212 protein-coding genes, 1 other RNA gene, 1 pseudogene and 2 riboswitches (2 of these 216 cut by a window edge) are annotated in these 230,686 nt (G+C 43.7%); of the genes and pseudogenes, 157 read left to right on the plus strand and 57 right to left on the minus strand.

The window, feature by feature from the left end; translation table 11 throughout:
- The 3 genes in view from BAU14_RS08505 to BAU14_RS08515 are tightly spaced (at most 22 nt apart) and all read left to right on the plus strand, a layout consistent with a single transcriptional unit that may run on beyond the window.
- Window positions 1-687, plus strand: partial view of a M15 family metallopeptidase gene (locus tag BAU14_RS08505; RefSeq protein WP_161899659.1) — the 3' portion only. 279 nt of this gene lie to the left of the window's left edge; only the last 687 of its 966 coding nucleotides appear in the window; its start codon lies off the left edge, out of view; the stop codon is at window positions 685-687.
- Window positions 677-1,309 carry a glycoside hydrolase family 73 protein gene (locus BAU14_RS08510; protein WP_161899660.1) on the plus strand — a complete coding sequence of 211 codons (633 nt, stop codon included), beginning with the start codon at window positions 677-679 and terminating at the stop codon, window positions 1,307-1,309. Before BAU14_RS08505 ends, BAU14_RS08510 begins: the two co-directional genes overlap by 11 nt.
- Before the next feature lie 22 nt (window positions 1,310-1,331).
- The gene (locus BAU14_RS08515; RefSeq protein WP_161899661.1) at window positions 1,332-2,024 is read left to right on the plus strand and encodes a hydrolase; all 693 of its coding nucleotides are present in this window, start codon (window positions 1,332-1,334) and stop codon (window positions 2,022-2,024) included.
- Between the two features lie 140 nt (window positions 2,025-2,164).
- Here BAU14_RS08515 and BAU14_RS08520 read toward each other — a convergent pair whose 3' ends face one another.
- Together BAU14_RS08520 and BAU14_RS08525 are read right to left on the minus strand one after the other, a co-directional pair.
- Complete coding sequence (locus BAU14_RS08520; protein ID WP_161899662.1) at window positions 2,165-2,449, minus strand: hypothetical protein; 285 nt, start codon at window positions 2,447-2,449, stop codon at window positions 2,165-2,167.
- Window positions 2,436-2,726 carry a hypothetical protein gene (locus BAU14_RS08525; protein ID WP_161899663.1) on the minus strand — a complete coding sequence of 97 codons (291 nt, stop codon included), beginning with the start codon at window positions 2,724-2,726 and terminating at the stop codon, window positions 2,436-2,438. Before BAU14_RS08525 ends, BAU14_RS08520 begins: the two co-directional genes overlap by 14 nt.
- A 253-nt stretch (window positions 2,727-2,979) precedes the next feature.
- Window positions 2,980-3,076: riboswitch (purine riboswitch) on the plus strand.
- Between the two features lie 141 nt (window positions 3,077-3,217).
- Between BAU14_RS08525 and BAU14_RS08530 the strand changes: the two genes are divergently transcribed.
- From BAU14_RS08530 to purB, 5 genes are all read left to right on the plus strand, one after another.
- The gene (locus BAU14_RS08530; RefSeq protein WP_161899664.1) at window positions 3,218-3,799 is read left to right on the plus strand and encodes a xanthine phosphoribosyltransferase; all 582 of its coding nucleotides are present in this window, start codon (window positions 3,218-3,220) and stop codon (window positions 3,797-3,799) included.
- Window positions 3,800-5,116, plus strand: a complete 1,317-nt coding sequence (locus tag BAU14_RS08535; RefSeq protein ID WP_161899665.1) for a nucleobase:cation symporter-2 family protein — start codon at window positions 3,800-3,802, stop codon at window positions 5,114-5,116.
- Window positions 5,117-5,307: 191 nt separating this feature from the next.
- Complete coding sequence (gene purE / locus BAU14_RS08540; protein ID WP_161899666.1) at window positions 5,308-5,796, plus strand: 5-(carboxyamino)imidazole ribonucleotide mutase; 489 nt, start codon at window positions 5,308-5,310, stop codon at window positions 5,794-5,796.
- Complete coding sequence (purK, locus tag BAU14_RS08545) at window positions 5,789-6,910, plus strand: 5-(carboxyamino)imidazole ribonucleotide synthase (RefSeq protein ID WP_202622186.1); 1,122 nt, start codon at window positions 5,789-5,791, stop codon at window positions 6,908-6,910. The genes purE and purK overlap by 8 nt, the downstream gene beginning before the upstream one ends.
- A gap of 53 nt (window positions 6,911-6,963) precedes the next feature.
- Window positions 6,964-8,262, plus strand: coding sequence for an adenylosuccinate lyase (gene purB / locus BAU14_RS08550; RefSeq protein ID WP_161899668.1), 1,299 nt, complete (start codon window positions 6,964-6,966; stop codon window positions 8,260-8,262).
- A gap of 62 nt (window positions 8,263-8,324) precedes the next feature.
- On the opposite strand, the gene BAU14_RS08555 is transcribed toward purB, so the two are convergent.
- Entirely contained in the window at window positions 8,325-8,705 is a 381-nt protein-coding gene (locus BAU14_RS08555; protein ID WP_161899669.1) for a hypothetical protein, read from the minus strand.
- A gap of 339 nt (window positions 8,706-9,044) precedes the next feature.
- Here BAU14_RS08555 and purC point away from each other — a divergent pair, with 339 nt between their 5' ends.
- From purC to guaC, 11 genes are all read left to right on the plus strand, one after another.
- On the plus strand, window positions 9,045-9,752 hold the full coding sequence (gene purC, locus BAU14_RS08560) for a phosphoribosylaminoimidazolesuccinocarboxamide synthase (RefSeq protein WP_161899670.1): 708 nt from the start codon (window positions 9,045-9,047) through the stop codon (window positions 9,750-9,752).
- Between the two features lie 26 nt (window positions 9,753-9,778).
- Window positions 9,779-10,033 carry a phosphoribosylformylglycinamidine synthase subunit PurS gene (gene purS, locus BAU14_RS08565; protein WP_161899671.1) on the plus strand — a complete coding sequence of 85 codons (255 nt, stop codon included), beginning with the start codon at window positions 9,779-9,781 and terminating at the stop codon, window positions 10,031-10,033.
- Window positions 10,033-10,713: a phosphoribosylformylglycinamidine synthase subunit PurQ gene (purQ, locus tag BAU14_RS08570; protein ID WP_161899672.1), complete on the plus strand. Its 681-nt coding sequence runs from the start codon at window positions 10,033-10,035 to the stop codon at window positions 10,711-10,713. The genes purS and purQ overlap by 1 nt, the downstream gene beginning before the upstream one ends.
- Complete coding sequence (gene purL / locus BAU14_RS08575) at window positions 10,710-12,929, plus strand: phosphoribosylformylglycinamidine synthase subunit PurL (RefSeq protein ID WP_161899673.1); 2,220 nt, start codon at window positions 10,710-10,712, stop codon at window positions 12,927-12,929. Before purQ ends, purL begins: the two co-directional genes overlap by 4 nt.
- Window positions 12,914-14,359, plus strand: a complete 1,446-nt coding sequence (purF, locus tag BAU14_RS08580; RefSeq protein ID WP_161899674.1) for an amidophosphoribosyltransferase — start codon at window positions 12,914-12,916, stop codon at window positions 14,357-14,359. Before purL ends, purF begins: the two co-directional genes overlap by 16 nt.
- Window positions 14,360-14,423: 64 nt before the next feature.
- On the plus strand, window positions 14,424-15,470 hold the full coding sequence (gene purM / locus BAU14_RS08585; RefSeq protein WP_161899675.1) for a phosphoribosylformylglycinamidine cyclo-ligase: 1,047 nt from the start codon (window positions 14,424-14,426) through the stop codon (window positions 15,468-15,470).
- Window positions 15,467-16,036 (plus strand): phosphoribosylglycinamide formyltransferase, encoded by a 570-nt coding sequence (purN, locus tag BAU14_RS08590; RefSeq protein ID WP_161899676.1) that lies wholly within the window; start codon window positions 15,467-15,469, stop codon window positions 16,034-16,036. Before purM ends, purN begins: the two co-directional genes overlap by 4 nt.
- Before the next feature lie 48 nt (window positions 16,037-16,084).
- Entirely contained in the window at window positions 16,085-17,629 is a 1,545-nt protein-coding gene (gene purH / locus BAU14_RS08595) for a bifunctional phosphoribosylaminoimidazolecarboxamide formyltransferase/IMP cyclohydrolase (protein ID WP_161899677.1), read from the plus strand.
- Window positions 17,630-17,749: 120 nt separating this feature from the next.
- Window positions 17,750-19,003: a phosphoribosylamine--glycine ligase gene (gene purD, locus BAU14_RS08600; RefSeq protein WP_161899678.1), complete on the plus strand. Its 1,254-nt coding sequence runs from the start codon at window positions 17,750-17,752 to the stop codon at window positions 19,001-19,003.
- Between the two features lie 289 nt (window positions 19,004-19,292).
- Window positions 19,293-20,207, plus strand: coding sequence for an aldo/keto reductase (locus BAU14_RS08605; RefSeq protein ID WP_161899679.1), 915 nt, complete (start codon window positions 19,293-19,295; stop codon window positions 20,205-20,207).
- Between the two features lie 182 nt (window positions 20,208-20,389).
- Window positions 20,390-21,367, plus strand: coding sequence for a GMP reductase (guaC, locus tag BAU14_RS08610; protein ID WP_202622198.1), 978 nt, complete (start codon window positions 20,390-20,392; stop codon window positions 21,365-21,367).
- Between the two features lie 110 nt (window positions 21,368-21,477).
- Here guaC and BAU14_RS08615 read toward each other — a convergent pair whose 3' ends face one another.
- Window positions 21,478-23,043: a helix-turn-helix domain-containing protein gene (locus BAU14_RS08615; RefSeq protein ID WP_161899681.1), complete on the minus strand. Its 1,566-nt coding sequence runs from the start codon at window positions 23,041-23,043 to the stop codon at window positions 21,478-21,480.
- Between the two features lie 78 nt (window positions 23,044-23,121).
- A riboswitch (M-box (ykoK) riboswitch) is annotated at window positions 23,122-23,293 on the plus strand.
- Between the two features lie 324 nt (window positions 23,294-23,617).
- Between BAU14_RS08615 and mgtA the strand changes: the two genes are divergently transcribed.
- The 24 genes from mgtA (at window position 23,618) to murC (ending at window position 53,525) form a co-directional block, all read left to right on the plus strand.
- Window positions 23,618-26,212, plus strand: coding sequence for a magnesium-translocating P-type ATPase (mgtA, locus tag BAU14_RS08620; RefSeq protein WP_161899682.1), 2,595 nt, complete (start codon window positions 23,618-23,620; stop codon window positions 26,210-26,212).
- A gap of 417 nt (window positions 26,213-26,629) precedes the next feature.
- The gene (gene pdhA / locus BAU14_RS08625; protein ID WP_161899683.1) at window positions 26,630-27,733 is read left to right on the plus strand and encodes a pyruvate dehydrogenase (acetyl-transferring) E1 component subunit alpha; all 1,104 of its coding nucleotides are present in this window, start codon (window positions 26,630-26,632) and stop codon (window positions 27,731-27,733) included.
- 2 nt (window positions 27,734-27,735) lie between these two features.
- A complete protein-coding gene (locus tag BAU14_RS08630) occupies window positions 27,736-28,713 on the plus strand; it encodes an alpha-ketoacid dehydrogenase subunit beta (protein ID WP_161899684.1) in 978 nt (325 codons plus the stop codon).
- A gap of 25 nt (window positions 28,714-28,738) precedes the next feature.
- Window positions 28,739-30,373: a dihydrolipoyllysine-residue acetyltransferase gene (locus BAU14_RS08635; protein ID WP_161899685.1), complete on the plus strand. Its 1,635-nt coding sequence runs from the start codon at window positions 28,739-28,741 to the stop codon at window positions 30,371-30,373.
- 7 nt (window positions 30,374-30,380) lie between these two features.
- The gene (gene lpdA / locus BAU14_RS08640) at window positions 30,381-31,787 is read left to right on the plus strand and encodes a dihydrolipoyl dehydrogenase (protein WP_161899686.1); all 1,407 of its coding nucleotides are present in this window, start codon (window positions 30,381-30,383) and stop codon (window positions 31,785-31,787) included.
- A 179-nt stretch (window positions 31,788-31,966) separates the two neighbouring features.
- On the plus strand, window positions 31,967-32,245 hold the full coding sequence (locus BAU14_RS08645) for a UPF0223 family protein (protein WP_161899687.1): 279 nt from the start codon (window positions 31,967-31,969) through the stop codon (window positions 32,243-32,245).
- A gap of 75 nt (window positions 32,246-32,320) precedes the next feature.
- Window positions 32,321-33,091, plus strand: coding sequence for an inositol monophosphatase family protein (locus BAU14_RS08650; protein ID WP_161899883.1), 771 nt, complete (start codon window positions 32,321-32,323; stop codon window positions 33,089-33,091).
- Between the two features lie 181 nt (window positions 33,092-33,272).
- Window positions 33,273-35,111, plus strand: a complete 1,839-nt coding sequence (typA, locus tag BAU14_RS08655; protein WP_161899688.1) for a translational GTPase TypA — start codon at window positions 33,273-33,275, stop codon at window positions 35,109-35,111.
- Between the two features lie 697 nt (window positions 35,112-35,808).
- Window positions 35,809-36,102, plus strand: coding sequence for a YlaN family protein (locus tag BAU14_RS08660; protein ID WP_161899689.1), 294 nt, complete (start codon window positions 35,809-35,811; stop codon window positions 36,100-36,102).
- A 4-nt stretch (window positions 36,103-36,106) separates the two neighbouring features.
- Window positions 36,107-37,300: an FtsW/RodA/SpoVE family cell cycle protein gene (locus BAU14_RS08665; RefSeq protein WP_161899690.1), complete on the plus strand. Its 1,194-nt coding sequence runs from the start codon at window positions 36,107-36,109 to the stop codon at window positions 37,298-37,300.
- 250 nt (window positions 37,301-37,550) lie between these two features.
- Window positions 37,551-40,979 (plus strand): pyruvate carboxylase, encoded by a 3,429-nt coding sequence (locus BAU14_RS08670; protein ID WP_161899691.1) that lies wholly within the window; start codon window positions 37,551-37,553, stop codon window positions 40,977-40,979.
- 216 nt (window positions 40,980-41,195) lie between these two features.
- Window positions 41,196-42,326, plus strand: a complete 1,131-nt coding sequence (locus BAU14_RS08675; protein ID WP_161899692.1) for a CAP-associated domain-containing protein — start codon at window positions 41,196-41,198, stop codon at window positions 42,324-42,326.
- 2 nt (window positions 42,327-42,328) lie between these two features.
- Window positions 42,329-42,763 carry a YlbF family regulator gene (locus BAU14_RS08680; protein WP_161899693.1) on the plus strand — a complete coding sequence of 145 codons (435 nt, stop codon included), beginning with the start codon at window positions 42,329-42,331 and terminating at the stop codon, window positions 42,761-42,763.
- Window positions 42,753-43,100, plus strand: a complete 348-nt coding sequence (locus tag BAU14_RS08685) for a YlbG family protein (RefSeq protein ID WP_161899694.1) — start codon at window positions 42,753-42,755, stop codon at window positions 43,098-43,100. The genes BAU14_RS08680 and BAU14_RS08685 overlap by 11 nt, the downstream gene beginning before the upstream one ends.
- A 190-nt stretch (window positions 43,101-43,290) precedes the next feature.
- Window positions 43,291-43,863 (plus strand): 16S rRNA (guanine(966)-N(2))-methyltransferase RsmD, encoded by a 573-nt coding sequence (gene rsmD, locus BAU14_RS08690; RefSeq protein ID WP_161899695.1) that lies wholly within the window; start codon window positions 43,291-43,293, stop codon window positions 43,861-43,863.
- Window positions 43,860-44,357, plus strand: coding sequence for a pantetheine-phosphate adenylyltransferase (coaD, locus tag BAU14_RS08695; RefSeq protein WP_161899696.1), 498 nt, complete (start codon window positions 43,860-43,862; stop codon window positions 44,355-44,357). The genes rsmD and coaD overlap by 4 nt, the downstream gene beginning before the upstream one ends.
- Window positions 44,341-45,372 (plus strand): SepM family pheromone-processing serine protease, encoded by a 1,032-nt coding sequence (locus BAU14_RS08700; RefSeq protein WP_161899697.1) that lies wholly within the window; start codon window positions 44,341-44,343, stop codon window positions 45,370-45,372. Before coaD ends, BAU14_RS08700 begins: the two co-directional genes overlap by 17 nt.
- A gap of 445 nt (window positions 45,373-45,817) precedes the next feature.
- Entirely contained in the window at window positions 45,818-46,216 is a 399-nt protein-coding gene (locus BAU14_RS08705) for a DUF1149 family protein (protein WP_161899698.1), read from the plus strand.
- Window positions 46,217-46,218: 2 nt separating this feature from the next.
- A complete protein-coding gene (locus BAU14_RS08710; RefSeq protein ID WP_161899699.1) occupies window positions 46,219-46,596 on the plus strand; it encodes a VOC family protein in 378 nt (125 codons plus the stop codon).
- Between the two features lie 210 nt (window positions 46,597-46,806).
- Complete coding sequence (gene hydA / locus BAU14_RS08715) at window positions 46,807-48,189, plus strand: dihydropyrimidinase (protein WP_161899700.1); 1,383 nt, start codon at window positions 46,807-46,809, stop codon at window positions 48,187-48,189.
- 200 nt (window positions 48,190-48,389) lie between these two features.
- Window positions 48,390-49,124 (plus strand): metallophosphoesterase, encoded by a 735-nt coding sequence (locus tag BAU14_RS08720; protein WP_161899701.1) that lies wholly within the window; start codon window positions 48,390-48,392, stop codon window positions 49,122-49,124.
- Window positions 49,125-49,289: 165 nt separating this feature from the next.
- Window positions 49,290-51,464: a Tex family protein gene (locus BAU14_RS08725; RefSeq protein ID WP_161899702.1), complete on the plus strand. Its 2,175-nt coding sequence runs from the start codon at window positions 49,290-49,292 to the stop codon at window positions 51,462-51,464.
- A 1-nt stretch (window position 51,465) separates the two neighbouring features.
- On the plus strand, window positions 51,466-51,930 hold the full coding sequence (locus BAU14_RS08730; RefSeq protein ID WP_161899703.1) for a SprT family protein: 465 nt from the start codon (window positions 51,466-51,468) through the stop codon (window positions 51,928-51,930).
- 257 nt (window positions 51,931-52,187) lie between these two features.
- Window positions 52,188-53,525, plus strand: a complete 1,338-nt coding sequence (murC, locus tag BAU14_RS08735; protein WP_420022084.1) for a UDP-N-acetylmuramate--L-alanine ligase — start codon at window positions 52,188-52,190, stop codon at window positions 53,523-53,525.
- A 488-nt stretch (window positions 53,526-54,013) separates the two neighbouring features.
- Here murC and BAU14_RS08740 read toward each other — a convergent pair whose 3' ends face one another.
- Window positions 54,014-54,655, minus strand: a complete 642-nt coding sequence (locus BAU14_RS08740) for a DUF998 domain-containing protein (protein ID WP_161899704.1) — start codon at window positions 54,653-54,655, stop codon at window positions 54,014-54,016.
- Between the two features lie 160 nt (window positions 54,656-54,815).
- On the opposite strand from BAU14_RS08740, the gene glpK reads away from it, so the two are divergent.
- Together glpK and BAU14_RS08750 are read left to right on the plus strand one after the other, a co-directional pair.
- Window positions 54,816-56,330, plus strand: coding sequence for a glycerol kinase GlpK (gene glpK / locus BAU14_RS08745; RefSeq protein ID WP_161899705.1), 1,515 nt, complete (start codon window positions 54,816-54,818; stop codon window positions 56,328-56,330).
- A gap of 374 nt (window positions 56,331-56,704) precedes the next feature.
- Entirely contained in the window at window positions 56,705-57,379 is a 675-nt protein-coding gene (locus BAU14_RS08750; RefSeq protein ID WP_161899706.1) for a hypothetical protein, read from the plus strand.
- Window positions 57,380-57,507: 128 nt separating this feature from the next.
- On the opposite strand, the gene helD is transcribed toward BAU14_RS08750, so the two are convergent.
- Window positions 57,508-59,793, minus strand: coding sequence for an RNA polymerase recycling motor HelD (gene helD / locus BAU14_RS08755; RefSeq protein ID WP_161899707.1), 2,286 nt, complete (start codon window positions 59,791-59,793; stop codon window positions 57,508-57,510).
- Between the two features lie 166 nt (window positions 59,794-59,959).
- On the opposite strand from helD, the gene BAU14_RS08760 reads away from it, so the two are divergent.
- The 16 genes from BAU14_RS08760 to pepT all read left to right on the plus strand — a co-directional run bounded on the left by BAU14_RS08760 (window position 59,960) and on the right by pepT (window position 77,270).
- A complete protein-coding gene (locus tag BAU14_RS08760) occupies window positions 59,960-60,838 on the plus strand; it encodes an aminoglycoside 6-adenylyltransferase (protein ID WP_161899708.1) in 879 nt (292 codons plus the stop codon).
- A 64-nt stretch (window positions 60,839-60,902) separates the two neighbouring features.
- Window positions 60,903-61,082, plus strand: a complete 180-nt coding sequence (locus BAU14_RS08765; protein WP_161899709.1) for a 2-hydroxymuconate tautomerase — start codon at window positions 60,903-60,905, stop codon at window positions 61,080-61,082.
- A gap of 394 nt (window positions 61,083-61,476) precedes the next feature.
- On the plus strand, window positions 61,477-63,417 hold the full coding sequence (gene thrS / locus BAU14_RS08770; RefSeq protein ID WP_161899710.1) for a threonine--tRNA ligase: 1,941 nt from the start codon (window positions 61,477-61,479) through the stop codon (window positions 63,415-63,417).
- A gap of 411 nt (window positions 63,418-63,828) precedes the next feature.
- Window positions 63,829-64,290 (plus strand): MaoC family dehydratase, encoded by a 462-nt coding sequence (locus tag BAU14_RS08775; protein WP_161899711.1) that lies wholly within the window; start codon window positions 63,829-63,831, stop codon window positions 64,288-64,290.
- Window positions 64,283-65,002 (plus strand): Bax inhibitor-1/YccA family protein, encoded by a 720-nt coding sequence (locus BAU14_RS08780; RefSeq protein WP_420022085.1) that lies wholly within the window; start codon window positions 64,283-64,285, stop codon window positions 65,000-65,002. Before BAU14_RS08775 ends, BAU14_RS08780 begins: the two co-directional genes overlap by 8 nt.
- A 47-nt stretch (window positions 65,003-65,049) precedes the next feature.
- On the plus strand, window positions 65,050-65,748 hold the full coding sequence (locus tag BAU14_RS08785; RefSeq protein WP_161899712.1) for a hypothetical protein: 699 nt from the start codon (window positions 65,050-65,052) through the stop codon (window positions 65,746-65,748).
- A gap of 236 nt (window positions 65,749-65,984) precedes the next feature.
- Complete coding sequence (polA, locus tag BAU14_RS08790) at window positions 65,985-68,630, plus strand: DNA polymerase I (RefSeq protein WP_161899713.1); 2,646 nt, start codon at window positions 65,985-65,987, stop codon at window positions 68,628-68,630.
- Between the two features lie 164 nt (window positions 68,631-68,794).
- Window positions 68,795-69,805 carry a DNA-formamidopyrimidine glycosylase gene (mutM, locus tag BAU14_RS08795; protein ID WP_161899714.1) on the plus strand — a complete coding sequence of 337 codons (1,011 nt, stop codon included), beginning with the start codon at window positions 68,795-68,797 and terminating at the stop codon, window positions 69,803-69,805.
- Window position 69,806: 1 nt separating this feature from the next.
- Complete coding sequence (gene coaE / locus BAU14_RS08800; protein ID WP_202622187.1) at window positions 69,807-70,409, plus strand: dephospho-CoA kinase; 603 nt, start codon at window positions 69,807-69,809, stop codon at window positions 70,407-70,409.
- Between the two features lie 219 nt (window positions 70,410-70,628).
- Window positions 70,629-71,099 carry a transcriptional regulator NrdR gene (nrdR, locus tag BAU14_RS08805; RefSeq protein WP_161899716.1) on the plus strand — a complete coding sequence of 157 codons (471 nt, stop codon included), beginning with the start codon at window positions 70,629-70,631 and terminating at the stop codon, window positions 71,097-71,099.
- Window positions 71,100-71,175: 76 nt separating this feature from the next.
- Entirely contained in the window at window positions 71,176-72,585 is a 1,410-nt protein-coding gene (locus BAU14_RS08810; protein ID WP_161899717.1) for a DnaD domain protein, read from the plus strand.
- Window positions 72,585-73,508 carry a primosomal protein DnaI gene (dnaI, locus tag BAU14_RS08815; protein ID WP_161899718.1) on the plus strand — a complete coding sequence of 308 codons (924 nt, stop codon included), beginning with the start codon at window positions 72,585-72,587 and terminating at the stop codon, window positions 73,506-73,508. Before BAU14_RS08810 ends, dnaI begins: the two co-directional genes overlap by 1 nt.
- A 66-nt stretch (window positions 73,509-73,574) precedes the next feature.
- Window positions 73,575-73,898 (plus strand): hypothetical protein, encoded by a 324-nt coding sequence (locus tag BAU14_RS08820; RefSeq protein ID WP_161899719.1) that lies wholly within the window; start codon window positions 73,575-73,577, stop codon window positions 73,896-73,898.
- Window positions 73,899-74,014: 116 nt separating this feature from the next.
- On the plus strand, window positions 74,015-74,737 hold the full coding sequence (locus BAU14_RS08825) for a tRNA (adenine(22)-N(1))-methyltransferase (RefSeq protein WP_161899720.1): 723 nt from the start codon (window positions 74,015-74,017) through the stop codon (window positions 74,735-74,737).
- Window positions 74,738-74,838: 101 nt separating this feature from the next.
- The gene (locus tag BAU14_RS08830) at window positions 74,839-75,963 is read left to right on the plus strand and encodes a Nif3-like dinuclear metal center hexameric protein (protein WP_161899721.1); all 1,125 of its coding nucleotides are present in this window, start codon (window positions 74,839-74,841) and stop codon (window positions 75,961-75,963) included.
- 74 nt (window positions 75,964-76,037) lie between these two features.
- Window positions 76,038-77,270 carry a peptidase T gene (gene pepT, locus BAU14_RS08835; RefSeq protein ID WP_161899722.1) on the plus strand — a complete coding sequence of 411 codons (1,233 nt, stop codon included), beginning with the start codon at window positions 76,038-76,040 and terminating at the stop codon, window positions 77,268-77,270.
- Window positions 77,271-77,369: 99 nt separating this feature from the next.
- Here the strand turns inward: pepT and BAU14_RS08840 are convergent, their stop codons facing one another.
- Window positions 77,370-78,299, minus strand: coding sequence for a hypothetical protein (locus tag BAU14_RS08840; protein WP_161899723.1), 930 nt, complete (start codon window positions 78,297-78,299; stop codon window positions 77,370-77,372).
- 291 nt (window positions 78,300-78,590) lie between these two features.
- On the opposite strand from BAU14_RS08840, the gene BAU14_RS08845 reads away from it, so the two are divergent.
- Together BAU14_RS08845 and BAU14_RS08850 are read left to right on the plus strand one after the other, a co-directional pair.
- The gene (locus tag BAU14_RS08845) at window positions 78,591-79,628 is read left to right on the plus strand and encodes a DHH family phosphoesterase (RefSeq protein WP_202622188.1); all 1,038 of its coding nucleotides are present in this window, start codon (window positions 78,591-78,593) and stop codon (window positions 79,626-79,628) included.
- Between the two features lie 180 nt (window positions 79,629-79,808).
- Complete coding sequence (locus BAU14_RS08850; RefSeq protein WP_161899724.1) at window positions 79,809-80,054, plus strand: GlsB/YeaQ/YmgE family stress response membrane protein; 246 nt, start codon at window positions 79,809-79,811, stop codon at window positions 80,052-80,054.
- 156 nt (window positions 80,055-80,210) lie between these two features.
- Here BAU14_RS08850 and trpS read toward each other — a convergent pair whose 3' ends face one another.
- On the minus strand, window positions 80,211-81,221 hold the full coding sequence (gene trpS / locus BAU14_RS08855) for a tryptophan--tRNA ligase (RefSeq protein WP_161899725.1): 1,011 nt from the start codon (window positions 81,219-81,221) through the stop codon (window positions 80,211-80,213).
- Between the two features lie 359 nt (window positions 81,222-81,580).
- Here trpS and BAU14_RS08860 point away from each other — a divergent pair, with 359 nt between their 5' ends.
- The 9 genes from BAU14_RS08860 to BAU14_RS08900 all read left to right on the plus strand — a co-directional run bounded on the left by BAU14_RS08860 (window position 81,581) and on the right by BAU14_RS08900 (window position 89,359).
- Window positions 81,581-82,318 carry an amino acid ABC transporter ATP-binding protein gene (locus BAU14_RS08860; protein WP_161899726.1) on the plus strand — a complete coding sequence of 246 codons (738 nt, stop codon included), beginning with the start codon at window positions 81,581-81,583 and terminating at the stop codon, window positions 82,316-82,318.
- A 15-nt stretch (window positions 82,319-82,333) separates the two neighbouring features.
- Window positions 82,334-83,143 (plus strand): transporter substrate-binding domain-containing protein, encoded by an 810-nt coding sequence (locus BAU14_RS08865; RefSeq protein ID WP_161899727.1) that lies wholly within the window; start codon window positions 82,334-82,336, stop codon window positions 83,141-83,143.
- A 16-nt stretch (window positions 83,144-83,159) separates the two neighbouring features.
- Entirely contained in the window at window positions 83,160-83,807 is a 648-nt protein-coding gene (locus BAU14_RS08870; protein ID WP_161899728.1) for an amino acid ABC transporter permease, read from the plus strand.
- A gap of 19 nt (window positions 83,808-83,826) precedes the next feature.
- Window positions 83,827-84,486, plus strand: a complete 660-nt coding sequence (locus BAU14_RS08875; RefSeq protein WP_161899729.1) for an amino acid ABC transporter permease — start codon at window positions 83,827-83,829, stop codon at window positions 84,484-84,486.
- Window positions 84,487-84,758: 272 nt separating this feature from the next.
- The gene (gene racE, locus BAU14_RS08880) at window positions 84,759-85,562 is read left to right on the plus strand and encodes a glutamate racemase (RefSeq protein ID WP_161899730.1); all 804 of its coding nucleotides are present in this window, start codon (window positions 84,759-84,761) and stop codon (window positions 85,560-85,562) included.
- Window positions 85,563-85,588: 26 nt separating this feature from the next.
- Entirely contained in the window at window positions 85,589-86,962 is a 1,374-nt protein-coding gene (gene rph, locus BAU14_RS08885) for a ribonuclease PH (RefSeq protein ID WP_161899887.1), read from the plus strand.
- Window positions 86,959-87,471 carry a metallophosphoesterase family protein gene (locus tag BAU14_RS08890; RefSeq protein ID WP_161899731.1) on the plus strand — a complete coding sequence of 171 codons (513 nt, stop codon included), beginning with the start codon at window positions 86,959-86,961 and terminating at the stop codon, window positions 87,469-87,471. The genes rph and BAU14_RS08890 overlap by 4 nt, the downstream gene beginning before the upstream one ends.
- A 146-nt stretch (window positions 87,472-87,617) precedes the next feature.
- Entirely contained in the window at window positions 87,618-88,127 is a 510-nt protein-coding gene (gene cbpB / locus BAU14_RS08895) for a cyclic-di-AMP-binding protein CbpB (RefSeq protein WP_161899732.1), read from the plus strand.
- A gap of 164 nt (window positions 88,128-88,291) precedes the next feature.
- Window positions 88,292-89,359 carry an endonuclease/exonuclease/phosphatase family protein gene (locus BAU14_RS08900; RefSeq protein WP_161899733.1) on the plus strand — a complete coding sequence of 356 codons (1,068 nt, stop codon included), beginning with the start codon at window positions 88,292-88,294 and terminating at the stop codon, window positions 89,357-89,359.
- A gap of 285 nt (window positions 89,360-89,644) precedes the next feature.
- On the opposite strand, the gene BAU14_RS08905 is transcribed toward BAU14_RS08900, so the two are convergent.
- The 3 genes from BAU14_RS08905 to fabI all read right to left on the minus strand — a co-directional run bounded on the left by BAU14_RS08905 (window position 89,645) and on the right by fabI (window position 93,924).
- A complete protein-coding gene (locus BAU14_RS08905; protein ID WP_161899734.1) occupies window positions 89,645-90,574 on the minus strand; it encodes a mechanosensitive ion channel family protein in 930 nt (309 codons plus the stop codon).
- A gap of 236 nt (window positions 90,575-90,810) precedes the next feature.
- Complete coding sequence (locus BAU14_RS08910; protein ID WP_161899735.1) at window positions 90,811-92,601, minus strand: Na/Pi cotransporter family protein; 1,791 nt, start codon at window positions 92,599-92,601, stop codon at window positions 90,811-90,813.
- Window positions 92,602-93,168: 567 nt separating this feature from the next.
- Window positions 93,169-93,924, minus strand: a complete 756-nt coding sequence (gene fabI / locus BAU14_RS08915; protein ID WP_161899736.1) for an enoyl-ACP reductase FabI — start codon at window positions 93,922-93,924, stop codon at window positions 93,169-93,171.
- A gap of 264 nt (window positions 93,925-94,188) precedes the next feature.
- Here fabI and fabZ point away from each other — a divergent pair, with 264 nt between their 5' ends.
- Window positions 94,189-94,626 (plus strand): 3-hydroxyacyl-ACP dehydratase FabZ, encoded by a 438-nt coding sequence (fabZ, locus tag BAU14_RS08920; RefSeq protein ID WP_161899737.1) that lies wholly within the window; start codon window positions 94,189-94,191, stop codon window positions 94,624-94,626.
- A 169-nt stretch (window positions 94,627-94,795) separates the two neighbouring features.
- Here fabZ and BAU14_RS08925 read toward each other — a convergent pair whose 3' ends face one another.
- A complete protein-coding gene (locus BAU14_RS08925; protein WP_161899738.1) occupies window positions 94,796-95,563 on the minus strand; it encodes a peptidylprolyl isomerase in 768 nt (255 codons plus the stop codon).
- 313 nt (window positions 95,564-95,876) lie between these two features.
- Between BAU14_RS08925 and BAU14_RS08930 the strand changes: the two genes are divergently transcribed.
- The 14 genes from BAU14_RS08930 to BAU14_RS08995 all read left to right on the plus strand — a co-directional run bounded on the left by BAU14_RS08930 (window position 95,877) and on the right by BAU14_RS08995 (window position 109,460).
- Window positions 95,877-96,971: a DUF871 domain-containing protein gene (locus BAU14_RS08930; RefSeq protein ID WP_161899739.1), complete on the plus strand. Its 1,095-nt coding sequence runs from the start codon at window positions 95,877-95,879 to the stop codon at window positions 96,969-96,971.
- 229 nt (window positions 96,972-97,200) lie between these two features.
- Entirely contained in the window at window positions 97,201-97,719 is a 519-nt protein-coding gene (locus BAU14_RS08935; RefSeq protein WP_161899740.1) for a hypothetical protein, read from the plus strand.
- Window positions 97,720-97,739: 20 nt separating this feature from the next.
- The gene (locus BAU14_RS08940) at window positions 97,740-98,375 is read left to right on the plus strand and encodes an NUDIX hydrolase (protein ID WP_161899741.1); all 636 of its coding nucleotides are present in this window, start codon (window positions 97,740-97,742) and stop codon (window positions 98,373-98,375) included.
- Window positions 98,376-98,441: 66 nt separating this feature from the next.
- Window positions 98,442-99,365 carry an alpha/beta hydrolase gene (locus BAU14_RS08945; RefSeq protein ID WP_161899742.1) on the plus strand — a complete coding sequence of 308 codons (924 nt, stop codon included), beginning with the start codon at window positions 98,442-98,444 and terminating at the stop codon, window positions 99,363-99,365.
- A 10-nt stretch (window positions 99,366-99,375) separates the two neighbouring features.
- On the plus strand, window positions 99,376-99,843 hold the full coding sequence (locus BAU14_RS08950; RefSeq protein WP_161899743.1) for a GNAT family N-acetyltransferase: 468 nt from the start codon (window positions 99,376-99,378) through the stop codon (window positions 99,841-99,843).
- 34 nt (window positions 99,844-99,877) lie between these two features.
- Window positions 99,878-100,663, plus strand: a complete 786-nt coding sequence (locus BAU14_RS08955) for a hypothetical protein (RefSeq protein ID WP_161899744.1) — start codon at window positions 99,878-99,880, stop codon at window positions 100,661-100,663.
- A gap of 22 nt (window positions 100,664-100,685) precedes the next feature.
- The gene (locus tag BAU14_RS08960; RefSeq protein WP_161899888.1) at window positions 100,686-101,648 is read left to right on the plus strand and encodes a D-2-hydroxyacid dehydrogenase; all 963 of its coding nucleotides are present in this window, start codon (window positions 100,686-100,688) and stop codon (window positions 101,646-101,648) included.
- Window positions 101,649-101,788: 140 nt separating this feature from the next.
- Window positions 101,789-103,105: a GTPase ObgE gene (gene obgE, locus BAU14_RS08965; RefSeq protein ID WP_161899745.1), complete on the plus strand. Its 1,317-nt coding sequence runs from the start codon at window positions 101,789-101,791 to the stop codon at window positions 103,103-103,105.
- A gap of 409 nt (window positions 103,106-103,514) precedes the next feature.
- Window positions 103,515-104,108, plus strand: coding sequence for a DUF456 domain-containing protein (locus BAU14_RS08970; RefSeq protein ID WP_161899746.1), 594 nt, complete (start codon window positions 103,515-103,517; stop codon window positions 104,106-104,108).
- A 123-nt stretch (window positions 104,109-104,231) separates the two neighbouring features.
- The gene (gene rnz / locus BAU14_RS08975; protein ID WP_161899747.1) at window positions 104,232-105,158 is read left to right on the plus strand and encodes a ribonuclease Z; all 927 of its coding nucleotides are present in this window, start codon (window positions 104,232-104,234) and stop codon (window positions 105,156-105,158) included.
- A 27-nt stretch (window positions 105,159-105,185) separates the two neighbouring features.
- Window positions 105,186-105,977, plus strand: a complete 792-nt coding sequence (locus BAU14_RS08980; RefSeq protein ID WP_161899748.1) for an SDR family NAD(P)-dependent oxidoreductase — start codon at window positions 105,186-105,188, stop codon at window positions 105,975-105,977.
- A gap of 75 nt (window positions 105,978-106,052) precedes the next feature.
- Window positions 106,053-106,403, plus strand: a complete 351-nt coding sequence (locus tag BAU14_RS08985) for a LapA family protein (protein ID WP_161899749.1) — start codon at window positions 106,053-106,055, stop codon at window positions 106,401-106,403.
- Window positions 106,404-106,561: 158 nt separating this feature from the next.
- Window positions 106,562-108,865, plus strand: a complete 2,304-nt coding sequence (recJ, locus tag BAU14_RS08990; RefSeq protein ID WP_202622189.1) for a single-stranded-DNA-specific exonuclease RecJ — start codon at window positions 106,562-106,564, stop codon at window positions 108,863-108,865.
- Between the two features lie 82 nt (window positions 108,866-108,947).
- Entirely contained in the window at window positions 108,948-109,460 is a 513-nt protein-coding gene (locus BAU14_RS08995; protein WP_161899750.1) for an adenine phosphoribosyltransferase, read from the plus strand.
- Window positions 109,461-109,650: 190 nt separating this feature from the next.
- Here BAU14_RS08995 and BAU14_RS09000 read toward each other — a convergent pair whose 3' ends face one another.
- The gene (locus BAU14_RS09000; RefSeq protein WP_161899751.1) at window positions 109,651-109,854 is read right to left on the minus strand and encodes a hypothetical protein; all 204 of its coding nucleotides are present in this window, start codon (window positions 109,852-109,854) and stop codon (window positions 109,651-109,653) included.
- Between the two features lie 120 nt (window positions 109,855-109,974).
- Window positions 109,975-110,598, minus strand: a complete 624-nt coding sequence (lexA, locus tag BAU14_RS09005; protein WP_161899752.1) for a transcriptional repressor LexA — start codon at window positions 110,596-110,598, stop codon at window positions 109,975-109,977.
- A gap of 337 nt (window positions 110,599-110,935) precedes the next feature.
- Between lexA and BAU14_RS09010 the strand changes: the two genes are divergently transcribed.
- The 7 genes from BAU14_RS09010 to nth all read left to right on the plus strand — a co-directional run bounded on the left by BAU14_RS09010 (window position 110,936) and on the right by nth (window position 116,907).
- A complete protein-coding gene (locus tag BAU14_RS09010) occupies window positions 110,936-111,178 on the plus strand; it encodes a DUF896 family protein (RefSeq protein WP_161899753.1) in 243 nt (80 codons plus the stop codon).
- 86 nt (window positions 111,179-111,264) lie between these two features.
- Window positions 111,265-113,259, plus strand: a complete 1,995-nt coding sequence (gene tkt, locus BAU14_RS09015; RefSeq protein WP_161899754.1) for a transketolase — start codon at window positions 111,265-111,267, stop codon at window positions 113,257-113,259.
- A 187-nt stretch (window positions 113,260-113,446) separates the two neighbouring features.
- Entirely contained in the window at window positions 113,447-114,343 is an 897-nt protein-coding gene (locus BAU14_RS09020; protein ID WP_161899755.1) for a glucosaminidase domain-containing protein, read from the plus strand.
- Between the two features lie 280 nt (window positions 114,344-114,623).
- A complete protein-coding gene (locus BAU14_RS09025) occupies window positions 114,624-115,085 on the plus strand; it encodes a Fur family transcriptional regulator (RefSeq protein WP_161899756.1) in 462 nt (153 codons plus the stop codon).
- Window positions 115,063-115,443: a RidA family protein gene (locus tag BAU14_RS09030; protein ID WP_161899757.1), complete on the plus strand. Its 381-nt coding sequence runs from the start codon at window positions 115,063-115,065 to the stop codon at window positions 115,441-115,443. Before BAU14_RS09025 ends, BAU14_RS09030 begins: the two co-directional genes overlap by 23 nt.
- Window positions 115,444-115,528: 85 nt before the next feature.
- Window positions 115,529-116,248: a DnaD domain protein gene (locus BAU14_RS09035; protein WP_161899758.1), complete on the plus strand. Its 720-nt coding sequence runs from the start codon at window positions 115,529-115,531 to the stop codon at window positions 116,246-116,248.
- A gap of 5 nt (window positions 116,249-116,253) precedes the next feature.
- Window positions 116,254-116,907 carry an endonuclease III gene (gene nth / locus BAU14_RS09040; protein WP_161899759.1) on the plus strand — a complete coding sequence of 218 codons (654 nt, stop codon included), beginning with the start codon at window positions 116,254-116,256 and terminating at the stop codon, window positions 116,905-116,907.
- A 166-nt stretch (window positions 116,908-117,073) separates the two neighbouring features.
- On the opposite strand, the gene BAU14_RS09045 is transcribed toward nth, so the two are convergent.
- The gene (locus BAU14_RS09045; RefSeq protein ID WP_420022089.1) at window positions 117,074-119,392 is read right to left on the minus strand and encodes a transglycosylase domain-containing protein; all 2,319 of its coding nucleotides are present in this window, start codon (window positions 119,390-119,392) and stop codon (window positions 117,074-117,076) included.
- Window positions 119,393-119,405: 13 nt separating this feature from the next.
- Entirely contained in the window at window positions 119,406-120,077 is a 672-nt protein-coding gene (gene recU, locus BAU14_RS09050; RefSeq protein ID WP_161899761.1) for a Holliday junction resolvase RecU, read from the minus strand.
- Window positions 120,078-120,148: 71 nt separating this feature from the next.
- On the opposite strand from recU, the gene BAU14_RS09055 reads away from it, so the two are divergent.
- The 7 genes from BAU14_RS09055 (at window position 120,149) to BAU14_RS09085 (ending at window position 125,617) form a co-directional block, all read left to right on the plus strand.
- Window positions 120,149-120,685 carry a DUF1273 domain-containing protein gene (locus BAU14_RS09055; protein WP_161899890.1) on the plus strand — a complete coding sequence of 179 codons (537 nt, stop codon included), beginning with the start codon at window positions 120,149-120,151 and terminating at the stop codon, window positions 120,683-120,685.
- An 80-nt stretch (window positions 120,686-120,765) separates the two neighbouring features.
- Window positions 120,766-121,191 carry a cell division regulator GpsB gene (gene gpsB, locus BAU14_RS09060; protein ID WP_161899762.1) on the plus strand — a complete coding sequence of 142 codons (426 nt, stop codon included), beginning with the start codon at window positions 120,766-120,768 and terminating at the stop codon, window positions 121,189-121,191.
- 18 nt (window positions 121,192-121,209) lie between these two features.
- An RNA gene (gene rnpB / locus BAU14_RS09065) (RNase P RNA component class B) lies at window positions 121,210-121,580 on the plus strand.
- A 284-nt stretch (window positions 121,581-121,864) separates the two neighbouring features.
- On the plus strand, window positions 121,865-123,028 hold the full coding sequence (locus tag BAU14_RS09070) for a THUMP domain-containing class I SAM-dependent RNA methyltransferase (protein ID WP_161899763.1): 1,164 nt from the start codon (window positions 121,865-121,867) through the stop codon (window positions 123,026-123,028).
- A gap of 2 nt (window positions 123,029-123,030) precedes the next feature.
- A complete protein-coding gene (locus BAU14_RS09075) occupies window positions 123,031-124,533 on the plus strand; it encodes a carboxypeptidase M32 (protein WP_161899764.1) in 1,503 nt (500 codons plus the stop codon).
- Entirely contained in the window at window positions 124,533-125,180 is a 648-nt protein-coding gene (locus BAU14_RS09080) for an HD domain-containing protein (protein WP_161899765.1), read from the plus strand. Before BAU14_RS09075 ends, BAU14_RS09080 begins: the two co-directional genes overlap by 1 nt.
- An 80-nt stretch (window positions 125,181-125,260) precedes the next feature.
- Window positions 125,261-125,617, plus strand: coding sequence for a hypothetical protein (locus tag BAU14_RS09085; RefSeq protein WP_161899766.1), 357 nt, complete (start codon window positions 125,261-125,263; stop codon window positions 125,615-125,617).
- Between the two features lie 128 nt (window positions 125,618-125,745).
- Here the strand turns inward: BAU14_RS09085 and BAU14_RS09090 are convergent, their stop codons facing one another.
- A complete protein-coding gene (locus BAU14_RS09090; RefSeq protein WP_161899767.1) occupies window positions 125,746-126,066 on the minus strand; it encodes a hypothetical protein in 321 nt (106 codons plus the stop codon).
- An 84-nt stretch (window positions 126,067-126,150) separates the two neighbouring features.
- Between BAU14_RS09090 and BAU14_RS09095 the strand changes: the two genes are divergently transcribed.
- On the plus strand, window positions 126,151-127,302 hold the full coding sequence (locus tag BAU14_RS09095; protein ID WP_161899768.1) for a VanZ family protein: 1,152 nt from the start codon (window positions 126,151-126,153) through the stop codon (window positions 127,300-127,302).
- Window positions 127,303-127,360: 58 nt separating this feature from the next.
- Entirely contained in the window at window positions 127,361-128,710 is a 1,350-nt protein-coding gene (locus BAU14_RS09100) for a DEAD/DEAH box helicase (RefSeq protein WP_161899769.1), read from the plus strand.
- Window positions 128,711-128,898: 188 nt separating this feature from the next.
- Here the strand turns inward: BAU14_RS09100 and BAU14_RS09105 are convergent, their stop codons facing one another.
- Complete coding sequence (locus tag BAU14_RS09105) at window positions 128,899-129,342, minus strand: GNAT family N-acetyltransferase (RefSeq protein ID WP_161899770.1); 444 nt, start codon at window positions 129,340-129,342, stop codon at window positions 128,899-128,901.
- A 70-nt stretch (window positions 129,343-129,412) separates the two neighbouring features.
- On the opposite strand from BAU14_RS09105, the gene BAU14_RS09110 reads away from it, so the two are divergent.
- The 5 genes from BAU14_RS09110 (at window position 129,413) to cls (ending at window position 137,047) form a co-directional block, all read left to right on the plus strand.
- Window positions 129,413-130,465, plus strand: a complete 1,053-nt coding sequence (locus tag BAU14_RS09110; protein WP_161899771.1) for a DUF7278 family profilin-like fold-containing protein — start codon at window positions 129,413-129,415, stop codon at window positions 130,463-130,465.
- 18 nt (window positions 130,466-130,483) lie between these two features.
- Window positions 130,484-130,984, plus strand: coding sequence for an NUDIX hydrolase (locus BAU14_RS09115; RefSeq protein WP_161899772.1), 501 nt, complete (start codon window positions 130,484-130,486; stop codon window positions 130,982-130,984).
- Between the two features lie 321 nt (window positions 130,985-131,305).
- The gene (gene alaS / locus BAU14_RS09120) at window positions 131,306-133,945 is read left to right on the plus strand and encodes an alanine--tRNA ligase (RefSeq protein WP_161899773.1); all 2,640 of its coding nucleotides are present in this window, start codon (window positions 131,306-131,308) and stop codon (window positions 133,943-133,945) included.
- A gap of 408 nt (window positions 133,946-134,353) precedes the next feature.
- On the plus strand, window positions 134,354-135,508 hold the full coding sequence (locus tag BAU14_RS09125) for a cation diffusion facilitator family transporter (protein WP_161899774.1): 1,155 nt from the start codon (window positions 134,354-134,356) through the stop codon (window positions 135,506-135,508).
- 63 nt (window positions 135,509-135,571) lie between these two features.
- Window positions 135,572-137,047, plus strand: coding sequence for a cardiolipin synthase (gene cls / locus BAU14_RS09130; RefSeq protein ID WP_161899775.1), 1,476 nt, complete (start codon window positions 135,572-135,574; stop codon window positions 137,045-137,047).
- On the opposite strand, the gene BAU14_RS09135 is transcribed toward cls, so the two are convergent.
- Window positions 137,033-137,449, minus strand: a complete 417-nt coding sequence (locus tag BAU14_RS09135) for a ribonuclease HI family protein (protein WP_161899776.1) — start codon at window positions 137,447-137,449, stop codon at window positions 137,033-137,035. The genes cls and BAU14_RS09135 overlap by 15 nt on opposite strands.
- 95 nt (window positions 137,450-137,544) lie before the next feature.
- Between BAU14_RS09135 and BAU14_RS09140 the strand changes: the two genes are divergently transcribed.
- Window positions 137,545-137,967: an EbsA family protein gene (locus BAU14_RS09140; protein WP_161899777.1), complete on the plus strand. Its 423-nt coding sequence runs from the start codon at window positions 137,545-137,547 to the stop codon at window positions 137,965-137,967.
- Between the two features lie 135 nt (window positions 137,968-138,102).
- Window positions 138,103-138,876 (plus strand): MurR/RpiR family transcriptional regulator, encoded by a 774-nt coding sequence (locus BAU14_RS09145; protein WP_161899778.1) that lies wholly within the window; start codon window positions 138,103-138,105, stop codon window positions 138,874-138,876.
- Window positions 138,877-138,985: 109 nt separating this feature from the next.
- On the opposite strand, the gene BAU14_RS09150 is transcribed toward BAU14_RS09145, so the two are convergent.
- Together BAU14_RS09150 and BAU14_RS09155 are read right to left on the minus strand one after the other, a co-directional pair.
- Entirely contained in the window at window positions 138,986-140,320 is a 1,335-nt protein-coding gene (locus BAU14_RS09150; RefSeq protein WP_161899779.1) for a PTS sugar transporter subunit IIC, read from the minus strand.
- Window positions 140,317-141,678, minus strand: coding sequence for a glycoside hydrolase family 1 protein (locus tag BAU14_RS09155; protein ID WP_161899780.1), 1,362 nt, complete (start codon window positions 141,676-141,678; stop codon window positions 140,317-140,319). Before BAU14_RS09155 ends, BAU14_RS09150 begins: the two co-directional genes overlap by 4 nt.
- 309 nt (window positions 141,679-141,987) lie before the next feature.
- Here BAU14_RS09155 and BAU14_RS09160 point away from each other — a divergent pair, with 309 nt between their 5' ends.
- The 17 genes and pseudogenes from BAU14_RS09160 to BAU14_RS09240 all read left to right on the plus strand — a co-directional run bounded on the left by BAU14_RS09160 (window position 141,988) and on the right by BAU14_RS09240 (window position 159,743).
- The gene (locus BAU14_RS09160; protein WP_161899781.1) at window positions 141,988-143,658 is read left to right on the plus strand and encodes a formate--tetrahydrofolate ligase; all 1,671 of its coding nucleotides are present in this window, start codon (window positions 141,988-141,990) and stop codon (window positions 143,656-143,658) included.
- Window positions 143,659-143,860: 202 nt separating this feature from the next.
- On the plus strand, window positions 143,861-144,187 hold the full coding sequence (locus BAU14_RS09165; RefSeq protein ID WP_161899782.1) for a MazG nucleotide pyrophosphohydrolase domain-containing protein: 327 nt from the start codon (window positions 143,861-143,863) through the stop codon (window positions 144,185-144,187).
- Between the two features lie 314 nt (window positions 144,188-144,501).
- Window positions 144,502-144,891, plus strand: coding sequence for a hypothetical protein (locus BAU14_RS09170; protein ID WP_161899783.1), 390 nt, complete (start codon window positions 144,502-144,504; stop codon window positions 144,889-144,891).
- A 44-nt stretch (window positions 144,892-144,935) separates the two neighbouring features.
- Window positions 144,936-145,628 (plus strand): CBS domain-containing protein, encoded by a 693-nt coding sequence (locus tag BAU14_RS09175; RefSeq protein ID WP_161899784.1) that lies wholly within the window; start codon window positions 144,936-144,938, stop codon window positions 145,626-145,628.
- A 51-nt stretch (window positions 145,629-145,679) separates the two neighbouring features.
- Window positions 145,680-146,144, plus strand: coding sequence for a signal peptidase II (gene lspA, locus BAU14_RS09180; protein ID WP_420022086.1), 465 nt, complete (start codon window positions 145,680-145,682; stop codon window positions 146,142-146,144).
- Window positions 146,141-147,049, plus strand: a complete 909-nt coding sequence (locus BAU14_RS09185) for an RluA family pseudouridine synthase (protein WP_161899786.1) — start codon at window positions 146,141-146,143, stop codon at window positions 147,047-147,049. The genes lspA and BAU14_RS09185 overlap by 4 nt, the downstream gene beginning before the upstream one ends.
- 253 nt (window positions 147,050-147,302) lie before the next feature.
- Window positions 147,303-147,836: a bifunctional pyr operon transcriptional regulator/uracil phosphoribosyltransferase PyrR gene (gene pyrR, locus BAU14_RS09190; protein WP_161899787.1), complete on the plus strand. Its 534-nt coding sequence runs from the start codon at window positions 147,303-147,305 to the stop codon at window positions 147,834-147,836.
- Window positions 147,837-147,848: 12 nt separating this feature from the next.
- The gene (gene uraA / locus BAU14_RS09195) at window positions 147,849-149,126 is read left to right on the plus strand and encodes a uracil permease (RefSeq protein WP_272927973.1); all 1,278 of its coding nucleotides are present in this window, start codon (window positions 147,849-147,851) and stop codon (window positions 149,124-149,126) included.
- Between the two features lie 50 nt (window positions 149,127-149,176).
- Window positions 149,177-150,109 carry an aspartate carbamoyltransferase catalytic subunit gene (locus BAU14_RS09200; RefSeq protein WP_161899789.1) on the plus strand — a complete coding sequence of 311 codons (933 nt, stop codon included), beginning with the start codon at window positions 149,177-149,179 and terminating at the stop codon, window positions 150,107-150,109.
- 64 nt (window positions 150,110-150,173) lie between these two features.
- Window positions 150,174-151,457 (plus strand): dihydroorotase, encoded by a 1,284-nt coding sequence (locus BAU14_RS09205; protein ID WP_161899790.1) that lies wholly within the window; start codon window positions 150,174-150,176, stop codon window positions 151,455-151,457.
- Window positions 151,458-152,534 carry a carbamoyl phosphate synthase small subunit gene (locus BAU14_RS09210; protein ID WP_161899791.1) on the plus strand — a complete coding sequence of 359 codons (1,077 nt, stop codon included), beginning with the start codon at window positions 151,458-151,460 and terminating at the stop codon, window positions 152,532-152,534.
- Entirely contained in the window at window positions 152,534-155,719 is a 3,186-nt protein-coding gene (carB, locus tag BAU14_RS09215; RefSeq protein WP_161899792.1) for a carbamoyl-phosphate synthase large subunit, read from the plus strand. The genes BAU14_RS09210 and carB overlap by 1 nt, the downstream gene beginning before the upstream one ends.
- Window positions 155,720-155,883: 164 nt before the next feature.
- A pseudogene (locus BAU14_RS09220) lies at window positions 155,884-156,687 on the plus strand (dihydroorotate dehydrogenase electron transfer subunit); the annotation flags it as partial.
- A 1-nt stretch (window position 156,688) separates the two neighbouring features.
- On the plus strand, window positions 156,689-157,624 hold the full coding sequence (locus BAU14_RS09225; RefSeq protein WP_161899794.1) for a dihydroorotate dehydrogenase: 936 nt from the start codon (window positions 156,689-156,691) through the stop codon (window positions 157,622-157,624).
- Window positions 157,621-158,337 (plus strand): orotidine-5'-phosphate decarboxylase, encoded by a 717-nt coding sequence (gene pyrF / locus BAU14_RS09230; protein ID WP_161899795.1) that lies wholly within the window; start codon window positions 157,621-157,623, stop codon window positions 158,335-158,337. The genes BAU14_RS09225 and pyrF overlap by 4 nt, the downstream gene beginning before the upstream one ends.
- On the plus strand, window positions 158,337-158,972 hold the full coding sequence (gene pyrE, locus BAU14_RS09235) for an orotate phosphoribosyltransferase (RefSeq protein ID WP_161899796.1): 636 nt from the start codon (window positions 158,337-158,339) through the stop codon (window positions 158,970-158,972). Before pyrF ends, pyrE begins: the two co-directional genes overlap by 1 nt.
- Before the next feature lie 54 nt (window positions 158,973-159,026).
- A complete protein-coding gene (locus tag BAU14_RS09240; RefSeq protein WP_237580434.1) occupies window positions 159,027-159,743 on the plus strand; it encodes a carbonic anhydrase family protein in 717 nt (238 codons plus the stop codon).
- An 89-nt stretch (window positions 159,744-159,832) separates the two neighbouring features.
- Here the strand turns inward: BAU14_RS09240 and efbA are convergent, their stop codons facing one another.
- Complete coding sequence (gene efbA, locus BAU14_RS09245; protein ID WP_161899797.1) at window positions 159,833-161,533, minus strand: fibronectin-binding protein EfbA; 1,701 nt, start codon at window positions 161,531-161,533, stop codon at window positions 159,833-159,835.
- A 166-nt stretch (window positions 161,534-161,699) separates the two neighbouring features.
- Window positions 161,700-162,113 carry a DUF1622 domain-containing protein gene (locus BAU14_RS09250; protein ID WP_161899798.1) on the minus strand — a complete coding sequence of 138 codons (414 nt, stop codon included), beginning with the start codon at window positions 162,111-162,113 and terminating at the stop codon, window positions 161,700-161,702.
- Window positions 162,114-162,413: 300 nt separating this feature from the next.
- Between BAU14_RS09250 and BAU14_RS09255 the strand changes: the two genes are divergently transcribed.
- From BAU14_RS09255 to BAU14_RS09355, 21 genes are all read left to right on the plus strand, one after another.
- Window positions 162,414-162,989 (plus strand): hypothetical protein, encoded by a 576-nt coding sequence (locus tag BAU14_RS09255; protein WP_161899799.1) that lies wholly within the window; start codon window positions 162,414-162,416, stop codon window positions 162,987-162,989.
- 423 nt (window positions 162,990-163,412) lie between these two features.
- Window positions 163,413-164,441: a tryptophan ABC transporter substrate-binding protein gene (gene trpX, locus BAU14_RS09260; protein ID WP_161899800.1), complete on the plus strand. Its 1,029-nt coding sequence runs from the start codon at window positions 163,413-163,415 to the stop codon at window positions 164,439-164,441.
- A 99-nt stretch (window positions 164,442-164,540) separates the two neighbouring features.
- Window positions 164,541-165,434, plus strand: a complete 894-nt coding sequence (locus BAU14_RS09265; RefSeq protein WP_161899801.1) for an ABC transporter permease — start codon at window positions 164,541-164,543, stop codon at window positions 165,432-165,434.
- A complete protein-coding gene (locus BAU14_RS09270) occupies window positions 165,431-166,195 on the plus strand; it encodes an ABC transporter ATP-binding protein (RefSeq protein ID WP_161899802.1) in 765 nt (254 codons plus the stop codon). Before BAU14_RS09265 ends, BAU14_RS09270 begins: the two co-directional genes overlap by 4 nt.
- A 527-nt stretch (window positions 166,196-166,722) precedes the next feature.
- Window positions 166,723-167,595 carry a shikimate dehydrogenase gene (locus tag BAU14_RS09275; protein WP_161899803.1) on the plus strand — a complete coding sequence of 291 codons (873 nt, stop codon included), beginning with the start codon at window positions 166,723-166,725 and terminating at the stop codon, window positions 167,593-167,595.
- Between the two features lie 95 nt (window positions 167,596-167,690).
- The gene (aroF, locus tag BAU14_RS09280) at window positions 167,691-168,722 is read left to right on the plus strand and encodes a 3-deoxy-7-phosphoheptulonate synthase (protein WP_161899804.1); all 1,032 of its coding nucleotides are present in this window, start codon (window positions 167,691-167,693) and stop codon (window positions 168,720-168,722) included.
- Between the two features lie 80 nt (window positions 168,723-168,802).
- Entirely contained in the window at window positions 168,803-169,876 is a 1,074-nt protein-coding gene (gene aroB, locus BAU14_RS09285; RefSeq protein ID WP_161899805.1) for a 3-dehydroquinate synthase, read from the plus strand.
- Window positions 169,876-171,042 carry a chorismate synthase gene (aroC, locus tag BAU14_RS09290; protein ID WP_161899806.1) on the plus strand — a complete coding sequence of 389 codons (1,167 nt, stop codon included), beginning with the start codon at window positions 169,876-169,878 and terminating at the stop codon, window positions 171,040-171,042. The genes aroB and aroC overlap by 1 nt, the downstream gene beginning before the upstream one ends.
- A 14-nt stretch (window positions 171,043-171,056) precedes the next feature.
- Window positions 171,057-172,148, plus strand: coding sequence for a prephenate dehydrogenase (locus tag BAU14_RS09295; protein ID WP_161899807.1), 1,092 nt, complete (start codon window positions 171,057-171,059; stop codon window positions 172,146-172,148).
- Between the two features lie 58 nt (window positions 172,149-172,206).
- On the plus strand, window positions 172,207-173,502 hold the full coding sequence (gene aroA / locus BAU14_RS09300; protein WP_161899808.1) for a 3-phosphoshikimate 1-carboxyvinyltransferase: 1,296 nt from the start codon (window positions 172,207-172,209) through the stop codon (window positions 173,500-173,502).
- 1 nt (window position 173,503) lies between these two features.
- On the plus strand, window positions 173,504-174,013 hold the full coding sequence (locus tag BAU14_RS09305; protein ID WP_161899809.1) for a shikimate kinase: 510 nt from the start codon (window positions 173,504-173,506) through the stop codon (window positions 174,011-174,013).
- Complete coding sequence (pheA, locus tag BAU14_RS09310; protein WP_161899810.1) at window positions 174,010-174,861, plus strand: prephenate dehydratase; 852 nt, start codon at window positions 174,010-174,012, stop codon at window positions 174,859-174,861. The genes BAU14_RS09305 and pheA overlap by 4 nt, the downstream gene beginning before the upstream one ends.
- A 311-nt stretch (window positions 174,862-175,172) precedes the next feature.
- Window positions 175,173-176,309 (plus strand): LCP family protein, encoded by a 1,137-nt coding sequence (locus tag BAU14_RS09315; protein ID WP_161899811.1) that lies wholly within the window; start codon window positions 175,173-175,175, stop codon window positions 176,307-176,309.
- A 348-nt stretch (window positions 176,310-176,657) separates the two neighbouring features.
- Entirely contained in the window at window positions 176,658-177,506 is an 849-nt protein-coding gene (locus BAU14_RS09320; protein WP_161899812.1) for a DegV family protein, read from the plus strand.
- A gap of 210 nt (window positions 177,507-177,716) precedes the next feature.
- Complete coding sequence (locus BAU14_RS09325; protein WP_161899813.1) at window positions 177,717-178,196, plus strand: DUF6530 family protein; 480 nt, start codon at window positions 177,717-177,719, stop codon at window positions 178,194-178,196.
- Between the two features lie 91 nt (window positions 178,197-178,287).
- The gene (locus BAU14_RS09330; RefSeq protein ID WP_161899814.1) at window positions 178,288-180,564 is read left to right on the plus strand and encodes an AAA family ATPase; all 2,277 of its coding nucleotides are present in this window, start codon (window positions 178,288-178,290) and stop codon (window positions 180,562-180,564) included.
- A gap of 277 nt (window positions 180,565-180,841) precedes the next feature.
- Window positions 180,842-182,584, plus strand: a complete 1,743-nt coding sequence (locus BAU14_RS09335; protein ID WP_161899815.1) for an ABC transporter ATP-binding protein — start codon at window positions 180,842-180,844, stop codon at window positions 182,582-182,584.
- A complete protein-coding gene (locus BAU14_RS09340) occupies window positions 182,571-184,454 on the plus strand; it encodes an ABC transporter ATP-binding protein (protein WP_161899816.1) in 1,884 nt (627 codons plus the stop codon). Before BAU14_RS09335 ends, BAU14_RS09340 begins: the two co-directional genes overlap by 14 nt.
- A 404-nt stretch (window positions 184,455-184,858) precedes the next feature.
- Window positions 184,859-186,589: an ATP-binding cassette domain-containing protein gene (locus BAU14_RS09345; protein WP_161899817.1), complete on the plus strand. Its 1,731-nt coding sequence runs from the start codon at window positions 184,859-184,861 to the stop codon at window positions 186,587-186,589.
- A 112-nt stretch (window positions 186,590-186,701) separates the two neighbouring features.
- A complete protein-coding gene (locus BAU14_RS09350) occupies window positions 186,702-188,291 on the plus strand; it encodes an ABC transporter ATP-binding protein (protein ID WP_161899818.1) in 1,590 nt (529 codons plus the stop codon).
- Window positions 188,292-188,390: 99 nt separating this feature from the next.
- On the plus strand, window positions 188,391-189,041 hold the full coding sequence (locus tag BAU14_RS09355; protein ID WP_161899819.1) for a hypothetical protein: 651 nt from the start codon (window positions 188,391-188,393) through the stop codon (window positions 189,039-189,041).
- A gap of 53 nt (window positions 189,042-189,094) precedes the next feature.
- Here BAU14_RS09355 and BAU14_RS09360 read toward each other — a convergent pair whose 3' ends face one another.
- On the minus strand, window positions 189,095-190,393 hold the full coding sequence (locus BAU14_RS09360) for an MFS transporter (protein ID WP_161899820.1): 1,299 nt from the start codon (window positions 190,391-190,393) through the stop codon (window positions 189,095-189,097).
- Window positions 190,394-190,554: 161 nt separating this feature from the next.
- Here BAU14_RS09360 and BAU14_RS14245 point away from each other — a divergent pair, with 161 nt between their 5' ends.
- Window positions 190,555-190,698, plus strand: coding sequence for a hypothetical protein (locus tag BAU14_RS14245; RefSeq protein ID WP_202622190.1), 144 nt, complete (start codon window positions 190,555-190,557; stop codon window positions 190,696-190,698).
- Window positions 190,699-190,898: 200 nt separating this feature from the next.
- Window positions 190,899-192,470, plus strand: coding sequence for a ribosomal protection-like ABC-F family protein (gene abc-f, locus BAU14_RS09365; RefSeq protein ID WP_161899821.1), 1,572 nt, complete (start codon window positions 190,899-190,901; stop codon window positions 192,468-192,470).
- Between the two features lie 180 nt (window positions 192,471-192,650).
- Here abc-f and BAU14_RS09370 read toward each other — a convergent pair whose 3' ends face one another.
- From BAU14_RS09370 to BAU14_RS09380, 3 genes are read right to left on the minus strand one after another with little or no spacing between them, the layout of a single operon-like run.
- Window positions 192,651-193,427: an ABC transporter permease gene (locus BAU14_RS09370; protein WP_237580435.1), complete on the minus strand. Its 777-nt coding sequence runs from the start codon at window positions 193,425-193,427 to the stop codon at window positions 192,651-192,653.
- Window positions 193,428-193,431: 4 nt separating this feature from the next.
- Window positions 193,432-194,235 (minus strand): ABC transporter permease, encoded by an 804-nt coding sequence (locus tag BAU14_RS09375; RefSeq protein WP_161899822.1) that lies wholly within the window; start codon window positions 194,233-194,235, stop codon window positions 193,432-193,434.
- Window positions 194,232-195,206 (minus strand): ABC transporter ATP-binding protein, encoded by a 975-nt coding sequence (locus BAU14_RS09380; RefSeq protein WP_161899823.1) that lies wholly within the window; start codon window positions 195,204-195,206, stop codon window positions 194,232-194,234. The genes BAU14_RS09375 and BAU14_RS09380 overlap by 4 nt, the downstream gene beginning before the upstream one ends.
- Window positions 195,207-195,646: 440 nt before the next feature.
- On the opposite strand from BAU14_RS09380, the gene BAU14_RS09385 reads away from it, so the two are divergent.
- Together BAU14_RS09385 and BAU14_RS09390 are read left to right on the plus strand one after the other, a co-directional pair.
- A complete protein-coding gene (locus tag BAU14_RS09385; protein WP_161899824.1) occupies window positions 195,647-196,375 on the plus strand; it encodes a class I SAM-dependent methyltransferase in 729 nt (242 codons plus the stop codon).
- A 77-nt stretch (window positions 196,376-196,452) separates the two neighbouring features.
- Window positions 196,453-197,571 (plus strand): AI-2E family transporter, encoded by a 1,119-nt coding sequence (locus tag BAU14_RS09390; protein ID WP_161899825.1) that lies wholly within the window; start codon window positions 196,453-196,455, stop codon window positions 197,569-197,571.
- 41 nt (window positions 197,572-197,612) lie between these two features.
- Here the strand turns inward: BAU14_RS09390 and BAU14_RS09395 are convergent, their stop codons facing one another.
- The 5 genes from BAU14_RS09395 to BAU14_RS09415 all read right to left on the minus strand — a co-directional run bounded on the left by BAU14_RS09395 (window position 197,613) and on the right by BAU14_RS09415 (window position 200,883).
- On the minus strand, window positions 197,613-197,816 hold the full coding sequence (locus tag BAU14_RS09395) for a hypothetical protein (RefSeq protein ID WP_161899826.1): 204 nt from the start codon (window positions 197,814-197,816) through the stop codon (window positions 197,613-197,615).
- Between the two features lie 129 nt (window positions 197,817-197,945).
- Entirely contained in the window at window positions 197,946-198,329 is a 384-nt protein-coding gene (gene panD / locus BAU14_RS09400; RefSeq protein WP_161899827.1) for an aspartate 1-decarboxylase, read from the minus strand.
- A 2-nt stretch (window positions 198,330-198,331) separates the two neighbouring features.
- Window positions 198,332-199,213: a pantoate--beta-alanine ligase gene (panC, locus tag BAU14_RS09405; protein WP_161899828.1), complete on the minus strand. Its 882-nt coding sequence runs from the start codon at window positions 199,211-199,213 to the stop codon at window positions 198,332-198,334.
- Entirely contained in the window at window positions 199,188-200,048 is an 861-nt protein-coding gene (gene panB, locus BAU14_RS09410; RefSeq protein ID WP_161899829.1) for a 3-methyl-2-oxobutanoate hydroxymethyltransferase, read from the minus strand. The genes panC and panB overlap by 26 nt, the downstream gene beginning before the upstream one ends.
- Window positions 199,999-200,883, minus strand: a complete 885-nt coding sequence (locus tag BAU14_RS09415) for a Rossmann-like and DUF2520 domain-containing protein (RefSeq protein ID WP_161899830.1) — start codon at window positions 200,881-200,883, stop codon at window positions 199,999-200,001. The genes panB and BAU14_RS09415 overlap by 50 nt, the downstream gene beginning before the upstream one ends.
- Window positions 200,884-201,412: 529 nt before the next feature.
- Here BAU14_RS09415 and BAU14_RS09420 point away from each other — a divergent pair.
- Both BAU14_RS09420 and BAU14_RS09425 read left to right on the plus strand, forming a co-directional pair.
- Window positions 201,413-202,936 carry an ABC-F family ATP-binding cassette domain-containing protein gene (locus BAU14_RS09420; RefSeq protein WP_161899831.1) on the plus strand — a complete coding sequence of 508 codons (1,524 nt, stop codon included), beginning with the start codon at window positions 201,413-201,415 and terminating at the stop codon, window positions 202,934-202,936.
- 29 nt (window positions 202,937-202,965) lie between these two features.
- Window positions 202,966-203,775, plus strand: a complete 810-nt coding sequence (locus BAU14_RS09425; RefSeq protein WP_161899832.1) for an HAD family hydrolase — start codon at window positions 202,966-202,968, stop codon at window positions 203,773-203,775.
- A 564-nt stretch (window positions 203,776-204,339) separates the two neighbouring features.
- Here the strand turns inward: BAU14_RS09425 and BAU14_RS09430 are convergent.
- The 3 genes from BAU14_RS09430 to BAU14_RS09440 are packed head-to-tail and all read right to left on the minus strand — an operon-like array spanning window position 204,340 to window position 206,632.
- The gene (locus BAU14_RS09430) at window positions 204,340-204,903 is read right to left on the minus strand and encodes a GNAT family N-acetyltransferase (protein WP_161899833.1); all 564 of its coding nucleotides are present in this window, start codon (window positions 204,901-204,903) and stop codon (window positions 204,340-204,342) included.
- 15 nt (window positions 204,904-204,918) lie between these two features.
- Window positions 204,919-205,503, minus strand: a complete 585-nt coding sequence (locus BAU14_RS09435; protein WP_161899834.1) for an AAA family ATPase — start codon at window positions 205,501-205,503, stop codon at window positions 204,919-204,921.
- Between the two features lie 28 nt (window positions 205,504-205,531).
- Window positions 205,532-206,632 (minus strand): hypothetical protein, encoded by a 1,101-nt coding sequence (locus BAU14_RS09440; protein ID WP_161899835.1) that lies wholly within the window; start codon window positions 206,630-206,632, stop codon window positions 205,532-205,534.
- Between the two features lie 292 nt (window positions 206,633-206,924).
- Here BAU14_RS09440 and BAU14_RS09445 point away from each other — a divergent pair, with 292 nt between their 5' ends.
- The gene (locus BAU14_RS09445; RefSeq protein WP_161899836.1) at window positions 206,925-207,848 is read left to right on the plus strand and encodes a WD40/YVTN/BNR-like repeat-containing protein; all 924 of its coding nucleotides are present in this window, start codon (window positions 206,925-206,927) and stop codon (window positions 207,846-207,848) included.
- On the plus strand, window positions 207,845-208,720 hold the full coding sequence (locus BAU14_RS09450; protein WP_161899837.1) for a hypothetical protein: 876 nt from the start codon (window positions 207,845-207,847) through the stop codon (window positions 208,718-208,720). The genes BAU14_RS09445 and BAU14_RS09450 overlap by 4 nt, the downstream gene beginning before the upstream one ends.
- Before the next feature lie 108 nt (window positions 208,721-208,828).
- On the opposite strand, the gene BAU14_RS09455 is transcribed toward BAU14_RS09450, so the two are convergent.
- The 11 genes from BAU14_RS09455 to BAU14_RS09505 form a co-directional block, all read right to left on the minus strand.
- A complete protein-coding gene (locus BAU14_RS09455; protein WP_161899838.1) occupies window positions 208,829-209,761 on the minus strand; it encodes a sce7725 family protein in 933 nt (310 codons plus the stop codon).
- Complete coding sequence (locus tag BAU14_RS09460) at window positions 209,758-210,438, minus strand: hypothetical protein (protein WP_161899839.1); 681 nt, start codon at window positions 210,436-210,438, stop codon at window positions 209,758-209,760. The genes BAU14_RS09455 and BAU14_RS09460 overlap by 4 nt, the downstream gene beginning before the upstream one ends.
- A gap of 179 nt (window positions 210,439-210,617) precedes the next feature.
- Window positions 210,618-210,962 (minus strand): hypothetical protein, encoded by a 345-nt coding sequence (locus BAU14_RS09465; protein WP_161899840.1) that lies wholly within the window; start codon window positions 210,960-210,962, stop codon window positions 210,618-210,620.
- 163 nt (window positions 210,963-211,125) lie between these two features.
- Entirely contained in the window at window positions 211,126-211,503 is a 378-nt protein-coding gene (locus tag BAU14_RS09470) for an HIT family protein (RefSeq protein ID WP_161899841.1), read from the minus strand.
- Between the two features lie 148 nt (window positions 211,504-211,651).
- Window positions 211,652-212,689, minus strand: a complete 1,038-nt coding sequence (locus BAU14_RS09475; RefSeq protein WP_161899842.1) for a Gfo/Idh/MocA family protein — start codon at window positions 212,687-212,689, stop codon at window positions 211,652-211,654.
- A gap of 44 nt (window positions 212,690-212,733) precedes the next feature.
- Window positions 212,734-213,702, minus strand: a complete 969-nt coding sequence (locus tag BAU14_RS09480; protein ID WP_161899843.1) for a sugar phosphate isomerase/epimerase family protein — start codon at window positions 213,700-213,702, stop codon at window positions 212,734-212,736.
- Window positions 213,703-213,781: 79 nt separating this feature from the next.
- Complete coding sequence (locus BAU14_RS09485; protein ID WP_161899844.1) at window positions 213,782-214,492, minus strand: ThuA domain-containing protein; 711 nt, start codon at window positions 214,490-214,492, stop codon at window positions 213,782-213,784.
- The gene (locus tag BAU14_RS09490; RefSeq protein WP_237580436.1) at window positions 214,489-215,244 is read right to left on the minus strand and encodes a sugar phosphate isomerase/epimerase family protein; all 756 of its coding nucleotides are present in this window, start codon (window positions 215,242-215,244) and stop codon (window positions 214,489-214,491) included. The genes BAU14_RS09485 and BAU14_RS09490 overlap by 4 nt, the downstream gene beginning before the upstream one ends.
- A 67-nt stretch (window positions 215,245-215,311) precedes the next feature.
- Window positions 215,312-216,391 carry a Gfo/Idh/MocA family protein gene (locus BAU14_RS09495; RefSeq protein ID WP_161899845.1) on the minus strand — a complete coding sequence of 360 codons (1,080 nt, stop codon included), beginning with the start codon at window positions 216,389-216,391 and terminating at the stop codon, window positions 215,312-215,314.
- A gap of 351 nt (window positions 216,392-216,742) precedes the next feature.
- Window positions 216,743-217,612 carry an AraC family transcriptional regulator gene (locus BAU14_RS09500; RefSeq protein WP_161899846.1) on the minus strand — a complete coding sequence of 290 codons (870 nt, stop codon included), beginning with the start codon at window positions 217,610-217,612 and terminating at the stop codon, window positions 216,743-216,745.
- A gap of 3 nt (window positions 217,613-217,615) precedes the next feature.
- The gene (locus tag BAU14_RS09505) at window positions 217,616-218,275 is read right to left on the minus strand and encodes an endonuclease III domain-containing protein (protein ID WP_237580437.1); all 660 of its coding nucleotides are present in this window, start codon (window positions 218,273-218,275) and stop codon (window positions 217,616-217,618) included.
- Between the two features lie 149 nt (window positions 218,276-218,424).
- On the opposite strand from BAU14_RS09505, the gene BAU14_RS09510 reads away from it, so the two are divergent.
- On the plus strand, window positions 218,425-219,060 hold the full coding sequence (locus tag BAU14_RS09510) for an SOS response-associated peptidase (protein WP_161899848.1): 636 nt from the start codon (window positions 218,425-218,427) through the stop codon (window positions 219,058-219,060).
- Between the two features lie 403 nt (window positions 219,061-219,463).
- Here the strand turns inward: BAU14_RS09510 and BAU14_RS09515 are convergent, their stop codons facing one another.
- The 11 genes from BAU14_RS09515 to ahpF form a co-directional block, all read right to left on the minus strand.
- Window positions 219,464-220,816: a TrkH family potassium uptake protein gene (locus BAU14_RS09515; RefSeq protein WP_161899849.1), complete on the minus strand. Its 1,353-nt coding sequence runs from the start codon at window positions 220,814-220,816 to the stop codon at window positions 219,464-219,466.
- A 140-nt stretch (window positions 220,817-220,956) separates the two neighbouring features.
- The gene (locus BAU14_RS09520) at window positions 220,957-221,589 is read right to left on the minus strand and encodes a V-type ATP synthase subunit D (RefSeq protein WP_161899850.1); all 633 of its coding nucleotides are present in this window, start codon (window positions 221,587-221,589) and stop codon (window positions 220,957-220,959) included.
- Window positions 221,590-221,592: 3 nt separating this feature from the next.
- The gene (locus tag BAU14_RS09525) at window positions 221,593-222,972 is read right to left on the minus strand and encodes a V-type ATP synthase subunit B (RefSeq protein WP_161899851.1); all 1,380 of its coding nucleotides are present in this window, start codon (window positions 222,970-222,972) and stop codon (window positions 221,593-221,595) included.
- A complete protein-coding gene (locus BAU14_RS09530; RefSeq protein ID WP_161899852.1) occupies window positions 222,965-224,746 on the minus strand; it encodes a V-type ATP synthase subunit A in 1,782 nt (593 codons plus the stop codon). The genes BAU14_RS09525 and BAU14_RS09530 overlap by 8 nt, the downstream gene beginning before the upstream one ends.
- A 127-nt stretch (window positions 224,747-224,873) precedes the next feature.
- Window positions 224,874-225,185 (minus strand): V-type ATP synthase subunit F, encoded by a 312-nt coding sequence (locus BAU14_RS09535; RefSeq protein WP_161899853.1) that lies wholly within the window; start codon window positions 225,183-225,185, stop codon window positions 224,874-224,876.
- Window positions 225,175-226,170 carry a V-type ATPase subunit gene (locus BAU14_RS09540; protein WP_161899854.1) on the minus strand — a complete coding sequence of 332 codons (996 nt, stop codon included), beginning with the start codon at window positions 226,168-226,170 and terminating at the stop codon, window positions 225,175-225,177. The genes BAU14_RS09535 and BAU14_RS09540 overlap by 11 nt, the downstream gene beginning before the upstream one ends.
- 15 nt (window positions 226,171-226,185) lie before the next feature.
- The gene (locus BAU14_RS09545) at window positions 226,186-226,773 is read right to left on the minus strand and encodes a hypothetical protein (RefSeq protein ID WP_161899855.1); all 588 of its coding nucleotides are present in this window, start codon (window positions 226,771-226,773) and stop codon (window positions 226,186-226,188) included.
- Window positions 226,774-226,846: 73 nt separating this feature from the next.
- Window positions 226,847-227,314: a V-type ATP synthase subunit K gene (locus tag BAU14_RS09550; RefSeq protein ID WP_161899856.1), complete on the minus strand. Its 468-nt coding sequence runs from the start codon at window positions 227,312-227,314 to the stop codon at window positions 226,847-226,849.
- Window positions 227,314-229,287 carry a V-type ATP synthase subunit I gene (locus tag BAU14_RS09555; protein WP_161899857.1) on the minus strand — a complete coding sequence of 658 codons (1,974 nt, stop codon included), beginning with the start codon at window positions 229,285-229,287 and terminating at the stop codon, window positions 227,314-227,316. The genes BAU14_RS09550 and BAU14_RS09555 overlap by 1 nt, the downstream gene beginning before the upstream one ends.
- A complete protein-coding gene (locus tag BAU14_RS09560; protein ID WP_161899858.1) occupies window positions 229,277-229,597 on the minus strand; it encodes a hypothetical protein in 321 nt (106 codons plus the stop codon). The genes BAU14_RS09555 and BAU14_RS09560 overlap by 11 nt, the downstream gene beginning before the upstream one ends.
- 434 nt (window positions 229,598-230,031) lie before the next feature.
- A protein-coding gene (gene ahpF, locus BAU14_RS09565; protein ID WP_161899859.1) for an alkyl hydroperoxide reductase subunit F crosses the window boundary here: on the minus strand, window positions 230,032-230,686 show its 3' end. Its footprint extends 902 nt past the window's final position; 655 of the gene's 1,557 nt are visible here — the last part of the coding sequence; its start codon lies off the right edge, out of view — the gene reads right to left on this strand; its stop codon occupies window positions 230,032-230,034.

Consider the following 230,686-nt stretch of genomic DNA (forward strand, 5'->3'; position numbering starts at 1 on the left):
CTTTTGCCAGAAAGTCAAACGAATTCTTTAAAACAAGGGGCAGCTGCAACTCTACCGCCAGATTTTCCTAAGATAGCGGTCACAGATTGGCGGATACAGCTCGTCGGTCCAGATCACAAACTAGCCCATGAAATGGATGAGTCACAATTGACTGAGATCAGTAGCAGTGAGCGTTTGGACAAACGTGTGGCAGATTCATTTGCTGATTTGACACAAGGGGCGGCTGATGCTGGTGTTACCATTGCTGTTGTCTCAGCGTATCGGTCAGTTGCTGATCAGACCGCTGTTTTCAATGAGAAATTTGAACGCATGAAACGTCAGGGAAAAAGTGATGAAGAAGCTGAACGCGAGACCATGACAGATATGACACGGCCGGGATACAGTGAACATCACACCGGCTTGGCTGTGGATGTTGTCGATGAATCGTGGTTGGCAAGTGACCCGGCCTGGACCTTGGAGGAGAGTTACGGAGCAACAAAAGGTGGGCAGTGGTTGGCAGCTCATGTGGCAGATTATGGGTTTGTCATTCGTTACCCGGCTGATAAAACAGCCATTACTAAAATCAGTTACGAACCGTGGCGCTTGCGGTATGTTGGAAAAGATGTTGCCAAATACATGAATGCACATGGCCTTTGTCTAGAAGAGTTTGTTGCAGAAGCAGAAAAGTGGGAACAATATGGCAATTAGACGTTATCAATCAAAAAAAAAATTCAATCTACCGCTGGTTTTGTTCGGTATGCTCTTGATTGGGGTCGCCTTTGTTTTTTCATTGGCGACCCTTGCCGATTTTTCTGGAAAACCTGAAACGGAGACAACGCAAGAAGCAACGTTGTCCCGTCAGCAATTTATTGAAAAGCTGGTGCCTCACGCCCAAGAACTTCAGGCAGGCTATGGTGTTCTCCCTAGTATTATTATCGGACAGGCAGCGTTAGAGTCCAATTTTGGACAAGCAACTTTAGCCAGTAAGTACAACAATCTTTTTGGGGTCAAAGCTTTCGGAGATAAGCCCAAAGTAAATCTCGAAACACAAGAATATTTGAACGACCAGTGGGTTACAGTCAAAGGTGATTTTCGAGTTTATGAATCTTGGGACGAATCAATGGATGCCCATACCCGCTTATTTGTGAACGGAGTGGATTGGGATCCTAAAAAATACGAGCCCGTCTTGCTGGCTAAAGATTACAAAGAGGCCGCCCAGGCTTTGCAAAAGGCGGGATATGCGACAGATCCCACCTATGCTGATAAAATAATAGCTATGATAGAAGAATATCACTTGGATCAATACGATCATTCAAATGATCAAAAATAACTGTAAGAACAGGAGTGAGCCGATGGAGCAGAAAAAAGCTAAAAAAACTCCGGAAATTATGACTGAGTTGAGAAAGGATATTGTTCGGGTACCGGCTGTTATTCGAGAAGCCAGTGGAATTACTATCTTTGGTAAGCGAATCAAGTCGATTATCTTTACGACAGATATCGCCATTATCCGCAATACCGATGCCGATGCTGTGATTGCGGTTTATCCTTTTACACCGCATCCGGCGATTACAAAAAGTATTATTGAGGCTGCCGATATTCCGGTATTTTCCGGTGTTGGTGGTGGACTGACACAAGGAAACCGCTCTTCATATATGAGTATGTTTGCCGAGGCACAGGGATCTTTGGGCGTCGTTTTAAATGCCCCGACACCTGTTGAAACGGTAAAAATGGTGGCTCAGGTGGTGGATATTCCCGTAGTGAGTACTGTCACCTCTATCTATACGCCAATTGATGAAAAGTTGGCGGTGGGAGTCAAAATTATCAACATCAGTGCAGGAAAAGATACGGCGGCAACAGTCCGACATTTTCGCGAACGCTACCCGGATTTGGCGATTATGGCAACTGGTGGACCCACTGAAGATAGCATCAAAGAAACGATTGAGGCTGGCGCGAATGCCATTACCTATACACCACCGACTAATGGCGAGCTGTTTCGTCGCAAAATGGAGCATTACCGGGAACAAGAAAAAGAAACTGATGAATAACCGCAATAACAATACTGACGCTTTTTATTTTTTGCGGACACAAAGCCAAATGTGATAGACAAGTAAAAGACGACAATCGCCTACTAAAAATAGAAAGGAGATTGTCGTCTTTTTAGATTAAGGGTAACTATTACGATACTTCAAAGAATTAGTGCATTTCCTTCTTCTTTAAAGCCGTAAATAGGCTGCAGCGCGTTGTCCTCCATGTAGAATAAATGCAGGGGGCGATGAGTCATTAGTGCGGTAAGTAGCTTTGGCATCGGTAGTGGAAGCTGGTTGTTGTCAGCTATTAGAATCAGCCGATCACCTTGATAGTCAATCCCACTGCAGGGCTTGGGTGTCCCGTTGATAGAGAGTAGTAATTGTTGCAGTTCTTGTCCTTGGCTGGGAAGCGTCAAGGCGGTTAAAAGTTCACTTGCTCGCATAAAAATCGCTACCTCTTTTCTTGGCTGGATAAGGACTCAGCTCATAATCAATCATGACTTTAGTTTTTCCCAATACCCCATAGTCTCTGGCAACAAATTGTCCTCGTTTGTTGTAGCTGCCGGAAACGACAACAGTCATACCTGGTGCGACATCAGCAAAAAAATTGAGTCCGTGGCGAGCAATCAGACAGTGTTCGTTATTTAATTGAAAATAGACCAACGGCGGATCTACTGAAATCAGTCGGCTTTTTTTTAGTTGTCCTCGTTTTGTAATCATTATGTTCATCTCCGTATCAAAGAAAGCCAGCAGGTGGAGGATAGCTTTTCAATACCTATTTAAAATGGGATTCCAGCTGCAGAAAAGTCAGCGATGGCACTTAGAAACAGAATACTTATTGATATAATTATACAAACAAACGTTCGCCTTGTAAAGCTGCAGCTTCTGTGAAAGAGAATGAAAAAATGATGAAAAGATGTTGCGACTTTCCAAAGTCGGTGTTATACTCGGCAACATAAATGGTTCAGCCTTCAAAAATTTAATAATTACCGCTTATATATCGTCGTAATCGGTCGACAGTCTCTACCCGGTACCGTAAATATCGGACTATAAGCAAAAAATGTGCGCAGACACTTTTTTTGCTTATGCAAGGAAAAGTCTGCGCTTTTTTATGACATATATCTGAGTAGATGAAAGACTTTCAGACGACAGATGGCGGAGATCATGAAGGCTGAGCATAAAATATATTGATTAAAGGGGAGCTCTGCAAGATGAAAGAATTAATCGAACGCATCAAAACTGACGGACGCGTTTTGGGTGAAGGCGTCTTAAAAGTCGACAGCTTCGTGACCCACCAAGTAGATCCAGTATTGATGACACAGATAGGCGAACGTTTCGCTGAGTGTTTTGCCGACAGCAATATTACGAAAGTCGTTACCATTGAAGCTTCCGGAATTGCACCGGCGCTGTATGCAGCTCAATTTTTAGGAGTTCCCATGGTATTTGCTCGTAAGTCGAAAAGCTTAACGATGAATGAAGAGCTCTTGACTTCAGAAGTTTACTCCTTCACTAAACAGATCACCAGCACGATCTCGATTTCAAGAAAGTTTCTTTCGGCAGAGGACAATGTTTTGATCATCGATGATTTTCTAGCAAATGGGCAAGCAGCTAAGGGGTTGATTGAATTGTGCCGACAAGCTGGTGCCAATGTAGAAGGTATCGGCATCGTGATTGAAAAGTCTTTCCAAGATGGCCGCCAACTGTTGGAAGACATGGGCTTAAAGGTTGTTTCATTGGCCCGAATCGAATCACTTTCAAATGGTGAAGTCAGCTTTTTGAAGGAGGATGCCTGAGTGGAAAAGCAAACACAAACAGGTAAAGCCGCGGTTTTAGGTCTGCAGCACCTCTTGGCGATGTATGCGGGTGCGGTAGCGGTGCCCCTTTTGATTGGAACTGGACTTGGATTCAATGAGCAACAGATGACGTATCTGATATCCATTGATATTTTTATGTGCGGCGTAGCAACATTGCTGCAATTGACGGTCAATCGCTTTTTTGGAATCGGCTTGCCAGTGGTTTTGGGCTGTGCAATCCAAGCTGTTGCCCCTTTGATTTTAATTGGTACTAAAGCAGGTGTCGGCGCTATTTACGGATCGATTATTGCTGCTGGTATTTTCGTCGTATTGATTGCTGGTGTTTTCTCCAAGATCAAGAAATTGTTTCCCCCATTGGTTACCGGAACTGTAATTACTGTGATTGGTCTAACCTTGATTCCTGTTGCTATCACCAAGATGGGTGGTGGGGATGCGGCAGCTGATAATTTCGGTGATACTAACAATTTGCTCTTAGCCTTTGTTACGATTGCCTTGATTATCGGTGTTCAGATTTTTGCCAAAGGTTTTATCCGATCCATTTCAGTTTTGATTGGTTTGGTAGGTGGGACCTTGCTTGCTTATTTCATGGGAATGGTTGACTTTAGTGCGATTGGGCACGCGCCAATTTTTCATGTGCCGCAACCTTTTTACTTTGGGAAGCCGACATTTGATATTTGGTCAATTCTTTTGATGATTATTATTTCGATTGTTAGCATGGTGGAATCTACCGGAGTTTACTTCGCGTTGGGTGATATCACCGGACAGCCGATTGGCGAAGAAGATTTGAAAAGAGGATATCGTGCGGAAGGTTTAGCAGTGATTTTAGGCGGAATTTTCAACACATTTCCTTATACGGGCTTTTCACAGAACGTGGGACTTGTTCAGCTGTCAGGGATCAAAACGAAAAAGCCGATTTATTTCTCTGCTTTGTTTCTGATTATTCTAGGTCTTTTTCCAAAGATTGGCGCCATTGCGCAAATCATTCCAGAGCCTGTTTTGGGTGGCGGAATGCTGGTGATGTTTGGCATGGTGGCCGTTCAGGGGATGCGGATGCTTTCAAAAGTTGATTTTGCTAACGATAAAAATTTGTTGGTGATTGCAGTCTCCATTGGTTTTGGTTTAGGATTCAATATCATGCCACAACTGTTTGCGAAACTCCCGGAAACACTGCAAATGTTTACCGGCAATGGCATTGTGATGAGCTCCTTATGTGCGATTTTACTAAATCTGCTGTTTAATGGTATTAAAGAAGAAAGACCTTTGACTGTAATTGGGGAAGAACTTTCCCATGGATAAGGCAACGTCGGATCGATTTTTCGGTCCGGCTTTTTCTTTTGAGTAAAAAGCACTTGGAAAATCCGAACGAAAAAGTTTCTTTTTTTAAAATCATTCGATATTTTTTTGACTGTTTGTCTTGAAATTGCTAAACTGTAGTGGAAAAGATGCGGTGTTTTCTGAAGTGAACTCGCAAAAAAGGAGAGACAATGATGGATGCGAAAGTTGCTGTGATCATGGGCAGCCAGTCGGATTGGGAAACCATGAAAGCTGCGTGTGAAAGCTTGGACGAATTGCAGATACCCTATTTGAAAAAGGTGATATCTGCTCATCGAACCCCAGATCTGATGTTTGAATTTGCGGAAACCGCCCGAGAAAATGGAATCAAAGTGATTATCGCCGGGGCTGGTGGAGCCGCGCATTTGCCAGGAATGGTCGCAGCAAAGACGACATTGCCGGTGATCGGTGTTCCGGTGCAATCCCGAACATTGAACGGACTGGATTCGCTGCTTTCTATCGTACAGATGCCCGGAGGAGTGCCGGTGGCCACTACGGCTATTGGAAAAGCTGGCGCAGTCAATGCAGGATTACTTGCAGCTCAAATGCTTTCCATGTATGATTTAGATGTCGCGCAACGCTTGGCTGATAAGCGAGAAGCAATGCGTAAAACTGTTATGGAAAGTAGTGATCGACTTGGTTAAGCCGTTAAGACCAGGTGCTGTAATCGGCATCGTGGGAGGAGGCCAGCTGGGGCGGATGATGGCCATCAGCGCAAAAGAAATGGGATTTAGAGTCGGTGTCCTTGATCCGACAGAGGATTGCCCAGCCTCGCAGGTAGCGGATTGGCATATTGTCGCCGGCTACGGAGACATTTTTGCTTTAGAAGAGCTGGCACGACGTTGTGAAGTGATCACCTATGAGTTTGAAAATGTTAGTGTCGAAGCATTAAATACGATTCTTCCTTATGCTAATGTCCCTCAAGGAACAGACCTTTTAGCGATTACACAAGATCGCTTATTGGAAAAATCTTTTTTAGAAGCCAATAACATCGTGATTGCCCCTTACGAAACGATTATCAGCCCCACCGATATTCAAGATGCCATCGATCGAATCGGCTATCCTTGTGTGTTAAAGACGACACGAGGGGGGTATGATGGAAAAGGGCAGTATGTGTTATACAGTACCGCTGATTTGGCACCATCGATGAACCTGCTGCGACAAGGTACTTGTGAACTGGAAGCTTGGATTCCTTTTGAAAAAGAGCTGTCTGTAATGGTTGCTGGAAATGGTCGAGGGGAATTCGCGGTTTTTCCGGTTGTTGAAAATATTCATCGCAACAATATTTTACATGAGACGATTGCGCCGGCGCGAGTAGCTCCCGACGTCGCTGAAGAAGCTGCCCGTATTGCTAAAGAAATTGCTCAAGCCCTAGATCTTCATGGTTGTCTGGCTATTGAGATGTTCTTGACGAAAAGCGGCAGCATTTATGTCAATGAATTAGCGCCACGCCCCCACAATTCTGGGCATTATACCATCGAAGCCTGCAATTTCAGTCAATTTGATGCCCACATTCGCGGCATCTGCGGCTGGCCGTTAGGCGAAGTTCGCCTCTTATCGGAAGCTGTGATGATCAATGTGTTAGGGGAGCACTTGACAGAAACCTATGGTTTAATCGACCTTAAACCTGAGTGGCAATTTCATTATTACGGAAAAGCCGAGGCGAAAAAAGGACGTAAGATGGGGCATATTACGGTGACAACCGAAGATATTTATGGGACGTTAGAGGAAGTCTATCAGACCAATATTTGGGATTGAGAACTACCTGATTTTAAAAACAAGTAAAATGAATCCGCAAAAGGAGCACACTTATGTTAGAACGTTATTCACGACCTGAAATGAGCCATATTTGGACAGAAGAAAATCGCTACCAAGCATGGCTGGAAGTTGAAATCTTGGCTGATGAAGCCTGGGCTGAATTAGGAGAGATTCCCAAAGAAGATGTAGCGAAAATCCGGCAAAACGCCACTTTCTCCATTGAACGAATCTTGGAGATTGAAGAAAGTACCCGCCATGATGTTGTGGCCTTCACCCGTGCTGTTTCAGAATCACTGGGAGAAGAACGTAAGTGGGTCCACTACGGATTGACCAGTACCGACGTGGTAGATACCGCCTATGGCTATTTGTTGAAGCAGGCTAACGATATTTTGCGCAAAGATTTGCAGAATTTCTTAGAGATCATCGGCAATAAGGCTAAAGAACATAAATATACCGTCTGTATGGGCCGGACTCATGGTGTGCATGCGGAACCGACGACATTTGGTCTGAAATTGGCTACTTGGTATTCCGAAATGAAGCGCAACATTGAGCGCTTTGAACACGCAGCCAAAGGAGTCGAAGCCGGCAAGATTTCTGGAGCGGTAGGGACATTTGCTAATATCCCGCCTTTTATCGAAGAGTTTGTTTGTACTAAGCTGGGCATTCGACCACAAGAAATTTCGACACAAGTGCTGCCTCGCGATCTTCATGCCGAGTACTTCGCTGCGTTGGCTTTGATTGCAACTTCTATTGAGCGTTTTGCTACTGAAATTCGTGGGTTACAAAAATCAGAGACGCGGGAAGTGGAAGAATACTTTGCTAAAGGGCAAAAGGGTTCTTCTGCCATGCCTCATAAACGCAACCCCATCGGTTCTGAAAACATGTGCGGGTTGGCTCGGGTTGTTCGTGGCCACATGTTGACAGCGTATGAAGATGTACCATTGTGGCACGAACGAGATATTTCCCACTCTTCAGCTGAACGAATCATCATCCCTGATACCACGATCCTGCTGAATTATATGCTGAATCGTTTCGGTAATATTGTGAAAAACCTGACCGTCTTCCCTGAAAACATGAAACGCAACATGAACGCAACTTTCGGTTTGATTTATAGCCAGCGTGTGATGCTGAAGCTGATCGATAAAGGGATGACCCGCGAACAAGCATATGATCTGGTGCAACCGAAAACAGCATTTGCCTGGGACCATCAAACTGCCTTTCGTCCACTGCTGGAAGAAGACGACAAAGTCACTTCCATCTTGTCTAAAGAGGATCTGGATGACGCTTTTGATTACCATTACCATTTACGCAATGTTGATGAAGTCTTCACGCGCATTGGCTTAGGAGATTAAGATAATTAAAAAGCCTTGAAAACAAGTCTGTTGAGTCTTGTTTTCAAGGCTTTTTGTATGGTTTAGGCAAAAGCGGTTTTGCTGCTGTAATAACGCATCTGTTCTTTTCGCAAGCTGTCTAGTAACAACTCAACGAATTCAAAGGATTGTTCCTCCATATTAAAGAAGACTTTGAAGTGGTAATGGTTTTTAAATAGGTGCTGTTCGTGGATCTGAGTGATCACCAACTCGTCATTTCGCTGATTACGAAATTGCAGGGTGCGTTTGCGACACTCTACATGGCGGCGACTGGCCTGACGAAATTTGCGAAAGGTGTAGAAGCTTGTCTTCCTGTTTTGCTGATAGACCGCTTCGACAGCCAGAAGATCGTTGAACAAGTCCCGCTTTTCTTCGAGGGACAAAGGATTCAGAAAATGCTCGATGGACAATTGTTGCTCTAACATACACAGGCCTCCCAAGTCACGTCTGATACGTGACTAATATAACAAAAAAAGATAATTATGTAAACGATTACCAGATGGTTTTTAAAAAATGTGTTCACAATAGAAACTCTTGTGTAAACAAAAATTAGCTGGCGTAAAGACTTGGAGTTGCTGAAAAAAGAAGAAGGATAAGAGAATCACATCATGACTTTCTTTAAATTCCGAACAATAAATGTTTTTGATAGCTTTAATATAAAGAATCGGGTTGACCCTCATAGACTGGCTTGTTAAAATAAACACAACAAAAGGCGAACATTAAGACGCTTGTGTATAAAGATCGTTAATTTAGAGGGGTGCAGGATGGAAAAGAAGGAATTGCTCTATGAAGGCAAAGCCAAAAAGCTTTACAAAACGGATGAAGACGGTGTTTTGTGGGTAGAATACCTGGATCAGGCAACTGCTTTGAACGGCGCAAAGAAAGATGCTGTTAGCGGGAAGGGTGCGTTGAACAATCAAATTACCAGTTTGATTTTTGACCGCTTGAAAGACGAAGGAATTCCTTCTCATTTTATCGAAAAAATATCAAAAACCGAACAATTAGTCAAATTCGTAAGCATTATTCCTCTAGAAGTTGTTGTCCGTAATACTGCAGCAGGCAGCTTTTCAAAACGACTGGCGATTCCAGAGGGGACCTCGCTGGCTTTCCCTATTGTGGAGTTTTATTTTAAGGAAGACCGATTAGATGATCCGTTTATCAATGACGATCACGTTCGCGTGCTGTCTATTGCTACTACGGAAGAAATCCAAGAAATCAAGGCGTTGGCAAAGAGAGTCAACGACGCGTTGCGTACTCTTTTCCAAAAGGCTGAGATTCGTCTGATTGATTTCAAGATTGAAGTTGGTCGCGATACCGATGGTGGAATCTTACTAGCGGATGAAATCTCCCCGGATACTTGCCGGCTTTGGGATATGAAAACACAAGAACATTTAGATAAGGATATTTACCGCCGTGATCTAGGAGATCTGGTTCCGGTGTATCAAGAAGTGCTGCAGCGTTTGGCTGACTAACCCCCATAAAAGAAAGGAAATCTGTCATGTATTTCGTAAAAGTTTATGTTACCTACAAAGAATCTGTTTTGGATCCACAAGGAGAAGCTGTGAAAGGTGCTGTCCACCGAATGGGCTTTGAAGCGATTGAAGAGATTCGAATTGGAAAGTATTTTGAAATCAAAGTCGCCAAATCCGATCGTCCGGTGGAAATGATAATCGAAGAAATCTGCGACAAATTGCTGGCAAATGTCAATATGGAAACTTACCGCTATGAAATCGCGGAGATGGAGGAAGCCTAATGAAATTTGCAGTAATCGTATTTCCCGGTTCCAACTGCGATATGGATATGCTGTGGGCGATCAAAGACATTATGGCAGCTGACGCGGAATATGTCCGCCACGACGCCGAATCATTAGCGGGCTTTGACGGGGTTTTACTGCCGGGGGGCTTTTCATATGGAGATTACTTGCGCTGTGGCGCGATTGCCCGGTTTTCACCAATCATGAAAGAAGTTGTCCGCTTTGCAAATGAAGGCAAGCCGGTTTTTGGAACCTGTAATGGATTTCAGGTGCTGACTGAAGCGGGGCTTTTACCAGGTGCTTTGATTCGCAATAAATCCTTGCATTTTATCTGTAAAACGACGCCGCTGAAGGTTGCCAACAATCAGACTGGATTTACCAGTGAGTATGAAAAAGATGAAATCATCCATATCCCAGTGGCCCACGGAGAAGGAAACTATACCTGCGACGAAGCAACTTTGGCTGAATTGAAAGCGAATAATCAAATCGTGTTCACTTATGAAGAAGACATCAACGGTAGTGTAGCAAATATTGCCGGTATCATTAATAAACAAGGCAACGTCTTGGGGATGATGCCGCATCCGGAACGAGCGATGGAAGACTTGTTGGGCTCAGCTGACGGAAAACGCTTCTTTGCTTCAATCCTGAAAAACTTTGGAAAGGTGTCTGTGACCAAATGACGAACTTAGAACCTACTCCCCAACAGATCAAAGCTGAAAAAATTTACGCGCAATGGGGACTGACAGATGAAGAATATCGCATGATTGCCGAGGATATTCTCGGACGCCTGCCAAACTACACAGAAACTGGTCTCTTTTCAGTTATGTGGAGTGAACACTGTTCCTATAAAAATTCTAAACCAGTCTTGCGCAAATTTCCGACTAGCGGCCCGCAAGTCTTGCAAGGTCCTGGTGAAGGTGCTGGGATCGTGGATATTGGTGACGGCCAAGCAGTGGTTTTTAAAGCAGAAAGCCACAATCACCCGTCAGCAGTTGAACCTTATGAAGGAGCTGCAACTGGTGTCGGAGGGATTATCCGAGACATCTTTTCTATGGGCGCCCGTCCGATTGCCATTTTGGATTCCTTGCGCTTTGGGGAACTGGACAATTCTCGTACCAAATACCTCTTGGAAGAAGTGGTAGCAGGTATTTCTGGATATGGTAACTGTATCGGTATTCCGACAGTCGGTGGCGAGGTGGCTTTTGATCCTTGTTACGAAGGCAATCCACTGGTAAACGCCATGTGTGTCGGTCTAATCGATCACAAAGACATTCAAAAAGGTCAGGCCAAAGGAGTCGGCAACGCCATCATGTATGTTGGTGCAAAAACTGGTCGTGATGGGATTCATGGGGCAACGTTTGCATCAGAAGAATTTTCAGAAGGAGAGGAACAACAGCGCTCAGCCGTGCAAGTCGGCGATCCCTTCATGGAAAAGCTGTTGTTGGAGGCCTGCCTGGAATTGATTTTGGATCATGCGGATATTTTGGTTGGAATCCAGGATATGGGAGCAGCCGGTCTGGTATCTTCCAGCTCCGAAATGGCTTCGAAAGCGGGTTCCGGTTTGAAGCTGTATCTGGACGATGTTCCACAACGAGAAACAGGTATGACACCTTATGAGATGATGCTTTCTGAATCACAAGAGCGGATGCTGATCTGTGTCAAAAAAGGCGCAGAGGATCAAGTAGAAGCGCTGTTCCAAAAATATGACTTAGATGCTGTGACGATTGGTGAAGTTACAGGTGATGGTCTGTACCGCCTGTATCACAAAGGAGTAGAAGTTGCGAATCTTCCTGTGGATGCATTGGCAGAAGATGCACCAACCTATTACAAAGAATACCAAGAACCTGCTCGAATCAAAGAATTTGCTGAAATGGCAGATTTTACACCGACTGTTGAAGATGCAACCGCTACTTTAGTGCAGCTCTTGCAGCAACCGACAATCGCTTCGAAAAAAATGATCTACGAAACATATGATGCGCAAGTACGTACCAATACGGTTGTGCTGCCTGGTTCAGATGCTGCTGTGTTACGCGTGCGGGGAACCGAAAAAGCACTGGCGATGACAACCGACTGTAATGCCCGTTATCTTTATTTGAATCCAGAGGTTGGCGGACAGATGGCAGTTGCTGAAGCGGCTCGAAACATCGTTGCTTCTGGTGGTCAACCATTGGCAATCACCGATTGTTTAAACTATGGCTCCCCTGACAAACCAGAAGGCTTCTGGGAGTTATGGACCTCGGCTGATGGCATTGCTGAAGCTTGCCGAGTTCTTGATACGCCGGTTATTTCCGGTAATGTCTCCTTATATAATGAAACAGATGGCAAAGCAATTTATCCGACACCTATGATTGGCATGGTCGGCTTGGTTGAAAAGCTCGCTCATATCACCACACAAGATTTCAAACAAGCAGAGGATTTAATTTATGTAATCGGTGAAACGAAGGCAGATTTCAACGGTTCTGAGATTCAAAAAATGCAGTTGGGACGGATTGAAGGCAAATTAATGGCATTTGATCTGGCAACAGAAAAAGCCAATCAGGATCTGGTTTTGGAAGTGATTAAAGCAGGTCTGATTCAAAGTGCCCACGACTGTGCAGAAGGCGGTCTGGCGATAGCTGTTGCAGAAAGTGCCTTTAAAAATGGGTTTGGTGTGGCGATCAACGTCGACATGACAAAAGAAAAGCTATTTTCAGAAACGCAGTCTCGCTTTGTGCTATCCGTCTCTCCAGAAAAGCAAGCTGAATTTGAAGCCAAAGCTGGTGAAAAAGCGCAATTTATCGGGAAAGTTACCGCGGATGGTCAAGTACAGATGACGGCCAATGACGGCCAAGTGCAGATCGCCACAGCGACTGCAAAGGAATTATGGGAGGAAGCCATTCCATGTCTTATGAAGTAAAAAGTTTGAACGAAGAATGTGGCATTTTCGGCGTCTGGGGTCACCCAGACGCTGCGCGTGTCACTTATTTTGGCTTACACAGTCTGCAACACCGAGGACAAGAAGGGGCGGGCATCGTATCCAACGATCAGGGGAAATTATATGGCTATCGCGATTTGGGACTGCTGTCAGAAGTCTTTAAAGACGATCGTGATTTGGAGAATTTGAAAGGTTCAGCTGCTATCGGCCATGTCCGCTACGCCACGGCTGGAAATGGGAGTGTTGACAATATTCAGCCCTTCCTCTTTAAATTCTATGATTGCTCTTGCGGCTTAGCCCATAATGGGAATCTAACCAATGCCCGTAGTTTACGAAAAGAACTGGAGCGTGATGGTGCGATTTTCCATTCCAATTCCGATACTGAAATTCTGATGCATTTGATCCGCCGCAGTAAAGCAGAAAACTGGCTGGACCAATTAAAAGAAGCTTTGAACACAGTTAAGGGCGGTTTTGCTTACATCATTATGCGAGAAGATTGTATGGTTGCAGCCTTGGATGCAAATGGTTTTCGTCCACTGGCGATCGGACAAATGAAGAACGGGGCCTATGTCATAGCCTCTGAAACCTGTGCTTTGGAAGTCATCGGTGCAGAATTCGTTCGGGACGTTCAGCCTGGCGAAATTATTATTGTCAACGATGATGGCTTTACTGTTGATAAGTTCACCGAAGATACGCAACACGCGATTTGCTCGATGGAGTATGTCTACTTTGCCCGTCCAGATTCTAATATTGCCGGGGTGAATGTTCATACTGCCCGTAAAAATATGGGACGTATTCTTTCTAAGGAAGCTCCCGTTGACGCCGATATGGTTATCGGTGTGCCGAACTCGTCTCTTTCAGCTGCCAGCGGTTATGCAGAAGCTTCAGGGATTCCTTACGAGTTAGGTCTGGTTAAAAACCAGTACATCGCCCGTACGTTTATCCAACCGACCCAGGAGCTCCGGGAGCAAGGTGTACGCATGAAGCTTTCAGCTGTTCGTGGGGTAGTGGAAGGTAAAAAAGTGATTATGGTGGATGATTCTATCGTAAGAGGGACCACCAGCCGTCGAATCGTACAACTGCTTAAAGAAGCCGGCGCGAAAGAAGTCCACGTTCGTATCGCTTCGCCACCTTTGAAATACCCGTGCTTTTACGGCATTGATATCCAGACCCGTAAAGAATTGATTGCTGCCAATCATTCAGTTGCAGAAATCTGTGAATGTATTGGTGCAGACTCCCTCAGCTTTCTGAGTGAGGAAGGGCTGATTGCTGCGATTGGTTTAAACTTTGATGCACCTTATTCCGGATTATGCATGGCCTATTTCAATGGCGATTATCCAACACCATTGTATGATTACGAAGAGCAGTACCGGGCGTCATTAAAAGAAAAAGTATCTTTCTTTGATCTATAAACGAAAAAACAAATCAAAATCCGGATCAGCAGGGATGGCTGACCAAAAAAGGAGTATTTCATTCATGGCAAATGCCTATCAAAAAGCCGGTGTCGATGTCAATGCCGGTTATGAAGTAGTGGAACGCATCAAAAAACATGTGAAAAAAACGGAGCGCTTGGGTGTTATGGGGGCGATTGGCGGTTTTGGCGGTTGTTTTGACCTCAGCTTGCTTGATGTAAAAGAGCCAGTGCTGATTTCTGGAACAGATGGGGTCGGAACCAAGCTGATGGTAGCCATTCAAGCTGATAAGCACGATACGATTGGTATCGACTGTGTAGCGATGTGTGTTAATGATATCGTAGCGCAGGGAGCAGAACCATTATATTTTCTCGATTACATCGCTACTGGTAAAAACGTTCCTGACAGATTGGAACAAGTAGTTGCCGGTGTTGCTGAAGGCTGCATGCAGGCAGGAGCGGCATTGATTGGTGGAGAAACAGCAGAAATGCCGGGAATGTATACGGCTGAAGATTATGATTTAGCCGGCTTTGCGGTAGGTATCGCAGAGAAATCACAGCTGGTCACCGGAGCAAAAATCAAAGCGGGAGATGTCCTTTTAGGTTTGGCTTCCTCAGGTATTCATTCCAACGGGTATTCACTGGTGCGCAAAGTTTTTTTTGAAATGAACGACATGACTGTCAGCAGCCGCTTGCCGGAGCTTGGCGAAGAAACGCTGGGAGAGGTTTTGCTGACACCAACTCGCATCTATGTGAAACAATTGTTGCCATTAGTCAAGAAAAGTTTGGTAAATGGGATCGCTCATATTACCGGCGGCGGTTTTGTGGAAAATATTCCCCGCATGTTACCAGAAGGTCTGGCAGCAAAAATCACTGTCGGCAGCTGGCCAGTACCGGCTGTGTTCAAGGCCTTGGAAGCTTACGGCAATATTCCCCATGAAGAAATGTATGAAATCTTCAATATGGGAATTGGCATGGTCTTGGCGGTTGCACCTGAAAAAGTGGCGACTGTGAAAGAGGTGTTGGCTGAGTTGAATGAACCTTGCTATGAACTGGGTATCGTTACAGAAAATTCAGCGCAGGTGATTACGATCAAAGGTGAGGGCCAATGAGGTTTGCAATCTTAGCCTCTGGAAACGGCAGTAATTTTGAAGCAATCGTCACAGCTTATGAAGCCGGTGACCTTCATGGTGAATTGGCCCTGGTCTTTTCCGACAAACCGGATGCGTATGTGCTGCACCGGGCTAAAGAGCATAAGGTTCCGACAAAGACATTCACCGTCAAAGAACATGGAGGAAAGGCTGGCTACGAAAAAGCGCTGTTGCAAATGTTGAAAGATGAACAAATCGATTATCTGGTTTTAGCTGGGTATATGCGCATATTGGGTGAAGAATTGATTGCGGCTTTTCCTGAGGGAATCGTCAATATTCATCCTTCGCTGTTGCCATCGTTTCCCGGGCTGCACGGAATCAAGGATGCGTTTGAATACGGCGTAAAGATCACTGGCGTAACTGTTCATTTCGTCGATAAGGGTGTCGACACCGGTCCCATTATTGCACAAGAGGCAGTAACAATTGATGAAAACGAAACCCTCGACAGCTTAGAAATAAAAATCCACCAGGTAGAGCACAAGCTTTATCCGGCGGTATTGAAAAAATTGTTTGCAGAGGCAGAGTAATCTTAGGATCAAAAACGAATAATCATAACTAAAAAGGGGACAGCATTCATGAAAAAACGAGCACTTGTCAGTGTATCCGATAAAACGGGGATTGTCGAATTGGCGCAAGGACTCTTGGCTGCAGGATTGGAGATTATCTCCACTGGTGGCACAAAAAAAGCCTTGGAAGACGCTGGAATTGAAACAATCGCTATTGAAGAAGTTACTGGATTTCCAGAAATGATGGATGGGCGGGTCAAAACCTTGCATCCATTGATCCACGGAGGACTGTTGGGTCGACGAGATCTTAAAAGCCATCTGGATGCGATGAAAGCCCATGATATTACACCGATTGATGTCGTAGTGGTCAATCTCTATCCCTTTAAAGAGACCATTCAAAAAGCTGGTGTAACTGAAGCTGAGGCGATTGAAAATATTGATATTGGTGGGCCGTCAATGCTGCGTTCGGCTGCTAAAAACTTTGCCTCTGTCGCTGTGGTGGTGGATCCTAAAGATTACGCCAAAGTGTTAGAGGAGCTGAAAACCTCGGGGGAAACTACGCTTGCCACACGAAAATACCTCGCAGCTAAAGTTTTCCGTCATACGGCAGCTTACGATGCACTGATTGCCGGCTACATGACTGAATTAGTAGGCGAAGAGCATCCGGAAAAACTAACATTGACGTATGATTTGAAACAAGAGCTGCGCTACGGTGAAAATAGCCATCAACAGGCCGCGTTTTATCAAGATGCGCTGCCGGCTTCTTATTCTATTGCTGCGGCAAAACAGCTTCACGGTAAAGAATTGTCCTATAACAATATCAAAGATGCCGACGCTGCGATTCGTATTGCTCGCGAGTTCGAGGCACCAACTGTCGTAGCTTTGAAACATATGAATCCTTGTGGGATCGGTACCGGTGAGACGATTGAAAAAGCCTACGATTTTGCCTACAATGCCGATCCAGTCTCCATCTTTGGCGGGATTTTAGTGGCCAATCGTGAAATCGATTTGCCGACTGCTGAAAAAATGCATCAGCTGTTTTTAGAAATTATTATCGCCCCTTCATTCACACCTGAAGCCTTGCAACTGTTAAGCAGCAAGAAGAATCTGCGGTTGATGACACTGGACTTTTCAGAAAAGAAAAGCAGTCAGGTCCCTGAAAAAGTTTCCGTGTTGGGTGGCTTATTGCTACAAGACCAGGACATTTTGAATGAAGCTCCTGAAAGTTGGGAAGTCGTCACCAAACGACAACCGACAGCAGAAGAACTGGCGGCTTTAAGTTTTGCTTGGAAAGCCGTTAAACATGTGAAATCCAACGCTATCGTCTTGGCAAACGGCCATCAAACCGTGGGAATCGGCGCCGGCCAGATGAATCGTGTGGGTTCTGTGAAAATCGCTATTCAACAAGCCGAAGAGGCCGGCAAGATGGATGGCGCAGTCTTGGCATCAGATGCTTTCTTTCCGATGGGAGATAGCGTTGAGTATGCTGCTGCCCATAAAATCAAAGCGATTGTTCAACCAGGTGGCAGTATCAAAGACCAACAGTCCATTGATGCAGCTGATGCAGCGGGGATTGCGATGGTCTTTACAGGGGTCCGTCATTTCCGCCACTGATTAGGTGCCTGCAAAGCGTTGCTTAAACTTTTATGAACTGGGAAATCTGGCCTGTTCTTTTTTGCCAGAGACAGATTGTTTGTTCGCCCAAATTTTTGACAATAAAGGAGAAATTTCCATATGAAATTGCTGGTAATCGGTTCAGGTGGTCGGGAACACGCCATCGCTAAGAAGCTGGCAGAAGACGCCACGGTCACTCAGGTGTTTTGTGCGCCAGGAAATCCTGGTATGAAAAAAGATGGCATTGAAGTGGTACCTGTAGCAGAAAACGATCAGGCTGGTTTACTTGCTTTTGCTAAAGAACAAGCAGTCGACTGGACTTTTGTTGGCCCAGAAGCTCCTCTTGCTGCTGGCTTGGTTGATGCTTTCGAGTCCGCCGGCTTAAAAGCATTTGGACCTTCAAAAGATGCGGCAATGATCGAAGGCTCAAAGGATTTTGCTAAACAGCTGATGGTGAAAAATGCCATCCCTACTGGGGCTTATCAGACATTTACGGATTTTGCCAAAGCCAAGGCCTACGTTGAAGCGCAAGGTGCCCCGATCGTCATTAAAGCGGACGGTCTAGCAGCAGGTAAGGGTGTGGTGGTAGCAGAAACAGTGCCGCAAGCCATCGCTGCACTGTCAGAAATGCTTGAGGACAACAAATTTGGTGCAAGCGGTGCCCGGGTGGTAGTGGAAGAATTTCTTGCTGGAGAAGAATTTTCATTGTTGGCTTTCGTCCGTCGTGACAAAGTTTACCCAATGGTGATCTCGCAAGACCATAAGCGCGCTTTCGATGGCGATAAAGGTCCCAACACTGGCGGCATGGGAGCCTATTCTCCGGTTCCCCAGATTCCTCAAGAGATGGTAGATGAGGCTGTTCAGAGAATTTTGATTCCTGCTGCCAAAGGGATGATTGCTAACGGTACTCCTTTTACGGGCATCTTATACGCCGGACTGATTGCAACTGAAAAAGGACCGAAAGTTATTGAGTTCAATGCGCGCTTTGGTGATCCCGAGACCCAAGTTGTCCTGCCGCGCTTAAAAAGCAGTTTGGCAGCAATTATTTCAGCGTTATTAGCTGATGAAAAACCGGTTATCGAATGGGCAGACAACGCAGCTTTTGGTGTGGTAGTTGCCGCTGACGGATATCCTGGAACTTATGAAAAGGGGCGGCCGATTCCATTAATCGAGGATTCTGAAGTTACCGTTTATTATGCTGGGGTTTCTGAGACAGCTGGACAGCTGGTGGCTGCCGGTGGACGGCTTTTTCTAGTAGAAGCAGAAGGTGAAAACCTGCCGGAAGCGCAAGAAAAAGTCTACCGGGCATTGGCAGCGGCAAAACTGACGGGGATGTTTTACCGCAAGGATATCGGCCATCGCGCATTAAAGTAAAAATGAAAAAGTAACGGGGATTGTCTTTTACTAGACGCAGTTTGAGCAGCAAAGTTTGTTCATAGATTTTCAGATAGGTCGTTGGATGCCTGGCATCTGCGTTGCCCTGGAAATCTGCAGGCAGCTTTGTAAAAGCAAGCTGCGTCTTTTGTGCTTCAATCAAAGAAAAAATAGCCATAAAGAGAGTGGGCCTCCAAAAAAGCAACCAGAAGTATGCAATCAAAAGCTGTCAACGCTTTCTAAAGATGTGGTACACTGTTAGTGTCAATAATTTATTAGGAGGTCTGTCATGAAACAGGTCAATCTCGGTCCAAATGAAGTAGGTGCATCAAGTATTATTCTGGGGTGTATGCGTATCACCCAAGCAAAAGATCCGGTGGCAGTCATTCAAACAGCTGTGGAAAACGGGATCAACTTTTTTGATCACGCGGATATTTATGGTGGCGGCGAATGCGAAGAAGTTTTTGCCCAAGCTTTTAAGAAAACTGACTATAAGCGAGAAGATATGTTCATTCAATCAAAATGCGGGATTGTTCCCGGCGTGATGTTTGATTTTTCCAAAGAACACATCATTGAAGCGGTTGAAGGAAGTCTGAAACGATTGCAAGTGGATTACTTAGACAGCTTGTTATTGCATCGTCCAGATACGCTGATGGAACCAGAAGAGGTTGCCGCTGCCTTTGATCAATTGGAGGCGCAGGGAAAAGTCAAATATTTCGGTGTCAGCAACCAGTATTCCCGCCAAATCGAACTTTTGCAAAAATATGTACGGCAGCCGCTAATCATCAATCAGCTGCAGTTTGGGGTAATGCATACCGGGATGGTGGATTTCGGGCTTCATGTGAATATGACAGATTCCCGAAGTGTCGATCATGACGACGGTGTTTTAGAATTTTCACGAATGAACGATATGACGATTCAAGCTTGGTCACCTTATCAGTACGGCTTTTTTGAAGGTGTTTTTATCGGTAATGAAAAGTTTCCTGAGCTAAATCTGAAGCTTGTGGAAATGGCAGAAAAATATCAAACGACACCTACTGGAATTGCCTCTGCTTGGATTTTGCGTCATCCGGCAAATATGCAGGTGATCGCAGGGACTATGACCCCGAGTCGGATTGAAGAAATCGCCAAGGCTGCAAATGTCCAGCTTTCCCGGGAAGATTGGTATGGGATCTACTTGGCAGCAGGAAACGATTTGCCTTGATTTTAGTGGGAGTTTCTAAAGAACGTTCGGAAAAACCGAACGTTCTTTTTGTATTGACTTAAGAATCGAGAAAATATAGTTGCTTTCCCAAATATTCTGCGCTAAAGTACTATGGGCGCCGGAAGTAAAAACCGACAGCCCTAATATGAGTATTTTCATGGAGGATGGACAGCATGTTTGATATGAAAGTTTTTGATTATGAAGATATCCAGTTGATTCCGAATAAATGTATTGTGACCAGCCGCTCGCAATGCGACACGAGCGTAACCCTGGGGAAACACACTTTCCGGATGCCAGTGGTACCTGCCAATATGCAGACGATTATTGACGAGAAAATTGCTGAATTTTTGGCGGAAAACAACTATTTTTATATCATGCACCGTTTTGACGAAGCTGGCCGGATTCCCTTTGTTAAACGAATGAAAGAACGGGGCTTGATCAGCTCAATCAGTGTTGGAGTTAAACCTGAAGAATATGATTTTGTCGATGAATTGGCCAAACAAGAGCTAGTGCCAGACTATATCACGATTGATATTGCCCATGGTCATTCCAACAGCGTCATCGAGATGATCCAACACATCAAAAAACAATTGCCGGAAACCTTTGTCATTGCCGGCAATGTAGGCACGCCTGAAGCAGTTCGGGAATTGGAAAATGCCGGAGCCGATGCAACAAAAGTCGGAATCGGACCTGGTAAAGTTTGTATTACTAAAATCAAAACCGGTTTTGGGACCGGGGGTTGGCAGTTGGCTGCTGTGCGTTGGTGTGCCAAAGCTGCACGTAAACCAATTATCGCTGATGGTGGGATTCGAACCCACGGCGATATTGCAAAATCTGTACGTTTTGGGGCAACAATGGTTATGATTGGTTCCTTGTTTGCCGGTCACGAAGAATCGCCTGGTGAAACGAAAGTGGAAAACGGCGTAGTTTACAAAGAATACTTCGGTTCTGCTTCTGAGTTCCAAAAAGGCGAAAAGAAAAACGTAGAAGGTAAAAAAATCTGGATTCCTTACAAAGGTTCATTGCGGGACACTTTGGTGGAAATGCAGCAGGATTTACAGTCGTCGATTTCTTATGCCGGCGGAAAAGATCTGGAAGCCATCCGCAAAGTCGATTATGTGATCGTGAAAAACTCGATCTTTAACGGCGATACAATCTAATTAACTAAATAAACACCGATCTACTGGTTTTGATGAAGAGAGCTGTCATCAAGCCGGAAGTCGGTGTTTTTTTGTGACTCAAAAATGAAGAGCTGAAATCTGAGCTGTTGTTAGTAGGCAGGTGCTGAGATAGCTGGCGAGGCTGCCATAGCAAAGGCCGCGTCCTCAAGTTTCCAAAGTGCTTTTTCTTCTCGAAGCTGTTGCAATTTGTGATGCAGTTGGTCAAAAGTGACGAAATTCATGAAGGGGTCTGTCAGGTAAAAAGGATGGTGCTTCAGGGCAATATCCGGAGAAAAAGTCGAGATGATTAAATCGAAATTTCCTAGATAAATATTGAGATCGTCTTTGGATAAATAGGCAGCAGGCATGGTTTCAAACGTGACATTGCGACCCAATAATTGCTGCAATTTGACAGCCATGTGTTCATCATGATTGTCGGTGAGATCACTCATCACTAGAATTCGCAATGCAATGGTTCCATAGATGATTTCCGGCAGCTCTTTCATAAGTGAAAACAGTAGATAATCCTGTGCTTGACAAGAAATTTTCAAGGATTCTTTAGCAAGAAAAGCTGCCAAGTCTTGTTTAATCTGGCTGGTTCCGTAAGGATAAAAATCAGCTGCGCGGCTCAGAAAACTGTCTGTCGGATGACGAAAAATCCGTACAAAATCACTGTTGGTCCGAAAGGCAGTGTTTTCCTGAAGAAAGCGGGACAAAAGATCCTCTAGCTGATGCTCAGTGTATGACAGCTGTTGTTGCCAAACGATTTGGTAAAGAAATCTGGCGATGCGTTCTTTTAATTGGCAAAATTCGCTGTCAGTTGCTATCGCCTGATGATAATGTTCTGAAGACAACAAATAGCAGTTGGAATAGCACAGCCAAAAAAGATCTGCATGATTCACTTGAAGGTGGTTGCGGTCTCTCTTGGAAAAGAGGTCGGCAGTCATCTTTTGGGATTCGGCTGCCAAAAAGGTTGCTGGATCTTCAAAATAAAGATGCTGCCACGTATTTTCAAAAAGCTGATGGCCATGATGATTACGATACCAACCTATCATCATAGAAAGCAACAGTTTGGTATGTCGGTAATGATTTTCGGGAATTTTGTGATGTTTCAAAAATTTTGTCAAAAGAGTATCGATAGTATGTAATTGTGGGCTTTCAATAAAAGAGAGCGCTTCAGGTGGTCCGCCGGTTTCAGAAAAAAACTGGGTGTAAAAATGGCGGATAAATCGTTCATTTCCTGTTAGGCGCATCGGTTTGTTTAACAAAGCGATGTCGTGATCAGAAAACATTTTCTGGATTTTAAGTAGGATTCGATTGGTATGAGATACACTGAGAAAAACAGCGTCAGCACAATCTGTCTGAGTTTGGCAGTCCTCTAAAAAGAGGTGCTGCATCAATTTGACTTCTTTGGTTTTTGACAAATAGACTCGGCATAAGGCGTCGTATCCTAGGGTATTCGTAAAGGACATCTGGTAATTGCCATTGCTGCGAGTAAAATCAAGGCCAGGACAGCAATCAGCGAGACGAGACAGATTTTTATGCATCAAACTGGTAGAAAGTGCAAACTTTTTTTGCAACCGTAGCTCATCAACAATAAATTCATTTCTATAAAAAAAGTCCAATATTTTTAGATCACGTTGGTGCTGCTTGGTTAGAATGCTTCGAAAATCCATGCTGTTTTTGCTCCTTTTGAAAATTTCTGAAAAGAGGGGTTGACCCTTTCGTAGAATCGGGCTATGATGAGACTGTAAGTAAATAATTGTTAGGTGAGGCTCCTATTTGGACACAGGCTGCTGCCGCGAAAGGATCGAGAGACCCTTAGATGGTAGAACAGGGATGGTCGTGAAGGTCATCCATAAAGCAGCTGATAACTTTTTGTTATCTACGCCCTATAGTGCTAAAGCTCTACGATGAACAGACGTTGTATTTTTCGCGCGCTCATTGTGGAGTGCGCGTTTTTTAGTTTATTCTGATTTTGTAATTTTATCATATATAGCTATATTTATCATTAGAAAAATATTTATATGATAAATTTTAAAGTGTGAATTAGACTACGTGCCACTCACAAGTACAACTTACCAAGAGGTAAAAGGCAAAAAAGGTATGAAAGAAAGGATGATGAACATGGAAGCACCCAGTCCCGAACCACTACAACTGAACACGTACGGCTGAGGGAGGGGCACCTTCTTCAGTCTTCGGAGAGTTTTTTTGACAAAAGCTTGCCGATAAAGAGAAGGAGGAACAAACATGTTGAACAAAAAAGCATTGTCCAAAGATACAGAATTGAAAAAATTAGCACTTTTGTCCGAACGGGAACTTTTGATGGAGTTGAGAACCTCTTTGAAAGGTCTTTCGGCTGAAGATGCACAAGAACGCTTAGAAGAATACGGTCCAAACGAGGTAAACGCTCAAAAGCCAACACCGGCGTGGCTTTTGTTTCTGGGGGCATTCAAAGACCCCTTTGTTTTAGTGTTGGCATTGTTGATGATAGTTTCAGCAGCTACCGGTGACTTTGAAGCAGCTGCTGTAATGGGAATTATGATTTTAGCCAGCGCGGGAATTACTTTCGTTCAGGAATACCGTTCACAAAAAGCAAGTCTCGCTTTAAAAGAATTGATTGAAAACACGACAGCGGTGACCCGAGGTGGTGTTACACGAGAAATCCCAATGGACGAAGTAGTCCCCGGCGATATTATCACATTGGCAACAGGGGATATGATTCCTGCAGATGCCGTTTTAATCTGGACCAAAGACCTCTTTGTTAATCAGTCTTCGTTGACTGGTGAATCCATGCCAGTGGAAAAATTTGTTCGTAGCCAGACGTCTGCAGGGGCTGATTCATCGGCAATCGAGTTTCAGGATTTGGTTTTCATGGGGACAGATGTCTTGAGCGGGCAGGGAAAAGCTATCATTTTAAAGACTGGTCAGGACACTTTTTTTGGCGATATCGCTAAGAATGCTACTACTAAGAGAGGAAGTACGGCGTTTGATGTCGGCTTGAAGAAAGTTAGCCAACTGCTTTTACGCATGGTCATGGTTTTGTTCCCGGTTGTCTTTTTGATCAATGGTTTGACTAAAGGTGACTGGAGCTCTGCTTTTTTCTTTGCGATTGCGGTTGCGGTAGGTTTGACACCGGAAATGCTGCCGATGATTGTTACCAGTAACCTTGCCAAAGGAGCGTTGGCATTATCTAAGCAGAAAGTCATTGTTAAGGAGCTTCCTTCGATCCAAAACTTAGGGGCAATGGATGTATTGTGTACCGACAAGACAGGAACTATCACAGAAGATCGAGTGGTCTTAGTGCAACATCTCGACCCTTTAGGTACTGAAAATCAACAGGTGTTGGATATGGCCTACTTAAATTCTTTTTACCAGACGGGATGGAAAAACCTGATGGATATTGCCGTGATCAACTACTATGGTGAAAAAAAACAACACTTGCCATTTTCAGATGTGGTTAAAATTGATGAGATTCCCTTTGACTTTTCTCGGCGGCGTTTGACGGTAGTAGTCAAGGCAGATGGACATCAAATTATGATTACTAAAGGTGCAGTGGAAGAGATGGAGCAGGTTTGCCGATATGTAGAAATCGACGGCAAAATCACGGAATTGACTGATACCTTGCGCCAAGAAATGCGGCAGGTAAACCAGCGGATGAATGAACAAGGCATGCGGGTGATTACTGTAGCAATTCGTCGTGACGCACATTCAGATGCTACCTATTCTGTTGAAGATGAAAATGAAATGATTTTGATCGGGTTTATGGGTTTTCTGGATCCTGCTAAAACATCTGCTATTACTGCCATTAAGTCACTTCATCAGCACGGGGTTACGGTGAAAGTACTGACCGGCGACAATCAGATTGTCGCTAAAAAAGTTTGTCAAGATGTAGGAATCAATGTAACTACGAGTTTGCTGGGCGCAGATATCGAAAAGATGTCAGATGAAGAACTGATGGCAACTGTCGACGAAACCAATCTCTATGCCAAACTCGATCCGATGCAAAAGTCTCGTATCATTGAAATCCTTCAGAGAAAGGGCCATACAGTAGGTTTCATGGGAGACGGAATCAACGACGCACCGGCTCTCAGAAAAGCGGATGTCGGCATCTCGGTTGATACAGCAGCAGATATCACCAAAGACGCTAGTTCGATTATTCTTTTGGAAAAATCTTTGAATGTGTTGGAAACAGGTGTACTAGAGGGTAGAAAAGTCTTCAGCAATATGATGAAATATATCAAATTTACCATTTCTTCTAATTTCGGCAATGTCTTTTCTATTCTGGTAGCCAGCGCATTTCTACCGTTTCTGCCGATGATTTCCATTCAACTGCTCGTGCAAAACCTGATTTACGATATGGCTCAGTTAGCGATTCCTTGGGACAACGTAGATGAAGAAGAGTTGGCACGTCCGGTTCGTTGGGAGATTCGTGATTTGTTTAAGTTTACCGTTACCATTGGGCCGGTGAGTTCAATTTTTGACATTCTCACATTTCTCGTGATGTGGTTTGTTTTTCACGCAGATACTGTCGCTCAACAGCAACTTTTCCAAACAGGCTGGTTTGTCGTAGGGTTGACGACGCAAACGTTAGTCGTTCATATGGTGCGTACGAGAAAAATCCCCTTCATTCAAAGTATTGCTTCATTGCCGGTGCTGCTATCTAGTGTTGGAGCGATTGCCGCAGGTCTAGCAATTGTTTTGTCGCCGATTCGAGAAGTCTTTGAATTTGTTCAATTGCCGAATAATTACTGGTTCTGGTTTGCCGGCATTGTCTTGTGTTACTTGATTGCCATTGAAATCGCTAAACGCCTTTATATTCGGGTCACAAAATCGTGGGTATGATTCTGACAGCCAGCAAGACAGTAAATATTTTCTAAATACAAAATAAGTGTGCACCTCAGACGATTAGCGGTCGGGGCGCACACTTTTTTGTTATTGAGAAAGCGGGTTGCTCCCCCTCAAAGTAGCCGTTTCAATAGCAAATGAATAGTATAGAGAATTTTGCTGTGCTATAAAGTTGATCGGAGTCCCGGAAAAGCTCATGATATCAGTAAGCGTTTCATATTTGTGACCGAAATCACAAACATGGATGGTGAAATTCTGATTTTATCAGGCTTTGCTTTGCTTCAGTGGTGAGCACTTCACTTGTAAGTTTTTTGAAGAAATGATAATTTAATGATGTAAGATATTTTTGGTATTGATACAGAATACAAAGCTGTTACAACCGCCGAAAGATAATCAGAGAGGAAAGTGTGATACATGGCTAAAGAAGTAATTGATTTTAACAAGCTTTTAGAGCAAGTCAATGCCGACTTCCCGACTTACCAAGCGTTGGATAAGGACGGTAAGGTGGTAAATAAAGACTTGATTCCCGATTTGTCCGATGATGAATTGGTAGAATTGATGCGTCAGATGGTTTGGTCCCGTGTGTTGGATCAACGTTCGACTGCTCTAAATCGCCAAGGCCGCTTGGGCTTTTATGCACCAACTGCCGGACAAGAAGCCAGCCAATTGGCTAGTCATTTTGCATTTGAAAAAGAAGATCGACTGTTCCCTGGGTATCGTGATGTTCCCCAATTAGTTCAACACGGTTTACCATTGAAAGAAGCTTTCTTGTGGTCACGAGGACATGCGGCAGGTAACCTTTACGCAGATGACCTTTATGCAATGCCACCACAAATCATTATCGGTGCTCAATATGTACAAGCTGCCGGTGTAGCGTTGGGCTTAAAAAAACGTAATAGTAAAAATGTTGCGTTTGTTTATACCGGTGATGGCGGTTCTTCACAGGGTGACTTTTATGAAGCAATCAACTTTGCTGGTGCCTATCACGCCAATGCGGTGTTCTTCATTCAAAATAACGGGTTTGCGATTTCAACCCCGCGTGAAAAACAAACCGCTGCCAAAACGTTGGCTCAAAAAGCAGCTGCAGCTGGGATTCCTGGGATTCAAGTCGACGGTATGGATGCGTTGGCAATGTATACTGTTTCTAAAGCCGCGCGAGAATGGGCAGCTAACGGCAATGGGCCTGTCTTAATTGAAACACTGACTTATCGTTATGGGCCACATACTCTTTCCGGTGATGATCCAACGCGTTACCGTTCAAAAGATCTGGACAATGAATGGCAACAAAAGGATCCGTTGATTCGTATGCGGAACTATTTGACTGAAAAAGGTCTCTGGTCTGAAGCAAAAGAAGAAGAAATCATCGAAGCTACAAAAGATGAAATCAAAGCAGCAATCGCGGAAGCGGATCGGGTACCTAAACAAAAGGTATCTGACTTCTTGAAGAACATGTATGAAGTCCAACCACAAAACATTCGCGAACAAATTGCATTCTATGAAGCGAAGGAGTCGAAATAATCATGGCGCAAAAAACGATGATCCAAGCCATCACTGATGCATTGGCTTTGGAATTGAAACGTGATGAAAACATTTTGGTATTCGGGGAAGACGTCGGTAAAAACGGTGGTGTTTTCCGTGCGACTGAAGGATTACAAGATAAATTCGGTGAAGACCGAGTCTTTGATACCCCTCTGGCAGAATCAGGTATTGGTGGTTTAGCCTTTGGTTTAGCATTAGAAGGTTATCGTCCGGTTCCTGAAATCCAATTCTTTGGTTTTGTTTTTGAAGTAATGGATGAAATTGTGGGTCAAATGGCTCGTACTCGCTACCGCATGGGGGGAACCCGTAATTTGCCTATCACAATTCGCTCACCATTTGGTGGGGGTGTGCATACACCGGAACTTCACTCAGACAACTTGGAAGGGTTAATGGCTCAATCACCTGGTTTGCGGGTTGTAATCCCTTCAAATCCTTACGATGCAAAAGGTCTTTTGATTGCATCTATTCGCAGCAACGATCCAGTCGTCTTTTTGGAACACATGAAATTGTATCGTTCTTTCCGTGACGAAGTGCCGGATGAAGCTTATGAAGTGCCATTGGACAAAGCAGCTGTAACTCGCGAAGGAAAAGATGTTTCCATCATTACTTACGGTGCGATGGTTCGTGAAGCGATTAAAGCCGCTGACAATTTGGCAAAAGAAAACATTGATGCTGAAATTATTGACTTGCGAACAGTGGCACCGCTGGACGTAAATACAATTATCGCTTCTGTTGAAAAGACCGGGCGCGTTGTTGTCGTTCAAGAAGCACAAAAACAAGCTGGTGTCGGTGCACAAGTGGTTTCAGAAATTTCAGAACGATCGATTTTGTCCTTGCAGGCACCAATTGGTCGTGTTTCTGCTCCGGATACGATTTTCCCATTCGGACAAGCAGAAAATATCTGGCTGCCTAATGCGGCTGATATTGAAGCCAAAGTCAAAGAAATCGTGAACTTTTAAGGTATAGCAGAAGGGAAGTAGAACAATGGCTTATCAATTCAAATTACCGGATATCGGTGAAGGCATCGCGGAAGGTGAAATCGTTAAGTGGTTCGTTAAACCCGGCGATACCATCAAAGAAGACGATACTTTACTGGAAGTCCAAAATGATAAATCTGTAGAAGAAATCCCCTCACCAGTTACCGGGACTGTCAAAAACGTTTTGGTACCTGAAGGGACCGTCGCACAAGTCGGCGACGTATTAGTTGAAATCGACGCGCCTGGTTTTGAAGGAAATGATGCACCAACAGCAGCTCCAGCAGCTGAAGCGCCAAAAGTAGAAGCAACACCGGCAGCATCCGGTAGCGGTGTGTTCCAATTCAAATTGCCAGATATCGGTGAAGGTATCGCAGAAGGTGAAATCGTCAAATGGTTTGTTAAAGCCGGCGACACCATCAATGAAGATGATACTTTGCTAGAAGTTCAAAATGACAAATCCGTCGAAGAAATTCCTTCACCAGTTACTGGGACTGTCAAAAACGTCTTGGTACCTGAAGGAACGGTGGCGCAAGTTGGTGATGTGTTAGTTGAAATTGATGCACCAGGCCACAATGATGCACCAACAGCAGCCCCAGCACCGGCAGCTCCTCAAGTCGCTGCAGCACAACCGTCAACACCAGCAGCATCAACAGCATCAACAGCAACCACTGCTGTAGTGACAGCTGCCAATCCTAATAAACGAGTGTTGGCAATGCCATCTGTGCGTCAATACGCTCGTGAAAAAGACGTGGATATCTCACAAGTTACGGCTACCGGAAATGGCGGTCGCGTAACAAAAGAAGATATCGATGCGTTTGTTTCAGGCGGCGGCCAAGCGGTACAAGCTTCCTCAGAAACGACAGCACCACAAGCAGTCACTCAACCAGCAGCAGCTGCGGCTAAAGAAGCACCAAAAGCCTTTGTTTCTAATTTGGGTGAGTTGGAAACCCGCGAAGCGTTGACACCAATGCGTAAAGCAATCGCTAAAGCAATGGTCAACAGCAAGCATACTGCTCCTCACGTAACATTGCATGATGAAGTTGAAGTTTCCAAATTATGGGATAACCGCAAGCGTTTCAAAGAAGTGGCCGCTCAGCAAGATACTAAGCTGACTTTCTTACCATACGTAGTAAAAGCTTTGACGACTACTGTCAAAAAATATCCTGTATTGAATGCTTCAATTGACGATGCCAAACAAGAGATTGTTTATAAACACTACTATAATATTGGTATTGCAACTGATACAGACCATGGATTGTACGTACCGAATGTTAAAAATGCCGATACCAAAGGATTGTTTGCAATTGCTGATGAAATCAATGAAAAAGCGGCAATGGCTCAAGAAGGCAAACTTTCTGCTGAAGACATGCGCAATGGCACAATCACTATCAGCAACATTGGTTCAGTTGGCGGCGGCTTCTTTACACCTGTCATCAATTACCCGGAAGTTGCCATCTTAGGTGTAGGAACGATTTCTCAACAACCGATTGTCAATGCTGAGGGCGAAATCGTCGTCGGTCGTGTCATGAAACTTTCACTGAGCTTTGATCACCGCATCGTTGACGGCGCAACTGCTCAAAAAGCTATGAACAACATCAAACGTCTGTTGGCGGATCCTGAATTGATGTTGATGGAAGGATGATAAAAAAATGGTAGTTGGAGATTTTGCTATCGAATTGGATACAGTTGTAATCGGTGCTGGACCTGGCGGCTATGTGGCCGCCATCCGGGCCGCTGAAATGGGTCAAAAGGTTGCGATCATTGAACGGGAATTTATCGGTGGGGTTTGTTTGAACGTCGGTTGTATCCCTTCAAAAGCCTTGATTGCAGCTGGACATCATCTGCAAGAATCCAAAGACTCTAGCGTTTTTGGTGTTTCTACTGAAAATGTTCAATTGGATTTTACTAAGACTCAAGAATGGAAAGATAACAGTGTTGTTCATAAGTTGACCAGCGGTGTAGAATTTCTTTTGAAAAAACATAAAGTTGAAATCTTGATGGGGGAAGCCTTTTTCGTAGATGATCATACCTTACGTGTGATGCATCCGGATTCTGCTCAAACCTATTCTTTCAATAATGCTATCGTTGCTACTGGTTCTCGTCCTATCGAAATCAAGGGCTTTAAGTTCGGTGGTCGCGTGTTGGATTCTACTGGTGGTTTGAACTTGAAAGAAGTTCCGAAAAAATTCGTCATCATTGGTGGCGGTGTTATCGGTGCTGAATTGGGTGGCGCTTATGCCAACCTTGGTGCCGATGTGACAATCCTTGAAGGTTCTCCGCAAATTTTGCCAACATATGAAAAAGACATGGTGAAATTGGTAGAAGACGACTTCAAGAAAAAAGGCGTAACCGTTGTTACCAGCGCAATGGCTAAAGAAGCCATTGACAATGGAGACAGCGTGACCGTCAAGTATGAAGTCGACGGAAAAGAACAATCTGTAGTTGCTGATTATGTCATGGTAACTGTTGGTCGCCGTGCCAATACGGATGATCTTGGATTAGAACAAGCAGGGGTTGAAGTCGCTGAACGGGGATTGATTCCGGTAGATGCACAGGGACGGACCAATGTGAAAAATATTTTTGCTATTGGTGACATCGTAGCTGGTGCTGCCTTGGCTCATAAAGCTAGCTATGAAGCTAAAATTGCTGCTGAAGCAATTTCAGGTAAAAAAGTGGCAGTCGACTATAAAGCTATGCCAGCCGTAGCTTTCACTGACCCTGAGTTAGCTTCTGTCGGTTTGACGATTGCTGAAGCAAAAGAAAAAGGCTACGATGCCAAAGCATTCAAGTTCCCATTCTCAGGCAATGGTCGTGCTTTGTCTTTGGATAAAACGGAAGGCTTCATGCGTTTGGTAACTACCGTTGATGACAATGTCATTATCGGTGCTCAAATCGCCGGCGTTGGCGCTTCTGATATGATTTCTGAGTTGGCATTGGCCATCGAATCCGGAATGAATGCAGAAGATATCGCATTGACAATCCATCCACATCCTTCTTTGGGAGAAATCACGATGGATACAGCTGAATTGGCACTTGGTTTGCCAATCCACATTTAATTGTTGTTCAACAGTCAATCTGCCTGGAGATTCCGGTAGGTTGGCTGTTTTTTTCTATCTGTTTATGAGAACAATCTTGTGCCAGGGCGGACAGACAACTTTTACAAGCCGCTTAGTTTGTCTTCTTTTGGAAGCTGTCTGATTGTGTTACACTGGTGGAGAATGTGAGAGGTGAAACCATGCGAGATTATCAATACCCATTAGATTTGGACTGGACAACTGAGGAAATGGTAACAGTGATGAAAATGTGGGAATTACTGGAGCAAGCCTATGAAGAAGGAATTCAGGCCGAAACATTTTTGAAAGGCTATTCTCAATTCAAAAAAGTTGTTCCTTCGATTGGTGAAGAGCGGCGATTGGGCAAAGATTTCGAGAAGTTATCGGGATATTCATTGTACCGGACACTGCAGTCGGCTCGACAAAAAGAGCGAGGGCGCTTTAAAATGTCCGCTGCTTGATTAAATTGAAGTGAAGAGCACAGAAGGGAAATCATTATGACACAAATCATTATGACACAAATCATTATGACACAAATGAAACAGATTACCGAGGAAATCAAAGGCTGGATCTACGAGGCTGGTGACAAAATTAGAGCTAGTTTTGCAAACGACGATTTACAAATTGATACAAAGTCTGGACGGACGGATCTCGTTACAGAGATGGATAAAGCAACCCAGGAATTTTTGGGAAATAAAATCTTGGCTTTTGACCCGAATGCGAAAATCATGGGGGAAGAAAATGGAAAAGATCATTTAACAGATTTCTCCGGTCGCGTATTTATCATCGATCCTATTGATGGTACGATGAACTTTGTCTTAGAGCAGGAAAATTTTTGCATCATGGTGGCCATGTATGAAGACGGAATTGGCAAATTGGGCTTTGTTTATGATGTAATGAAAGACGAATTTTTATATGGTGGGCCTGACCTAGGTGTCTTTTGCAATGGTAACGTGGTAGCAGCTCCTAAAGATAAAGCATTATCTGCTGGATTAGTAGGTATGAACCATGTCATGTACCAAAGAAATGATTACCATGTGCAAGAGATTGGTGATATCGCGATGGGTGTGCGAATGTCAGGTTGTGCCGGTTACGAGCTGATTGATTTAGCCTTGGGCCGGCGAGTTGCCTATATTTCTAGATTAGCACCTTGGGACTATGCGCCTGGCGGTGTCTTGATTGAGGCCTTGGGATTGAAAATGTCCTCTATTACCGGAGATTCGTTAAAACTGGCTGGTCGCGAAGTATTTTTGGCGGGGACTCCTCAAGCTTATGAGGAGTGTTTGAAATTAGCGAGTGGAAAATAGAACGGAGTGTTTGTGGAATTGGAAATTTCTTTAAGAAAGCTTGGTTTTTTCGGAGAAATGAAACATTTTCACTATATTTCAGAAAGAGTTTCTGATATAATAAGCCGTCGAGTGAAACAATCGTGCATCGAAACCGGCCGCAATGGGCTGGTTTTTTTAAGGAAAAGAGGAGTTTACAACAGTGAAATTACGTGAAGACATCCGCAACGTGGCCATCATCGCCCACGTCGACCACGGAAAAACCACATTAGTCGATGAATTATTGAAACAATCCGATACTCTGGATAGCCATACACAGTTGGCTGAACGGGCAATGGACTCCAATGCGTTGGAAAAAGAGCGGGGAATCACCATTCTGGCGAAAAACACCGCTGTTGAATATAAAGACCACAAGATCAATATCATGGATACCCCTGGACACGCGGACTTTGGTGGCGAAGTTGAACGGATCATGAAAATGGTTGATGGTGTATTGCTGGTAGTTGATGCTTATGAAGGAACGATGCCTCAAACTCGTTTCGTATTGAAAAAAGCGTTGGAACAACATCTGATTCCAATCGTAGTAGTCAACAAAATCGACAAGCCTTCTGCTCGTCCGGAACATGTAGTTGATGAAGTGTTGGAATTGTTTATCGAATTGGGAGCCGATGATGACCAACTGGATTTTCCTGTGATCTATGCGTCTGCTTTGAATGGTACCTCAAGTCTTTCCGATGATCCTGCTGACCAAGAAGCGACAATGGCTCCAATCTTTGACACTATTTTGGAACACATCCCAGCTCCGGTAGATAATAGCGACGAGCCCCTGCAATTCCAAGTATCCTTGCTAGACTATAATGAATATGTGGGACGTATCGGGATCGGTCGAGTTTTCCGTGGAACTATTCGTGTAGGTGACCAAGTGGCATTGATGAAACTGGATGGGGAAGTCAAAAAATTCCGAGTAACAAAACTGTTTGGTTTCTTCGGTTTGAAACGTCAAGAAATTCAAGAAGCCAAAGCTGGCGATTTGATTGCTGTTTCAGGGATGGAAGATATCTTCGTTGGTGAAACAGTTACGCCTGTAGACCACCAAGATGCCTTGCCAATCCTGCATATTGATGAACCAACCTTGCAGATGACTTTCTTGGTGAACAACTCACCGTTTGCTGGCCGTGAAGGGAAATTCGTCACTGCACGTAAGATTGAAGAACGTCTGATGTCTCAACTGCAAACCGATGTTTCACTGCGGGTCGATTCTATTGCACCGGATGCTTGGATTGTATCTGGTCGTGGCGAACTGCATCTGTCTATTTTGATTGAAAATATGCGTCGTGAAGGCTTTGAACTGCAAGTATCACGTCCTGAAGTAATCGAACGTGAAATCGACGGTGTCAAATGCGAACCATTTGAACGGGTGCAAATTGATACACCGGAAGAATATATGGGTTCTGTAATCGAAGCTTTGGGTGTACGTAAAGGCGAAATGCAAGATATGATCCATACCGGTAACGGACAAGTTCGGATTATCTTCTTGGTACCTGCTCGTGGCTTGATTGGGTTTAGTACAGACTTCTTATCTATGACCCGTGGTTACGGGATCATGGCTCATACCTTTGATGCGTATCTACCGATGGTTCCTGGACAGATCGGTGGTCGTCACCAAGGTGCCTTAGTTTCTATCGACCAAGGGAAAGCAACAACATATTCCATCATGTCTGTGGAAGAACGCGGAACAGTCTTTGTTGAGCCCGGGACAGAAGTTTATGAAGGCATGATCGTCGGTGAAAACTCTCGGGATAAAGACTTAACTGTCAATATTACGAAAGCCAAACAAATGACTAACGTCCGTTCTGCGACGAAAGATCAGACTTCCGTCATTAAAAAACCACGTATCTTGACGTTGGAAGAATCATTGGAATTTTTGAACGAAGACGAGTACTGCGAAGTGACACCAGAAAGTATCCGGCTACGGAAACAAATTTTGAACAAAAATGAACGTGAAAAAGCAGCTAAAAAGAAAAAAATTGCTGCCGAATAATTTTCGCAAAGAGTGCAATCTTTCCATGGTATTATTACCACAGAAAGATTGCACTCTTTTTTTGAGGAAATTTATCAAGAGAGTACGAAGAGTCCAGGTTCTACAATATTTAGTGTTGGTGGAAACTCTCCGGATTTCTTCCAACATTTTTTTGTATGCGAAGTATAGAAAAAGAGATATCCAATAGAATGAAGTCGACTAAAACAGTCTCTATTCAAAGAAAAAGAGGCTGAAACGGGCTTTTCTTAATGAAATCTCAGAAAGTGCCGATACGTGCTTTTTCTTAACAATATTTTACGAACGTTATTAAAAGAGACCTTTATCAATCAAGACCTGTTTTGTTAGAGATTTCTTTATCTATGTGGAAAACTACTTTTGAAAAAAGAGAATAGATATTGTTCCAAAGGGATTTTTGTACGAAATCGGTTAGTTGGAGAAAGTCATAATCAGTCTTTGTTGTTTCACGAAAGCATATTGTTTCACGGGTTATTTAGTATGTCTGATTTTTACACGAATGCTTTGAACACTAGTTAGTTTTTTGTTCGGTATTTCATTTGCTTTCTTGAAAATATTATGAAAGGTTTTTGAGAGGGTATCCAAATTGATGGTGAACTATGCTATAATAATGAAACTGAAGCGTACTGGACCTTGTCCTACGGGATAGGCAGATAGTTCAGGACCGAAAGGAAGGATAATCATGGAATTTTCGCCGGAATTCGCATTGGAGCTGCTTGTCCAAGATGCTGACCGCATCAAAAAGCTGATTAAAAATCAAAAGAACAGTCAATGCATTTCGCAATGTAAAGCTTTTGAAGAAGTGGTCGATACACAGATGTATGGTTTTTCCCGGCAAGTGACCTATGCTGTCCGTCTCGGTCTGGTTTCCAATGAAATGGGGCACCAACTGATGGCAGATTTGGAAAAAGAGCTGAATCGTCTCTACACGGAAGTTTACGAAGACCAAAAATCCGACGTCAGCAAGGAGGCTTAGGCCTTTGCCGACAAAGTTGAAAAAACGCCACCTGATGGATTATGGGATTTTGATTCCCTATTTGATTTTATGTGTTTTTGGGTTGGTGATGGTTTACAGTTCCACCTCCTATGATCAGCTGGTTAAAGGGTTAAATCCTATGGAACCGGTTATCAAGCAAGCGGCTTTCTTTGTGATTAGCCTGGTCTTGATTGGGATCATTTATAAAATGAAAACTGACTTTTTGAAACGTAAAAATTTATCTGCTATAGCTATTGTTGTGATGCTGGCGTTGTTGATCTTTACCCGTTTTTTTTACAATCATCAGGTAAATGGGGCGTACGGTTGGATCAAACTGCCAGGGATGACCATCCAACCCGCAGAGTTTTTCAAAATTATTGTCATTTGGTTTTTAGCAGTGAAACTGGCTGCTCGTCAGAAGATTATCAATGAGCCTGGTATTCCTAAACGACTGTCGATGCCTCTTCTTTATGTATTTTCAGGTATTATCATTATCGCTTTGATGCCTGACCTTGGGAATGCAGCGATTATTATGCTGATTGCGATTGCAATGCTGCTAGCTAGTGGGATTAATTTCTGGTATAGCGTTGTAGTAGGAATCGGGGGTATTATCGCTTCTGTAGGAGTCATTAAGGGTATTGCTTTGCTGGGAAATACCCTAGGAGAAAAGATCAACTCAATTCCATTTAGTCATGTGTTTGAACGATTTATTGTCTACCAAGATCCCTTTGAGTATTTGTATGATAAAGGGCACCAACTGGTAAACGGCTATTATGCTTTTTATAATGGTGGATTGTTTGGACGTGGACTGGGGAACAGTATCCAAAAGAAAGGCTTTCTACAGTTTCCTTATACGGACTATATTTTTGCCGTTGTTGTTGAAGAATTGGGGCTGATTGTAGCCATCTTAGTCTTGGCGCTGGTTTTTTATATGATTGTTCGAATTTTCTTAGTTGGTATTCGATCAACAGATCCGTTCAATTCACTAATGTCGATCGGGATTGGTGCATTGTTTATGGTCCAAGTCTTCGTCAATCTTGGTGGTGTTTTAGGAATCATCCCATTGACCGGCGTCACCTTTCCATTTCTCAGTCAAGGTGGATCCAGTTTATTGATGCTTTCTATCTGTATTGGCTTTGTGCTGAACATCAGTGCCGAGGAAAAGCGAAAGAAATATGGAATTAGTCTAGGAAGTTAAATGATTTTCCAGATCAAAAATTACACGGCATCTGAAACAGATGCCGTGTCTTTAAAAAAAGAAGTGTCACAATTTTCAAAATCATGTCTAAGATGGAAACAGAAGCTGAACAAAAAAATCATTTCGATAAACTGAATCAAACTGTCAGTTCCACTTTCTAGGTTGTCTAGTGGAATGATATACGTAGAGAAAATAAGACTGATTTTTCTTTGGAAAAATCATTACTTTAATATGAACGAGGAGTGGTAAAATGAAAAAAGTTCTGGTGGCCAATCGGGGAGAAATTGCTATTCGAGTATTTCGTGCTTGTAGTGAGCTGCGTATCAAAACTGTCGCAATCTACGCGGCAGAAGACGAGTATTCCGTTCATCGTTTTAAAGCAGATGAAGCCTACCTGGTTGGAAAAGGAAAAAAACCAATCGATGCATACCTGGATATTGATGATATTATTCGGATTGCAAAAGATTCTGGGGCAGAAGCCATTCATCCGGGTTATGGTTTTTTATCGGAAAATCTGGAATTTGCGCAGCGTTGTGAAGCAGAGGGCATCATTTTTATCGGGCCATCAACTTACCATTTAGATATTTTCGGCGACAAAATTAAAGCCAAAGAAGCGGCGATTGCTGCTGGTATCCAATCGATCCCTGGCTCAGATGGTCCTGTAGCTTCGGTGGAAGAAGTTCTGGAATTTGCCAGAACCTATGACTACCCCGTTATGATTAAAGCTGCTCTTGGTGGCGGCGGCCGCGGCATGCGGGTTGCCCATGACGAAAAAGAAGCTCGTGACGGCTATCAGCGGGCTAAAAGTGAAGCAAAAGCAGCTTTTGGTTCTGATGAAGTGTATGTGGAAAAATATATCAGTGATCCTAAGCATATTGAAGTTCAAATACTTGGGGATACCCACGGAAATGTCGTGCATTTATTTGAGCGTGATTGCTCAGTGCAGCGACGGCATCAAAAAGTAGTTGAAGTTGCCCCTTGTGTATCTTTAAACGACCAACAGCGTCAAACCATTTGTCAGGCGGCGGTTCAGTTGATGAAGCACGTTGGTTATATCAATGCCGGGACAGTGGAATTTCTGGTAGAAGGGGACAAATTCTACTTTATCGAGGTCAATCCGCGGGTTCAAGTAGAGCATACAATCACAGAAATGATTACAGATGTCGATATTGTGACCTCTCAAATCCTAATTGCCCAAGGAAAAGAGCTGCATCGTGAAATCGGTATTCCGCAGCAAGATAAGATTGCAATTAAAGGAGCTGCCATCCAGTGCCGGATCACTACTGAAGATCCTTTGAATAATTTTATGCCAGATACCGGTAAGATCGATACCTATCGTTCACCGGGTGGTTTCGGGGTGCGTCTTGACGTTGGAAATGCCTATGCTGGAGCAGTTGTTTCACCGTATTTCGATTCGCTGCTGGTAAAAGTTTGTACATTTGGTGCAAATTTTGAGCAGGCGATTCAAAAAATGCAGCGCTGCTTACGAGAATTTCGTATTCGCGGAGTTAAAACCAATATTCCTTTCATGCAAAATGTGATCAACCATCCCGAGTTTCAATCGGGGGATGCCAAAACGACTTTCATTGATAATACACCAGGTTTGTTCGAGTTTCCGAAATTGCGAGACCGGGGCAATAAAACTATGAAGTACATTGGCGAAATCACTATCAATGGTTTTCCGGGGATTGAACAGTCTAAGAAAAAATATTTTGAAGCACCACGAATTCCCAAAAAGCTGGAAACGTTGGACAATTATCGTTCCGCTAAAAATGTTTTGGAGGAAGAGGGAGCAGAGGCTCTTTCTGCTTGGATCAAAGGCCGCAAAGAATTACTTTTGACAGATACGACTTTCCGAGATGCTCATCAAAGCTTGTTGGCAACGCGAGTGCGAACCAAAGATTTCAGCAAAATCGCTGACTTGACCGAAAAAGCAATGCCGCAGTTGTTTTCAGCAGAAATGTGGGGTGGGGCTACTTTTGACGTTGCTTATCGTTTCTTGAATGAAGACCCGTGGAAACGCCTGCGAATGATTCGGGAATTAATGCCTAATACGTTGTTACAGATGCTTTTCCGTGGGTCAAATGCAGTCGGCTATTCCAATTATCCTGACAACGTATTGGTGGAATTTATCAAAGAAGCAGCGGCACAAGGTATCGATGTGTTCCGGATCTTTGATAGCCTCAATTGGGTTCCTCAGATGGAAAAATCGATTCAAGCAGTCAGAGATACCGGGAAAATTGCTGAAGCAGCAATTTGTTACACCGGTGACATCAATGATCCAATGCGGGATAAATATACGGTCCAATACTACAAGAATATGGCAAAAGAGCTGGAAAACTGTGGCGCACATATCATTGCCATCAAGGATATGGCAGGTCTTTTGAAACCTCGTGCAGCTTATCGTTTGATCAGCGAACTAAAGGATACCGTTGATTTGCCAATTCATCTGCATACGCATGACACAGCGGGCAATGGCGTGATTACCTACTCGGCCGCCACTCAAGCAGGCGTAGATATCGTTGACGTTGCAATTAGTGCCATGAGTGCTTCTACCAGCCAGCCGAGTCTCAGTGGCTTGTATTATGCTCTAGCAGATGATGAACGTCAGCCGCAAATCAATGTGGACAATGCCCAGCAAATCAACCACTACTGGGAAGATGTCCGGATGTACTACAAACCTTTTGAAAACGGCTTAAATGCACCTCAGACTGAAGTTTACAAACACGAGATGCCTGGAGGACAGTATTCCAATTTGCAAGTCCAAGCAAAAGCGGTGGGTCTCGGAGATAAATGGGATGAAATCAAAGAGATGTACCATACTGTTAACATGATGTTCGGTGATATCGTGAAAGTGACGCCTTCTTCAAAGGTTGTTGGCGACATGGCCTTGTTCATGGTTCAAAACAATCTCACTGAAGAAGATGTCTATGAAAAAGGACTGGAATTGAACTTTCCAGAATCTGTGGTGACCTTCTTCCAAGGGGAATTAGGGCAGCCGGTTGGTGGCTTCCCTGAAAAACTTCAAAAAGTCATTTTGAAAGGACGACCAGCTTTTACTGATCGCCCTGGAGCATTGGCAGCTTCAGTTGATTTTGGCAAAGTGAAACAGGAGTTGGCGGAAAAGATTGGGTATGAACCGCAACAAGATGAAATCTTGAGCTATTTGATGTATCCGCAAGTCTTTCTGGACTATCGTGATGCCTACAACATGTTTGCGGATGTCACGATGCTGGATACTCCGACTTTCTTTAAAGGCATGCGTTTAGGTGAAACGATTAATGTAGAGATTGAAAAAGGCAAGATCCTCATTATTCGTCTGGACGAAATCGGTGAGCCGGATATCGAAGGCAATCGGACCTTGTTCTTTAACTTGAATGGTCAACGCCGAGAAATTGTTGTGAAGGATAGTTCCATCAAGAGTGCAGTTCAAACCAAACGAAAAGCAGAACCGACAAATAAGGAACAGATTGGTGCTACCATGCCGGGGTCAGTTCTGCAAATATTAGTTAAAAAAGGGGATCGTGTAAAACAAGGCGACACCTTGATGGTCACTGAAGCTATGAAGATGGAGACTGCCATTGAAGCGCGCTTTGATGGTGAAATCAAGCATATCTATGTGGCTGAAGGAGAAGCTATTACACAAGATGATCTATTGATTGAAATCGTTGAAAAATAAGTGTTGGGTAAGCCGTGACCTTTGTGGTTGCGGCTTTTTTGAAAGGACGAAGAATTCTTTCAAAAAGCGAAAATCAATGGAGAAGACTATTGCTGATTTCTATTGGATTGCAGTTCTCATTTTTACAGGAATATAGTATGATGAAGAATAGTTGGAAAAAGGAATTTCTCGTAAAAGGTTTTAAAAAGTCTTTTAGAAATAAAGGGGAGTGAAGGAATGAAGAATGGTCCGATTAAAAGACGCTGGCTGATTTTTGTGGCTCTGTTGTTCATTACGTTGATTGTCGTCTATTTACAACCAATCTTTTTTCCGAGACAGGTGCAGACGCTTCGTCCCCACGACTCACAAGTTGTTGGTGAAGGGGGAAATACCAGTTTGCAAGTCGAGCCCATTCAGGCGGAAGGATTTGCGAAACTAATTGGAAAAAGCCAAAAAGAGTTTGAACGAACTTATGGTAGCCCTATAGTTAGTTATGATTCCGGCTATGGCTTTTGGATTAATCGCTATCAAACAGAATTGACGAATTCATATCTTGAAGTCAGTATTCAAGAAGGAAAAATAGCTGCGATTAAAACAGCAGGTATTGATGGCCCCGACATTGCACCTTTTCAGCTAAAGATGAGTATGGGTGACTTGGCTCAAATTACAATGCTATATCCCAATTTCACAGTCAAAAATGGCGAAGAAGACGTGAGCCTCGAATTGATGGAAGAAGATCTGAACTATCGTCCGTTAGTGGCTTTTGATAACGGGACGTATGGCATTTTGTTTTTCAATAATGATTCAGAATTGATTGCAGTGGCGTATCTGACAGCACAAATGCTGTTGAAGCTGGCTCCTTACAGCGTGACTGATGGGACGGTCGCGGCCATTCAACCTACCACGGAAAATTGGGAGGCCATCGATCAGCAAAAAGAGACGCAAGGATTCAGATTGTTGAACATCCTGAGAACTAATGAAAATCTCCCAAATTACGATACCACCTATACTCTCCAAGGACAGAGCCGTGACTTTTTAGCGCGTTTTTTGAAAAAGCCGGAAAGCTATTTGGATGGAACAAAATTGGAGAGTTTTTTACGAGTAACCGAAGATGCTGGCAATGAGTTTTTTATCATTGGTGGCAAAGAATTTGAAGAATTGGCTGCTGCACTTGAAGTCCCCGGAGTCTACGGTTTTTTTGAGACGCCTTGTTATGATTTAACGTTTCAGATTCTTTCCTGGTACAGCGATCCTTATATACACACTCGCTTTACAAAAGAGAGTCCGCAGGCGACAGCTATTGGCATCTCGCAACAGAATATGGTAATCTTATTTGAGGACAGAACGTCGACAGAGGACAGTGAATAACTATGATTTACGATGAAAACATGTTGGCAGTCGACCAGCAGATTCAACAATTGCTTACTGTGATTAGCGACAGTCCCTTTTGCAGGGAATATCAGATAGCTCGCAGATCATTGCAAACAAATCTTGAAGCGCAAGGATTACGGAAAGCTTTCAACGATAAAAAAAATAATTATGAATCAGTAGCAGCTTATGGAGAGTATGCTCCGGGATTTAAAGAAACCCGCTTGGCGGTTATGGGGGCGAAACGACAGCTGGATTTGCATCCGATAGTTGCTAACTTCCGAGTGCAAGAAACGCGCTTGCAGGGATTGTTGGATGAGATATCTGGAACGATTGCCCACAAAATTGATGCTGCAATCAAAGTCGATGCGGGCAATCCATTTTTTGAAACGAAAAACCATCACGAGGGTTGCGGAGGAAATTGTCATGGAAGTTGATACAACAGCAGCATTTGAAATTAATAAAAGACGCGGCCTGGTTGTTTGGGTCTATAGCTTGAAACAATTGAAGAATTTGAAACGGTATGGTTTAGTCCATTATGTTTCCAGAAAAATGAAGTATGTGTATCTGTATTTGGATGAAGAGCGCTTTGCTGAAAATATGGAAAAAATTCAGCGCTTGCATTTTGTACGAAGTGTGGAGCCTTCTTATCGTCCAGATGTTGAAATGAACTTCGCAGACAAGATTGGAACAAGGGCAGCGTATCAAATGGATGAAGACGGCTTTGAAGTTGAAGAGCTCTCTACAACGATCCGTTTGGCGGAAGATGTTTGAGAAACGATTGAGAAAAAGCGATAAAAGGCGGGAGTCCTGGGGATGATCTCCGCCTTTTTTGTGCCTGACAAAGGGCTGGAAAAAGCGTTGGATTTCGAAGGATTTTCAACCTTTTTTCATTGTCATCGCGGACATCCGGTGGTAGGATCAAAAGCAACGACCCATTTGAGAACAGAAAGCAGGGAAACATATGAGAGTGATCTCCGGTGAGTTTCGGGGAAGAAAATTGAAGAGCTTGTCAGGAGACAACACTAGGCCAACGACTGACAAAGTAAAAGAATCTATATTCAACATGATTGGCCCTTATTTTGACGGCGGCACTTGTCTTGACTTATTTGCTGGAAGCGGTGGCTTGGCAATTGAAGCCGTCTCTCGAGGAATGGATCATGCGTATCTTGTAGATCGCAGTTACCCTGCAACCAAGGTGATCAAAGAAAACATTGCAATCACTAAAGTTGAGGAACGATTTACTGTTTGGAAAATGACCGCTGAGGCAGCGCTTCGTCAGTTGACTGCGGAAGGTCAGCAGTTTGATTTAGTTTTATTGGATCCCCCTTATGCCAAGCAGCAGTTGGTTACACAATTGACTGAAATGGCGAATGGCGGATTATTAAGGGAGGATGCGCTGGTTGTCTGTGAAACGGATAAGCAAGTCACGTTGCCTGAAACCATCGGGGCAAGCTTACAGCAGATTCGACAGCAAACTTACGGAATTACGGCTGTCACCATCTATCGCTTCCAATTAGAGGAGGAGAATCTATGAAAAAGGCGTTGTTTCCCGGCAGTTTTGATCCATTTACTAAGGGGCATTTGGATACGGTAGAAAGAGCGGCACGCTTATTTGATGAAGTGATTATTGGTGTATTTATCAATACTTCAAAAGCCGGTTGGTTCTCAGCTGCAGAACGAACAGAACTGATTCAAACTGCGGTGGCTCATCTGCCTAATGTACGAGTGGTGACCCAAGATTCCGAGTTGACAGTAACGGCTGCTCAAAAACTAGGCGCCGACTTTTTGCTGCGAGGCATTCGCAGTGTCAAAGATTACGAGTATGAAAAAGATATCATGACTATGAATAATCATTTAGCGTCAGAGATCGAGACCGTTTTTTTGTTGGCTAAACCCGAGTATAGCCACATCAGCTCAAGTTTGCTAAAGGAAGTACTGCTCTTTAACGGTGATGTGAAAAAGTACTTACCTCCAGCGATTTATGAAGCCTATTTAAGAAAGCGGGATACCCATGAAAAAGCAGAATAAAGTACCAGTGAAACAACTGCTGCTTTTATTGGCAGCACTGGCAGTTTTAGCAAGCCTGATAGTTCCCATTCCATATTACATTGAAGCGCCAGGTGCTACGATCAAACTAGACGAGCTAATCACTGTTAACGATCAAAAAGATCAGCATTCCGGGTCATTTGCGTTGACATCTGTAGGTATCCGGCAAGCGACAGTAGCCACTGCTGTACGGGCGAAATTTTCTGATTTTCAGGACCTGATTACAAAGCAAGAATTGATGGGCAATGCGACTAATGAAGAATATGATCGTATCCAGAATTACTACATGGAGTCTTCGCAAAATGCCGCCATTGAGCAAGCGTTGAAGCTGGCCGATAAGAAATATGAAATGCGCTACTTGGGAGTCTATGTTCTAGCCATCGATCCAACTTCCAATTTTTACGGGAAAATTTCAGTAGGGGATACTGTAACCAAAGTGGATGGGAAAAGTTTTGAAAATGCAGATGATCTGGTGAAATATGTCCACAGTCAAAAAGTAGGTCAAAGCGTCACCGTGACGTATTTGCAAGATGGGAAAGAAAAAGAAGCTTCCGGCAAGCTGATTTCTCTCCCTAAGCCAAATCAAGGCAAAGCCGGTATTGGCATCACACTGACCAGCCATACGGAGATTGAGTCTGCTGAAAAAGTCACCTTCAATGTTGACAATATCGGCGGCCCTTCCGCTGGGTTGATGTTCACTTTGGAGATCTATCAACAGCTGATTGCAAAAGACCTGCGCCATGGGTTGGCAATCGCCGGTACGGGTACTATGAATGCCGATGGGACAGTAGGTCAAATCGGCGGAATCGATAAAAAGGTTGCTTCAGCCGATGCCAGTGGCGCCAAGATCTTCTTTGCGCCAAAAGGAGAAAGCAAAGACGATACCAATTACCAAGAAGCCAAAGCTGCAGCCGAAAAGCTCGGAACAGAGATGAAAATTGTCCCTGTAAGCACGTTAAAAGATGCCGTTGACTATCTGGAAAATGAAGTGAAATAGTTTAATTTCCAGCTTTAATCTTTGTTTTAAGAGAGACGAAAATCTGATTGTTTGCCTCTGATAATAAAATAGATTCATCAGACCAAGACACCGAAAAATTCCTGTGAAAAGTAGTGGAGTTTTTCGTGTCTTGGTCTCTTTGATTTTGTAGAGGGAGTTTTTTTTGAAAGGAAATTGCAAAGCCTGCTACCTTATAGAAGGTCAGTGGTTGCAGTTTGAATAGGCATAAAACATTTTTATTGCTTTAAATGGAAAGGCTCTTTTAAGGTGTGTTATAATCTTTTTATAACAAAGTAGCCGGGAAATCGTACAAGACCACAGTGGTGGGTTCCAGCTTTTTCCAGACAACTTTGATAAAACGGAAAGCACGCTAAGTCGGCGGGACTAACAGTTTGATAGGTACCTTGCCATACTTTTGCCACAATCCGTTATCAGGAGGATAAAAATGAAAATTGAACGTCATAAACCAGTGGTAGAAAGCTATCACTACGATCACCGTATTCCTGAACAAGAATACGAAACAAAGCTGAATGTGGGATTTGCCCCTTTGCAGACCTCTGACCCTGATTATCCGAAAGAAAACAGTATTCTTGGCGCACGTCTTGAGTTCAATCTGATTTTTAAAGAATACATTCTCTCCGGCAGTATCAGTCAGGTGAATCATCTGGTCAATCGCAAAGTGGAACAACAAGAAGATCTCACCAAAGAAGAGATTGATGAAATTGTTGCGCCGTTGTTTGATATCGTGGAACGGATTACTTATGAAGTGACAGAAATTGCCACTGACGAACCAGGGCTTAAATTGAATTTTCAATCAAATGCCAGTCAAGCTGAGGAAGTGTAATCATGTTTAATGCGAAAACGCAAGTGATGCTTTACATGGAGGATGTAGCAAATGCCATTGCTTTTTGGGAAGCATTGGGTTTTGTGCTGCTTGATACGCAGGAAGCTGATGGTACTTTGGTAGCTGAAATCGCACCGACTGCCACCGCTGATTTGAGTTTTGTCTTGTACGACCTAACCTATGTCCAAAGTCATTCGCCTGAGGTCAATGTTGCAGCACCGTCAATTATGTTTTCAACAGATGATGCGATGGCCTTGTATCAGAAAATGCTGGAGCAAGGTGTCCAATTAGGGGAATTGGTCCAATTAGAAGAAGGACTGATCTTTAATTTCGCCGATCCTGAAGGAAACTATTTTGCGGTCAGTGGGACGGCCAACTAACGCAGGTAGAAGAATAGCACTGAACCGGAAGCCCTAAGCTTCCGGCTTTTTTTAATGCAAATTATTTTTTAGGTAAAATTGAAAATTTTTAGGTCTCGTGCTATTATAAGTTGAAACGCTTACAGATGTCGGAGCTTCTGCAACGGACTATTCCTTGCACCGGCCACACCCGTAGCGCTGAAAATGAATGATTTCAGGGGGTAAAACACAATGTCGAAATTATTGAAAGGCGGGGTTGTCGTCACAGCACGAGGACGGCTGCAGTTGGATGTTCGGATTGATGGTGAAAAGATTGTCGAGATGGGGACGAATCTGCCACAAGCAGGCGCCGAGGTGGAAGATGTCACGGGACGGTATTTGCTGCCCGGGTTTATCGATGCCCATACTCATTTGGAGTTAAACAATGGACCAGGTACCCAAGGAAGTGCGGATAATTTTTATACCGGAAGCAAGGCAGCTGTCGCAAAAGGTACGACTACTGTTATTGATATGGCCACACCTACCAAAGGGCAAAGTTTACAAGAATGTCTTGCGGTTTGGAACAACTTTGCTGAACATACGAGCTCATGTGATTATACTTATCACATGTCGATTATTGAATGGAACGAAGCGATAAAAAAAGAAATCGCGGAAATGATTGATCAGGGGATCACGTCATTTAAAATGTATCTGGCCTATGACAATCTGCGGGTTACTGACGGGGAACTTTTTGAAGCCATGGTGGAATTGCAAAAGCAAGGAGCCATGCTGGGGGTTCATTGCGAAAATGGCGATTTAGTCAATGAGAAGATTCATCAATTGTTAGCGGCAGGGAAAACTACGCCCCACTATCATCCTTTGTCAAGACCAGATGCAATTGAAGCAGAAGCGGTGGAACGTTACCTGATGATTGCTAAAGAAGCCGGTTTGACAGTCAATATCGTACATCTTTCCACTCGGCGTTCTTTAGAAGCTGTTCGCAGAGCGAGAAAGCGCGGCCAGCAATTATTCGTCGAAACTTGCCCGCAATACCTTCTTTTGGATGACAGCGTTTATGATCAACCGAATTTTCTGGGGGCCAAGTTTGTCTGTTCACCACCTATCCGAAAAATAACGGATCAGAAAGCACTGTGGGAAGGCATCACAGATGGTTCCATCAACACGATTTCTACGGATCATTGCAGTTTCAATTTTGCAGGCCAAAAAACATTGGGGGTTGATGACTTCAGTAAAATTCCCAATGGTATGCCAGGGGTTGAAACAAGGCCGGAGTTGATCTACACAGCCGGTGTGGATACGGGTAGAATTACTTTAGAAAAAATGGTGGCTTTGTTATCGGAAAACATCGCCCGGCAGTTCCACCTCTTTCCTCAAAAAGGAATTTTACAAGAAGGATCAGATGCAGATATTGTCGTATGGGATCCAGACAAAGCCGGCTTGATCTCAGCTGCAACACAGCTGCAAAATGTTGATTACACCCCTTATGATGGATTTGTGACTAAAGGGGCAGCGGAGGCTGTCTACCTGAGAGGCGAAAAAGTTGCCGAAAACGGTGCAGTCTTGAAAGAAAAGCAAGGCCGTTTTGTTTATCGTAAAATACCAGTGACGGAGTAAAAATACAGGATCTACTGCTTCTCTGCAGACTTTTTTTAGCAGAGGGTGGGTAGATCCTTTTTTGTGTCTGAAGTTCTAAAACGAATGCCTTTATAAAGATTTATTCTGGGGAAAACGGAGCAGACTTTCGCAATTTATTTGCCAGTGGCGTACACTTAGATTAACGAGAGCCGGAATTCTTAGAGAAGGGAGCACAAAAAATGAAACCTTATGTTTTTGCCATCAGTGATATTCATGGCATGTATGATCTGTTTGAAAAGGAAGTGGCCAACTATGACCCGGAGCATCATCAATTGGTGCTGATTGGTGATCTGAACGATCGCGGACCACGAAGCAAGGAGAGCCTGTTGTTAGGCAAAAAACTAGTGGAAGAATCAGGTGCAGTTTATCTAATGGGCAACCACGAAGAGTATTTGTTGGATTTTTTGCAACAACCGGAAGATGTGGCGCCGATGTATCTTTACAATGGCGGCAAAGAAACAGTGGAGAGTTTGCTTCATAAAGGCGCCTGGGAGGAATACTCCCCCACAGAAATAGCTATGATGATCCGCAGCCGTTACCAAGATCTGATTGCCTTTTTAAAAGAACGACCCCTCTATTATGAATGGGGGCCTTATGTATTTGTCCATGCCGGTGTTGATTTGACCAAAAAGGATTGGCGCAAAACCACTCCTCACGATTTTGTTTGGATCAGAGAGCCTTTTCACACTGGAAAAAATAATACTGGCAAGATCATCGTCTTTGGCCACACCATTACTCCAATGCTTCATGGGGACATGCAGACCACGGATCTTTGGCTCTCAGACAACAAAATCGGCATCGATGGAGGAGCAGTTTTTGGAGGCAGTGTACATGGTGTGATTTTTGATACAACTGGGATCCTACAAGACATTGAGTATCAAAACACCACGGGTCCATGGCAGCCGGACAGGTAATCTTAGCTGCCAGAGAAACTGTTTGCCGGTTTTTCTTTTTTGAAGAAAGATATGGTAAAATAAATCGGTATGGCATCAAAAGCTGTCAGGCATGTATCAAAACGGCGCCTTTGTTTTGATTCGCATGCCTTTTTGGCGGCCACTGTCAAGAAAGGTGTGACGCAGATGGATCAGGCAATTTTGGATCTTTTAAAACAAGAGTTGAAACAGTATCATCCTGGGCAGTTAAAACGGGTGTTGGAATTATTAACAGAGGGCAATACGGTTCCTTTTATTGCTCGTTATCGTAAAGAAGTGACTGGGAACCTGGATGAAGTACAGATTCGGGAGATTGAAGAACGTTACCAGTATTTGAGCAACCTGGAAAAGCGTAAAGAAGAAGTATTGCGTTTGATTCAAGAGCAGGAGAAATTGACGCCCCAACTGGCGCAAGCAATCAACGCCGCAGTGAAAATGCAACAGGTGGAGGACCTTTACCGACCCTTTAAGCAAAAACGCCGGACAAAAGCTACCATTGCAAAAGAGCGGGGATTGGAAGCTTTGGCACAATGGTTGCTGACGTTTCCTGCCGCTGGGGATGTCAATCAACAGGCGGCACAATTTGTTGACCCCGACAAGGAAGTATTCACACCAGAAGAAGCATTGGCTGGTGCTCATGAAATCTTGGCGGAACAGTTTGGTGACGTTGCTGAGTTTAGAAGCTGGATTCGGGAGTATACTTTTTCTCACGGCAGTTATACCAGTGTGGTCAAAGATGCAGAGAAGGACGAAAAAGGCGTTTATGAAATGTATTATGATTTCAGTGAACCCTTGAAAAAAATGGTCTCTCATCGAATATTGGCCACTAATCGCGGCGAGAAAGAAGATATTCTAAAAGTGACAATCCAAGTGGATGAAGCCAAAATCATGACTTATTTCAGCAGTAAACTGCTGAAATCCTATTCTTCACCAGCGACACCTCTTGTAACAGCGGCCTATGAAGATGCCTATAAACGATTTATTGGACCAGCAATCGAACGGGAACTGCGGAATCAGTTGACTGAAGCAGCGGATGAACAGGCAATCCAAGTCTTCGGTGAAAACCTTCGTAATCTTTTGTTGCAACCGCCTTTGAAGGGAAAGGTCGTCTTGGGATTTGATCCCGCCTATCGAACTGGTTGTAAATTGGCTGTTTTAGATGCTACCGGCAAAGTACTTGATATTGCAGTAATCTATCCTCATAAGCCAGCCAATGAAGCCAAACGCGCAGCAGCCGGGCCGGCCTTTTTCAAGCTGATTGAAAAGTACCAAGTAGACATGGTAGCCATTGGCAATGGAACAGCTAGCCGAGAATCAGAACAATTTGTCGCAGAACAGCTTCGTGAGATAGAGCGGGAAGTATTTTATGTCATCGTCAATGAAGCCGGCGCCTCTGTCTATTCTGCAAGTGACACAGCTCGGGCAGAATTTCCCGACTTGGCAGTTGAAGAACGTAGTGCCATCAGTATTGGCCGCCGTTTACAAGATCCATTGGCAGAACTAGTGAAAATTGATCCTCAGGCAGTAGGTGTGGGGCAATACCAACATGATGTTTCCCAAAAACGATTGGCTGAGCAGCTGGATTTTGTCGTAGAGACAGTCGTTAACCAGGTAGGGGTGGATGTCAATACTGCCAGCCCTCAGCTTTTGCAACGAGTGGCCGGCTTGAACAAAACCACCGCGCAAAATATCTTTACTTATCGAGAGGAAAATGGCGCTTTTACTGCCCGTAATCAACTGAAAAAAGTACCACGACTGGGACCTAAAGCCTACGAACAAGCCATTGGATTTTTGAGGATTCCAGCGGGGAAACATATTTTGGACAATACCGGTATTCACCCGGAAAGCTATCCAGCAACCAAAGAAATCCTTGCGCTGGCAGCAGTTACAGAAAAACAGTTGGGGTCTGAAACAGCCCAAGAGGCTTTGAAAAAACTGAAGCCAGAAGAGTTGAGTCGTAAACTTGGCATCGGTAAAGAGACCGTTGTAGATATTTTGAAGGCATTGTTGCAACCAGGGCGGGATATGCGAGAAGAAATGCCTGCGCCCCTTTTACGAAAAGATGTCTTGAAAATGGAAGACCTCAAAGCCGGCATGGAGCTTAAGGGAACAGTGAGAAATGTGATTGATTTTGGCGCCTTCGTTGACATTGGTGTCAAACAAGATGGCTTAGTGCATATTTCCAAACTCAGCAATAAATTTGTGAAGCAGCCGAAAGACGTCGTTGCAGTAGGTGATGTGGTCACTGTCTGGGTGGAACAAGTTGATCTGAAAAAAGGCCGTATCAGTTTGACCATGAAAGATCCGGTGCAGGAAAAGTAAGATGACCCAAGAAGAATTGCAACAGTTGGTAGAAACAACTTCCTTGGCTACTTTTCAACGTCCTTTTCGCCACCAAGCTGTCTTCAATAAGCGGCTGAAAACAACTGGTGGCAGATACCATTTGCGAGATCATCATTTAGATTTTAATCCGAGTCTTTTTGCAGCTGTTGACCAACAGACGATCATTGGTATCATTAAGCACGAATTGTGTCACTATCATCTGCATTTATGCGGTAGAGGCTACCGACATCAAGACCGTGATTTCAAAAATTTACTTAAGCAAAGTGGAGGCCTGCGGTATGCGCCTAGATTAGAAGATTCACAACGACAACTATCTTCGCCTAAGCTGCTCTACTACTGTCGACAATGCGGACAAACGTATCCTCGGCAACGACGCATCAATACAACGAAATATCGCTGTGGTGTCTGCCGAGGAGAACTGTCCTTAAAAGAAAATTTGAAATAAAGGTGCTAGGCCTAAAGCAGCCGATTAATACAAGACGAATGACTGAGCTGCCGGGTTCAGTGAGTGATGTTGTGGAGACTGCTATTAGCAAAAAGAATGCCAAAATTGGCTGTCGAGAAAACTTTGTTGCACAAACCGCGGATTTGTTAGATAATATGTTTCGTGAAAAGGGGTCTGACCCTTTCTGACCAATGACACTGATACCACCGGAATTGGCTCCGGTCTGGTTTTATGATTGAGAAAAGAGGCTAATCACTATGATTACAGATAAAGATAAGGTTTATCATTTCGTCGGCATCAAGGGTTCTGGGATGAGCTCCTTGGCGCTGGTGCTCCATGAAAAAGGTTACCATGTGCAAGGTTCTGATGTGGACGAATATTTCTTCACCCAACGAGATTTAGAAAAAGCGAGTATCCCGTTATTGCCTTTTGATGCAGACAATATCAAAGCAGGGATGGTTGTCATTGCCGGAAATGCTTTTCCTGATACGAATCCGGAAATCCAAAGAGCTCATGAAATTGGAGCAGAAGTGGTGCGCTACCACGACTTTATCGGTAACTTTATTCAAGATTACACCAGTATTGCCGTGACTGGTTCTCATGGGAAGACGAGTACGACTGGCTTGTTGGCCCACGTCTTTAGTGGTGTTAGCCCTACTAGTTATCTGATTGGTGACGGGACCGGGCATGGGGTTCCCGATGCGGACTTCTTTGCGTTTGAAGCCTGTGAATACCGCCGTCATTTTCTAGCCTATGCGCCAGATTATGCCATTATGACCAACATTGACTTTGATCATCCAGATTACTACCACAGTATCGATGATGTCTTCACTGCCTTCCAAAGCCTGGCTTTCCAAGTGAAAAAGGGAATCTTTGCTTTTGGTGATGACAAATACCTGCGAAAAATTGAAGCCAATGTGCCGATTTACTATTATGGTGTCAATGAAGACGACGACATACAAGCGCGGAACATCACGCGGACAACAAAGGGCTCTGAATTTGATGTCTTTGTTAAAGGTGAAAAAATCGGTCATTTCGAATTGCCAGCTTTCGGTAAACACAACATCTTTAATGCGTTGGGTGTAATCGGCATTGCCCACTTGGAAGGCATTCCTATGGCCGAAGTAGCAGAAGAGATGAAGAGCTTTGCCGGTGTTAAACGCCGCTTCTCCGAGAAAAAAGTTGCGGACATGACCATCGTGGATGATTACGCCCATCATCCGGCTGAAATCAAGGCAACCATCGATGCTGCGCGGCAAAAATATCCTAAAAAGGAAATCATTGCGGTTTTCCAACCCCATACCTTTACTCGTACCATTGCCTTAATGGATGACTTTGCTGAAGCTTTGGATTTGGCTGATAAAGTCTTCTTGTGTGATATTTTTGGCTCAGCCCGTGAAAAGCAAGGCGACGTAAAAATCGAAGACTTGGGCAACAAGATCAAAAAAGGCGGACAAGTAATCAAAGAAGACAATGTTTCACCACTGTTGGATTTTGAAAATGCCGTAATCATCTTCATGGGTGCCGGCGATGTTCAAAAGTTCGAACAAGCCTACGAAAAATTACTCAGCAGCACGACACGTAACGTATTGTAAGAAGGCGGTGGCAAATTTTTGTCACCCTCATCTTTCCTGCGAAGTGAAATTACCAAATGTGATCCACAAGCAAAAGACAAGTCACTTTCCACTGTCTTCAATGGAAGTGACTTGTCTTTTTGTTGTCAAAATTTTAAGGGGCGGTGACAATAGTTGAGTCACCGTCCTACGAACCGAACAATACCAAACATGAGGCCCCAAAAGCCGACAATCTTCCATTAAAATCATTGGAAGATAATCGGTTTTTCATTGCTAAAAATTTTAAACGCTGACTAACCTTGATTTCATCAAGCCAAGTCAGCCTAATTCACTTTTTCTCTTGACACGTATGGTGTTGTTCTCTCTTCGGACAAAACATCAAGCGGGTCATAAATTTTTCCCATCCGTATATTTTTTATTAATTGGGGTTGAACAACCACTGTTTAGCGCTTGGAAATTACTTAGGTCACATTTCCCATTCATTGATGGATTGACACTGGGTTAGCGAACTATTTTTTTGCAGAATTGAGATTTCCAACAGCTACCATCAAAAATGGTAAGTATAAGAAGAGTAAGTTCAGCCGTTGCCATAATCCGCGATGAGCGACTTGAAAGTCACTAGCAATCGGTATTTTTGGCATCGCAAACAAAAACATGAAGATGGAAGACAAAACGAAAATAATCGGGAGTGCGATAACCATGAAGCTGTTGTGCTCCATATAATACAGTCTAATCAACAGAAATGTGCCAATCAACAGCGCGACGAAGCCGGCTCCCGATGCATAATTATGAAGCAGACTGGTAAATCCGACTTCTTCAGTCGTAGCGGCGCGATCCACTAGTCCGGTGATAATACAATCACCAATTCCGAACAAGGCAATCAGGATGCCTGTCCAGAGGGCTAAGGGTGCCGATGTGCCCCGAAATCGTTCATAAAAAGCAGGAGCGGATAAAACGAAAAGCGTACCATTGATGACCTCCCAAATTTTGAAAGCCCATTTTGTTGGCATGCCTGTCTCGCCAAAATTTGAGATTAGCATTTCAATCTGATTGTAACCCGGGAGAAACCGCCCCAAAATAAACGGAAGTGCCAACTCACTGATAACTGCGAGAATCAGTAGATAAAAGCCATATCGTTTTAATGAATCCATACTATTTTCCTTCAATCTCTGCAAATTTCATTTCTTTTCAATTGATATTTTACTCATTTCTCCCCAAAAAGAAAAATCAAACGAGTCGAACTTGAAAAAGATTTTTTGCAAGTTATGATATACTTAACTGTATTTTTAATGTAAAGGCAGGTCAAAAACTGTGGAAGAACACTATATTTTATCCTTGGATCAAGGGACCACCAGTACGCGAGCGATTTTATTCGATCATAACGGAAAGGCAGCTGCTAGTGGGCAACGGGAATTCACACAAATTTTTCCGCAAGCCGGTTGGGTGGAACATAATCCTGTTGAAATCTGGAACTCCGCGCAGTCAGTAATGGCGGATGTTTTGATTGATGGCAATATTCGTCCAGAGCAGATTGCGGCCATCGGGATTACTAACCAACGGGAAACGACTGTGATTTGGGATAAAGCTACGGGGGAACCCATCTATAATGCCATTGTTTGGCAATCCAAACAAACCAATGAAATTGCTGATTGGCTGAAGAATTCCGGCCATGAAAAGCTCATCAAAGAAAAAACCGGCTTGATCATCGACTCTTATTTTTCAGCGACGAAAATTAAGTGGATTCTAGATCAAGTACCCAACAGCCGCGAGCGGGCCCAAGCTGGTGAATTATTGTTTGGTACTATTGATACTTGGCTTTTATGGAAGTTGACAAATGGCAAGGCCCATAAAACGGATTACACCAATGCTTCTCGAACGATGCTGTTTAATATCCATCAGCTGAAATGGGATGAAGAGATTTTGGCACTTTTGGATATTCCTGCTGTGATGCTACCAGAAGTTTGCTCAAACTCTGAGATTTATGGCTACACTGAAGATTACCTTTTTTACGGTCAGCAGATACCAATCAGTGGAATGGCAGGAGACCAACAAGCCGCGTTATTTGGTCAGCAAGCCTTTGAAAAAGGAATGGTAAAAAATACGTACGGCACCGGGGCCTTTATTGTCATGAATACGGGTGCTGAGGCGATTCCTTCTGAAAATGGGCTGTTGACCACCATTGCTTATGGCTTGGCTGGTGAAATCACCTATGCTTTAGAGGGGAGTATTTTTGTTGCTGGATCTTCCATCCAATGGCTAAGAGACGGCTTACGAATGTTTACATCAGCTGCTGAGTCAGAGGAATATGCCTCTCGAGTGGCAGATAGTGACAATGTGTATGTTGTGCCGGCTTTCACTGGACTAGGGGCACCTTATTGGGATCAAGAAGCTCGTGGTGCTGTCTTTGGGTTGACTAGAGGAACTACAAAAGAGCATTTCATTCGCGCAACGTTGGAATCTTTGGCTTATCAGACACGAGATGTGGTTGAGACGATGGGAAAAGATGCCGGCGTTCCTATCAAGTTATTGCGAGTGGACGGTGGTGCCTCTCAAAATGATTTATTGCTGCAATTTCAAGCAGATATTTTACAAACACAAGTCCAGCGTGCGGCTTATTCGGAAACAACTGCGCTAGGTGTGGCTTTTCTGGCTGGCTTGGCTGTGGGTTTCTGGCAATCGCGGGAAGAATTGGCAGGATTTGTCAGTAGTGGCGAAGTTTTTGCACCTGCCATGGAAGGTGCAGTTTCTGAAAACCTGTATGCTGGTTGGCAGGAAGCAGTTCAAGCGACGATGGGCTTTAAGCACCGTCCGTTAAAAAAATCGTAAACAAACGACCGCTAATTTCAGCAGTGACCGCTAAAAAGGAGGACTAGTTTCCGACTTTTTGGCGGTCGTTTTTAATTTGAAAAAACAGGTTAGGATGTGGAAAAAAGGGCTCAAAAAGAATTGTGTCGTTTTCACTGTTTTTGTTGAATAAAACCGACGTTATTATAAGCGTTTTACTGTTGTTTTCAGCAAGATGTGCTACAATTAAATTACAAAAAAATGAGCTTAAGATTAGATAAACGCAGTAACCTTATCAGTGGTATCCTGTTTTAAATAGATATCAGCAATTAAAAAATCAACAATAAAAAGCAGCAGTTAACTCACGAGCAATTTGGCAAAGGCTACAAATTTTTTCGAGAAAGCAGGGGATGAGCATGGAAATCTTATTGGAACCGGTGAATCAGGCGGTATCCTGTTCAGTGATTTCAAAAGAAGTGGCAGTTCCGATTCGTCAGTGTTCGTTGCTGGTGGAACGATGTCACGATTTGGGTGTTGAAGGTTATCAGGTGGGAGAGTTTTATGGCGCCGGCTTTTTGAATCGCTATATGCCCATCAGGATTCCCTATGCCCCCATGTTAATCTATAAGAATAATGTTCAAATTCCTTTGGTTTTTCGAAAAGATGCGGCCGCCAAAGCCTTGGTCAACGACCCCTTACGGTTGCCGGCTTTTTTTAAATTGTTGGACTGGTATCTCAGCTACGATGATGAAGCTGAAAAAGTGGTTTTTGGCTATGAAAGCAGTCGTGGTTCTCTGCAGCGCTTCACGCGGGTAAAAGTCATCGACAGTGCACTGGTGGCTTTTCGTTTATCGGAAATCATTGATGCAGCGGGATACTCCTTGAAAGCATTGCACTGCGAAGAGGATTTTATTGAATGGAACCGAAAACATCGCCTTGTATCAGAGCAACAAATTGGTCGCCATAGTCGTGTTCTTAATCTGGAGAATCCAAAACGTTTGGCGGAAGTTCAGATGATTTTTGATATTGTACGTTTGAAATATCCGGAGGTCCCATTATTTCCCAAAAAACAGTTGACGGTTGTCGGTTGAAATTATTTAAGAACGCAAAAAGCGGTCCCTCTTACGTTGTGAGGGGACCGCTTTTTGCATGTTGTCTTTGATTTTTGCAGTTGTGCTGTTTAGGCAACTCAATAATTGGATACAGGCACAAAAGCGACTCAATTTGCAGTCAGCAATTGGTAAGTCAATGGGTTTGCCTGCTGTAGTAGTGGACTTTCTGTAATCGTCGTGAACAAAGTCAACTGGTGCATCGCTCTGGTACAGATGGTATATAAAATCAAACGGTCCTGTTGGGTCGTAAAGTTCTCGTTAATGTTCCAGGCAAAAACACGATCAAACTCAAGTCCTTTTGCTAAAAATGCCGGAATAATCATGATGTTTCGCTTCATGAAATCATCTTCTGACACGATCAGTTGAATTTTTTTTTGGAAGGCCGGCTCTAACTGATCATAAAGCGCTTGACATTCCTCTGTTGTTTTACAGATGATCGCTGTCCGCCAATATTTCGCGGTAGCCCGTTCTGCTTCCAAAATGCCAGTCAGCGTCAGCAGGTTTTCTGCATTGGATCCCCCCCGGACTAATCGTGGAAGATCTCCGGTGCGGGCGGTCATTTCGACAGTATCTTCATGACTTAAAAACTGATTGGCAAAGTCAGTGATTTCTTTTGTCGAACGATAGCTGGTCGTCAATTGGTAACGAGTGACTGCCGTGTCGCCAAAGAGGGCGGGGAGTGAACCTACGATTGTCTCATTGCCAAAGACCTTTTGATTTAAATCACCACATAAAGTGATACCGGCATTGGGATACAAAGCACGCAGCAGAGCGACTTGTGCCGGGGGAAAGTCCTGCATCTCATCAACGAAGATAAAGCGCGCTTTCAGTGGGACCTCTATCGGGTAGAGACCACGGCTCAACAGAAAGAACAAAACGGCATCTTCTTGACTGAGACGGCGTTTTTTGAGACTGTCACGTACTTTCTCAAGCGCTGCTGCCCATTCTTCATCGGAAACACCGGCTTTTACCAACAGAGAGCGGGGCACTGTTTTTAGAAAATGCAAGTACTGCTTAGAATAGTTAATATACTGGAACCTTTCGACAGCTCGTACCAATGGTCTAAAGTGGCGTTTTACGACTGCTTTACGAATCTGAGCGCGGATTTTCCGCTCATTTGCCTCGGTATCCTCAACATCGGGGTGTGTCTCGTAATATTCTTGAAGCCGCTCTTCAACAGCTTCTTTGACCCACGGCTTTTTGGCTTCATCTTTTTGCAGACCACCTGCTTTTTTCAGCAGCTTGGTCTGTAACAATTGAGTTCTTTGGTATAGCGGTAAATTGGGGTTGGTTTCTTGGTACCATTGCCGCATTTGACGAGTGCTTAGGTAAGTTTCACCGTTAATTTTTAAGTCGCGGAACAAAGGACCTAATTCGGTGATCGTTTGTAAATAGCGGTGACTGTGCTGCACCAGTGCCAGTCCGCTTTTTAAACGTTGTGTACGATTTTCGGCACCAGAGAGAAAAACAGCTTCTTGTTCTTCTTCTTTTTCAATTTCCAATTGAGGCAGCAGTTGCTGCATGAAGCTGCGGAAAGTTCGAGTAGGTACGGCGCTTTCTCCTAAAGATGGCAAAACCATCGAAATGTAGTCGGAAAATAGATGGTTGGGAGAAAACAACAGCACTTGATCATCGGCTAGCCATTTCCGGTGACGGTACAGTAAAAACGCAATCCGCTGCAAGAGTGCAGAAGTTTTTCCCGAACCGGCAATTCCTTCAATCAGCATAACTTTGCTGTGGGTATCGCGAATAATTTTGTTTTGCGCCTTTTGAATCGTGGAAACGATATTTTTCATCTGGGAAGAGGAGGCTTCATCTAAAATCTCCAATAAGAACTCGTCATTGATGACTTCAGACGTATCCACCATGGATAGGAGGGTGCCTTCTTGAATCTTGAATTGCCGTTTTAGCAAAAGTTCGACTTCAAATCGGTCATGATCGGTTTCATAATGGGTTGGACCTAATTCTCCTTCATAATAAAGGTTGGCAATGGGCGCCCGCCAGTCGATTACGATGGTATTTTCATCTTTGTCTCGCAAGGAAGCAATCCCCAGATAGAGGGTTTCAGGTGCTTCGGCTCCCTCTGTGAAATCAATTCTGGCGAAATAAGGATTTCCCGACATCGCCGCTAAGGTCTTGAGGCGCTTTTCGACGGCATCCGCAGAATGGTATTTGAGCATCAATTCTTCTTCGTGCTGACGGTATTCCAAGACTGATTCATAAAAGGCCTCGTCATCTCCGCCACGAATTTTGCGGTCAGCAACCCCTTGTAATTGATCGTGCAGCTCACCAGCTAAGGCTTGCTGTTGCTTTTTTAAAAGTTGTTCTTCAGTATGGATCAAACGGACGGTATCGTCGGCGTGTTGTTGTTCTTTAAGACGTTCTGGATTCATGTCAGAGAAAAGCTCCTTTGATTTGCTGTCATTTGTTGTCGTCAGTAAAATTTAAAGACCGGGGCCTTTAAAAATACGTCATAAAATTATAGCACAAAAAAACTTGACGGAGAAGGCAGGGCAAGAGGTGTGCTACAATAATAGAAAACGAAAGGAGCAACCGGTTATGCGCAGTGAGCAAGAAATGATTGATTTAATCTTAAATACTGCCAAAAGTCTGCCACAAGTTGACGCAGTGGCAATGGAAGGGTCGCGAATGAACCAACATGCGCCAAAAGATATCTTTCAAGATTATGATGTGGTCTATGTAGTTAACGACAAGACAAGTCTCTTAGCGGATCGTAGTTGGTTAGCAGCTTTTGGGCCGGTGTTGATTCAACAGCGGCCGGAAGAGATGACTTTGTTTCCTCCCACATTAGGGGAACGTTTTACTTTCTTGACGCTTTTTGAAGACGGCAATCGGATCGATTTGATGCTGTGCCCTCACTCGGAATTGGAGATTTTACTGGCAGAAGATCCTTTTTTGACTGTTCTTTGGGATCCGAAGCGTGTTTTTCCGCCACTGCCTGATGCAGGAGATCAGAAATTTTGGGTACAACCACCACAAGAAGTGCTGTTTCAGGATTGCTGCAATGAGTTTTGGTGGGTGTCAACCTACGTGGTCAAGGGACTTTGGCGCAAAGAAACTTTGTATGCCACAGACCACCTCTATGAAATCTGCCAAAAAGAACTGCTACGCGTGTTAAGCTGGCGGGTAGGAAATGAAAGCGGCTGGAATCAAAGCTTTGGCAAAAATTTCAAGTATCTGCCAGATTATCTGGATGAAGCAACCAGACAACTGTTGTTTGAAATTCGTGACTTCACCAGCCTCACTACTATTTGGCAGAGTCTGTTCACTACACAGGAACTCTTTCATGAGGTGGCTGGCAAATTAGCAGAGGAAATGGGTTTTACCTATGACAAGGGGACTGCTGAAAAAATCATGCAATATAGTCGCAGCTGGTTTGAGGATCAAAAACATATCGACACAGAGATTGAAGGGTAATCTGCCGTAAAGGGCAATGATTGCTAAAGCCAACTAAAAGAAATAATTGAAGGAGGAATTGGAAATGCCGTTTGTTCATATTGAATTAGTTGAAGGACGCAGCCAAGAAGCGTTGACCAAAATGATGGAAGAGATTACTGAGGCTGTCCATAAGAATACGGGTGCCCCAAAAGAACATATTCATGTGATTATTAATGAAATGAAAAAAGGGACATACGCTGTGAATGGTGAATGGAAGGAATAATTTTTTGATTTGCGACTGTTTGGTTAATTTTTGAAAACAAAAAGATTTTCCTTGCAAAAATTTTTCAAGAGTGTTTAAATGTAACCATACTTGATCGATAGAAAAGCCAACTGAACCTGAGAGTCTTTTTACAGAGAGGGTCGCAATTGCTGCAAGCGAGCCAAAAGAAAACCGGGGAATGACCACTTTTTTGCCAAGACTTCTGTCAAATACAGAAGCGGCCTGCACCGTTACCGCAATGAGGAACACGAATCATCGTGTTTGAATTTAGGTGGAACCACGTCTGTTACGTCCTAGTGCTTGTCAACATATAGTTGATAGGTGCTGGGACTTTTTTGTTTCCCGACGTTCGTTGCAATCGATCAGCAAAAAAATTATAAGGGGAGAAACTACTATGTCAATTAAAATCACATTTCCGGACGGCGCTGTAAAGGAATTTTCAGCCGGTGTCACCACTAAAGACATCGCAGCGGGAATTTCCAATAGCCTGGCGAAAAAAGCGCTCGCGGGCAAGTTTAATGGCGAGCTCATCGATCTAAATCGCGCAATCGAAACAGATGGCAGTATTGAAATCGTCACACCGGATTCTGAAGAAGCGCTGCCACTTTTGCGTCACTCCGCAGCTCATCTGATGGCCCAGGCTGCTCGCCGTCTATTTCCAACTATCCACTTTGGCGTAGGTCCAGCAATCGATAGCGGTTTTTATTATGATACAGACAACGGCGAACATCCGATTACTGCGGAAGATCTGCCAGCCATTGAAGCTGAAATGATGAAAATCGTTAAAGAAAATTTGCCTATCGAACGTCATGTATTGACTCGTGCTGAAGCTTTGGAACTTTTTGCTGGCGATCCTTATAAAGAAGAGCTGATCAGCGAAATGCCAGAAGATGAAGTAATTACCGCCTACAGCCAAGGAGAATTTGTTGATCTGTGTCGCGGACCTCATGTACCATCTACTGGACGTATCCAAGTATTCCAACTGCTTTCTGTGGCAGGAGCCTACTGGCGAGGAGATTCAAAAAATCACATGATGCAACGGGTCTACGGAACAGCTTTCTTTGATAAAAAGGATTTGAAAGAATTCATCCGCTTGCGTGAAGAAGCCAAAGAACGCGATCATCGTAAATTAGGGAAAGAGTTGGACTTGTTCATGGTCTCTCCTGAAGTTGGTTCCGGGCTGCCATTCTGGTTGCCAAAAGGTGCCACCATCCGTCGTATCATCGAACGGTATATCGTGGATAAAGAAGTTAGCCTGGGGTACCAACACGTATACACACCAATCATGGCAGATGTCAATTTGTACAAAACATCTGGACACTGGGATCATTACCATGAAGATATGTTCCCACCAATGGATATGGGAGACGGTGAGATGCTGGTGTTGCGTCCAATGAACTGCCCGCACCACATGATGGTCTACAAAAACCATATTCATTCCTATCGTGAGCTGCCAATTCGTATCGCTGAATTAGGTATGATGCACCGCTACGAAAAATCCGGTGCGCTGAGCGGCTTGCAACGGGTTCGGGAAATGACTTTGAATGACGGGCACACATTTGTACGACCAGATCAAATCAAAGACGAATTTAAGCGGACACTAGATCTGATGACTTCCGTTTATGCAGATTTCAACGTAACTGATTACCGGTTCCGTTTGAGCTATCGTGATCCCAACAATACAGAAAAGTATTTTGATGACGATGCGATGTGGGAAAATGCCCAAACTATGCTGAAAGCTGCTATGGATGAACTGGGTCTGGACTACTTTGAAGCAGAAGGAGAAGCAGCCTTTTACGGACCAAAACTCGACGTCCAAGTAAAAACAGCTTTGGGGATGGAAGAAACACTATCCACTATCCAATTGGACTTCTTGTTGCCAGAGCGTTTTGATCTGACTTATGTCGGTGAAGATGGTGAAAATAATCACCGTCCGGTAGTTATCCACCGGGGGATTGTCTCTACGATGGAACGCTTTGTTGCCTACTTGACCGAAGTTTACAAAGGGGCTTTCCCAACTTGGCTGTCACCTGTACAAGCAACTATTATTCCGGTTTCCGTGGAAGCTCATAGTGATTACGCTTATGAGTTGAAAGAACGGATGCAAGTATTGGGCTTGCGCGTAGAAGTTGATGACCGCAACGAAAAGATGGGCTACAAGATTCGGGCTTCTCAAACACAAAAAATTCCGTATCAAATCGTCGTTGGCGATCAAGAAGTCAAAGATGCCACAGTCAATATCCGTAAATACGGCAGCAAAGAAACAGAAGTCTTGGAAGCCAACTTGTTTTTGGATGCCATTGCTGCTGAAGTCAAAAACTACAGTCGTGTTTAACAAAATCAGCAGAAAAACAAACAGGAACTTTTCTCTGATTGATTAAAAAAGCACCTTCAGAAATCTGTCGTAATCAAAGGCCGAACTTTGATTGCGACAGATTTTTGTTTTAAGGACTACCCGGAATTTGAGAGATAAGCAAGCTACTCATAAAAATGTAAGAAGTAACTGTCGCAATAAAAGGGGAACAGGCAAAAGCCAATCTGCGGATTGAAGCTCACCGCTGTCAGCTAAAGGGATTCGGTCTAAAGGCCGATTTTTTATTCGAAGTAAGGTGCTATACTGATTCAACTTTCTATTTTATAAGTGACCGTTGATTTTTAGCGGATTGGAAAGACAAAACTTGCACTTTTAAAGGGTTTTGATAAAATTAGGTTAATCTAAATACAACCACTTTCGGAGGAATATGTTTTGCAGATAAACAGAAGCAAGAAAATAGGTAAGAATATTGATGAAATCGAGGAAGGGGACTCGTTGTCTTTAACGGAATCGATTGAAGATAGCCAGTTGTTGATTTATCTTGGGTTGACCAATGATGCCAATCCCCTTTACATTCAACACGACTACGCACAGGAGACAGAGTATCAGCGCCCAATTGTGCCTTCAGTGATGTTGATGGGGATTATTACGTCAGCCATCAGTAAGCATCTGCCGGGACCGGGTTCTCATGTTGTTAATTTTTCGGTGAACTTTATTGAACCTGTCTACCACTACGAAACGCTGACCTTTGAATTTGAAGTCATCAAGGTCGATAAGATGAAAGACGTAGTGACCATTTCTGTTGAAGCCACAAATACAGAAGAAAGCCGTGTTCTGGATGCAGTCGTGATGGTGCAACCGCCATCAAAGAAAGAGAGTGATCACATTGGATAATCAAAATAATCTGCAACATCCCGGCCAATATGCACCACAATTAAACGTGAGTGCACTGAATAAATTTTATGGCAAAGTCTATGGTATTTTTGCAGGCGGCTTGGGGCTGAGTGCCTTGACCGCTTGGTTGGGTGCAAATGTCTTTCGTACTCAGTTTGAAACTTTCATTAATCGCTTTCCACTTGGCTTTTGGGGACTTTGGATTGCGCAATTAGTCTTAGTGCTGCTGATGGGCAAAAAGGCTACTAAAAATCCTTCCTTCACGCTGGCAGGTTTTATCGTCTATTCACTTTTGACTGGCCTGACGCTGACAGTGACGCTGATGACCTACAGCAAAGCAACCGTCGTTCAAGCTTTTGTAACTGCCACAGTGACCTTTGCCGGTGCAGCTTTGGTGGGGATGTTTATCAAAAAGGATCTAAGCGTTGTCGGTCGAGTGAGTCTGATTCTAGTTTGGGGTTTGATTATCACCATGTTGCTGAATGTATTTATTTTTCACAGCACCGGGTTGGATCTCATGCTGGCCATCGGGGGCGTCCTTGTATTCACAGGGCTGACTGCCTATGACAATCAGATGATTCGCACCTATTATTACCAATTCCAAAACCAAGAAAACACAGGGATTGCCGCCTTCGTAGCTTTGCAGTTGTACTTGGACTTCATCAATATCTTCTTGTACTTGCTGCGAATCTTCGGGTATGACGACAATTAACAGTTTTTTTGAACTGAGAAAAACTGACGAGAGGAGGGAATAAAATAATGAAAGTGTTGTTTATTTTTGACGATCAAAAAGAATCGACATTTTACTTGTATGATTTAAAAGACGGGAAAAACCAATTGCTTCGGTTTTCTCCAGAAATCTTGATTGGAGAAAAAACGCTGGGCCAATTGTTTGTAGAGCACCCCATCGAAAAATTCATGGCTTATTTTAGTGTGGCCTTCGAAATTACGGTAGAGAAATATCTAGTCATGAAAAAAAGTGAGGGACTGGCTGCCGTCAAAGAATCTGGACTGGACAATGCCGGCTTCTTTCAAGTAGAAAATCCCACATCATTTACCGCACTGCAAAATGGCCGGCATTACGATTCGGGAACACTTTTTCTAACGATGACTGAAGTGGCTGCTTATATCAGCTGGCAAATTGATGATGATGGAACCTTTGGCGTTTTTACACGGCAAGAAGATGTGATTCGTTTGATGAAGAAAAAGCTGTTGAAACCACGCCTTTCCACAATCACCAAAAACATAGGCAACGTTAATTCCCATACACAAACGAACCTAGGGATAAAAGACATGCTGAAATTGGGCCAAGGTTATCTGGCAAAAGGAGATGACAGAATGGTCAAAACTACTTTGCCAGCAGTCGGAACCTATCAGTTAGCAGGAGATTTTCCTTACCGAATCACAGCAATCGACTGGCAGAACAATCCGATTCAATTGCACCCAGAGTTGCGCTGACGGGAATAGCAGTTTTGAAACGCAAAATTTTAGAGGGGCACTGACTTTTCATGAATAGTTATCTGCTGCAAAACATCGCTGAAATTTCAACACGTCAGCGATGTTTTGCAGCTGTTTTTTTGTTAGAATGAAAGAGGATAACCATCACTGTGAAAAGTAAAAAATGGTGAACAGCAGGCAGACCGTAGTTTAAGCGGGTTGCCAAAGATGATCAACTACAACAAAGGGGTAAAACCATGACCAAGAAAAAATTATTGCTGATTGACGGCAACAGTGTCGCTTTCAGAGCCTTTTTTGCACTCCACAATTCTTTGGAGCGGTTTAAAAACAATAGCGGACTACACACCAATGCAATTTATGCCTTTAACACCATGTTTGACAACGTGATGGCAAAAGAAAAACCGACGCATGTTTTGGTGGCTTTTGATGCGGGGAAGACGACATTTCGCACGGAAATGTACAAAGACTACAAAGCGGGTCGTGCCAAAACACCTGGAGAATTTCGAGAGCAGCTGCCTTATATCCGTGAATTAATCAATGGACTTGGCGTGCAGTATTATGAACTGCCAAACTATGAAGCTGACGATATTATCGGCACACTGGCGAAACAAGTGGACAAAGAGGAATTCGATGTGGTGATCGTTTCAGGTGACCGAGATTTGACACAGTTGGCAACCGATGAGATCAAAGTGGACATTACGGTGAAGGGCGTCTCTGAAATTGAGACCTATACTCCGGCTCATATTGCTGAAAAATACGATGGCCTGACACCGGCACAAATCATCGATATGAAAGGTCTGGCAGGAGATACCTCTGACAACATTCCCGGAGTTACCAAGATTGGCGAAAAAACAGCAATCAAGTTATTGAAGGAATACGGCTCTGTGGAAGGCATCTACGAACATATTGATGAATTGAAAAAAAGCAAAATGAAGGAAAATCTGATTAACGACAAAGAGCAGGCCTTCTTATCCAAAAAGTTAGCGACAATCAATACCGAAGCACCAGTGGATGTAGCGATTGATAGTCTTATTTACACTGGCAAAGATTTGGAAAAACTGATTCCTTTTTATCAGGAAATGAACTTTAAAAGCTTTTTGGATAAATTGAATGTTACGGAAGATACTTCGGCATTGGAAGAGGTTTCTTTCAAAGTCGTCGATAGGTTTTCTGCGGACATGTTTACTTCAGAGATGGCGCTTTATGTTGAGATGTTAGGGGACAATTATCATACCGAAGACGTAGTAGCTGTTGCCTGGGGAACTAAAAAGCAGATTTACGTGACCACAGATTTGGCACTTTTTGAAAACGAAGCTTTTCTCACCTGGTTGGAAGCAGCCAACTCGAAGCAGGTTTATGATGCCAAAAGAACCTATGTCGCATTGAAGCGCTACACTGAAAAGCAGGCACAGGGAATCGCTTTTGACGTCCTGTTGGCGGCGTATTTGCTGGATACTAACGACAACTCCAACGACATTGCCGGCGTGGCACGACATTATGACTACAATGAGGTCCAGTCTGACGAGGCTGTTTATGGCAAAGGTGCCAAACGCGGGTTACCAGAAGATGAGGAGACGATGTTTGCTCATTTGGCACGGAAAATCCAAGCTATCCACTGGCTGAGTGACAGATTAGATGCCGATTTGAAAGCAAAAGACCAGTCCGCTTTATTTTATGAGATGGAACTCCCGTTGTCTTTCATTTTGGCAGAGATGGAAATTGCGGGTATCACGGTAGATCCGACACGCTTGCAGAAAATGAAAGGCGAGTTTTCCGTTCGCTTGCAGGAAATCGAAAAAAAGATTTTTGAAGAAGCAGGAGAAGTCTTCAATATCAATTCACCCAAACAGCTGGGTGTGATTCTATTTGAAAAAATGGGTCTGCCAGTAATTAAAAAGACGAAGACTGGTTATTCTACGGCAGTCGATGTTTTAGAGCAGCTGCGGGAACAAGCACCAATCGTTGACGATATTTTAAACTATCGGCAGATTGCCAAGATTCAATCGACTTATGTGGAAGGTTTGTTGAAAGTTATTGCACAAGACGGGAAAATTCACACACGATATGTGCAGACGCTTACGCAAACAGGACGGCTGAGTTCAGTGGACCCTAATCTACAAAATATTCCGATTCGTTTAGAAGAGGGACGGAAAATCAGACAGGCATTTGTTCCTCGAGATAAGAACTGGTTAATCTACTCTTCTGACTATTCACAAATTGAACTGCGGGTGTTGGCCCACATTTCCGATGATGAACATTTGAAAGAAGCCTTTGTGGAAGGTCAAGATATCCACGCTTCCACTGCAATGCGGGTTTTCGGAATTGAAAAAGCGGAGGATGTCACACCGAATATGCGCCGTCAAGCCAAAGCGGTCAACTTTGGGATCGTCTACGGTATTTCTGACTATGGCTTGTCACAAAACCTGGGAATCACACGAAAAGCCGCGCAGCAGTACATTGATACCTATTTTGAAAAGTATCCTGGGGTCAAAAAGTACATGGAAGAAATCGTGCGAGAAGCCAAAGACAAAGGCTATGTTGAGACACTATATCATCGTCGGCGTTATTTACCGGAGATCAACTCCCGCAACTTCAACCTGCGAAGCTTTGCAGAGCGGACAGCGATTAACACGCCAATTCAAGGCAGTGCCGCCGATATTTTGAAAATTGCCATGATTGATTTAGCTCGTCGTCTAAAAGAAGAAGAGCTGGATGCAGTTATGTTACTGCAGGTCCACGATGAACTGGTTTTTGAAGTACCTGAAGACCAGTTGGAAAGATTGGATGCTTTGGTCAAGGAAGTCATGGAACAGGCAGTAAGTCTCAGTGTGCCTTTAATCACTGATTCATCTTGGGGCAAGACTTGGTACGAAGCGAAATAGCAAAAAAGTCGTCGGGCAATCGGTTATTTCGATCGCACGGCGTCTTTGATTTTCTTATAGGAAGGCAAAATCCTTGTCAAAACTTAAGGGCGTCTTTTAAGCTGTTATAGTTATTGAGTTATAAAAGTACAGACAAAAAATGTCTCGTGAGGAGATGGATTCAGATGCCGGAATTGCCGGAAGTAGAAACTGTCCGAAAAGGCCTGGAACAGTTGGTGGTTGGAAAAACGATTGAAAAAGTTGAAGTTCGCTGGCCGAAAATCATCGAAATGCCAGAAGTTCCGTTGTTTCAAGTGTTGTTGGAAGGACAAACAATCAAAGAAGTCCACCGTAGAGGGAAGTTTCTTATTTTTAAACTGACAGATCACGATTTGATTAGTCATTTGCGGATGGAGGGAAAATACGAGTTCTTTCCCGCAGCAACGTCGAAAGAAGAGGTTGTGGAGTTGGGAGACACCTCGCTTTTAGCAGCAGAATCTAATGCTGCCCTTCGTTTAACAGAAGAACAGTTAAAAAAAGCAAAACTCGACCACGACTTGGAGAAAAAAAGGGAGCTTTTTCCCATCACAAAGCATACCCACGTCCTCTTTACCTTTACTGACCACAGCCAACTGCAATACCGGGATGTCCGTAAGTTTGGCCGGATGGCATTGGTAGCCAAAGACTGTGCAGATCAATATAAAGGAATTCGCCAGTTGGGTCCTGAGCCGCGACCAGAGTTGTTCACCTTTGACAATTTTAAGACAGGTCTACTGCGTTCTAAAAAGGCGATTAAGCCACTGTTGTTGGATCAGCGGTTGGTGACAGGGTTGGGAAATATCTATGTCGATGAGGCATTGTGGCAGGCAAAAATTCATTCGGAACAGCCGGCAGACACGTTGACAGATAAAGAAATTCAACAGCTAAGGACTGCGATTATCGACGTCTTGGAGCGGGCTGTTCTAGCGGGTGGCACCACGATTCGAACCTATCTCAATGCATTGGGAGAGGCTGGGAAATTTCAATTGTCGCTGAATGTTTATGGACAAACCGGCAAGCCCTGCCCTCGCTGCGGTAGCCCAATTATCAAGATTAAAGTTGCTCAGCGGGGAACGCATTTGTGTCCCCACTGTCAAAAGCTGCAGCATCGTCAGCCGCGACAACCGCAAAATAGACGCGGCAAGGAGGAGAAATGACGTGACATTTGTACTTGGTGTGACTGGTTCTATTGCGACTGGTAAAACAACAGCTGTAAATGTATTCAAAGAATTTGGCATTCCGGTAGTGGACGGCGATCAAGTCGCTAGAAAAATTGTAGCACCCAATGAGCCAGCTTTAGCAGCCATCGTTTCGACCTTTGGCCAAGAGATGTTAACAAAAACCGGGCAGCTTAATCGCAAGCGCTTAGGCGACATTGTATTCAATGATCCCCAAAAAAGAAAACAATTGGATGATCTATTAGATGGTTATTTAAGAGAAGAGATTTTGCGACAGATTCGTACATCAGCTGCGCAGGCGCCCTTAGTAGTAGCTGATATTCCGCTGTTGTTTGAGCGGGGATATGAACAATACATGGATCAAGTGGCTGTTGTTTATATTCCGCAAACACTCCAGTTGGCGCGGCTAATGAGTCGAGATCAACTGTCGAAAAAAGAAGCCCAGCAACGCATTGATAGTCAACTGTCCATCGAGGAAAAGGCAGCACGAGGGGATTGGGTCATCGACAATCAAGGGGAGCCTTCGCAAACTCGTCAGCAGATCCAAGATTGGCTGCAAGCCCATCATTTTATTGAAAACTAGTTAAATACTGTATCAACCGCGGAGAGCTTTAGCTAAGCAGCTTCGCGGTTTTTTCGGTGTTCTCTGCTTACTTCATCCGGTTTTTCTGTTATAATTATGAAAGATAAAGAATATGGAATCACGGCCTAAAAGCTGTTTGTAGAATAGTTTTCAGAGAACATAGAACAGTCTTTCAATCGTCTACGAATTATTATTTATTAAAAAGAGAAGGTGGAATTTATGCGTTGCCCAAAATGTCATCATAATTCAAGCCGCGTCATCGACAGTCGCCAGACAGATGACGGTCGCACGATCCGCCGCCGTCGCGAATGTGAGAACTGCGGCTACCGTTTTACAACTTTTGAACGAATTGAAGAAACACCACTTTTGGTGATTAAAAAAGACGGCAAACGGGAAGAGTTCAGCCGTGATAAAATTTTGCGTGGTTTGATCCGTTCCGCTGAGAAGCGACCGGTGGCAATGGAACAAATGGAGCAGATTGTGGACCATGTGGAAGAACGAGTGAGAGGTCTCGGAGAAAATGAAGTCTCTACCATCAAAATCGGTGAATATGTGATGGAGGAATTGAAAGAAGTCGATGAGATTTCCTATATTCGCTTTGCCAGTGTCTATCGCCAGTTCAAAGACATGTCGGTGTTTTTGAAAGAGCTACAAGAAATCGTCGAAAAAGCTAAGAATGGGGAAAATTGATGGGTTTATTTTGCAATAAGCGCTTTGCAAGAGTTTCTCTTCACCGCTGTATTGCTATGATCAAGGAGCTGTAAACTTGGACTATTCGAAAGAACAATTAAAACCAAAAGAAATTTATCGTCCTTTTAAAGCTCGTCCTTTACAAAGGGATGGAGAACAGGCGCTGTGCCATCTGTATCAACCAATCATTGGCAGCGATGCCGTGGCGGTTTATCTCTCTTTATTGACAGATGCAGAAGATGTTTCGCAAGATGAGTTTCTTCACATGGATGCACTGACTGCATTGGATATGGGGATACCACGCTTTGTTAGTGCCCGTGTCCGTTTGGAAGCAATTGGATTGTTGCGAGTATATACCAAAAATGACCGAGAATTAGGTCGACAATTTTTATATGAACTATTGGAGCCTGTGACACCAACGGCTTTTTTTCAAGATTCTCGTTATTGTCAATTACTTTTGCAAAAGGTCTCTCAGCACAAGTTCAATCAGCTGGCTACCCGCTTTGCTCCCAAGGACTTAGTTTTAGACGGATATCGTCAAGTGACTAAACGCTTTGCTGAAGTCTTTGGTGGAAAAACTGACTCAGAAAACTGGGCCTTAAACAATGCGGCAACATTAGACATCGAAAAGCAAACCGCAGCCTATCAAAATTTTGAGGACACCGGTGATTTAAAGGTGACATTGACAGATCTGGATTGGACTTTTATGAAAGATCTTGCCGAGAAGGAACACTTGGAAGCAATCGTCTTCACTGATGAACTTCGGGAGAGATTAGCCTTTTATCACGAGTTGTATGGCTACAATGAGATGGAGCTGGTTCAGCTGTTAGCAGATACGCTCCTGTTAGAAAATGGCAGCTTGACCATGAAGCAGTTGGATCGTTTGGCAGAAATGCGGATGAAAGAGGCCCCTGTTGTTAAGCAATCAAGTGGATCAACTGATGGGGATGAGTTGATTCGCCGCAAAAACACTTTTTTAGCACAGGGGTATACAGAAGCAGACTGGCAAGCCATCCAAGCGGCCGAAACCTATCCGCCGTTGAAATACTTGCAAGGACTAAAAAAGGCCAAGCGGAGTTTTGTTACTAAAAATGAAGAATGGCTGTTAAAGGACTTAGTAGAAAAATCACCGCTGCCAAACAGTGTAATCAATCAGCTGATGAGTTATGTATTAGTGGATCAAAACAAGAGCGATCTTAACTCACGATTGGTAAATACTATTGCTACCGATTGGTCAGAGAAACAGTTGAAGACACCGGAAGACGCAATCACCTATGTGCGTCAAAGAAAACTTGAGCTTGAAGAAGAAAAACAGAAAAAAGAAACCCGCAAGCAGGAAAATGCCAAGCGCTTTTCCAGCAATCGGCCCCAACGAACCGAGAAGCTGGAAGACTGGTCCAAATATCAGACAAAAACTGATCCAAAGCTTCAGGAGGAACTGGAACGTCGCATGAAAGAATTTTTGAAGGAAGAAGGTGATGGGTGATGGAAGACGTCGGTAAAACTATCAGCAATATGATGCGCGGCAACAACTATCAAGGACGTTATCAGGAAATGGTGGCAGCTATTTTGAAAGACCCAGATGTCCAAGATTTTTTGCATGAAAATCAAGAACGTTTGACACAAGAAGATATTGAAAAGAGTTATTCGAAACTCTATGAATTTGTCAAAGAAAAGCGCAAATTCCAATTAAAGGATCCAACGATGATTGCGCCGGGGTATGAGCCACGCCTGACGCTGAACTACCATTATGTGGATGTCTCTTACGTACCAACAGATGAACTGCTGGCTCAACGAGAACAAGAAGAGATAAAAAAACGTATCCAAACCTATGACATACCAAAAGATATTCGCAACGCTACCATGAAAACAGTATCACAGACCGCTGAGCGAACAGCGATTATTCTTCAGATTCTGCAGTTTGTCGAGGACTATTCCAAGGCACCTGGTGAATTTCATAAAGGACTGTATTTAGCTGGTGACGTGGGTCGAGGAAAGACTTATCTTTTAGGTGCAATGGCCAATGAGCTGGCAAAACGGGGCTTTGAAACTATGTTGGTTCATTACCCCACTTTTTCTTACAATATCAAGCGCAGTATCGGTGACAATACCGTCAATGAGAAGATGGATCCAGTCAGAAGAGCTCCTATCTTGGTACTAGACGATGTCGGTGCAGATGCGATTACCTCTTGGACCCGAGATGAAATTTTCGGTGTTATCCTGCAATATCGTATGCAAGAACAACTACCAACCTTCTTTACCTCCAATATGACGATGGCTGCATTAGAGGGATTTTTGACCTTTTCAAAAGATGGGGATGAACCTTTAAAAGCAAAACGTCTAGTGGAACGGATTCGTTACTTGGCAAAAGAAGAAATTCTTCAGGGCCCAAATCTGCGTAATCCTTAGTCAATCTGCTAAATAAGAGATATCAATGGGAAATTTAGGGAGGAGATTATCATCGAAACGATTTTTTTGGGAACGTTAAAAGAAGACAGCGAGTCTACAAAGAACGCAGGAAATATCCGATTATGGCTGGAAAATATTACAGCGGACAAAGATCCTGAGAATATTCTGCCGCTTTTTCAAAGCGCAGGGGTGATTGTGCATCTCGTACCTGAGCAGGTAAAGAACCTCCCCACCGATAGCAACTTAAAAAAAGGAACACGGCTTAAACTCACACTTTCGGGATTGCCTATCATGACGATGTCGATTTCACCACAAATTCCCGGGCGCTCCGTAGCCTTTGTTGAACCAGCTTCGGAGGAGACCCTTATGAACCATTTAGAGAAAAAATGATCGCCAAATGGCAAAAGTCGAAGGATTACCGACTAATGGTGGGTTAAATCGGCTCTTTGTTGCCGAAAAAACCACTGGATTAAGAAAAATGAATGAATTATTGGGAGTGTTTTCCTTTGAATGAACACAGTTTATCGAAACGACTAGCAATGGTAGGCGCTGAAGTGCCGTCTGGTGCGCGTTTAGCAGACATTGGCTCAGATCATGCTTATTTACCAACAGCATTGATGCTTGAGGGGAAAATCCAATACGCCGTTGCTGGTGAAGTAGTAAAAGGTCCGTTTGAATCGGCCAAAAGACAGGTGGCTAAAAATGGATTGTCAAATAAAATAACTGTACGTTTAGCGGACGGATTGGCGGCTGTCGTTCCGGAAGACCGTATAGATACTGTAACAATTGCCGGAATGGGTGGAACGTTGATTGCTCATATTTTGGATGAAGGAGTTCGCAGTGGAAAGCTGCAGAAAACTGAGCGACTGATTCTACAGCCAAATGTTGGAGAACAAAATGTCCGCCAATGGTTGATCGCCAACGAGTATTGGATTGAAAGAGAACATATTCTAGAAGAAAATGACAAAATCTATGAAATCATCGTTGCCCTTCCAGTAACAGCGGCGAAGACAGACTCACGTAAAGGGGAATACACGGAAAAAGAACTCTTCTTTGGTCCCTTATTGGCAGTTGAAAAATCACCGATCTTTCTTAAAAAATGGCAGAAGGAACAACAAAATCGGCAACGCGTATGGAATCAGCTGCAACAAGCAGGCACCCCTCAAACAGAAAAAATCACGGAGATAAAAGAACAGTTATCCTGGATTGAGGAGATACTGGCGGACTAGGATAGGCCTAAAAACACCGGTAGCTTATTTGTCTATCGGAGTTTTTTTGCTGTTTAACGGTGTGTATTTAGTTTAGATTATTTTGCGAGGAGGAAGCGTAGATGAGTATCGCAGCAAAAACATTTATTCGTCGATTTGAAGAATTTTGTCCCCTTTGGCTGGCTGAAGAAGGAGATCCGGTAGGTCTTCACATTGGGACGTTAGATAAATCAGTTAAACGGATTATGATGACCCTGGATGTCCGACCGGAAGTTGTTGCCGAAGCTGTCGCCAAACAAGTGGATTTGATTGTTGCCAAACATCCCCCTATTTTTCGACCAATTAAACGGTTGACCTCTGATGATCCCCAAAATGCTATGTATATGACATTGGTCAAGCATGACATTGCAGTCTATGCTGCCCATACCAATATGGATATCATTCACGATGGTCTCAACGACTGGTTTTGTGAGATGCTCGGCATACAGGTAGATGATTATATGACTCGCACCCATGTCGAAGGACTGAAAAAATTGGTGGTCTATGTACCGAAAGCAGCGGCTGAAAAGATGCGTTTGGCATTGGGTGCTGCCGGGGCTGGTCAACAGGGAAACTATCAGGATACTTCCTACACGATGTTTGGGGAAGGTCGTTTTACGCCAACGAAGGCTGCCCAGCCTTTAATCGGTCACGCTGAAGTTCCGGAAACTGTTGAAGAAGCTCGGATTGAAGTTATTTTCCCGGAGAAGAAGCAAGGAGAAGTTTTGAAAGCCATGTTTGCGGTTCATCCCTATGAAGAACCAGCATATGATCTGCTTTCTTTGGATAATGATCCGGTGACTTATGGGATTGGCCGCGTGGGGAACCTCGCACAACCGCTGGCGATTGAAGACTTCTGTCAGCAGGTAAAAAAAGTATTTGATTTAGATGGGCTGCGTCTAGTAGAACCTCAGCAGGACGCCAAAAAGATGGTTCAGCGAATCGCCATCTGTGGCGGCAGTGGGGGGAACTTTTACTTGGATGCCCTAGCTAAAAAAGCAGATGTTTATCTCACGGGTGATGTCTATTATCATACGGCCCACGATATGCAGGCACATGGCTTGACGGTAATCGATCCGGGGCATAACATTGAACGTGTCTGCATTCCGCGCTTTATTGATAAGATGGAAGCTTGGAAAAAAGAACAAAACTGGGATGTGGAGTTTATCGCTTCTGAAACGAATACAAATCCCTTCCAGTACCGTTGAGAGGCTATTGTTAGCTAGTCCGCTTTTTTTGAAACAATACATTTGTCACACACTAATTTTTTGGAGGAATCAACATGTACGAAAATTTACTGCCACGCTTTTTGAAATATGTGAAAACTGAAACTCGCTCAAATTCACAGAGTAAAACGACACCGTCAACTGTTACTCAGGTTGCCTTCGCTCATGAATTGGAAAAAGAGATGACGGAGTTGGGACTGCAAGAAGTTTTTTATAATGAATCAAACGGTTTTGTGATTGGTACTCTACCACCCAACACCGATAAAGACGTACGCACAATTGGTTTTATTGCCCACATGGATACTGCGGATTTCAATGCCGAAAATGTTAATCCTCAAATCATTGAAAATTACGATGGGGAATCTACTGTTCAATTGGATGAAGAGGGGAAGTATACCTTAAACACTAAGGATTTTCCGAATTTGAAAAACTACGCGGGTCAGACATTGATCACAACAGATGGTACGACGCTTTTAGGAGCTGATGATAAGTCAGGTATTGCTGAAATTATGACAGCAATGGAAATTTTGATTAAAAATCCTGAAATTAAGCATGGCACAATCAAAGTCGCTTTTGGACCGGATGAAGAAATCGGTATCGGCGCTGATAAATTTGATGTCGCTGAGTTTGGGGCAGACTTCGCTTATACGATGGACGGCGGACCGGTTGGTGAATTGCAGTTTGAAACCTTCAATGCTGCACAAGCAGAAATCACGATTGAAGGAAAAAATGTGCATCCGGGTACGGCAAAAGATACGATGATCAATGCGATTCAATTGGCCATTGATTTTCAAAATGCCTTGCCGCAAGATGAAGTTCCAGAAAAAACTGACGGCGCCCAAGGCTTCTTCCATTTGATGGCAATCTCAGGTTCTCCTGAAGAGGCTAAAATGAGCTATATTATCAGAGACCACGATCGCAAGGCTTTCGAGGAACGCAAACAATTGATTGAAGCAACCGCTGAAAAAATCAATGCCCGCTTTGATCATCCTCGCGTCCACGTCGAACAATACGATCAATACTACAATATGCGGGAAATTATCGAAAAAGACATGTCTATCGTTGAACTGGCTAAAAATGCGATGCTGGCATTAAGCATTGAACCTGTGATTGAACCTGTTCGTGGTGGAACGGACGGATCCAAACTTTCTCAGATGGGCTTGCCGACACCAAATATTTTTGCCGGTGGTGAAAATATGCACGGCCGCTTTGAATTTGTTTCTCTACAGGCCATGGAAAAGGCTACAGATGTTATTGTGAAGATTGCTGAATTGAATGCAGCTGAATAAATGTAAAAAAACTTCTGAAAAACTGGTTGAGTCTGTCAGTTTTTCAGAAGTTTTTGTGTGCCAAAGCTGTGTTCCAGACAATCAGTTTTGCTCCAGATTTTAAGGAAGCAAATCTTTTGGTTGATCTGTATCTTGGGAAAGTAGCTGGTGATCAAGAGCAGTCATTTTTTGATTGGCCTCCTCGTACAAGGCGGGGATTTGCTTTAATAGCTGCTGTGATAAGGCCAGGGGATCTTCTACACTGGTAGTTTTAAGTTCTACCGTCGAAACTTCTTTTACCAGTTTCTCTATGATGCCGCAGGTTTGATCCACAACTTCAGCTGGTAATAAGGCTGTATTATAGGAAGCGTAGAGGGTACTCACCGCTGTGATAGTAGCGGCATATTGCAATAACCAGGTGAAAATGTACTGTAGGTCCAATTCGGCTACATCTTTAGAAGCAATCCTAGAAACGAGAGTTGCGACTGGAAGTAGCAGTGAGGGAGGCTGCAGTTCATTTAGCGACAAGTTTTCTTCTTCAAGATTTTGATGTTGGGCCAAGTCTAATCGATAGGAGACAAAAAGGAGCTGATCCAAGGTTTCTAGTACAAAAACACCGGTGGCTTTATCTTTTTTGTAAGTAGTCGTTTCTGGAAGTACGGTTTGCGCCTGCTTTTTATTGATCAACCAGGGAGTCGGTTTGATATAGAGGTTGAGATACCGTTCTTTTGAACTGACCAGCTGATTTAGCAGCGATTTCTTTGAAGTGGATGCTGTCAATTCTTCCGCCCATTGCTTATCAGTTATTTTTTTTAAGATTATCAGGTAATCCTCCCGAAGACTCAGCTCGTTTACCGCTTTTTTATCGGAAGAATTGAAGCCTTGTACAGCATAATAAGCAACCTCCCAGCAGTTGGCTTGTCTTGCCAACTCATTGAGCGCAGACACTTCAATGACTTTCCCCGGCTGTGAAGACAGAGAAGATTTCATGGCAGCAAGAAATTCTGTTTGTGCCTCGCTTAAAAGTGACTTGTTGGAAAAAAAGGCCATTATTCATCACCTCGGTTTTCTTATTATTCTAGCGTTTTTAAGGTGGCTGTACAAGGCAAAGACAACGGCGGTACTTTTGAGGGAGTCTTTGGGATTGAACACCTACCTTAATTTGTGTGGCACTTTGACTGAATCATTTGCACCGATGACGTGAAAAAGGTAGAATAAACAGTGTTTTGCCAAAGCGGGTAAGCTAGTCTTTTTATACACGCCGGGAGAAGCTACAAGACTTTTGAAAAGTCGGCACCGGAAAAATAGTGACACGATCTGAAAGAAAGCAGGAAGATTACCATGACGAAGTATCTTATCAAACGTTTTTCACATACCGACCTGGATGGTGTCGGTTCAGCATTATTATTGCCAAATGTTTTACAAGAATTTCCGGAGTTTGCAGATGCAGATTATTTGCCAGTCACCTATAGTGAGCCGGGAAATGAAGGAACCATCGATCCAAATGTAGAGAGTTTTATGGAAAATAATACGGAAGCCGTTACTCATCTGTTTATCACAGATATTTGTCCCTCGCTTCCAGTCGTTCGCAAATTGGCTGCGTATTGCCAAGAAAAAAATATTCAATGGAAAATCTATGACCATCATATTTCCTCAATGGAAATCAAGGAGGCATTTCCCGAAAATGCCCGAATTGCAGTTATGGACGAGACGACTGGGCTCAAACATTCTGGGACATCGGTGATTTTCAAAGAATTACTCAAAAAAATGCCTACTCAGCTGTTTGGCGATGAAAAATGGGAGCGATTGGCGCGGGTAGCAGATTGCATTCGCTGTTACGACTGTTGGGACTGGCAGGCGAATCCTACAGCTGCTTATAAAGAAGAGGCCAAAGACTTCAATAACCTGTTTTACTTTTTCAGCTCTGAAAAGCGAATTGAATTGATGGCTTCAGTGATGGTAAACGGATTGAGCTATTTGGATCAGTATCAGGATATTGTCACGGCGATGCAGGAAAAAGAAGCAGACTACATCCATGGCAAATTGAAACGCGCCCAGTTTGGCACGTTGGCTGATTTACGCTTTGCTTATGTTTTTGGCGAGCAGTATCAATCTTCGTTAGGGAATGCACTGGCAGCTATGGAAGATCCAGAGACGGGTGAGGTTGTTGATTTTGGTATGGTGATTGTCGGTGGTGGAGTTTCCTTGCGGGGAATCAAAGAAAATGTCGATTTATCTGTGATTGCAAAACGTTTCTTTAACGGTGGTGGTCATCAGAAAGCCTCAGGAGGCAGCTTCTTCAAACAGGAATTGTTTATTAAAGATTATGCAGCTCCTTCTGATGAAGAGAAACTGTTATTATCGATTACAAATAGCTGAAAAAACGTGGTAGCTGTGGCTGCCACGTTTTTTTGCCAAAAGCTCCGGCTATCTCTTTTTATTTTGATAAAATGAGCAGATGAATTTCCTATTTTTCTAGTAACGTGTATCATAATAACTGTAAAAAGTATTAATTAATGAGCATTTTTTGTATGACGAAGATAGAAGGAGGAAGTTGAAATGGGATTTATTTGGTCATTAATCGTAGGTGGAATCATTGGTGTAATTGCCGGGGCTATTACTAATAAAGGTGGCTCTATGGGCTTGATTGCAAATGTAGTAGCAGGCCTGGTGGGTTCTGCTGTAGGACAAGCACTTTTCGGCAGTTGGGGCCCAATCATTGGCGGGATGGCAGTTGTACCTTCCATTATTGGTGCTGTCATTGTGGTGGCAGTTGTTTCATTTTTCTTTGGACGCAGTAAATAGCTGTAATTCATTTGGACTTTTAACAATGAAAAGCCAAGTCATTTCCACTTTTTAATGGAAGTGACTTGGCTTTTCTGGGCTCACGTTTCCTAGTATTCCCTTCAGAGGACGGAGACTAGGTGATTGCCACAGTTGTTGTACCCAAAATTCAGTTGTTTAAGCGAAATAATTAATTCCCATGGCTGATTTGACTTCGGCCAAAGTCGCAGCAGCCACTTGCTCTGCATCCTCACTGCCTTTTTTCAACATCGCCATCACAGCAGCCGGGTCTTTTGCAAACTCTTCACGACGCGCACGGATTGGGCCAAACTCAGCTTCTAAAATGTCAATCAGGTAGCGTTTGATCTTCACATCGCCCAAACCGCCGCGACGATAGTGAGCTTTCATTTCCTCGATTGCTTCTTTGTCGGTTCCAAAGACATCCAGGTAAGTAAAGACCATGTTGCCTTCTACTTGGCCGGGATCTTCCACATGAATGTGCTTGGGATCGGTATACATGCTCATAACTTTTTTAGCCAAGACATCGGCAGGATCGGAAATATAGATACCATTGCCCAATGATTTACTCATTTTACCGTTACCATCGATACCGGGAAGACGGCCTTGTCCTTTTGGTGGCAAAACGGCTTTCGGTTCCACTAAAACCTCTCTATAAGTGTTGTTAAAGGAATGAACGATTTCTTGAGTCTGTTCTAACATCGGTTTTTGGTCTTCGCCGACGGGCACTAGATTTGCCTTAAATGCTGTGATGTCAGCAGCTTGAGAGACGGGGTAAATAAAGAAACCTGTTGGAACACCTTCACCAAAGTTTTTTTGTTCAATCTCTGTTTTAACGGTTGGGTTGCGTCGAACGCGCCCAACAGAGACAAGATTCAGATAATACATAGTCAGTTCCGCCAACTGAGGAATCATAGATTGGATAAAGATAGTCGTTTTTGAAGGATCCAAGCCGATTGCCAGGTAATCCAAAGCGACTTCCAGAACATTAGCAGAAACTTTTTCGGGATTTTTTGCATTATCTGTCAAGGCCTGCATATCCGCAATCATGATGTACAATTTGTTGTCAGGATCTGCCTGCATTTCAACACGTTTTTTTAAAGATCCAACGTAGTGTCCCAAATGGAGTTTTCCGGTGGGGCGATCGCCGGTTAGTATGGTATTACTCAATGATTTCACCTGCTCCTTAATTATTGTTTCTGTTTCAGTGTACCTTTTTTTAGAAGAATAGACAACTGACTCTATCAAGAAGTTGGACCTTTAGGACACTGCTTGCCAGCGGATTCAAATCCGCAAAAAATGAAAGAAAATTGCTAGTGACTATTATGAATATTTGATGAATAAAAAACTTGATATTTCTCGCAATTTGCATTGAATCACGAATGTTGTTGCTTGGATTTGCCGAATAATTTCGGGAATATTCAGAAAATAGCCGGTATAAAGAGATATTTTTCTTTACAAGTTCTCAAAAATATCGCTATAATAATGAGTAAATGCCAAAATGAGTATGAAATAAGGGGGATGACTGCATGGCGATGATCGAGTTTGCGAATGTAGAAAAATTTTACGGAAAGTTTCATGCATTAAAAAATATTAATTTACAATTTGAACAGGGTGAAGTCGTTGTTGTAATTGGGCCATCTGGTTCCGGGAAAAGCACCATGTTACGCTGCATCAATGGTCTTGAAAGTATTACTTCCGGTGAACTTTTGATTAATGACAAGGATTTGCATGATAAAAATACCAAGTTGACTGAGGTTCGCAAAAATATCGGGATGGTTTTCCAACATTTCAACCTCTATCCAAACAAGACCGTTTTGGAAAATATCACCTTGGCACCGATTAAAGTATTGAAAGAGTCTCAAGAAGAAGCGACGAAAACCGCTGAAAAACTGTTGGATCGTGTCGGAATGTTGGATAAAAAAGATGTGTATCCATCAACACTTTCCGGTGGCCAACAGCAACGGGTGGCTATTGCTCGCGGACTGGCTATGAAACCCGAAGTCTTGTTGTTCGATGAACCAACGTCAGCGCTGGATCCGGAAATGATCGGTGACGTCTTGAATGTTATGAAAAAAATCGCGAAAGACGGAATGACGATGATTGTAGTTACTCACGAAATGGGCTTTGCACGAGAAGTTGCTGATCGAGTGATTTTCATGGCAGATGGCGAAGTCGTTGAAGAAAGCCGCAATCCGGAAGATTTCTTTGAAAATCCTCAGTCTGATCGCGCCCAACAATTTATCAGTAAAGTTATCAATCATTGATTCGGAGGGGAACATATGAAGAAAAGACTGCTTTCACTACTATCCCTCTGTTTACTTGTCATCACGCTGACTGCTTGTGGTGAAAAAGTAGCCGATCGGGATATTGCAAAAACCAGTAAAGAGGAAAACCAGATCACCTGGGGAGTCAAAAACGACACCCGTTTGTTTGGGATGATGGACGTCAAGACCAAAGAGGTCAAAGGGTTTGATATTGATATTGCTCGCGGGATTACAGAAAAAATCTTAGGAGCTGACGGCAGTGCTGTTTTTGTGGAAGTGACTTCCAAAACGCGCATCCCTTTATTGAAAAACGGCAATATTGACGCTATCATCGCTACTATGACTATTACAGAAGAACGCAAGCAGCAAGTGAATTTCTCAGATGTTTATTTTGATGCCGGTCAGTCACTGCTTGTAAAAAAGGGCAGTAAAATCAAGAGCATCAATGATTTGGGGGCTGACACCACCGTTTTGGCGGTAAAAGGTTCAACTTCTGTGGACAATATCAAAAAAGCTGCCCCCGAAGCCAAAGTTTTGGAGTGGGAAAACTACGCAGAGTGCTTTACTGCTCTTCAATCCGGACAAGGGGATGCAATGACTACCGATAACGCGATTCTTTTGGGGATGGCCTCACAAAATCCGGATTATGAATTGGCAGGAGGTGCTTTTACCAAAGAACCCTATGGAATTGCCATCAACAAAGGCCAGGATAACTTTTTAGCTGAGGTTAACCAAGCACTCCATGAAATGCATGAAGATGGAACCTATGATCGCATTTATGACAAGTGGTTTCCGGATTCTGATGATGGCCGAGTGAAAGAATAAGAAAGGAGCAGCGCGCATGATCCAACTATTCCAAGAGTATCACAGCTTGTTTTTTGAAGGCTTTAAAGTCACTATTTACTCCAGTGTTATTGCGCTGGTCTTCAGTTTGGTCATTGGCACCTTAATGGCTATCCTGCAGTTATCTCAAAATAGACTGGTTGCCGGTTTAGCGAAAGCTTACGTGGAATTTTTCCGTAACATCCCGCTTTTGATCATTGCCATGTTCTTTGTAGTGGTAGTTCCAATGTATTGGGTTGTCCTGGATGGTTTTCAAGCTGGGACGATTGCACTGATTATTTATACCTCGGCTTTTATTGCTGAGACGGTTCGTTCCGGTATTCAAACTGTGCCGAAAGGGCAAATGGAGGCAGGGTTATCTGCTGGGTTCACCTACTGGCAAACAATGCGCTATATCGTATTGCCCCAAGCTTTCAAAATCGTGATCCCGCCATTGGGAAATCAGTTTATCAATCTGGTGAAGAATTCTTCAGTCTTGGCCATGGTGGCCGGCCTGGATCTGATGTATCAAGCCGATTCAGTGGCAAATACGACGTTTGATACCTTTAATACCTATATTATCGCTGCCTTGTTTTATCTAGTGTTGACATTGCCATTGTCTTACTTGATGAGTCATTTAGAAAAACATTGGGCATTGACGGACTAGAAAGGAGACGTGACCTGTTATGCAAAACTTTATTGATGCTTATTCCTATGCAAATTTAAGCTTTTTGATGGATGGTTTGCTGGTGACGATCTTAGTCTCCGTCGTTTCTATCTTACTGAGCTTTATTATCGGTGGCATCTTGGGGGTGCTGCGCTTTGCCAATATCCCCCTGTTGTCCAAAATCGTAGGACTAGTGGTAGATATCATCCGAAACTTGCCACTGCTGCTGATTATTTTCTTTACGTATTTTGCTTTACCTCAGATTGGTATCAAATTGTCGATTTTTTGGGCCGCAGTTGCCGCGTTGACAATTTTTGAATCTGCAATGCTTTCTGAGATTTTCCGGGCGGGGTTAAATGCTGTGCCAAAAGGACAGATGGAAGCGGGGCTATCCACTGGGTTGACTTACACGGAGACTATGACAAGTATCGTTATTCCTCAGGCCTTTAAATCGATGATTCCCGCATTAGTCAGTCAATTGATTTCATTAATCAAAGATACCTCGCTGGCAGTTATTATCAGTCTGCCGGAGCTTACTCATAATGCGAAGATTATTTATGGCCAAAATGAAAGCTACGTCATTCCTATGTTTGTGGCAATGACCGTGATGTATTTTATTGTTTGTTATGTATTGTCCCTATTATCCAAGTATTTGGAAAAACGTCAGTACAATTATTAAGCTAGCTTTTCCGGCCGAGTACTTGGGCCGGATTTTTTTGTGGTGTTAACTCAGCGTTTTTATTAAACAAATTTGCGCTTCAAAGACAGATACTTGAAATCTCCGGTAAAAAAGGTGAAAATAGGTTATCTGTTATGTTTTTGATCTTTTGGCTTTCCAAAATCAGGTTCACTTACCAGCAACTAGAGTAAAACGATTGGTAGTGAATCTTGTTTATGGAGAAATTCAAGAAAGCAGACAGAATGTGCCTAAAGGATAAAGGATTGAATCATATGACGAATCAACGTGCAATCGGCTTTATCGATTCTGGAGTCGGTGGCTTAACCGTAGTCAAAGAAGCACTGCGACAGCTTCCAAATGAGCGCTTTGTATATTTGGGAGATACTGCCCGTTGCCCTTATGGACCGCGTCCGGCAGAACAAGTAATCGAGTTTACTCGCCAAATGGCTGCTTTTTTAATGGAACAAAACATCAAGCTGTTGGTAATTGCCTGCAATACAGCAACTGCTGTGGCTTTAGATATTATTCGGGAAGAGTTGCCAATCCCTGTTGTTGGAGTGATTTTGCCAGGAACCAGAGCTGCTGTAAAAGCAACCCGCAGTCGCCGTATTGGTGTTATCGGCACCCAAGGGACGATCAAGAGTCATTCTTATCGGCGAGCGATTGAATCAAAAACGGACAAGACAGCGATTTTTGGATTGGCTTGTCCTAAGTTTGTCCCAATCGTTGAAAGTAATGAATACCACTCACCAATTGCAAAAAAAATTGTGGCCGAGACCTTGAAACCGTTACAGCTGAAAAAGATTGATACCTTAATTTTAGGGTGCACCCACTACCCATTGCTACGACCAATCATTCAAAATTATATGGGCAGTAGTGTGACTTTGATTGACTCTGGTGCGGAAACAGTCGGGGAGGTCAGTGTCTTGCTGGATTATTTTAATATCGCCAATCCTGATCCATCAAAAATTGGTGATTGTCGATTTTTCACCACCGGTTCGACTAAACTCTTTGATGAAATTGCAAATGATTGGTTGCCGGTGAAAGTTCATTCTCAACACGTAGATCTTGACTAACAACGACTTTAAAGGAGAAATAAATGATCAGACATGATGGACGAACTCCGCAAGAACTGCGGAAAATTTCGATTAAAACCAATGTTTACAAACATCCCGAGGGCTCTTGTGTCATTCGCTTCGGTGATACAGAAGTCATCTGTTCGGCGACGGTGGAAGAACGGCTTCCTCCTTTTTTGAAGGATAGCGGACAAGGCTGGGTGACCGCTGAGTACAGCATGTTGCCTCGAGCGACAGATACCCGCAATCGAAGAGAGAGCGCCAAAGGAAAGCTCAGCGGTCGTACCATGGAAATTCAACGCTTAATTGCCCGGGCGTTGCGGGCAGTGGTGGATCTGGAAAAATTGGGTGAACGCAGTATCCTCGTGGATTGTGACGTGACCCAAGCAGACGGCGGAACCCGCACAGCCAGCATTACCGGCGCTTTTGTAGCCTTGCGTTTAGCGGTGGACAAGCTTTTAGCGCAAAATATCTTGAAAGAAGACCCCATCAAAGAGCATTTAGCAGCGGTCAGCGTAGGGATTCTTCCAGATGGCAACTGCGTGACTGACTTGGATTTTGCTGAGGATCATTCTGCTGCTGTGGACATGAATTTGGTGATGACTGAAAAGGGACGCTTTGTAGAAATTCAAGGAACTGGAGAAGAAGCTGCTTTTTCAGGAGAAGAGCTCAATGAAATGATTCTTTACGGAAAAACCGCCATCGAATCGCTGATTGCTTTTCAAAAAGAAGCCTTGCTGGAAATGGATTATCCTGAAGTCGATGAAAAAACGATTGTCATTGCTACCGGAAATCCCGGTAAAGCGAAAGAATTTGAAGCGATGTTTGCTGCTGCTGGCTATCAGATTAAGACTTTGAAAGATTTCCCGGAATTGACAGAAGTGGAAGAAACGGGAAAAACGTTTGAAGAAAATGCCCGCCTAAAAGCTGAAACCATCGCCCAGATTCTGAAACAGCCGGTTTTAGCAGATGACAGCGGCTTGATGGTCGATGCGTTGGGGGGGATGCCGGGAATATATTCTGCCCGCTTTGCCGGCGAACACAAAAGTGACGCGGCTAACAATGCCAAACTGCTCCACGAACTGACAGAAGTGCCAGATGACAAACGCACGGCCCAATTTCACTGCACACTGGTTTTTGCCGCACCTAGAAAGGACAGCCTGGTGGTGGAGGCAGACTGGCCGGGGCACATTGGCCGTATTCCAAGAGGTGAACAGGGCTTTGGCTACGATCCGCTTTTTGTACCTGAAGGGATGGAAAAAACGGCTGCCGAGCTGCCGCCGGAAGAGAAAAACCATCTGAGCCATCGTGGTCTGGCACTTGCGAAAATGCAAAAGTTGTGGCAAGACTGGTTAGAAGCTGAGGATAACAAGGAAGCAAAAGAGGGAGGAAATAGATGAAATATTTAGTTGTATCTGATAGCCACGGCGACCGTCAAATTCTAGAAGAAATTGCCGCTCATTTTCGTGAGACAGTGGATTTGTTTATCCACTGCGGAGACTCAGAATTACCGGCAGACGACAAATTATTCGAAACGTTTCAGGTAGTGGGGGGCAATTGTGATTTTGATGCCGGCTACAAGGAACGACTACTGTTAACAACACCTTTGGACCGCATTTATGTGACTCATGGACATCTATCTGACGTTCGCTTTGGTCTGAGCAAAATTGCCTATGAAGCGGCGGAAAACGATGCGACGATTGCTCTTTTTGGTCACACCCATCAAATCGGCTGTGAAGTCGTTCAGCATCGGCTATACTTAAATCCCGGAAGCATCACTCAGCCTCGAGGACCAATTCAAAAGAAAGCCTTCGCTATCATTGATGCTGATGCCAAAGGTTGGGGTATCCAATATTTTGGTCGTGACTTTGCGCCTTATACAGATTTGCATTTTACGTTTCCTCGTTGAGTGATTAAAGTGAAAGGGCTTTTTGACTACCTTAATAACGACTGAAAACTGCGTAAGAATTTTATAAAGGAAGGAGGAGAGGTAAACTTTTCTCCTTCCTTTTTTGATACAATCAAGGTGAGCTTTAGGAAACGGAGGCTACTCTTTTGATAGGTAAAGATACGCAAGCATTGCTTTTGGAAAATCAAGACAACTTTCTGATTCCAGCAGATAATGTCGCGACAGTTATGTACAATCATTCACTGGATCATGCTTTGTTGGTATTGGCCAATGTCGGTTACAGCAAAATTCCTGTATTGGACAAGGACGACCATTTTGTTGGTCTGCTAGGATTAAATGATATTGTTCGGAAAATGGTTTCACTGACCAATATTGATACGGACAATTTGGCAGGATTGACTGTTGCCGATGTGATGGAGATTGGTGTGGACTGTCTGACAGATGAATCAGACCTGGAAGACATCTTACATCTCTTAGTCAATAATCCATTTCTGCCAATGATTAATAAGGATCGAATTTTCTTGGGAATTATTACCCGCAAAGAGATTCTGAAATGCACCAACCATCTGGTTCACGAGTTGGAACGCCGCTACCAGCTGCTGCCCAAAACGGACAAAAATCAAGGCCCAACAAAAAAAGGGCTAAAAGTTGTTTGATGTTTTCAATAACCTTTGAGTCACGGACAGTCGCCGGATACACTTGGCTGTTGGTGGCTTATTTGTTTTGCTGGAAAGTAAGGAAATAAAAGTGTGAAGAAAAAACAAAGCCTTTTTCCTGTTTTTATTCCTGTGGTATGATGAGGTGAATTGGAGGAATTGAAATGAAGAAAGTTTTGAAAATTGTAGCTGGGTTGGTTGCCCTGCTCTTGGTCATTGTGATTTGTTATGTGGGATATGTTTTCATCAGCTACAAACGGCTGCCAGATCAGATGAGCTTGTCGGTGGTAGACCACAACGAGGCATCTCTGGAAAAGAGCAAGAGTTATGACATCATGAGCTACAATATCGGTTATGCTGCCTATCCGGCTGACTACAGCTTTTTCATGGATGGTGGGAAATATTCACGGGCTTATGATAAAGCGACAGTAGAAGACAACATGGCGGGAATTTTGAAGACCACTAAAGCCCTTGATCCTGATTTGGCCCTGTTTCAGGAAGTAGATCAAGATGGTGATCGTTCCCAGCATGTGGATGAAGTAGCTGGTTTACAAAAAGGTTTGGCGGAGTATAGTAATGTGTATGCTCAAAATTATGACTCGGCTTATCTTTTTTATCCCGTGACTGATCCCATCGGAAAAGCCAAATCCGGTCTGTTGACCTTCGCCAAAGCCCATATGACTGAAAGCACGCGGTATTCACTGCCCATTGATACGGATTTCAACAAGTTTTTTGACTTGGATCGGGCTTTTTCTGCCACTAAAATTCCGGTGACAGACGGGCGGACATTGACTTTGATCAACTTGCACATGTCAGCCTTCACTAAAAACCGCGACATTCGCCAAGCGCAGTTGGATAAACTATTCAACTTTATGAAGCAGGAGTATGAAAATGGCCATCATGTGATCGTTGGTGGCGATTTTAATCATGACATGTTGGGAAATAGCCCGGAAGTATTTGGCACCCAAACAGAGCCGTTCAACTGGACCCATGCGTTTCCGACTGACCAATTGCCTGCCCACTTCCGCGTAGCTACTGACGGGCTGGCAGAGGCAGAAATCCCATCGGTTCGTCGAAACAATGAGCCCTATAAAGCAGGGTCTTCCTTTGTCTCCATCGTGGACGGGTTTTTAGTTTCTGACAATGTATCTGTTGAAAAAGTCGCTGTCCATGACCAGGGTTTTGCGAATTCAGACCACAATCCTATTGTGATGACCTTTCAGTTAAAGTAAGGATAGGATTTCTGTGACAGATTAGCCAGCTTCTCGTAGCAAAGCTAAGAAGAACAGACTAAGAGTAGAGGATAGAATCATCGCTGGATGGTTTTATCCTCTTATTTTGCTTAGAGGCAAGATAAAATGGTGGCGAAAATTTTTTTGCGAATGGTGATGCCCCAAAAGGTAAAAAAACGGCTATCCGCCATTCGTTTGGAATGACAGATAGCCGTCTTTTGCTGGCGTCTTTCGTTTGGGGGTGTTCAGTTGAGAGAAAATTGTGATGCCAATCATTGAATTAACTCATTTAAGCGGGGCAGTAACCGGACCCGTGGGAATGGTGAACCCGGCTTCAGTCAAGGCGTCGATACCCGCTGCCAGAAACTCTTCTTTTAAAGCTCCTTGGCTGCCATTGACAGCATAAAAGGTGGTGCGAATCACGTAGTTGCCTCCGCCAATATCAACCAGCCCGAAGACGACTGGCGGTGTCGTAATTTTTTGTTGTTCGAGCGCAGCCAAACGACTATTGCTTTTTTCGACGACTTCGCGAATCTTATCTAAGCCTTCAGCTGGCAGAATCCGGACATCGACGATTACTTGCATATCTGCTCGAGAGTTGTTGCTGATAGTCGTAATGTTGCGATTGGGAATAAAGTGAACCGTCCCATTTAATGACCGCAGTTCCAAGGTACGGATGCCCACAGCGATGACCGTGCCTTCAATTCCCAAGTTTTGTAAGACGACATAATCACCGACATCTACTTGCTGTTCCAAAATGATGAAAAAACCGGTGATGATATCATTCATGAAGCCCTGTGCACCAAGACCAATGGCTAAACCGGCGATCCCAGCACCTGCCAATAGGGAACCCACGGGAACGCCTAATGTGGAGAGAACCGAATAGACAAAAAAGAAACCCAGAGTATAATGAACGACATTTCTCATCAAGGTGTGGATTGTCCGTACGCGACCTTCGTTGGCGCGATCGCGTTTTTGATAGGAGCGGTAACTGCGATCTACTAAAAAATCCCCAACTTTAAATAAGATAGCGAAAAGCAGAAGTAAAAAGAGCAGCATCAACCCTTTTTGGATGGCAGAACCGGCAATTGCTTCCCAGTCGATATTTGACCACCAACGCTGCAACGCATTTAGCTGTTTAGCCGCGGGTTCTGTTATTTTTGAGCCGGTTGAATCAGTGGTACTACTTTCAGTAAGTAATCTTAGCGGTGTCATTATAAAATCAACCTCCATTAGTCAGAAATCAGTCAATAGTTCTAGTCGTTGAGCAACAGTTTTTATTGTAACAAAAAGCTGCCTGTGTGTCATAGATGACCAGCTAATAAAAAAATGCAAAGTGTAGTTACTTATTTATATTAGCAAGGGGAGCTCAGTTGGGATATAAAAAACGTATCACACACCGGAAACTGACAGTCTCAGAAACTACCGGTGATGTGATACGGATTGGATTACTATTTATTCAAGGCATTGCTGTTGGATTCAGGCCCTTGTTTTTCCGATGCCAGCAATGTTAATGACCGTTTGGAATGAAGCTCAGTCTGCTGGTGGTAAGTCGCAGGTGTTTTAAAGCCGTATTCATTTCCTAGAATATATTTTGCAATATGCAGCGTCCGGTCACTGGATCGCTCCAGATTAGAGCTGATATCAATGAACAAGATACCATCTGCAGCCCGGCCTTCCCCGTGATTCATCAGACGAATGTACTTGTTGCGCAAGAGTTCTACGAGTCGGTTGACTTCTTGTTCTCGTTCCAGCATTTTCTCAGCCAATGCCATGTCGTCGTTTTCTAATACATCCAATGCATCCCGGACATTTTTGCGTACTTTATCAAATAATAGCAACAAGTCATCGTCAAATAGGAGCAGGTTTTCCCGGTGTTTAGTTTCAATCCCTTTGCGTTTTTCCCGTGCTCGCTGTTTTTGTTCTACTTCACAGGCTTCTTCGACAAAATTCACAATATTTTTGCTGTGATCGCCGATTCGCTCAAAATCTTTCGTGAATTCTAAAAGCATGGCTTGTTCTTGGCTTTCAGTATCTGAGAGTTCAAAGGTAGCGGCTTTGGCAAGGAAATCGGTCAGTTCCACATCAAATTGATTGATGGCTTCTTCGTATTGATAGACGTCATTTTTTAGTTCTTCGTCAGGCTTAATGTAATAATTTTTGGCTGCATCTAATGAGCGAAGGACGTAAGAACCCATTTGAATTACCTCTGAGGAAGCTTGTCTTAAGCCAATAGATGGGGAGGTATAAAGGAAATCCTCGTTCAGTTCCACTGGGCGAATTTCCAGTGATTTTTCTTCACCTGGAATGATTTTTTTCACAAGCAGTTCAATTTGTGGAATAAACCAGAATTGAATAGCCAAGTTGGTGACATTGAATAATCCGTGAGCAAAGGCAATCTGCATGCTAGGGTTTAAGCCCAACGCGCCGGCAATCATCGTTACTACATGAGTAAAGGGCGTTAGCAGTAGAGTAAAGATCACCGCACCCACTAAGTTGAAGGTTACGTGGGCGGCAGCGGTTCGTTTGGCTGCAACACTAGCACCCAGGGCTGCAATGACTGCTGTAATGGTCGTCCCAATATTGTCGCCAAACAAAATCGGCAGAGCAGCGGCTAAGCCAACGCTACCTTGAGCATATAGCTGCTGTAAGATGCCGATTGTCGCGCTAGAGCTTTGTAGAATCATCGTCAACAACGTACCAATCCCAACTCCAAGAATCGGGTGGTGGGAAACATCAACCATCAATTGGTTGAATTGGGGCAGCTCTTTTAATGGTGCCATCGCATTGCCCATCAGGGTCAATCCGAAAAAAAGGCAGCCGAAACCAAATAGAATCTGGCCGATATTCTGTAATGATTTTCGTTTGAAGAAGAAGAGTAACAGTGAACCTACTCCGATGATTGGTAACGCGTAGGCACTCAGATTAAATCCGATGATAAAAGCCGTGACCGTGGTCCCAACATTGGCCCCCATGATAACCCCGATCGCTTGTCGTAACGTCATAAAGCCAGCAGATACCAAACCTACTGCCAATACCGTAGTTCCTGAACTTGATTGAATCAATCCGGTGACAATGATACCGGCTAAAACAGCCCGCAACGGCGTAGAGGTAAAACGATTCAAGACCTCCCGTAAGCGGTCACCGGCTGCTTTTTGTAAACCGTCTCCCATGAATTTGATTCCGTACAAGAAGATTCCCAAACCACCTAAAAAAGTGAACAACATTTCTTGATAAGACATCTCTTACCCCCGGATATGTTTGATTTTGGACAGGCGTCCTTTTTATAGCATTCATCGATAGCATACGGGAAAAAAACAAAGTTGTAAACGGATTTTTCAGAAGTGAAAAGCAAAAAAATAACGAATTACTGAAAAAACCGACTTTTTTTGAAAAAGCACGCACGTATAAATAGAAATGAATCAAGAAGCCGTGCCTTATGTTGCGTCACGAAGATTTCTAAAACTAGTCGAGACTCTTGAATTGTGACAATAATTGAGTCACCATCCACTGAAGCAACCACTGCCAAACGTGAGACCCTAAAAGCCGACCATCCTCCTTAAAATCATTGGAAGATCGTCGGCTTTTCATTGTTAAAAATTTTAAACGCAGCTTTCCCTTGACTTCATTAGGCGAAATCAGTGTCGTTCACGCTTTTTCTTTTTCGGTATGGGATTGTTCTCTTTTTAGACTAGGACCTAAAGAGTTTCACAAATTTCCTCATCCATCTACTTTTTATTCATTGTGATTAAACCTACGCTGTTTAACACTTGAAAATTACCTATGTCACATTCTCTCAAAAGGATGTCTTAGGAAAGATGAACCCCTTTGTCGACGAAAATCACTTCTCCGATAATGCCACTTGCTGCTGGACTGATGAGAAAAGCAGCCGCATTTCCGACTTCTTCAATCGTCACGCCGATATGATCGGGAGTGCGTTCTTCAGAAAGTTGGATCAGCTTTTGATAATCTTGAACACCAGTTACCGCTAGTGTCTTAATGGCCCCGGCAGAAACGCCGTTGACACGAATTCCTTGAGGAGAAAGCTCTGCTGCCAGATAACGGACTTCAGCTTCCAAAGCCGCCTTTGCGATTCCCATCATATTGTAGTTAGGTACGGCCCGTTCAGCCCCTAAGTAACTCATGGTTACGATGCCGCTGTTTGGTGCCAAGATTGGTTTGGCATACTTTGTCACTGCAATCAGCGAATATGCGCTGATGTCTTGCGCCAAGGCAAAACCTTCGCGACTAATGTTCAGGATATCTCCGGAAAGATCTTCCTTGTTGGCGTAGGCGATAGCGTGCACGATCCCGTGAATTTCGCCGGCATTTTCACCGATTTGTTGGAAGGCATTCTCGATACTTTCATCTGAGGAAGCATCACATTCCACCATAAATGAATTTTCCGGTACTAATTTATCCAATTGCTTTTTCATACGTTCATTTTGGTAGGTATAGATGACTTCAGCGCCTTGCTCTATCAATGCTTTGGCGCATCCCCAAGCAATACTGCGCTTGTTTGCAACACCCATAACTACGACTTTTTTTCCTTGTAATAAGCTCATGCTGACACTCCTTGAAATGAGAATAGTATAATTGCAGATCAAAAAATAAAGGTTTTCTGTTGCCATTCCCATTATTAGGGAAAAAGGTTTGATTGTCAAACTATTTTTTTCGATTAAATTTATTAGGGAGCTTCCCAGTTGCTGTAATTTCAGAGTTGTGATATTTTGATAATCAAACTAAATAGTTTGTTAGTTTGCCCTGATGAACTTATAGCCAGTGTGTTGCTATTGTTACGGGGATTTTAGATGAAAGGGGTTTGCCAAATGACGCAAATCATGAATACCGAAGAAATCAAACAAGTGATTCCAAATCGTTATCCTATATATTACATGGATCAAGTCATTCAACTGGTCCCTGGTGAGACGATCACTGCAGTTAAAAATGTGACTGTGAATGAGGACTTTATGCAGGGAAATTTTCCGGAAGATCCCCACATGCCGGGAACTTTGATTTTGGAAGCTTTGGCTCAAGCTGGATCGATTTTGATCCTCAAGTCGCCACAATTTGCTGGGCAGACAGCTTATATTGGCGGTATCGACAAAGCGCAATTTATTGAAAAAGTCCGTGCAGGAGACGTGTTGCACCTGAAGTTTACGATCACCAAAATCAAAGGAAATGTCGGTCGTGCAGATGCAGTGGCCACTGTTGCCGGAAAAACCACAGCTTGTTGTTGTTTCACCTTTATTGTCGGTGCTAAGTAATACTGCTTAGCCAATGAGATTATGAGAATATTGGAAATGATAATTGCTTTAAGAGAATACAAGAAAGCTTAGCAAATGTATTCTACAAAAAAAGAGGTGCCGTTTTTCCGAAATTTCGGAAGAAGGCCCTCTTTTTCACTTATTTTATTCCTGCGTTCTTAATTGATTCTTATTTTGCTTCTTGAATGATCTTAATCTTATTGATTTTTACTTCTTTTTTCAGAGTCGCATTTTCACCTAAACTATTTGCCTCATCGGTTTTTTCAGCAGTGGCAATCTTATCGACAACTTCCATGCCGTTATCAATCACTTGACCAAAGACGGTATACTGGCCATCCAACTGTGGCACACCGCCTTTTTTGTAAGCGTTGATGATGTCTTCAGGATAATATTGTTTTGCTAAACCGTCAGAAACATCATTCTTATTTTGGATGATGAAAAATTGGCTGCCATTAGAATTTGGATCTTGACTGCGAGCCATTGCTAGGGCACCACGAATGTTATAAAGCTGGTTGCTGGCTTCCAACTCGAAGCCGTCGCCCCAAATGCTTTCGCCGCCAGTACCGTCACCGTTGGGATCGCCACCTTGGATCATGAAATCTTCAACTACCCGATGGAATTTCGTGCCATCGTAATAGCCATCTTTGGCGTGGGTCACAAAATTTTCTACCGCTTTTGGAGCAATTTTGGGGAATAGTTTAATCTTGATATTGCCAGCGGTTGTTTCCATCTCTACGACCGTCTCATCGGCGGTCACCTCGTCAGATAGTTGGGGCAGATCCAGGCTGTTCAGATCAACAGAAGAAGAGGTGGTCGTCTCTTGCGTTGTGCTAGAAGCATCCTTTTCGGAATCGGCAGTGTTGCTACTGCCGCAAGCACCTAGTAAAAGCAGTGCTGCTAAAGTGGTAAAGCCGGTGATCAATCGTTTTTGTTTCATTATTGATTTCCTTTCTGTCGGATCGGTACGCTTATGAAGTCCTCAAGGAGAATCTTCATACCCGATACGGATTCTTTCCATAATAGGATAACAAAGAAATGCGCCCCTGACTATACTCGTATGTGAACTTTTTGTAAACCTTTTCCGATTTTTAAGGTAAAGGTGTAGACCAATTAAAAAGCCAGTGCTATACTAAATATGCTACTAAAACCGATTTCGAAATGCCCGCTAGATCAGGTTACCTATTCGTAAGAAAATCAGAGGGAACGCTGGTTGGTAAGTTTTTCGAAACGCTATTCAGGAGGATCATTTCATGGGTAAATTAGGTATTTCCATCTATCCGGAACGTTCAACATTTGAAAAGGACAAAGCCTACTTGGATTTGGCACATAAGTATGGCTTTAAACGCGTGTTTACCAGCTTGCTGCAAATTTCTGGCGACAAGGAACAAGTGTTGGCAGACTTTAAAAAAGTGGTAGACTATGCAAACTCGCTGGACATGGAAGTAATGGTGGACATCAATCCGGCTTTGTTTGAACAATTAGAAATTTCATATGACGATTTGTCATTCTTCGATAACATGGGCGCATACGGTGTCCGTCTGGATGTCGGATTTACTGGGGCAGAAGAAGCCCGCATGACACGTAATCCATACGGCATCAAAATCGAAATCAATATGTCTTCTGGTACCAACTATGTCGATAATATTATGAGTTATTCACCAAATACTAACAATTTGCTGGGTTCTCACAATTTCTATCCGCATCGCTATTCTGGGCTGAGTTATGATCATTTTGTTTTCTGTTCAGAAAAATTCCGTAAATACAATCTGAACACGATGGCCTTTGTCAACTCTCATGATGCGACTTTTGGACCTTGGCCGACACAAGACGGTTTGTGCTCACTGGAAGATCACCGAGATCTGGAATTGGCGACACAGGTCAAGCACCTGGTTTTGACTGGCTTGATCGACGACATTTCCATTGGCAATGCCTATGCTTCAGAAGCTGAACTGGCGGCTATGGCTGAAGCCTTCAATGGGGAATACCCAACTTTGAAAGTAGTTGTGGAAGATGATATTACAGAAGATGAGCGGATTTGTCTGTTTGACAATCTTCATAGCTATCGTGGGGATCGTTCTGAATACATCCTGCGTTCAACTATGACTCGGGTATACTATAAAGACAAACCATTCCCGGCACACAATACTCGAGATATTACACGCGGGGATGTTTTGATTGATAACGTAGATTACGGGCAATATAAAGGGGAAACTCAGATTGCTTTGAAAGAAATGAAAAATGATGGACGGGTTAACGTTGTCGGCCGCATTTCTGATGATGAATTGTTCTTGTTAGGATTTTTGAAACCATGGTCAAACTTCAAACTGAAGGAAAGCCAAGGCTGATTGTTTGATGCATTGCCGCTTCTCACTTGTGAGAGGCGGTTTTTTCCTTACAGCAACAAGCTATATCTGTAAAATTTGCTAAAATATAAGTTTACATAATGCAATTACTGACGTTTAAAAAATCGGCTCTTAAAGTGCTGCAAAAAGCTGAAACCAATGTGTTACAATTACATAAGAAATCTTGCATCCCCATAAAGAAAATGGGATGAATCAGTCTGGGGGAAGCGGAATGCTGGTAGAAATTGATGCGCTTAGTGTGGGTCAATTGTATCTGGATCAAAATAAAATCGAAAAAAACGGACAATTGTTGCGAGCCGCTCAGTTTGAAGGTTATCCGCCAATTGAAGTGTATGAAATTTTCCCTGGACAATTGACAATTCTGGATGGAAATTCTCGTTGCTATCTCTTATATTTGGCAGGAAAAAAAGAGGTCGAAGTCACTTTTGCAGCAACAGAGGAAGTGGAGACGATGATTATGCGGCCACTGTACGAGGCCTGTCTGCGCTGGTGCCAAAAATCGGGTGTGTATCACATTGCCGATTTGTCCCAGCGAATCCTTCCAACCAATGTCTTCATGGAAAAATGGGTGGGCAGATGTCAGCAGATGATTGCTCTTTTACAGGCCTGCCAAGAAGACTCTAACCTTGCGATCTTATTTGAAGAAGCGTTGCAAGCGGGCAAGGATCCAATTGCACTTTCAGGAGAAAGAAAATTGCTATTGGACGAAGTTTTGTCTCAGAAGAATTGATTTTGAAAGGAGGAAGATTCATGAATCGTATCGATGAACAAGCCCTCGTGTTAAATTTAAGCCGACTGCAAGCAATTGCACAAAGTGGAAAAGCCTACAGCAAAGACGTTTTTGATCAAGAACGCTATGAAGAGTTGACAGCTGTCACTGAGAGCTTGATCGCACAGTTAACCCCAGTTCCTGAGAAGCAACTTGCGGTTTTTATGACCGCTGATGAAGGATACGCCACACCAAAAGTAGATATTCGGGCAGCGGTGTTCAACGAAAAGAATCAGTTGTTGTTAGTGAAAGAAAAACGGGAAGGATGCTGGGCGCTTCCTGGTGGTTGGGGAGATGTCGGTTATTCTCCCTTTGAAGTCGCTAAAAAAGAAACGCTGGAAGAGGCTGGGGTGAATATCATTCCTCAAAAACTGATTGCCTTGCGTGACATGGCCAAGCACGATTATCCGTATCGTTTGACCTATGTCTACAAATTGTTTATCTATTGTCGTTGGCAAAGTGGCCAACCGGTTTCTGGCGTTGAGACCAGTGATGCCCGCTTTTTCAACATTGACGAAATTCAAAGTCTGGATCTGTCCCTGCCGCGGAACTCGTTTGTAGATCTGATGATGGCCTATGCTTATCATCAAGCACCCTTTCCAACTATTTGTGATTGAGACTGGCTAATCACCTGTGGAAGAAAAATTTGTTATAGAAAATGAAAATGTAAAGGAAGTATATAAATGAAGTGGACTATACGCATTGGACTGATCGCTTTGGTCCTAGTGGCAGCTGTCTTGCTTTTTGCTGGAAATTATTTTTATACGTATGCCTTTGTACCGGCACCAAAAGACTTCTTGGCTAGTGAAGAAACTACTGATAGCAAGAAAACCACTCCCGAACAAGCTTGGTTTAATGGTAAGACCCGAAAACGCTGGCAGATCAAATCAGAGGATAACTTGTTTTTGTCAGCTATTTATTTGCCGGCGAAGACACCTCAGAATAAGACGGCGATCCTTGCCCATGGCTATATGGCAAACGCGGACTCCCTTTGGCAAGTTGCCAATATTTATCATGATTTGGGTTATGATGTCTTATTGCCTGATGCTCGAGGACATGGACAAAGTCAAGGAGAAGTGATTGGTTTTGGCTGGCCCGAGCGAAAAGATTACTTGGGCTGGATCAACAAAGTCCTGGAAGAAAAAGGGTCTGACGAAAAAATCACGCTATATGGCATCAGCATGGGAGCGGCCACCGTGATGAATACCAGTGGCGAAAAACTGCCGGAAAATGTTTTTGCTATTGTGGAAGATTGCGGCTATGCCAGTATCAAAGAAGAACTGACCTACCAATACAAGGCCATGTTTGATCTCCCCACATTTCCTATCATGCAGGTAACCAATTTAGTTACTCGTGTGCGGGCCGGCTTCTTTTATACAGAGGGGGATGTTCGAAAACAATTGGCTAAAAATAAGACGCCTATGCTGTTTATCCACGGGACAGCAGATACCTTTGTGCCGTTTTCAATGTTGGATGAAGTCTACAAAGCAACCGATGCACCGAAAGAGCGTTGGGAAGTCGCTGGCGCCGAACATGCCAAAAGTTACGATACTGAACCGGAAAAGTATCGAGAAAAGATCAAAAACTTTTTGCAAAAATATGAATAGAGGGTGCAAAATGAAGTATCAAGTAAAACCAATGGAGGAACACGAGGCGATAGAATATTTGCAGTGGCGTTATCCTGAGCCTTACACATTTTATAATGTACCCGCTGCCGGTTTTGCTGAGTGTCTTGCTGAAATCTTGGCCCCTGACAACGGCACTGATTATTATGCGGTCTATCGTAAAGGAAGCTATTACGGCATCTTTTGTTTCAATTATCAATCGCAAGACCTGGAACTGGGATTGGGTATTCGACCAGAGGAGTGTGGCAAGCATCACGGTCGCCAGTTTACTTTGGCGGCCGTCGATTACATTCGCCGTAATCTTCTGTTCAAGGGACGGATTTGGCTACGTGTGGCGGATTTCAATGAACGAGCCCAGCGTTCCTATGAAGGTGCCGGCTTTAAACCTTTCGATCAGCAATTGGCAATCAGCTGGCACGGTCTGACCAACTTTATTCATATGGAATTACCTGAAACCTAAAAAAGTTTGATTTTACTGTTTAGGAGCGATTATGATGGAAGAACGTCAGAAAAGAACAGGACAGCTAATCGGTAGTCTTGTCCTATTGCTTGTTGTTATGGTGGGGCTGGGATATCCCAAGGCTCAGCGACTTATCGAAAAGCAGCAGCAAGCTGTGGCACTAGAGAAAATAGCGGTTCTTAAAAAGCAGTTGCAGCAAGGCGGCGAAATTGGCAGCAGCATTTCAGCTTTACAGCTCTCTGATGGTTTTATGTCAGAAAGCTGCAATCGCGAGGTCATAGAGACGCTGACTGTCAAAGTCAATCAAATCAAACAAGAAGTAGAGGAGTTGGCCGCTGAAAAAGCGCTCTCTTTCACCACTACCAAGCTATCAAATAAACACTTGCAAACATTAGCTTCTCTTAAAACAAAAGTCTTGATCCAAAGTGCAGTCAATGGGCTTTTTGATAATCAGCAGGAAGCGGCAATCAAAGGAACACAGGTCACTTTTGATCATCCTTTGAGCCTTGCTCTTACAGACGGCAGCAGCCTTTCTAAAATAGACGAGTTAGTGGCCCCATTGTCAAAGGATGGTTGGAAAACAGCGATTCAGCAGGCAATTGAGACGGTGAGGTGGCAATTGGAGATTGGCCACCTAATCGATGGACAACTTCAAAAGCTACAAATTGAATTGTCGGAGGGACAGACCTCTATGACAAGAGAAACTCACGATATGATCCAGAATATGATTGCCAATGTCAAAACGCCATTGTATCGGGAAAATTATCAAAATAGATTCCAGGAAGTGCTTAAGAAAATGACGGTAATACCAGTACAATAAGACAAAGAAGAGGATGAAAAAATTGAAAATCACTGTTTTAGACGGTTATGCTTTGAATCCAGGAGACATTAGTTGGCAGCAATTTGAGGAGCTGGGAGAATTTACTTTATATGACCGTACTCCGCCAGAAGATAGCGCTGAAATTATTCGACGAATCGGTTCTAGCGATGTCATCTTGCTAAATAAGGTTCCCATTACCAAGAAAATTGTTGCAGCTTGTCCCAATCTGAAATACATCGGTGTCCTGGCAACCGGCTATAATGTGGTGGATCTGGAGGCTTGCCGCAGTGCCGGTATCACCGTCACCAATATCCCGGCCTATGGGACTGATGCAGTGGCCCAGTTCACATTTGCACTATTATTGGAAATCTGTTCGCAAGTGGGGCGCCACAATGCTTCTGTTCATAAAGGCGACTGGCAAAAGTCACCAGACTTTACTTATTGGTTACAACCGCTGACCGAACTCAAGGGGAAAACGCTGGGTTTGATTGGCTATGGAGCCATCGCTCAAGCGGTAGCAGAGATTGCTCATGCCTTTAAGATGGAAGTTGTTTATTGGAACCATCGCTCCAAAGAACCGCAAGCACCTTGGATTAAGCAGCTGTCACTTGAAAAATTGCTAGCCAAATCAGATGTTGTCAGCTTACATGTCCCGTTGTTTCCTGAGACGGAAAAAATTATCAATGAGCGAACTTTGGCTCAGATGAAAATGGGCAGCATTCTTTTGAATACGTCTAGGGGCGGTTTATTAGACGAAGCCGCTGTATCAGTGGCCCTTTCTAAGGGAAAACTGGCAGCTTGTGGTGTTGATGTAGTCAGCCAGGAGCCAATCTTGGCAGATAATCCGTTGCTACACGCCAAAAATTGTTGGATCACACCGCATATCGCTTGGGCGCCTTCTGAAACCAGAGGACGTCTGATGGCGATTGCTGTTGAGAATTTAACTGCTTTTTTACAAGGCACCAGACAAAATGTGGTTTCCTGAAGAATTTTGTGAAAAAGTATTGAAAATAACTCTTTCTTAAAGATTTATCGGTCGTTTGACAATAGACAAACGTTGTTTTGATAGGTACAATAGGAAAGACGTTTTGAAACAGTTTTGTGAAAAGAAATGGAGGACAAATGATGTCCATGTTTTTAGATCAAGTAACCATTGACGTTAAAGCCGGTAAGGGCGGTGACGGGATGGTAGCTTTTAGACGGGAAAAATATGTTCCCGATGGTGGCCCGGCCGGCGGTGACGGTGGTCGCGGTGGCGATGTGGTCTTGATGGTTGAAGAAGGCTTGCGCACATTGATGGATTTTCGTTACAATCGTCATTTCCGTGCCCATCCCGGGGAAAATGGAATGAGTAAAGGAATGCACGGTCGTGGCTCAGAGGATACCTTTGTTAAAGTTCCACCGGGCACGACGGTTCGTGATGCCGATACCGGCGCTTTACTGGGCGACCTCATTGAAAACGGTCAGACCTTGGTTGTTGCTAAAGGCGGACGCGGAGGGCGGGGCAACATTCGTTTTGCTTCCCCACGAAACCCAGCACCAGAAATTGCCGAAAATGGTGAGCCTGGCCAAGAACGCCGGATCGAGTTGGAATTGAAAGTCTTAGCAGATGTGGGGCTGGTAGGCTTTCCTTCAGTTGGGAAGTCGACTTTGTTGTCTGTCATTTCCGCCGCACGTCCTAAAATCGGTGCCTATCATTTTACGACATTGGTGCCAAATCTTGGGATGGTCAATACTTCTGATAATCGCAGCTTTGTAGTCGCAGATCTTCCAGGATTGATTGAAGGTGCTTCTCAAGGTGTAGGACTGGGAACTCAGTTTTTACGACATATCGAACGAACTCGAGTGATTCTTCATGTAATTGATATGAGCGGAATGGAGGGCCGTGATCCTTACGAAGATTATCTGGCGATCAACAAAGAGCTGGGTGAACACAATTTACGTTTGTTGGAACGGCCTCAGATTATTGTAGCCAATAAGATGGATATGCCAAATTCAGAAGAAAATCTAGCTCAGTTTAAAGAAGAGCTAGCGAAAGAAAAAACGGATGAGTTTGCAGAGGATCTTCTGATTTTCCCAATTTCAGCGGTAACCCGTAAAGGCTTGGATAATCTGCTAAACGCAACAGCTGACCTGTTAGAAAAGACACCGGAATTCCCGCTTTACGAGGAAGAGGAAGTGGAAGAAGAAGCAGTTCACTATGGCTTTACCTCCGATGAACCGGAATTTGCTATTGACCGTGAGCCAGATGCAACGTGGGTCTTGAGTGGACCGAAGATTGAGAAGCTCTTCCAGATGACCAACTTCGCCCATGATGAAACAGTGATGCGTTTTGCTCGCCAATTACGCTCTTTAGGAGTTGATGAAGCATTGCGTGCCCGTGGCGCCAAGGATGGCGACATCGTTCGGATCGGCAATTTTGAGTTTGAGTTTGTTGAATAAATAATTTCACAAAAAAGATGGTGACAAGTATCTTGTCACTATCCTATGATGAGAAATGACCAACCTGAGTCACAAGTAAAAAGGCTCTTTATCATCAGCTTCCTTCTTCGAAGATATTATTTTGATCAAATCCTATAAAAAGGGAAATGCTTCGGTATTTCCTTTTTTTGTTAGTAAGACAAGCAGCTTCCGCTAAAGAATAGTGGAGGTTGCATTTTTATTTTGGAAAGGATTGCGTCACAAGAAAATCAGAAAAAGGCAGCTTTGCAATGGTTTGCTAATGATTACCCAAACGCAAGGGTCACCAGCAGTGTGGCAAATGGCAGAAAAGAGCGAATCTTTTTCAATCTTTCTGGTTATTGGTAAAATAAGTAAAAGTGAGTTGTCACAAATGAAGGAGGAAGAAAAAATGACAAAACGTGTAATCGTAATGAACTTCGAGATGGAGTCACTGGCATACCAAGGCTTTTCTGAGCTGAAGAGATTAGCAGCCACAGGGCAAGTTAAAGGAGAGCAGATGGCTGTCGTGACCCATTCGAATGACGGACAGCATAAATTTAAAATAGAAGACTTTGTTGATTTTACCGGTAGCAATAAAACCTCAACCGGCGGGCTGATTGGGATGCTGGTTGGTATTTTGGTGGGTCCGTTGACGATGCTTTTAGGCTGGGTCGGTGGCAGTATGATTGGCGCAACCCAAGATGCCCGGGAGATTAAAAATGCGCGCAACATCTTTGAATTCCTGGTTTCTGATATTGCTGAAGGACAGACTGGCCTAATTTTGATTGCTGAAGAAGAAGACAATCGGCCGATCAATGAAATCATTATCAATCAGTTGCGCGGTGGCATTAGTCGTTTTGATTACCAGGAAGTCGAAGAAGAAATCAAAAAGGCCCAACAGGTGGAAAAAGACACGAAAAATAATGCCCAGCAAGCTTGGCAAAAACAACATGATAATACCAATGGAGAGACAGACAGTTCAAATGCTTCTGCAAAGGACTGACAGCCTATTGTAAAAAATGCTATACTGAGGACTGGCTAAATACAGGCGACGAGTAGAGTAAATTTAAGAATTTATACAAGTCGAGCAGTGGCCCAGTTTAACAGAAAGTCAGGAATAACACTCATGGAAATCGAATTTTTAGGAACCGGAGCCGGTGTACCGGCGAAACATCGCAATGTGACCGGTATTGCTTTAAAGCTGCTAGATGAGCGCAATGCGGTCTGGCTATTTGATTGTGGGGAAGGAACTCAGATGCAGATCTTGCGTTCAACCATCCGCCCGCGAAAAATTGAAAAAATATTTATCACCCATCTTCATGGCGATCATATTTTTGGGTTGCCAGGCTTAATTTCCAGTCGCTCTTTTCAAGGTGGGACAGAGCCCCTTGAAATTTATGGCCCCAGAGGTATACGAGATTTTGTCCAAATGGCACTGCGAGTGTCCCAGACCCGCCTGTCGTATCCACTGAAATTTATTGAAATTGCAGAAAATGGTGTTGTCTTTGAAGACAAGCAATTCAAAGTGATTTGTGAAAAGCTTGATCACGGGATTGCCAGCTTCGGTTATCGTGTGGTAGAAGCAGATCATGAAGGGGAGCTGCAAGCCGACAAGCTGTTGGCATTGGGAGTTAAATCAGGACCGTTATTTGGTCGCTTGAAAAAAGGAGAAACAGTAACCTTGCCTGACGGACGTAAAATCAATGGTTTAGATTTTGTGGGACAAAAGCGCCGTGGCCGTATCGTAACTATATTGGGGGATACCCGCTTTACGCAAGCTTCAATTCGATTGGCTGAAAATGCTGATGTATTGGTCCATGAAAGTACATTTAATAAAAATGAAGCCCAAATGGCCCGCTCCTATTTCCATTCCACTACTGAACAAGCAGCACAGGTAGCCAAAGAAGCAGGTGTAACTTGCTTATTATTGACCCATATCTCAGCTCGGTATTTAGCGAAAGACGCGATTGAGTTGGAAAAAGAAGCACAGGGCGTCTTTCCCAATAGCCGTATAGTGAAAGATTTCGATGTGGTGGAAGTCCCCTTTAACTGATTTATAGAAGAAAGTGAGGAAGTTGGCATGAATTTACAAGATAAAGTAGTTTTGGTGACTGGTGGTTCAGCGGGATTAGGGGAACAGATCTGCTACGCTGCTGCCAAAAAAGGCGCTATTGTTGTAACCTGTGCCCGCCGCATCAATCTTATCGGTCAGGTCAAGGAAAAATGTGCAGAACTCAGCGGAAAAGCGGCCTATGCTTTTCAGCTGGATGTTGCTGAGCCCAACAGTGTCGACAGTCTATTGGAAAAAGTCGCAGCTGAAGTAGGCCCGATAGATGTTCTGATCAATAACGCCGGCTTCGGTATTTTTGAAAACTTTACCGATTTTGAGCGGGAAAATATTTTTAAGATGTTTGAAGTTAATGTGTTGGGTATGATGGTCTTAACGCAAAAAGTTGTGCTTGATATGGTGGCAGCAGCACGTCCAGGTCATATTATCAACATTGCTTCGATGGCTGGCAAAATGGCTACACCGAAATCGACGGTCTACTCGGCAACAAAATTTGCCGTATTAGGTTTTTCCAATGCGCTACGCCTGGAGCTAAAGCCGGCCAATATTGCAGTAACAACTGTTAATCCCGGTCCCATCAAAACGGAATTTTTTGATAAAGCAGATCCTTCCGGTAATTATTTGCAGACTTTGGGCAATCATGTGTTGGATCCCGAAAAACTTGCAAGAAGAATCATTGCCAGCGTAGAACATCCTAAACGGGAGATCAATGCGCCAGGGTATATGGAAATCGCGGCACGCTTTTATACTTTGTTTCCTACTATGGGGGATTTCTTGGCGGGTGGACTTTTCAATAAGAAATAAGTGGTGCACCTTTGCAAATGACGTTTTGTGAGAATCCGGTGAATGGTAGTGAACTATGAATGGGAGGGAATACCGATGAAAAAACAATGGCGACTCATCGCAGGTTTTGTTTTGATTTTTGTAATCGTGCTATTTGCGGTGTTTAATAACCAATCTGTTGCGGTCAATTTCCTGCTTGCCCAAGTGGAAGCACCCTTGATTATAGTTATCATTGCGTCTGCATTTGTCGGTGCTTTGATTATGTCTTTGGTATCTACAGGTACTCTTTGGCAGCAAAAAAAGCAGATCAAGACCTTGAAACGAGAGTTGACGACTCAACAAGACACTGTTTCCGAGGCTGAGACTGCTTCTTCCAGCGGAGAAAAAATAGTTGTAGAAAAGGTAACTTTAAATAACGAGAAAGATAAGAAAGCAGAAGGCGACTAAAGCTTTCTAAAATGTTTCTACCCAAAAGAACAGCTTTGTGGGATCTTTCCCCAAAGCTGTTCTTTTGCTTAAATTTTACAGCGCGTCAAAGATTTACTTGCGGGATTCTTTTCAGAAGGCAACTGCTTTGCTATAATTATTCAGTTGGGAGTGATCATGTGCGCAATGCAAGATATCAATGGAAAATGCCAGAAGAAACCTCTTTTTCGGCAGAATTTCGGGATTTAATTACACAGCAAGGCTTCTCAGAAACTATAGCCAGAATTTTGTGGCAACGAAACATTCGTACATCGGAAGCCTTGGAACATTTTACAAATCCACAGTTGGCTGATCTCTATGATCCTTTTTTGTTTTACGACATGGAAAAGGTTATCCAGCGGTTGCAGGAGGCTGTTGAAAACGGTGAGCGAATCTTAGTCTATGGCGATTATGATGCAGATGGCATTACCAGTGCAACTGTTATGAAAGAAGCGTTGGAACTTTTAGGCGCCGACGTAACTGTTTATCTGCCAAATCGTTTTACAGACGGCTATGGACCTAATAAACAGGTTTATCAAGATATGATTGAAAGCGGCATTCAACTGATTGTCACCGTGGACAATGGGGTTTCCGGTCATGAGGCTATCGACTATGCCAACAGTGTCGGCGTAGATGTCATTGTGACTGACCATCACGAACTACCCACAGAGCTGCCAAATGCGTTTGGAATCATCCATCCCCGTCATCCAAATGGCAATTACCCTTTTGGTGAACTGGCGGGTGTTGGGGTGGCTTTCAAGGTTGCCTGTGCCTTATTGGATGAGGTGCCGTTGGAATTTTTAGATTTGGTAGCAATCGGGACAATTGCTGATATGGTTTCGCTGACGGATGAAAACCGTGCGTTAGTAACCATTGGCTTACAAATCATTAAACAAACGGAGCGCATCGGCTTACAGGAACTCTTTAAAGCAGCCCAAAGTAAAATCTCTGAAGTTGATGAAACTATGATTGGCTTTGCAATCAGTCCTCGGCTGAATGCTATTGGACGGTTGGAAGATCCCAATCCTGCGGTTACCTTAATGACCACCTTTGATGATGCAGAGGCTCGCCAATTAGCATTGGAATTGGATCGAATTAATGAAGAACGTAAAGCGCTGGTAACAGCCATTACAGAAGAAGCACAACAATTATTGGATCCGGAAAGTCCGATCAATTTGATAGCTGCTCCTGGTTGGCATGAAGGAGTCTTAGGCATCGTAGCAGGAAGAATCCTACGCAATACCGGCAAACCGACAATTGTTATGACCATTAAAGAAGATGGCATTGCGAAAGGTTCTGGCCGCAGTATTGAAGCGGTAAACCTCTATGAGATGTTAAACGGGATGCGGGAACTATTCACCAGTTTTGGTGGTCACCACGCAGCTGTCGGCTTGAGCCTTGCAAAAGAGAATCTACCGCTGCTGCAGAAACAGATGGTAGCGTATCTGTCTGAAACCCAGAGCAAGCTCGATCAGGGGGAAGAACTGGTCATTGATGAGGTGCTAACTGTCAAGGACGTTACCTTATCCTTTGTAGAAGAACTCAGAAAAATCGCCCCCTTTGGAACCGATAACCCGATTCCCCGCTTTGCTTTAAAAGGAGAAGGGACTTCTGTTCTCAGGCAGATTGGTTCAAATCAGCAACATTTGAAGATGGAAGTGCAGGACGCTTCCTCAACTGAGGCGCTGGATGTAATTGGCTTTGATTTTGGAAATGAAATTGCTGAGTTTCGCAATGATCGTTTCACTATTGTCGGTGAGCTCTCTGTGAATGAATGGAATGGCAATAAGAAACCTCAGATGCAGCTCTTGGACTTTCAAGTGAAGGGCATTCAACTATTTGATTTGCGAGCAAAGAAAAATCGACGTCAATTCAATCCAACAAATGACACGCTTTTGATTGCATTTGAGAAAGCTTCCAATAGTAAAGTTGCTCTGCCTGCAAGAGATATTCATTATTATCATGACCAAGAACAATTGCAACAATACTTATCTAGTGGCAGCTTTAGTGAATTGGCTTTTCTTGATTGCCCAGAGGAACCGACTCAGATTAAGGAAATCACGAAACTTACCGGAATCAAGCGGATTATGCTGATTTTGCAAGCAGAAGATGAAGCCTATTTAGATGGGATTGGTACAAGAGAACAGTATACTAGGTTATTCAAACTAATTGCTGCACAAAGCAGAATTGATGTGCGTAATAAACTACCACAGATTGCGCAATACCTGCAGATTCCGCAGAAATTATTGATTTTCATGATCCAGGTGTTTTTTGACTTGGAATTTGTTACAATAAGCGATGGTGTTTTAACACCTGCTGTGGTGGCGGATAAAAAACCACTGGATTCTAGCAGTGTGTACCAACGCAGGTTGAAAAAAATAAAAAGTGAAGAGTTTTTGTTGTTGAGCGATTCTGCTGCATTGAAAGCCTGGCTGACAGATTGAGTTGACTTTTATGTGGTTTAGCAAAGAACAGGGCAAACAGACGCTCTGCCAATCGTTCAATGAAAAATTAGGAGGAACCAACATGGATTTAAAAGACTATATTGCCAGCATTCCCGATTACCCTCAAAAAGGAATCGTTTTTCGGGATATTTCGCCTCTGATGGCAGACGGCATGGCCTATCGAGAAGCAACTAAACAGATCGTGGATTATGCAAAAGAAAAAGGCATTGATATGGTGGTTGGACCGGAAGCCCGTGGATTTATCGTAGGTTGTCCAGTCGCATACGAACTCGGTGTTGGTTTTGCACCGGTGCGCAAACCAGGAAAGCTTCCCCGCGAAACGATTTCTGTTTCCTATGATTTGGAATACGGGAGCGACACATTGACGTTGCACGCTGACGCCATTAAACCAGGTCAAAAAGTATTGGTATGTGATGATCTCTTGGCAACCGGTGGGACTGTCAAAGCCACTATCGACTTGGTTGAAAAATTGGGTGGAATCGTTGTAGGTTGCGCATTTTTGATTGAACTAAAAGAGTTACATGGACGTGACAAAATCGCAAATTATGAAATCAAAACATTGATGGACTACTGAGTTACGAAAAAAAACTGCTGAGGTGCATTCCTCGGCAGGTTTTTTTGTAATCATATAAGAAACTCAATAAAAAAGCCACTATAAAAAGGTACTATAAAAAGCCTCGCAAAAGCTGCTTATGACTGCTTTTGCGGGGCTCTTTCCTGTTGGTCCTTCTATTTTAAAAAGAGAAAATACTTGGGTTAATCTATTAATATTTTCCACTGTGAGGGTAACTGACCGTCCGATTTTGTTGCCGTTCGGCTTGTTTGACCTTTTTATCATCCCAAAGTGTGAACCACAGGAAAAATAAGGGCACAAAAATCAGAGCAGCCAATGGGGCACCATAGTTGACAACCACGAAGCTAATCAACAAGCCTAAACCGACCAATGCAATATTACGAATTCCGTTCATTATCGTCACCTCATTTAATTTATGCGAACAAATGTTTGTATTCTTATTATACGAATGTTTGTTCGGTTTGTAAAGCAAAAAAATAGAAATCCTCAAAATTACTTTGAAGATTTCCAACTGTTAGCCAATGTGATTACGGTAAAGACCGACTACTTGGCCTAAAATGGTCACGTCAGGCAGAATAATAGGATCCATAAAATCATTTTCCGGCTGTAAGCGAATGTGGTCCTTTTCCCGGAAAAATCGTTTGCAAGTCGCCTCATTTTCATCCGTCATCGCAATGACAATATCGCCATTTTGAGCATCCCGCTGCTGTCTTACGATGACTTGATCACCATCTAAGATACCAATGTTAATCATACTCTCGCCTTTGATGGTCAACATGAACAAACTGCCGACATCATTTGAAAGGTTTGGCGGAATGGGGAAGAAATCAGAAGCTTCTTCTACAGCCAAAATCGGCTCTCCGGCAGTCACCACACCCAACATCGGAATCGCCTCATCTTTAATGCCAATTAAATCTAATCCTAAGCGAGTAAGCTCGATTGCTCGCGGTTTGGTGGGATCTCGTTGTAAGAGGCCTCTTTTCTCCAGGCGGGATAGATGACCATGAACCGTAGAGGTGGAAGACAGATTCACTGCTTCGCCAATTTCTCTAACTGTGGGCGGGTACCCTTTGTTTTCTACCCGTTCATGAATGAAGCGTAGGATCTCCTCTTGACGGGAGTCTGTTCGTTTCGCCATGACTGCACCTACTTTCTTTTCTAAATCCAGTGTACCATAGGGAAAAAGCGAAATCAAACAAATGTTCGTCTTTTAGCAAAACTTGTTCCCTTTTTGTTCCCTGGGAGCTAGGCGAATAAATTTTGTCGGAAAGCATGAAAAAGGGGGCACTGATGATCGAAAAGGCAAACCGAAAATCAAAAACCTTCGATGATTTAGGACTATAAATTTAAGCAGGATTAGTTTATGATAAGGGGGATGGAATGCCATTAAGAACAAGAAAACAGCGGGTTGGCAAATGATTGTTCGGATAAGGGGCAAACCTGACATCGCTGGTTGAGTCAAAGGAGGTAGACAAATGCTGTCAGAAGAAAAAATGGCACGAATCAATGAACTAGGTCGCAAGAAGAAAGCTGGAACATTGACTGCTGCTGAAGAAAAAGAACAGATATTGCTACGAAAAGAATACTTGGAGGCCTTTCGCTCCGGCATGCGGCACCATATCGAAGGGATGAAAGTTGTCGATCCCGAAGGCAATGATGTGACACCGGACAAATTGAAACAGATTCAAAAGGAAAAAGGTCTGCACGGTCGGGAATAATCTATTCAATTACAGTCACATTGTTTTGCATGGAAGAACAAATAAAGGTATAATATACCTAAATGAAAATATAGGAGGAATTTCAATTGTTTGATAAAGTCGATCAATTAGGCGTCAACACCTTGCGCACACTAAGTATTGAAGCCATTCAAAAAGCTAATTCTGGACACCCGGGACTCCCGATGGGGGCAGCGCCAATGGCATACGCCCTCTGGACCCGTCATCTGAAAGTTAATCCATTGACGTCTAGAGACTGGGCTGACCGTGACCGTTTCGTGTTATCTGCTGGCCACGGTTCTGCACTACTTTACAGCTTATTGCACTGCGCTGGTTATGAAGTCAGCATCGATGATTTGAAAGGATTCCGCCAATGGGGCAGCAAAACCCCTGGTCATCCGGAAGTCGATCATACAGATGGGGTTGAGGCTACGACAGGTCCATTGGGTCAGGGAATTGCAATGGCCGTCGGAATGGCGATGGCTGAAGCGCATTTAGCGGCTAAATTCAATCAACCTGATTTTTCAGTTGTTGATCACTATACTTATGCAATTTGTGGAGACGGCGACTTGATGGAAGGTGTTTCTCAAGAAGCCAGCTCAATGGCTGGTCATATGAAATTGGATAAGTTGATTGTCTTGTATGATTCCAATGATATCTCCTTAGATGGTCCTACTTCAATGGCCTTCACTGAAAATGTCGGTCAACGATTTGAAGCATACGGTTGGCAGCATATCTTGGTAAAAGACGGCAATGATATGGAAGCTATCAACCGAGCAATTGAAGAAGCAAAAGCGGAAAAAGAAAAGCCGACTTTAATCGAAGTGAAGACAGTTATCGGTTTTGGCGCACCAAACGAAGGCACTAACAAAGTCCACGGCGCACCACTGGGGGCAGAAGGCCTGGCCGCAGCGAAAAAAGTTTATGGTTGGGATTACCCAGAATTTACAGTTCCAGAAGAAGCTGCTGCCCGCTTCAAGGAAACAATCATGGATCGTGGCGCTCAAGCACAGGCTGCATGGGAAGGAATGTTTGAACGTTATAGTTTAGAATACCCAGAGCTGGCTGCTGAATTCAAAGCTGCTTTTGCAAACAAGCTGCCTGAAAATTGGGATGCTGAATTGCCAGTTTACGAAGAAGGTTCTAGTCAGGCTAGTCGAGTATCCAGTAAAGAAATGATCCAAGCCATTTCACAAGCAGTACCTGGTTTTTGGGGCGGTTCTGCCGATCTTTCTTCCTCCAACAATACGATGGTTGCTGCTGAAAAGGCCTTTGAGCCAGGAAACTATGATGGCCGAAATATTTGGTTTGGGGTCCGTGAATTTGCGATGGCTGCGGCGATGAACGGTATCCAGTTGCATGGTGGCACAAGAATCTATGGTGGGACTTTCTTCGTATTCACTGATTACTTGCGACCAGCATTACGGTTGTCTGCTATTCAACATTTACCGGTCACTTATGTTTTGACCCACGACTCGGTTGCTGTGGGTGAAGACGGTCCGACACATGAACCAATTGAACAACTGGCTAGTCTGCGTTGCATGCCAAATGTGCACGTTATTCGTCCAGCAGATGGTAATGAAACACGAGCAGCTTGGAAAATTGCTATGAACTCTCAAAAAACTCCAACTGTTTTAGTTCTGAGTCGGCAAAATCTACCAGTTCTTCCAGGTACAGCAGAACAAGCTGACAAAAATGTTGCCAAAGGTGGGTACGTATTATCCGCCTCTAAGGGGGAAACACCTGAAGGCATCTTGATTGCCACCGGGTCTGAAGTAGGTTTGGCTTATGAAGCTCAAAAAGCTTTGGCTGAAGAGGGCGTCGATGTTTCTGTTGTCTCCATTCCAAGCTTTGACTTATTTGAAGCGCAATCTGAAGAATACAAAGAAGCAGTTCTTCCGAAAACAGTTACTAAGCGTGTAGCTGTTGAGGCTGCGGCTTCCTTTGGTTGGGAGAAGTATACAGGGACCTCTGGAAAAGTGATTGCCATTGATCATTTTGGTGCTTCTGCTCCTGGAGATAAAGTTTTGTCAGAATTCGGATTTACTGTTGAAAACGTCGTTGAAACTTTTAAAAGTCTTTGATTAATCTGAGCCTGCACAGTTCCTTTCTGTGCAGGTTTTTCTTTTTTTATGTGACTAAAAGAACTGTTGTATAAATTTTGAAGCTATATCGCTTGTCCTTTTCTCACAGCACTCGTATAATGATGACAGTTAATTAGAATGACTTGTGTTATCGAAGTCTCTTTAAAGACTTAATCAGGAGGGAAACATGAATACCTACAAATCCCGCAGCGAACGTAGAATTGCCAAGCAGCGTGCCCAACAGAAAAATTTACAACGGGCAGCAGTAGTGGTGGGAACCGGATTGGTCACTTTGCCAACTGTTGGTCTCACGAATGGCCAAAACGTTCAAGCATCAGAATACAATTATCAACAGCCGGATGCAGCGGCTGCATTGATTGCTCAAATTGCGCCTGCCGCAAGCCAAATTGCGGATGCCAATGATTTATATGCATCTGTTATGATTGCCCAGGCATTACTGGAAAGTGGCAATGGTGGCTCGACACTTGCTCAGGCTCCCTATTACAATCTTTTCGGTGTAAAAGGAACATACAACGGCATGGCTGTCTATATGCCAACTCTTGAATACCTGAATGGGCAGTGGGTAACCATTAACGAACCTTTTCGCCAATATGGTTCCTATTGGGAATCAATCCAGGATCATGCCAATGTTCTTCGGAGTACGAGTTTTTCCAACGGGGTGTATCACTATTCCGGTGCCTTTAAGAGCAATACCAGCAGCTATCTTGATGCAACTGCTTACTTGACTGGTCGCTATGCAACGGACCCTGGGTATGCCAGCAAACTGAACTACTTGATTGCGGCGTATGGACTAACACAGTACGACACTTCTAGCACATCAAATACCTATGTTGCCAATTCCAATACCCAAACTACTCAAGCAACAAGTTATGCAGAAAATACGACAAGTTCCGAAAGTAGTGAGGAAGTGCAGGCGAAATCAAGTACATCCGTTCATAAAGTAGTTTCTGGGGATACTTTATGGGGCATTGCCAATACTTATGGTATAACTGTTGATCAATTGATGACACAAAATGGGCTCAGCAGTGATTTGATTGTCGTTGGTCAGGAATTGATCGTCTAATCGTTATTCCAGACAGTTGAAATGGCTTTCGAGACAGCCTCTCGGAAGCTTTTTTTGGTGGATTCTCAATTTTCGTGTTTTTTCGTGGATTTTGCTTGCTCATTTTTTTGAGAGGAGTAGAGAAGACTGCTCAAAGATACCCTGGTTTGTGTAAACGATTTTATTTTTCTTAAATGCAATGCCATCGTTTTTTTATGAAAAGGTGAGATTTGCTGAATCTGGCTAGAATTTTTGTGAATCTTTTAGTATCATGAAGAAAAAAGAAGAGGAGGCTATCGTGATGGAGCATCTGACTGTCGAAGAGGCGATTCAGCATCTGAAAGAAGATAATGTACGAATCACGCCGCAGCGCTATGCAATCATGGAGTATTTAGCCAATCACAAAAGTCATCCCACTGCTGACGAGATTTATCAGGAGATGGCGGGACGTTTTTCTGGAATGAGCGTTGCCACTGTCTACAATAATCTGCGTCTATTGGTAGACAAGGGCTTAGTAATTGAAATGAAATACGGCGATGCTTCGAGCCGTTTTGATTTTACAAACAAGCCGCATTACCATGCGATTTGTAAAAATTGTGGCCGAATAGAAGATTTCTATTATCCAGGGTTGGAAGATGTGGAGATGGCTGCTGGTCAACTGACGGGTTATGAAATCACCGAACATCGACTGGAAGTCTATGGACTCTGTTCTGACTGTCAAAAATTGGAGGGATTTGTTGATGAAAGTCATTCAAACAGCTGACGCACCACAAGCTATTGGGCCTTATGTCCAAGGGAAAATTGCAAATGGCTTTCTGTTTGCTTCCGGCCAGATCCCGCTAGATCCAATTAGTGGTGCAGTCGTAGGTGACGACATCCGTTCTCAAGCTTGTCGTGTTTTTCAGAATATTGAGGGACTGTTGAAGGCAGCCGCCAGCAATAAAAATGCGGTGGTAAAAACTACCTGCTTTTTGAAGAATATGGAAGATTTCGCAGCCTTCAATGAAGTTTATGCGGAGTTCTTTGATGATGAATTGCCTGCACGTTCGGCGGTAGAAGTGGCCCGGCTGCCAAAAGATGTCTTGATTGAAGTTGAGATCATCGCAGCTGTAAATAACTGAACCAGAAAAAGGCAGAGGTGCAGGCTTCTGTCTTTCTTTTTCGAGCATAGGCATCATAAATTCAGGAAGAAGGATAGAGTGAGCTATGGATTTTTTGGAATCATTTATTACCACCGGGCAGGTTGTCATCCCGAGACTGCTTTTGGAGCAATACCAGCAATTAGGATTAACGACTGAAGAGCTGGTTTTTTGGTTAGAGCTTAACAGTTGCCAGCAAACCGGAGACAGTTTTCCTGATCCAGATCTGATTGCACGTCGTATGGGAATTACACAAGCTCAGGTTTTTGATTTGTTGCAGCGGGTAATCGCTAAAGGCTGCCTGCAGATTGTCACGCAGCAAGACGAGAGTGGGCGGCAAACCGACCACTATGATTTTCTGCCAATGTACAAAAGGCTGGTAGTGTTGCTGGAAGATGCGCAAAAGAAAGAAGCTGATAACGAGAAAGATGATCAGATTAGTCGTTTGTATCAGCTGTTTGAACAGGAGTTTGGCCGTCCGTTGTCTCCTTTGGAATTTGAAAAGATAGCTGGCTGGCTTGATGAGGACCATTACGACCCTGAACTGATTCGACTGGCGTTGAAAGAAGCAGTAACCCATCAGGCTCGCAGTCTCAATTATATTGACAGAATTCTTTTGAGTTGGGAAGGGAAAAATCTTACCACCAAAGAAGAAGTCATGTCTGAGCAATCTCGGCGCAAATTAGCTTTGTTGCAAAAAGAAGCCGAAAGTCCTCGAAGGAGTCAGAGTCAAGAGACAAAAAAATTGCCTCCGATCACACTTCATAACCCATTCAAGGAGGAATAGCCGTCATGTTGAATAAACAGCAAACCCAAGAAGCCATTGCGATTATGGGCGAAATGTTTCCAGATGCCCACGGTGAATTGATTCACGAAAATTCGTTTCAATTATTGATTGCAGTCATCCTATCCGCACAGGCGACAGATGTTTCGGTTAACAAAGCCACACCGGCACTGTTTGCTGCTTATCCGGATCCGACGGCCTTAGCACAAGCACCGTTGGATGATATTATCGCTAAAATCAAGACAATTGGGCTTTACCGAAACAAAGCAAAAAATATCAAAGCTTGTGCGGAAAAACTATTGCGGGAGTTTGGTGGCAAAGTCCCACACACTCGTGAGGAATTGATGTCACTTCCTGGAGTAGGGCGTAAAACTGCAAATGTCGTTTTAGGCGACGCATTCAAAATCCCCGCGATCGCCGTGGATACTCATGTGGAGCGGGTATCCAAACGCTTACGAATCTGTAAACAAAAGGCAAGTGTTCTGGAAGTTGAAGAAACACTGATGAAAAAGTTACCTCAAGATAGCTGGGTGACCGCCCACCATCGCATGATTTTCTTTGGGCGCTACCATTGTTTGGCTCGTTCGCCGAAATGTGAAGGCTGTCCGCTCTTGTTTATGTGTAAGGATGGTCAAATACGTTTAGGGATTAAGGCAACTTAAAGGTTGAAAATGAAGAGTAGAAAGAGTGCTGTGAAAAATGTAGAAGGTTAGCCAGCGTTTGAAATTTTTGACAAAGAAAAGAGCCAAGTCACTTCCAATGATTTTTAATGGAAGTGACTTGGCTCTACTTGTCTCTCGCGTTTAGTATTCGCTTTGGAGGAGATTGTTACTGGTCAGCGCCATTTGTTGCTGGTTTTTCTTCTGTAGCTGGTTTCTCACTGCTGGTGGTAGTTTCTGAAGAAGCCGTACTTTCAGAACTTGTTACCGGTGGCTCAGAACTTTCTACAGGTTGTGTAGACTGCACTTCAGAACTCGTTTCTGAAGAAGCTGGTTTATCAGAAGAGGCCGCTGTAGATGAGGTTTCTGCTGTGGATGATTCGCTGATTGACGATTCGGAGGTGACCGAAGCTGTTGTGGATTGTGTAGTCGAAGAAGGTGCGACAGAGCTCACTGGCGGCACGTAGTTATCTTTGAAGTACAATTCACCACCAGAGCGCACTAGGTCATCGGGCATTTCCCAATCCTTGACTGTGCTGTTACGAGTAACGTAGGCCATTAATTCACGATAGACCGCAGAAGCAATCATGTTGGATTGATCCGTAACCGGTGTTAAATGGTCGTTGTATCCTGTCCAAACTGCCATAGAGTAGTCTGGTGTATAGCCGGCAAATAAAATATCCGGATAAACGCCGCTTGTAGTGCCTAAGCGTTCCAAGTCTTCATCGGTATAATTAGAGGTCCCGGTTTTTCCGGCTTGAATCAATCCTGGAATCTGAGCATTGGTTCCGGTACCTTCAGTGATGACATCTTTCAAGATATCCGTGACCATATAAGCTGTTCCTTGTGACATGGCACGTTTACCTTCCGGGGTGAACTCATCCACCGAGCCGTCTTGATACACGATTTTAGAGATGTATAACGGCTTGTAGTAGGTTCCGCCATTGGCAAAGGCGCTGTAGGCAGCCGCCAATTTTTCAGAAGAGGCACCATACTTGGTTCCGTCTTGTTTTGTATTGCTGGAAATGGCATTGGAATATTCCATTGTTTGATAATCGATGCCTAAACCAGAAAGAAATTCTTTGGCTTTGTCGAGACCGACGGCATCCAAGGTTTTGACTGCAGGCACATTTCGGGAATAGGCCAGGGCAGTGCGTAGGCTGATATTACCAAAGTACTTCCCATCCCAGTTACGAACCTGGATATCAGTTCCAGGGTAAGTGTAAGGTTCATCATCAACACGTAGGGCAGTGGAGTCTTTCAAGTATTCAAAAGCAGGACCATAATCGGTGACTGGCTTCATGGTAGAGCCAAAGTCACGGGAGGTATTGACAGCCAAATTATTTCCCAGAACGACGCCTTTTTCAATGTTACGTCCACCGATTTGGGCAATGACTTTCCCGCTGGAAGTATCCATTAAAGTGGCTGCTACTTGCATCTTGTCATCGGGATATTGGATATATTGGTCACTATTGACAATCTCATATAAGCGTTTTTGAGCATCCAAATCTAAATTAGTGTAAACCTGGAGTCCGTCCGTATAGACATCTTTACCGGTAAGTTCTTTGACTTGGGCAATGACTTCTTTGATATAACCATCATACTCAGCCCAGTCTTGACGTGTATCTTCAAATTTGATCAAGCCGTCATCAATTGGTGTCTTGACGGCATCGTCGTATTCTTTCTGGGTGATTTTCTTGTTTTCAAGCATCGTATACAAAACGATGTCCCGCCGTTTTTTCGCCACATCACCGTGGCGGTAAGGATCATAATTTTCAGGAGCTTGTGGCATACCCGCCAGCAGAGCGGTCTGGGCTAAATTCAGTTCCTTTAGCGGCTTGCCAAAATAAGCTAGTGAGGCGGTCTGCATCCCAGAAATTCCGTTTGACATATAGACTTTATTAATATAATAGGTGAGGATTTCCTCCTTTGACTTTTCTTTCTCCAACTGAACGGCCATCCATGCTTCTTGGGCTTTTCGCTTCAAGGTTTGGTCGCTGGCTTTCGTAGAGAAAAAGGAGAGCTTAATCAGCTGCTGGGTTAACGTAGAACCACCTTGCATGCCGCCGGAAGTCACATTTGACAGTGCTGAGCCTACAATACGAATCGGATCGACACCGATATGTTTGTAAAAGCGGCGGTCTTCCACAGAAACAATGGCATCTTCCAACAATTGTGGGATGTCTTGGGAGTCTACTTTTTCCCTTCGTTCAGCTCCTAAGTCGGCAATCGGTGTATCACCGGCATAAAATGTGGAAGAAGCGGCAGCATCCAGCTTACTATCTTCAATCTTTGGTGCATCTTTGGCATAGTACCAAAAGAGCCCTACGCCACCGAGAAATGCCAAACAGCCTAAGATAAACAAAGTGGCAAAGGTTCGCCAGATAATTTTTCCGACAGTAAGTTTTTTCTTAGGCGCTTTTTGGGGTTGCTTTTTCTTAGTTGGCTTGTTTTGTCCAGTTTGTCCCCGTCGTTGTGTTCGCGACAGGTTCTCTTCGTTGTTATTGGCCATTAAACAGGCCCTCCTTTGATTTCAAATAACGATCTACTGCATCCAGGTAGGGAATACGTGGTGCGATTTTACGAGGCAGTTCGATGCCTTCTTTTTCGATGACTGCAAGGGGTAACGATTTTTTTCCGGTGCTTTTTTGCTGTTGCCAATAATGAATCAATGTTTGGCTGTCCAAAAAGAAACAACGCTCCAACGTGGAAAACCACAACAGTACAAAGCAAATGCCCTCCTGAGCTAAACAGGCTTCCATGTGCCGAATCTGATGGTCGTGAAAATTCTTAAAAGGAAAAGACAGTTTATTTTTAGTTTCCTTGGCTTCAAAATCCAAATAAAAGCCTTTGTACACACCGTTATAGTCCGTTGTCGACGCTTCTTTGAAATACGCTTCTTTAATAACCGCAGCGCTTCGTTTCGGGTAGTCAACACTGACAATCTGAATGGGTGTAGGCTTTTTATGGACAACAGCCATCTGCCGGTTCAAATAATAGAGGTTGCTTTCATTGATTGCTTCTTCCAACCGCATCCCGCGATTGCCAAAACTTTGTTTAGTCAGGTCTTTTTTTAAAGCTGTCTGAGACGGTTGCTTTTGAGCAGACAGTTGGGTATGCTTAGAAGCAGTTGCGTTTGAATAACTGCGTCCGTCGGGATAGTTGAAAACCATAATTTCACGCTCCTTGCGGCATTATTATACCAAAAAGGCTAGTAAGAAGGAAAAAAACTGTGGAAGAAAGTATCAAAACACTGGTTCTTACCGGATACCGAAGCTATGAGCTGGGGGTTTTTCAGGACAACGATCCTAAAATTGAAGTCATTAAGAAAGTCCTAAAGGAGCGCTTGACAGCCTATCTGGAAGAGGGTTTGGAGTGGCTATTGATTGGTGGCAATCTCGGTGTAGAACTCTGGGGCGCACAAACTGCGTTTTTGTTGCGGGAAGAGTACCCTGAATTTAAAATCGGCGTCATCTTTCCCTTTGCCGATTTTGGAAGTCAGTGGCAAGAAAAAAATGCGTCTTTGTTAACTGAGGTCAAGCTGAAGGCAGATTTTGTCGAAGCCGTCAGTCATAAGCCTTATGAAAGCCCGGCGCAGTTGAAAAATCATACACAATTTTTATTGGAACACTCCGGTGGCTCATTGATTTTGTATGATGATGAATTTCCCGGCAAGCCTCAGTGGTTTTTGAAAGATGCCTTAGATTTTTCAGCAAAGAGACCTTATCAAGTTGAAAAAATTACAATGGACGATTTACAAAATGCGTTATCTGAGGGATAGTGTTTGATTTATGGCGTTTTTTTGATAGAATAAGTGTGAAAGAGCAATCTTTTTAAAAAGTGGATGAGGTGTAGATAGAGATGGCAAACTTGAATTATAGTCCAAAAGACATTTTGCAACAAGAATTCAAAACGAAGATGCGGGGATATGATCCAGTCGAAGTTGATGAATTTTTGGATAATATCATCAAAGATTATGAAAGCTACAATAAAGAGATTTTGGCATTGCAAGAAGAAAACGATCGTTTGACTGCCCGCGTAGCCCAGTTGGAAAAAAGTAGTGCTGTGACTTCTCGCGTAGCTCCAGAAGCGCCAAAGAGCCAGACAGTAACGAACTTCGATATCTTGAAACGTCTGTCCAATTTGGAAAAAGAAGTTTTTGGCAAAAAATTGGATCAAGACGCTTCTGCTACAGATATCGGTGGCGTGACTCGCGCATCCGTGAATGCAGCCAACTACTCAAATGACGACAATTCCGACGACAACGAACGGACACGTCAGTTTTAATTAAGGTATAATGCTGTGATTTTCAGGCAATCGCGGTCCGGCTAGACCGGGCTGAGGAAAGTCCATGCTCGCACCGGCTGAGATGCCGGTAGTGTTCGTGCCTGACGAAACCATAAGTCAGGGTACCGGGAGACCGGTAACGGCAGGAAAACTCCCTAAAGCTTCGGCCATGGGACAGTATCCTTGAAAGTGCCACAGTGACGAAGCGCTGACTGGAAACGGCGGCGGTGGAACGCGGTAAACCCCTCGAGCGAGCAACCCAAACAATGGTAGGGGCGCTTCTTTGACGGAATCAAACGAATACAAGAAGGCAAGCAATTGCAGATAGATGATTGCCCACGCTGCTCATTTCCCTGAAATGGCAGCTGGACAGAACATGGCTTACAGAAAATCACAGTCTTTCAGGGTATAGCGGCAGGCTCATGATTGTTTCTTAACGGAAACAGTTGTGAGCCTGTCGAGTTTTATGAAAAGAAGCGGCAGACTAATTGCCTAGGTAGTTGATCTGATACCGCTGAATAAATCACAGTTTTCTCCCACTGGACCAGACTGCAGATTCGTAGTATTGTCCAATGGTAAATGGTAATGTAAATAAAGAACTCTTTTTTGGACTATTGTCTTGGGCAAAAGTTGACAAGAGAGGGAGTCATTTCAAAAAGATCGGAGCAAAAATATGGAAAAAAAGCAAGAATTCTCACTGGTGGCTACTGCCGCTAGCGGATTAGAAGCCTTGGTAGGAAAAGAACTGAGAGATTTGGGAATCGACTGTCAAGTTGAAAATGGTCGGGCACGATTCAAAGGAACAATGGAAACTATCGCTACGGCCAACTTGTGGCTGCGAACAGCAGATCGCATCAAAATCGTAGTCGGAGAGTTTGATGCATTTACCTTTGATGAACTCTTTGAAAAAGTCAAAGCATTGCCATGGGAGGATTTCTTACCGTTGGATGCCACTTTCCCGGTGGCAGGCAAGTCCATCAAGTCAAAACTCTACAGTGTTCCCGATTGTCAAGCCATCACGAAAAAAGCGATTGTCGAACGCTTGCGTGGCTATTATCATCGTCCAGCCAGTGTGCCATTGGCTGAAACAGGAGCCTTGTTCCAACTGGAAGTGGCTTTGTTAAAAGACCATGTACTGGTTACATTAGATACCACAGGACCAAGCTTGTTCAAACGAGGCTATCGTTTAGAAAAAGGTGGGGCGCCCTTAAAAGAGAACATGGCGGCAGCTTTGGTGATGCTTACTAATTGGCGCAAAGACCGTCCCTTTGTAGATCCTGTTTGCGGCTCAGGGACACTGTGCATCGAGGCCGCATTGATTGGACATAACATTGCGCCAGGATTTAACCGCAGCTTTGCTTGTGAAGAATGGGACTGGTTTTCTGATGAAACCTTTGAAGCGGTTCGAACCCATGCAGAAGAACAAGCGGACTACGATATTCAACTGGATATTTCTGGTTTTGATATCAACGGCAGGATGGTAGAAATTGCTGCTGCCAACGCTGAGGAAATCGGATTGGGAGATTCCATCGTCTTCAAACAACAAGCAGTTAAAGACTTCACCACTGAAAAAGAATACGGCGTAATTGTGGCCAACCCACCCTATGGCGAACGTTTAGGAGAAGAAGAAACCGTCCGAGAACTGTACAAACAGATGGGGGATGCCTTCCGACCATTGAAGACTTGGAGTAAATACATTCTTACCAGCGATTTGCAATTTGAAGAATTTTATGGCGCGAAAGCAACGAAGAAGCGCAAACTTTATAACGGTGCGCTGCGGACCGATTTCTTCCAATACTGGGGAACACGCCCGCCACGTCAGCCTAAGGAGGACTAGGGATGAAAGAAGCAGAATTTTTGGCAGAGCTAAAGGAGCTGGATCTGTTAAAACAAGCGATGTATCTTTTGGATTGGGATAGCCAGACCGGCATGCCCGAAGCTGCACAGGACTATCGGAGTGAAGTGGGCAGCTATCTTAACGGGCTGTATTTTGAAAGAGCCACTGGTCCAAAAATCAACGAAGCCATCACTTATTTTGCAGAACGCCAGGATGAACTTTCGGAAGTAGGGCAAGCTGCTTATCGAATTGTTAAACGGGAGTATGAATTAAATCATGGGGTTCCCAAAAAAGTGATGGCAGCATATTCTCAGGCGGTTTCCAAAGCTCATGGTGCGTGGTCCAAGGCGCGAAAAGCCAAAGACTTCGAACTTTTTAAAGAAGCACTGGCTGACAATATTCGATTGACCAAGGAGTTAATCACTTACCAAAGAAAAGATCAAAGCACTGCTTATGATGTTTTGTTGGATCAATACGAACCGGGCATGACCACTAAAGAGCTGGACAGTGTGTTTGCGACATTGCGAGAAGGAATCATGGATATCCGGCATACTCTTGCTGCCAAAGGAACAGCACCAGACAATAGCTTTATCCACCGCTATATGTCTCGACAAGGACAAGAAAAGTTTGTGAAATCCGTTATTCAGCAGTTGGGCTATGATTTTTCCAGAGGGCGTTTGGACGATACAATTCATCCTTTTGCTACTGGAATCAATCACAACGATGTTCGCTTGACGACCCGCTGGAACGAAACAGATTTCATGATGGGAATTTTTGGTGTGATTCATGAGGGTGGTCATGGCATCTATGAGCAAAATATCGCCGAAAAATATGAATTGACGCCAGTCCATGAAGGGGCATCGATGGGGATTCATGAATCCCAGTCGTTGTTTAACGAGCTGATTATTGGCGGAAACCGTAATTTTTGGGAAAAGCAGTACCCATTTTTTAAAGAATGTGCGGAAGGTGCCTTTGATGACATCGACTTTGAAACATTTTATCGGGGACTGAAACACTCAAAAACCAGCTTGATCCGGATTGAAGCTGACAGTCTGACTTACCCGCTGCATATCATTATCCGCTATGAAATCGAAAAAGAACTCTTCAATGGTGAGATCCAAGTAGAAGATTTACCTGCAGTTTGGAATCAAAAGTATGAAGAGTATTTGGGCCTTCGTCCACAAAACGATTTAGAAGGCATCTTGCAAGATGTTCACTGGTCCGGAGGGATGTTTGGGTATTTTCCATCTTACGCACTGGGTTATATGTATGCCGCACAACTGTATCACACGATGAAGGAGACCATTGATTTTGCTGAAGTTCTTCGATCTGATGATTATTCACCAATTCGTCTTTGGTTGACAGAACAGGTGCACCGCTTTGGACAATCTAAGACACCTTCTGAAATTATTCTGGCTGCGACTGGTGAGAGTTTAAATCCACGGTATCTGCTGGATTATCTCCAAGAGTTGTACTTCAATGTTTATCAAGTGGAGGAAAACTGATGGAAAAAAAGTTGGCCAAAATCATCGCTTATGCCCAAGAACGCTTGTCTGAAGAGCAAAGTGGTCACGGCTTCGATCATGCTTGCCGCGTAGCTAAATTGGCAGAAAAAATTATGGCAGACCTTAATGATCCCTCGGTGGATTCTTTGGTTGTGATTGCGGCAGCCTATCTACATGATACCATCGATGATAAAGTCGTTGACGATCCTGATGAAGCAGTGGAAGAGCTGAGAAACTTTTTAACCTTTGAAAAAATTCCGACGACTCAAGTTTTAGAGATTTTGTTTATCATTGATAATCTTTCTTTTTCTAAAGAACAATTCGGCGCTGCCTCTGAATTGACGATCAACGGGCAAATCGTTCAAGATGCCGATCGTTTAGAAGCTCTGGGGGCTATTGGAATCATGCGTACTGCTTATTTTGGTGGTGCCCATGGAAATGTTTTGTATGATCCGACTATCCCACCTAGAAATTTGCAGACAAAAGCGGAATATCGTGAAGAGTCAACAGTCATCAATCATTTTTATGAAAAGCTGTTTTTGATTGTCGATCAGATGAAGACGCCTTTTGGAAAGCAAGAAGCTCAGCGTAGAAAGACCTTTATGGAAGAATTTTTGAAGGAATTTTATCGCGAATGGAATGATTAAGAAAAGATTAGTGAGAAATCTAAATGTTTTTATTCTGGCAACTCTTCTTCTATAATTGATTCATACGAGGAGTGAGGCCGATGTTTTATCAGCAGGCATTGAAGCCGGATCAGTTGGCACAGATTTTGCCCCATGTATCCGAGTGTTTTATTACGATAGAGGGACATTTTATCAATAAGGAATACCGAGTAGCGGTCTATAAGTATGATCACGAGTATTTTCTTTTGACAGATCACCGGGTGTTTAGAGAAATTTCCAGAACCCGCAGTCATCAAGAAGGTGATGAAAATCTGGTCTTACCCTATATTGAAGAAGCATTGGAAGAAAACAAATACCATCTGATTGATAAAAGTTACCTTTTCTTGGAATTAGGGACATTGTCAAAAATGGCTGCCAAAAATGCCATCGATATCCACTATTATGAATTTATCGACTAAAGCTGTCGGCGGAGATTTTTTCCGTGACAGCTTTTTTCTTATTTAACTTCAGACAAAAAAACGGATCGTAGTGAGCATATTCCCACCTGATCCGATAAATAATAAAACGTTTCGTGTAGCTGGTTTTTCTAATTGGCGCGGCTACCTTTGATCCGCCGATACCCACGAAATATATTAACTGCCGCAAGCAGGAGCCCAACCGCCAGTCCAATAAATAAGGTCCACAAAGGATACGCAAGCTGCTGCTCCAAAGCCATCTCACCGATACGAGCGCGTTCATGATAGGCATACTGAAGAATTTGGAAGCAAAAGGCTGCCATGAATCCTGAGATGATAAAAAGTGCAAATCCCAGATAGGTGATTTTGGTTTTTTTGCGGACAATGGCAAAAATGCCGTACAAGATTAACAAGCCACAGGGTACACCGAAGGCAAAATATGGATTTAACATCGTATTCTTTGGCACCTCCTTTTATTTATGATACTGTATTTTCAGCAAAATGAAAAATATCTTAGCATTTGGAGGCAGAGTGTTATGCAGGCATATTTAGGACCCTTGAAGACAGCAATGCTGGTTTTTCCCTTTCTAGCATTGTTCATCTCCGCGTTTTTTTTCGTTCATGAATACAGAAAGTATGGCCGTTTTTTGGTAGCGCGGGGGATTATTATGTATTCCTTTGTGTTTTATCTGTTGTGTGCCTACCTCCTGGTGATTTTGCCGCTGCCACCGATTGCGGAAGTTGCAAAGATGACAGGGCCAACTATGGAACTAAATCTAGGCGCTTCTTGGCAGCATTTTATTCAACAGACCGTGCTGGATATCAGAAATCCCGCGACTTATTTGCCCGCGATGAAGCAAAATGTATTTCTCGAACCCCTCTTTAATATTCTTTTGTTAGTACCTTTTGGCGTTTATCTGCGTTATTTCTTTAATATCAGCTGGTATAAGACCATGTTGGCTGCATTTTTACTCTCGCTATTTTTCGAACTTACCCAACTGACGGGACTTTATTTTATTTATCCACGTTCCTATCGACTCTTTGATGTGAATGACCTGTTGCATAATACCCTCGGTGGTATGATTGGCTTTTGGATCGAACCAGTGCTGACGTTTCTTTTGCCCAGTCGAACTCAATTGGATGAAGAAGCTTATGAAAAAGGCCGCGATGTGACACTTGTTCGGCGCTTGGCAGCCTTTTTAATCGACTGGGGGTTCATTACTTTTGCCAGTATCCTCATTGAAATTGTCGCGCGATTAGTAACGGGAAACTACAAGTTGGATTTTGTTGATTCTGCTTGGTGGTATTTATTAACAGTTTTTGGCTATTTTATGTTGCTACCGACAGCAACGAACGGCAAGACACCGGGAAAAGCGCTGGTAAAAATCCGTATCGCAGAAAACGGACATGAGAAAATCAGTTTTTGGGCATTGTTCAAACGCTACGGAATCCTGTACTTTTTCTATGGGGGATACAGTCATCTGTTGCAAGCGGTACTGCCGCTGATCCGCAGTGACAATCACTTTTTGACAGCCATCAGTAGTGGACTTTCCTTGGTAGGGCTGCTTTTATCCGGAGGGTTTGCTGTCATTATTGGCTGGTCTTTTATCACTCGCAAGCGCATCTTGTTTTATGAGCGTTCCAGTCATACTTACACAGTTAGTACCGTGGCGGCCAAAGAAAGTTAGAAAAGCGGCGATAAGTGTGCTATAATCGCAAAGATCGTAAAGAAAGAAGGTGGAACAAATGACCTTTGATGCATTTGAATTCAAACCATTTATAAAAAACGCACTTGAGGATCTGAGATTTCAACAACCGACAGAAGTCCAGGAACGTCTGATTCCTTTGATCCAAAAAGGTAAGAGTGTAGTAGGCCAATCTCAGACAGGAACCGGTAAGACCCACACATTTTTACTCCCATTGATGGATCGGATTGATCCAAAAAAAGATGAAGTTCAAGTAGTGGTGACCGCCCCCAGTCGTGAACTTGCGACACAGATTTATCAAGCAGCACGGCAAATTGCCGGCTTTTCTGATCCTGAGATTCGTGTGACTAATTTCGTCGGTGGCACGGATAAGCAGCGCCAGTTGAGTCGCTTGAAAAACCAGCAGCCACATCTTGTGATTGGCACACCTGGACGGATTTTAGACATGATTAATGAGCAGGCACTGGATGTGCATACCGCGCAAGCCTTTGTAGTGGATGAAGCGGATATGACATTAGATATGGGATTTTTGACGGAAGTTGATCAGATTGCCGGTCGTTTGCCGGAACGTCTGCAGATTCTTGTATTCTCAGCGACCATTCCTGAAAAATTACGGCCTTTCCTACGTAAATATTTGCAAAATCCCATCATTGAAGAAATCAAGCCGAAAGCTGTTATCTCAGAAACAATCGAAAACTGGCTGATTTCTACAAAAGGGCGCAAACCAGAGCAGCAGATTTACAAATTGCTGACTATCGGACATCCCTATCTGGCGATTGTATTTGCGAATACAAAACAGCGAGTGGATGAAATCACTGATTATTTGAAGAACCAGGGCTTAAAAGTAGCGAAAATTCATGGAGACATTTCTCCTCGGGAACGCAAGCGAGTAATGCGTCAGGTTCAGAACATGGATTACCAATATGTCGTAGCGACGGATTTGGCTGCACGAGGAATCGATATTGAAGGTGTCTCTCATGTGATCAATGCCGAACTACCAGAAGATCTGGAGTTTTTCATCCATCGCGTGGGACGGACTGGGCGTAACGGTCTTCCAGGTACTGCAATTACGCTGTACGATCCTTCAGATGAACAGGCGATTATCTCTTTGGAAAAAATCGGCGTCGCCTTTGAACCCAAAGAGATCAAAGATGACGAAATAGTTGACAGCTATGATCGTAACCGCCGGAAAAAACGTGAAAAATCACGAGATGAGTTGGATCCGACCCTGATTGGTCTGGTGAAAAAGAAAAAGAAAAAAATTAAACCTGGTTATAAGAAAAAGATTCAACGAGCAGTACAAGACAGCAATCGTCAAAAAAGAAAAGTCGAACGTCGCCAAGAGCAGCGTTCTGCGAGAAAACACAAGAAAAACTCAAATAAAGGCTAAGCATTACATTCAAAAAAAGACCTTGATTGCCGTTTTGGCAGCTCAAGGTTTTTTTGAATGTTTTTTGGCCAGTAAAAAGGAGACTGTTAAAAGCTGGGCGTCTTTTTAAAAGACGAGTAGAAACCGTTGTGTCATAAGTATCGCTAAAAGGCAGGCACTTTTTGCTGATGGAAAACCTGGAAGGAGAACTATTCATTCAGCGATTTTTTCATTTGGATGCAGGCAATCCCGTCTTCTTGAAAAACATCACCAAAGGCAATATAGCCCAGCTTTCGATAAAAATCTGTAGCAGTAATTTCAGCAGTAAGGCAGCTTTCAAGATACCCCTCGTGGCGAGCTTGTTTTTCGAAATGCAGCAACAAACGGCGACCGATTCCTTGACCTCTGTAATCTTTTAAGACACAAAAGCGATCAGGTTGGATACAGTTTTTTCGAGTAGGATGAGGCTGGTAGCGAATGGTGGCAAGTGGCGTTTGATTGAAGAAAGTGACAAAGAAGTTTTGCTGGTCGGTATCCAATGAGTCAAACTCCAAATCAGCAGGGATTTGCTGTTCTTTGACGAAGACTTCATACCGTAGATAAAAGGCCGCTGCTCTGAGGTACACCTTATTTCCAAAAACAATCCTTTCCATCGAAATTCTCCTCCTTCGTGTTATACTGAATGATAGCAGATTCAACATGTAGACAAAAGGGGAAGAGGACATGAATTTACTGGAAATGATGGAATGGAGCAACTGGAAAAATCTTACCGATGAAACAAAGCAGCAGGTATTGGGAAAGGTCTTGATGTATTTTGTTAGTCCATTGAAATTAGTCACAAATATCCAGTTGCGGGATTTTGAACTGGCAGGTGTTAAGTGTCGCAGCTTTGAACTGGAAATCGATGGTGATCCTTTTGTCTTTATACCCGGGAATGCCGAAGCAATCCTTGGCTGGGAACTTGGCGTCCAAGGACTGGCAACAGCTGTCTGGGCCAAACCTTTTCCAGAAGAATTGTCATTAAAAACACAACAGCTGATCAAGGAATATGGCTTGAAGACCGCCGATGAATGGGATCATTTCATTGACCTGCATACCACACCTTTGCGAAAGGCTGCTATTCCACCGATGCTGGTTGAAAAATACTCAGTTCCTTTTGGTAGTCGTTATATTGGTTCTTTGGACACAATTACGGGTGAATTTTCTGGTGACGTAGACGAATTTTCCGCAGTAGAAGCTTCTATACGGGAACTTTTTTTGCCCCCTACCTCCTTTGAAGAAAGTCTAAGTAAGACGCTGCCGGAACGTCTGGAAGTAAATGAAAACTGGTATATTGAACTTTCTCAGGAGCTGGACTGTTATTATGTTTTCAAACGCTTTGCCAGTGATCAGGAAACTTTGAAAAAGAGTATCAGAAAAGGCGGCTTTCAGCTATTGAATGAAGATCAGTGGGAGTACGCTGTCGGTGCTGGGACAAGAAGACTGTTTCGCTGGGGCAACGATTTGGATACCGACGACTCTTACTGGGGGCGCCAAGTCCGCCGTTATCTGAAAATGCCGAATATGTTTGGTCTGTATATAGATGATCGGCTGAATCGTTATGAAATCACTGAGAATTCAGTTTTAAAATTAGATAAATGGGAACAAACCGGAATTACGTTGTTAGACTTTTTGCCAATGGCTAGTTATTATCGTGCGCCTCGTCTGCTGGAACCCTCAGAAAGCCTATCAGTTTTAGACTTTTCCTATCGCCGCGGCATCATTATCGCTAAATGACATGGAGGTGGAAGCATCATGACTGAGCCAAATACGCTCCAGCTATCGACTCATATCCAGGCGGCAGCTGGAATTGTTTTAAATGAACAAGGAGAACTTCTTTTAGTAAAAACCCACCGACATGGCTGGGTGATGCCTGGAGGAATAGTAGAAGAAGGGGAGACTGTCTTAGAAGGACTTCAACGAGAAATAAGAGAAGAAACCGGTATCTTAGCTGATGTCGAAGTGCTGTACTGTTTGTCTTCCAATGTCTCCAGCCATCCAGGATACAACGGTGTAAAAAGAGTTCCCACTAAGGTTATTTCAGATTTTATCTGTCGTTATCGTTCTGGTCTTCCCCGTCCGTCAGCTGAAAACAGTCAGACAGCATGGGTGTCTTTAGAAAAAGCCCAAGAACAGATTACGGCGGAGCCTTTCAAATCCCGTTTTGAATGCTATTTGGCTTATCAAGGTTGTCCATTTTACCTAGCTTACGAGACGGTACCTGAGTTTCAATTGCTGGCAAAGCAGTTGATTTGATCATTGGTAGCAAAGAATGACCGCATTTTTAGTCATTGACAAAAAGCAGCTGGTCTTCTATACTTTACGAGAATCACAAAGGACATGGCTTATGGATCGTTTCTTACAGAAAGCTCTCGATGCTGAGAAGAGAGTAGAATCACCAGCGGTTGCTCCCTTTGGATGAGATTTTGGTGAAAACATCAACGCTGACTCCGCGTTAACGAGTTTAAGAGGTAATGTTTGACAGCATTGCAACTGGGGTGGTACCGCGCGAAGACGTCCCCGGCTTGCAGTGGTGTCTTTTTTTGCCTAATAAAAGAAAAAGAGGGATCTAACATCATGAAACAATTATCAAGTGCACAAGTTCGTCAAATGTTTTTGGACTTCTTCAAATCAAAAGGCCACTCAATAGAACCCAGCGCTTCTTTAGTGCCGGTCAATGACCCGACACTGCTATGGATCAACTCCGGTGTAGCGACCTTGAAAAAATACTTTGACGGTTCTGTTGTTCCGGAAAATCCACGGATTACCAACGCCCAAAAATCAATTCGAACCAATGATATCGAAAATGTTGGGAAAACTGCGCGCCACCATACGATGTTTGAAATGTTGGGGAATTTTTCTATTGGCGATTACTTTAAAAAAGAAGCCATTCACTGGGCGTGGGAATTTTTGACTGCACCAGAATGGATGGCCTTTGATCCGGAAAAACTTTATGTGACAGTTTATCCAAAAGACGTTGAAGCTAAGCGTATCTGGGCTGAAGAAGTAGGCTTGTCTTCTGATCATATCGTGGAAGTTGAAGACAATTTCTGGGATATCGGTGCAGGACCATGTGGACCGGACTCTGAGATTTTTTACGATCGAGGCGTAGAGTTCAATGACCTGCCTGCGGGAGATCCAGAAGATTATCCTGGCGGGGAAAATGAACGCTATTTAGAAATCTGGAATCTGGTGTTCTCTGAATTCAACCATCAACCAGATGGTAGTTATGAACCATTACCACATAAAAACATTGATACTGGGATGGGTCTTGAACGGATGGTTTCTATCGTTCAAGATGCACCAACAAACTTTGAGACCGACCTGTTCATGCCCATCATCAAAAAAGTAGAAGAGCTCAGCGGAAAATTCCAATATGGCGATGCACCGCAGACAGATATTTCTTTCAAAGTAATTGCTGATCACATTCGAGCTTTGGCATTTGCCATTGGCGATGGAGCTTTGCCGTCAAATGAAGGCCGCGGTTATGTATTGCGCCGACTATTGCGTCGGGCAGTTATGCATGGGAAAAAGCTGGGAATCGATACCGCCTTTTTGTATCAACTGGTTCCAGTGGTGGGTCATATCATGGAAAGTTATTATCCGGAAGTCTTAAACCAACAAGACTTTATCGAAAAAGTTGTTCGCAATGAAGAAGAACGCTTCCATGAAACCATTAATGAAGGCTTGGAAATCCTGACAGAAGTAATTGCCAAAGTGAAAGCAGAAAATGGCGCCATCCTTTCAGGAGCCGATATTTTCAAATTGTATGACACCTATGGCTTCCCAGTTGAATTGACAGAAGAAGTCGCTGAGGATGAAGGCTTGAAAGTGGATCATGCAGGGTTTGAAAAAGAAATGGATGCCCAACGTGAACGGGCTCGGGCAGCTCGCAGCACGGAACTTTCGATGGGGGTACAGTCTGCGTTATTGACAGACATCAAAGTCGACAGCCGTTTTGTAGGCTATGACCAAGAAGAAGCACAAAGCGAGCTTTTGGTCATTATCAAAGACGATGAGTTAGTGAGCGCCGCTTCTGAGGGAAAAGTTCAACTGATTTTTGCTGAAACACCTTTCTATGCGGAAATGGGCGGGCAAGTTGCAGATACAGGTATGGTTGCAGATGCTGACGGAAATTTAGTAGCAGAAGTTTATGATGTTCAAAAAGCACCGAATGGGCAGTTCCTTCATAAAGCAGCATTGAAGGGTGTACTTAAAGAAGGAGAACGTTACTTCTTACAAGTCAACGCAGCCCGTCGAAACCGTATCGTGAAAAATCATACCGCTACCCATCTTTTGCACAAAGCGCTGAAGGAAGTCTTGGGTAATCACGCCAATCAAGCTGGTTCTTTAGTTGCACCGGGGCATTTGCGTTTTGACTTCACTCATTTTGGTCAAGTCACCGCTGATGAACTGAAGGAAATGGAAGCTATCGTCAACCGTAAAATCTGGGAAGCTGTTCCAGTTGTAACGATTGAAACGGACATCGATACTGCCAAAGAAATGGGCGCTATGGCGCTGTTCGGCGAGAAATACGGACATGATGTCAGAGTGGTAAACGTTGGTGACTGGTCGATTGAGTTGTGTGGTGGGACCCACGTTAAGAATACCGAAGACATCGGAATTTTCAAGATTGTTGCTGAATCAGGGATCGGTGCCGGCGTACGACGAATCGAAGCAGTTACTAGCAAAGAAGCCTATGAGTTGTTCCACGAAGAAGAAAAACAACTCAAAGCCATCGCGCAAATCGTAAAATCGCCTCAGATCAAGGAAGTTGTCGCAAAAACTGAGCAACTGCAGCAACAATTGCGGGAATTACAAAAAGAAAATGAAGCATTGGCCTCAAAACTCGCGAACCAACAAGCAGGTGACATCTTCAACAATATCCAAAAAGCTGGAGATATCAGCTACGTTGCAGCCAAAGTTCAAGTAAAAGACATGAATCAACTGCGACAGCTTGCTGACCAATGGAAACAAAAAGCCGTTTCTGATGTTTTGGTCTTGGCTACTGCCTCTGAAGGGAAAGTCAATTTGCTGGCAGCCATGAGTCCTCAGGCAAACGAACAAGGGCTTAAAGCCGGAGACCTTATCAAAGTCATTGCGCCTCTTGTAGGTGGTGGCGGCGGTGGCCGTCCAGACATGGCACAAGCCGGCGGGAAAAATCCAGCTGGGATCGACGATGCTTTGGCAGAAGTTGCCAATTGGTTGAACAAATAAGCCAGGACAGTCGATTGGCTATCTAAAAGGGTCAGTGCTTGAAATTTTGACAATGAAAAGCCAAGTTTCTTCCATGGTTCTTTAATGGAAGGGACTTGGCTTTTGTTTTTGCTTGTGGCTTACGTTTGGTAGTATTCGCTTCGGAGAACGGTAGCAGGAGATAGTTATAGCTCGTTTTCAGTTGGGCAGGTCATCAGATGCAAGACTGCTACGATTTTTAGCAAGGTAACTGAAAACAACGAAGAGAAGGCCCAAGACTAATCACAAACTGATAAATAATCTCAGTAAATGACTGGCATCAATCTTGATAAAAAACAGCCTTTCGCGTTACAATGGTTGAAGATTATTTTCCGACACTTTTCACTAATTCCAAGGTAAACTGTCGGATTCCATGAAGGAGCGCTCTCCATGATTCGTTTTCTAATTCGAAAATTTGCAGCACAGGATACTCCGGAGAAACGCAGGACGGGTATCGGACGTTTGGCGGGTATTCTAGGATTTCTCTCCAATGCCATACTCTTTATCGGCAAATTTGCAATTGGTTTAGCTGCCGGATCAGTATCCATTATGGCCGATGCTATCAATTCCTTGACAGATACTGCAAGTTCCATACTGACATTAGTGGGCTTTCAAATTGCAGCTAAGCCGGCTGACAAAGAACATCCTTTTGGCCATGAACGTTTTGAATACATCTCTGGCTTCTTGATTAGTTTGGTGATGACTTTTGTCGGATTCCAATTCTTATTGTCCTCATTTGAAAAAATTCGCCATCCACAAAGTGTGAACCTTCACCTGATTGTCTTTTTGGTGTTGATTCTTTCCATTCTGATAAAAGTCTGGCAGAGTCGTATGTATCGGACATTAGGCAGTACGATTCAGTCATCTACTCTAAAAGCTACTGGACAAGATGCCTTAAACGATGTATTGACGACTGTCGCAGTGTTGCTTTCTGCAGTAATCGAAGGCGTGACCGGCTGGCGAGTGGATGGTTGGATTGGGTTTTTGATTGCTTGTTACATTATTTATAGCGGAATCACGATGGTCAAAAGTTTTATCGATGAACTGATGGGAAGCCGCCCTACGCAAGAAGAACTGACCGCTATGGAGAAGATGTTGAAGGGCTATCCTGATATTTTAGGCTATCACGATCTATTGGTGCACAATTATGGTCCCCAAAAGAAGTTTGCTTCTGTTCACATTGAAGTCGATGATCGATGGACATTAAATCAAGCCCACGATGTCATTAACCACATTGAAAAAGACTTTCGCAACCAATTGGATGTGGAGTTGGTGTGTCATTTGGATCCAGTGGCACTGCAAAACGACGCCTATCAGAAACAGCGGGCTCTGGTAGAAGCCATTGTGATCAATGTTGCACCCGGGTTGACAATGCACGATTTCAGGATTCTCAGCCCACAGCGCATGAGCTTTGATGTGGTGGTTCCCAAAAAATGTCCTCTGACAGATCAGGAGCTCAAAGAAACACTTCAATTCAAGATACAACAACAGCTAGGGGAGCAAAAACTCGAGATCACTTTTGATCACACCTATCTTTTGGATTAAACAGCAGCACGACGGCCACTGTAGAATAAGGCTGCCGACAGATGCAAAAAGGAGAACAACTATATGCATTTTCAAATGGATATCAGCTTGATCAATACCGTCGTTTACGGTGTGATTTTGATCAATACAATCGGTGCCATCATCACTGTATTTCGCAAACCACGGTCCATCACCAGTATCTTAGCCTGGCTGATGACGCTGGTCTTTTTACCGATTGTCGGCTTTATTTTCTACCTGTTTTGTGGACGAGGGATCGATGGAGAAACAGTCTACAAATTCGACAATGAGGACCGAAAAAAAATTGGTGAAATCAACACTCGTATCCATGAGCACAACCGCCAATACCATCGCAGTGTAAAAACATCCGGTTCTCAATTGCTGGAGCGCTACCTGCGAAATGTGGAAGAGTCGCCTTTATCAAAGGGAAACGATATTCAGCTGTACACAGACGGTCACGAAAAATTTGCTGCCTTGTTTGCGGATATCCGTAAAGCCACAGACAATGTGCATGTGGAATATTATGCCTTTTTTCCAGACAAAATTGGCACGGCCTTTCGAGATATTTTAGTGGAAAAAGCCAAAGAAGGGGTCGAGGTACGTGTCATCTATGATCCCTGGGGCGCACGGGGATCTGATCGAAAGTTTTTCCAACCAATCGTTGATGCTGGTGGTCGTGTGACCCGCTTTATTACCTCACGAGATTTGATTCGGAAGACGAGATTGAACTATCACCTTCATCGAAAAATTGTTGTGATTGACGGTCAAATCGGTTGGACTGGGGGCTTCAATGTAGGGGATCAATATTTAGGGGAATACAAACGCTTCGGCTATTGGCGAGATACCCATGCCAGAATCTCTGGTACCGCGGTTTTTACATTGCAAGAAATCTTCATCAAAGACTGGAATGCTTCGGTCTCTGGCAAAACCAATCAGCTAGCCTATGAGGATCGCTATTTTATCGAACCTGCAGGAGACATTGGCAATGTGGCGATGCAAATCGTCTCAGACGGCCCAGAAAATGGAGTCGACATCTTAAAAAGTGCTTTTGTAAAAATGCTCTTAGCTGCCGAAGAAAAGGTTTGGATTCAAACCCCCTACTTAATTCCAGACGATACTATGACAAATGCCATTCTTATTGCCCAACAATCCGGTGTTGATGTTCGGATAATGGTTCCTTCTATGCCAGACCATCCTTTCATTTACCGTGCTACACAATATTATTGCAATTTTTTCAAAAAAAATGGGGTTAAAATTTACCACTACCAAAAAGACGGCAAGGGCTTTTTGCATTCCAAAACTATCGTGATGGATGATACTATCTGTTCGGTGGGCTCGACTAACCAGGATATCCGCAGCTATTCACTGAATTTTGAAGTCAGCGCCTTTATCTATGATCAGCCGACAACGCTGGAAATGCAGCGAATCTTTTTAAAAGATATGGAAGATTGTTTTGAATTGACAGATGAAATGATCGAAAATCAGAGCTATTGGTTACGCTTCAAGCAAAATTTTTCTCGTTTGCTGTCACCAATTCTGTAATTTAAGGGCCTTTTTCAAGCCTTGACGGGCTAAATTGTCGGCGCCTTTATTGTTTGCTTCTGGAAGCCACTGCAAAATCAAAAGCTCAAATGCAACCAGTTTTTGTTGAATTAACTCTAAATAGGGAAGAAAATCAGTGTTTGCAGTATGGTTTTTATCAACCGTACTCACGAGTACCTTGCTGTCGGAATAAACCATAATCGTCTCATGTTGACTTTTTTCTTGGAGCAAGAGATCAAGCAAATTGACAAAAACAGCAAATTCCGCTTGGTGATTTGATAGTTTTCCGGGAAGAGCGAAGGCAAGTTGACGTTGGCGACCAGTATTATCAATCAGGAGGATGCCACCTCCAGCACTTCCGGGATTGCCTTTGACAGAGGCATCAATATACGCTTTAATCATGAAATAATTTCCTTTCTGAGAGGGACTGTGATAGAATTTTTACTAGTGTTGGCAGGGTATGTTGTACCTGTAAACAAGGGTGGAAGGGATGAACCATGAAAGAAAAACGTTACCACTGGCAACCTGAACTGGCTGCTTCGATCATCTATTGGTCGGTGACTATGATCATTTTGTTTTACAGCCTGACATTATCATTGGAAAATACCGGTCCTTATTGGAAAAGTAATTTAGTGATGGGATTTTTTCTTTTTTTAGCTGTGATTGGCTGTCGGCGAGTCATGTATTTTGCCGAAGATCGGTTGATTGTTCACTATGCTCGCCCTTGGAAGACAAAAGCCTTTCTTTTTTCAGATATTACGCAATTAACGCTTAATCCAAATGGTATCTCATTTCACTATGAGGGAAAAGAAGAATCATTTATTTTTCGAAAAAAGACACTCGCTCGATTAAAGCTTGAACTGTACAGCCGTTTTCCCGAAGAAACAATCACCATTATTGATGAAATTGAGCTTAGGTAAAATGCATTATCGTAATTTTTGCAATTCACTGATTTGCCTCGTCTGTTAATGTCACAGGTTAAATGCACCCGTAACATATCTTTTCATAAAAGAGACAGGCCTGGTTTTCCATCAACTGCAGGCAAGGAGAAAAAAATGCCGTTTTTTGATAATCAGGACACTAAAAACTTTTCCAGTACTGATCTGGTCATTTACAACTATATCTTAAATCATTACCAAGACATTCCGCAAATGCGTGTGCGGGAAATTGCCCATGAAGCACATGCCTCAGCAACGTCTGTCATGCGCTTTGTCCGTAAGATGGGCTTTGACAGCTTCCCGGAATTTCAATCAGCATTACGAGTCAAAATTGAAGAAGGCGAGCGACGAGAAGCCGATGATTTCTGGAAAAGAGCTGCTCAGTCTGTTGAAAAAAGAACTTACGCCGCCGATTTGGATGAAAACATCCATATTTTGGCTGAAAAAGTACTGGCCAGCGACAATATCGTACTAATCGGAATCGGTATTTCGGGTATCCTGTGTGAATACGGTGCTCGCCGGTTAGCAACCCTGGGCTTTAACAGCTTCTCAGTTACTGATCCTTATTATCCGTTGCGACCAAGGCTGATCAACACGACAGACAATCTGATCATCACCATCTCTAATTCTGGTGAGACCCCGGACGTAGTAGACATGGTAGCCTATTATCAGCCTTTGTTAGATTTTGAGCGTGTCTGCATCACCGGAAATGGCAATAGTACATTGGCTCGAATCAGCAACATAGTTTTAACCCATCAAGCACCTGAACCACGGAAATATGGTCTTTTTGATAATAGCAGTCAAATCCCTACAATGTTGATCTTGGAAAAATTATTGGAGGAAATCAGTAATCATCCCGATCTTTTTAAGTATCAATCAATTGATCGTTAAAAAAGACAAAATAAACAAGAGCTTCTCTTTTCGGTACGCAGATGACTGAAAAGAGAAGCTCTTGTTTTATTTAATTTATTGCCGATATCTCACAAAATGGCAGGCAGATTTATTCAGGGCTAGCTTGCTTTTCGGCTGCTAGTTCGCGACTATCTGCGACTTTGAAAAATGGATACCACAGTCCGATGATTACCACCATGATAATCACGGCAATTAAGAGGAACTTCCAGCCGCCAATCAAGAAAGCAAAAATCGGTGTCGGAGTCGTCCAAGGCATCTGAACCGCGGCATTGTAAGAATCCACTTTCAATAGTGTTGCCAAAAGATAGGCCAGGCCACCTTGAATTGCTGGACCGAATACCATTGGGAAAAAGTACAAAGGATTGAGCATGATTGGTGTTCCGAATACTAGTGGTTCGTTGATATTGAACAATGATGGAGCTAATGCCAAACGGAATAACTGTTTGTAGCGTGCCGATCGAGCTCGCCACATAGAAAAGATCAGTCCATAAGTGCCACCTTGTCCGCCAAATGCATTGGAAGTGAAGGCATATACAACAGCCATCATTAAGTAAGGAACCGGTTTTCCACTGAGATAGGCGTTGACGTTTTCGTTAAAGTTTGCCAGCAGTAATGGTGTGACGACACTGTAAACGACAGTCGGATGAATCCCGAAAAACCAGAACAAGTTGGCCAATGTATAGATGATGATGATTGAAACTGGTGAAGCCGTTAATGATTGCAAAGGGGCTTGCAGTAATCCATAGACCAAACTGAAGACATCGTTAAATGGTGTGTAACTCATAAGAATACGAATGATTAAAAAGAGACCGAAGATGATGCCGGCAATAAAAGTAGGTGCCAAAGATTCACTGACATTTGGTGGCACAGAGGCAGGCATTTTGATAACCAAGTTACGTTTTTTCAAAAAGTGATACAAAGAGGCCGTGATAAAGCCGACAAAAATCGCAACAATCAGCCCTGGACCACCAGTTTGGGCCGTTTGGAAAGATTCGACATAGTTTATTCCAGTCACGGTTGCTGCGCCAGGGAACTCAGCAACTGCTGTTTCCAATTGAGGAACGGAAATAATTTGAGGAGCTAAAAGTAAAAACGATGCAGCCGATAACAAACCGGGAGATAAAGGAGCATCTCCGACTTTTTCAGCATAGCAATAGGCGATGTTGAAGGCGATGTAGATTGCCAAAGCATTCAAAGTAGCACCAACAACCGCATTAAAATGGACATTTAGACCCACAGAAGCTAACCAATTGGTCCAAGCTGGGATCGGAAAATTACCAATCAGCATGATAAAGGCAGCACCTAATGTAATAGGGGTCGTTCGGATAAACGCATTAGTCAAAGTGGAAAAAAAGATACTTTGGTTCATCTTATTAGCAATCGGTCCCAGAATATTGTTCAGTATTTTTTCAAAATTTTTCACAATTGGACGCCTCCATTTTTTATTACTTGTTGATACCAGTAAAAGCTGTCTTTTTTGTAACGTTTTAAATCCAGTAGCAGTTCATCAGTGCGATGAACATAGATAAATCCATATCGTTTGGCGATTCCCTCGTGAGTACTAATGAGATCAAGTGCGCTCCAAGGACAATAACCGAACACATCAGCGCCTTCTTTTATTGCTATTTGAAGAACTTCAATATGGGCTGCTAAATAGTCAATTCGATACTGATCGTGGATCTGACCATCAATCAGCTCATCTTTACTCCCGAGACCGTTTTCAGTAACAATCAAAGGAAGGTGGTAGCGACTATAGAGTTCATTAATCGTTGTAGCAAACCCCAGTGGATCGACTTCCCAGCCAAACTCAGTGATGGCTAGGTGAGGATTAGGAGTGCTTTTAAAAAATCCAGGCAGGCCAAACCCTGTCTGCTGGTCCCCCTCTAAGATTTCCTGGCCGTCATAAGCAGAGACAGTATTCGTATTGTAGTAATTAAAAGCAATGAAGTCTGGCTTACCGCCTTGTAAGATCTCTTCATCACCTGGTGCAAATTCAGGGACGGCATCAAGGCTTTCTAAAATATGCCAGGCCTGATGATTGTAGTGTCCAAAGACCGGAACGTCCAGAAAGAGCCAGTTGCGCAAAGCATTAAACTGCTGTGCAGCCCGTATATCTAAAGGATCTGAGGAAGCTGGGTTGACGTAAGCAATGTTAGGTGCCGGGCCGATTTTTCCTGGATAGTGTTGATCATGGTAATGTTTCATGACCAATGCTTGTGCAATTAACATGTGATGATTTTCTTGATAATTGGCTTTCAGGCTCTTTTTTCCAGAGAGAACTGCTGAGCTTGCTAAAACCATCATGTTCTGTTCATTGATTGTCAGCCAATAGTTTACGCGAGTACCGAAATGTTCAAACAAAATATCGCAATAGCGGACAAAGGCGTTAACAGTTGCTCTATTTTGCCAGCCACCTTCCTTTTCTAACTTCGCTGGGAGGTCAAAATGATAAACCGTCACAATCGGCTCGATGCCATTGGCAATCAACAGATCAATCAAGCGATCGTAAAAAGCGAGTCCCAACTGATTTACTTCACCGTCACCCGTCGGAATGATCCTTGACCAAGAAATCGAGAAGCGATAGGCAGTCAATCCCAGTTCTTTAAACAATGCGACGTCTTCTTCAAAACGATGGTAGTGGTCTGCTGCAACTTTGAAATCACTGGTTCCAGCGGGAATTGTTTTGATATCTTGAACAGAGAGTCCTTTCCCATCCTCGTTCCATGCCCCTTCTGCTTGGTAGGCACTTGTCGAAGCTCCCCATAGAAAATCATGTTCCATAAGAATTCCCCTTTACATTTTTTTGTAACAGTAGTTGTTGACGAACTTACTTTAACGGATAGAGCCAGCAAAAGAAAGCGTTTGCTAGAGGTCTGGTACGGTGGAACAGAAGTGGTTTCTCGTTTCTGGTTTGGTACAAGTTATACCATAGAAGAAAGAAAGCGAACGATTAAAAGCTTTGTGAAAAAAAAGAGGGAAAAGCGGTGGTTTTTTATTTCTCTTCGTTATAAGATAGATATAACTTAACAAAAGAACTAAGATAGCAAATATTGTTCGGGAAAAAGATGGAAAACTAAAGGAGTAGGGAAGATGACGACAGACATAGAGATTGCACAACAAGCGCAAATTCGACCAATTACCGAAATAGCAGCCAAAGTCGGGCTATCTCCGGATGATTTGGAATTATACGGCAATTATAAAGCAAAAATTGATATGGCCAAGATCCGTGAATTGGCAGCAGTACCGGAAGGAAAACTAATTCTGGTGACTTCCATCAATCCAACCCCTGCCGGAGAAGGAAAATCCACAATTACAATCGGGTTGGCGGACGCCTTGAACAAGATTGGTAAAAAGACTGTGATTGCGCTGCGAGAACCTTCTTTAGGGCCGGTAATGGGAATCAAAGGGGGCGCAACTGGTGGCGGCTATGCACAAGTTCTACCCATGGAAGATATCAACCTGCATTTTACCGGTGACATGCATGCCATCACTACCGCTAACAACGCCTTGTCTGCTTTATTGGACAACCATATCCAACAAGGAAACGAACTGAAGATTGATCCTCGTCGTATCATTTGGAAACGAGTAGTGGACTTGAACGATCGGGCGTTACGAAATGTTATCGTCGGACTGGGTGGCCCAATTCAAGGGGTGCCAAGAGAAGATGGCTTTGATATCACTGTTGCCAGCGAGATCATGGCAATTTTGTGCTTAGCAACGGATATTGAAAATTTGAAAGAACGCTTGGGCAATATCGTTATTGCCTACACTTATCAACGTGAACCAGTTTACGTTCGCGACCTCAAAATTGAAGGCGCATTGGCTTTGTTGTTAAAAGATGCAATCAAACCTAATCTTGTACAAACAATTGAAGGAACCCCGGCATTTGTTCACGGGGGGCCATTTGCCAATATCGCTCATGGATGTAACTCTATTATGGCTTCCAAATTAGCACTGAAACTAGGAGATTATGCCGTGACAGAGGCCGGTTTTGGCGCTGATCTGGGGGCCGAGAAATTTTTGGATATCAAAGTACCTCATTTGGGAAAAGCGCCGGATGCAGTCGTGATTGTTGCAACCATCCGTGCCTTAAAAATGCACGGTGGCGTGGAAAAAGACCGTTTGGCTGAAGAAAATGTTCCTGCTGTTGCTAAAGGCTTTGCCAATTTGAAGCGACATATCGAAAATATGCAAAGCTACGGGTTACCGGTAGTTGTGGCAATCAATGAATTTATTACAGATACAGAAGCTGAATTTTCTCAACTGGAAGAACTTTGCGGGCAGGTTGGTGTCACGGTGAAGCGTGCTCAAGTTTGGGCCAAAGGAGGCGCAGGTGGGCAAGAGTTAGCTGAAGCAGTCGTGGCCGCAATTGAAGACGATAGTGCTGCTTATCACCGTTTATATGACGACTCCCTCAGTATTGCTGAAAAGGTTACAGCCATCGTGGAAAAAATCTATCACGGTCAAAATGTCATTTTTGAAAAGAAGGCAGCGACACAACTGAAAACATTTGCAAAAGAGGGCTGGGACAAACTTCCAATCTGTATGGCGAAAACGCAGTATTCTTTTTCTGACGATCCGACTAAGCTGGGAGCTCCGGAAGATTTTACCGTGTCCATTCGTGAATTTGTACCAAAACTCGGCGCTGGCTTTTTAGTGGCTTTGACAGGAGATGTCATGACGATGCCAGGATTACCGAAAAAACCAGCTGCGTTGAACATGGATGTGGACGAAAATGGCAATGCAGTCGGTCTATTCTGATTTTTAAACGAAAATACTTTGATTGACAAAGTCTTATTATTTTCCAATTGAGGCCTGAAATCTCCCAACAAGAAATAGTAGTAAAAAAGCGAGCAACTAGCTGAAAGTCAAGTTAGTTGTTCGCTTATTCGTTTCATTTTTTAAGGTTCATTCTCCGCTGCATGGTACAATGTAAACTAAGAAATCGTAAAAGAGGGGTAGTATGCACAAACTAACTGTCGCACAACTGCAAAAATACTTAGAACTGAAATACAAAGATACCGGCATCACAGAAAGTCTCTTCATGAAACTAGTTGAAGAGATTGGGGAAGTAGCGGAAGTTCTTAACCAAATCCAAGGCCGAAAAAAGAAAACAACTGACAACTCCCTGGCAAATGAATTGGCTGACGTCATTCATTACACTTTTGCAATTGCAGCTCTCAATGGCATTGACTTGGAACAAGCGATTATTGAAAAAGACAAAGTAGGCTCCCTCAAATACAATCAAACCCCCAACCTTTTTGAATTTGTCCAAAATAACGAGGAATAATGTCAGTTAAAAGGAGCGGGGTCTGCATTTGTTCAAACGGGAGTCACTTTGCTGAAGAAATGATTACTACATGATCACCGTTTTTTTGAATGTAGGCCATTTTTTGGAACAGATTGTCCAGGATACAATTTCTTCTAGAAAATGGCAGCTATTTCTACCCATGATCAAGCAGACTGTTTCAATAATTCTGGTTATCCTAGATTAGAAGAAAAGCGACTTGTATTTTATCGAGCCTTCGGGGATAATAAGAAAGGTTCCCAACTGCGTGAGACTGCAATCAATAATAATGAAGGAAAAGAAACGAGGTGGTGCAGATGGGATTGAAACTTTCTCGAAAAACCGGATTTTACGGCATGGGCAGTGGTTTTCGTGTGACAATTAACGGCAGGCCCCAAGGCAGCATTGGTAATGAGGAAACAAAAGTGTATGAACTGCCGGAAGATCAAGCTACCGGCACGGTACAAATCAGTTTTTCGCTATTAAAGAGTAAGCCCTACTATTATGATTTGAGAAAAAGGCCACAACTACATCTTGAAGTGACAATGAATCCTTCTGTTGTATTGGTTTATCTCTTTTTATTTGTCCTTTTACTGGTTGCCACTCAAAACTTGCTCTTACTAGCCGGGGGATTAGTGGCCTTTGTCATTTTTCTGACGGTTATGCTGAGGCAGGCTTTTTTGATTAAAGAAGCTTCTGAGAATTAAAGCAACTTACAGATTCAAGGTAAATCATTAATGGAGGGATCGCTATGGGAGAACGCGCAGAACAATTTCTATCAAGTTTTAATCGAATCGAAAAATGGTTGCGAGATGAACTAGGCAATCCGCGAAATATAGGCTTTAGTGAGATGGTCAGACGATTGGATAAACAGCGTAACCCGGCGATCACAGAAGCAGCCGATGATTTACTGCAAATGGCGCAACTGCGTAATGCAATTGTACACGAACAGGTAGGTGAGAATTTCGTTATCGCTGAGCCCAACGAATGGGCAGTCAAGCGCATGGCTGAAATCGAAGGCCAACTGTTAAAGCCAGAAAAAGTTTTGCCTCGGTTTGGCAAGCGGGTCACTGGGTTTGAGATCACGCTGTCTATTACTGAGATATTGCGGACGATTGCAGAAAAACGCTATTCTCAATTCCCCCTTTATCAGCAAGGGCACTTTAAAGGCCTCATTACGTTACGAGCGTTAGGTTATTGGTTTGCTAAAGAAAGTCTAAAAGGCGATGTTCGTTTACAAGGTCGGACTGCGGATGAACTGATTATATCCGACGGAAAAATCACCAATTACCGCTTTGTAAACAGTGAGATGCCGGTAGCAGAGGTTAAGGCTCTTTTTGAAAAAGAACCGATGCTGGAAGCGATTCTAATCACAAAAAATGGCGATCCCGACGGCAATTTACTAGGAATTATCCGACCGCGGGATCTGTACCAAGATAATTGACGATGCGCGGCGGTTTAAGATTTAAGTCCATCGCTTAAAGGAGAAATGAACGTGTTTATACTATCGATATTGATTGCACTGGCTATGGTTGTCATTGACCAGCTGGTAAAATGGTGGGTTGCTGGCCATTTGGCGTTGGGGGAAACGATGACCTTTATTCCTAAGGTCTTATCCTTGACCCATTACCAAAACAACGGTGCGGCTTGGAGTATTTTAGAAGGACAGATGTGGTTTTTTGCTATTGTAACCTTTATTGCGGTACCCGTCTGTTTATGGCTTTTATGGAAAAATCGTAGGGGCAGCAAATTTTATTCTCTTGGTTTAGGTTTGATTATTGCTGGCGCCTTAGGAAACTTTATCGATCGGGTGCGTCTGGGCTATGTCGTGGATATGTTCCGAACTGAATTTATCAATTTTCCGATCTTTAATGTCGCAGATATGTGTTTAACTGTCGGGGTCGCGATAGTCTTTATCTATGCGATCTTCGAAGAGCGTTTTGAAAGGAAGACTAAATGAACGAACAAATTGAAATCAAAGCTGCTGAGGATTTAGGGCGAATCGATAAACTATTAGGGAGTCGTCTGGCGGCTTACAGTCGCTCACAGGTACAAAGCTGGCTAAAAGAAAATTTAGTCATGGTCAATGGTACTCCAGTGAAAGCCAATTACAAAGTCAAAAAAGCCGACCTGATTACGATTACAGTTCCAGAACCCCAAGAACTTAAGCTAGAAGCTGAGGATCTCCCACTGGAAATCGTTTATCAAGATGAAGACGTTGCTGTTGTAAATAAGCCGCAGGGAATGGTGGTTCATCCTTCAGCTGGTCACCCAAACGGCACTTTGGTAAATGCGTTATTGTTCCACTTGAAAGATCTATCTACCATTAACGATGTCATCCGTCCGGGAATCGTGCACCGCATTGACAAAGATACCTCGGGCCTGTTGATGATTGCTAAAAATGATGCCGCCCATGAAGCACTGGCTAAACAGCTGAAAGACAAAACTTCATTGCGACGCTACATCGCGTTGGTTCATGGCAATATTCCCCATGATAAAGGGGTCATCGAAGCGCCTATTGGCCGTTCAAAAGTTGATCGTAAAACACAGGCAGTGGTAGAAGAGGGAAAACCCGCCGTCACTCACTTTGAAGTATTGGAACGCTTTGGTGACTATACCTTAATCAAGTTGCAACTGGAGACGGGACGCACCCATCAGATTCGCGTGCATATGCAATACATCGGTTACCCAGTTGCTGGCGATCCGGTCTATGGTCCAAAGAAAACCTTGCAAGGCCACGGACAGTTTCTCCACGCCCAGCTATTGGGATTTACGCATCCCCGTACCGGTGAAAATATGGTCTTTGAAGCACCGTTACCGGAAATTTTCGAGAAAACATTAACCGATTTGAGAAAAAAAGATTGATTTTTTAGCAGTGAACGTGTACAGTAGGCATAGTGAAAACAACATACGAGAACCTTTAATTTAGTCCTGTGAGGCTGAGAAGGATTGGGTGAGCGATGCTTGGTGCGCCAAGAGAGTTCGCAACCTGAAGACAACATGTATCCGTAAAGTAGGATGCAGGTATAACTAAGTCTGAAAACAAACCTCTTGTCCAACTGGGCAAGAGGTTTTTTATATGGTCAAAAAAAAACAAATAATTTTCGGAGGGGACAACATGTCACAAAAAGAAGTCGTAGATGCAGTAACTATGAAACGGGCATTGACCCGTATCGCCTACGAGATCATCGAGCGCAATCGCGGGCTGGAAGATCTTGTGTTGGTAGGGATCAAAACCAGAGGAATTTATATCGCACAGCGAATTGCAGACCGCTTGGAGCAGCTGGAAGATATTAAAGTACCAGTGGGAGAGTTAGACATCACATTGTATCGCGACGATGTTAAAGGCAAAGAACTGGAAGACCCGGAAGTGCACTCATCAACAATTCCAGTGGCTTTGGAAGGAAAAGAAGTGATTGTTGTCGATGACGTTTTATATACCGGTCGCACGATTCGAGCAGCCTTAGATGCAATCATGGATTTTGGACGCCCCAATAAGATCCAGTTGGCGGTTTTAGTAGACCGAGGCCATCGAGAATTACCCATTCGAGCGGACTACGTGGGGAAAAATATTCCCACCGCGCAATCAGAAGCAATCATTGTAGAAATGGAAGAAACTGACGACCAAGACCGGATCTTGATCGAAAAATAGGAGATGGAACCTGTGGCACAAGAATTTCACAACGAAGATGTCGTATTAGATATCCATGACAAACCAAAACCGCTGCCTTGGCTGGGCTTGTCGATCCAGCACTTATTTACCATGTTCGGTGCTACCGTACTGGTACCAATCTTAGTTGGGATTGATCCCGGGATCGCTTTAGTAAGTTCTGGGCTAGGAACAATTGTCTATCTCTTTGTTACAAAAGGAAAAATTCCAGCTTATCTGGGATCCAGCTTTGCCTTTATCGCTGCAATGAAGTTGTTGATGTCAACTGACGGTTATCCAGCAATCGCACAAGGGGCAATCACTACAGGATTGGTTTACTTGATTGTAGCCTTCGTGGTAAAGAAGATTGGTGCTGCTTGGATGGACAAAATTTTGCCACCAATCGTTGTCGGTCCGGTAATTATGGTTATCGGCCTGGGGTTGGCTGCCAATGCCGCTAACAATGCCATGTTCAATGATGGCAAGTATGACTATAAATTTTTGATAGTCGCTCTGGTCACGATGGGAATCACAATTTTTTTCAATATGTTTTTAAAAGGATTTCTGGGATTAATTCCGATCTTGCTTGGAATTATCAGTGGTTATCTCTTCGCATTGATCATGGGGATTGTGGACACTGAGCCGATTAGGCAAGCCGCTTGGTTCGCATTACCGAACTTCGAGATTCCTTTTGTCAACTATCAGCCGAAGTTTTACTTGAGTGCGATTATTACCATGGCACCTATTGCCTTTGTCACTATGACCGAACACATCGGCCACCTGATGGTTTTAAACAAGCTCACTAAGCGAAACTTCTTTCAAGATCCAGGTTTGAATCGAACCTTGATGGGGGATGGGTTAGCACAGATTGTCGCTGGTCTGGTAGGCGGACCTCCTGTGACTAGTTACGGTGAGAACATCGGCGTGCTGGCTATTACGCGAGTCCACAGTGTCTTTGTAATTGCCGGGGCCGCAGTTCTCGCAGTGGTCTTAGGCTTTGTAGGCAAACTTAGCGCACTTATTCTAAGTATCCCTAATCCAGTGATTTCTGGTATCAGCTTCATCCTGTTCGGCGTAATCGCCGCCAGCGGACTGAAAATTTTGATTGAAAATAAAATCAATTTTGACAAAAAGAAAAATTTGATCATCGCTTCTGTAATCTTGGTGATCGGGATTGGCGGCTTGTATGTAGAAGCCGGCACCTTCACATTATCTGCAATGGCTTTGGCAACTGTCTTAGGTATCATCTTGAACTTAATTTTGCCGGAAACATCCCGCAGCGAAGAAGCTTAAAATAATTAATCGATGAAAAATCATTTCCACATTCGACAGGGGGAACCACAATGATCATCCAATCCGAACGTATCAGTTTGAAACATCTGCTAAGTATCGAGGCTCTGACAGATCAAGAAGTCATGGGCCTGATCAGACGCGGCCGTGAGTTCAAACGAGGAGCTAAATGGACACCGGAAAAAGATCAGTATTTTGCGACCAATCTCTTTTTTGAAAACAGTACACGAACTCATAAAAGTTTTGATGTTGCTGAGAAAAAACTGGGTATCGAAGTGATTGAATTTGACGCCGGACATAGTTCCGTTCAAAAAGGGGAAACGCTCTATGATACAGTACTGACCATGTCAGCTTTGGGTGTGGATGTGGCAGTAATCCGCCACGGAGATGAAGCCTACTATGATGAATTAATCGAATCAAAAACCATCCAGTGTGCCATCGTCAATGGCGGGGATGGCAGTGGCCAACATCCTTCCCAATGCTTGTTAGACCTCATGACCATCCACGAAGAGTTCGGCAGCTTTGAAGGATTAAAAGTCGCGATTGTCGGGGATATCACCCATTCGCGAGTGGCAAAATCCAATATGCAAATGCTGAAACGATTGGGAGCTGAGGTCTTCTTCTCGGGCCCGGCGGAATGGTATGACGAAAGTTTTGAGGTTTACGGTCACTACCTGCCATTGGATGAGCTAGTGGAAACAGTTGATGTCATGATGATGTTACGGGTCCAGCACGAGCGTCATGCTGACGGGGAGGATACCGGCTTTACCAAAGAAGGCTACCATCAACAATACGGCCTGACCGTCGAACGGGCAGCAAAAATGAAAAAAGGCGCAATTATCATGCACCCAGCCCCAGTGAATCGGGATGTCGAATTGGCTGATTCACTGGTAGAAGGCTTGCAGTCGCGAATCGTCCAACAGATGACTAACGGTGTCTACGTGCGGATGGCAATTTTAGAAGCGATACTTGCGGGTCGGGCGTAAGATAAAAATTGCCCCTTTGCAGTATGCCACTCAACAAACTAAAAAAACGGAGGACAACACCACCATGAAAACATTGATCAAAAACGGAAAGCTCAACACCTTCGGAAACGAACTGACAGACGGTGCCATCTGGATCGAGGAAGGCTTGATCAAAGCCATTGGGACCGGCTTTGATGAGGCGGATTTCGAGGAAGTCTACGATGCCAAAGGACAGTTGATCACACAAGGGTTGGTGGATGTCCATGTCCATTTAAGAGAACCCGGTTTCACTTACAAAGAAACGATAAAATCAGGCAGTGAAGCAGCAGCCAGAGGTGGTTTTACTACTGTTTGTGCGATGCCGAACCTAAACCCGGTACCAGATACCCCGGAGAAACTGACCGCCATTTATGACATCATCAAAAAAGATGCCATCGTCAATGTGCTCCAATACGCGCCTATCACAGAAGATTTGCGTAGCGAAGTTTTGACAGATATGCAAGCTTTGAAAGCAGCTGGTGCTTTTGCGTTCACCAACGATGGCGTAGGTGTGCAGACGGCCGGAACGATGTATCTGGCCATGAAAGAAGCTGCCGCTAACGATATGGCACTGGTGGCCCATACTGAAGACGAATCATTGTTGTTTGGCGGAGTGATGCATGCCGGCAAACGCGCAGAAGAATTAGGTTTACCAGGGATTTTAAGCGCAACGGAGTCCTCTCAGATTGCAAGGGATCTTCTCTTGGCAGAAGCAACCGGCTGTCATTATCACGTCTGCCACGTTTCGACAAAAGAAAGCGTCCGGGTAATCCGAGATGCCAAACAAGCAGGAATCAAGGTGACTGCTGAGGTATCGCCTCACCATCTAATCTTGGCAGACCAGGATATTCCTGAAGATTTCGGTTACTGGAAAATGAATCCGCCATTGCGGGGTATCGATGACCGGGAAGCACTGATTGAAGGGCTTTTGGATGGCACGATTGACTGTATTGCAACCGATCATGCCCCTCATGGCTTTGACGAAAAGAATCAGAGCTTTTTGAAAGCACCCTTTGGGATCGTAGGCTCAGAATATGCCTTCCAACTGATTTATACGCATTTTGTGAAGACTGGCCGCTTTACACTGGAACAAGTCATCGATTGGATGGCCATCAAGCCTAGCGCTATCTTCGGTTTGAAGACCGGTCGTCTGGCGGTCGGCCAGCCGGCAGACCTGGCAGTTTTTGCCATTGACGAAGAGTACACGATTGATGACAAAGAATTTAAATCACAAGCCGTCAATACACCGTTTGTAGGATGGAAAAACTACGGCGACACACTATACACATTTGTAAACGGCAAAGTAGTTTGGCAAAAGGGGAGTAAATAAATGAAACGTTGGTTGATTTTAGAAGACGGCACTTATTTTGAAGGAGAAGGTTTCGGAGCCGAGACAAATGTCTTTGGCGAAATCGTCTTTACCACCAGTATGACTGGTTACCAAGAAACCATCACCGACCAAAGTTTCAACGGTCAAATCATCACTTTCACTTATCCGATGGTGGGAAACTACGGCATCAATCGGGATGATTACGAGTCTATCGCACCTACTTGTAAAGGCGTGGTGGTAAAAGAACACGCGCGCCGAGCCAGCAACTGGCGAAATCTGATCAGTTTAGATGAATTTTTGAAACGTAAAGAAATCCCCGGCATTGCCGGTATTGATACACGAGCATTGACTCGCAAAATTCGCCAACACGGCACGATGAAGGCGTCTATTGTATCAGAAGAGGATTTCACTCATGCGTATGATCAGCTGAAGGCAGTCGTCCTACCTACCAATCAAGTAGAACAAGTCTCCACCTCAAAACCATACCCGAGTCCAGGTATCGGACACAATGTAGTGGTTATCGATTTTGGTCTAAAGCATTCCATCTTACGGGAATTATCCAATCGCAACTGTAATCTGACTGTGTTGCCTTATAATACGCCGGCTGAAACTATCCTGGAGCTGGCGCCGGATGGGGTGATGTTGACTAACGGTCCTGGAGATCCGAAAGATGTACCGGAGGCTATCGAAATGATTCAACAGATTCAAGGAAAAGTGCCGATTTTTGGTATTTGTCTGGGCCATCAGCTGTTTGCCTTAGCCAACGGAGCGGATACCTACAAATTGAAATTCGGCCATCGAGGACTGAACCATCCGGTACGGGAAATTGCAACAGGTCGCATCGATTTTACTTCTCAAAATCACGGCTATGCTGTTGACGAGAATTCCATCGATTCTAAGCGTCTACTAGTTACTCATGTGGAAGTCAACGATGGGACTGTCGAAGGGGTTCGTCACAAAAAATATCCAGCCTTCACAGTTCAATTCCACCCCGATGCAGCACCTGGGCCTCACGATGCCCTGCACCTGTTTGATGAATTCATCGAAATGATGGATGCTGAAAAGGAGAAGAGATAATGCCAAAACGTACAGATATCAAAAAAATTATGGTGATCGGTTCAGGGCCCATTATTATCGGTCAAGCTGCCGAGTTTGATTATGCCGGTACCCAGGCGTGTCTTGCTTTGAAAGAGGAAGGCTATGAAGTCATCTTAGTCAACTCCAATCCCGCCACTATCATGACGGATAAAGAAATCGCCGACAAAGTCTATATCGAGCCAATCACATTTGAATTTGTTTCCCGTATTCTCCGCAAAGAAAACCCAGACGCACTCTTGCCAACTCTGGGGGGACAAACTGGGTTGAACATGGCGATGGAACTAGCTGAATCTGGAATTTTAGAAGAACTGGACATCGAATTGCTGGGTACTAAACTTTCTGCTATCGACCAAGCCGAAGACCGGGATCTTTTCAAACAACTAATGGAAGATTTGGGTCAACCCATTCCGGAATCAGAAATCGTATCAACTGTCGAACAAGCGGTGGCCTTTGCTAATCAAATCGGTTATCCAATCATCGTACGACCGGCATTTACCCTTGGCGGTACCGGCGGCGGAATGTGTGACAATGAAGAAGAACTCCGCACGATTGCAGAGAACGGCTTAAAACTGTCGCCAGTGACCCAATGTCTGATTGAAAAATCAATTGCCGGCTTCAAAGAAATCGAATATGAAGTGATGCGAGACTCTGCTGACAATGCGATTGTGGTCTGTAACATGGAAAACTTTGACCCCGTGGGAATCCACACGGGAGACTCCATCGTATTTGCGCCAAGTCAAACTTTGAGTGACTACGAATACCAAATGTTGCGAGATGCGTCTTTGTCGATTATTCGCGCTCTGAAAATTGAAGGCGGCTGTAATGTTCAGTTGGCCCTGGATCCTGACAGCTTCAACTATTATGTTATTGAAGTCAATCCGCGGGTCTCTCGTTCTTCAGCCCTGGCTTCAAAAGCAACAGGGTACCCGATTGCAAAACTCGCTGCCAAAATTGCTGTCGGATTAACCTTGGATGAAATGAAAAACCCAGTGACTGAAACAACTTACGCTGAATTTGAACCGGCATTGGACTACGTGGTAGCGAAAATTCCTCGTTGGCCTTTCGACAAATTCGAAAGCGGTGAGCGAGTATTGGGTACCCAGATGAAAGCCACTGGTGAAGTCATGGCAATCGGCCGTAACATCGAAGAGTCCTTGTTAAAAGCTGTTCGCTCGCTGGAAATCGGCACCTATCACGCCGAAATTGCTGAGTTGGCAACAGTAACTGATGCGGAATTGACGAAAAAGATGGTTCGGGCGCAAGATGACCGCTTGTTTTATGTCACTGAAGCTATCCGCCGCGGCTATACGATTGAAGAAATTGCTGAATTAACTAAAATCGATCTTTTCTTCTTGGATAAACTCCTTCACATCGTGGAAATTGAGCAATCCTTAGCTGCGACACCAAAAGATTTGGACTTGTTGAAACAAGCAAAACAAAATGGTTTTGCCGATAAGAAGATTGGTCAATTATGGAATATGACTGAAAATGAGATTCGCCAGTTGCGCCAAGAAGAAAAGCTGCTGCCTGTCTACAAAATGGTGGATACTTGTGCAGCTGAGTTTGAATCTGAAACCCCATATTTTTACAGCACCTATGAATTTGAAAATGAAAGTCACCGTTCAAAAACACCGTCAGTTCTTGTTCTGGGTTCTGGTCCTATTCGAATCGGACAAGGAGTAGAATTTGACTATGCGACTGTTCATTCTGTTAAAGCGATTCAAGCTGCAGGCTATGAAGCAATCATCATGAACAGTAACCCAGAAACAGTTTCTACCGACTTCTCCATCTCCGATAAACTGTACTTTGAACCGCTGACTTTGGAAGATGTCATGAACGTCATTGATCTGGAACAACCAGAAGGGGTCATCGTCCAATTCGGCGGGCAAACGGCGATCAACTTGGCGGAACCATTGGTCAAAGCTGGTGTGAAAATTTTAGGTACGTCGATTGAAGATCTGGATCGCGCAGAAAATCGTGACCTTTTCGAGCAAGCTTTAAAAGCCTTAGACATTCCGCAACCACCAGGAGATACCGCGACCAATAAAGAAGAAGCTGTGGCTATCGCTGAAAGAATCGGCTATCCGGTTTTGGTACGTCCAAGTTATGTGTTGGGGGGGCGTGCGATGGAAATTGTTGAAAATCAAGCGGATCTGGAAAACTATATGGAGACTGCTGTCAAAGCTTCACCAGAACACCCCGTCCTAGTAGATAGTTACCTGACAGGTTCCGAATGTGAAGTCGATGCAATCTGCGACGGTGAAACGGTCTTGATTCCGGGAATTATGGAACACATCGAGCGAGCTGGGGTCCACTCCGGAGACTCAATGGCTGTTTATCCACCACAATTCATGAGCGCAGAAATCAAAGCAACCATTGCTGACTATACACAAAAATTAGCTTTGGGTCTGAACTGTATCGGAATGATGAACATCCAGTTTGTTATCCATGAAAATAAAGTCTATGTGATTGAAGTCAATCCACGGGCTAGCCGGACAGTTCCTTTTTTGAGCAAAGTCACCGGTATTCCTATGGCGCAAATTGCAACCAAAGCCATCTTAGGAACCAAGCTGAAGGATCTAGGGTATGAAAACGGCTTGTATCCGGAAGACAAGAACGTGCACATCAAAGCACCAGTCTTCTCTTTTACTAAGTTACAGAAAGTTGATACCTATTTGGGCCCTGAAATGAAATCAACCGGCGAAGTCATGGGGGCAGACCGCAGCTTGGAAAAAGCACTGTACAAAGCTTTTGAAGCAGCTGGATTGAAAATTCCGGAATTTGGTGCCGTCTTGTTCACAATTGCTGACGATGCTAAAGAAGAAGCCCTCGCTTTGGCACGACGTTTTCAAGAAGTGGGCTTCAGCCTGCTAGCCACTAAAGGAACCGCAGATTATTTCCAACAGCAAGGATTGGCTGTGAAACCGATCTGCAAAATTTCTGAAACCAATTGCGAAGAAAACGTCATCGACCTCATTCGCAGCGGCAATACACAACTGGTGATCAATACGATGGACAAGAACCGGCAAGGCGCGTCAGAAGACGGCTTTATCATCCGTCGGGAGGCTGTTGAGCACGGTGTACCGCTCTTCACTTCGTTGGACACTGCCGATGCAATTTTGAAAGTCATGGAAGACCGAGCGTTCTCTACGCAAGCGATTTGATTCATCACACATCAGTTTTTCTAACGGCAAAAGGCCATAGACAAAAGCTGTAATCTATTTGCAAAAGCTATTTTTCTCCGCTCTGTAACCAGGGCAAGTGGGAAAAATAGCTTTCGCTGAGAATAATGACTGTCGCTTAGGCAACTGCGGCAAACAAAGGGGAGTTTTCATTGAAACAGGAAATGATGACCATCACACAACAACGTCAATTGGCTCCGCGTATCTACGAAATGACACTGTCCGGACATCTGGTACAGGAAATGAAAAAAAGCGGACAGTTTTTGCATATTCGAGTGCCGCGGGAAGATATGTTGTTGCGGCGACCAATCAGTATCAATCACATTGATCGTGAAGCAGGAACTTGTCGAATTATTTACCGGACAGAAGGAGAAGGTACCAAAGTTTTTGCCCAGCTGCAAGCAGGGGAGCAACTAGATGTTTTGGGTCCTTTGGGGAATGGCTTTGACTTGTCACAGATTCAAGCTGGTGATGAGGTCTACATCATTGGTGGGGGGATTGGGATTCCACCTCTGTATGAACTTTCCCGCCGGATTTTGGCTCTTGGGGCTGTCCCAATCCATTTTCTGGGCTTTGCTTCAAAAGAAGTCATGTATTACACAGAAGAATTCAAGGCTCTTGGGGAGTGTCGTTTTGCAACTGATGATGGCAGCTTTGGGGTTCACGGCAATGTGGGAAACCTTTTGTTAACAGCTTTAGCAGCAGAAGGCTATGGGGATAATCCACCGGCTGCCGTCTTTGCTTGCGGGAACAATGGGATGTTGAAGACGGTCGATCAATTGTTTTCTGATCACCCGAATGCGCAGATTTCTTTAGAATCTCGTATGGCCTGTGGGATAGGGGCATGCTATGCCTGTGTCTGTCACATTGCCGATGATGAAACCGGTCAAAAGAGTGTGAAGGTCTGCGATCAAGGGCCAATTTTCCCAGTCGGAAAGGTGGTCATCTAATATGAATGAAAACTTACGTATACAACTCCCCGGATTGGATTTGAAAAACCCTATCATTCCTGCTAGTGGGTGTTTCGGATTTGGTAAGGAGTATGGTGAATATTATGATTTAAATGAACTCGGGTCAATCATGATCAAAGCGACTACCCCAAAAGAGCGTTTTGGCAATGAAACACCGCGAGTTGCTGAAACTCCCAGTGGCATGTTGAATGCGATCGGCTTACAAAATCCCGGCATGAAAGTCGTGATGGAAGAACACCTGACGTATTTAGCAGAGCGTTATCCAGCATTGCCGATCATCGCCAATGTTGCAGGCTCTTGTGAAGAAGATTATGTAGAGGTTTGCGCCAAAATCGGCGATGCGCCAAACGTAAAAGCGATTGAATTAAATATCTCTTGTCCCAACGTCCGTCATGGTGGGATGGCGTTTGGAACTGAGCCAGATGTCGCTGGAAGTTTGACGGCTGCTGTCAAAAAGGTGGCTAAGGTGCCGGTATATGTCAAACTTTCACCAAATGTCACAGATATCGTTCCTATCGCCAAAGCCGTTGAAGCTGGTGGCGCTGACGGGTTTACGATGATTAATACACTTTTGGGGATGCGCATTGACCTTAACACCCGCAAACCAATTTTAGCCAATTTAACTGGAGGCTTGTCTGGTCCGGCCATCAAGCCGGTAGCAATTCGGCTGATTCATCAAGTGGCAGGTGTTAGCGATTTGCCAATCATCGGCATGGGCGGTGTTATGACAGTAGACGATGTTTTAGAGATGTTTATGGCTGGCGCTTCCGCTGTTGCAGTAGGAACCGCTAATTTCACGGATCCTTACATTTGTCCGAAACTAATTGACCAGCTGCCCCTGCGAATGGCTGAGTTAGGTATAGAGTCTTTAGAAAAACTGATTCAAGAAGTTCGAGAGGAGCGCAAAAAAGCATGAACACACGTCCGATTATTGCCTTAGACTTCCCAGATCTTGGCAGCGTCCAACTTTTTTTAAAAAACTTTCCTCACGAGGAAAAATTATTCGTCAAAGTAGGCATGGAATTGTTTTATGAAGACGGACCAGAGGTGGTTCGTTACTTAAAGCGACAAGGTCATGATATTTTCTTAGATTTGAAACTTCACGATATTCCGAATACGGTCGAAAGCGGTATGAGGCGAATCGCGGGAATGGGGGTTGCCATTGCCAACGTGCATGCCGCTGGTGGAATTGAGATGATGGAGGCTGCCCTTAGAGGTTTGGAAGCAGGCAAGCCAGCTGGTCAAGAACGGGCGAAGTTGATTGCCGTCACCCAATTGACATCTACATCAGAAGAACAAATGCATCAAGATCAACTGATCCAAGTCTCACTGGAAGAAAGTGTCCGTCATTATGCGCAATGCGCTAAAAAGGCTGGCTTGGACGGCGTGGTCTGCTCTGCTCAAGAAGTCACAGCGATCAAACAGGCCACCGACGAAGACTTTATCTGCTTGACTCCGGGAATTCGTCCAACAGGAGCTGACGCAGGAGACCAAAAACGGGTCATGACCCCTGCTGCTGCGCGAAAAATCGGTTCTGATTATATTGTCGTGGGCCGTCCCATTACACAAGCAACAAACCCTTATGAAGCCTATACTCAAATCAAAAAAGAATGGAATGGTGAAGCTTGATGACAACGATTGAAACTGCTGTAGCTAAAGACCTTTTAGAGATTGAAGCTGTCTTTTTGAGTCCCAATGAACCTTTTACGTGGGCCTCAGGTATCAAGAGCCCGATTTATTGTGACAACCGCATTACGATCAGCTATCCGAAAGTTCGCAAGCAGATTGCACAAGGCTTGGCAGAAAAGATTAAAGCCGAATATCCAGATGTGGAAGTCATTGCAGGTGCCGCTACTGGTGGTGTGCCTCATGCTGCTTGGGTGGCGGATATTCTGGATTTGCCAATGGTCTATATTCGTTCCAAAGCAAAAGATCACGGCAAAGGAAATCAAATAGAAGGGCGCATTCAAAAAGGCCAAAAAATGGTTATTATTGAAGATTTGATTTCTACCGGCGGTTCTGTTTTGGGGACGGCAGAAGCTGCCAAACGTGAAGGGGCAGAAGTTCTAGCGGTAGCTGCCATTTTTACCTATGAATTGCCAAAAGGAAAAGAAAACTTTGAAAAGGCGGGCATTCCGCTTTTGACATTGACTAACTATTCTACGTTGATTCAAGCTGCTTTGGAAACTAATTATATTAATGAAGCAGATCTCGAACTTTTAAAAAAATTCAAGGAAGATCCGAACGGCTGGTTGGCAAATTAAGCGGTTTTTGCGGTAAAATGCAGACAACTCTTTTTTACGAAAGGATTGAGGCAGATGATTAAACGGAATATGGATGTTCCGTGGAGCTATCAAGGAGAAAATGGTCCCGAACACTGGCACACTTTATGTGACTGGTATCGAGAAGGGGCTGAGTTTGCCTACCAATCACCGATCCATCTTCGACACGAAGGGGCTGTTTCAGGGAAACAGGCTGCTTTTGAGAGCCTGCATTTTTCTTACCGAACCGAACGTTTCACTGAAAAAGAATTTAAAAATACGATTCACTTTATTCCCTTTGAATGCGAAAGCCATGTGGTTTTTAAAGGTGTGCGCTATGCTCTGACAGATATCCACTATCACTTGCCAAGTGAGCATTGGATTGACGGTGAGCAAAAGCCGGTGGAAATTCATCTCGTTCATATGAACAATGAAGGAACCAACTTGGTGGTAGGAGTACTGTGTGAGATTGTTCCAGAAATTTTGGAAGAGGGCCCGTTACGGCAATCAGAAATTTGGGATTTGGATCAGCATTTAGAGGTTTTCGATCCAAGCGTGTTTTTGCCACGATCAAAAAGTCATTTTCACTATGTCGGTTCCTTGACGACTCCACCTACCAAGGGGCCAATCAACTGGTTTGTATTTGACGAGACGACAAAACTTTCAAGAGTCTTTTTGTCTCAATTCCAAGAAGAGATTTTGCAAGGAAATAATCGGCCACTTCAAGAGAGTAAAGATCGCAGAATTTATTATTTTGACGAAGTTGAGGAATAAAAAAATTCCCGTTGGTCGGTCACAACATATAAAAAAGACTCGGCCCCTGATGATCGAGTCTTTTTAACGTTCTGTTTGAAAACACAGGATTATCCTCGAAGTTTAGCTATTTCAGCTTCTTCTGGGGTAACATAAAGGGTTTTCTGATTCTCATAGATGACATACCCTGGTTTGGCACCGTTTGGCTTACGGATGTATTTCACCTGCACATAGTCAACCGGGACTTGAGCAGAGTTGCGATACTTGGAATAATAAGCCGCCAAATTTGCTGCCTGCATCAGCGTTTCTTCAGAAGGCGCATCAGTCCGGATGATGACATGAGAGCCTGGGATGTTTTTGGCGTGTAACCAAGTATCCGTCTTGCGAGCCGTTCGCAAAGTCAGTTGGTCATTTTGCAGATTATTTTTTCCAACCAAGATTTCAGTGCCATCTGAAGCATGAAATACTTCTGGCTGTGAAGGTTTCTCTTTGCGCTTTTTCGGATTACGATTTCTGATATAGCCTTGAGCGGTCAATTCTTCGCGAATCACTGATAAATCCATCGGCCCAGCGATTTCTAATTGCGCCAGTACAGATTCCAGATAAGCGATTTCCGCCTTGGTTTCAGCAATCTGTTGATAGACCAGCTTGACGGCATTTTTAAGCTTTTGATAGCGCGTAAAATACTTCTGGGCATTTTGGTTAGGAGTCAGCGCCGGATCCAGTTGGATAGACAACAGGCGATCTTCATCGTAATAATTAGCAACTTCGACTGTTTTAGCACCGCGGGGAACTTGATATAAAAAGGTAGTTAACAGTTCGCCTTTTTGGCGGAAATCTTCGGCATTTTCCGAATCTTTTAAGGTCTGTTCCCGCTTTGCCAGCTTACTGCGGTTGCGCTTCAATTCATTTTCTACTTTACGAATCAACTCGCCGCCTTGTTGCTTCACACGATCCCGCTCGGCTTTGTCATGATAGAAGGCATCTAAAAGACTGCTGAGAGACTCATATTCTTGTGCTTTTTCTGCTGACTCAGCTAAGGATTGAAAAGCCGTGGGTGTGAAAAATTCTTTTTGTCCTACAAGGTAATAAGTAGGCTGTTTTTTCTGCTGAAGACTTTCAAAAAACTCCTGCCAAACAGGTAATTTTTCATTTGGTCGCTTTAATAGCCGGAAAGCAAGTTCGTCTGCTGTATCACGTCCCAAACCTTGGAATTGCTGCTGTAGTGCTTTTCCGGTTAGTTCCGGCAAGCGAGACAATCGCTCAAAAACCTCGTGATCAGAAGCAAGGTAGGGATTGATTGTTTCTTGTTTGGGCGGCGCGATATATTCGAGGCCTGGAAGGAGTGAGCGGTAAGTATTTTGACTGGAGCCGATATGCTTGATAGCATCCAATATTTTTCCGCTCTCTTGATTCAGCAGTAAAATCGTACTGTGGCGGCCCATCAATTCCACCACCAAAAGAATGTTTTGAAGATCCCCCAGCTCATCACGACGACTAAAGGTAAAATGAATCACGCGATCATTGTCAACTTGCTGGATGGCTTCTAAAATGGCACCTTCCAAGTATTTTCTGAGCATCATCACAAAATTAGGTGGGGTGTCTGGATTACTATAAGACATATTAGTAATTTGCACTCGTGCATACGCAGGGTGGGCGGACAAAAGTAATTTGCGATTTTTTCCCTGACTGCGGATCACCAGAACGACTTCGTTTGGATAGGGTTGGTGGATCTTACTCACCCGACCACTTATGAGAGTCGCCTGCAGTTCATCTACCATTTGATGGGTGAATATTCCGTCAAAGGACATCAGTCATTCCTCATTTCTATAAAAATCAATAGTTTCGTATTGTCTGTGTGTTGCCTACTAAAAAAGGTGACAAAAGTGGCTGGTTTTAAAGCACACCTATTCATTATAAGCGACTTTTCACCAAATAAAAAGAACGGCCCACCGAGAGTAGACCGTCCACACCTGTTCAGCGCAATTTTCGTTGGATTTTTTGCCGTTCTTCTTGATTGTGTTCTTCTTCGTCCAATGCCTCCTGGATTTCACGATGCAAGAAAAATGAAATCACTGTTCGAATCACGACCACCGCGGCTAGTCGAAGAATGTCTTCAAAGGTAGGATTGACAATGGATTCAATGATATCGGCAGCAATTAAAATTTCCAAGCTCAATAGAATGTAGCTGCCCAAAAAATTACGAATGAAGTTATTGTGCCGTGCAGCCCGAACATGGTCTGGCTGGGTGCATTCTGTTTTGATAAAGTCATAGCCGGAAATCACCACGCCCCAGATCAAAACCAGGATGGACAGTGTATTGAGGCCGGTCACGATTAATTGAAAAACCGGGCTCATAAAATTCATAATTACATCGGATAAGTGCGTCATAGTATTCCTCCCACCGCTGAAAAAATCAGCGAAGCTTTTGTCAAAAAACCTTCGACTTTGTAAAATCGGAGGTCAACAGTCCCTCAGCAGTTATCAGCTGTTTCTCTTTTTTAATCATAACCAAACTTGCCTGAGAAAGAAAGTTTTTGCTTGTAACTATTCTTTTTGTATTTTTTGTTTAAAGCGTTTCTCTTTGACCTTGCTCGTTACCGGAGCAAATGCTAGTATTAAGGATAATCTGATGGAAAAAGGCACGGTTGACCGATAAGTTCAGACCTTGCCGACTACAGGAGGAACACCATGGATCGGATAAGACGCACCTTGAATGCTGTTAAAAATGGCGTGAGAGATTTCTATGAAGATTTGGAAGGCTGGTTTTATACCAACCAGCGAAGGGGCTTACTAACTTTTGCCGGCATCTTAGCCTGTGTGGCGCTTTTTTCAGTTTCTATGGTCGTGGCTCAAGCTCGTGTTAGACAATCAGAATATGAAGAAATCATCTACCCAGGCCTGGTTTCTGAGCGTATGAAGACGATTGAGTATGGCAAAGAGGATCAATGGATTGCTTCAAAAAGTGCGATTTCAGTGATGTTTGCGCCGCCCCACGGTGATGAGCGCAATCAGGTGGATCATTTACTGGAGCAAAAGCACAAGGAGCTGAATCGCGATTTTTACTACTATCCTCTCGTTTATGACACCGTCAATATCGGAGAAAAATACAACATCGATCCTACAAAAGTAACCTTTGTCTTCTTTGAAAAAGGGGTTGAGAAAAATCGTTTGGAATTTTCTAAGCTAACAGACAAAGAATCTTCTTTCATTCCAGAGCTGAATCGCCTGCCTATGTGGAACATTAAAAGCCTGGATGAGGAATAATTTTCATTGTCGGGGAACTGGATACTGGTTGATTATTCAGATTTTTTCAGAAATTGATTGACGGAAAGATTTTCATAGCGTATTCTGTTTTTAACAATAATTTATTAAAAGAGGAGTGACCATCATGACAACAACTATTTTCAACTCAGGACGATCTCAAGCATGGCGTATCTGGCGTAGGTAGTTGTATTGGTGGAGCTTTTTTCCATAGATACAACTTTTTAGAGTATCCTTCTAAAATTTGTATCTATGACGGACGATTCGAATTTATTGACCGCATAGACACTATCTATGCGGTTTTTTTCTTTATCAAAATCGGGGGATAGTGATGAAGGATACTCAATTTTAAGCTCTGTTGGTAATGTTTCTTTAACAAAGTAACAAGGGTTTATGACGAGAAGGAATAAGAAAGGATGACTAATTATGAAAAATAAAGGACTTTTGACAGCTGTTGCAGTAATCGTAATCGTATTGGGAGGCTTTGCTCTTTTTCAAGGATTCCAAAAAGACAACAAATCAGCCAAAACCACTACTTCGACAACCAGCAATCAGAAGCAATATACAGTAGGAGTACTTCAGCTGATGAGTCACCCGGCATTGGATCAAATTTATGAAGGAATCAAGGAAGGCTTGGCAGAAGAGGGCTTAAAAGAAGGCGAAAATCTAACAATTAATTTCCAAAATGGTCAAGGTGATCAAAGCAAACTCAACACGATGAGTCAACAACTGGTCCAAGACAAATCAGAAGTCTTGATAGGCATTGCAACTCCAGCTGCCCAAGCTCTCGATAACAATGTCAAGAAAAAAGATATACCTATTGTGTTAGGAGCCGTTACCGATCCTGAAGGGGCTGGTCTCGTCGCTTCCAATGATGCTCCAGGTGCCAATATCACCGGTGTCTCTGACCAGCCACCCGTAGAAGAAATCATTGCGCTAGCTAAAAAAATGTTGCCCAACGCTAAAAAAGTTGGAATGCTTTACGCCTCTTCAGAAGCCAACTCGAAGTTCCAAGTGGCCAAAGCCTCTGAAAAAGCCAAAGAACTGGGCATGGAAGTTGTCAACAAACCAGTAGCTTCTACAAATGAAGTTGCTCAGACGGTTCAAATTTTAGCCAATGAAGTTGACTTTGTCTTTATTCCTTTAGACAACACTATTGCCAATGCGATGGAAACCGTTGCACAAGAAGCCGAAAAACAAAAGCTGCCGGTCTTTCCTTCTGTTGAGACTATGGTTCAACAAGGTGGCGTGGCAACGATTGGGATCAGTCAAAAAGAACTAGGTGTGCAGACGGGAAAAATGGCTGCTCAAATCGTAAAGGGTGAAGCCGAACCAGCAACTACGCCGATTTTCACTTTTTCAAAAGGGGAAACCATCATTAACCAAAAACAAGCAGAAGCATTGGAAATCCATCTATCCGATGAGCTGACCAAAGATGCCCGCTTCACAGAATAATCCTGGAGTGTAACTACCACAATAAGTGTGTAGAACTTGTAAAAAAGCAGTTCGCTAAACATGAGCCGCCGCATAATCGGAGACAAGGGGAGAAAAATTATGATCGTTTCAACAATCGGCCAAGGACTGTTATGGTCGTTACTGGCAATCGGTATCTTTATGACTTATCGGATTTTAAACTTTCCAGACATGACTACAGAAGGAACCTTTCCTTTGGGCGGGGCTGTTTGTGTGACGGCCATCACCAATGGCATTCATCCAGTCTTGGCAACACTTTTAGGCGTATTGGCCGGCATGTGCGCCGGCTTTGTGACTGGGGTGTTATACACGAAGGGTAAGATTCCAGTCATTTTGGCAGGGATTTTGGTTATGTCCGGTTTAAATTCAGTCATTCTTTATGTGATGAAAAGTCCCAACAAAGGGCTGGGGCATCAATATCCCAAGATTCAGGACTTCTTCACAAAAATGAATCTGCCAGACTACTTTGATATTGTCCTTTTAGGCGCATTGTTCGTGGTACTGACGATTGTTTTGCTACTATTTTTCTTCAATACCGATCTGGGGCAAGCTTACATTGCTACCGGTGACAATGAAACGATGGCGCGCTCTTTGGGTATCAAAACAGATCGGATGAAAATTTTAGGTTTGACCCTTTCAAACGGAGTTATCGCATTATCCGGCGCGTTGATTTCTCAAAATGACGGGTATGCTGATGTTTCAAAAGGCGTGGGAGTCATTGTCATCGGTTTGGCGGCAATTATTATCGGTGAAGTGCTCTTTGGCGAGTTGACCTTTGCCGAACGATTGATTGCTATCGTCGTAGGCAGCATTATCTACCAACTGATTGTCTTCTTGATTATTTTCGCTGGCTTTGACACGACTTACTTGAAGATCATCTCTTCAGCTATTCTGGCAGTCTGCTTGATGATTCCACAATTGAAGCAAGCACTGCATCTGAAAACAGGCTTTGAAAAAGAGGAGGCAGGACAATGACTCGTTTAACCATCGAAAAGGGCTACAAAACGATTAAAAACGGAATGGATGAGACGCGTGTCCTGTTAGATCATATTGATTTGACCATCAATCCTGGGGAATTTGTCACTGTAGTGGGGGGAAACGGTGCTGGTAAGAGTACACTTTTTAACAGCATTGCCGGTACACTGCCGATGACTTCCGGAAAAATACGGATCAACGAACACGATGTGACCAGAAGATCAGAAGAGGATCGGGCAAAGTACATCACCCGTGTTTTTCAAGATCCTAAAATGGGGACGGCTCCCCGCATGACGGTTGCCGAAAATCTTTTATTGGCTGAAAAACGCGGCCAGCATCGTCTTTTAGCACCTCGAAAGCTCAATGAACGCAAAGAATATTATGGTAAGCTGTGCCAACGAGTAGGAAACGGCTTGGAAAATCATTTGGATACCCCTACTGGAAATTTGTCTGGCGGGCAGCGTCAGGCATTGAGTCTTTTAATGGCAACTTTAACGGAACCAGAATTGCTGCTTTTGGATGAACACACTGCTGCTTTAGATCCCAAAACTTCTAAAAATCTGATGCAGCTCACCAATGACATGGTGACGGATCAAAACCTCACTTGTTTGATGATCACACATCATATGGAGGATGCTCTGGCATTTGGCAATCGCTTGATCCTGATGAAAAAGGGCAGAATTGCCAAAGACTTGGATGCAAAAGAAAAGCAAATTCTTACCTTGTCAGAACTATTATTGTTCTTTGAAGACGACTTGTAATCGTGAACATCTTCAATGAAAGTAACAGGATTTTCGGATTCTTTTCTTGAAAAACTGAATATTTCTTGCAAATACTGTTGACAGGTGTTTGCAAGGAGTCTATACTGAACTCAACCTTAAACCAGTTTGGAGCGATTCTTGATGAAAAGATCATTGACCCCACAACTGAATAAGTATTACTTTAGCTATTTTAGATAGGCTGTATTCATGAAACCATGGGTACAGACGCAGCAGTTTGTATCTATGATGGCTAAGGGATTTTGACTTGACTTACTCGCCACCGTAGAGAATATCTATAGTGGCTTTTCTTTTACGCTTTGTCCGGACAAGGCATTTGAGGGTGTTCACTGTAGATTCGTCGCGGTGGATGCCCTTTTTTTGTCAAACAAGAGAAGGCGGTCAAGAACAAAGACTCTTCGATAAAATCTTAATTTGTGATCACTTCACAAGGAGTTGTCGGAGCGCTTCAATTTGTTTAAAACAGATTGGACGGCTTTTGGAAAAGTAGTCAGGATTGGAGGAAACCCATGAAAAAAATGATCACGGGGCATACCCGTCTTGCTGGATTGATCGGCAAACCAACACATCACAGCATTTCACCACTGATGCACACCACCGCTTTTGCAGCTTGTGGCATTGATGCTGTCTATCTTTCTTTTGATATCGAGTCTGAAGAAGTAGCAGCTGCACTAGAGGCAATCAAAACACTGTCATTTATCGGTGCCAATGTGACCATGCCCCATAAAGCTGCAGTCCTGCCTTACTTGGATGACGTATCACCAGCGGCTCGATTAATCGGTGCTGTAAATACAATTGTTCCGAGTGACGGCAAATTGGTAGGACACAACACTGACGGCAGCGGCTTTATGCGCAGCTTGCAAGACATTGATGTGAATCCCATCAATCAACAGATAACAATTTTAGGAGCTGGTGGGGCGGCAACCGCCATCATCACTCAAGCAGCCTTGGACGGCGTTAAAGCGATTCACGTCTACAATCGTAAAGATCAATTTTTTGCAAAAAGTGCGGAAAAACTACAAGTGATTGCCGCAGAAACCGGCTGTCAGATTCAGCTCTTTGATTTAGAAGCACAAGCAGACCAATTGTCCGAATCACTGACCGATAGTTGCCTGTTGGTCAATGCTACTGGCGTGGGGATGGCGCCGCATACGGCTGCCAGCGCTTTGCCGGACTTTGAGCTTTTAAAAGGGGAGCTGGCCGTATATGATGTTATTTACGATCCTCGGGAAACTTTACTTTTGCAAGAAGCCAAAGCAAGGGGCCTCAAAACAGCAAACGGCTTAGGTATGTTGTTGTATCAAGGGGCCGCAGCCTTCAAATTGTGGACTGGCAAAGAAATGCCCACTGCCACGATCAAGCCGTTGATTGAAGCGCAGTAATACTTGAAAATAAAAGGAACAATCACACAGTTTAGCGATGAAAAACAGGAACATTGCCAATCTGTTCAATGATTTACAAAAAAGGAGAAATGAAAATGATCGTCATTATGAAACCCGGGGCTACCCGCGAACAAGTAGAAAATGTGGTTAAGCGTATAAAAAAAGAAGGACTAGATGTTAATATTGATGAAGGTTCTGAACATATCGTCATCGGTTTGAAAGGTGATACCCGCAATGTCCAGGATGTCGCTTTTTACAGCTACGATGGGGTAGAAAAAGCGGTCCGAATTTCAAATACTTACAAATTGACTTCTCGTGAATTTCACCCTGGAGACACTGTCGTGGATGTCGATGGTGTGAAAATCGGTGACGGAAATTTTGTTACGATGGCAGGCCCTTGTTCCATTGAAGGACTGGATCAAATCAGAGAGTGTGCCCGTATCGCAAAAGCCGGCGGCGCCCAAATTTTACGTGGGGGAGCTTTCAAGCCCCGTACCTCTCCTTACGCTTTCCAAGGTCTGGAAGAAGAAGGGCTGAAATACATCCGCCAGGCAGCCGATGAATTTGATATGAAGGTCATTACTGAAGTTATGGATGAAAGCCATATTGAGATGGTTGCTGAATACAGCGACATTTTGCAGATTGGTGCTCGGAACATGCAAAACTACAAGTTGCTCCAAGCTGTCGGTAAAACGGGGAAACCCATTGGTCTTAAACGCGGGATTGCCGGGACCATTGATGAATGGCTCAATGCGGCAGAATACATCGCAATTTCTGACAAGTCACCGGTGATTTTCATTGAACGAGGGATTCGAACCTACGAAACCGCCACAAGAAACACCTTTGATCTTAGTGCTGTTCCTCTAATCAAAAAACTCAGTCATTTCCCAATCATCGTCGATCCTTCCCACGGTACCGGGATTTGGGACTTGGTACCACCAATGGCTAGAGCGGGTGTTGCTGCCGGCGCAGACGGTATGATCGTAGAGATTCATCCAGATCCAGCCAATGCTTGGTCAGATGGCCCTCAATCGTTGAATGAAAAAACTTACATGAGAATGATGAAGGAAGTCACAATCATGGAAAAAGCCATGAAAGAAATCAAAGCATTGGAAATCGGTGGCTGATTCAAACCAAAAGTTGTTCATCCAAAAAGTCGGGGATTGCTGAGACCAAGCTCTCGGTAATCCCTCAAGGGGGAAATAAAATGCTGACCATCCATTTAAAAGACCATCAATACGATATTCATATCCGAAAAGGTTGCTTAAAAGAAGTCGGTTCTTTGCTAAAAGAGCTTTGGCAGCCACAAAAAGTTGCCATTATCACGGATGACAATGTGGCGCCTCTCTACGCTGAAATCGTCCGACAAGCTGTAGAGAAAGCCGGCTTTGAACCAGTTATTCACGTTGTTGCCAATGGAGAGGCGAGTAAATCATTGGCAGAGGCAGAGAATATCTACAGCTTTTTAGCCGATGAAGGGTTCACTCGTTCTGACGGCATTATTGCCTTAGGTGGGGGCGTTATCGGCGATTTAGCTGCTTTTGCGGCATCTACGTATATGCGTGGGATCCATTTTATTCAAATCCCCACGACCCTTTTGGCACAAGTAGACTCAAGCATTGGTGGTAAGACAGCTGTCAACACAGCCAAAGCCAAAAACCTAGTCGGCACTTTCAGTCAACCAGATGGCGTACTGATCGATCCGGAAGTCTTGACAACTTTGGATAGGAGAAGGATCAGAGAAGGTATTGCGGAAATCATCAAGTCAGCTGCTATTGCGGATCTTGACCTTTGGAATTTTTTGAATAATTTGACAGATGAAAACGATTTGTTGGCCCAGGCTGACTATGTGATTACAGAAACTTTGAAAGTGAAACAAAAAGTCGTGGAAGAAGATGAGTTTGACAACGGCATTCGACTGATTTTGAACTTTGGCCACACGATTGGCCACGCAGTTGAAAAAACATCAGGCTATGGCGTAGTCAGTCATGGTGAGGGCGTTGCGATTGGCATGATGCAGATCAATGCTCACGCAGAGAAAATTGGATTGTCTCCTGTGGGAAGTACGGCCCGGCTAAAAGCCATGATTGAAAAATTTCATCTGCCAATTCATGCAGAGAATTGGGATGAAGCGCGTTTGTTTGAAGCAATTACCCATGACAAGAAAGCCCGTGGGACAAATTTGAAGCTGATTTTATTAACCGATATCGGTGAAGCCAAAATCGTGACGGTGCCACTTGAAGAACTACGACAATACTTAGATAGAGAGGATGTAAGCTAATGCGTTATATTACAGCAGGGGAATCACACGGCCCGCAATTGACGGCTATCATTGAAGGATTACCGGCAGGGTTACCGTTGACGGCAGAAGATATCAACATTGAATTGGCACGGCGGCAAACCGGCTATGGTCGAGGAGGTCGCATGAAGATTGAAAAAGACCAGGTGCAGATTCTATCGGGGGTGCGCCATGGCAAGACGATTGGGGCACCGGTTACTTTAGTAGTCGAAAATCGTGACTGGAAAAACTGGACGACGATTATGGCAGCTGAGGATGTTTCCGAAGAAGCAAAGGCTGTCAGAAAAGTGACTCGGCCCCGGCCTGGTCACGCGGATCTAGTTGGAGGCATGAAATATCACCATCGGGACCTGCGAAATGTTTTAGAACGCTCTTCTGCCAGAGAAACAACGATGCGGGTTGCAATTGGCGCAGTAGCAAAGAAATTATTGTCGGAGCTCGGGGTGATTGTTGCCGGGCACGTGACAGTTTTAGGTGGCATCAAAGCGACGATTCCTGATGGTATGTCGATTCAAGAAATCAAGGAACGTTCGGAAGCATCGGAAATTCGAGTTGTTGACCCAACTGTGGAAGAAGAAATCAAAGCCCTGATTGATGCGACCAAGAAAAAAGGCGATACGATTGGTGGCGTAGTTGAAGTCATCATTGGCGGCGTTCCTGCTGGATTAGGCAGTTATGTGCAATGGGATAAAAAACTTGATGCCAAGTTGGCCCAAGCCATTGTCAGTATCAATGCCTTCAAGGGAGTAGAGTTTGGGGTTGGTTTTGAAGCAGGTAATCTGCCGGGATCATTGGTAATGGATGAAATCCAATGGAGTGAGGCAGATGGCTACACACGAAAAAACGATAATCTCGGCGGCTTTGAAGGAGGCATGACAAATGGTGAAGCCATTGTCATCAAAGGAGTCATGAAACCAATCCCGACTTTATATAAGCCGCTACAGACCATCGATATTGAAACAAAAGAGCCTTACAAGGCCAGTGTGGAACGATCAGACAGTACAGCTGTCCCAGCAGCTTCCGTCGTTGCTGAAAATGTAGCAGCGACAGTATTAGCCACAGCCTTTTTAGAAAAATTCGGCAGCGACTCATTCGATGAGCTGAAGGCGGCAGTTGCCGCATATAGAGAGTACTTGAAAAATTACTGAGAGGGGAAACCAGTGTGGAACAGCAAGTTTTAATCACCGGCTTAGGATTGATTGGGGCTTCATTGGCCCGCTGTATCCGGCGTGCTCACCCTCAATGCACCGTAATCGGCTGGGATAAATCTTCAGTGACCCGTCAAACAGCGCTTGAAAAAGGCATTATCCAAACGGCAGCGACTGATTTCAAGACAGCGGCAACACAAGCAGATATCATCGTTTTTGCTACTCCGGTCAGTGTGACTCTGGACTATCTACAGACGCTTTGTCAATTGACACTAAAGACGGGGGTCATCGTGACAGATGCCGGCAGCACCAAAAAAGCTATCAGTGAAACTGCTGCTTCGTGTTCTTTTACATTCATCGGTGGGCACCCGATGGCAGGTTCTCATAAATCCGGAGTCAATGCTTGCGATGAAGATTTGTTTGAAAATGCCTACTATATTTTTACTCCTAAAGAAAAAGACCATGACTCACTGGACGTGTTAAAGGAATTATTTTCGGGTACCCGGGCAAAATATGTTGAACTTTCACCAGAGGAACACGATGAAATCACCGGCATGTTGAGTCATCTGCCACATATCATTGCAGCTGGTTTAGTGACACAAGCTGATGTTTTCAATCAAGAACATCCTCGGGCTAAACAGCTGGCTGCCGGAGGTTTTCGTGACATTACTCGGATTGCTTCATCGGATCCCAAAATGTGGACAGACATTTTATTGAGTAATCGGGAAACATTGATGTCTCAACTGACCCTTTGGCAAGAGCAGATGTCTCAAGTCCAACGACTGTTAATTCACCGTGACCAACAGGGAATCTATGACTTTTTCGACCATGCGAGAGACACTCGCGACCGACTTCCTGTTCATAAAAATGGGGCCATTCCAGCCTTTTATGATCTTTATGTGGATGTCCCAGATGTTCCCGGCGTTGTTGCCGAGGTTACAGGACTGCTGGGAAAAGCTGAACTGTCAATCATCAATCTAAAAATCCAAGAGACTAGAGAAGATATCAATGGGGTCTTGCAGATTACGTTCAAAAATGAACGGGATTTGCAAGCGGGCATGAATTGTCTGCAAACTTATACAGATTACCCTTGTCGCTTAAAATAAAACCTGTGGTACACGAATAAGCGTATTAAAAAGCAGCGCACTATCAAAGGAGGATATTATGAAATTAGGACCTACCGCCAATGGTTTAAAAGGAACGATCCAAATCCCTGCGGACAAATCTATTTCCCACCGGAGCATCATGTTCGGAGCTTTAGCAGAAGGAACCACTACCATCCGTAATTTTTTGCGAGGGGAAGACTGTTTCTCCACATTAAATGCTTTTCGCGCTTTGGGGGTTCCCATTGAAGATGATGGAGAAACAATTACAGTTACCGGCGTCGGTTTCCGCGGCTTAAAGGCTGCCTCCGGGGCAATTGACGTGGGGAACTCAGGTACCACCATCCGCTTGATGATGGGAATTTTGGCGGGACAGCCCTTCACGACCACTCTTTTTGGTGATGATTCTTTAGCAAAACGGCCAATGAATCGTGTTATGTTGCCTTTGCGAGAAATGGGGGCAAGGCTTACCGGAAGCTCTGGTAGTGAATTTCCACCCATCACAGTGTCCGGTTCTGATCAATTAAAGCCTATCCATTATCAACTGCCGGTTGCTAGTGCTCAAGTGAAATCTGCGGTGATTTTTGCTGCGTTACAGGCGCAGGGAACCTCTACTATCATTGAAAAAGAATCAACCCGCAATCACACAGAAGAGATGATCAAACAGTTTGGTGGAGAAATCAGCTGTGCCAAAGATGGTAAGACGATCACAGTCACTGGTCCTCAAACTTTCAAAGCACAAGAAGTCACTGTGCCGGGGGACATTTCATCTGCTGCCTTTTTCCTCGTTGCCGCAGCAATCACAGCAGACAGCCAGATTACTTTAACAAATGTCGGGATCAATCCTTCCCGCACGGGTATCTTGGAAGTCATGACGGCAATGGGAGCAAAGTTATCCATGCTATCTGTCGATCAACAAAATCAATCTGCTGATCTGGAAATCATGACAAGTCAGTTACAGGCTACCACGATATCCGGAGCCATTATTCCCAGATTAATCGATGAACTGCCCATTATTGCCCTCTTGGCAACTCAAGCAACAGGACAAACGATAATCAAAGATGCCGAAGAATTGAAGGTCAAAGAAACCAATCGAATCGACGCAACTGCTGAAGAATTGAAGAAGATGGGTGCAGACATCACCCCAACAGAAGACGGACTGATTATCAATGGTCCGACTCCTTTACAAGGCGCTGCCGTAGATTCCCGCGGTGATCACCGAATTGGTATGATGTTAGCCATTGCTGCGTTGATTGCTAAAGGTGAAACGCAACTACAAAGAGAAGAAGCTGTCGCCGTTTCTTATCCGGAGTTTTTCGCTGACCTTCACACACTCAGTATCAAAGGAGGAAAATAGGATGGCCGGCATTTTGCTAATCGGTTTCATGGGCGCCGGGAAAAGTACCATTGGAAGACAGTTGGCAGCAGAATTGGCGCGCCCGTTTATTGATTTGGATCAAATGATTGAAAGTGAAATTGGTATGTCGATTTCGGCCTATTTCGAAACGGCGGGGGAGGCGGCCTTTCGAAAAGCTGAAACTCAGGCGCTGGCAAAGGCGTTGACTGGTGATGAGGTAGTTGCTTGCGGTGGCGGAATCGTTTTGAAAGAACAAAATCGCAGTTTGTTAAAAAATCATCCCACAGTTATCTACTTAAAAGCAGATCCGGATCAGCTGTACCAACGAATTGTGCAAGATCAAATCAACAAACGGCCCTTAGCTGATGATAAGACTGCCTCAGAGGTTCGGGAAATTTTGCAACCCCGGCTGCCCTTGTATGAAGAAGCCGCAGTGATTCAAGTAGACACTACTGGAAAAGAACCTGTTGCCATCGTAACGGAAATTGTGGAAAGGTTGGCGAAGCAATGAAAATTGGTTATTTGGGCCCGAAAAGTTCCTTCACCCATCAAGCTGCTCAGAAAATTGCACTTGATGCAGAACTAATTGCTTTTCCTTCAATTCCCAAGTGTCTTTTAGCAGCAGAACAACAGCTGGTAGATTTTGCAGTCGTTCCGGTTGAGAATTCTTTGGAAGGATCCGTTCATGCAACCATCGACCACCTTTTTCATAAATGCGGACTAACGGTGGTGCAAGAAATCATTCTGCCCATTAAGCAGCAGCTATTAACTGCCCCCACCACGCCAATCGATGCTCTCACCAAGATTATGAGTCATCCGCAGGCACTGGCTCAATGCCAAGATTACCTGGAAAGCCAGTTTCCGGATGTCTTGCTAGAAGCAGTTGCTTCAACAACCTATGCTGCCGAGTATGTCAGCCAGCACCCTCATGAAAAAATTGCCGCAATCGCTTCAATGCAGGCTGCCCAGCAATATGCATTGACAGTTGCCGCAACTGCTATTCAAGACAACGACTTCAATCAGACCCGATTTTGGCTGGTTGCGTCACAAAAAAATGATAGCAGTCAAAAGATTCAGCCCTCTTCAGCCGATAAAATGACCATCCTATTAACCTTGCCCTCCAATCAGCCAGGCGCTTTACACAAAGCACTGGCAGCATTTGGCTGGCGGAATATCGGTTTGTCAAAAATCGAATCCCGGCCATTGAAAACTAGCTTAGGAGAGTATTTTTTCGTGGTGGATCTGGTTTGTGAACAATCCGAGCGCTTAATAAAAAATGCACTAGAAGAGATCCAACTGCTTGGCGTTGTAGTTCGTAATCTGGGGGCTTACCCGGTACGTACGATTCCAGAGGAGTGACATCGATGAAAAGCACGTTTGTGATACTTCTTTTTTAAACGCAGTTGAATAATCCACCGACTTACTCTTTGCAGATTTCACCTCAAAGTCCCTTACTTTCTACAAAGAGTAAGTCGTTTTTTGTAATTAAACGTGCGGACCTTTTCGCGCCTCGGTTGTAAGGTAAGGCCTCATTTTCCAAAAAAGTGACAGGTCCTGACAAGAGTGTTCGTTGCAGTGTTTCCTAAAAAAGGGTAAAATTTTGCGAGACAACAGATTTTCCTAAAGCAGTAGGGTATCCTGTTGTTAAACAAAGACAAGGAGTGGAAGATTTGGACAGCCGTAAAGACCGCAATAAAAAACTTTACGAGGAGCTGGAGGACGGCAAGAAAGGCAAGCTGTTTGCCAGAAGACCTTTGGATGAAGAGCCTCGCCAATCCAATCAACATTTGGAATCAGATGACGATGATCCTACAAACTATCAAGATGACCGACATGCTGGCAGCGGTGGTCGACCACCCCGAGGCCCACAAGACAGAAAGCAACCAGCAAACAAGAAGCCAAAAAAGAAGCGCAAAAGACACCCTGTTCGCCGCTTTTTGCTTACCCTGATAGTCATTCTATTGGTTTATAGTATCGGCTCGTTTTATGCTGGCAAAACTTTTTCTCAGCAGGGAGAATTTTTGTCCAAGCAGGAGAAGATTACCTTTAACGGCTTTAAAAACAGCAATGGTTCAAGTAATATCCTATTGATTGGCAGCGACAGCCGCGACGGAGAAGCCGCCCGTGCAGATACGATCATGGTGCTTCAATTGGATGGGCCAGCGAAAAAGCCAAAACTGGTTTCTTTTATGCGAGATACCCTGGTAGACATTCCCGGTGTCGGACAAACCAAACTGAATGCCTCTTATGCCTATGGCGGAGCGGAACTGGTACGAAAGACGTTGAATCAGAATTTTGGAGTTGATTGTCGCTATTATACGATTGTTGACTTTCAATCCTTCGAGCAGGTTATCGATACGCTGTTTCCAAGCGGTGTACAAATCGATGCTGAAAAAGATATGAGTGCTTACATTGACGTAGCTATCAAAGCCGGTCCTCAAAAAATGGATGGGCATACTCTTTTACAATACGCTCGCTTTCGGATGGACGAAGAAGGGGATTTTGGTCGCGTGCGACGGCAACAACAAGTCATGAATGCAGTCTTCAGCGGGATGAAAAATCCCCTCACACTAATGAAACTCCCTTATGCTGCTGGTCAAGTCATGGGAGAAGCCGCAACGGATCTGCCTATGAGTTACCTCGTGAAAAATACGATTTCCATCGCCAAGGGAGCAGGTGGAATTGACCGCTTGTCTGTTCCAATTGCAGACTCCTGGACTTACGGATACGATGCCAATGGCGGCAGTGTTTTAGTTGTTGATCAGGAGAAAAATCAAAAAGCGATTCAGACGTTTTGGGAAAAATAATTAAATCGGTAGTCCATTTCAAAAAGGTCACGCTCTTGTTGGTGGCCTTTTTGAATTGATAAAAATCAAAGAGATTGGCTGACTTTCTGCCTTTAAACAGTACTTAAAGAAAATAAAACCGCCACAATTTTACGATTTTTTAGTGAAGCGGCTGCAGTTATTTTAGTTTTTGCTTTGAGTCGCTGTTGATTTCCTGGAGAGGGGATCTGCGGACAGTTGTGTTTTTAAATATGCGCTGTTTGGATATATTCATCATTCGGTATTTATGCTATATTTATGTTAGTGTATTTTTTTGTAGTTTAGCTAAGCAGTTTTTTGCATTTATTTTGTTTTGAAATGAGGATAATTATGAAACTCGCAGTTGTGACAGACAGCACGGCGATCTTGCCGGAAACTGTCGTGAACCATCCTGATTTGTATGTCGTTGCAATCCCAGTGATCATCGATGGCAAGTTATATAACGAAGGAATCGACATCGAAGCCGATGAATATTATGACCTGCTGAACAGCAGCAAAGAATTTCCCACAACTTCCCAGCCGGCGATTGGTGAAGTGATGGATTTATATGAACGCCTAAAAAAAGCTGGCTATGATACTATTTTGAGTATTCATCTTTCTGGGGGAATCTCGGGTTTTGTCAATACTTTGGCTGGAATCAAAGATGAGTTTTCTGATTTAGAAGTTGTTCCTTTTGATTCTGAAATTACCTCGATGCCAATGGGAAATATGGTAGAGGCAGCTTTGACTATGAAAGATGCAGGTGCTGATCTGAGAGCAATTTTGGATCACCTTCGTATGATTCGTGACAATACCTACGCCTATCTCATTGTCGATGATCTGAATAACTTGGTTCGAGGCGGTCGTTTGACAAACGGGGCTGCCCTGATTGGCGGGTTACTGAAAATCAAGCCAATTTTGACTTTTGATAAAGGTAAAATCGTTTTATCAGAAAAGATTCGTTCCTCGAAAAAAGCCTTTAATCGTGCTGAAGATCTGATTGGACAACGAGCGAAGGAAATTGCTCGTCCGGTACATTTTTACGTGATCCATGCGAATAATATATCGGCAGCCCAAGAAGAAAAAGAAAAGCTGCAGGCAAAATATCCTGATGCAGAAATCACTATCGGTCATTTTGGACCTGTGATTGGTACCCACTTGGGTGAAAAAGCCATTGGCATCGCCTGTTCCGCTATTTAAGACAGAGACAAAGCTGATCTGAAATGGTCGGCTTTTTTCTATACCCGAAACCTGTTTTACATCCGCTTCACCGAGCAGAAGACGAAAAGACCTTTAAAAATTTCAACTGGTTACCAGCGATTGGTTAAGAAGTAAGACCAATCGTTTGATGCAACCAATGACCATCGTTATAATTTAGTAAACTACTAATTTACTAAAGGACTGATTTAAATGAAAATACCTACCACTTTGAAGCATAAACCCGTAATCGTAGTCGAGAATTATGATCGTATCGATGGACACAACGCATTTGAAAGCGAAGCAAAAGGATTATCTTTAGGCTTGGCACAATGGAACGATCGGGGCAAGGTCGATATTTCTGGAAAAGTTTGGCGGTACACTGGTGAAAAATGGTCTCGCCAATCCGAAGAAATGCCTTTGACGCGAATTTTGGACATGGCCATTTTAGTGGCGCGGACAAATCTCTATTTTCAAGAAGCCTATCGCTATGAAAAATTCTATGATCCGGAAAACCCTGTCATTGATATTCTGGGGTTACAGGGCAATCGAATGACAGTAGAGGTAGATACCGACAACCCCAAGATTGACGAAGATATCCTGATGTTTCATGATGCTCTTCAAAAAGACGGTGAATTGCTAGGAGAACGTTTCCGTACCTTAAAACGTCTGTTGGAAGAAGCTGGCTATTGACAAGCAGACGCAGACAAAATTTACACACCAATTGCCGACACACACCTGAAACAAAATAAAATAACAGAGGCAAGGACAAGGAGCAATCATTATGCAGACACCCTATTCCGTAACTGAAGGCCGGCCTTTCACCAAAGTCGAAAAGATGATGATTTGGCAAAAACCCGCCAGTCATCAAACCGGCGAGATTGAGCTGCGCTTAGCTTCCGAGATAAAAAATAATTGGAATGATCCAGAGCTGAAACTCTTCAATGTCTTACTGGAAGGCGATGCCGGTTCTGGTAAAACAGAGATGGCCAAGGCGCTTTCTTACCACTTACAACTACCCTATACCAAAGTCACCTGTTTTGCTGATATGGACAAATCTGATGTTTTTGGTGCCTTATTACCAGTGGTGGCCGTTGATGAGGAAGAGGACAGTGAGTTGCTGGAAGCCATCTATCAAACGGACTCATTACAGGCTGTTCTAGAGCTGATCCAGCGACACTTTTCGATTTCGGCAGAAGTTGCCAAAGAAAAATTGGCGCAACTGGTAAATCGAATAGAAGAGACAGCTACGACAACGCCTGTCCAGTATAAATTTTATCCATCAGAGATTGTGCGAGCATTAGAAAAAGGCTACCTGCTGGAGATTCAAGAACCCACCGTTATCAGAGATGCTTCTGTCTTAGTCGCTTTGAATTCCGCACTAGAAGCAAATGGTATGCTGAATATTCCCACTGGGATCATTCGCAGACATTCCGACTGTGTGATTGTAGTCACAGCTAACCGCAATTATCAAGGCAATCGGCCATTGAACGAATCTCTTCGTGACCGGATGCAACACGCAGAGAAAATGGATTTACCGCCTCTTGAAGTCATGGTAGAGCGGGGGAGAGTCAAAACTGGCTGTCAAGAGCTTGAAGCGATGACTGTAATGGCTCGAATCATTCGTTTATTAGAAGAAACGGCTAAAGCAAATGCAATTAAAGGTGTTGCTGGCATGCGTTCGTATTTTTACTGGGTGAACACGCTAAAGCAAGGACAACCTCCTCAAGAATCTATCTATCCCAAAGTTCTATACAAACTTACAACGGATCCTGACGAGCTGAAGATTCTAGAACAAGTATTAGAAACGAGTGGCTTGCTGTCAGAACTGATTGCGATTGTCTCAGGCCGACAACTGCGGGCATTTCGCGACCAACAAGCCGGTCGGCGTCTTTCCAAAGAAGAAGCCGCAGCTAGAAATATCACAGAAGAGGCTGAAAATGGAACCTTGATTGCAGCTGATCCTGGAATTGAAGAAACAGCAGAAACAGGTAAAGCAGAAGGGGATACTGCCCAAAAGAGCCCCCAAGACAATGGAGCTGCAGCGTCTTTACCGGAGATTTCCTCTGAGAAAGCGACTGACACTGTCAGCCAAGCTGATGTAGGGATGACAGATCCTGACCAAGAGGATACGATTCACACCGGAGCAACTGCCCAAACAGAAGCGAATCTTGCCCAGCAAGAAAAACTCTTAAAAAAGCGGCTGAACCAAGAGGCACGTAAACTCTTCAAAAATACTATTCACGCCAAAGAAGGCCTCTTGATTCATCGACCACAATTGACCCATCTTGAACGTGAAGAAGGCCGTCTTTTGACTCGCGCTGTTCGACCTCAAGTTGAGACTGTTGTTAAACGACTAAAAGAGATTCTGGAAAATCAACAAAGTGACATTTATGGGAAAGGCAAGTTCACTGGGACGCGCTTTGATGCCAGCAGGGTAGCTTACGGAGATTACCGAACTTTCGAGAAAAAGACACCCCCGCAAGACTCCCCTTCACTTGCTATCGCGTTACGCATCGACGAATCCGGTTCCATGGTGCGTGACGGTCGGATTGCAGCCGCTCGTTTGGCAGCTGTTGCTGTTGCCGAGTTTGCTACTGAGCTTGATTTGCCACTGATGATTTATGGCGATACGGCAGATCTTTCGCAGCGAGAAAAAACTTCAATTTATTCATACAAAGAGTTCGGCGATAGTTTTACCGATTTACCTGCAAAATTAGCAGGAATGAAGCCTCGCCAAAACAATCGTGATGGCGTACCATTGCGTTTACTCAGTGAGGCACTGGTCAAAGAAACGGCGACGACCAAACTGCTTATCTCAATTTCTGATGGTCAGCCGAAAGCCTTACCGGATTATACCGGTGAGAAGGCGAAAGAAGACATTCAGGGGGTCATTCACGACTACGAGCGTCAAGGGATTATCTACCTTGCAGCTGCTATCGGGGAAGACCAGGAAACGATTCGCAATATTTATGGAGAAAACCGTTTTTTGGATATCAGCGATTTGAAAAAATTTCCAGAAGAGCTTGTGAAACTTTTGGCGCGCTACTTGGATAATTAATTTTTAAACTATGAGAAGAATATAAAATTATTATGTAAACTCATGTTCGAAAATAATCAAAATCAAGTCTTGCAAATGTTTTTTTATTCAGCTACAGTTAATAGTAGACACGGTTGTAAAGAGACTCGGGACGTTTTTAGTCGCCGCGTCTCTTTCTTGTTGAATCAGAGGAGTTGCTACTAGTCGTCTGAAAACAAGCCGAGTTTTCGTATGCTTTTCTGCACGAAAGGTATTCATGTCTTTATACATTTGTTTTTATTCAGAAAGGAAGGACGCTATGCTAAAAACACTCTTAGCCAATGTGGGGCAGTATAAAAAAGATTCAATTCTGACCCCTATCTATGTGGCAGGGGAAGTGGTGATGGACGTCGTGATGCCTTTAATCATGGCTGCCATGATTGACCAAGGAATCGAAAAGGGCAACAGCAGCGCAATCTTAAAATACGGTGGCTTGTTATTTCTTTGCGGTCTTTTCGCATTGGTTTGCGGAACCATGGGCGCCAGAACAGCTGCAACTGCTTCAGCCGGCTTTGCCCGTAACTTACGCCGCAATATCTTTGACCGTATCCAAAACTTCTCCTTTGCCAATATTGACCGCTTTTCAACAGCTGGCTTGATTACACGAATGACCACTGACGTCACCAACGTGCAAAATGCGTATCAGATGATCATTCGAATGTTGGTCCGCAGTCCGTTGATCTTAATCTTTTCATTGACGATGGTTTCCATCATTAACGCCCAAATGGTGTTGATTTATTTGGCAGTCGTGCCGTTTTTGGCTATCGGGCTGGCCATTGTCATCCATTTTGCCCACCCATTGTTTATCAAAGTTTTTCATACTTATGACCACTTGAACAACGTGGTTCAGGAAAATTTACAAGGGATTCGTGTCGTGAAATCTTTTGTTCGAGAAAAGCAGCAAGAAAAAGTCTTTGGCGAGGTTTCTGAGAAAGTCTACAAAAATTTCACATTAGCTCAACGAATCGTCGCTTTTAATATGCCGCTGCTACAATTTTCCGTTTATACCTGTATGCTGCTGTTGTCTTGGCTGGGGGCACAGTTCATCGTAGACAAAGGAACATTGACAACCGGTGAACTGGTCAGTATGTTCAATTATACGATGCAGATCCTGATGAGTTTGATGATGATCTCGATGGCGTTTGTTCAGATTTTGATTGCACGCACTTCAGCTGACCGAATCGTTGAAGTGCTTGATGAAAAAAGCAGCATCACCAATAAACCTGAGCCGCTTAAAGAAATTGCCGATGGTAGCATTCAGTTCAAAGATGTCTGCTTTAGCTATGCTGATGATATGAACAAATTGGCATTGATTGATGTCGATTTACAAATCAATGCCGGTGAGGTCGTTGGGATTATCGGGGGCACTGGTAGCTCAAAATCCACACTAGTTCAATTGATTCCCCGACTTTATGATGTTACTCAGGGCGCGGTGCTGGTAGGGGGCCACGATGTGCGGGATTACGACATGGTCACACTCAGAGACCAAGTGTCGATGGTCCTGCAAAACAACGTTCTCTTCTCCGGTACTATTAAAGACAATCTTAAATGGGGAAATGAAAACGCCACTGATGAAGAAATTATCGCTGCTGCTAAAATCGCACAAGCAGATCCTTTTATTCAGGAATTTCCGGATAAATACGATACGATGATTGCGCAAGGAGGCACCAATGTCTCTGGCGGACAAAAACAACGTCTGACCATTGCTCGTGCCCTTTTGAAAAAGCCTAAGATTCTGATCTTAGATGACTCCACCAGTGCTGTTGATACCAAAACCGACCGCGAAATTCAGGCAGGATTGAAAGAAGCAATCCCTGGTACGACTACCATCATCATTGCCCAACGAATCACATCAATTCAAGATGCTGATCGAATCATCGTGATGGATGACGGCCGCATTGACGGAATCGGTACGCACGAAGAACTTTTGGCGACAAATAAAATTTATCAAGAAGTAAGTGACTCTCAAGAGAAAGGATTTGGGGAACATGTTGACGAATAATCAAAAAAGACCGGCTTCTTCGCCGATTAAGACCCTAAAACGTCTCTTGGGGATCATGTTCGGTGATTATAAATTACAGTTGATCATCGTACTGGTGATGATCTTGCTTTCAGCATTTGCCAATGTCCGTGGCGCACTGTTTTTGCAAACAGTTATTGACCAATATATCACACCACTAATTGGCACGAGTAACCCAAACTTTTCTGGATTGTTAAAAGCAATCATGCAGATGGCCTTGATTTACGTGATTGGCGTACTGGCAGGTTTGACTTACAATTTCATGATGGTTCGTATCAGTGAAGGAACGCAAAAGAAAATCCGCGATCAGATGTTCACGCATATGGAGTCACTGCCAATCCGTTACTTTGATCAAAACTCTCATGGGGATATCATGAGTCACTTCACCAATGATACTGACACTCTACGGCAAATGATTTCCCAAAGTATTCCTAACCTGATGATGGCGATGGTAACCTTTGTCTCAGTTTTTATTGCCATGTTCACCCTCAGTATTCCTTTAACCTTATTTGTAATTGTTTCCGTCTTTTTGATGTTGAATGTCGTCCGTTTCATTTCCAAACGCAGTGGTCGCTTTTTTGGGGCCCAACAGCGGGATTTAGGAGCAGTAAACGGCTATATTGAAGAAATGATGCACGGGCAAAAAGTCGTTAAGGTTTTCAATCACGAAAAGCAGGCGATGGCAGATTTTGACGAACTAAATGATGCCCTGCAATCCAGTGCCACTCAAGCCAATGTAAACGCCAATCAGCTGATGCCGATTATGATGAACCTGTTGAATGTGCAATACATCCTCGTTGCTATCATTGGTGGGATGTTTGCAATCAACGGAATCAGTGGGCTAACTGTGGGAATGATTGCTTCATTTCTACAGCTAAGCCGCTCTTTAAACGGTCCTATCAGCCAAATTTCTCAACAGATTAATTTCGTCATTATGGCGTTGGCAGGTGCTGACCGAATCTTTGGTTTGCTAGATGAAAAATCAGAGGACGACGAGGGCTACGTGACTCTAGTCAACGCCCAAGAAGTCAACGGTGTCATTACAGAGGCAAAAGAACGAACAGGCATGTGGGCTTGGAAACATCCTCACAAGGACGGCTCGGTTACTTATACGAAGCTGACCGGTGACGTTGTCTTTGAAGATGTGGACTTTGGCTATGTTCCTAGCAACATTGTTCTTCATGACATCAATATCTATGCCAATCCTGGCCAGAAAGTCGCGTTTGTAGGGGCTACTGGTGCCGGCAAGACCACCATCACCAATTTGATCAATCGCTTTTACGATATTCAAGAGGGAAAGATTCGCTATGATGGTATCAATATCAAGAAAATCAAAAAAGATTCCCTGCGACGTTCATTAGGAATCGTGCTGCAAGATACCCACTTATTTACAGGAACCATTCGTGACAATATTCGTTTTGGTAAACTGACCGCCACTGATGAGGAAGTGGAGGCGGCAGCCAAGTTGGCCAATGCGGATACGTTTATCCACCATCTCCCTGACGGCTACGAAACGGTTATCACTGGAGATGGAGAGGGGATTTCCCAAGGACAGCGACAGCTTTTGGCAATCGCACGAGCAGCTATTGCTGATCCGCCCGTAATGATTTTAGATGAAGCGACCTCCAGTATCGATACCCGAACCGAGCGAATCGTTCAGGAAGGGATGGATAAATTGATGAAAGGACGGACTGTTTTTGTGATTGCGCACCGATTGTCCACCATTCAAAACTCGGATGTCATCATGGTCTTAGATCACGGTCGAATCATCGAGCGCGGGGACCATGAGTCGCTCCTTGCTGAAAAAGGTCTTTATTACCAGCTGTATACTGGAAAAGTTGAATTGGATTAATGTTTTTCAAAAAGTGATGACAACCGCTTTTTAAAACGGTCACTTCCCAAAAGTCACAAGTAAAAGACAAGTTCCTTCCGCTATTTTTTATGGAAGAGACTTGTCTTTTCAATTGTTGCATCTGCCTGTTAATATATCTTTCCTTTTCCTTGTTTAAGATGTTGAAATATTTGCCAGTTACCTTACCCTGAAAATTGTGCTGCATTTCTTTTAAATCTTATTCTGATTTAAACGTTTGATATGTCGGAATCTTTCCTGTAATACCTAGATTCAAAAATGACATATTTCAATTTAGATCGATTTTTGAGAAGCTAGTTTTGTAAACGCTATCCGAACGGTGAGCTTATAGATTCTCTCTACCGGGATAAAAAGATAGTTGAGGTGCTTGTTAAGGAGGTAACACTTTGATTTCGACCGCGTTTTTTTTATTAAGAGAATACCAAAGATTCCAATCGAAAAGATTACTCACTGAGCTGCTTTGGGGAGTGGTTTCAGCATTTATCTTAACTACGAGTACGATTTGGATTGTTTACCTCATTACGGAGGGCTATGAAAAGTCCGTGCCGGTCACTGCTGTCTTCAGTTCGATTGCCATTATCGCCGGCTTAACATTTATCCTAAATCAAGTAATGAACTACTATAACAAGGTTGTCAAAGAAAGGTATATGTTAGAAGCAAAGGCATACTTTGTCCAAAAAGTAATTAAAAAAACTGAAAATATTGATCTGGAAGCATTTTATTCCTCGAAGTTTCATGATTGCTATTCGCTAGTCTTTCAATGTGCCCAGGCAAAAATGGAAGAATCACTGGCGATTGTGTTCAATTTTATTTTTCAACTGATGGCACTGGTAAATGCTTTGGCCGCTGTAAGTTTAATAAATCCAGCGCTACTCGGGTTTGCCATTTTCATTGTTCTTTCAACGATAGCTGGAAATAGCTTAAATAAAAGGCTATTCAAAAAGAATTCATCACTAATCAATAGCGGAAGAAAACAAGAGCTGTTTTTTGAGACGCTCTTCCAGAAAGAAACCATTTTTGATTTACAAACAAGCGACATTGGCTCCTGTTTTCAGAAATATCAGTCTGACAATACTAAGGAACGACTAGCGCTTACGAAAAGCAGTGCCCGCGCTTTAGTCCCATTAAAAATCATTGTTTCTCAAACTTCCATAAATCTCATCTATATTTCAGCGTTACTTATCTCCTTGCTTTCATTTTATAAAATAGATGAATTTAAGGTGTCGGATTTTTCAATTCTGTTTAGTTCCGTGATTTTACTACTCTCTAGAATAAAAAATTGCTTCAAATGCTATGAGTCATTTGGTTCTAATCGGCCCTATATCGAAGCTTATCAAGACTTTGGCACTCAGAATACCGTAAGAAAAAAGATAGCTGCGCCTTTCAAAAGTATTGCATTCGAGCAGGTGGACTATCAGTATCCCAGCTCTGAGACAGCTCTCCTAAAAAATGTAACATTAACAATTAATCATGGCGATAAGATAGCAGTAATCGGGGAAAACGGCTCTGGAAAATCGACGTTTCTCAACTTGCTGTCGGGGGTATTGAAACCAACTGCTGGTGAAATTATTATAAATGAAAATTACAATACGAAAGCCTATGATTTATCCTCTTTTTCGAAAATTGTTCAGCAAGATTTCTTTTTGCCTTCGATTGCTTTAAAGGAAAATATTATGGGCACAAGTACCCATAACGAAAGATACAAAGACCTCATAAATGAAAGCTGGTTCTCCATTGATCAGAAGTATCTAAATAGGCCTTTCGGAAAGGAAGTCTCTGAAGAGGGGGTCATTCTTTCAGGTGGCGAGGCACAGAAAATTGCAATCGCTCGCGCATTGTTTTCCGACAAAGACATACTGATTTTTGACGAAGCCACCTCCGCTATGGATAAGGTTTCTGAGAGACTGTTGTTTCAAAAACTGGCACGGACGCAACTAACCTGGATATTTAGCGTCCATAATCAGGAACTTGCAAGATATGCCAATCGCATTTTTTACTTCAAAGCTGGCATCATTCAGGAATTTCGATCAATGCAAGAATACCATGCTTGGAGCAAACAGGAAGTGAAAATGAGTACTGGAACTATCGAGGAGGATGCACATGGTGATTACCTTTAGAAAAAGGCTGTTATTGGGATCTTATTCAATTGCCTATTTGATCTACCAACTATTTTTACAACTTCCGCTTTTTGTCTTCAATATCTGGATGTATTCCAAAGTAATCTCTGTAGTGGAAAACAATAGCAGTCTGTCTCAGATCGTTACCATTCTTATCTTCGCTTCCTTTTTTACCTTGATTAGCGACTTGTATTGTAGTCTCTTCGAATTTCTTTTGGGTCCTTGGATTGAAGAAAAGATTGGCGAACTGTCTGGAATAGAAACGTTAGAAATCAGTAAAAAGATCGCCTGGCATGAAATCGAAAAAGGAAGTTTAAGAAGTGAGTTTCTTTTCTTATCCAAAAACAGAGCTAAATTTTCACTAGAATTGATCCAGCAACTTGGGTCATTAGCTTCCTCAATAATGGTAGCGGTGTTTACTGGTGGGATGTTACTCCAAGCCAGCGGCAAATATCTAGTTTTAATGCTAGTTGCTTTGGGCTTTTTGTTTTTAGGAAATTATCGGGGTGGAAGGCTCATTCAAGAAAAGCAAATGGCCTGTATTTTCCCCATTCAAAAGACTACATATTTTATGGGACTATTTTCAAATCTCCGGGCGCTCCGTGATATTCGTATCAATAAGCAAGAAAAGCTGTTGACCACGTATATTCAGAAATGCATCACTGACTTGAGTCATCTGCAAACCAAAAGGAGTCGAAAAATTTTTGTTAATACGCTTATCTTTGACGGTATCTTATCTGATCTGTTACTAAAGTTTATGGCACCCTTGTTGTTAGTTGTCGATCTCTTTTATTTTCAGAGCATATCTTTGGCTGAGTTTGTCTCCAGTTATAACGCCTTCAATTCTGTTTTTCTGACGTTAAGCCTATTATTGGGTAAGGGTACACAGAATTTAATCTCAGGCATTCGAAGCTTTCGGCGGGGAAAAACCTTTTTTGAGGAGACAAAACTACGGGTGTTCCCCAGAATTCTTGGTGCGTGTCCAGATGAACCTTCATTATGTTCATTTGACAATTTTTCATTTAAATATCCTGGGGAAGCAGAATATAGTTTGCAAAACATTTCATTTGCGTTAAGTCCTGATGAAAAGGTGTTGATTGTTGGAAAAAACGGTTCTGGCAAGAGTACGTTACTAAAAGTCATCATGCAAGCCTATCCAATTGATACAGACAAAGATTTAGGCTCAGTGAGGTTTGGTCGTCACTATGATAGTTCCAAAATTGGCTATCATGCACAAGGTACAAAATTATACCCAATCCCAATCAGTGAAAACATTGCGCAGTCCACCAACTATAATCCAACTAAAATCGTCAAAGCACTAGGGACAGTGGGCTTAATGAAACTTGTACCCTATGTAGGTCTTCCAATCGGAGCCAGTCTATATGAAAACGGGGTGGAATTGTCTGGTGGCCAAGCCCAGCGACTTGCATTGGCTAAGAACATCATGGCTAGTGAGAAAAACTTGTTCTTGCTTGATGAACCACTAAGTCAATCGGATGAAGAAATGCGTGGGGTCTATAAAGAAATTCTGAAAGAAAACTTCAGTGGTAAAGCCTTAGTGATGGTCAGTCATTCAAATGAATGTGCCGAATTGTTTGATAGGGTTATCGTGATGGCGCAGGGGCGAATTATTGATCAAGGCACACATGTTTCTTTACTTCAGCGGTCGCAAGACTATGTAGAATTAGTCGGGATCGATTAAGAGATTTTAAGAGCGATGTCTAGTGGTCCCTTCATTTTATTCAGACGCTGAGCTATAATAGAACTCCAAGCAATCAAACCTATACTAGGAGGCGTTCTTTTGAAGCGAGTGATTTCAGCTTTCTTTGTACTTGTCGACTCTTTTCGCCGCTTCTGGAAGAAACTTGTTCAATGGAGACATTATCTGGTACAAACCAGTCTATTGGCATTACTTTTTTTCAGTGCGCGTGTGACATTTTTCTTCAATAACTGGCGCCAATTGGAAAATACCCTCAGCTTATTTGCAGCCACTCATCAGTTCTCGCCTTTTTCTCTTTTGATAGATCTCTTAGGTGGTGGTGCTTTTGTCTTATCCTTGACACTAGTCATAGTCATCTGGTTCTTTTGTATCAGCGAATATCGTCGAATGCATCCTCCACGTATCCAAGAAGCGGTAATTACCACGAAGGAGTTCGGTCAACAACGTCTGGCTCTTTTTAGTGATTTATTGGCAGAAGTCTGGTGGTTTTTAGGATTAGGCGCGATAGCGCATCTCCTAAGTACCGAAATCACCGCAAGTTTTTTAAAAGACTTCCACCGTTTTGCTTCTTGGAAGGATGCGGTTGCGACATTTTACTTCAATGATCAAGGAGATCTTTGGTTTTGCTTGATTATGGCTACGATCGTCTTTTTCTTTTTATTCTTCACTGAATCTCGTAGGATACGACTTAATAATCAGTTAAAGAAAGAACATCTTATTTCCATAAAATAGACACCGCTACACTTCTTGCTGTCAACAAGAGAGGTGTAGCGGTGTCTATTTAATTACTGTGGGTCAGACAAATCTTCCACTTTTTCAGTGGCTAGTTTCTTTTGCAATTGAATATCATAGTCTCTGGCTGCAGAAATCAAGATATTTAAAATGCCACAGACCACTGTGCCGACACCGGCGATAATAAAAAGTTTTTCTACACCGATTTTATCAGCTAACGGTCCTGCAAAAATCAAACCGACAGGGCCAGTAATACTCATCAGCGAATTCAGAACACCTAATACTCGTCCAAGATATACCGGCTCATAGCTTTGCTGAATCATTGCCATCAGCAAAGTATTGAAAAATGGTGTTGCAAGACCGGCAATTGCATTGAGGAGAACAAACCAGATAAAACCAGTTTGATCTCCTGGTAAAATACCACTTAATGCAAAGGCGCCGCCGATAATAAAGTAAGCGATCAGCACCGGAATCATCCGATTTTTCCATTTTCCAAAAACGCCAATGATCAGACCACCAGCCAACATACCGACTGAATAAATAACCTCAATCAAACCCGCCTGTCCCACGGTTCCTTGAAAGTAGTCCATCGTCATTAACGGATACATACTGACGGCCGGCATGAAAATCAAGGTGAAGGCCGCACCAAGTAAAGTAATGTACCAAAGGCCTTTGTTTTTGACCAATAGAGAAAAGCCCATTTTGGTGTCCGTCAGCACATGGACTACTTCGCCCTGTGCTTGGGTCTTAGGAATGCGAACAAACAAAAGCAAGCCCACACCGAAGACTGCCCCTAATACATCCAATAAGATCAGAAAGTTCATAGGTACAACTGCAAATAAAAAAGCGCCTAGTGCCGGTGCAATAATCATATTCGCAGACTGCACCATTCCCAGCTGCCCATTTACTCTGGTTAATTCCTTCTGGGGAACCATCTGAGGCAAAATCGACTGAATAGTCGGCATTTGAAAGGTTTGTGCGACAGAGCGCATAAACAAAGAGACAAAGACCAACCACAAGGGAAAGTGCTCAGATACTGTCCCTACAATCGACAGCACCAAAGCGAACAGGGCCACGATGATATCTGTAAAGATCAATAGCTTTTTCTTGTCCAGCCGATCTACAAATGGGCCGACAAAGGGACTCAACAATACCATCGGCAGCATGCCTAAAAGTGTAGCCAAACTCAAAACAGTGGCGGAACCAGTTTCCCGCGTCAAATACCAAATAATAGCGTATTGAACCACCATACTGGTAATTCCTGAAAGAAACTGTCCCGACAAAAACAAACCAATATTCTTTTTCCAGTCTGTTAAATCAAACTGTGGGCCCAAAGAGTGTTCTGCTTTCATAAAACCTCCTGAAAATAACTTTTTTTACGTGAGATACGTTCATTTTACCTTACTTTCTAAATAGAAAATACTAGAATATTGGTAATTTCTTGGTTTTTCTAATTTTCCATGCTATCATAATTTTGTATAAGAAAATTTTGTCACAAAAGGAGGGAACTGTCATGTCGTGTATGTCAAAAATAACAGCTGACAATGAGCGTCAACTGTTGCACATCAGTTTTTGTCATACGATTACTTTCAAATTGGCAACAAAGGGCGAAGTTTACCCAAAAACAGCTAAATTTGAAGTGAATCAGCGAACTTGACCGGTTTCCCAAGTAATTGAAACAGTTTAACATAACACGGTCATGCTTTTTTATGGCCGTGTTTTTTTGTTACGTTGCTGAACTGCCTGGCTGATAGATTCTGTCAGTCAGTAACAGCTGCTACTAAAAAAGCAGAAAGCCGGTCTCTAGTGATAACTTCAATCAAAATGTAGCGCTGGAAAAAGACAAGGAGACTGAACATGTTAATTCAAGCTAATAATATTACCAAAAATTACGGCACACTTCCGCTATTTCAAGGACTTTCTCTGACACTGGCTCCTGGTGACAAGATTGGATTGGTAGGGGCAAACGGCTGTGGGAAAACCACACTCCTACAGATATTAACCGATGAAGAGGGGCTCACCGAGGGCATCGTTTCTCGGCAAAAAGGCTTGACTATCGGTTATATTCCACAAAAGTTGCCTCGTTCCCCTGAGACACTGCGTAATTACCTGTTAGACAGTTTTCAAAATATTAAAGACTTACGAGCTGATTTGCAGCGGGTGGAAAAGCAAATGGCTGCGCCAGATGCCAATTATGAGCGTCTGTTGCTGCGCTATGGGCAATTACAGGAAACATACGAAGAAGCCGGCGGATATAGCCTTGAGGACCGAGTGATTGGCACGTTAAAAGGACTAGGCCTTGGCGATAAAACCGAAACCCCTTTACAAGAGCTAAGTGGCGGACAACGGGTTCGAGTGGAATTGGCTCGTGTGCTAATTGAAGAAGCGGATGTTCTATTGTTGGATGAGCCTACCAATCATTTGGACTCTACAGGCATTCAATGGCTGGAAAGTTGGTTGTTTCACACCAAGCAGACCTTTTTAGTGATCAGTCATGACCGGCAGTTCTTAGACAATGTGGTCACAGGGATTGCTGAGATTGAAGAAGGAAAACTAATCCGTTATCCCGGAAACTACACGAAATTCGCTTCCTTAAAAAAGGAACGACTAAAAGCGCTGCAAAAAAGTTTCCAACTCCAGCAAAAGGAAATCAGACGCTTAGAAGCGATGATTCGCCGTTATCGGCAATGGGCCAATGAAGCAGACAACGAAGACTTCTACCGTAAAGCCAAAGAACTGGAAAGGCGGGTAGAAAAACTGCGAGCCACCTTGAGTAGACCCCCACAAGAACCCAAAAAGCGCCTACAGGAAATTTCCCAGGCAGGCCGCTCTGGAAAAGAAGTTCTGGTAGCCACCGATATCGGAAAGCTGGTGGGGGAACAACTCTTATTTTCTGACAGCAGCTTTGCCTTTTATCGTCAAGAAAAAATTGCGCTTATGGGAGACAATGGCAGCGGAAAAAGTACCTTGATTCGCTGCTTACTGGGTGAACTCCCTTTAGATGAAGGTCAGATTCGCATTGGCAACAGTGTAAAAATTGGCTATCTGCCTCAGCAACTCCACTTTGATGATCCCCAATTACGGCTAGTTGACCACGTAAAAAGGCAGATTACAGACGAACAAAAGGCGCGGCAAGTATTGGCTCGCTTTGGCTTTTATGCAGATGATGTCACCAAGCGTATCAAGGACCTTTCCGGTGGCGAACAGATGCGCCTGTATCTCTTAGGATTGCTGCAGCAGAAAATCAACTTTCTGATTCTCGATGAGCCGACGAATCATCTGGATATCTATGGGAAAGAAGAGCTGGAGGAAATATTGGAGGAGTACAAAGAAAGCCTGCTAGTGGTTTCTCACGATCGCTATTTTCTTAACAAGATTGCTACTTCCGGCAAGTTACTCATCCAAGACGGCAGGATCACGAAGAAGTAGCATTTATCCCAGATAAAAATCAGCATTCAAAAAAGAACCCTCTGCCAGAAATCATTTTAGAAAAGCAGCTTTTCAGCTGTTTTTTAAATGAAAATCTAACAGAGGGTTCATTGATTTTCCGCCTTTTTATTTTGACCAAAAGACAGTTTTTCTTTGATCTTAGCCATCATGCAACCAAGCTTAGGACCCGGTAGACTTGTAATGATACAAACCCCAGCGCCAAAAGCCGTAAGCCGGCAGCCCGAAAAGTAGGCACAACAACGGTGAAAACGCCCAGATAGGATCTGACACCTTTCCGATTAAATACAAGAAGGGATAGTATTGAAACCAGGCCAGCGGAATCAAATAAGTCAAAAAGCGCAGCACCTGTTTGCCGTAAACACTAAAGGGGTATCGACCAAACTCCCGGGCGCCATCAGTAAAAATATTCATGACTTCTAAGCCTTCCAATGTAAAAAACGTAATCCCTGCATAAATCAGAAATAAAAAGAAAAAGAGAACCGCACCACAAAGCACCATCAAGACTAGCGTCAAGACTTTCATACCAGACCAGGCGATTTGGCTGGTAGGTAAGGCGTAAGCAAAAATCAAACAGGTTTGCAGAATACGACCGATTCGCGTAAATTCCATTTTTGATGCCAAGACTTGAAAAATTGGCGAACGCGGCCGGACTAACACACGATCAAACTCACCATTTGCAATCATTTGGGGAAACATGTCAAAGCCACGGCCAAAACATTCCGCCAAAGAAAAGGCGAGTAAAACCACCGCAAAACACAAAAGGCCTTCTTGAAAGCTGAAGCCATCCACTTGATGAAATCGTTGGAACATAAACCAAACGCCTAAAAAAGCCGTGAAGGAATTTAAAAATTGGCCTAGTGCTGTCAATGCAAAGGATAGTTTGTAAGCCATTTGACTGGCTAGATGGATTTTAAAATATTTCATATACAGTCTCACAGAATCAGCCTCCTTGTACGATAACTTTTTTCAACGCCTGCTGCAGCGAAAGTTTACCTAATAAAATCAGTAAACTAAGCCAAAACAGCTGCAGTCCCAATCCTTGCCAAAGAGCGGTTCCGGTTAGATTCCCATTATAAATTCGCAAAGGAATGTTCTGCATAGCAGCAAAAGGCAACAACTCAGCAATCTGGCGAAAAGCTGGTGGAAAAAAAGGTAACGGAATGACTGCACCTGAAAAAAAATCGGCAAAGGAAGCCATTACTAAGCGTACCCCTACTGAATTGATGGTATAAAAAGTAGAGACATACACCAGCATAGAAATAGCAATTACAACACCTAATGTCAACGTCATAGCCACACAAAACATCCCTAATTGAAAAAGGTCAGCTGGAAGAACCAGTCGAAAAGGCGTCGGCAAAACAAAAGCGATGGAGAGGATGGGGGCACATCGTAAGAGAGAACGGGCTAGTCGATTGGCAGCAGATTGACAAAACCACCGATTATAGAGATCCATCGGTCGCGCCAACTCGTAAGCAATGCTTCCAGAAGAGATTGCAGTCAGGATGTCATTGTCATAAAACCACAGCATAAATAAGGCTAAAAAGGCTTGTTGCAACCAGATATAAGAAACAGTCTGTTGGAAGCTCATAGGAAAAGCAGCCGGATCGGCTTGATAAAAAGCATAAAACGCCAAAATTTCCATCAGGCCCCAAACAAACTGAGTCACCATGCCGGCAACTGCTGCTGTTCGATATTGTAGCGTGTTACTAAAGCGGATTTTAAAAACAGCGCCGTATTTTTTCATATGCGGTACTCCCGATACATCTCGGCCACCATTTCATCAGCCGAAATACCAGAAACAGCCAAATCAGAGATCTCTATCTGCTCTGACAAATAGGCAATAGCATCGGCGACGGACAATTGTCTGGGATCCAATCCCAAAACGAGCCGACCTTTTTCGTTGCTTTCAACGGCGAACTGCGGCAGCAATTGCGGCAAGCTGCCTGCGTAGGAAAGGGTCAGCGTCTTTTGATGAGAAAAGCGTTGTTTCAACTGGGACAAGCTGCCATCCAGTAAAATCTCTCCTTTGCCGATCAAAATAATCCGTTGTGTCAATGCTTCGATATCTTGCATGTCATGGGTAGTCAAAATCACTGTCGTATTTTTCTCATGATTCAACTTCTTGATGAACTGGCGAACAGCGATTTTGGAAACGGCATCTAAGCCAATGGTGGGCTCGTCTAAAAACAAAACTTTCGGATCGTGGAGTAATGAAGCGGCAATTTCACAGCGCATGCGTTGACCGAGACTCAAACTGCGGGTTGGTGTTTTAATGATTTCTTCCAAATTCAAGAGTGTAGTCAATTCGTCGAGGTTGCGCTTATAGTCAGCAGGAGAAATCTGATAAATATCCCGCACCAGCTCAAAACTGTCGATTACTGGAACGTCCCACCATAGCTGACTTCTTTGACCAAAGACGACGCCGATTTCTTTTACATGTTGGATACGATCTTGCCAAGGAGTGCGCCCATTGATGACGCAAGTGCCGCTGTCAGGAGTCAAGATTCCACACAGAATCTTGATAGTCGTGCTTTTTCCGGCACCGTTTGGCCCGATGTAACCCACCATCTCCCCATCTGCAATAGTAAAACTGACATCTTTAAGGGCGTGATGTTCCTTAACCTCACGACTAATCAATGCTTTGGCGGCATTTTTAAAGCCGCCTTTTCGTTTGGAAACTTGAAAGCTTTTACTCAGATTTTCCACTTGGATCATTTGGTATCCTTCCTTTCTGTATACAAAACTACGTGCGGTTTATTCAGCGCACGACAAATAGAGCGTTCGTAAAAACACTCTTACAGATGGACCAAATGAACATGGTAACGGCAGCGGTTCATCAGCCAAACAGATTCAATAGAAAAAGCGATTGTTGATCATCCATGAGACAACCTATCACTTTTCCTCTCGCCAGTTTCAGCTCGTCGGAGAAGACACTGCCAGACGAAGGTTTCAGTCGAGGAATACAAGTATACCAGTGCCTAAAAAAAATGACAACACCTTTATGGAAAACGGATGCAAACAAGGTATAATAGATAAGAAACACTCGCCAGATTAATGGTGGGAAGATATTTATAGAAATCAGCTCATGTATTTGCTGAAATAATTAAGATTAACCGACTGCTCACTTTTTGTGACAGGCAGAAAGCAGGAGATTTATGAACAATCACTACGATGAAACAGATTTTTTCGACAAATATAGTCAGATGACCCGCTCAAAAGAAGGGTTGGCAGGCGCTGGGGAATGGCGGACCCTGCGGCGCTTATTGCCGGATTTTGATAAAAAGACGGTGTTGGACCTTGGTTGTGGCTACGGGTGGCATTGCAAATATGCTGCTGATCACGGCGCCAAACAAGTTATTGGCGTTGATTTATCAGAAAAGATGTTGGCTGAAGCTGCCAAACGAAATGCTGACCCCAAGATTGACTATCGCCAAGGAGACATCTTAGAAGCCGCTTTTCCTGCGGATACCTTTGATATTGTATTCAGTTCATTGGCATTTCATTATCTGCCAGATTGGACGGCGATGGTAAAACAAGTGGCCTCCTACTTGAAATCAGGAGGAACCTTTTTATTTTCTGTCGAACATCCCGTCTTCACAGCCGCCGGTAACCAACAATGGGACTACGATGAGCAAGGTGAAATCCGACATTTTCCAGTCGATCGCTATTTTTATGAAGGGGTACGACAAGCAGATTTTCTGGGAGAAACGGTAGAAAAATACCATCGCACATTGACCACCTATGTAGAAACACTATTACAAAACGGTTTTTCTATTGAACATCTCGTTGAGCCGACACCGCCAGAGGACTTGCTTTCAGTTCCTGGAATGGTCGATGAATTGCGGCGGCCGATGATGCTGATCATCTCTGCAAAAAAGAAATAGGAAATTTGATTAAAAAGCAGCTGACCGCTGAGCGCAAATGGTACAATTGATGTATTATAAATTCTTGGGAGGGTACTATGCAATCACGTTTCAAAAATTCAAAACTATTTTTCTGGACCGCAGAGTGGGTTCTAATCATTATCGGTACATTTTTTCTGTTACAGATGCGGGAATTTCTGCGTCCCGTAGTAACGATGGCGTCAACGATTATTTTACCGTTGTTCGTGGCAGGCTTTTTGTATTACATGTTTGATCCATTGGTGCGCTGGCTGCAAAAACGGGGGCTGTCTCGCATGATCAGCTTTCTGATTGTTTTCGCTGTTGTGGTGATTTTTTTAGTTTTACTAATCATGAATGTCGTTCCACAGCTAGTAGAGCAAGCCGTACAGCTGACACAATCCTTGCCAGATTATGCGGAGAAAGCCTCTGTTTGGCTTTCTGATTTGGGTCAACGGGATGAATTCAAGGGGATCAATATCGAAGAGCAGCTGCAAAACATGAACCTGACACTAAACAACGTCATCAATTGGCTGATTACCAGCATCACGACTAGCCTGTCTCGAATCGTTTCTGTATTGACCCGTTTTTTTGTCTTGTTGTTTACGGTTCCGTTTATCTTGATTTTCATGTTCAAGGACGGCCATCGCTTTTTAGACAGCCTGGATAACTTCTTTCCCCACAATTTGCGCAGCGAACTGCGAGCAACGGTGAAAGACCTCAACAATACATTGTCAGCCTATATCAGTAGTACAATGTTAGATGCTGTGATTATTGGCGTTATGAGTTTCATCGCCATGACCATTTTCAAGCAGCCTTACAGCTTACTGTTGGCCTTTATCTGTGGGCTTACAAACATCATTCCTTATGTTGGCCCTTTTATCGGCGCTGTTCCCGCAGTGATCGTTGGCTTGTTCGTCTCTCCGTGGCAGGCATTGTATATGGCGCTGTCCATTCTGGTGATTCAACAGCTGGACGGCAATGTCATCAAACCACTCTTGTTTGGGAAATCACTGAATATCCATCCCATTACGATTATTTTGGTGCTGTTAGGTGCGGGAAGTGTCTTTGGCATTTTCGGCATGCTGGTATGTATCCCGGTGTATGCCGTAATCAAGACTCTGATCATCAATGGGCGTAAAATCTATCTGTTACGTAAGCAGGAAGAAAGTATAATTATTGATCCCCACGATGACTAACGAAATATTTTTTAAACTTCCAATAAAACAGGCAGGCCCATTCAATCCGGGTCTGCCTGTTTTTCTTCGATCAATACAAGCGCAATAGTAAAAGCCTCAAGCCGCCTTTTGGCTAGCGTAATCTGCGATTTATAACGAGAAGGCTGCTCTTTTGCTTCTAGTGTCTTCACCGTCTCTTGTAATTTGTGCAGCGTAGAGGCAATTTGTCGTTTTGCCTCGGCTAACTCCGGTTGTGAATAGGTCATGATTGAGATATTCCTCCATTTTCTTAAAAAGTACTATCTGGCAGTGAATTTGACCTTCTCTAGGATAACGTGATTTAAAGGAAAAAATTTTTGACAAGGTTTAAAAAACCGCGTGTTGCTGGACAGCCCTTATGCGAGTTCGCCATGCTTTTCGTAATTGGTAATCTTTGTAATCTGGTTCTTCTCATCCACCATAACAACTTTTGGCTTTAAATGTTGGGCTGCCTCCGGTGAAATCTGGACATAAGCCATAACGATAATCTTGTCACCCACCGCTACTTTGCGTGCTGCTGCGCCATTGAGACACATTACACCACTATCCATAGGGCCGGCAATGACATAGGTTTCAAACCGTTCACCGTTATTGCAGTCGACAATTTGGACTTTTTCATATTCCAGCAGACCACAGGCTACCATGAGTCTCTCATCGATGGTGATACTACCAACATAATCCAACTCGGCCTCAGTAACCACGGCGCGATGGATCTTACATTTTAGCATTGTTAATTCCACAATCATTCCTCCTTTTTCGTATAGCCCCGACCTTCAATCAGCAGATTATCAATCAAGCGGGTCTTGCCAATATAAACAGCCAACAAAATGAGACAACTGTCTGTGATCACCGCCAACTCTTCTAAGCTGATAGGATCTACGATTTTGATATAGTCGATACGGGCTAAAGGAATACTTGAAAAACATGCAGTCATTGCTTTTTTTAGCTGTTCAACAGCCACGATATTGTCGGTTTGGATAAGAGTTTCTGCCAATTTCAAGCTTTGAGACAGGGACAGCGCTGCTTGGTATTCGGCAGCTGTTAAATAGGTGTTGCGGGAGCTTTTCGCTAAACCGTCTGCTTCTCGGATGATGGGACAGGGGATGATAGTGACTGGCATATTTAAATCCCGCACCATCTGTCGGATGACTGCTACTTGCTGGGCATCTTTTTGACCAAAATAGGCGCGTTGCGGTTGCAAAATATTAAAAAGTTTAGCAACGACTGTCGTGACACCGCGAAAATGACCAGGGCGGGTGGCACCTTCTAATTTGTCCGTTACTCCATAGGCGGTTACAAAGGTCTCAAAGCCTTCCGGATACATTTGTGCAACAGTCGGGGCAAATAAAAGATCCGCTCCTGCCTGTGCCGCGCGTTGTTGATCCCCCTTTAAATCTCTAGGATAACTGCCATAGTCTTCCTCCGGCCCAAATTGCAGTGGATTAACAAAGACACTGACGATTACTTTATCATTTTCGGCAGCAGCGCGGGTAATCAAACTTTGATGTCCTTCATGTAAATAACCCATCGTAGGCACAAAGCCTATTGAATAGCCGGCTTGATGCCACTCCTTAATCAGTGCTCGAGTAGCTTTGATATCATTCAGTTGCTGCAAAATTTTCACCTTCTTTTGCTTTCAATGCAGTCATAATTTCAGAATCGATAGTATAGCTATGAGCTGGTGTTGGAAACAACCCTTGTTGAATTTCCTCTTGGTACTTGCTAAAAGCTTCGCGATAGAGCTGTCCAACTTCAGCAAAACGCTTCACGAATTTTGGCTGCAGCTCATCAAACATTCCCAGCATATCTTGATAGACTAACACTTGACCATCGGTGTCCGGCCCGGCACCGATACCAATCGTCGGAATCTGTACTTGGTTTGTGATATAAGCACCTAGTGGGGCGGGGATGCCTTCTAAAACGATAGCTACTGCGCCGGCTGCTTCGACAGCCCGTGCATCTTTTACCAGTTTTTCAGCTGCAGTCAGGGACTTTCCTTGGATTTTAAAGCCACCAAAGGCATTTACCGACTGTGGCGTCAATCCCAAATGAGCCACTACAGGGATTTGTGCGCGGGTAATTCCCCGAATCACTTCAGCAAATTCCATGCCGCCTTCCAATTTCACGGCTTCGGCAAGCCCTTCTTTTACTAATCTTCCTGCATTTAAAACGGCCTCTGCCACCGATACATGGTAGGAGAGAAAGGGCAGGTCTGTAACCACTAGCGCTTCTTTCGCTCCCCGAGCAACCCCGCGGGAATGGTGGATCATGTCTGCCATCGTGACTTGCAGCGTGTCTTCATATCCCAACATGACCATCCCCAATGAGTCGCCGACTAAAAGTATGTCGATACCAGCCTCATCCATCAGTTTAGCCGTCGTGTAATCATAAGCTGTCAGCATGCTGATTTTATTTCCTTGTTGTTTCTGCTTTTGCAGTGTCATAACCGTTTTCTTCATTCTGCAAAATCCTTTCCATGTCTGAATAGTCAATCTCCGGGTGTTTTTGTTGAGCAATTTGTAAAAGAAAACGAGATAACAACTCATAAAGAGCTACCTGATCATTAGGCAAAGCCTTTAAATGATCGGTTACTGTCGATAAATCATTTCGCTCAACAGGGCCTGTCAATGCTGCTTGTGGCCCATTTTCCACCAAATTACGAGCATTTGCTAAAAAGAGAGGCTGCCAGGCTGTGGCCGTAAAATCTTTTGGCAGTCCACAGGCTTCAAAAAGTGTTGTGCCATTTTCCACCGAACCAATCACCAAGTTACTAAAAAAGACACACGCTGCGTGGTAGCGAATCTTTTGAGCGCCCTCGATAACTGTAAGGGGATTTCCTAACCCTGACAGCTGATTCAAAAGCTGTGAATCTGGCGTCGCAAGTTCCACAGTAAAGGCAGCCTGCTTAATTGCATCCAACGACTGGTTCCCTGAGTCGATTGCCAATAACGGATGGAGGCTACAAGTCTCAACACCTGCTGGTACATTCGTAAAAACTGCCAATGACTTGGCACCACTGCAATGAAAAATGACTTGACCGACACGCAGATGAGGGCGTATTCTTTGCCAAACTTCTGACAACCCATCATCACCAACTGTCAAAAATACCCACTCACACGCAGCGACTAGAGAGGCAGCTTCACTGAAAGCACGGCTATCAGTGAGGATGGCGCTCTGTTGACTGTCTTCCATGCGATGACTATAATAGCCAACGACTTCGAAGGCCTTGCTCCTGAAATACCTTCCTAACAACGTACCGACCTTACCGGCACCAATAAAGCCAATCTGAACCAAGAAAACACCTCCAAGACAGCAATGATTTATCACTTTTGCGATTCATCTTAGCACAGTCTTGTCATGACACATGATATTTTCTTCGTTTTTCTGAAAAATTTTACGGTTATGTTCTGCAATTTCCGAATATTGCCAGCTGTTTTTGACTTTACTGAAAATCCATGCTATTATTTCATGGAAGAAAAGTGGTAGCCGGCAAAACGATTTGCGCGCATGTACTGCCAAGAGGACGGTTCAGATGATTCGAGATTATCATTTACACTTTGTAAGAAAAACAGCTCTTAACAACTGGAGACGATGAAGCATTGTTAAGAGCATTCCATAGAGCCTTGCGCTCAGTTCTTCATCGAAAGGCTGCAAACTGCAGGTTTATTTGCTGTGGGCAGGTGCCTTTCGATCAAACGAAGTTATGGTAAAGCTGTAGACGATGTTGCCGTCTGCAGCTTTTTTCATTGAAGTAACATTTGAAGCAACGTCACAAAAGACACGCTTCCACAACTTATTCGTAAAAGACAGAAACGAGGAAACCATGTTAACTATCGAAAATATCACCCAACAATTTGGGGATAAAATTTTATATGAAAATATCACTGCGCAAATTAACCGTGGCGAGCACGTAGGGTTGATTGGACGCAATGGGGCAGGGAAGAGTACCCTCATCAAGATTATTACCGGCGAGATTTTGCCAGATGACGGCCACATCCTATTTCCCAAAAACTTGAAACTTGGGTATTTGGATCAATATGTCAATGTAGATGATCAGCTGACAATTCAGGGATTTTTAGAAACTGCATTTATTGATGATTTTCAAAAAGAGCGCCGCATCGGTGAGTTGTATGCGGAATACGCGGACAACTATGACGATCGCTTATTGGAACAAGCGGGTCGCTTGCAAAATGAGTTAGATCAAGGCAATTTTTACCAGATGGCCACGATCATTGATGAACTGGCTACCGGTTTAGGGATTGATGTTTTAGGGATGGACTCTCTAATGAAAAATCTCAGCGGAGGTCAGCGTTCCAAAATCATCTTGGCAAAAATGCTGTTGGAAAAACCAGATATGCTGATTTTGGATGAACCGACAAACCACCTTGATGACAATCACGTCGTCTGGTTGACTCAGTTTTTAAAAGAATTCGACGGAACATTTCTTGTCGTTTCCCATGACCGGGATTTTCTAAATGAAATCACTACCCATATTCTCGATATTGAATTTGGGAAATTAACCAAGTATACCGGGAATCTTACCCGCGCGCTAAAACAAAAGGAACTTTCACAAGAAACTTACTTGCGTCAGTATGAAGCACAACAGGAACATATCAAAAAGACGGAAGCTTATATTCGTAAATATAAGGCCGGCTCTCGTTCCACGATGGCCAAAAGTCGTGAAAAACAGCTGGCCAAAATCGAGCGACTAACACCGCCTTCTGATTCGCCAAAACCTCACTTAGAGTTTCCCTATGCGCCTATTGTGACCACACTGGCATTAGAAACAGATCAGTTGGTGATTGGCTACGAAAAACCGCTTTTGGCACCGGTGAATATTACGATCCGTTATGGAGAGAAAATTGCCATCCGAGGATTCAATGGTATCGGTAAATCTACGTTGATTAAAACCCTCATCAGTGAGATTCCGGCAGTAAGCGGTAGTTTTCACTTTCCGGAAAAGACACAAATCGGCTATTTCTCCCAAGAATTAGCATGGGAAAATCCGCTACAAACACCGTTACAATACCTCAGCGACAAATATCCTAAGGCCACCATCAAGGACTTGCGTCGCCATCTTTCTCGGGCAGGTCTTCACAGCCAGCTCGCGCAAGAGTCGCTGAAGCTGTTGAGCGGGGGAGAACAGACCAAAGTCAAACTGGCGGAAATGACCATGAATAAAAGCAATTTTCTGATTCTGGATGAACCCACCAATCACATTGATCAGGAATCAAAAGAAAATCTACAAGACACACTGGCTAAATATGCCGGGACTGTTATTGTCGTTTCCCATGAAAATGGTTTTTACGAAGATTTTGTCGATCGTGTGATAGAATTAGAGAAGTAAGCTGCAAATCGAAAGAGACGGGGGAACTCATGAAAGACATCAAATTTATTGCAACCGACATGGATAACACGTTATTGACATCAAAAGGGGAATTGCCACCTGATTTCTTTTCTTTAGTAGCAAAACTTAATGAACAAGGTGTCGAATTTGCTGCGGCAAGCGGTCGACCATTGTACACGTTACTAGAAACATTTTCTGAATTGAAAAACGAAATGACCTTCATCTGCGACAATGGGGGATTGATCATGCATCATGGCGATGTGATCTTCACCAGCGAACTGCCTCGGGAAGATTATCGAAAAATGGCAACTTTTGCAGCAGAAAGCGATGGTATTCCGATTGTTTGTGGAATGGACGCGGCTTACATCAATCAAGCCGATAAAGCTTACGATGCAATTTACCGTACTTTTTATACAAAAATAAATTACGTGGCATCCTTGGAGTCTCTGGATATCACGGCTGATAAATTCACTTTGTTTTTTCCAAATAAGGACAGTTTGGAAAACTATGAAAACGTATTTGCACCAGCTTTTGGGGAGCAATATTCTGTCGTAGTCAGCGGCCCGGAATGGATTGATATCATGAACGAAGGTATCGATAAAGGAACGGCTATGACTATTATCGGTGAAAAACTGCACATTTCACTAGCAGATATGATGGCATTCGGCGATACGCATAATGATGCGGGCATGCTAAAAGCTGTTGGCCATAGCTATATCGTAGCTAACGGTAATCCAGAGATTGCTCACTATGCCAAATTCACCGCGCCAACTAATGACGAATACGGCGTGATGCAGGTTATGGAGAAACTTTTGAAAGTGAAACAGCAAGACAACTAATAAAAACAGCAATAGAAAATATCCCAAAAGATATTTTTTCTATTGCTGTTTTTTAGTCCGTTGAAAGATAAGAAATCTTGTCGAAAGATCTGGTTAATCAGCTTTTTTTAGGTATTTAAACCATGTTCAGCCTAATCATCAGCAAAAGAGAGGTCAAAACAGCAGAAGAACTACCAAAAGCCAGCGATTTTTACGATTAACTTTGGATTTCAAAAGTTGAAAACTTCAAATGTAACTTCGTATAATATATATTATGTAAACTAAAATATAGAAAAATAGTTTTCTGACAAAACCAAAGACAAATCATCGCTAAAGCTCTCCTTCCCCTCTCTTCAAAACGATTGAAACAGGTTTTTAGACGAAATTCTCGCAATAACAAGATAAAGTTGCTTTTATCCATGCTAATGTGGAATTTTCAAAGCCAGGAATTGCTTTGATGCAACATGATTCAGCAGTTACTTAATAAAAAAATTCTATTTGAATAAGTACTAACTCACGCTCCAGAGAATTAAAACCCAGCTGCAGCATAATTTTTCGATTTCATGTTGTAGCTGGGTACTGTTTCTAATTATCGCCGTTATTCTCCTGTACTTGCTGCAATACAGCCAAGCCTTTCTTGAAGTCTTTTGTGCCTGGAACCAATTGATAGTCCAGTTTTTTGTAAAGACGAATCGCTGAATGACTCCAAGTTTGAGTATGAAGAATTATTGGTTGATTCGGGTACAAGTCTTCTAAACGCTCCGTAATAATCGTAGCCAGAAAACCTGCCAGGCCTTTTCGCTGTGCTTCGGGTACCACAGCTAGCCAATGCAGCAAAGGTTCGTTTTCTTTGGACCACCAGGCGGTACAGGTTCCTACCTTTTTACCCGTAGGATCAATGATAAAAGCCATTCGTTGCTGCAATTCATGAGGAAACGGTGCGAAAGTCTTCTCAAAATACTGCTCTGCCTCAGAAAGCGCTTCAAACTCTCCCACTGCAGTTTCAATTTCACACCAGGCTGTCTGATCACCTTCTGTATAGAAGACCAATTGATAGTCTGAAGGTAATTTAGGCTGAGTCAGAGTCTTTACGGCTCCAGGTTCTCTTTTCATTTTAAATTCAATATATGGAATCGTTTTATCCAACATCTTATTTTCCTCCAGTTAACTCAGATTAAAATGCTGCTTGATTGTTTGTGCACAGTCAACTGCTGAAAGCTCTGTATTGTCAATCGTCAGTGTGAAAATTTCAGGAAAGGAAGTTGCAAACTCAGCAGCCGGTAAAGATAAGCGGTAATTTTGTGCTGTGGTGAGAAGTTCATTTCGGGAAAACGCCAGATTCCGTTTGCTGGGTTTTGCAGCCAGACGATCCGGATGCTGATTCCTTGTTAGCCGCGTGTTCAGGTCGGTGGTCAGTTGAATGAAATATACCTCTTGTTGTTCTTCTTGAAAAATAGTCGCGATATCCTGCAGAAATTGTCGATCGTCACGGGAATCAAAATCAATCATCACCGTAAAAATCAAGTGCTCCACTAGGTTTGTTTCAGTATTTGCAGAAAATGTACGAAACAACATTTTTCTGGTTTGATCCGACAGACGAAAAGTCTCAGGTGTATAGCCTAAAAAGTTCGCATATAAATCAATGGTCTGGTGATTGAACAAAAGTTTTCCGTCAATCATTTTTTCCAGCTCTTTGCCGACCGTCATCTTACCGACGGCCTGCCCCCCAATTAGTACAATCAAACTCATTTTCGTCTCCCCTTCCCCGCTTCTTAATTCATTCGGCGGCGATCTCTTTTTGCCAGCAGTTTAGTAAATAGCCGATCAGTTTTTCTTCCATTTTGGCATCACCGGCAGTTGGCATTTTCCCCTGTAATGTTAAAGCTTTTTCTAGTAATTTTTTGGCGGCTTCCGGATCATTTTTGATCGTCTTTTCATAAATTCCTTTGATTCGATAATTTCCCATCAAGGGTTGTCGCAAAAGCTGTTGCAGTGTTTTATCCTGCCACAGCTCTGGAATTCGCAGGTCATTGGGATCAGTTAGACACAACACCGCTAACAATTCACCGGTAATCCCTGCGACAAAAACTGGAAACGCAATCTCTTCACGCTTTTGCCAAAGTTCTTCTAGTAAAACTTTGGCTTTGGTAAAATCCAAAGCTTCTAAGCTGCGGTTGACACAAATCAACTCGTGTTGGGTATTAAAATAGGTATATTCCGGCATGGGAGGAACTGGTTCGAATAATTCTGATGGGATTTGAGTATAAATTAAGCCTTGAGCAAGCAGTTCATTGACTTTCAAACTATTGTAGAGCAAGTAACGATTTTCCTGACTTCTCATGGCCAGTTGCAGGCTCTTTCCATCATTGAACTGCATCGGAATCCCATTGGTAATAACTACGAAAAGACCAATGAAGAAAAAAATTGTACCAAAAAGCGAGCCCAGTCCCCCTAGTCCTGCGCAAAGCAAACAGGCTAACCCATTGGCCAGAATGCCACCCAGTAGATATCTTTTATATGGAAATGCTTGGGGATCATAAGCCGGTGGTGCCATCAAACACTGCCCCCCAGTCCCCATCACGCTGAAGGTCTTAAATTCCACACTGCCTTGTGCATTTCTAGCCACCATCAAATTGAAAATCCGGAAGCTGACAAAGTGATACCCGCTAAATAGCCCCAGCACTAGATGCCCACTCTCATGAATGACAATATGCAGAAAAAAAGAAAGCAACAACGATAGACCGCCGGCAATTAGCAGTCGCAAAAGACCGATATCTTCAATCGCCAATGCCAAGTCCGGTAGAAAGCTTTGTATCGCAACACCGCCAAGTGCTCCTATAACAATAGAAATCGCTAATACAAACCAAAATCGTTTCATCTAATACTCCCTACTCTCATTATCATCATGCAACCAACACAAGCTGTATATAGTTACTGAACAGTATACCAGTTTAAAAATAAAATCACACCTCATGCAAGACCAACTGTTTTCTTTTCGGCAACTGGCAACTCTTAAATTTCGTCAAATAAATACTATCTAGCTGCGAAAAACATTGAATTTTTATTATTCCATCGTTACATTGGACAGTAGCAACCGGCAGAAAAGCTATAAAAAAGGTTTTTCTCTTTTTTGGTAATCGTAATTCGTCGGGACAACAAGGAGATATAAAATGGCACATCCGTTAAGAAGTATTTTATTTGGCGGGCTAATAGTTGCAACTGTAGCGATCAGCGGCTGGTATATTTGGACCAATATGACCGACACTCAGCATGTTGCAACGGTCCAAACAGCCGTTCACGGTGCTGGACCTGCAACTGAAACACCGCAAGCAGCCGCAGCTGATAAGAAGTATGACTATAGTTTCAAAAACAAGAAGATGTTTGTTACTTACGATAAAGGGACACAATGGCAACAAGTCCCCGCAGAGATGGAGGAATTTTTTGGTGGAGAATATGAAACTGCTGCCCAAAACCAATTACTTGCTGACAGTTTTAAAATCACTCCGGAAAAAACCGGGTTTTTAATCGTAAAAAGTGACACGACGCTTTCTTGGCTGGAGAGCACAGACGCAGGGAAAAAATGGCAGGAATATCCGATACTCTCTCCTACAGCCGGCGTTCGCTTCCGTAAAATCCAATTTTTTGACAATGGCTTTGTGGCAGTATTTGCTTCTGGCGGTCGTGTCATGAGTCAAGAAGGCTGTAGTGTTGCTGTTAGTCATGATGACGGTCACACTTGGCAGAAGATGGCTGCTGACGGTTTGGAGCTTGGTTCTTTGGTAACAGCAGCGACCTTTGTGGATGAAAATCAAGCTTTTGTCAGTCGCAAAACACAACTGCTGGTTTCTAAGGATGGCGGTCAACATTTTTCAGAAGCAAAGCTAAATGTTCCTGAACAATATGAAAAAATCTTTCTTTGGCCGGAAGCTCCTACAAAAGAAGCAGATGGCACCCTCTCTGTCTTGGTGAACCAAGGAGATCTCGGAGACTATCGTGGCGGTCAGGTAAAGGGGCGATTTGAATCAAAAGACGGTGGCTATACTTTTGATTTTGTGGCAGAAGTCGAACAACAAACGGAGGTGGTCCCAGGATGAAAAAAACAGTAAAAATTTTCGCTAACATATGTACCCTCCTCGCTGTACTGCTATTACTTGCCCAAGGATGTTATTTGTTCGTTGCTCATCGTTACGACATTCACTATATCTACGACAGCCTGTTTTTTGTTATCAACTGCTTCATTCTGTTGTTTGCTTTTTTAGGATTTGTTCCGTATGTGAAAACCAAACGTCCACTTATCGTATTGGCAGGTTTTCTGCTAATTTTTCAAGGGAGTGTCTTGTTTGTGGGAATGGATCACCAAGTCGTCGCTTCTTCCAGCCCGAAAGAAACCAATACCTTCATGTTAAGAATTGACAAGCGCACAGGCTTTGCTGCTTACCAACGAAATCTCTATTACCAATGGCCGCAGGTGCAAGCTTTTCTGCCTAAGCCGACTCTCAATAATGGGTACTTGACTTTCTCAACCGATGCGGAGCAACTGGCGTATCCGGTAGGTTCAGCTTATAAGATTGATTGGCCGACTGAAGAGATGGCAGTCTTTAGCTACCAGACACAAGACGGCGGGAATGCCCAATTTATTCGTTCTTACAGTGCAGATGCCGCGTACCCTGTAGAAACCGGTCTTTCACCGGCAATCATTGGCAACTGGCAATCAACTGATGGCAACTCCCAGCTGAAAGCCCAGGGAAATCCTTACTTACTGACAATCGGTGACCAAGAGCTCACTTTGAATCCTAGCTATCAAATCAGCTTTTCTCAATTTGCTTCCGTTTATACAGATGCGCAAGGCAATGCCCTCTGTGCACTGATCTTGAATAGCTCAAAAGATAAATTGACGATCATCCCAGCCGATCCAAAACAAGCAGATAAGAGCGACACGCTAAATCGGCTGACAGACCCTTTATAAATAAGACAAAAAACGAACTGACGAATCCCCACACTAAAGGGGACAGTCAGTTCGTTTTTTGTTGCACTAAGGGAGTATGGGCACGCGCACCTTGAGAATTAGGCTGCGTCAAGAGCTGCTCTTGTTCTCCAGCAATCGGCTGATTGTTTCTAAATGATGCATGATGGAAGCTTTTCGCAAAATTCCCATCCCCGGAAAGCGCTCTTCTTGATAAGCTGTGAGCAAAAGTTGCAAACCTTGCGTGATTGGGACTGCTTCTCTAAAAGAGCCAGTCTCAGAAAGAAAAAAGTGTTGTGTTTCAGCCATCATCAGCAAAAACTTGTCTTTTTGTGTTCGTTGCAAATCTTCTGGGTCTGGCGGTGAGACAAAGTGACGCATCCACACCGTCTCGTTCGTATCAAGATAGCTCAGGTGCAAACTCAAATCTCTATCCGGGTATCCTTGTTCATAATAAATCCGACTATCTGTCAAAAAATCACTGAAGTCAGTGTCCCCTCTTCCACTATTGATCCGAAACACCTCCGGGGGGGCTTCTCGATAGTAGCTGTTTCGTGGTAAGCGAAGAAAAGGATCGTGGGAAAGAATCAATTTTTGCGAAGTCTTCAATAACCGCAAGATGCGAAATTCCGGTACTGCTAAAAAACACCCCTGCTGGATAGCTTCCGGATCCGACTCTTTCAATGGCGCTGCTGATTCAGCAATCCATAGTATCGGTGATTTTTCGTGATCATTATTGCTTAAAACTTCCTGACTAGTGATGGCCTCAGTTACGATGTGGCTGCGATGCCCAGTTGCAAGAAGAGCTAGCTCCGCGAGGCCGTCGGTTGTCAAAAAATCGCCAGCTCGCGGGTTGTCAATCAGATAAAAAGGATGCGCCTTGTCTTCTAATAGCGCCAAGGTCTGAAAAAGAGTCTTTGATTTTTTTACCGGTTCAATCACCGGGATGACGTTTTTTGATAAATGACCGGCTTTGACCAGTTCTTTTAATGCCAATAAGTCAAATTGCTTTCCCCGTAAATAGGGATAATAATGGGGGCTCATAGGTCCTGCTCCGATGTCGCTTTACTTTCAGAAAGCTCTTGGTAGGCTTCTTTTAAAGCCTCTAATTCTTCTTTTAAAGCTTCGACTGCTTTCTCCTGGGTCTCGGCAATAAAACGGTCATAGTAGTTGATCCCACCGCCGTACAGGTCATACTCGGGCTGCCGCCGCTTCAATTCCTTGTACAATTGGTCGGTACTGAAAACCCGCACCCCACGCTCTGTTTGTTTGGCTTTGCCAACTTCGCGGGCTTGGGCAGTAATCAGACGATAGATCAGATCTTGCTGATTTACCTGTAGATCTTGACGATGGGCCTTTTTCTCGGAGACCAAGTAACCCGGCGTGCTGTGATTGTCTGGATCAGCATAGCTATGATAGGTAAAGACACCGACCTCTGCCGGAATTTCTGAAATCACTTGCTGATAAAGAGCTGCTGGCAAGACAAAGTAATTGTAGTGACCTACAAATGACAGCTTGGCATGGGAACGAAAATCACTTTTGGTCACTTTCAGCTCAAAACAGCGCCATTCAAAGGTTCGATCCGGTAAAATCCGTAAACTTAACGTGTCAACGATTCCCAAATCGTTGGGCATTCCCACTTCTTCTACGACAGCCTCCCCTTTTTCCCGGCAGTAAGCATACAAAGTTTCTTCCAGTTGCATCGTTAACGGTGTCTTCATGAGTCTCTCCTATCGCCTTTACTCTTATGGCCAAAATTTATGTACATCATTCAAAAGCTGAGCAAGTCACTTTTTACAGCTTTCGACTAGACAGTAAACAACCGTCTCTTCGCAGAAACGGCTGTTGTACTGCTTATTATCTATAATAGAACAAACATTCGCATCTGGCTAGATGCTGCTTAACGACTTAACAAATATTGAATATCTGCCAACAGCCCTGGAAGATCTTTTTGGTCTTCCAGCAGCAGAGTCAACGTTTCAGTTGGTGTCTGCAAAGTAATTGCCTCCTCTGCTTCAAAGACTTGCACTTGCTCTTTTTTTAATAGAACTTTGGAAAAGTCATCCAGTGAGACATTTGGAGTCACCACATACACCCTTTGATCAGAGATAAAGACAAAGCGCTGATCGGTGGTTTCCTGCATGACAAAATTCATCAGTTCCTCTTCTGTCATAATCTCATCTGCATAAGCTTGTAGCAGTAAAAACTGCTGGGGTTTGGTGAAGAGCGTAAAAAAATCAGCCATGATTCGTTTCCTTCTTTCTGATTTGCTGATAAAGACGTGTCCGGTTCCGGTATTCTTCTCTATGGTGCCACAATTTCCATAAAAAAGCGAAAATCTCGTAAGGCAGAGATGAAAAGCAGTGGAGACAAGGCTGTTTTACTTCTCCAACGATGGCAGTTTCAGGTCAATCAGAAAAGCAGTCATTCATTTTCTTTGGCACTGCGCCTCGTATTCCTCCTTTGGGATGTGCTGTATCGCCGAAATAGCGGGGAATTAGGTGGCAGTGGCAATGAAAGATTGTTTGACCGGCTACTTCTCCACAGTTAAACCCAATATTGTAGCCTTCTGGATGATAGGTTGTCTCTAAAAGTGCCTTTCCTTTGATTAGCAGGTCATCGATTGCTAATTTTTCTTCGACACTGAGAGCAAAATAATCAATTTTGTGAGCTTTTGGGATAATCAGCAAGTGTCCTGAGGTGACTGGGTTGGTATCATAAAAGCCCAGTGCCAATTCATTTTCTAAAATTGGTGTCAGTTCAGATGAACAAAAGGGACAGTTCATTATTGTAACCAGCTCCTTTCTATATTCATAGATCTAATCCGAGACGCTTAAATGTCAAAGTTATTGAAGATGTCTATCACAAGCCGGCTGCTAAAAGAGGACTCCCTAAGCAGCTTCCCAGCTGTTCAACGGAGTCCTATCTTAACGATTATTTACGACCTTCAACGATTTCAAAAATATGATCGATTAATTCCATCACTTTCAAAACCTGTTCGTTTTTCACTATCGGCTGAGCACCTGTTGTCACTACATCAAAGAAGTTTTGATAGAAGCTTTGAGAAAGGTTGCTCCCTTGTGGCAGAGGTAACGTTTCGGTGGCTTCTTCAGAAGGAGGTGCCATTGTTTTGGTCAGTCCCACACCCGCTTGAATCGGTGTCGGTGCCGCAACATCTGCATTGGTGGCAACTACCATTTTACCGGAAAGATCCCAATCGGTAATCTCAGCAGTCCCCTTTGTCCCTTTGAGGTACCAGCGCGGCAATTTGATATAATTGGAAGTTCCTACTTCGGTAATCACCCGCAGTCCGTTTTCAAAAGTCAGATAGGTGATATAGCCATCATCACATTCTTCGCCCAGAATATAGCTAAAGTCAGCAGTAACCGATTGTAATGGGCTGTCTACCAACCACATGATTTGATCCAAAAGGTGGATGCCCCAGTCTAAAAGCATACCGCCGCCGTGTTGTTTCAAACGGCGCCAGTCTCCGGGAATTCCGTTTGCCCCGTGAACACGAGACTCAATTTGGAACAAGTCGCCAATTTCACCAGATTCCCACAGTTCTTTGACAATCAAAAAGTCCGGGTCCCAGCGCCGATTTTGATGAACCATAAAAATTCTGCCGGTTTTCTCAGCGACTGCCATAATCTCACGCAATTCAGCAGCATTCATTGCAACCGGTTTTTCGCAAACTACGTGTTTCCCTGCCTCCAAAGCAGCAATTGCAATTTCTTTGTGGCTATCATTAGGGGTTGCAATCAAGACACAATCAATAGACGGATCAGAAAGCAATGCTGAGCGATCTTGGTAGGCTTTCAACCCTTTTTGAGTTGCTAATGTCCGACGATCGTCTTTAATATCATAAATGCCGACAATCTCAAACAGATCCTTTTCAGTAGGCAGGAGGTGCTCCAGATGATATGAACCCATCCCACCGTAGCCGATAGCTGCCAATTTCAGTTTATTCATAGTTGTTCACTCGATTTCTTAATAGATTTTATTGCTGGTATATTCTATGCCCACCACATACCAGAAGGTTGCTCTTGAATCATAACAGAACGCAAATTCGTGATTGCCCGGTTCAGGCCTTCATCCACTGACATGATCGGATCCTCGTGTTCGATACTCAGTACATAGTCGTAACCGTAAATCCGCAAGGCACTGATAATATCAGACCAAACTTTCAAATCGTGGCCGCAACCTACCGAACGGAAAGTCCATGCACGGGTTTTCACGTTGTCGTATGGTTGCATATCTGTCAACCCATGCATGTTGATATTGTCTTGATCCAGGTACGTATCCTTGGCATGGAAATGATGAATAGCACCGGCTTCTCCTAAAATCTTAACTGCTGCAACCGGATCAATTCCTTGCCACCATAAATGACTAGGATCCAGATTACAACCTATGGCCTTGCCGGCTGCATCGCGCAGCTTCAACATGGTGTAAGGGGTGTGGGCCAAAAAGCCCCCGTGAAGTTCAATCCCGATTTTGACACCAGCAGCCTCTGCCTCGGTATTAATCTGCTTCCAATAAGGAATCAGTTTTTGCTCCCATTGATAGTTGTAATTGTCTTCGTACTCTGTTGGCCAAGGCAATGTAGGCCAGTTTACCTGAGTATCTGTCGGATTGCCGCCGGAGATGCCGGAAAAACCATTGACCACTGGTACATTCATCAAGCTGGCTAATTTGATGGTCTTTTTAAGCAGTTCATCGGCTTCTTTGGCTGTTTCCACTATCGGTGAAATAGGATTATTGTGACAGCTAAGAGCAGAAATTTCCAACCCTTTGTCCGCTAATTTGGCTAAATACTCTTTACGTGCGTCAGAAGAAGCCAGTAGTTCATCAATTTTCAAATGGGCATCTCCGGGGGAACCACCAGTGCCGATTTCCACAGTTTGCAGTCCTTTACTTGCTACCATCGCAATCATTTCTTCAAATGACAGTTGATTAAATAAAGGGGTAAATACACCTAATTTCATAATTTGAGACTCCTTTTTTGTTTGTCGTTAAGCTTTCCGCTTTGTCTTTCATGAGGAAATCAAGAACATCGCTGAAAAATTAATCTTCAAGGGCTTTGAAATGACCGTAATAAGGTCGGCTGTTTTCAGTTGCTTTCGCCCAGTTAACTGCATTGACGATCACTCGCTGTACTTTGTCGTTGTAATAGCTGTTGTAGGTCTCGTGACCAGGTTGGAAGTAAAAGATCTTGCCGTTGCCTCGGCGGAAGGTACAGCCGCTGCGGAAAACTTCACCGCCTGGAAACCAGCTGACGAAGACCAGCTCGTCTGGTGCTGGAATATCAAAGTGTTCCCCGTACATTTCTTCTTTTTCCAAGTCAATATACTCACCGATACCTGCAGCAATTGGATGGCTGGGATTGACTGTCCAGATACGAGCGTGGGAATTGTCTTCCCGCCATTTTAAATCACAGCTGGTCCCCATCAATTTTTTAAAGATTTTGGAGAAATGACCGGAATGAAGCACGATTAGTCCCATGCCTTTCAGTACCCGCTGCTGAACGCGTTCAACAATTTCATCAGCTACTTCATCGTGGGCCATATGTCCCCACCAAATCAATACATCTGTCTTTTCCAAAACGCTCTCTGTCAGTCCGTGTTCCGGCTCATCCAATGTGGCAGTCGTCGTATCAAAGCCAGCTTCAGCCAAAAATTTTGCCAATTGACCATGAATACCTTCTGGATACATGGCCTGTACTTCGGCATCCGTCTTTTCATGTCGAAACTCATTCCATATTGTTACTTTAGTCATGCGTATACCTCGTCTCTTAATGCTGTCAGATTCTGACAATCAATTTTTGCAGCTTCCAAAGGCAAATAGTCTTGGAAAGCCTCTTGTTCAATAATCAACCACGGTAGCTGCTGATCTTTGGCAAAAGTCAGATAATCCTTCATTGGCAAAATTCCATGACCAATCTCAGTACTTTCACGACGATCTGCAGTCAAATCCTTGAAGTGAAGCAAACCGATTTTTGTTTCATGATCCTTGAGCCACTCAGCGACAGTCACTCCGGCTTGCGCCAACCAGTACAAGTCCACTTCCAACTTCACATAAGACGTGTGAGCCGTCATGTAGTGCAAAAGATCCACACCTGCTACTTGCTGGAATTCATGGGCATGGTTGTGATAATAAAAGCTAAATCCGTTTTCTTGTAGCGTTTTACCGATTTCGTCTAGCTTCACAAATGCTGCTTTCCATTGTGCATAGTCTTCAAAACTCAACCAGGGACAAACGATGCGGGAATTACCAATCGTTTTTTCAAAAGCCATTACCCCAGTTAAATCTTCAGTTAGCTTTTCAAAGGGAATATGACTGGCAGCAGCTTCCAGCTCATTTGCCACTAGCAGCTCACGAACCTCATGGGCACTCAACTCATTGTAGCCGGCAAACTCGACACCATCGTAGCCGCTTTCTTTTACCTTCTTCAAAGTACCGGCAAAATCAGCAGCAAGATCTTCTTTGATCGACCATAGTTGCAAGGCAATTTTGGGTTTGGACATCATTAAACTTCCTCCTCTTCACTTTTAGCAGGACAGGCACATGTTTTGCGCCTGTCCCGAGTGAGATTGGCTATTTGTTAAAAAATACCGGTTGATTGGTTTTTGATGATTCGTAGATTGCTTCTAGAATCTGAGTCACAACAATTGCTTCTTCTGGTTTTACTACCAGTTCTTTGTCATTGATGATGGCATCGATCCACATTTGCGCTTCAACGTGAGCAGGATCTGATCCGGCTCCGTCATAAAAGTCAACGCCACCTGTTTCCAGCTCGATATCATTGGCGTACAGCAGGCTGCGTTTTTCACCGTTCAATGTCAAGCCATTGTTCATATCGGCACCGCCTTTGTTCCCACAAAGGGTGGTTTTGGCTTCTTTGACATCTAAGCTGTTCAAAGCCCAGCTGGATTCCAAGAAGATGCTGGCACCATTTTCCATAACAATGTATCCAAATGCAGAATCTTCAACTGTAAACTTCTCAGGATCCCAAGGGCCCCAAGCATTCGCTGCATTTTTTGTATCTGCCAACTCACGGTAAGCTTTTCCTACGACGTATTTTGGCTTGTAGTTGTTCATCATCCACAAGGTCAAATCCAGCGCATGGGTGCCGATATCGATCAATGGGCCGCCACCTTGTGCTTCTTCATCCAAAAAGACTCCCCAAGTTGGGACTGCACGACGTCTGATTGCGTGGGCTTTTGCGAAATAGATGTCTCCCAATTCGCCATCTTGACAAGCTTCATGAAGGTACATGGAATCTGTCCGATAACGATTTTGGTAGCCAATGGTCAATTTTTTGCCGGTACGTTTTGCCGCATCAATCATGGCTTGCGCTTCTTCAGTGGTTTTGGCCATCGGTTTTTCACACATTACATGACAGTCAGCTTCCAAAGCCGCAATAGTAATTGGGCTATGGGAAGAATTTGGCGTACAAACATGGATAACATCCAGTTCTTCATTTGCCAGCATTTCCTTGTAGTCTGTATAAACTGCCGCTTCAGCAGCACCAAACTCGACAGCGGCTTTTTCCGCCCGTTCTTCGATCAAATCACAAAATGCCACCATTTCTGCATCTTTCACTGTTTTCAATGCCGGCATATGCTTGCCATTGGCGATTCCGCCACACCCGATAATTCCAATTTTCAATGTCATAAAATAACCTCCTGAGATTTCATTTCAAAATACAAGGGTTTGATACATAGTAGAAATCTTTTAATCATCCAGTCAAAACTGCCGTCTGATCCTCACCGTATATCTCAGTAAAACTTGTCATTTTGAAACGTTCGTTTTCGTTTTTATGCGCTTGTCATCATGACTTTCACTTAAGATGAAATCCGTTGTGGAAACGCTTTTTCTTTTTGATACCCTTATTATAGTCAGGGGTCCAAAGAAATTCTTCCCAGATAAATCACCATTATTCCCGAATATTGCGCAAGTAAAAAAACAAAGCCTTTCGAATCCATAAAAGATGGAAGAAAGAGGCTTTGCTTTTTTTTAGTGTGTTTAGCTGTTGAGAACTGTTTTTTGATATTTCAATGGTGAAAGGCCTACGTTGTCTTTGAACACATGGTGGAATGTTTTGACACTGGCAAATCCAGCTTTTTCAGCTACCTCCACCATAGGAATTTTCTCATTGGCTAAGATGAACTTCGCTTGATTGATCCGATAATCTGTCAAAAATTGAGTAAAGGTCTGACCGGTATTCTTTTTAAAGAAGCGGGTAAAATAGTACGGTGAAAAACCGACTGCATTTGCGGCATCCTCCAGTGTCAAGCTCTCCTGGTAGTGATTTTCTACCAGATCAAAGACGAGATTCAATTGATCGAGTGTCTCTTGATACTTCACTGCTGCCGGTTGAGTCACAGTAATGGCTTCCCTTTTTTGCGGCAGCTCGCGATAAAAATCAGCGATAAGAAGATGCAATAAAGCAGTGATGCGATATTTATCCCCCAGGCTGTCTTCTTCAACTGCCTGGTAAAGCTCCAGCAATAGCCGAGTAATCTTTCGAGAGAAGGCTGCCGGCCAATTACGGCTCAAAGGCTCCCCTTTTTCAAATAAATCAAATAGACTGCATTCACCTGTCTGGCGCAAATTGACTTCATCGAACATCATCAAATCAAATTGAAAAACATACCGTTCACTATCCGGAGAAGCCAAAAAATAGTGAGGAACACCGCTTGAGAAAAAATAGGTCTCCCCTTCTGCCAATTCAATCAGCGATTCGCCCACCCCGATATTCACTTTCCCTTTTTTGGTGTGGATGATTTCAATTTCTTTATGGAAATGGGGATAGGTGATTGCCAAGCCGTCGTTTAAAAAGGAACGAAAGGGAAATTCTTTCTCCATATGTGTGATTTCCAGGTACTTGCTCATCCACTAGTCCTCCAGTTCTATTTGAAAATCTTTTAAAAAGCTGTCAAAAAACCGATCACCGCCTCGCAGCCAAAGTTTTCCGAATTCATCAATCTGACCGTGAAAATCCTGTGCTTCTGCCAGACTGAATGCTGCCATTTGAGCTTGTGGTAATTTTCTTGCCAAACTTTGATAAGTGGGATAACTGGTCCTTGGCGCCAATTTTTCAAACAGGCGACGAGCGTAGGTGTCGCTGACAAAAACCGGCTGATCAAAGACATACAACAGCAATACATCGGCTGTCTCCTGGCCGATTCCATGAAGAGACAACAATTCATCTCTCAGCTCATTGTTCAGAGTGTCCGCCGCTGTCAAATACTCAAAATTCCATTTTTGCAACCAGCGCAACAACTCATAAATTCCGCGACTCTTATTCCGATAAAAACCACTGGGACGGATTGCCTCCATGATAGTATCCTGATCTAATGAAGCCAGCTTAGTGGGAGAAAAAGCCGTCAGCTGCTTTAGATTTTCTAAAGAATAAGCCGCATTTTGCCAATTTGTATTTTGCACGAGGACCGCACCTAAGAGAATCTCTTCTTTACTGTCAGCGGGCCACCAGCCCGAGGGTCCTTGCTCGGCTAGCAACACCTCGTATAATTGCTTTAGGCTTTTGATTATCAATTTAAAACACCTCGATTCATTATACGGTGAAAACCTGTTAAAATGAAGGGGCATTTGGGAACCCGAGAGGAGTGGGACTCGACAATTGGTAAAAGAGTGCCAGCTGCGTTTGCTGCCCGATTGTATTTGTTAACAAAGGAGGCTACACCATGTGCGGACGCTATCTGTTGGATTTATTGGATCCTCAGTGTGAAGAATTACTGAAAGCTTATCAACTGATTTTAAAAAATGATGATCCAACCCCTTCCGAAAAAAGACCCTCAGAAGGAGTTTTGACCTATGCTGTTGGCGCAGATGGCCAATTTCGTTTGGCAGTGACTCGCTGGGGCTTTTCAAGAAAAGACTCCAAGCAATTATTGATCAATGCCCGCAGCGAAACGTTGTTGGAAAAGCCGACTTTCAATCCACACTTTTCTGCCCATCGCTGTGTTTTTCCTATGACCGGCTTTTATGAATGGGATGAAAAAAAGCAGCGCTACCTGTTTTCAGCGACAGATGGCAAATTACTCTTTGCAGCTGGCTTGTATCGTCCAACTGAGGATCAGATTGAATCGGTAATTTTGACGACAGCTCCCAATCAGCTGGTGGCCCCTATCCACGATCGGATGCCTTTGTTATTATCTGCAGAAGAAGTCCGAACGTGGCTGACAGATTCCAAAAAAGCTCGCCAGCTCCTTACCAAAACAGATCAGACTTCTTTAAAAAAAGTGGCCCTTAAAGAAAGCAAAGAAACAGCTGCAAAAGATCTCTATATTCAGCCGGATTTCTTTGACGGAGTTTTTTAACGAAGCCTAATCTTCGTCACTTAAAGGAAATGTGACAAAAGTAATTTTCAAGTGCTAAACAGTAGATGTTTAACCACAATTAGTAAAAATATACGGATGAGAAAAATTTGTGACCCTTTTTTATGTCCTAGTTCGAAGAGAGAACATACCCATATGTGTAAAGAGAAAAATGAATGATGCTGACTTTCCATGATGAAATCCAGGAAAGTCTGTGTTTGAAATTTTTAGCAATGAAAAGCCGATTAGCTTCCATTAAAATCATTGGAAGCTAATCGGCTTTTGGGGTCTCACGTTTAGTATTGTTCGGTTCATAGGAGGTGACTTAACTACTATTATCACAGCCCCTTATTTGTATCACAGGCTTCTCAATCGGCCCTCACTAGTCATAGCAGGCGCATTTAACTCAGCCAATCATGACGGATTCTTCCGGATATTTGAAATTGGATGTTTGCTGAGATTTTTTAATCAGTGAGAAAACGACGGTCATGATTCCTACTCGGCCGATAAACATCATTAAAATAATCACGATTTTACCGACAATCGACAAATATGGCGTGATGCCCATCGTCAGGCCCACCGTTCCAAACGCAGAGACGACTTCAAAGGCGATATACTCTAAGCCCAACTGATCAACATTCGGTATCTTTTCTGTAACAGATAGAATCATTGTGGCCAAGATGCACAGGGTCAAGGTTATAAAGAAAAGAGTCAAGGCACGATTAACTGCCGTATCACGAATTGTCCGATCGCCAAATTCAGCATGTTCTCTGCCTTTGAAAATACTCTTCACCTTCAAAATCAATACACCAAACGTAGTCGTCTTCAAGCCCCCCGCTGTCGAGCCAGAAGTCCCACCAATGAACATCAACACCATTGTCAAGATCAAACCGGCATGGGTCATTTGAAAATAATCAATAGAATAATACCCGGCAGTCCGCGGCGTCACCGCCATAAACAGCGTATTGAACAGGCGGTCCACAAAACTATCACTTTCCACAAGGGACGTACCAAAGCTTTCGGTCACCACAAATCCCAGCGTGCCGAATAACAGCAGACAACCAGTTGTCACCAATGCAATTTTGGAGTGTAGGCTCATGCGGCGCTTCTTTTTCAATCCCATCAGGTCATACCACACTAAAAATCCAAGACCACCAGCGACAATCAATGCCATCACGATAGCCAAGACCCAAGGATTTTGTTGGAAGCCGACCATGCTGTCACCAAACAAATCAAAACCCGCATTACAAAAACTTGAAATTGCATGGAAGAAGCTAAACCACAATCCTTTCGACCAACCATAACGAGGAACAAAATCGATGGCAAAACACACCATCCCGATAAACTGGATCAAAAAGGCTGTCTTTAAGATATACCGCATCAAGCCCACTTCCCCACTAGTCTCCATATTTAGAGAATCTCGCAGTATCATTCGAGTACTTAGACTGATTTTTTTTCGGGAAATAAAGTAAAACATCACTGGAATCGACATAAATCCCAAACCGCCGATCTCAATCAAAATGATAATTACCAACTGCCCAAAAATATTCCAATGTTCGGCAGTATTTAGCGTTGTCAGCCCTGTCACACAGGTTGCAGAAGTGGTCGTGAACAATGCATCAATAAATGGCGTCCACTCCCCACTTTGGCTAGAAATCGGCAGCATTAATAAAAAAGCCCCCGCCAAGATCAATGCTGCAAAGCCGAAAGTGATTAACTGGGGAACGTTCAAATCAAAGCGGCTGTATCGTTTTTTCATGTCTTACTCCTTATCACAACAGGTTTTGTTATTCATCATAGCGAAGGGGTGAAAAAGAAGCAAGTAAAAATCGAAAATCCCGATAAAGCCAAACGCCCACCGGCAATCCTTGCATCATCGGTGGGCGCTTGTTCACATCATCAGGAACGATTCATATTTTTCACTTTGATCATTCGCGTGACTTCCGCCCGCTCATTTTCTTCCAGCTTCATCTTGATATAATAAATCGTCTCTTCCAATTCTGGAATCGTCATGTACTCCAGCGCATTGACACGACGACGGGTCTTTTCAATCTCACCCGCCATCAATTGACAGGTTTTTTCGATTTCTGTCAGTTCTAAAAGCTGCGGCAGCACATTTGTGAAACGATCAATCGAATTGTCCAGGGGAACATTTGAGTTCAGGTAGCCATATTCGATAGGTGTTTCTACCAAGGACTCGTCATAGCGAAAATTCATCACTGGAACTTCCACGCTCATGATGTTTTTTTGATCTAACTCCAGCTCGACTCGGGCTGCCGGTAAAATAAACAGCTCTTCGATAAAAGCAGAATTCAAGGTGGCACTGGCCAGACGAAACGCTCGCATCGCCCGTTCCATCATTGTTTCCACTTCTTTTCGCATCTGGTTATTCTTTTTGACCAATAAAATAAATTGACGCATCAATTCATCTTGCTTGTCTTTTAACAGCTTGTGTCCCCGTTTGGCGGTCTTCAACTGCTTTTGCAGTCGTGCCAATTCCATTCGGGTCGGATTGACATTCAGTTTCGCCATCGACTACACCTTCTTATCCGGCAAGTATTCATCAATCATTTCGTCTTTGATTCGTTTCAATTCAGTCCGTGGCAGGATGTCCAATAATTTCCATCCCAAATCCAGCGTCTCAAAAATATCACGATTGGTCGTATAGCCTTGATCGATATATTCCGCTTCAAAACGCTCCGCGAACTTCGCATAGATTTTGTCGACTTCCGACAAGGCAGAATCCCCTAAAACTACCGCCAGTTCTTTGGCTTGTTTTCCCTGGGCATAGGCCGAGAACAGTTGGTTCATGGTGGCAGCATGATCTTTTCGAGTCTTACCAGCGCCTGTCCCCTTGTCTTTCAGACGAGACAAAGAAGGCAAGACATCGATTGGTGGCTTAATCCCGCTCTTGTAGAGTTCCCGGGACAAAATAATCTGTCCTTCAGTGATATAACCTGTCAAATCCGGGATTGGATGGGTTTTATCATCTTCTGGCATGGTCAAGATTGGAATCTGAGTAACTGAGCCTTTCAAGCCTTTAATCCGACCTGCACGTTCATACAACGTAGCCAAGTTGGTATAGAGATAGCCTGGATAACCACGACGACCAGGAACTTCTCTGCGGGCGGCAGAGATTTCCCGCAAGGCTTCGCAGTAATTGGTCATATCCGTCATAATAACCAGTACGTGCATCCCTTTTTCATAGGCCAGGTATTCAGCGGCTGTCAATGCCATACGAGGCGTTGCAATCCGTTCGATGGCAGGGTCATTGGCTAAGTTCATAAAGACGACTGATCGATCGATAGCTCCGGTTTTACGGAAGTCTTCCATGAAGTATTCCGCTTCTTCAAAGGTAATCCCGATACCGGCAAATACCACCGCAAAATCGTCATCAGCATTCAAGACAGTCGCCTGTCGGGCAATCTGCGCCGCCAATTCTTTATGGGGAAGACCTGAACCGGAGAAGACCGGCAGTTTTTGGCCCCGCACCAGTGTGTTCAAGTGGTCAATAGAACTGATACCGGTTTGAATAAACTCATCGGGATAGTCCCGTGCCATCGGGTTGATAACTTCGCCGTTAATATCCAGCATTTTTTCTGCCAAAATCTCTGGCCCGTTATCCTTAGGGCGTCCCAAACCGTCAAAAACCCGCCCAATCATATCTTCAGATACACCCAATTCCAGAGGATGACCCAAAAAGCGCACCGCTGAGTCCCGCAAATTAATACCGGCAGTTCCTTCAAAAATCTGGACAAGCGCTTTGTCTTCTTGAATCTCTAAGACCTGACCTTTTCGCAATTCACCGTTTTGAAGTCGAACTTCAATCAACTCTTCGTATTTCACTCCGGAAACTTTATCAACAGCCATCAGAGGGCCTACGACTTCGCCGATTGTTTTGTATTCCTTAATCATTGGTCATGCCCCCTTTTTGAATAATGTTTTTGATGGTGGTTTTAATTTCTTGTTCTAATGCATGGATGGCCGCTAATTGATCTTCCGGAACGTACTTCATCCGAGCGATTTTATCCCGCAGTGCAGTGGTTCCTTGCATGATTTCACTCAAGTAAGAACCCAAATCCAGTGCCCGAGTTGCTTCTTTGCCAAATGTCAGAATGTTACTGAGCATTTGAAACTGCTTCTCTCGAGAGGTGAAGGTATCCACATCATCAAAAGCGTTTTGCTGCAGGTAGTCTTCCCGAATGGACTTAGTGACTTCCAAAAGCATTTGGTCTTTTTCTGATAAGGAATCAATTCCCACCAGACGCACGATTTCCTGCAATTCTGATTCCTTTTGCAACATTCGCATCGCTTCAGTCACCAGATCAGACCAATCCACTTGCAGTTGCTGATCAAGGTATTGACCGACTTCTGTGGAATATAGCGAATAGCTTTGCAGCCAGTCGATTGAAGGAAAATGCCGTTGTTGTGCCAAGGTAGAATCCAAGCCCCAGAACACTTTCACGACCCGCAGCGTATTTTGGGTAACCGGCTCTGAGATATCCCCACCAGAAGGAGAGACAGCTGAAATGGCTGTGATACTTCCTCCGCGGCCTTCCTGACCCAGCGCGATTACTTTACCTGCTCGTTCATAATACTCTGCCAGACGAGAACCCAAGTAAGCAGGATAGCCTTCATCCCCGGGCATCTCTTCCAAACGGCCTGACATTTCCCGCAAGGCTTCTGCCCAGCGAGAAGTGGAATCTGCCATGATGGCAACAGAATAGCCCATATCACGGAAATATTCCGCAATCGTAATCCCAGTATAGATGGAAGCTTCCCGAGCTGCTACCGGCATATTGGAGGTATTGGCAATGAGGATGGTTCTTTCCATCAACGACTCGCCAGTATTAGGATCAATTAGTTCTGGAAATTCGTTCATAACATCGGTCATCTCGTTTCCGCGTTCTCCGCAGCCAACGTAAACGACCAAATCAACATCGGCCCATTTGGCAATCTGATGCTGCACAACAGTTTTGCCGGCACCAAAAGGACCAGGAACAGCTGCCGCGCCGCCTTTTGTAACGGGGAAAAACGTATCAATAACCCGTTGTCCGGTAATCATTGGGGCATCAGGGTTAAGCTTTTCTTTTACCGGACGGGGCCGACGTACCGGCCATTTTTGTAACATAGTAAAAGACTTGTCTCCATCAGCCGTTGTTACCGTATAGACGGATTCATCGATAGTGAAAGCGCCAGATTCAATGGCCTTGATGGTTCCGCTGATACCATTTGGTACCATGATTTTATGTTGAATAATTTTTGTTTCCTGTACGACTCCCACGATATCACCGGCACTCACTTGGGCACCGACAGCTGCGGTTGCTTCAAAATGCCATTTTTTTTCATGATTTAACGCAGGCAGCTGCACGCCTCTTGCCAAAAAATTACTCTGTGTTTGCTTGATAAATTGATCCAATGGTCGTTGGATGCCGTCGAACATTTGAGAAATAATCCCTGGTGCCAGTTCCACTGACAAGGCTTCCCCTGTCGAACGAACCGGTTCTCCGGGACCGATACCGGCAGTTTCTTCGTAGACCTGAATAGATGCGACGTCTCCTCGCATTTCGATGATCTCACCGATGACTCCCAGATCGCCCACATAACAAATATCTTGAATGCTGGCGTGTCCCATATTTTCAGCCATTACCAATGGACCTGAAACTTTTATGATATTTCCGATTTCCACGTTTTCAGCTCCTTACCGAATGTGTTGAGGAAAATGCAAAGGAGTTGCCGTGCGCCTTGTCTCTTCTGCACTTTCTTAATTGTCAGGAACCGTCTGATTTCAAATTCTAAACAAACAGTCCTCTTGTTTATAAAATATTCTGCCCAACTGCTTTTTCGACATTCTCTTGAATCGCCGACAAGCCGATGCCCAGCGTGCCGTCATGATTTGGAATCAAAACAACAGCCGGCAAGGATTGACCATTGAAGCGTTCAATCTCTTCTTTAATGGTCGCAGCACAGGCCTCGGTAATATAGATCACTCCATACTCCTCTGAGGCCAATTTTCGCAGGGCAGCTTTTGCTTCACTTCCTTCATCGGCAAAGCAAACGGTAAACCCAAACAGTTTGAAAGGCAACACCGATTCTTTATCGCCAATGACACCAATTTTATACGTCATAGGTCATCCGCATCCTTTCTTGCAACTGTTCTTTCGTAAAACCGGCTCGCTTACCAACCAGAATGAGACGCAGGTTTTTGATTTCGATATCTTTGGCATTCAAAAATGCTAATAGCGGTAAAGGCCCGAAAGCTGTGGTACGCGCCTGCTCATACATTCTGGTTAAATAATTGTCTTTGATTACATCTAAACCGGCGAAGTCGATTTTTTCGCCGTCAAATACTGGCAGCAGTAGATCGCCATAAGCCGATTCAAGAATAAACGTCGTTAAGTCTGACAAACTTTGCTCAGCAAAAGACATCCACTGACTTTTTTCGATACTACCTGAGCTGGATAAGACCGTGGACATAAAGCCTTGGCTGCGACCTTGCGCAACGCAACGCAATGCAGTAGTCAAATTGGTCAAATCAATAAAGGCAATGATTTCCTCCAATAATTCTGGATAGCCCAATGTTTCTCCCAAACGCCGTTGTTCTTTCAAGTAATGGCGATCGTAAATAACATCAATCCCTTGCAGAATATGGGACTCTTCCATATATTCTTTGACCCTTCCGATACTGTATAGAATGCTTTCTGGCAACACGCTGGAGATGCCTGTTTCCACTGCATGCTTCAACTCATCCATAGTAAACATCCCGTCTGGCAGATACAGATGGTCGTAGTTTTCTTTCACATAGTAGGCTTTCGTAAAAACCTTTAAATTATGAAGGGTGTAGCGCATCGTATAAACCCATACTAAATTACGATCCGGTGCTGCTGCCGCCAGCTCTTCAAAGGTAGTCAACAGCTCTTGATTTAAAGATTTTTCAAAGTCTTTTTGAAAGTTTGCATCAAGATATTGATGATAGACAGTCGGCATCAAGATTCCTTCGATCTTTTTAAAGTCCTCGGCGGCAATCAGCTGTTGAAAGACTTCTGGTGCCAGCAATTCGTTTTCTTTCAAGCGGATCAGAGGATTCAATTGATGGTACATCTGTTTAGCCATAACAAGCTCTCCTCCTTATCCGAACAGCTTTTGTGTCATTTCACTGCCGGTTGTACTTCGCAGTTCTTTTAAAAGATCTCGATATAAAAAATTGTATTGAATCCCGGCAACATCAATCACAAACCCTTCCCCAGTACCTTCTAATGGCTTTCCCAGAAAAAGAGTATAGGCAAGCGTTTCGTTGACTTCATCGACAAAGTCAGTGGTGAGGGCTGCTACTGCATTTGAGCCAGCCGGCAATAACTGAGCATGGTCACTGATTGGCAATTTTTTCAAACTGGCCTCAGCAAAGGCGCGAATCGTTTCTTGGTTCCAAGCGGCCATTTGCTCATAGGCCTCTTCAAACAAACGATCTAAATAGCTTTGTTTTTCCACCAGTGATTCTTGTCTGATCTCCATTTGCTGGCGGGACTGCTGCTGTTTATATTTCTGTTCCAGATCTCGTGATTGTTTCCCCAACTGCTGGATATGTGTCTCATTGATTTTTTTGACTTCAGCTTCATACCACTCATCAATAGCGGCTGTCTCCCGAGCTTGGAAATCTCCCCGCTCTTGTTTAGCTTGGTCATCGATCTCCTCTATAATCTTTTGGATAGCATCCATCAACGTTCCTCCTTTCGCGACCTTCCTGGCATTTTAAACACAGGTAACGCGTATCTTTTTACAGGCGCAATCGTCAGATTTGGCCCAACAACAAGAAGGAAATAACAAAACCTAAGATGGCGTACATTTCCACCATAACTGCATACATCACGCCTTTAAAGAAGTGTTCTGGTTTTTTCGCCAGAATTTGGATACCGGCAGAAGCGACCTTCCCTTGGGCAATCCCTGAAAACAGGCCAGTAAACGCAACAGGTGTCGCAGCCATCAGATATTCCAAACCTTTGATTGCTGTCATATCTCCGGATAATGACCCGTAAATCATAAATGCGATAACAAAGCCGTACAACCCTTGAGTACCCGGAAGCAATTGCAGGATCAAAGCCTGTCCGAATTTTTCTGGTTGGCTGGTGGTGAGTGCTGCCGCAGCTTCACCTGTCATCCCTACCCCTTTTGAAGATCCGATTCCTGAAAAGATGGTGGCTACTGCCATCCCGCAAATCGCAAAAAACATCCCGCCATTTTCGATCAAAAACTTAGTCATTACTCTTTTCCTCCATTTTCATCAGTAAAATTCATATATTTTTCCGCCGGCTTCAACGGTTTAAAGGCTCTGCCGCCGCCGGAGTAAAACTTGCCAAAAAACTCTACATACTGCAGTCGTGCCGCATGAACATAGGCACTCAACAAAGACAGGAAAATGTTTAGTCCCTGTAAAATGATAATCAGCACAATTCCAGCTGTAAATCGAGCGGCTGGTGGCATATATCCCACCAGCATATTAAATGCTGCCGCAATACTCCCGCCGGAAATTCCCAGTGCCATCAAACGACTATAGCTGACAAAATCGCCGATATAGCTCGTGATACCATAAAGATCATACAATCCCATGAAAAAGCCGCCTACTTTGGATTCCGCTGACAAAGTAGAGGTCACCAACACAGCCAATGCGCAGAGGATGGCTAAAAGCGCCCCCAGTAGCGTAACTGTATCCGATTTAACCACCAATGCGCCAGCTGCTGCAATCAAGATTCCAGCCAAAATTCCTTGCCAAGAAAAACCTTGATTGATAGCTGTCAGATAGTCTTTTTTCTTCCAGTTCTCTTTTCCTGCTAAAAACAAACCAGTAAAGATTTGGATCCCACCGAAAACCATGGACAACCCGAAAATCGCCATGAAATCCTTGGAAGGACTCAACAGATAAAACGGCATTTCGACACCAAAACAACTACCATAGATCAGTCCCCAAGCGATTGTTGAGACTGAAAGATACTGAAACAGCTTCATGAAACGTTGTGTTCCTTTTGGAAGGACCATCGCTTTTAACGCAGCAGTAGTGACTACCAGCATCAGCAGCCCATAACCAAAGTCTGCCACCATCATTCCAAAAAACACCAAGTAAAATGGCATCATCCACGGCGTCGGATCGATTTCATCGTACCGAGGAATGCTGTACATTTCTGTCAGCATTTCAAATGGTGCGACCAATTTCCCGTTTTCCAGCTTAGTAGGTGCTTTGTTTTCCGCAATTTCCTCAGGTGTGGGGTCAGCGAAAGATAAATAGACTTGATTGTCTGAAAATACTTCCGCCAAGCGCTTCTCCAAAGAAGGAATGTCTTTTTCAGCAATCCAACCGCGAATGACTGCCAAATAGCGGGATTCAACAATCCCGGCTTTTGCCGCTTGTCGTTCTCCGCGAGTCAAGAGAACTTCTTCAGCTTTTTGCAAATCGGCCACCAAGCTCTTTTTAGCGCCAATCTCAGCAGCGAGTTTTTTTCGTTCTGTCGCCAGAATAGCCAGGTTTTCTTTGGCTTCTTTCAAAATCAGCTTAGGTTCACCACGATAAGGTGGGGTCTCAATTCGACCACCAAAATCTTGCAACAGGCGATGCACTTGATCACCGGCACTTCTTAAAAAGATCAATGCAAAAGCTGTTTCTTTCTCCTTAGTGGCAATGAACTCCAAATAAAGTGCGGTTAGGCCTCTGACCTTTTCAGAAAAAGCTTCCCATTGTTCGTTAGGAACGGTGCCCAACAGATAGCCGCTGGTCTTCAGACGGCTTTCTTCACTGCTAATGTCAAGGTTTTGCCAATCAGTGGCCCAGTCTTCTTGCTCTTGAAACTGTCGCGTTGCACTAAGGTTTGCCTCCCAACGATTTTTCAAGTCATCAATCTGATAAAGTTCTGACTCTAACTGCCGCTGGTCAAAACTTTGTTCAAAGACTGCCAAATTGGTATTGCCCCGCTTCAATTCCGTGATTTTCTCTTTGGCAGAACCGTGATCCCTGACAAAGCGAATCGTTTCTTGAATATGACGGACTTCGTTTTCAAGTGCAGTCAGGTCGGTCTCCTGCTCTTTGGCATCTGAGAAGTAAGTAGCCAGCCACTCGTAATTGTCCTCGTCTTCAAAGATATTTTCCACTTCTACCTGTTGAAGTTCTTGGGCCAGCCGCAAAATTTCTTCTTCTGCTGTCTTTTGGCAAATGATTGACAGCTTTTTCATTCGTTTAACTGCCATATGTGCCTTTCACCCTTTCGATGATTTCTGCTACGATGGCTTCGTGGCGTTTATCATAGTTTTCTTGAAAAGCCGATTGATCTTTGTCAGCTTCTGTTAGAAGTGCTTCCCGCTCAGTTTTCAAATCAAAGCTAAAGGCAGCTTCTTTTTCTTGGAGAGCTTGTACTCGTTCGGCTTTCAAAGTTTCTGTCAGTGACGCGACAGCCTGCTCTTTTTCCTGCCGATAATTTATCATTTGCTTTTCAAGCTCTTTTTGTGCATCCTCGTTGGCTGCTTCTGCTTGCGCAATCCGTTCCAGTGCTTCTTTCATTCTCTATCCCTCCTTTAAGGTTTATGCCTCGGCTATAGACCGATTTTTTCGGAGCTTTTTCAAAAATACTAATAAAAAAACGCACTCCGAAGACGAAGTACGTTTCAAAATCAAAAGCACTCCAAATATGTTCTTCTCACCCCTTGAAGAACGCGATCCTTGAAGCCTTACACTCAACCGTTTTTTTCTATTCAAATAATTGTTCGTAAAATAATGATAACAAAAGAAAATCAAAAATGCCAGAACTTCCGGATTTTTTTGCCGAAAACTCTTTTTCAGTAATACCTCACAGAAAGCAACTATAAAAAACACCATTCCGCAAGCTCTTCACTGGCGAAATGGTGTATCAATTCTGACAATGCCAAAAACACTGCCGACACTCAGTACAATCTTAATTTTCTTTCTTGCGCTTCAAAGACAGCAGAAACTTAGCCTTAAACTGTTTCTTTTTTCTGACTACCGGAACCGGAGCGAATCAACTGATCAAACGCCCCTAGCGCAGCTGTGGCGCCAGAGCCCATCGAGATGATAATCTGCTTGTAGGCACTGTCAGTACAATCCCCAGCTGCAAAAACACCCTCTAACGAAGTGGCTCCCTGTTTGTCAGTCACAATTTCGCCCCGGGAGTTCATTTCAATTGTATCAGAGAGCCATTCTGTGTTTGGCATCAACCCAATCAAAATGAAAACTCCTTCAACTGCCAATGTCGTGTTCGTCTGAGTCAGACGATCCTGGTAGGTGATGGCTTCAACAGTTTCATTTCCGGTAATCTCTTGCGTTGCGGCATTTGTGATCACTGTTACATTCTCCAGTTCATACAAACGATCTTGCAACACTTGGTCTGCTTTTAATTCCGGCAAAAATTCCAGCACATAGACATGAGCGGCTAAACCTGCCAAATCAAGCGCTGCCTCAATTCCAGAATTACCACCGCCAATTACGGCAATGTTTTTGCCAGCAAACAGCGGACCGTCACAATGAGGGCAATAGGCGATTCCTTTATTTTTGAACTCTTTTTCTCCTGGCACATTGATACTACGCCAGTGGGCTCCGGTGGCAAGAATCGCAGTTCGGCTTTGCAATACGGCG

The sequence above is a fragment of the Candidatus Enterococcus leclercqii genome (assembly GCF_009933135.1).
Classification (GTDB): Bacteria; Bacillota; Bacilli; order Lactobacillales; family Enterococcaceae; genus Enterococcus_C; species Enterococcus_C leclercqii.

Excerpts from the sequence above, each read along its gene's own strand:
- BAU14_RS08510 (WP_161899660.1), top strand. The coding sequence starts at position 677 with ATGGCAATTAGACGTTATCAATCAAAAAAAAAATTCAATCTACCGCTG.
- BAU14_RS08515 (WP_161899661.1), top strand. The coding sequence starts at position 1,332 with ATGGAGCAGAAAAAAGCTAAAAAAACTCCGGAAATTATGACTGAGTTG.
- BAU14_RS08520 (WP_161899662.1), bottom strand. The coding sequence starts at position 2,449 with ATGCGAGCAAGTGAACTTTTAACCGCCTTGACGCTTCCCAGCCAAGGA.
- BAU14_RS08525 (WP_161899663.1), bottom strand. The coding sequence starts at position 2,726 with ATGATTACAAAACGAGGACAACTAAAAAAAAGCCGACTGATTTCAGTA.
- BAU14_RS08530 (WP_161899664.1), top strand. The coding sequence starts at position 3,218 with ATGAAAGAATTAATCGAACGCATCAAAACTGACGGACGCGTTTTGGGT.
- purE (WP_161899666.1), top strand. The coding sequence starts at position 5,308 with ATGGATGCGAAAGTTGCTGTGATCATGGGCAGCCAGTCGGATTGGGAA.
- purB (WP_161899668.1), top strand. The coding sequence starts at position 6,964 with ATGTTAGAACGTTATTCACGACCTGAAATGAGCCATATTTGGACAGAA.
- BAU14_RS08555 (WP_161899669.1), bottom strand. The coding sequence starts at position 8,705 with ATGTTAGAGCAACAATTGTCCATCGAGCATTTTCTGAATCCTTTGTCC.
- purC (WP_161899670.1), top strand. The coding sequence starts at position 9,045 with ATGGAAAAGAAGGAATTGCTCTATGAAGGCAAAGCCAAAAAGCTTTAC.
- purS (WP_161899671.1), top strand. The coding sequence starts at position 9,779 with ATGTATTTCGTAAAAGTTTATGTTACCTACAAAGAATCTGTTTTGGAT.
- purQ (WP_161899672.1), top strand. The coding sequence starts at position 10,033 with ATGAAATTTGCAGTAATCGTATTTCCCGGTTCCAACTGCGATATGGAT.
- purL (WP_161899673.1), top strand. The coding sequence starts at position 10,710 with ATGACGAACTTAGAACCTACTCCCCAACAGATCAAAGCTGAAAAAATT.
- purF (WP_161899674.1), top strand. The coding sequence starts at position 12,914 with ATGTCTTATGAAGTAAAAAGTTTGAACGAAGAATGTGGCATTTTCGGC.
- purM (WP_161899675.1), top strand. The coding sequence starts at position 14,424 with ATGGCAAATGCCTATCAAAAAGCCGGTGTCGATGTCAATGCCGGTTAT.
- purN (WP_161899676.1), top strand. The coding sequence starts at position 15,467 with ATGAGGTTTGCAATCTTAGCCTCTGGAAACGGCAGTAATTTTGAAGCA.
- purH (WP_161899677.1), top strand. The coding sequence starts at position 16,085 with ATGAAAAAACGAGCACTTGTCAGTGTATCCGATAAAACGGGGATTGTC.
- purD (WP_161899678.1), top strand. The coding sequence starts at position 17,750 with ATGAAATTGCTGGTAATCGGTTCAGGTGGTCGGGAACACGCCATCGCT.
- BAU14_RS08605 (WP_161899679.1), top strand. The coding sequence starts at position 19,293 with ATGAAACAGGTCAATCTCGGTCCAAATGAAGTAGGTGCATCAAGTATT.
- guaC (WP_202622198.1), top strand. The coding sequence starts at position 20,390 with ATGAAAGTTTTTGATTATGAAGATATCCAGTTGATTCCGAATAAATGT.
- BAU14_RS08615 (WP_161899681.1), bottom strand. The coding sequence starts at position 23,043 with ATGGATTTTCGAAGCATTCTAACCAAGCAGCACCAACGTGATCTAAAA.
- mgtA (WP_161899682.1), top strand. The coding sequence starts at position 23,618 with ATGTTGAACAAAAAAGCATTGTCCAAAGATACAGAATTGAAAAAATTA.
- pdhA (WP_161899683.1), top strand. The coding sequence starts at position 26,630 with ATGGCTAAAGAAGTAATTGATTTTAACAAGCTTTTAGAGCAAGTCAAT.
- BAU14_RS08630 (WP_161899684.1), top strand. The coding sequence starts at position 27,736 with ATGGCGCAAAAAACGATGATCCAAGCCATCACTGATGCATTGGCTTTG.
- BAU14_RS08635 (WP_161899685.1), top strand. The coding sequence starts at position 28,739 with ATGGCTTATCAATTCAAATTACCGGATATCGGTGAAGGCATCGCGGAA.
- lpdA (WP_161899686.1), top strand. The coding sequence starts at position 30,381 with ATGGTAGTTGGAGATTTTGCTATCGAATTGGATACAGTTGTAATCGGT.
- BAU14_RS08645 (WP_161899687.1), top strand. The coding sequence starts at position 31,967 with ATGCGAGATTATCAATACCCATTAGATTTGGACTGGACAACTGAGGAA.
- BAU14_RS08650 (WP_161899883.1), top strand. The coding sequence starts at position 32,321 with ATGAAACAGATTACCGAGGAAATCAAAGGCTGGATCTACGAGGCTGGT.
- BAU14_RS08660 (WP_161899689.1), top strand. The coding sequence starts at position 35,809 with ATGGAATTTTCGCCGGAATTCGCATTGGAGCTGCTTGTCCAAGATGCT.
- BAU14_RS08670 (WP_161899691.1), top strand. The coding sequence starts at position 37,551 with ATGAAAAAAGTTCTGGTGGCCAATCGGGGAGAAATTGCTATTCGAGTA.
- BAU14_RS08675 (WP_161899692.1), top strand. The coding sequence starts at position 41,196 with ATGAAGAATGGTCCGATTAAAAGACGCTGGCTGATTTTTGTGGCTCTG.
- BAU14_RS08680 (WP_161899693.1), top strand. The coding sequence starts at position 42,329 with ATGATTTACGATGAAAACATGTTGGCAGTCGACCAGCAGATTCAACAA.
- BAU14_RS08685 (WP_161899694.1), top strand. The coding sequence starts at position 42,753 with ATGGAAGTTGATACAACAGCAGCATTTGAAATTAATAAAAGACGCGGC.
- rsmD (WP_161899695.1), top strand. The coding sequence starts at position 43,291 with ATGAGAGTGATCTCCGGTGAGTTTCGGGGAAGAAAATTGAAGAGCTTG.
- coaD (WP_161899696.1), top strand. The coding sequence starts at position 43,860 with ATGAAAAAGGCGTTGTTTCCCGGCAGTTTTGATCCATTTACTAAGGGG.
- BAU14_RS08700 (WP_161899697.1), top strand. The coding sequence starts at position 44,341 with ATGAAAAAGCAGAATAAAGTACCAGTGAAACAACTGCTGCTTTTATTG.
- BAU14_RS08705 (WP_161899698.1), top strand. The coding sequence starts at position 45,818 with ATGAAAATTGAACGTCATAAACCAGTGGTAGAAAGCTATCACTACGAT.
- BAU14_RS08710 (WP_161899699.1), top strand. The coding sequence starts at position 46,219 with ATGTTTAATGCGAAAACGCAAGTGATGCTTTACATGGAGGATGTAGCA.
- hydA (WP_161899700.1), top strand. The coding sequence starts at position 46,807 with ATGTCGAAATTATTGAAAGGCGGGGTTGTCGTCACAGCACGAGGACGG.
- BAU14_RS08720 (WP_161899701.1), top strand. The coding sequence starts at position 48,390 with ATGAAACCTTATGTTTTTGCCATCAGTGATATTCATGGCATGTATGAT.
- BAU14_RS08725 (WP_161899702.1), top strand. The coding sequence starts at position 49,290 with ATGGATCAGGCAATTTTGGATCTTTTAAAACAAGAGTTGAAACAGTAT.
- BAU14_RS08730 (WP_161899703.1), top strand. The coding sequence starts at position 51,466 with ATGACCCAAGAAGAATTGCAACAGTTGGTAGAAACAACTTCCTTGGCT.
- murC (WP_420022084.1), top strand. The coding sequence starts at position 52,188 with ATGATTACAGATAAAGATAAGGTTTATCATTTCGTCGGCATCAAGGGT.
- BAU14_RS08740 (WP_161899704.1), bottom strand. The coding sequence starts at position 54,655 with ATGGATTCATTAAAACGATATGGCTTTTATCTACTGATTCTCGCAGTT.
- BAU14_RS08750 (WP_161899706.1), top strand. The coding sequence starts at position 56,705 with ATGGAAATCTTATTGGAACCGGTGAATCAGGCGGTATCCTGTTCAGTG.
- helD (WP_161899707.1), bottom strand. The coding sequence starts at position 59,793 with ATGAATCCAGAACGTCTTAAAGAACAACAACACGCCGACGATACCGTC.
- BAU14_RS08760 (WP_161899708.1), top strand. The coding sequence starts at position 59,960 with ATGCGCAGTGAGCAAGAAATGATTGATTTAATCTTAAATACTGCCAAA.
- BAU14_RS08765 (WP_161899709.1), top strand. The coding sequence starts at position 60,903 with ATGCCGTTTGTTCATATTGAATTAGTTGAAGGACGCAGCCAAGAAGCG.
- thrS (WP_161899710.1), top strand. The coding sequence starts at position 61,477 with ATGTCAATTAAAATCACATTTCCGGACGGCGCTGTAAAGGAATTTTCA.
- BAU14_RS08785 (WP_161899712.1), top strand. The coding sequence starts at position 65,050 with ATGAAAGTGTTGTTTATTTTTGACGATCAAAAAGAATCGACATTTTAC.
- polA (WP_161899713.1), top strand. The coding sequence starts at position 65,985 with ATGACCAAGAAAAAATTATTGCTGATTGACGGCAACAGTGTCGCTTTC.
- mutM (WP_161899714.1), top strand. The coding sequence starts at position 68,795 with ATGCCGGAATTGCCGGAAGTAGAAACTGTCCGAAAAGGCCTGGAACAG.
- nrdR (WP_161899716.1), top strand. The coding sequence starts at position 70,629 with ATGCGTTGCCCAAAATGTCATCATAATTCAAGCCGCGTCATCGACAGT.
- dnaI (WP_161899718.1), top strand. The coding sequence starts at position 72,585 with ATGGAAGACGTCGGTAAAACTATCAGCAATATGATGCGCGGCAACAAC.
- BAU14_RS08830 (WP_161899721.1), top strand. The coding sequence starts at position 74,839 with ATGAGTATCGCAGCAAAAACATTTATTCGTCGATTTGAAGAATTTTGT.
- pepT (WP_161899722.1), top strand. The coding sequence starts at position 76,038 with ATGTACGAAAATTTACTGCCACGCTTTTTGAAATATGTGAAAACTGAA.
- BAU14_RS08840 (WP_161899723.1), bottom strand. The coding sequence starts at position 78,299 with ATGGCCTTTTTTTCCAACAAGTCACTTTTAAGCGAGGCACAAACAGAA.
- BAU14_RS08845 (WP_202622188.1), top strand. The coding sequence starts at position 78,591 with ATGACGAAGTATCTTATCAAACGTTTTTCACATACCGACCTGGATGGT.
- BAU14_RS08850 (WP_161899724.1), top strand. The coding sequence starts at position 79,809 with ATGGGATTTATTTGGTCATTAATCGTAGGTGGAATCATTGGTGTAATT.
- BAU14_RS08860 (WP_161899726.1), top strand. The coding sequence starts at position 81,581 with ATGGCGATGATCGAGTTTGCGAATGTAGAAAAATTTTACGGAAAGTTT.
- BAU14_RS08865 (WP_161899727.1), top strand. The coding sequence starts at position 82,334 with ATGAAGAAAAGACTGCTTTCACTACTATCCCTCTGTTTACTTGTCATC.
- BAU14_RS08870 (WP_161899728.1), top strand. The coding sequence starts at position 83,160 with ATGATCCAACTATTCCAAGAGTATCACAGCTTGTTTTTTGAAGGCTTT.
- BAU14_RS08875 (WP_161899729.1), top strand. The coding sequence starts at position 83,827 with ATGCAAAACTTTATTGATGCTTATTCCTATGCAAATTTAAGCTTTTTG.
- racE (WP_161899730.1), top strand. The coding sequence starts at position 84,759 with ATGACGAATCAACGTGCAATCGGCTTTATCGATTCTGGAGTCGGTGGC.
- BAU14_RS08890 (WP_161899731.1), top strand. The coding sequence starts at position 86,959 with ATGAAATATTTAGTTGTATCTGATAGCCACGGCGACCGTCAAATTCTA.
- BAU14_RS08900 (WP_161899733.1), top strand. The coding sequence starts at position 88,292 with ATGAAGAAAGTTTTGAAAATTGTAGCTGGGTTGGTTGCCCTGCTCTTG.
- BAU14_RS08905 (WP_161899734.1), bottom strand. The coding sequence starts at position 90,574 with ATGACACCGCTAAGATTACTTACTGAAAGTAGTACCACTGATTCAACC.
- BAU14_RS08910 (WP_161899735.1), bottom strand. The coding sequence starts at position 92,601 with ATGTCTTATCAAGAAATGTTGTTCACTTTTTTAGGTGGTTTGGGAATC.
- fabI (WP_161899736.1), bottom strand. The coding sequence starts at position 93,924 with ATGAGCTTATTACAAGGAAAAAAAGTCGTAGTTATGGGTGTTGCAAAC.
- fabZ (WP_161899737.1), top strand. The coding sequence starts at position 94,189 with ATGACGCAAATCATGAATACCGAAGAAATCAAACAAGTGATTCCAAAT.
- BAU14_RS08925 (WP_161899738.1), bottom strand. The coding sequence starts at position 95,563 with ATGAAACAAAAACGATTGATCACCGGCTTTACCACTTTAGCAGCACTG.
- BAU14_RS08930 (WP_161899739.1), top strand. The coding sequence starts at position 95,877 with ATGGGTAAATTAGGTATTTCCATCTATCCGGAACGTTCAACATTTGAA.
- BAU14_RS08935 (WP_161899740.1), top strand. The coding sequence starts at position 97,201 with ATGCTGGTAGAAATTGATGCGCTTAGTGTGGGTCAATTGTATCTGGAT.
- BAU14_RS08940 (WP_161899741.1), top strand. The coding sequence starts at position 97,740 with ATGAATCGTATCGATGAACAAGCCCTCGTGTTAAATTTAAGCCGACTG.
- BAU14_RS08945 (WP_161899742.1), top strand. The coding sequence starts at position 98,442 with ATGAAGTGGACTATACGCATTGGACTGATCGCTTTGGTCCTAGTGGCA.
- BAU14_RS08950 (WP_161899743.1), top strand. The coding sequence starts at position 99,376 with ATGAAGTATCAAGTAAAACCAATGGAGGAACACGAGGCGATAGAATAT.
- BAU14_RS08955 (WP_161899744.1), top strand. The coding sequence starts at position 99,878 with ATGGAAGAACGTCAGAAAAGAACAGGACAGCTAATCGGTAGTCTTGTC.
- obgE (WP_161899745.1), top strand. The coding sequence starts at position 101,789 with ATGTCCATGTTTTTAGATCAAGTAACCATTGACGTTAAAGCCGGTAAG.
- BAU14_RS08970 (WP_161899746.1), top strand. The coding sequence starts at position 103,515 with ATGACAAAACGTGTAATCGTAATGAACTTCGAGATGGAGTCACTGGCA.
- rnz (WP_161899747.1), top strand. The coding sequence starts at position 104,232 with ATGGAAATCGAATTTTTAGGAACCGGAGCCGGTGTACCGGCGAAACAT.
- BAU14_RS08980 (WP_161899748.1), top strand. The coding sequence starts at position 105,186 with ATGAATTTACAAGATAAAGTAGTTTTGGTGACTGGTGGTTCAGCGGGA.
- BAU14_RS08985 (WP_161899749.1), top strand. The coding sequence starts at position 106,053 with ATGAAAAAACAATGGCGACTCATCGCAGGTTTTGTTTTGATTTTTGTA.
- BAU14_RS08995 (WP_161899750.1), top strand. The coding sequence starts at position 108,948 with ATGGATTTAAAAGACTATATTGCCAGCATTCCCGATTACCCTCAAAAA.
- BAU14_RS09000 (WP_161899751.1), bottom strand. The coding sequence starts at position 109,854 with ATGAACGGAATTCGTAATATTGCATTGGTCGGTTTAGGCTTGTTGATT.
- lexA (WP_161899752.1), bottom strand. The coding sequence starts at position 110,598 with ATGGCGAAACGAACAGACTCCCGTCAAGAGGAGATCCTACGCTTCATT.
- BAU14_RS09010 (WP_161899753.1), top strand. The coding sequence starts at position 110,936 with ATGCTGTCAGAAGAAAAAATGGCACGAATCAATGAACTAGGTCGCAAG.
- BAU14_RS09020 (WP_161899755.1), top strand. The coding sequence starts at position 113,447 with ATGAATACCTACAAATCCCGCAGCGAACGTAGAATTGCCAAGCAGCGT.
- BAU14_RS09025 (WP_161899756.1), top strand. The coding sequence starts at position 114,624 with ATGGAGCATCTGACTGTCGAAGAGGCGATTCAGCATCTGAAAGAAGAT.
- BAU14_RS09030 (WP_161899757.1), top strand. The coding sequence starts at position 115,063 with ATGAAAGTCATTCAAACAGCTGACGCACCACAAGCTATTGGGCCTTAT.
- BAU14_RS09035 (WP_161899758.1), top strand. The coding sequence starts at position 115,529 with ATGGATTTTTTGGAATCATTTATTACCACCGGGCAGGTTGTCATCCCG.
- nth (WP_161899759.1), top strand. The coding sequence starts at position 116,254 with ATGTTGAATAAACAGCAAACCCAAGAAGCCATTGCGATTATGGGCGAA.
- recU (WP_161899761.1), bottom strand. The coding sequence starts at position 120,077 with ATGGTTTTCAACTATCCCGACGGACGCAGTTATTCAAACGCAACTGCT.
- gpsB (WP_161899762.1), top strand. The coding sequence starts at position 120,766 with ATGGCAAACTTGAATTATAGTCCAAAAGACATTTTGCAACAAGAATTC.
- BAU14_RS09070 (WP_161899763.1), top strand. The coding sequence starts at position 121,865 with ATGGAAAAAAAGCAAGAATTCTCACTGGTGGCTACTGCCGCTAGCGGA.
- BAU14_RS09075 (WP_161899764.1), top strand. The coding sequence starts at position 123,031 with ATGAAAGAAGCAGAATTTTTGGCAGAGCTAAAGGAGCTGGATCTGTTA.
- BAU14_RS09080 (WP_161899765.1), top strand. The coding sequence starts at position 124,533 with ATGGAAAAAAAGTTGGCCAAAATCATCGCTTATGCCCAAGAACGCTTG.
- BAU14_RS09085 (WP_161899766.1), top strand. The coding sequence starts at position 125,261 with ATGTTTTATCAGCAGGCATTGAAGCCGGATCAGTTGGCACAGATTTTG.
- BAU14_RS09090 (WP_161899767.1), bottom strand. The coding sequence starts at position 126,066 with ATGTTAAATCCATATTTTGCCTTCGGTGTACCCTGTGGCTTGTTAATC.
- BAU14_RS09095 (WP_161899768.1), top strand. The coding sequence starts at position 126,151 with ATGCAGGCATATTTAGGACCCTTGAAGACAGCAATGCTGGTTTTTCCC.
- BAU14_RS09100 (WP_161899769.1), top strand. The coding sequence starts at position 127,361 with ATGACCTTTGATGCATTTGAATTCAAACCATTTATAAAAAACGCACTT.
- BAU14_RS09105 (WP_161899770.1), bottom strand. The coding sequence starts at position 129,342 with ATGGAAAGGATTGTTTTTGGAAATAAGGTGTACCTCAGAGCAGCGGCC.
- BAU14_RS09110 (WP_161899771.1), top strand. The coding sequence starts at position 129,413 with ATGAATTTACTGGAAATGATGGAATGGAGCAACTGGAAAAATCTTACC.
- BAU14_RS09115 (WP_161899772.1), top strand. The coding sequence starts at position 130,484 with ATGACTGAGCCAAATACGCTCCAGCTATCGACTCATATCCAGGCGGCA.
- alaS (WP_161899773.1), top strand. The coding sequence starts at position 131,306 with ATGAAACAATTATCAAGTGCACAAGTTCGTCAAATGTTTTTGGACTTC.
- BAU14_RS09125 (WP_161899774.1), top strand. The coding sequence starts at position 134,354 with ATGATTCGTTTTCTAATTCGAAAATTTGCAGCACAGGATACTCCGGAG.
- cls (WP_161899775.1), top strand. The coding sequence starts at position 135,572 with ATGCATTTTCAAATGGATATCAGCTTGATCAATACCGTCGTTTACGGT.
- BAU14_RS09135 (WP_161899776.1), bottom strand. The coding sequence starts at position 137,449 with ATGATTAAAGCGTATATTGATGCCTCTGTCAAAGGCAATCCCGGAAGT.
- BAU14_RS09140 (WP_161899777.1), top strand. The coding sequence starts at position 137,545 with ATGAAAGAAAAACGTTACCACTGGCAACCTGAACTGGCTGCTTCGATC.
- BAU14_RS09145 (WP_161899778.1), top strand. The coding sequence starts at position 138,103 with ATGCCGTTTTTTGATAATCAGGACACTAAAAACTTTTCCAGTACTGAT.
- BAU14_RS09155 (WP_161899780.1), bottom strand. The coding sequence starts at position 141,678 with ATGGAACATGATTTTCTATGGGGAGCTTCGACAAGTGCCTACCAAGCA.
- BAU14_RS09160 (WP_161899781.1), top strand. The coding sequence starts at position 141,988 with ATGACGACAGACATAGAGATTGCACAACAAGCGCAAATTCGACCAATT.
- BAU14_RS09165 (WP_161899782.1), top strand. The coding sequence starts at position 143,861 with ATGCACAAACTAACTGTCGCACAACTGCAAAAATACTTAGAACTGAAA.
- BAU14_RS09170 (WP_161899783.1), top strand. The coding sequence starts at position 144,502 with ATGGGATTGAAACTTTCTCGAAAAACCGGATTTTACGGCATGGGCAGT.
- BAU14_RS09175 (WP_161899784.1), top strand. The coding sequence starts at position 144,936 with ATGGGAGAACGCGCAGAACAATTTCTATCAAGTTTTAATCGAATCGAA.
- BAU14_RS09185 (WP_161899786.1), top strand. The coding sequence starts at position 146,141 with ATGAACGAACAAATTGAAATCAAAGCTGCTGAGGATTTAGGGCGAATC.
- pyrR (WP_161899787.1), top strand. The coding sequence starts at position 147,303 with ATGTCACAAAAAGAAGTCGTAGATGCAGTAACTATGAAACGGGCATTG.
- BAU14_RS09200 (WP_161899789.1), top strand. The coding sequence starts at position 149,177 with ATGATCATCCAATCCGAACGTATCAGTTTGAAACATCTGCTAAGTATC.
- BAU14_RS09205 (WP_161899790.1), top strand. The coding sequence starts at position 150,174 with ATGAAAACATTGATCAAAAACGGAAAGCTCAACACCTTCGGAAACGAA.
- BAU14_RS09210 (WP_161899791.1), top strand. The coding sequence starts at position 151,458 with ATGAAACGTTGGTTGATTTTAGAAGACGGCACTTATTTTGAAGGAGAA.
- carB (WP_161899792.1), top strand. The coding sequence starts at position 152,534 with ATGCCAAAACGTACAGATATCAAAAAAATTATGGTGATCGGTTCAGGG.
- BAU14_RS09225 (WP_161899794.1), top strand. The coding sequence starts at position 156,689 with ATGAATGAAAACTTACGTATACAACTCCCCGGATTGGATTTGAAAAAC.
- pyrF (WP_161899795.1), top strand. The coding sequence starts at position 157,621 with ATGAACACACGTCCGATTATTGCCTTAGACTTCCCAGATCTTGGCAGC.
- pyrE (WP_161899796.1), top strand. The coding sequence starts at position 158,337 with ATGACAACGATTGAAACTGCTGTAGCTAAAGACCTTTTAGAGATTGAA.
- BAU14_RS09240 (WP_237580434.1), top strand. The coding sequence starts at position 159,027 with ATGATTAAACGGAATATGGATGTTCCGTGGAGCTATCAAGGAGAAAAT.
- efbA (WP_161899797.1), bottom strand. The coding sequence starts at position 161,533 with ATGTCCTTTGACGGAATATTCACCCATCAAATGGTAGATGAACTGCAG.
- BAU14_RS09250 (WP_161899798.1), bottom strand. The coding sequence starts at position 162,113 with ATGACGCACTTATCCGATGTAATTATGAATTTTATGAGCCCGGTTTTT.
- BAU14_RS09255 (WP_161899799.1), top strand. The coding sequence starts at position 162,414 with ATGGATCGGATAAGACGCACCTTGAATGCTGTTAAAAATGGCGTGAGA.
- trpX (WP_161899800.1), top strand. The coding sequence starts at position 163,413 with ATGAAAAATAAAGGACTTTTGACAGCTGTTGCAGTAATCGTAATCGTA.
- BAU14_RS09265 (WP_161899801.1), top strand. The coding sequence starts at position 164,541 with ATGATCGTTTCAACAATCGGCCAAGGACTGTTATGGTCGTTACTGGCA.
- BAU14_RS09270 (WP_161899802.1), top strand. The coding sequence starts at position 165,431 with ATGACTCGTTTAACCATCGAAAAGGGCTACAAAACGATTAAAAACGGA.
- BAU14_RS09275 (WP_161899803.1), top strand. The coding sequence starts at position 166,723 with ATGAAAAAAATGATCACGGGGCATACCCGTCTTGCTGGATTGATCGGC.
- aroF (WP_161899804.1), top strand. The coding sequence starts at position 167,691 with ATGATCGTCATTATGAAACCCGGGGCTACCCGCGAACAAGTAGAAAAT.
- aroB (WP_161899805.1), top strand. The coding sequence starts at position 168,803 with ATGCTGACCATCCATTTAAAAGACCATCAATACGATATTCATATCCGA.
- aroC (WP_161899806.1), top strand. The coding sequence starts at position 169,876 with ATGCGTTATATTACAGCAGGGGAATCACACGGCCCGCAATTGACGGCT.
- aroA (WP_161899808.1), top strand. The coding sequence starts at position 172,207 with ATGAAATTAGGACCTACCGCCAATGGTTTAAAAGGAACGATCCAAATC.
- BAU14_RS09305 (WP_161899809.1), top strand. The coding sequence starts at position 173,504 with ATGGCCGGCATTTTGCTAATCGGTTTCATGGGCGCCGGGAAAAGTACC.
- pheA (WP_161899810.1), top strand. The coding sequence starts at position 174,010 with ATGAAAATTGGTTATTTGGGCCCGAAAAGTTCCTTCACCCATCAAGCT.
- BAU14_RS09320 (WP_161899812.1), top strand. The coding sequence starts at position 176,658 with ATGAAACTCGCAGTTGTGACAGACAGCACGGCGATCTTGCCGGAAACT.
- BAU14_RS09325 (WP_161899813.1), top strand. The coding sequence starts at position 177,717 with ATGAAAATACCTACCACTTTGAAGCATAAACCCGTAATCGTAGTCGAG.
- BAU14_RS09330 (WP_161899814.1), top strand. The coding sequence starts at position 178,288 with ATGCAGACACCCTATTCCGTAACTGAAGGCCGGCCTTTCACCAAAGTC.
- BAU14_RS09335 (WP_161899815.1), top strand. The coding sequence starts at position 180,842 with ATGCTAAAAACACTCTTAGCCAATGTGGGGCAGTATAAAAAAGATTCA.
- BAU14_RS09340 (WP_161899816.1), top strand. The coding sequence starts at position 182,571 with ATGTTGACGAATAATCAAAAAAGACCGGCTTCTTCGCCGATTAAGACC.
- BAU14_RS09360 (WP_161899820.1), bottom strand. The coding sequence starts at position 190,393 with ATGAAAGCAGAACACTCTTTGGGCCCACAGTTTGATTTAACAGACTGG.
- BAU14_RS14245 (WP_202622190.1), top strand. The coding sequence starts at position 190,555 with ATGTCGTGTATGTCAAAAATAACAGCTGACAATGAGCGTCAACTGTTG.
- abc-f (WP_161899821.1), top strand. The coding sequence starts at position 190,899 with ATGTTAATTCAAGCTAATAATATTACCAAAAATTACGGCACACTTCCG.
- BAU14_RS09375 (WP_161899822.1), bottom strand. The coding sequence starts at position 194,235 with ATGAAAAAATACGGCGCTGTTTTTAAAATCCGCTTTAGTAACACGCTA.
- BAU14_RS09380 (WP_161899823.1), bottom strand. The coding sequence starts at position 195,206 with ATGATCCAAGTGGAAAATCTGAGTAAAAGCTTTCAAGTTTCCAAACGA.
- BAU14_RS09385 (WP_161899824.1), top strand. The coding sequence starts at position 195,647 with ATGAACAATCACTACGATGAAACAGATTTTTTCGACAAATATAGTCAG.
- BAU14_RS09390 (WP_161899825.1), top strand. The coding sequence starts at position 196,453 with ATGCAATCACGTTTCAAAAATTCAAAACTATTTTTCTGGACCGCAGAG.
- BAU14_RS09395 (WP_161899826.1), bottom strand. The coding sequence starts at position 197,816 with ATGACCTATTCACAACCGGAGTTAGCCGAGGCAAAACGACAAATTGCC.
- panB (WP_161899829.1), bottom strand. The coding sequence starts at position 200,048 with ATGAAGAAAACGGTTATGACACTGCAAAAGCAGAAACAACAAGGAAAT.
- BAU14_RS09420 (WP_161899831.1), top strand. The coding sequence starts at position 201,413 with ATGTTAACTATCGAAAATATCACCCAACAATTTGGGGATAAAATTTTA.
- BAU14_RS09425 (WP_161899832.1), top strand. The coding sequence starts at position 202,966 with ATGAAAGACATCAAATTTATTGCAACCGACATGGATAACACGTTATTG.
- BAU14_RS09430 (WP_161899833.1), bottom strand. The coding sequence starts at position 204,903 with ATGTTGGATAAAACGATTCCATATATTGAATTTAAAATGAAAAGAGAA.
- BAU14_RS09435 (WP_161899834.1), bottom strand. The coding sequence starts at position 205,503 with ATGAGTTTGATTGTACTAATTGGGGGGCAGGCCGTCGGTAAGATGACG.
- BAU14_RS09440 (WP_161899835.1), bottom strand. The coding sequence starts at position 206,632 with ATGAAACGATTTTGGTTTGTATTAGCGATTTCTATTGTTATAGGAGCA.
- BAU14_RS09445 (WP_161899836.1), top strand. The coding sequence starts at position 206,925 with ATGGCACATCCGTTAAGAAGTATTTTATTTGGCGGGCTAATAGTTGCA.
- BAU14_RS09450 (WP_161899837.1), top strand. The coding sequence starts at position 207,845 with ATGAAAAAAACAGTAAAAATTTTCGCTAACATATGTACCCTCCTCGCT.
- BAU14_RS09455 (WP_161899838.1), bottom strand. The coding sequence starts at position 209,761 with ATGAGCCCCCATTATTATCCCTATTTACGGGGAAAGCAATTTGACTTA.
- BAU14_RS09460 (WP_161899839.1), bottom strand. The coding sequence starts at position 210,438 with ATGAAGACACCGTTAACGATGCAACTGGAAGAAACTTTGTATGCTTAC.
- BAU14_RS09465 (WP_161899840.1), bottom strand. The coding sequence starts at position 210,962 with ATGGCTGATTTTTTTACGCTCTTCACCAAACCCCAGCAGTTTTTACTG.
- BAU14_RS09470 (WP_161899841.1), bottom strand. The coding sequence starts at position 211,503 with ATGAACTGTCCCTTTTGTTCATCTGAACTGACACCAATTTTAGAAAAT.
- BAU14_RS09475 (WP_161899842.1), bottom strand. The coding sequence starts at position 212,689 with ATGAATAAACTGAAATTGGCAGCTATCGGCTACGGTGGGATGGGTTCA.
- BAU14_RS09480 (WP_161899843.1), bottom strand. The coding sequence starts at position 213,702 with ATGAAATTAGGTGTATTTACCCCTTTATTTAATCAACTGTCATTTGAA.
- BAU14_RS09485 (WP_161899844.1), bottom strand. The coding sequence starts at position 214,492 with ATGACTAAAGTAACAATATGGAATGAGTTTCGACATGAAAAGACGGAT.
- BAU14_RS09490 (WP_237580436.1), bottom strand. The coding sequence starts at position 215,244 with ATGATGTCCAAACCCAAAATTGCCTTGCAACTATGGTCGATCAAAGAA.
- BAU14_RS09495 (WP_161899845.1), bottom strand. The coding sequence starts at position 216,391 with ATGACATTGAAAATTGGAATTATCGGGTGTGGCGGAATCGCCAATGGC.
- BAU14_RS09500 (WP_161899846.1), bottom strand. The coding sequence starts at position 217,612 with ATGAGCAAGTACCTGGAAATCACACATATGGAGAAAGAATTTCCCTTT.
- BAU14_RS09510 (WP_161899848.1), top strand. The coding sequence starts at position 218,425 with ATGTGCGGACGCTATCTGTTGGATTTATTGGATCCTCAGTGTGAAGAA.
- BAU14_RS09515 (WP_161899849.1), bottom strand. The coding sequence starts at position 220,816 with ATGAAAAAACGATACAGCCGCTTTGATTTGAACGTTCCCCAGTTAATC.
- BAU14_RS09520 (WP_161899850.1), bottom strand. The coding sequence starts at position 221,589 with ATGGCGAAACTGAATGTCAATCCGACCCGAATGGAATTGGCACGACTG.
- BAU14_RS09525 (WP_161899851.1), bottom strand. The coding sequence starts at position 222,972 with ATGATTAAGGAATACAAAACAATCGGCGAAGTCGTAGGCCCTCTGATG.
- BAU14_RS09535 (WP_161899853.1), bottom strand. The coding sequence starts at position 225,185 with ATGACGTATAAAATTGGTGTCATTGGCGATAAAGAATCGGTGTTGCCT.
- BAU14_RS09540 (WP_161899854.1), bottom strand. The coding sequence starts at position 226,170 with ATGGCTAAACAGATGTACCATCAATTGAATCCTCTGATCCGCTTGAAA.
- BAU14_RS09545 (WP_161899855.1), bottom strand. The coding sequence starts at position 226,773 with ATGGATGCTATCCAAAAGATTATAGAGGAGATCGATGACCAAGCTAAA.
- BAU14_RS09550 (WP_161899856.1), bottom strand. The coding sequence starts at position 227,314 with ATGACTAAGTTTTTGATCGAAAATGGCGGGATGTTTTTTGCGATTTGC.
- BAU14_RS09555 (WP_161899857.1), bottom strand. The coding sequence starts at position 229,287 with ATGGCAGTTAAACGAATGAAAAAGCTGTCAATCATTTGCCAAAAGACA.
- BAU14_RS09560 (WP_161899858.1), bottom strand. The coding sequence starts at position 229,597 with ATGAAAGAAGCACTGGAACGGATTGCGCAAGCAGAAGCAGCCAACGAG.